The organism is Ornithinibacillus liuyingii, from assembly GCF_055550225.1.
The window spans coordinates 1-230,686 of record NZ_JBPWOS010000005.1; the positions used below are offsets into that span (position 1 = coordinate 1).

223 protein-coding genes, 2 tRNA genes, 1 rRNA gene, 1 other RNA gene, 1 pseudogene and 6 other annotated features (1 of these 234 cut by a window edge) are annotated in these 230,686 nt (G+C 36.8%); of the genes and pseudogenes, 186 read left to right on the forward strand and 42 right to left on the reverse strand.

What is annotated here, in order from left to right; all coding sequences use genetic code 11:
- Positions 1-163 precede the first annotated feature (163 nt).
- A 5S ribosomal RNA gene (gene rrf, locus ACSKT4_RS07695) occupies positions 164-279 on the forward strand.
- A 254-nt stretch (positions 280-533) separates the two neighbouring features.
- Here the strand turns inward: rrf and ACSKT4_RS07700 are convergent.
- Positions 534-722: a hypothetical protein gene (locus ACSKT4_RS07700; protein ID WP_186871300.1), complete on the reverse strand. Its 189-nt coding sequence runs from the start codon at positions 720-722 to the stop codon at positions 534-536.
- Positions 723-805: 83 nt separating this feature from the next.
- Entirely contained in the window at positions 806-2,074 is a 1,269-nt protein-coding gene (locus ACSKT4_RS07705; protein WP_186871301.1) for a BaiN/RdsA family NAD(P)/FAD-dependent oxidoreductase, read from the reverse strand.
- A gap of 268 nt (positions 2,075-2,342) precedes the next feature.
- Between ACSKT4_RS07705 and ACSKT4_RS07710 the strand changes: the two genes are divergently transcribed.
- The 6 genes and pseudogenes from ACSKT4_RS07710 to ACSKT4_RS07735 all read left to right on the forward strand — a co-directional run bounded on the left by ACSKT4_RS07710 (position 2,343) and on the right by ACSKT4_RS07735 (position 7,493).
- A complete protein-coding gene (locus ACSKT4_RS07710) occupies positions 2,343-3,965 on the forward strand; it encodes a putative polysaccharide biosynthesis protein (RefSeq protein ID WP_465823136.1) in 1,623 nt (540 codons plus the stop codon).
- Positions 3,966-3,980: 15 nt separating this feature from the next.
- Positions 3,981-4,694, forward strand: a complete 714-nt coding sequence (locus ACSKT4_RS07715; RefSeq protein ID WP_186871303.1) for a pseudouridine synthase — start codon at positions 3,981-3,983, stop codon at positions 4,692-4,694.
- 9 nt (positions 4,695-4,703) lie between these two features.
- A complete protein-coding gene (thpR, locus tag ACSKT4_RS07720) occupies positions 4,704-5,267 on the forward strand; it encodes an RNA 2',3'-cyclic phosphodiesterase (protein ID WP_186871304.1) in 564 nt (187 codons plus the stop codon).
- Positions 5,268-5,271: 4 nt separating this feature from the next.
- Positions 5,272-6,195 (forward strand): NERD domain-containing protein, encoded by a 924-nt coding sequence (locus ACSKT4_RS07725; RefSeq protein ID WP_186871305.1) that lies wholly within the window; start codon positions 5,272-5,274, stop codon positions 6,193-6,195.
- 112 nt (positions 6,196-6,307) lie between these two features.
- Positions 6,308-6,445, forward strand: a pseudogene (locus ACSKT4_RS07730) (diacylglycerol/lipid kinase family protein); the annotation flags it as partial.
- 241 nt (positions 6,446-6,686) lie between these two features.
- Positions 6,687-7,493 carry a phosphotransferase family protein gene (locus ACSKT4_RS07735; protein ID WP_186871306.1) on the forward strand — a complete coding sequence of 269 codons (807 nt, stop codon included), beginning with the start codon at positions 6,687-6,689 and terminating at the stop codon, positions 7,491-7,493.
- On the opposite strand, the gene ACSKT4_RS07740 is transcribed toward ACSKT4_RS07735, so the two are convergent.
- Positions 7,485-7,772: a YtzH-like family protein gene (locus ACSKT4_RS07740; protein ID WP_186871307.1), complete on the reverse strand. Its 288-nt coding sequence runs from the start codon at positions 7,770-7,772 to the stop codon at positions 7,485-7,487. The two genes, ACSKT4_RS07735 and ACSKT4_RS07740, sit on opposite strands and share 9 nt — an antisense overlap.
- Before the next feature lie 75 nt (positions 7,773-7,847).
- On the opposite strand from ACSKT4_RS07740, the gene trmB reads away from it, so the two are divergent.
- Together trmB and ACSKT4_RS07750 are read left to right on the forward strand one after the other, a co-directional pair.
- A complete protein-coding gene (trmB, locus tag ACSKT4_RS07745; RefSeq protein ID WP_186871308.1) occupies positions 7,848-8,492 on the forward strand; it encodes a tRNA (guanosine(46)-N7)-methyltransferase TrmB in 645 nt (214 codons plus the stop codon).
- A 177-nt stretch (positions 8,493-8,669) separates the two neighbouring features.
- Complete coding sequence (locus tag ACSKT4_RS07750) at positions 8,670-9,521, forward strand: YtnP family quorum-quenching lactonase (RefSeq protein WP_186871309.1); 852 nt, start codon at positions 8,670-8,672, stop codon at positions 9,519-9,521.
- A gap of 80 nt (positions 9,522-9,601) precedes the next feature.
- On the opposite strand, the gene ACSKT4_RS07755 is transcribed toward ACSKT4_RS07750, so the two are convergent.
- Positions 9,602-9,916 carry a PepSY domain-containing protein gene (locus ACSKT4_RS07755; RefSeq protein ID WP_186871310.1) on the reverse strand — a complete coding sequence of 105 codons (315 nt, stop codon included), beginning with the start codon at positions 9,914-9,916 and terminating at the stop codon, positions 9,602-9,604.
- A 155-nt stretch (positions 9,917-10,071) separates the two neighbouring features.
- On the opposite strand from ACSKT4_RS07755, the gene ACSKT4_RS07760 reads away from it, so the two are divergent.
- From ACSKT4_RS07760 to ACSKT4_RS07780, 5 genes are all read left to right on the forward strand, one after another.
- Positions 10,072-11,136, forward strand: coding sequence for a M42 family metallopeptidase (locus ACSKT4_RS07760; protein ID WP_186871311.1), 1,065 nt, complete (start codon positions 10,072-10,074; stop codon positions 11,134-11,136).
- Between the two features lie 306 nt (positions 11,137-11,442).
- Positions 11,443-13,353: a PTS mannitol transporter subunit IICBA gene (locus tag ACSKT4_RS07765; protein WP_186871312.1), complete on the forward strand. Its 1,911-nt coding sequence runs from the start codon at positions 11,443-11,445 to the stop codon at positions 13,351-13,353.
- A gap of 94 nt (positions 13,354-13,447) precedes the next feature.
- On the forward strand, positions 13,448-15,529 hold the full coding sequence (locus ACSKT4_RS07770; protein WP_186871313.1) for a BglG family transcription antiterminator: 2,082 nt from the start codon (positions 13,448-13,450) through the stop codon (positions 15,527-15,529).
- A 5-nt stretch (positions 15,530-15,534) separates the two neighbouring features.
- Positions 15,535-16,674, forward strand: coding sequence for a mannitol-1-phosphate 5-dehydrogenase (locus ACSKT4_RS07775; protein WP_186871353.1), 1,140 nt, complete (start codon positions 15,535-15,537; stop codon positions 16,672-16,674).
- 452 nt (positions 16,675-17,126) lie between these two features.
- A complete protein-coding gene (locus ACSKT4_RS07780) occupies positions 17,127-17,633 on the forward strand; it encodes a DUF84 family protein (RefSeq protein WP_186871314.1) in 507 nt (168 codons plus the stop codon).
- A gap of 14 nt (positions 17,634-17,647) precedes the next feature.
- Here ACSKT4_RS07780 and ACSKT4_RS07785 read toward each other — a convergent pair whose 3' ends face one another.
- Complete coding sequence (locus ACSKT4_RS07785) at positions 17,648-18,088, reverse strand: YtoQ family protein (protein ID WP_186871315.1); 441 nt, start codon at positions 18,086-18,088, stop codon at positions 17,648-17,650.
- 158 nt (positions 18,089-18,246) lie between these two features.
- Here ACSKT4_RS07785 and ACSKT4_RS07790 point away from each other — a divergent pair, with 158 nt between their 5' ends.
- From ACSKT4_RS07790 to ACSKT4_RS07825, 8 genes are all read left to right on the forward strand, one after another.
- Positions 18,247-18,759, forward strand: a complete 513-nt coding sequence (locus tag ACSKT4_RS07790; RefSeq protein WP_186871316.1) for a hypothetical protein — start codon at positions 18,247-18,249, stop codon at positions 18,757-18,759.
- A gap of 254 nt (positions 18,760-19,013) precedes the next feature.
- A complete protein-coding gene (locus tag ACSKT4_RS07795; RefSeq protein ID WP_186871317.1) occupies positions 19,014-19,817 on the forward strand; it encodes a DUF1444 domain-containing protein in 804 nt (267 codons plus the stop codon).
- A gap of 21 nt (positions 19,818-19,838) precedes the next feature.
- Positions 19,839-20,444: a YtpR family tRNA-binding protein gene (gene ytpR, locus ACSKT4_RS07800; RefSeq protein ID WP_186871318.1), complete on the forward strand. Its 606-nt coding sequence runs from the start codon at positions 19,839-19,841 to the stop codon at positions 20,442-20,444.
- Between the two features lie 665 nt (positions 20,445-21,109).
- Positions 21,110-22,825 (forward strand): DNA translocase FtsK, encoded by a 1,716-nt coding sequence (locus ACSKT4_RS07805; RefSeq protein WP_465823208.1) that lies wholly within the window; start codon positions 21,110-21,112, stop codon positions 22,823-22,825.
- 81 nt (positions 22,826-22,906) lie between these two features.
- Complete coding sequence (locus ACSKT4_RS07810) at positions 22,907-24,016, forward strand: nicotinate phosphoribosyltransferase (RefSeq protein WP_186871320.1); 1,110 nt, start codon at positions 22,907-22,909, stop codon at positions 24,014-24,016.
- Between the two features lie 173 nt (positions 24,017-24,189).
- The gene (gene murC / locus ACSKT4_RS07815; RefSeq protein ID WP_465823137.1) at positions 24,190-25,491 is read left to right on the forward strand and encodes a UDP-N-acetylmuramate--L-alanine ligase; all 1,302 of its coding nucleotides are present in this window, start codon (positions 24,190-24,192) and stop codon (positions 25,489-25,491) included.
- A 298-nt stretch (positions 25,492-25,789) separates the two neighbouring features.
- On the forward strand, positions 25,790-26,191 hold the full coding sequence (locus tag ACSKT4_RS07820) for a DUF948 domain-containing protein (protein WP_186871322.1): 402 nt from the start codon (positions 25,790-25,792) through the stop codon (positions 26,189-26,191).
- Between the two features lie 16 nt (positions 26,192-26,207).
- Entirely contained in the window at positions 26,208-26,585 is a 378-nt protein-coding gene (locus tag ACSKT4_RS07825; protein ID WP_465823138.1) for a YtxH domain-containing protein, read from the forward strand.
- A 243-nt stretch (positions 26,586-26,828) separates the two neighbouring features.
- Here ACSKT4_RS07825 and ACSKT4_RS07830 read toward each other — a convergent pair whose 3' ends face one another.
- The gene (locus ACSKT4_RS07830; protein ID WP_465823139.1) at positions 26,829-28,961 is read right to left on the reverse strand and encodes a cell division protein FtsA; all 2,133 of its coding nucleotides are present in this window, start codon (positions 28,959-28,961) and stop codon (positions 26,829-26,831) included.
- Between the two features lie 170 nt (positions 28,962-29,131).
- On the opposite strand from ACSKT4_RS07830, the gene ACSKT4_RS07835 reads away from it, so the two are divergent.
- The 4 genes from ACSKT4_RS07835 (at position 29,132) to motS (ending at position 33,165) form a co-directional block, all read left to right on the forward strand.
- On the forward strand, positions 29,132-30,208 hold the full coding sequence (locus tag ACSKT4_RS07835) for a bifunctional 3-deoxy-7-phosphoheptulonate synthase/chorismate mutase (RefSeq protein WP_186871325.1): 1,077 nt from the start codon (positions 29,132-29,134) through the stop codon (positions 30,206-30,208).
- Between the two features lie 308 nt (positions 30,209-30,516).
- On the forward strand, positions 30,517-31,512 hold the full coding sequence (gene ccpA / locus ACSKT4_RS07840) for a catabolite control protein A (RefSeq protein WP_186871326.1): 996 nt from the start codon (positions 30,517-30,519) through the stop codon (positions 31,510-31,512).
- Positions 31,513-31,571: 59 nt separating this feature from the next.
- Complete coding sequence (motP, locus tag ACSKT4_RS07845; RefSeq protein ID WP_186871327.1) at positions 31,572-32,396, forward strand: flagellar motor protein MotP; 825 nt, start codon at positions 31,572-31,574, stop codon at positions 32,394-32,396.
- Complete coding sequence (gene motS, locus ACSKT4_RS07850) at positions 32,386-33,165, forward strand: flagellar motor protein MotS (protein WP_186871328.1); 780 nt, start codon at positions 32,386-32,388, stop codon at positions 33,163-33,165. Before motP ends, motS begins: the two co-directional genes overlap by 11 nt.
- A gap of 228 nt (positions 33,166-33,393) precedes the next feature.
- On the opposite strand, the gene ACSKT4_RS07855 is transcribed toward motS, so the two are convergent.
- The 4 genes from ACSKT4_RS07855 to ACSKT4_RS07870 all read right to left on the reverse strand — a co-directional run bounded on the left by ACSKT4_RS07855 (position 33,394) and on the right by ACSKT4_RS07870 (position 39,100).
- Positions 33,394-34,548: an acetoin utilization protein AcuC gene (locus ACSKT4_RS07855; RefSeq protein ID WP_186871329.1), complete on the reverse strand. Its 1,155-nt coding sequence runs from the start codon at positions 34,546-34,548 to the stop codon at positions 33,394-33,396.
- Positions 34,545-35,198: an acetoin utilization AcuB family protein gene (locus tag ACSKT4_RS07860; protein WP_186871330.1), complete on the reverse strand. Its 654-nt coding sequence runs from the start codon at positions 35,196-35,198 to the stop codon at positions 34,545-34,547. The genes ACSKT4_RS07855 and ACSKT4_RS07860 overlap by 4 nt, the downstream gene beginning before the upstream one ends.
- On the reverse strand, positions 35,198-35,851 hold the full coding sequence (locus ACSKT4_RS07865) for a GNAT family N-acetyltransferase (protein WP_186871331.1): 654 nt from the start codon (positions 35,849-35,851) through the stop codon (positions 35,198-35,200). Before ACSKT4_RS07865 ends, ACSKT4_RS07860 begins: the two co-directional genes overlap by 1 nt.
- Before the next feature lie 246 nt (positions 35,852-36,097).
- Positions 36,098-39,100 (reverse strand): transglycosylase domain-containing protein, encoded by a 3,003-nt coding sequence (locus tag ACSKT4_RS07870; RefSeq protein ID WP_465823140.1) that lies wholly within the window; start codon positions 39,098-39,100, stop codon positions 36,098-36,100.
- 120 nt (positions 39,101-39,220) lie between these two features.
- Positions 39,221-39,437: a binding site (T-box leader), on the forward strand.
- Between the two features lie 58 nt (positions 39,438-39,495).
- Here ACSKT4_RS07870 and tyrS point away from each other — a divergent pair.
- On the forward strand, positions 39,496-40,770 hold the full coding sequence (gene tyrS / locus ACSKT4_RS07875) for a tyrosine--tRNA ligase (RefSeq protein ID WP_465823142.1): 1,275 nt from the start codon (positions 39,496-39,498) through the stop codon (positions 40,768-40,770).
- 150 nt (positions 40,771-40,920) lie between these two features.
- On the opposite strand, the gene ACSKT4_RS07880 is transcribed toward tyrS, so the two are convergent.
- Both ACSKT4_RS07880 and rpsD read right to left on the reverse strand, forming a co-directional pair.
- Complete coding sequence (locus ACSKT4_RS07880; RefSeq protein ID WP_465823144.1) at positions 40,921-41,481, reverse strand: DUF6241 domain-containing protein; 561 nt, start codon at positions 41,479-41,481, stop codon at positions 40,921-40,923.
- 182 nt (positions 41,482-41,663) lie between these two features.
- Positions 41,664-42,266: a 30S ribosomal protein S4 gene (gene rpsD / locus ACSKT4_RS07885; protein WP_186871335.1), complete on the reverse strand. Its 603-nt coding sequence runs from the start codon at positions 42,264-42,266 to the stop codon at positions 41,664-41,666.
- A gap of 331 nt (positions 42,267-42,597) precedes the next feature.
- Between rpsD and ACSKT4_RS07890 the strand changes: the two genes are divergently transcribed.
- Positions 42,598-44,505 (forward strand): sensor domain-containing diguanylate cyclase, encoded by a 1,908-nt coding sequence (locus ACSKT4_RS07890; RefSeq protein WP_186871336.1) that lies wholly within the window; start codon positions 42,598-42,600, stop codon positions 44,503-44,505.
- 512 nt (positions 44,506-45,017) lie between these two features.
- On the opposite strand, the gene ACSKT4_RS07895 is transcribed toward ACSKT4_RS07890, so the two are convergent.
- A complete protein-coding gene (locus tag ACSKT4_RS07895; protein ID WP_186871337.1) occupies positions 45,018-45,497 on the reverse strand; it encodes a GAF domain-containing protein in 480 nt (159 codons plus the stop codon).
- A 122-nt stretch (positions 45,498-45,619) separates the two neighbouring features.
- Here ACSKT4_RS07895 and refZ point away from each other — a divergent pair, with 122 nt between their 5' ends.
- The 10 genes from refZ (at position 45,620) to ACSKT4_RS07945 (ending at position 55,600) form a co-directional block, all read left to right on the forward strand.
- Complete coding sequence (gene refZ / locus ACSKT4_RS07900; protein WP_186871338.1) at positions 45,620-46,228, forward strand: forespore capture DNA-binding protein RefZ; 609 nt, start codon at positions 45,620-45,622, stop codon at positions 46,226-46,228.
- 556 nt (positions 46,229-46,784) lie between these two features.
- Positions 46,785-48,470 carry a septation ring formation regulator EzrA gene (gene ezrA, locus ACSKT4_RS07905; RefSeq protein ID WP_186871339.1) on the forward strand — a complete coding sequence of 562 codons (1,686 nt, stop codon included), beginning with the start codon at positions 46,785-46,787 and terminating at the stop codon, positions 48,468-48,470.
- Between the two features lie 210 nt (positions 48,471-48,680).
- Entirely contained in the window at positions 48,681-49,820 is a 1,140-nt protein-coding gene (locus ACSKT4_RS07910; protein WP_186871340.1) for a cysteine desulfurase family protein, read from the forward strand.
- A gap of 6 nt (positions 49,821-49,826) precedes the next feature.
- Positions 49,827-51,029 (forward strand): tRNA uracil 4-sulfurtransferase ThiI, encoded by a 1,203-nt coding sequence (gene thiI / locus ACSKT4_RS07915; protein ID WP_465823145.1) that lies wholly within the window; start codon positions 49,827-49,829, stop codon positions 51,027-51,029.
- A 93-nt stretch (positions 51,030-51,122) separates the two neighbouring features.
- Positions 51,123-51,332 (forward strand): alpha/beta-type small acid-soluble spore protein, encoded by a 210-nt coding sequence (locus ACSKT4_RS07920; RefSeq protein ID WP_211742594.1) that lies wholly within the window; start codon positions 51,123-51,125, stop codon positions 51,330-51,332.
- Between the two features lie 128 nt (positions 51,333-51,460).
- Positions 51,461-52,063 carry a DUF2953 domain-containing protein gene (locus ACSKT4_RS07925; RefSeq protein ID WP_211742595.1) on the forward strand — a complete coding sequence of 201 codons (603 nt, stop codon included), beginning with the start codon at positions 51,461-51,463 and terminating at the stop codon, positions 52,061-52,063.
- Positions 52,064-52,091: 28 nt separating this feature from the next.
- A complete protein-coding gene (ytfJ, locus tag ACSKT4_RS07930) occupies positions 52,092-52,649 on the forward strand; it encodes a GerW family sporulation protein (protein WP_211742596.1) in 558 nt (185 codons plus the stop codon).
- Between the two features lie 80 nt (positions 52,650-52,729).
- Positions 52,730-53,230, forward strand: coding sequence for a thiol peroxidase (gene tpx, locus ACSKT4_RS07935; RefSeq protein WP_186871345.1), 501 nt, complete (start codon positions 52,730-52,732; stop codon positions 53,228-53,230).
- Positions 53,231-53,420: 190 nt separating this feature from the next.
- Complete coding sequence (locus ACSKT4_RS07940) at positions 53,421-54,419, forward strand: class I SAM-dependent methyltransferase (RefSeq protein WP_186871346.1); 999 nt, start codon at positions 53,421-53,423, stop codon at positions 54,417-54,419.
- Positions 54,416-55,600, forward strand: coding sequence for an acetate kinase (locus tag ACSKT4_RS07945; protein WP_186871347.1), 1,185 nt, complete (start codon positions 54,416-54,418; stop codon positions 55,598-55,600). Before ACSKT4_RS07940 ends, ACSKT4_RS07945 begins: the two co-directional genes overlap by 4 nt.
- A 132-nt stretch (positions 55,601-55,732) precedes the next feature.
- Here ACSKT4_RS07945 and ACSKT4_RS07950 read toward each other — a convergent pair whose 3' ends face one another.
- A complete protein-coding gene (locus ACSKT4_RS07950; protein WP_186871348.1) occupies positions 55,733-56,167 on the reverse strand; it encodes a universal stress protein in 435 nt (144 codons plus the stop codon).
- A gap of 115 nt (positions 56,168-56,282) precedes the next feature.
- Here ACSKT4_RS07950 and ACSKT4_RS07955 point away from each other — a divergent pair, with 115 nt between their 5' ends.
- Both ACSKT4_RS07955 and ald read left to right on the forward strand, forming a co-directional pair.
- Positions 56,283-56,444: a hypothetical protein gene (locus ACSKT4_RS07955; RefSeq protein WP_186871349.1), complete on the forward strand. Its 162-nt coding sequence runs from the start codon at positions 56,283-56,285 to the stop codon at positions 56,442-56,444.
- 136 nt (positions 56,445-56,580) lie between these two features.
- Positions 56,581-57,696 carry an alanine dehydrogenase gene (gene ald, locus ACSKT4_RS07960; protein ID WP_186871350.1) on the forward strand — a complete coding sequence of 372 codons (1,116 nt, stop codon included), beginning with the start codon at positions 56,581-56,583 and terminating at the stop codon, positions 57,694-57,696.
- 255 nt (positions 57,697-57,951) lie between these two features.
- On the opposite strand, the gene ACSKT4_RS07965 is transcribed toward ald, so the two are convergent.
- Positions 57,952-59,049 (reverse strand): M24 family metallopeptidase, encoded by a 1,098-nt coding sequence (locus ACSKT4_RS07965; RefSeq protein WP_465823148.1) that lies wholly within the window; start codon positions 59,047-59,049, stop codon positions 57,952-57,954.
- 133 nt (positions 59,050-59,182) lie between these two features.
- Between ACSKT4_RS07965 and ACSKT4_RS07970 the strand changes: the two genes are divergently transcribed.
- The 16 genes from ACSKT4_RS07970 to ACSKT4_RS08045 all read left to right on the forward strand — a co-directional run bounded on the left by ACSKT4_RS07970 (position 59,183) and on the right by ACSKT4_RS08045 (position 74,946).
- A complete protein-coding gene (locus tag ACSKT4_RS07970; RefSeq protein ID WP_186871352.1) occupies positions 59,183-59,848 on the forward strand; it encodes a PspA/IM30 family protein in 666 nt (221 codons plus the stop codon).
- 165 nt (positions 59,849-60,013) lie between these two features.
- Entirely contained in the window at positions 60,014-60,694 is a 681-nt protein-coding gene (locus ACSKT4_RS07975; protein WP_186870166.1) for a metal-dependent hydrolase, read from the forward strand.
- A gap of 399 nt (positions 60,695-61,093) precedes the next feature.
- Positions 61,094-61,846: a prepilin peptidase gene (locus tag ACSKT4_RS07980; protein WP_465823149.1), complete on the forward strand. Its 753-nt coding sequence runs from the start codon at positions 61,094-61,096 to the stop codon at positions 61,844-61,846.
- Positions 61,847-62,161: 315 nt separating this feature from the next.
- Positions 62,162-63,667 carry a G5 domain-containing protein gene (locus ACSKT4_RS07985; RefSeq protein WP_465823150.1) on the forward strand — a complete coding sequence of 502 codons (1,506 nt, stop codon included), beginning with the start codon at positions 62,162-62,164 and terminating at the stop codon, positions 63,665-63,667.
- Between the two features lie 22 nt (positions 63,668-63,689).
- Positions 63,690-65,345, forward strand: a complete 1,656-nt coding sequence (locus tag ACSKT4_RS07990; protein ID WP_222619046.1) for a GspE/PulE family protein — start codon at positions 63,690-63,692, stop codon at positions 65,343-65,345.
- 11 nt (positions 65,346-65,356) lie between these two features.
- A complete protein-coding gene (locus tag ACSKT4_RS07995; RefSeq protein ID WP_465823152.1) occupies positions 65,357-66,397 on the forward strand; it encodes a type IV pilus twitching motility protein PilT in 1,041 nt (346 codons plus the stop codon).
- The gene (locus tag ACSKT4_RS08000) at positions 66,397-67,608 is read left to right on the forward strand and encodes a type II secretion system F family protein (protein WP_211742605.1); all 1,212 of its coding nucleotides are present in this window, start codon (positions 66,397-66,399) and stop codon (positions 67,606-67,608) included. Before ACSKT4_RS07995 ends, ACSKT4_RS08000 begins: the two co-directional genes overlap by 1 nt.
- Before the next feature lie 97 nt (positions 67,609-67,705).
- Positions 67,706-68,146, forward strand: a complete 441-nt coding sequence (locus ACSKT4_RS08005) for a type II secretion system protein (RefSeq protein WP_186870171.1) — start codon at positions 67,706-67,708, stop codon at positions 68,144-68,146.
- Positions 68,147-68,482: 336 nt separating this feature from the next.
- Positions 68,483-69,481: a type IV pilus biogenesis protein PilM gene (pilM, locus tag ACSKT4_RS08010; protein ID WP_465823153.1), complete on the forward strand. Its 999-nt coding sequence runs from the start codon at positions 68,483-68,485 to the stop codon at positions 69,479-69,481.
- Positions 69,482-70,072, forward strand: coding sequence for a PilN domain-containing protein (locus tag ACSKT4_RS08015; RefSeq protein ID WP_465823154.1), 591 nt, complete (start codon positions 69,482-69,484; stop codon positions 70,070-70,072).
- A complete protein-coding gene (locus tag ACSKT4_RS08020) occupies positions 70,065-70,742 on the forward strand; it encodes a hypothetical protein (RefSeq protein ID WP_465823155.1) in 678 nt (225 codons plus the stop codon). The genes ACSKT4_RS08015 and ACSKT4_RS08020 overlap by 8 nt, the downstream gene beginning before the upstream one ends.
- Before the next feature lie 53 nt (positions 70,743-70,795).
- Complete coding sequence (locus tag ACSKT4_RS08025) at positions 70,796-71,257, forward strand: type IV pilus modification PilV family protein (RefSeq protein WP_186870175.1); 462 nt, start codon at positions 70,796-70,798, stop codon at positions 71,255-71,257.
- The gene (locus ACSKT4_RS08030; RefSeq protein ID WP_465823157.1) at positions 71,247-71,690 is read left to right on the forward strand and encodes a PilW family protein; all 444 of its coding nucleotides are present in this window, start codon (positions 71,247-71,249) and stop codon (positions 71,688-71,690) included. Before ACSKT4_RS08025 ends, ACSKT4_RS08030 begins: the two co-directional genes overlap by 11 nt.
- The gene (locus ACSKT4_RS08035; protein ID WP_465823159.1) at positions 71,683-73,134 is read left to right on the forward strand and encodes a DUF7305 domain-containing protein; all 1,452 of its coding nucleotides are present in this window, start codon (positions 71,683-71,685) and stop codon (positions 73,132-73,134) included. Before ACSKT4_RS08030 ends, ACSKT4_RS08035 begins: the two co-directional genes overlap by 8 nt.
- A gap of 201 nt (positions 73,135-73,335) precedes the next feature.
- On the forward strand, positions 73,336-73,560 hold the full coding sequence (locus ACSKT4_RS08040; protein ID WP_186870178.1) for a hypothetical protein: 225 nt from the start codon (positions 73,336-73,338) through the stop codon (positions 73,558-73,560).
- A 78-nt stretch (positions 73,561-73,638) separates the two neighbouring features.
- Positions 73,639-74,946 (forward strand): DRTGG domain-containing protein, encoded by a 1,308-nt coding sequence (locus ACSKT4_RS08045; RefSeq protein WP_186870179.1) that lies wholly within the window; start codon positions 73,639-73,641, stop codon positions 74,944-74,946.
- A gap of 22 nt (positions 74,947-74,968) precedes the next feature.
- On the opposite strand, the gene ACSKT4_RS08050 is transcribed toward ACSKT4_RS08045, so the two are convergent.
- Positions 74,969-75,268 (reverse strand): YtpI family protein, encoded by a 300-nt coding sequence (locus tag ACSKT4_RS08050; protein WP_465823160.1) that lies wholly within the window; start codon positions 75,266-75,268, stop codon positions 74,969-74,971.
- Between the two features lie 113 nt (positions 75,269-75,381).
- Here ACSKT4_RS08050 and ACSKT4_RS08055 point away from each other — a divergent pair, with 113 nt between their 5' ends.
- Positions 75,382-76,323: a DHH family phosphoesterase gene (locus ACSKT4_RS08055; RefSeq protein WP_465823162.1), complete on the forward strand. Its 942-nt coding sequence runs from the start codon at positions 75,382-75,384 to the stop codon at positions 76,321-76,323.
- 60 nt (positions 76,324-76,383) lie between these two features.
- Here ACSKT4_RS08055 and ACSKT4_RS08060 read toward each other — a convergent pair whose 3' ends face one another.
- From ACSKT4_RS08060 to ytrH, 3 genes are all read right to left on the reverse strand, one after another.
- Positions 76,384-76,572 (reverse strand): hypothetical protein, encoded by a 189-nt coding sequence (locus ACSKT4_RS08060; protein WP_465823163.1) that lies wholly within the window; start codon positions 76,570-76,572, stop codon positions 76,384-76,386.
- A 192-nt stretch (positions 76,573-76,764) separates the two neighbouring features.
- Positions 76,765-77,268 carry a sporulation membrane protein YtrI gene (gene ytrI, locus ACSKT4_RS08065; RefSeq protein ID WP_339214335.1) on the reverse strand — a complete coding sequence of 168 codons (504 nt, stop codon included), beginning with the start codon at positions 77,266-77,268 and terminating at the stop codon, positions 76,765-76,767.
- On the reverse strand, positions 77,268-77,600 hold the full coding sequence (ytrH, locus tag ACSKT4_RS08070; RefSeq protein ID WP_339214337.1) for a sporulation membrane protein YtrH: 333 nt from the start codon (positions 77,598-77,600) through the stop codon (positions 77,268-77,270). Before ytrH ends, ytrI begins: the two co-directional genes overlap by 1 nt.
- Before the next feature lie 131 nt (positions 77,601-77,731).
- On the opposite strand from ytrH, the gene dnaE reads away from it, so the two are divergent.
- From dnaE to ACSKT4_RS08110, 8 genes are all read left to right on the forward strand, one after another.
- Entirely contained in the window at positions 77,732-81,085 is a 3,354-nt protein-coding gene (dnaE, locus tag ACSKT4_RS08075) for a DNA polymerase III subunit alpha (protein WP_465823164.1), read from the forward strand.
- A gap of 90 nt (positions 81,086-81,175) precedes the next feature.
- A complete protein-coding gene (gene ystJ, locus ACSKT4_RS08080; protein ID WP_465823209.1) occupies positions 81,176-82,405 on the forward strand; it encodes an NADP-dependent malic enzyme in 1,230 nt (409 codons plus the stop codon).
- Between the two features lie 49 nt (positions 82,406-82,454).
- Entirely contained in the window at positions 82,455-83,069 is a 615-nt protein-coding gene (locus ACSKT4_RS08085) for a FadR/GntR family transcriptional regulator (protein ID WP_465823211.1), read from the forward strand.
- A 147-nt stretch (positions 83,070-83,216) separates the two neighbouring features.
- Entirely contained in the window at positions 83,217-84,077 is an 861-nt protein-coding gene (accD, locus tag ACSKT4_RS08090; protein WP_465823166.1) for an acetyl-CoA carboxylase, carboxyltransferase subunit beta, read from the forward strand.
- Positions 84,074-85,030, forward strand: a complete 957-nt coding sequence (gene accA, locus ACSKT4_RS08095; protein WP_186870189.1) for an acetyl-CoA carboxylase carboxyl transferase subunit alpha — start codon at positions 84,074-84,076, stop codon at positions 85,028-85,030. Before accD ends, accA begins: the two co-directional genes overlap by 4 nt.
- Positions 85,031-85,331: 301 nt before the next feature.
- Positions 85,332-86,291, forward strand: coding sequence for a 6-phosphofructokinase (gene pfkA / locus ACSKT4_RS08100; protein ID WP_339214344.1), 960 nt, complete (start codon positions 85,332-85,334; stop codon positions 86,289-86,291).
- 20 nt (positions 86,292-86,311) lie between these two features.
- A complete protein-coding gene (gene pyk / locus ACSKT4_RS08105; protein ID WP_465823167.1) occupies positions 86,312-88,072 on the forward strand; it encodes a pyruvate kinase in 1,761 nt (586 codons plus the stop codon).
- A 69-nt stretch (positions 88,073-88,141) separates the two neighbouring features.
- Positions 88,142-88,531 (forward strand): FxsA family protein, encoded by a 390-nt coding sequence (locus ACSKT4_RS08110; protein WP_186870192.1) that lies wholly within the window; start codon positions 88,142-88,144, stop codon positions 88,529-88,531.
- 3 nt (positions 88,532-88,534) lie between these two features.
- On the opposite strand, the gene ytvI is transcribed toward ACSKT4_RS08110, so the two are convergent.
- Positions 88,535-89,641 carry a sporulation integral membrane protein YtvI gene (ytvI, locus tag ACSKT4_RS08115; protein ID WP_465823168.1) on the reverse strand — a complete coding sequence of 369 codons (1,107 nt, stop codon included), beginning with the start codon at positions 89,639-89,641 and terminating at the stop codon, positions 88,535-88,537.
- Positions 89,642-89,956: 315 nt separating this feature from the next.
- Here ytvI and citZ point away from each other — a divergent pair, with 315 nt between their 5' ends.
- The 21 genes from citZ (at position 89,957) to ACSKT4_RS08220 (ending at position 111,460) form a co-directional block, all read left to right on the forward strand.
- Positions 89,957-91,072 carry a citrate synthase gene (gene citZ, locus ACSKT4_RS08120; protein WP_186870194.1) on the forward strand — a complete coding sequence of 372 codons (1,116 nt, stop codon included), beginning with the start codon at positions 89,957-89,959 and terminating at the stop codon, positions 91,070-91,072.
- Between the two features lie 89 nt (positions 91,073-91,161).
- A complete protein-coding gene (gene icd, locus ACSKT4_RS08125) occupies positions 91,162-92,433 on the forward strand; it encodes an NADP-dependent isocitrate dehydrogenase (RefSeq protein WP_186870195.1) in 1,272 nt (423 codons plus the stop codon).
- Positions 92,434-92,456: 23 nt separating this feature from the next.
- Complete coding sequence (gene mdh / locus ACSKT4_RS08130) at positions 92,457-93,395, forward strand: malate dehydrogenase (RefSeq protein ID WP_186870196.1); 939 nt, start codon at positions 92,457-92,459, stop codon at positions 93,393-93,395.
- Between the two features lie 143 nt (positions 93,396-93,538).
- Positions 93,539-93,745, forward strand: coding sequence for a P-loop NTPase family protein (locus ACSKT4_RS08135; protein WP_186870197.1), 207 nt, complete (start codon positions 93,539-93,541; stop codon positions 93,743-93,745).
- 181 nt (positions 93,746-93,926) lie between these two features.
- Positions 93,927-94,619: a response regulator transcription factor gene (locus tag ACSKT4_RS08140; protein WP_186870198.1), complete on the forward strand. Its 693-nt coding sequence runs from the start codon at positions 93,927-93,929 to the stop codon at positions 94,617-94,619.
- The gene (pnpS, locus tag ACSKT4_RS08145; protein WP_186870199.1) at positions 94,616-95,986 is read left to right on the forward strand and encodes a two-component system histidine kinase PnpS; all 1,371 of its coding nucleotides are present in this window, start codon (positions 94,616-94,618) and stop codon (positions 95,984-95,986) included. The genes ACSKT4_RS08140 and pnpS overlap by 4 nt, the downstream gene beginning before the upstream one ends.
- 357 nt (positions 95,987-96,343) lie before the next feature.
- Positions 96,344-98,980, forward strand: coding sequence for a DNA polymerase I (gene polA, locus ACSKT4_RS08150; protein ID WP_186870200.1), 2,637 nt, complete (start codon positions 96,344-96,346; stop codon positions 98,978-98,980).
- Between the two features lie 12 nt (positions 98,981-98,992).
- Positions 98,993-99,820, forward strand: a complete 828-nt coding sequence (gene mutM, locus ACSKT4_RS08155) for a DNA-formamidopyrimidine glycosylase (RefSeq protein ID WP_186870201.1) — start codon at positions 98,993-98,995, stop codon at positions 99,818-99,820.
- A gap of 13 nt (positions 99,821-99,833) precedes the next feature.
- Positions 99,834-100,436, forward strand: a complete 603-nt coding sequence (gene coaE, locus ACSKT4_RS08160; RefSeq protein WP_186870202.1) for a dephospho-CoA kinase — start codon at positions 99,834-99,836, stop codon at positions 100,434-100,436.
- Positions 100,437-100,562: 126 nt separating this feature from the next.
- On the forward strand, positions 100,563-101,594 hold the full coding sequence (locus ACSKT4_RS08165) for a glyceraldehyde-3-phosphate dehydrogenase (protein ID WP_186870203.1): 1,032 nt from the start codon (positions 100,563-100,565) through the stop codon (positions 101,592-101,594).
- 211 nt (positions 101,595-101,805) lie between these two features.
- A complete protein-coding gene (locus tag ACSKT4_RS08170; protein ID WP_186870204.1) occupies positions 101,806-102,192 on the forward strand; it encodes a cytosolic protein in 387 nt (128 codons plus the stop codon).
- 31 nt (positions 102,193-102,223) lie between these two features.
- A complete protein-coding gene (nrdR, locus tag ACSKT4_RS08175; RefSeq protein WP_186870205.1) occupies positions 102,224-102,691 on the forward strand; it encodes a transcriptional regulator NrdR in 468 nt (155 codons plus the stop codon).
- 33 nt (positions 102,692-102,724) lie between these two features.
- Positions 102,725-104,083: a replication initiation and membrane attachment family protein gene (locus ACSKT4_RS08180; RefSeq protein WP_186870206.1), complete on the forward strand. Its 1,359-nt coding sequence runs from the start codon at positions 102,725-102,727 to the stop codon at positions 104,081-104,083.
- Between the two features lie 23 nt (positions 104,084-104,106).
- A complete protein-coding gene (gene dnaI, locus ACSKT4_RS08185; protein ID WP_186870207.1) occupies positions 104,107-105,039 on the forward strand; it encodes a primosomal protein DnaI in 933 nt (310 codons plus the stop codon).
- Positions 105,040-105,305: 266 nt separating this feature from the next.
- A complete protein-coding gene (gene ytxC, locus ACSKT4_RS08190) occupies positions 105,306-106,157 on the forward strand; it encodes a putative sporulation protein YtxC (protein ID WP_186870208.1) in 852 nt (283 codons plus the stop codon).
- A gap of 55 nt (positions 106,158-106,212) precedes the next feature.
- Positions 106,213-106,444: a binding site (T-box leader), on the forward strand.
- A gap of 436 nt (positions 106,445-106,880) precedes the next feature.
- Positions 106,881-108,830, forward strand: coding sequence for a threonine--tRNA ligase (thrS, locus tag ACSKT4_RS08195; protein WP_186870209.1), 1,950 nt, complete (start codon positions 106,881-106,883; stop codon positions 108,828-108,830).
- Between the two features lie 235 nt (positions 108,831-109,065).
- Positions 109,066-109,188, forward strand: a sequence feature (ribosomal protein L20 leader region).
- A 65-nt stretch (positions 109,189-109,253) separates the two neighbouring features.
- Positions 109,254-109,757 (forward strand): translation initiation factor IF-3, encoded by a 504-nt coding sequence (gene infC / locus ACSKT4_RS08200; protein WP_186870210.1) that lies wholly within the window; start codon positions 109,254-109,256, stop codon positions 109,755-109,757.
- A gap of 32 nt (positions 109,758-109,789) precedes the next feature.
- A complete protein-coding gene (gene rpmI / locus ACSKT4_RS08205; RefSeq protein WP_186870211.1) occupies positions 109,790-109,984 on the forward strand; it encodes a 50S ribosomal protein L35 in 195 nt (64 codons plus the stop codon).
- 79 nt (positions 109,985-110,063) lie between these two features.
- A complete protein-coding gene (rplT, locus tag ACSKT4_RS08210; RefSeq protein WP_186870212.1) occupies positions 110,064-110,423 on the forward strand; it encodes a 50S ribosomal protein L20 in 360 nt (119 codons plus the stop codon).
- A gap of 118 nt (positions 110,424-110,541) precedes the next feature.
- Positions 110,542-110,802: a DUF1294 domain-containing protein gene (locus tag ACSKT4_RS08215; protein WP_186870213.1), complete on the forward strand. Its 261-nt coding sequence runs from the start codon at positions 110,542-110,544 to the stop codon at positions 110,800-110,802.
- A 79-nt stretch (positions 110,803-110,881) separates the two neighbouring features.
- Positions 110,882-111,460 (forward strand): TVP38/TMEM64 family protein, encoded by a 579-nt coding sequence (locus ACSKT4_RS08220; protein ID WP_186870214.1) that lies wholly within the window; start codon positions 110,882-110,884, stop codon positions 111,458-111,460.
- Between the two features lie 111 nt (positions 111,461-111,571).
- Here ACSKT4_RS08220 and ACSKT4_RS08225 read toward each other — a convergent pair whose 3' ends face one another.
- Positions 111,572-111,958, reverse strand: a complete 387-nt coding sequence (locus ACSKT4_RS08225) for a sigma-w pathway protein ysdB (protein WP_186870215.1) — start codon at positions 111,956-111,958, stop codon at positions 111,572-111,574.
- A 109-nt stretch (positions 111,959-112,067) separates the two neighbouring features.
- Here ACSKT4_RS08225 and ACSKT4_RS08230 point away from each other — a divergent pair, with 109 nt between their 5' ends.
- The 8 genes from ACSKT4_RS08230 to ACSKT4_RS08265 all read left to right on the forward strand — a co-directional run bounded on the left by ACSKT4_RS08230 (position 112,068) and on the right by ACSKT4_RS08265 (position 117,593).
- A complete protein-coding gene (locus ACSKT4_RS08230; RefSeq protein ID WP_186870216.1) occupies positions 112,068-112,553 on the forward strand; it encodes a dUTP diphosphatase in 486 nt (161 codons plus the stop codon).
- Between the two features lie 58 nt (positions 112,554-112,611).
- Positions 112,612-113,697, forward strand: a complete 1,086-nt coding sequence (locus ACSKT4_RS08235) for a M42 family metallopeptidase (protein WP_186870217.1) — start codon at positions 112,612-112,614, stop codon at positions 113,695-113,697.
- Positions 113,698-113,826: 129 nt separating this feature from the next.
- Positions 113,827-114,150 carry a TIGR04104 family putative zinc finger protein gene (locus ACSKT4_RS08240; RefSeq protein ID WP_186870218.1) on the forward strand — a complete coding sequence of 108 codons (324 nt, stop codon included), beginning with the start codon at positions 113,827-113,829 and terminating at the stop codon, positions 114,148-114,150.
- Between the two features lie 27 nt (positions 114,151-114,177).
- Positions 114,178-114,393: a DUF6366 family protein gene (locus tag ACSKT4_RS08245; RefSeq protein ID WP_186870219.1), complete on the forward strand. Its 216-nt coding sequence runs from the start codon at positions 114,178-114,180 to the stop codon at positions 114,391-114,393.
- 268 nt (positions 114,394-114,661) lie between these two features.
- On the forward strand, positions 114,662-115,426 hold the full coding sequence (locus tag ACSKT4_RS08250; protein ID WP_186870337.1) for a DUF817 domain-containing protein: 765 nt from the start codon (positions 114,662-114,664) through the stop codon (positions 115,424-115,426).
- Positions 115,427-116,187: 761 nt separating this feature from the next.
- Positions 116,188-116,493, forward strand: coding sequence for an RNHCP domain-containing protein (locus ACSKT4_RS08255; RefSeq protein WP_186870220.1), 306 nt, complete (start codon positions 116,188-116,190; stop codon positions 116,491-116,493).
- A gap of 72 nt (positions 116,494-116,565) precedes the next feature.
- The gene (locus ACSKT4_RS08260) at positions 116,566-117,087 is read left to right on the forward strand and encodes a DUF1572 family protein (RefSeq protein ID WP_186870221.1); all 522 of its coding nucleotides are present in this window, start codon (positions 116,566-116,568) and stop codon (positions 117,085-117,087) included.
- Entirely contained in the window at positions 117,084-117,593 is a 510-nt protein-coding gene (locus ACSKT4_RS08265; RefSeq protein ID WP_186870222.1) for a GNAT family N-acetyltransferase, read from the forward strand. The genes ACSKT4_RS08260 and ACSKT4_RS08265 overlap by 4 nt, the downstream gene beginning before the upstream one ends.
- A 560-nt stretch (positions 117,594-118,153) precedes the next feature.
- On the opposite strand, the gene ACSKT4_RS08270 is transcribed toward ACSKT4_RS08265, so the two are convergent.
- The 6 genes from ACSKT4_RS08270 to sspI form a co-directional block, all read right to left on the reverse strand.
- On the reverse strand, positions 118,154-118,765 hold the full coding sequence (locus ACSKT4_RS08270; protein WP_186870223.1) for a lytic transglycosylase domain-containing protein: 612 nt from the start codon (positions 118,763-118,765) through the stop codon (positions 118,154-118,156).
- Positions 118,766-118,818: 53 nt separating this feature from the next.
- Complete coding sequence (locus ACSKT4_RS08275; protein WP_186870224.1) at positions 118,819-119,490, reverse strand: ABC transporter ATP-binding protein; 672 nt, start codon at positions 119,488-119,490, stop codon at positions 118,819-118,821.
- Entirely contained in the window at positions 119,483-120,616 is a 1,134-nt protein-coding gene (locus ACSKT4_RS08280; RefSeq protein WP_465823176.1) for an ABC transporter permease, read from the reverse strand. The genes ACSKT4_RS08275 and ACSKT4_RS08280 overlap by 8 nt, the downstream gene beginning before the upstream one ends.
- Entirely contained in the window at positions 120,613-121,836 is a 1,224-nt protein-coding gene (locus ACSKT4_RS08285) for an ABC transporter permease (protein WP_366481146.1), read from the reverse strand. The genes ACSKT4_RS08280 and ACSKT4_RS08285 overlap by 4 nt, the downstream gene beginning before the upstream one ends.
- A gap of 71 nt (positions 121,837-121,907) precedes the next feature.
- Positions 121,908-123,494, reverse strand: coding sequence for a hypothetical protein (locus ACSKT4_RS08290; RefSeq protein ID WP_465823177.1), 1,587 nt, complete (start codon positions 123,492-123,494; stop codon positions 121,908-121,910).
- Positions 123,495-123,796: 302 nt separating this feature from the next.
- Positions 123,797-124,021, reverse strand: a complete 225-nt coding sequence (sspI, locus tag ACSKT4_RS08295) for a small acid-soluble spore protein SspI (RefSeq protein WP_186870228.1) — start codon at positions 124,019-124,021, stop codon at positions 123,797-123,799.
- A gap of 96 nt (positions 124,022-124,117) precedes the next feature.
- Between sspI and ACSKT4_RS08300 the strand changes: the two genes are divergently transcribed.
- From ACSKT4_RS08300 to ACSKT4_RS08325, 6 genes are all read left to right on the forward strand, one after another.
- A complete protein-coding gene (locus ACSKT4_RS08300; RefSeq protein WP_186870229.1) occupies positions 124,118-124,855 on the forward strand; it encodes a TrmH family RNA methyltransferase in 738 nt (245 codons plus the stop codon).
- A 397-nt stretch (positions 124,856-125,252) separates the two neighbouring features.
- A complete protein-coding gene (gene pheS / locus ACSKT4_RS08305; RefSeq protein ID WP_339214402.1) occupies positions 125,253-126,287 on the forward strand; it encodes a phenylalanine--tRNA ligase subunit alpha in 1,035 nt (344 codons plus the stop codon).
- 12 nt (positions 126,288-126,299) lie between these two features.
- Positions 126,300-128,726 carry a phenylalanine--tRNA ligase subunit beta gene (pheT, locus tag ACSKT4_RS08310; protein ID WP_186870231.1) on the forward strand — a complete coding sequence of 809 codons (2,427 nt, stop codon included), beginning with the start codon at positions 126,300-126,302 and terminating at the stop codon, positions 128,724-128,726.
- A 309-nt stretch (positions 128,727-129,035) separates the two neighbouring features.
- On the forward strand, positions 129,036-129,485 hold the full coding sequence (locus tag ACSKT4_RS08315; RefSeq protein WP_186870232.1) for an NUDIX hydrolase: 450 nt from the start codon (positions 129,036-129,038) through the stop codon (positions 129,483-129,485).
- Positions 129,486-129,533: 48 nt separating this feature from the next.
- Positions 129,534-130,382, forward strand: a complete 849-nt coding sequence (locus ACSKT4_RS08320; protein WP_366481150.1) for a GNAT family N-acetyltransferase — start codon at positions 129,534-129,536, stop codon at positions 130,380-130,382.
- Entirely contained in the window at positions 130,379-131,272 is an 894-nt protein-coding gene (locus ACSKT4_RS08325) for a GNAT family N-acetyltransferase (RefSeq protein ID WP_255488123.1), read from the forward strand. Before ACSKT4_RS08320 ends, ACSKT4_RS08325 begins: the two co-directional genes overlap by 4 nt.
- A gap of 347 nt (positions 131,273-131,619) precedes the next feature.
- Here ACSKT4_RS08325 and rnhC read toward each other — a convergent pair whose 3' ends face one another.
- Complete coding sequence (gene rnhC / locus ACSKT4_RS08330; RefSeq protein ID WP_186870233.1) at positions 131,620-132,561, reverse strand: ribonuclease HIII; 942 nt, start codon at positions 132,559-132,561, stop codon at positions 131,620-131,622.
- Positions 132,562-132,720: 159 nt separating this feature from the next.
- Here rnhC and zapA point away from each other — a divergent pair, with 159 nt between their 5' ends.
- From zapA to uvrC, 12 genes are all read left to right on the forward strand, one after another.
- The gene (zapA, locus tag ACSKT4_RS08335) at positions 132,721-132,984 is read left to right on the forward strand and encodes a cell division protein ZapA (protein ID WP_186870234.1); all 264 of its coding nucleotides are present in this window, start codon (positions 132,721-132,723) and stop codon (positions 132,982-132,984) included.
- 7 nt (positions 132,985-132,991) lie between these two features.
- A complete protein-coding gene (locus tag ACSKT4_RS08340; RefSeq protein ID WP_186870235.1) occupies positions 132,992-133,543 on the forward strand; it encodes a CvpA family protein in 552 nt (183 codons plus the stop codon).
- A 160-nt stretch (positions 133,544-133,703) separates the two neighbouring features.
- Positions 133,704-135,422 carry a DNA polymerase/3'-5' exonuclease PolX gene (polX, locus tag ACSKT4_RS08345; RefSeq protein ID WP_465823179.1) on the forward strand — a complete coding sequence of 573 codons (1,719 nt, stop codon included), beginning with the start codon at positions 133,704-133,706 and terminating at the stop codon, positions 135,420-135,422.
- 35 nt (positions 135,423-135,457) lie between these two features.
- A complete protein-coding gene (locus tag ACSKT4_RS08350; RefSeq protein ID WP_186870237.1) occupies positions 135,458-137,800 on the forward strand; it encodes an endonuclease MutS2 in 2,343 nt (780 codons plus the stop codon).
- Between the two features lie 21 nt (positions 137,801-137,821).
- Positions 137,822-138,235, forward strand: coding sequence for a DUF350 domain-containing protein (locus ACSKT4_RS08355; RefSeq protein ID WP_186870238.1), 414 nt, complete (start codon positions 137,822-137,824; stop codon positions 138,233-138,235).
- Between the two features lie 222 nt (positions 138,236-138,457).
- A complete protein-coding gene (locus ACSKT4_RS08360) occupies positions 138,458-140,155 on the forward strand; it encodes a long-chain-fatty-acid--CoA ligase (protein ID WP_465823181.1) in 1,698 nt (565 codons plus the stop codon).
- 133 nt (positions 140,156-140,288) lie between these two features.
- The gene (locus ACSKT4_RS08365) at positions 140,289-140,873 is read left to right on the forward strand and encodes a TetR/AcrR family transcriptional regulator (protein WP_186870240.1); all 585 of its coding nucleotides are present in this window, start codon (positions 140,289-140,291) and stop codon (positions 140,871-140,873) included.
- Between the two features lie 144 nt (positions 140,874-141,017).
- Positions 141,018-141,791 carry an enoyl-CoA hydratase gene (locus tag ACSKT4_RS08370; protein ID WP_186870241.1) on the forward strand — a complete coding sequence of 258 codons (774 nt, stop codon included), beginning with the start codon at positions 141,018-141,020 and terminating at the stop codon, positions 141,789-141,791.
- 21 nt (positions 141,792-141,812) lie between these two features.
- Positions 141,813-142,586, forward strand: a complete 774-nt coding sequence (locus ACSKT4_RS08375) for an electron transfer flavoprotein subunit beta/FixA family protein (protein WP_186870242.1) — start codon at positions 141,813-141,815, stop codon at positions 142,584-142,586.
- Positions 142,587-142,607: 21 nt separating this feature from the next.
- On the forward strand, positions 142,608-143,582 hold the full coding sequence (locus ACSKT4_RS08380) for an electron transfer flavoprotein subunit alpha/FixB family protein (protein ID WP_186870243.1): 975 nt from the start codon (positions 142,608-142,610) through the stop codon (positions 143,580-143,582).
- Between the two features lie 337 nt (positions 143,583-143,919).
- Entirely contained in the window at positions 143,920-144,234 is a 315-nt protein-coding gene (gene trxA / locus ACSKT4_RS08385) for a thioredoxin (protein ID WP_186870244.1), read from the forward strand.
- Between the two features lie 96 nt (positions 144,235-144,330).
- Positions 144,331-146,136 carry an excinuclease ABC subunit UvrC gene (uvrC, locus tag ACSKT4_RS08390; protein WP_186870340.1) on the forward strand — a complete coding sequence of 602 codons (1,806 nt, stop codon included), beginning with the start codon at positions 144,331-144,333 and terminating at the stop codon, positions 146,134-146,136.
- A 79-nt stretch (positions 146,137-146,215) separates the two neighbouring features.
- Here the strand turns inward: uvrC and ACSKT4_RS08395 are convergent, their stop codons facing one another.
- Positions 146,216-146,653 carry a YslB family protein gene (locus tag ACSKT4_RS08395; RefSeq protein ID WP_186870245.1) on the reverse strand — a complete coding sequence of 146 codons (438 nt, stop codon included), beginning with the start codon at positions 146,651-146,653 and terminating at the stop codon, positions 146,216-146,218.
- Between the two features lie 280 nt (positions 146,654-146,933).
- Here ACSKT4_RS08395 and ACSKT4_RS08400 point away from each other — a divergent pair, with 280 nt between their 5' ends.
- The 4 genes from ACSKT4_RS08400 to ACSKT4_RS08415 all read left to right on the forward strand — a co-directional run bounded on the left by ACSKT4_RS08400 (position 146,934) and on the right by ACSKT4_RS08415 (position 150,676).
- Positions 146,934-147,551: a succinate dehydrogenase cytochrome b558 subunit gene (locus ACSKT4_RS08400; RefSeq protein ID WP_186870246.1), complete on the forward strand. Its 618-nt coding sequence runs from the start codon at positions 146,934-146,936 to the stop codon at positions 147,549-147,551.
- A 28-nt stretch (positions 147,552-147,579) separates the two neighbouring features.
- The gene (gene sdhA, locus ACSKT4_RS08405) at positions 147,580-149,331 is read left to right on the forward strand and encodes a succinate dehydrogenase flavoprotein subunit (RefSeq protein ID WP_186870247.1); all 1,752 of its coding nucleotides are present in this window, start codon (positions 147,580-147,582) and stop codon (positions 149,329-149,331) included.
- A 36-nt stretch (positions 149,332-149,367) separates the two neighbouring features.
- Positions 149,368-150,132: a succinate dehydrogenase iron-sulfur subunit gene (sdhB, locus tag ACSKT4_RS08410; protein ID WP_186870248.1), complete on the forward strand. Its 765-nt coding sequence runs from the start codon at positions 149,368-149,370 to the stop codon at positions 150,130-150,132.
- A gap of 73 nt (positions 150,133-150,205) precedes the next feature.
- Positions 150,206-150,676, forward strand: coding sequence for an acyl-CoA thioesterase (locus ACSKT4_RS08415; protein WP_186870249.1), 471 nt, complete (start codon positions 150,206-150,208; stop codon positions 150,674-150,676).
- 19 nt (positions 150,677-150,695) lie between these two features.
- Here the strand turns inward: ACSKT4_RS08415 and ACSKT4_RS08420 are convergent, their stop codons facing one another.
- The gene (locus ACSKT4_RS08420) at positions 150,696-150,920 is read right to left on the reverse strand and encodes a helix-turn-helix domain-containing protein (protein ID WP_010099041.1); all 225 of its coding nucleotides are present in this window, start codon (positions 150,918-150,920) and stop codon (positions 150,696-150,698) included.
- A gap of 233 nt (positions 150,921-151,153) precedes the next feature.
- Between ACSKT4_RS08420 and ACSKT4_RS08425 the strand changes: the two genes are divergently transcribed.
- The 8 genes from ACSKT4_RS08425 (at position 151,154) to ACSKT4_RS08460 (ending at position 156,685) form a co-directional block, all read left to right on the forward strand.
- Positions 151,154-151,606: a MarR family winged helix-turn-helix transcriptional regulator gene (locus tag ACSKT4_RS08425; RefSeq protein WP_246521321.1), complete on the forward strand. Its 453-nt coding sequence runs from the start codon at positions 151,154-151,156 to the stop codon at positions 151,604-151,606.
- A 32-nt stretch (positions 151,607-151,638) separates the two neighbouring features.
- The gene (gene racE / locus ACSKT4_RS08430; RefSeq protein ID WP_186870251.1) at positions 151,639-152,451 is read left to right on the forward strand and encodes a glutamate racemase; all 813 of its coding nucleotides are present in this window, start codon (positions 151,639-151,641) and stop codon (positions 152,449-152,451) included.
- Positions 152,452-152,918: 467 nt separating this feature from the next.
- A complete protein-coding gene (locus ACSKT4_RS08435; protein WP_186870252.1) occupies positions 152,919-153,986 on the forward strand; it encodes a GerMN domain-containing protein in 1,068 nt (355 codons plus the stop codon).
- A gap of 211 nt (positions 153,987-154,197) precedes the next feature.
- Entirely contained in the window at positions 154,198-154,947 is a 750-nt protein-coding gene (gene rph / locus ACSKT4_RS08440; protein WP_186870253.1) for a ribonuclease PH, read from the forward strand.
- An 11-nt stretch (positions 154,948-154,958) separates the two neighbouring features.
- On the forward strand, positions 154,959-155,555 hold the full coding sequence (locus ACSKT4_RS08445) for an XTP/dITP diphosphatase (protein WP_186870254.1): 597 nt from the start codon (positions 154,959-154,961) through the stop codon (positions 155,553-155,555).
- A 13-nt stretch (positions 155,556-155,568) separates the two neighbouring features.
- A complete protein-coding gene (locus tag ACSKT4_RS08450) occupies positions 155,569-156,081 on the forward strand; it encodes a metallophosphoesterase (protein ID WP_186870255.1) in 513 nt (170 codons plus the stop codon).
- A 446-nt stretch (positions 156,082-156,527) separates the two neighbouring features.
- Positions 156,528-156,601, forward strand: a tRNA-Gly gene (locus ACSKT4_RS08455).
- A 7-nt stretch (positions 156,602-156,608) separates the two neighbouring features.
- Positions 156,609-156,685: transfer RNA gene (locus tag ACSKT4_RS08460), tRNA-Arg, on the forward strand.
- Between the two features lie 208 nt (positions 156,686-156,893).
- On the opposite strand, the gene ACSKT4_RS08465 is transcribed toward ACSKT4_RS08460, so the two are convergent.
- A complete protein-coding gene (locus ACSKT4_RS08465) occupies positions 156,894-157,898 on the reverse strand; it encodes an LLM class flavin-dependent oxidoreductase (RefSeq protein WP_186870256.1) in 1,005 nt (334 codons plus the stop codon).
- A 179-nt stretch (positions 157,899-158,077) separates the two neighbouring features.
- Between ACSKT4_RS08465 and ACSKT4_RS08470 the strand changes: the two genes are divergently transcribed.
- A complete protein-coding gene (locus ACSKT4_RS08470) occupies positions 158,078-158,587 on the forward strand; it encodes a type 1 glutamine amidotransferase domain-containing protein (RefSeq protein WP_222619048.1) in 510 nt (169 codons plus the stop codon).
- A 148-nt stretch (positions 158,588-158,735) separates the two neighbouring features.
- Here the strand turns inward: ACSKT4_RS08470 and ACSKT4_RS08475 are convergent, their stop codons facing one another.
- On the reverse strand, positions 158,736-159,218 hold the full coding sequence (locus ACSKT4_RS08475) for a CBO0543 family protein (RefSeq protein WP_186870257.1): 483 nt from the start codon (positions 159,216-159,218) through the stop codon (positions 158,736-158,738).
- 126 nt (positions 159,219-159,344) lie between these two features.
- A complete protein-coding gene (locus ACSKT4_RS08480) occupies positions 159,345-159,944 on the reverse strand; it encodes a TetR/AcrR family transcriptional regulator (RefSeq protein ID WP_186870258.1) in 600 nt (199 codons plus the stop codon).
- Positions 159,945-160,056: 112 nt separating this feature from the next.
- On the opposite strand from ACSKT4_RS08480, the gene ACSKT4_RS08485 reads away from it, so the two are divergent.
- From ACSKT4_RS08485 to ACSKT4_RS08545, 13 genes are all read left to right on the forward strand, one after another.
- On the forward strand, positions 160,057-160,902 hold the full coding sequence (locus ACSKT4_RS08485) for a Rossmann-like and DUF2520 domain-containing protein (RefSeq protein ID WP_186870259.1): 846 nt from the start codon (positions 160,057-160,059) through the stop codon (positions 160,900-160,902).
- Positions 160,899-161,759 (forward strand): 3-methyl-2-oxobutanoate hydroxymethyltransferase, encoded by an 861-nt coding sequence (gene panB, locus ACSKT4_RS08490; protein WP_186870260.1) that lies wholly within the window; start codon positions 160,899-160,901, stop codon positions 161,757-161,759. Before ACSKT4_RS08485 ends, panB begins: the two co-directional genes overlap by 4 nt.
- Entirely contained in the window at positions 161,746-162,594 is an 849-nt protein-coding gene (gene panC, locus ACSKT4_RS08495) for a pantoate--beta-alanine ligase (protein WP_186870261.1), read from the forward strand. Before panB ends, panC begins: the two co-directional genes overlap by 14 nt.
- A gap of 3 nt (positions 162,595-162,597) precedes the next feature.
- Positions 162,598-162,987, forward strand: coding sequence for an aspartate 1-decarboxylase (panD, locus tag ACSKT4_RS08500; protein ID WP_186870262.1), 390 nt, complete (start codon positions 162,598-162,600; stop codon positions 162,985-162,987).
- A gap of 345 nt (positions 162,988-163,332) precedes the next feature.
- Positions 163,333-163,755, forward strand: a complete 423-nt coding sequence (locus ACSKT4_RS08505; RefSeq protein WP_186870263.1) for a hypothetical protein — start codon at positions 163,333-163,335, stop codon at positions 163,753-163,755.
- Positions 163,756-164,001: 246 nt separating this feature from the next.
- Positions 164,002-164,985, forward strand: a complete 984-nt coding sequence (locus ACSKT4_RS08510; RefSeq protein ID WP_465823185.1) for a tetratricopeptide repeat protein — start codon at positions 164,002-164,004, stop codon at positions 164,983-164,985.
- Positions 164,986-165,140: 155 nt separating this feature from the next.
- Positions 165,141-166,430, forward strand: coding sequence for a trigger factor (tig, locus tag ACSKT4_RS08515; protein WP_186870265.1), 1,290 nt, complete (start codon positions 165,141-165,143; stop codon positions 166,428-166,430).
- Between the two features lie 460 nt (positions 166,431-166,890).
- Positions 166,891-168,168, forward strand: coding sequence for an ATP-dependent protease ATP-binding subunit ClpX (gene clpX, locus ACSKT4_RS08520; RefSeq protein WP_186870266.1), 1,278 nt, complete (start codon positions 166,891-166,893; stop codon positions 168,166-168,168).
- A gap of 251 nt (positions 168,169-168,419) precedes the next feature.
- Entirely contained in the window at positions 168,420-170,756 is a 2,337-nt protein-coding gene (gene lon / locus ACSKT4_RS08525; RefSeq protein ID WP_186870267.1) for an endopeptidase La, read from the forward strand.
- Complete coding sequence (gene yihA, locus ACSKT4_RS08530; protein ID WP_186870268.1) at positions 170,737-171,318, forward strand: ribosome biogenesis GTP-binding protein YihA/YsxC; 582 nt, start codon at positions 170,737-170,739, stop codon at positions 171,316-171,318. Before lon ends, yihA begins: the two co-directional genes overlap by 20 nt.
- A gap of 413 nt (positions 171,319-171,731) precedes the next feature.
- Positions 171,732-172,559: a transporter substrate-binding domain-containing protein gene (locus ACSKT4_RS08535; RefSeq protein WP_211741236.1), complete on the forward strand. Its 828-nt coding sequence runs from the start codon at positions 171,732-171,734 to the stop codon at positions 172,557-172,559.
- 26 nt (positions 172,560-172,585) lie between these two features.
- A complete protein-coding gene (locus ACSKT4_RS08540; protein WP_186870270.1) occupies positions 172,586-173,248 on the forward strand; it encodes an amino acid ABC transporter permease in 663 nt (220 codons plus the stop codon).
- A gap of 29 nt (positions 173,249-173,277) precedes the next feature.
- Positions 173,278-174,000 (forward strand): amino acid ABC transporter ATP-binding protein, encoded by a 723-nt coding sequence (locus tag ACSKT4_RS08545; RefSeq protein WP_465823212.1) that lies wholly within the window; start codon positions 173,278-173,280, stop codon positions 173,998-174,000.
- A 42-nt stretch (positions 174,001-174,042) separates the two neighbouring features.
- On the opposite strand, the gene ACSKT4_RS08550 is transcribed toward ACSKT4_RS08545, so the two are convergent.
- On the reverse strand, positions 174,043-174,522 hold the full coding sequence (locus ACSKT4_RS08550) for a LiaI-LiaF-like domain-containing protein (protein WP_186870271.1): 480 nt from the start codon (positions 174,520-174,522) through the stop codon (positions 174,043-174,045).
- Between the two features lie 228 nt (positions 174,523-174,750).
- On the opposite strand from ACSKT4_RS08550, the gene hemA reads away from it, so the two are divergent.
- The 8 genes from hemA to ACSKT4_RS08590 all read left to right on the forward strand — a co-directional run bounded on the left by hemA (position 174,751) and on the right by ACSKT4_RS08590 (position 183,302).
- Positions 174,751-176,121: a glutamyl-tRNA reductase gene (gene hemA, locus ACSKT4_RS08555; protein WP_186870272.1), complete on the forward strand. Its 1,371-nt coding sequence runs from the start codon at positions 174,751-174,753 to the stop codon at positions 176,119-176,121.
- A gap of 12 nt (positions 176,122-176,133) precedes the next feature.
- A complete protein-coding gene (locus ACSKT4_RS08560) occupies positions 176,134-176,952 on the forward strand; it encodes a cytochrome C assembly family protein (RefSeq protein ID WP_211741237.1) in 819 nt (272 codons plus the stop codon).
- 14 nt (positions 176,953-176,966) lie between these two features.
- A complete protein-coding gene (hemC, locus tag ACSKT4_RS08565) occupies positions 176,967-177,896 on the forward strand; it encodes a hydroxymethylbilane synthase (protein ID WP_186870274.1) in 930 nt (309 codons plus the stop codon).
- A complete protein-coding gene (locus ACSKT4_RS08570) occupies positions 177,896-178,639 on the forward strand; it encodes a uroporphyrinogen-III synthase (protein ID WP_186870275.1) in 744 nt (247 codons plus the stop codon). Before hemC ends, ACSKT4_RS08570 begins: the two co-directional genes overlap by 1 nt.
- An 18-nt stretch (positions 178,640-178,657) precedes the next feature.
- Positions 178,658-179,644 (forward strand): porphobilinogen synthase, encoded by a 987-nt coding sequence (hemB, locus tag ACSKT4_RS08575; protein WP_186870276.1) that lies wholly within the window; start codon positions 178,658-178,660, stop codon positions 179,642-179,644.
- Positions 179,645-179,658: 14 nt separating this feature from the next.
- Positions 179,659-180,945, forward strand: a complete 1,287-nt coding sequence (gene hemL / locus ACSKT4_RS08580; protein WP_186870277.1) for a glutamate-1-semialdehyde 2,1-aminomutase — start codon at positions 179,659-179,661, stop codon at positions 180,943-180,945.
- Positions 180,946-181,191: 246 nt separating this feature from the next.
- Positions 181,192-182,214 carry a stage VI sporulation protein D gene (spoVID, locus tag ACSKT4_RS08585; RefSeq protein ID WP_186870278.1) on the forward strand — a complete coding sequence of 341 codons (1,023 nt, stop codon included), beginning with the start codon at positions 181,192-181,194 and terminating at the stop codon, positions 182,212-182,214.
- Positions 182,215-182,282: 68 nt separating this feature from the next.
- Entirely contained in the window at positions 182,283-183,302 is a 1,020-nt protein-coding gene (locus ACSKT4_RS08590; protein ID WP_186870279.1) for a phosphotransferase, read from the forward strand.
- Here the strand turns inward: ACSKT4_RS08590 and ACSKT4_RS08595 are convergent.
- Complete coding sequence (locus ACSKT4_RS08595) at positions 183,299-183,487, reverse strand: hypothetical protein (protein ID WP_186870280.1); 189 nt, start codon at positions 183,485-183,487, stop codon at positions 183,299-183,301. The two genes, ACSKT4_RS08590 and ACSKT4_RS08595, sit on opposite strands and share 4 nt — an antisense overlap.
- A gap of 139 nt (positions 183,488-183,626) precedes the next feature.
- Positions 183,627-183,855 (forward strand) — a binding site (T-box leader).
- A gap of 130 nt (positions 183,856-183,985) precedes the next feature.
- Between ACSKT4_RS08595 and ACSKT4_RS08600 the strand changes: the two genes are divergently transcribed.
- Positions 183,986-186,628: a valine--tRNA ligase gene (locus ACSKT4_RS08600; protein WP_186870281.1), complete on the forward strand. Its 2,643-nt coding sequence runs from the start codon at positions 183,986-183,988 to the stop codon at positions 186,626-186,628.
- Between the two features lie 29 nt (positions 186,629-186,657).
- Here the strand turns inward: ACSKT4_RS08600 and ACSKT4_RS08605 are convergent, their stop codons facing one another.
- Both ACSKT4_RS08605 and ACSKT4_RS08610 read right to left on the reverse strand, forming a co-directional pair.
- The gene (locus ACSKT4_RS08605) at positions 186,658-187,521 is read right to left on the reverse strand and encodes an ATP-grasp domain-containing protein (protein ID WP_465823187.1); all 864 of its coding nucleotides are present in this window, start codon (positions 187,519-187,521) and stop codon (positions 186,658-186,660) included.
- Positions 187,514-188,413, reverse strand: a complete 900-nt coding sequence (locus ACSKT4_RS08610; protein ID WP_465823189.1) for an ATP-grasp domain-containing protein — start codon at positions 188,411-188,413, stop codon at positions 187,514-187,516. The genes ACSKT4_RS08605 and ACSKT4_RS08610 overlap by 8 nt, the downstream gene beginning before the upstream one ends.
- Positions 188,414-188,475: 62 nt before the next feature.
- On the opposite strand from ACSKT4_RS08610, the gene ACSKT4_RS08615 reads away from it, so the two are divergent.
- The 24 genes from ACSKT4_RS08615 to yajC all read left to right on the forward strand — a co-directional run bounded on the left by ACSKT4_RS08615 (position 188,476) and on the right by yajC (position 208,509).
- The gene (locus tag ACSKT4_RS08615; RefSeq protein ID WP_186870284.1) at positions 188,476-189,753 is read left to right on the forward strand and encodes a bifunctional folylpolyglutamate synthase/dihydrofolate synthase; all 1,278 of its coding nucleotides are present in this window, start codon (positions 188,476-188,478) and stop codon (positions 189,751-189,753) included.
- Positions 189,754-189,870: 117 nt separating this feature from the next.
- On the forward strand, positions 189,871-190,779 hold the full coding sequence (locus ACSKT4_RS08620; RefSeq protein WP_465823191.1) for a hypothetical protein: 909 nt from the start codon (positions 189,871-189,873) through the stop codon (positions 190,777-190,779).
- Positions 190,780-190,974: 195 nt separating this feature from the next.
- Complete coding sequence (gene radC, locus ACSKT4_RS08625; protein WP_186870343.1) at positions 190,975-191,646, forward strand: RadC family protein; 672 nt, start codon at positions 190,975-190,977, stop codon at positions 191,644-191,646.
- Between the two features lie 236 nt (positions 191,647-191,882).
- Positions 191,883-192,926, forward strand: a complete 1,044-nt coding sequence (locus tag ACSKT4_RS08630) for a rod shape-determining protein (protein ID WP_281413761.1) — start codon at positions 191,883-191,885, stop codon at positions 192,924-192,926.
- Positions 192,927-192,938: 12 nt separating this feature from the next.
- On the forward strand, positions 192,939-193,817 hold the full coding sequence (mreC, locus tag ACSKT4_RS08635) for a rod shape-determining protein MreC (RefSeq protein ID WP_186870287.1): 879 nt from the start codon (positions 192,939-192,941) through the stop codon (positions 193,815-193,817).
- A complete protein-coding gene (gene mreD, locus ACSKT4_RS08640) occupies positions 193,814-194,335 on the forward strand; it encodes a rod shape-determining protein MreD (RefSeq protein WP_186870288.1) in 522 nt (173 codons plus the stop codon). The genes mreC and mreD overlap by 4 nt, the downstream gene beginning before the upstream one ends.
- Before the next feature lie 69 nt (positions 194,336-194,404).
- Positions 194,405-195,097 (forward strand): septum site-determining protein MinC, encoded by a 693-nt coding sequence (gene minC / locus ACSKT4_RS08645; protein WP_425516472.1) that lies wholly within the window; start codon positions 194,405-194,407, stop codon positions 195,095-195,097.
- A complete protein-coding gene (gene minD, locus ACSKT4_RS08650) occupies positions 195,090-195,890 on the forward strand; it encodes a septum site-determining protein MinD (protein ID WP_186870289.1) in 801 nt (266 codons plus the stop codon). Before minC ends, minD begins: the two co-directional genes overlap by 8 nt.
- 389 nt (positions 195,891-196,279) lie before the next feature.
- A complete protein-coding gene (locus ACSKT4_RS08655) occupies positions 196,280-197,050 on the forward strand; it encodes a peptidoglycan DD-metalloendopeptidase family protein (protein ID WP_465823195.1) in 771 nt (256 codons plus the stop codon).
- Positions 197,037-197,903 (forward strand): M50 family metallopeptidase, encoded by an 867-nt coding sequence (locus ACSKT4_RS08660; RefSeq protein WP_186870291.1) that lies wholly within the window; start codon positions 197,037-197,039, stop codon positions 197,901-197,903. Before ACSKT4_RS08655 ends, ACSKT4_RS08660 begins: the two co-directional genes overlap by 14 nt.
- Positions 197,904-197,963: 60 nt before the next feature.
- Positions 197,964-198,039, forward strand: a sequence feature (ribosomal protein L21 leader region).
- Between the two features lie 13 nt (positions 198,040-198,052).
- Positions 198,053-198,361 (forward strand): 50S ribosomal protein L21, encoded by a 309-nt coding sequence (gene rplU / locus ACSKT4_RS08665; protein ID WP_186870292.1) that lies wholly within the window; start codon positions 198,053-198,055, stop codon positions 198,359-198,361.
- A gap of 10 nt (positions 198,362-198,371) precedes the next feature.
- Positions 198,372-198,701 carry a ribosomal-processing cysteine protease Prp gene (locus ACSKT4_RS08670; protein ID WP_186870293.1) on the forward strand — a complete coding sequence of 110 codons (330 nt, stop codon included), beginning with the start codon at positions 198,372-198,374 and terminating at the stop codon, positions 198,699-198,701.
- An 11-nt stretch (positions 198,702-198,712) separates the two neighbouring features.
- Complete coding sequence (gene rpmA, locus ACSKT4_RS08675) at positions 198,713-199,003, forward strand: 50S ribosomal protein L27 (RefSeq protein WP_010098994.1); 291 nt, start codon at positions 198,713-198,715, stop codon at positions 199,001-199,003.
- A gap of 140 nt (positions 199,004-199,143) precedes the next feature.
- A complete protein-coding gene (locus tag ACSKT4_RS08680) occupies positions 199,144-199,671 on the forward strand; it encodes a Spo0B domain-containing protein (protein WP_186870294.1) in 528 nt (175 codons plus the stop codon).
- A gap of 14 nt (positions 199,672-199,685) precedes the next feature.
- Positions 199,686-200,966 carry a GTPase ObgE gene (obgE, locus tag ACSKT4_RS08685; protein ID WP_186870295.1) on the forward strand — a complete coding sequence of 427 codons (1,281 nt, stop codon included), beginning with the start codon at positions 199,686-199,688 and terminating at the stop codon, positions 200,964-200,966.
- A gap of 228 nt (positions 200,967-201,194) precedes the next feature.
- Positions 201,195-202,346, forward strand: a complete 1,152-nt coding sequence (gene safA, locus ACSKT4_RS08690) for a SafA/ExsA family spore coat assembly protein (RefSeq protein ID WP_465823197.1) — start codon at positions 201,195-201,197, stop codon at positions 202,344-202,346.
- On the forward strand, positions 202,343-203,299 hold the full coding sequence (locus ACSKT4_RS08695; protein WP_186870297.1) for a phosphotransferase: 957 nt from the start codon (positions 202,343-202,345) through the stop codon (positions 203,297-203,299). Before safA ends, ACSKT4_RS08695 begins: the two co-directional genes overlap by 4 nt.
- 119 nt (positions 203,300-203,418) lie before the next feature.
- Positions 203,419-203,976 (forward strand): YhcN/YlaJ family sporulation lipoprotein, encoded by a 558-nt coding sequence (locus ACSKT4_RS08700; RefSeq protein ID WP_186870298.1) that lies wholly within the window; start codon positions 203,419-203,421, stop codon positions 203,974-203,976.
- 176 nt (positions 203,977-204,152) lie between these two features.
- Positions 204,153-204,767 carry a Holliday junction branch migration protein RuvA gene (ruvA, locus tag ACSKT4_RS08705; protein WP_186870299.1) on the forward strand — a complete coding sequence of 205 codons (615 nt, stop codon included), beginning with the start codon at positions 204,153-204,155 and terminating at the stop codon, positions 204,765-204,767.
- A 15-nt stretch (positions 204,768-204,782) separates the two neighbouring features.
- The gene (gene ruvB / locus ACSKT4_RS08710) at positions 204,783-205,787 is read left to right on the forward strand and encodes a Holliday junction branch migration DNA helicase RuvB (protein ID WP_186870300.1); all 1,005 of its coding nucleotides are present in this window, start codon (positions 204,783-204,785) and stop codon (positions 205,785-205,787) included.
- 11 nt (positions 205,788-205,798) lie between these two features.
- Entirely contained in the window at positions 205,799-205,981 is a 183-nt protein-coding gene (locus ACSKT4_RS08715; RefSeq protein WP_186870301.1) for a DUF2905 domain-containing protein, read from the forward strand.
- Between the two features lie 21 nt (positions 205,982-206,002).
- The gene (queA, locus tag ACSKT4_RS08720) at positions 206,003-207,031 is read left to right on the forward strand and encodes a tRNA preQ1(34) S-adenosylmethionine ribosyltransferase-isomerase QueA (protein ID WP_465823198.1); all 1,029 of its coding nucleotides are present in this window, start codon (positions 206,003-206,005) and stop codon (positions 207,029-207,031) included.
- 15 nt (positions 207,032-207,046) lie between these two features.
- The gene (gene tgt / locus ACSKT4_RS08725) at positions 207,047-208,189 is read left to right on the forward strand and encodes a tRNA guanosine(34) transglycosylase Tgt (RefSeq protein ID WP_186870303.1); all 1,143 of its coding nucleotides are present in this window, start codon (positions 207,047-207,049) and stop codon (positions 208,187-208,189) included.
- A 59-nt stretch (positions 208,190-208,248) separates the two neighbouring features.
- Positions 208,249-208,509 (forward strand): preprotein translocase subunit YajC, encoded by a 261-nt coding sequence (gene yajC, locus ACSKT4_RS08730; RefSeq protein ID WP_186870304.1) that lies wholly within the window; start codon positions 208,249-208,251, stop codon positions 208,507-208,509.
- A gap of 82 nt (positions 208,510-208,591) precedes the next feature.
- Here the strand turns inward: yajC and ACSKT4_RS08735 are convergent, their stop codons facing one another.
- Together ACSKT4_RS08735 and spoVB are read right to left on the reverse strand one after the other, a co-directional pair.
- The gene (locus ACSKT4_RS08735) at positions 208,592-208,969 is read right to left on the reverse strand and encodes a TIGR04086 family membrane protein (RefSeq protein ID WP_186870305.1); all 378 of its coding nucleotides are present in this window, start codon (positions 208,967-208,969) and stop codon (positions 208,592-208,594) included.
- 122 nt (positions 208,970-209,091) lie between these two features.
- Complete coding sequence (spoVB, locus tag ACSKT4_RS08740; protein ID WP_186870306.1) at positions 209,092-210,648, reverse strand: stage V sporulation protein B; 1,557 nt, start codon at positions 210,646-210,648, stop codon at positions 209,092-209,094.
- Positions 210,649-210,768: 120 nt separating this feature from the next.
- On the opposite strand from spoVB, the gene ACSKT4_RS08745 reads away from it, so the two are divergent.
- The 7 genes from ACSKT4_RS08745 to dtd all read left to right on the forward strand — a co-directional run bounded on the left by ACSKT4_RS08745 (position 210,769) and on the right by dtd (position 219,790).
- On the forward strand, positions 210,769-211,056 hold the full coding sequence (locus tag ACSKT4_RS08745; RefSeq protein WP_186870307.1) for a post-transcriptional regulator: 288 nt from the start codon (positions 210,769-210,771) through the stop codon (positions 211,054-211,056).
- Between the two features lie 53 nt (positions 211,057-211,109).
- A complete protein-coding gene (gene secDF, locus ACSKT4_RS08750; RefSeq protein ID WP_186870308.1) occupies positions 211,110-213,368 on the forward strand; it encodes a protein translocase subunit SecDF in 2,259 nt (752 codons plus the stop codon).
- A gap of 90 nt (positions 213,369-213,458) precedes the next feature.
- On the forward strand, positions 213,459-213,788 hold the full coding sequence (locus tag ACSKT4_RS08755; RefSeq protein WP_186870309.1) for a lipopolysaccharide assembly protein LapA domain-containing protein: 330 nt from the start codon (positions 213,459-213,461) through the stop codon (positions 213,786-213,788).
- 65 nt (positions 213,789-213,853) lie between these two features.
- Positions 213,854-216,190, forward strand: coding sequence for a single-stranded-DNA-specific exonuclease RecJ (gene recJ / locus ACSKT4_RS08760; protein ID WP_186870310.1), 2,337 nt, complete (start codon positions 213,854-213,856; stop codon positions 216,188-216,190).
- The gene (locus tag ACSKT4_RS08765) at positions 216,180-216,692 is read left to right on the forward strand and encodes an adenine phosphoribosyltransferase (RefSeq protein ID WP_186870311.1); all 513 of its coding nucleotides are present in this window, start codon (positions 216,180-216,182) and stop codon (positions 216,690-216,692) included. The genes recJ and ACSKT4_RS08765 overlap by 11 nt, the downstream gene beginning before the upstream one ends.
- A gap of 234 nt (positions 216,693-216,926) precedes the next feature.
- The gene (locus ACSKT4_RS08770; RefSeq protein WP_186870312.1) at positions 216,927-219,125 is read left to right on the forward strand and encodes a RelA/SpoT family protein; all 2,199 of its coding nucleotides are present in this window, start codon (positions 216,927-216,929) and stop codon (positions 219,123-219,125) included.
- A gap of 218 nt (positions 219,126-219,343) precedes the next feature.
- A complete protein-coding gene (gene dtd / locus ACSKT4_RS08775; RefSeq protein ID WP_186870313.1) occupies positions 219,344-219,790 on the forward strand; it encodes a D-aminoacyl-tRNA deacylase in 447 nt (148 codons plus the stop codon).
- A gap of 291 nt (positions 219,791-220,081) precedes the next feature.
- On the opposite strand, the gene ACSKT4_RS08780 is transcribed toward dtd, so the two are convergent.
- Positions 220,082-221,143, reverse strand: coding sequence for an N-acetylmuramoyl-L-alanine amidase (locus tag ACSKT4_RS08780; protein WP_186870314.1), 1,062 nt, complete (start codon positions 221,141-221,143; stop codon positions 220,082-220,084).
- Positions 221,144-221,250: 107 nt separating this feature from the next.
- Here ACSKT4_RS08780 and ACSKT4_RS08785 point away from each other — a divergent pair, with 107 nt between their 5' ends.
- The 6 genes from ACSKT4_RS08785 to ACSKT4_RS08810 all read left to right on the forward strand — a co-directional run bounded on the left by ACSKT4_RS08785 (position 221,251) and on the right by ACSKT4_RS08810 (position 226,709).
- Positions 221,251-221,424: a hypothetical protein gene (locus ACSKT4_RS08785; protein ID WP_186870315.1), complete on the forward strand. Its 174-nt coding sequence runs from the start codon at positions 221,251-221,253 to the stop codon at positions 221,422-221,424.
- Positions 221,425-221,480: 56 nt separating this feature from the next.
- Positions 221,481-221,705, forward strand: a binding site (T-box leader).
- Positions 221,706-221,845: 140 nt separating this feature from the next.
- Positions 221,846-223,126, forward strand: coding sequence for a histidine--tRNA ligase (gene hisS, locus ACSKT4_RS08790; RefSeq protein ID WP_186870316.1), 1,281 nt, complete (start codon positions 221,846-221,848; stop codon positions 223,124-223,126).
- A gap of 1 nt (position 223,127) precedes the next feature.
- Positions 223,128-224,891: an aspartate--tRNA ligase gene (gene aspS, locus ACSKT4_RS08795; protein ID WP_186870317.1), complete on the forward strand. Its 1,764-nt coding sequence runs from the start codon at positions 223,128-223,130 to the stop codon at positions 224,889-224,891.
- Between the two features lie 125 nt (positions 224,892-225,016).
- A non-coding RNA gene (ssrS, locus tag ACSKT4_RS08800) (6S RNA) lies at positions 225,017-225,206 on the forward strand.
- Between the two features lie 232 nt (positions 225,207-225,438).
- The gene (locus ACSKT4_RS08805) at positions 225,439-225,879 is read left to right on the forward strand and encodes an HIT family protein (protein WP_186870318.1); all 441 of its coding nucleotides are present in this window, start codon (positions 225,439-225,441) and stop codon (positions 225,877-225,879) included.
- Entirely contained in the window at positions 225,846-226,709 is an 864-nt protein-coding gene (locus tag ACSKT4_RS08810) for a PP2C family serine/threonine-protein phosphatase (protein WP_366481175.1), read from the forward strand. The genes ACSKT4_RS08805 and ACSKT4_RS08810 overlap by 34 nt, the downstream gene beginning before the upstream one ends.
- A gap of 132 nt (positions 226,710-226,841) precedes the next feature.
- Here the strand turns inward: ACSKT4_RS08810 and ACSKT4_RS08815 are convergent, their stop codons facing one another.
- Positions 226,842-227,507, reverse strand: coding sequence for an RsfA family transcriptional regulator (locus tag ACSKT4_RS08815; protein WP_186870319.1), 666 nt, complete (start codon positions 227,505-227,507; stop codon positions 226,842-226,844).
- Between the two features lie 256 nt (positions 227,508-227,763).
- Entirely contained in the window at positions 227,764-229,047 is a 1,284-nt protein-coding gene (locus ACSKT4_RS08820) for a replication-associated recombination protein A (protein ID WP_186870320.1), read from the reverse strand.
- 181 nt (positions 229,048-229,228) lie between these two features.
- Between ACSKT4_RS08820 and cymR the strand changes: the two genes are divergently transcribed.
- Positions 229,229-229,648, forward strand: coding sequence for a cysteine metabolism transcriptional regulator CymR (cymR, locus tag ACSKT4_RS08825; RefSeq protein WP_186870321.1), 420 nt, complete (start codon positions 229,229-229,231; stop codon positions 229,646-229,648).
- A 26-nt stretch (positions 229,649-229,674) separates the two neighbouring features.
- Positions 229,675-230,686, forward strand: partial view of a cysteine desulfurase family protein gene (locus ACSKT4_RS08830; protein ID WP_186870322.1) — the 5' portion only. 131 nt of this gene lie beyond the right edge of the window; 1,012 of the gene's 1,143 nt are visible here — the first part of the coding sequence; it begins with the start codon at positions 229,675-229,677; its stop codon lies off the right edge, out of view.

A 230,686-nucleotide genomic window follows, 5' to 3' on the forward strand; every position in this document is an offset into this window, starting at 1 on the left:
TGACACGTGGAGCTGACGGATACTAATAGATCGAGGACTTAACTAACTTATTTGATATCGTTTGTTTACTCTTATTTAGTTTTCAGGGTATAATTTACAAAAAAACCTTGCATTTCTTTTAAGAAATGAATATAATAAAACCTGTCTTGATTTTAAGATATTGTCTGGTAATGATGGCGAGAAGGTCACACCTGTTTCCATACCGAACACAGAAGTTAAGCTTCTCAGCGCCGATGGTAATTGGGGCATTGCCCTTGTGAGAGTAGGACGTTGCCAGGCAAGATAAGTAAAGAAAGGTATTACACCTCGAAAGTTAGATTTTACTCTATCTTTCGAGGTGTTTTAGTATAACCAAATATAGTGGAGATAGAATGTAAGTTGAATAATCCATCTCTTTTTGCGAACTGGAACAGAACTTTTTCTTGAAGAATCAACAGAACCGCTTAAAGCAGTGCTGGAGGAGTATTCAATTTAAGCCCTCAAAGTATATGTAAAAAGCACGCCCATCTTGAAGGCGTGCTTACTAAAATTGGTTATGCCATGCCGAAAGGTCCAAGCTTCTGAGTGTTTCCTCCACCATTTCCACTCATGCCTGCCACGAATGGCAGCATTTTTGAAATGGCTTGGCCGAAATTTTGGTTGTTTTTAGTCATCGTATAATACGTTGCTGCTCCAACTCCAACGGAAGCGAGTATTGGTAACCATTTTCCTTTTGTTTGCACTCGGAACCAACCCTTTCTGTGCTAAAGTTTTTGTCCCCAATACATGATTAGAATCCCCCAATTGAGTAAAAAAATAAGAGGAATCAACTACCAGGTGTAGATGTTTCGAATGCAGCATTCATTCCAGCAAGCCTACCGGTGACTAAAGCAGATGTAATATTATATCCACCAGTGTAACCATGAATATCTAAAATCTCACCACAGAAATATAATCGGTCCATCATTTTCGATTGCATTGTGTTAGGGACGATTTCCTTAATCGAAACACCTCCACCTGTCACGAATGCTTTTTCAAGTGGTAGAGACCCGTTTACTGTATAGGTGAAATGTTTAAAACCTTGTACAATGGAACGAAGTGTTTCCTTTCCAATATTTGCTGCCTTCTGATCCTCTTTAACGTTATTCTTTTCGAGGATAAAGTTTAGAAATCTTTCTGGAACGATTCCCTTTAATATATTTTTTATTGCTTTTTTAGGATTTTCAGCAATTGTTACAAGAAGTTCCTGGTACAGTTCTTCCTCATGCTTGTCTGGTAATACATCTAAATGCATGGTTACTAATTTCTTCCCTTTCATAAGCTCTTTGACAACAAATTGAGAGCATCGTAAAACTGCTGGTCCCGATACACCGAAATGAGTAAAAATCATATCCATTCTATGTGTGATGATCGGTTTATTTTTATCGTTTAAAACAGAAAGGGTAATACTTCTTAGAGAAAGGCCTTGTAATTTCTTTTGTTTAATAAATTCTTCACTAGAAGTTAAGGCGACTTCTGTTGGATATAATTCTGTTATCGTATGACCTGCCTTTTTTGCCCATGCATAACCGTCTCCTGTTGACCCTGTATGAGGAACGGCTTTTCCACCAGCTGCAATGACTATCGCACCTGTTTCGATTTTATCGCCATTTTCAAGAATGACGGTATGTGCACTTTCTCCATAGTGTATAGCATTCACAGGTGTATTTAATTTTACTTCTACACCAAGCTGTTCCATTTTGTTTATTAATGCTTGGACGACATCTTTTGCAGAGTTAGATACCGGGAACATACGTCCATGATCTTCTTCCTTTAATGCAACACCAAGTCCTTCGAAGAAGTCGATAATGTCGTAATTATTAAAGACTGAAAAGGCACTATATAAAAACCGACCATTTCCCGGGATATGCTTAATAACTTCGTCTTGAGGAAGTCGGTTAGTAACATTACATCGACCACCACCAGATATAGCGAGTTTTTTTCCTAATTTATTACCTTTTTCAATTAGCATGGTTCTAGCACCGTGTTCAGCTGCAGCGATAGAAGCCATTAATCCTGATGGGCCACCACCAATTACTATTACGTCATAATTCAAGCGTACTCATTCCTTTCAAGTGTTAATTTTAACATTTTACACTTGATGTACTCAATTTTTAGGTGAAATAAAGTCATGTTTTGCAGCTTTGTTATCGTTAAAACCGATTTTTTTCTTATGGAGCAAGGTTTAAGTGCTTTTCTACCTATATTAATAATATAATGGTTAACGAAATGTATATAATTGTAAGTTAAGGTTATCTATCGGAACGGTAGTATGTTAAAATAGGCTTATTGTGATATTTTAAATTGTAGATGCAGGTGAAAAAATGTCAAAATCAACAATCGTAAGGGGTGCTTTCCTGTTAACGGGGGCGTCTTTTTTATCGAAGTTTTTAGGAATGATATATGTAATACCCTTTAATGCAATGGTAGGGCCAGAAGGTGTGGCTCTTTATTCATATGCTTACCTCCCGTATAGTATTTTAATCACTATAGCTACGGTCGGTATTCCGTTAGCAGTTTCGAAGTTCATATCGAAATATAACTCCTTAGGGGATTATTATACTGGAATGCGAATGTTTAAAACCGGTATGTCGCTAATGGCAATTACAGGTATTATTACATTTCTGGGTCTCTTCTTTAGTGCGGAGTTAATTGCAAATCTAATCATTTCAGACGATGAATTACATAATACTGTAGAAGATGTTACGATGGTCATTCGTATGGTTAGCTTTGCTTTAATTATTACTCCTTCTATGAGTATTATGCGGGGCTTTTTTCAAGGAAATCAATCGATGGGACCAACAGCTGTTTCCCAAGTTATAGAGCAAATTGCAAGAATCGTGTTTTTATTGGTAGCAGCATTTCTTATTATCTATATATTTAACGGAACGACTACCACCGCAGTAGGCTATGCAACATTTGCTGCATTCATAGGTGCCATTTTCTCTTATGGCGTCTTGTTAATCTATTGGAAAAAACGTAAACCTTTTATCGATAAGAAACTCGCGGAACAAAAATCGGTACATGATATACCAAAAAAAGAGTTAATGCGAGAATTATTACGTTATGCAGGACCTTTTGTTATTGTTTCTCTAGCTATTCCACTGTTTCAAATAGTTGATACGGTTACGTTTAACCGAACAATGGTAGCAATCGGACAGGGTGAAATTTCTGAGGCGTTATTTGGGTCGATTTATTCGTTAAGTCATAAGCTAGTCATTATACCAGTTACGATAGCAACAGGATTATCTTTAGCTGTTATGCCAGTTGTCACATCCTCCTTCACCCAAGGAGAAAAGCCTCTATTAAATAATCAAATTAACCAGGCACTTCAAATTATACTGGTATTGGTTATTCCTGCATCATTTGGATTAACCATGCTCTCATCAGAAGCGTATGGTACCTTATTTGGTGGATTGGAAACGTTAAGCTTAACTGGACCATTACTCGGTTGGTATGCGCCTGTTGGCATCTTATTTGCTTTATTGACTGTAACAGCGTCAATTTTACAAGGGATTAATCAGCAAAATCATGCTGTCTTTAATTTATGTGCCGGATTTTTATTTAAAGTGCTTTTTAATATACAGTTCATTCATATGTTTGGTGCAAAAGGATCTATTTTTGCTACTGCGATTGGGTTAACTATTGCAGTAGTGTTGAATCTCATCCGTATTAGAAGTACAGTAGGATTCCAATTTAAACCAATCTTTAAACGCACCATTCTTACGGGGATTTTTGTTGTCATCATGTGGATTGTGATTTTATTGGTTAAATTAATTATGGGAGCAATATTCCCATATGAAGAAACGAGACTGGGATTAATGCTTATGCTTTTCCTTGGCGTTTCAATTGGTGGCTATGTATACCTATGGTTTGCATACAAGTCTACATTATTAGAGCGGGTATTTGGAGAGAGAGTACGTATTTTAAGTAAGATTTTCAGGTAGTTTTGAGGTGCTGATATGAGAATAGATAAATTACTTGCCAATATGGGTTACGGTTCCCGTAAAGATGTGAAAGCATTAGTGAAGAAGAAACGGGTTACGTTAAATGAACTAGTTGTCAAGGATAGTGGTCTAAAGGTTGATACGGAGAAAGACATAGTCAAAGTGGATGATCAGGTTGTCATCTATAAACCATTTGTTTATCTTATGATGAATAAGCCTCCTGGGGTGGTCTCAGCGACAGAGGATCATCGTGATAAGACAGTAGTTGATATACTAACACCAGAGTTACAACATTTTAACCCCTTTCCTGTTGGTCGATTAGATAAAGATACAGAAGGGTTATTATTACTAACCAATGATGGCCAATTAGCTCATCAATTACTTTCACCAAAAAAAGATGTGGGAAAAACATATTATGCTAAAATATCGGGGATGGTAACCGATAAAGAGGTTGAGCTGTTTTCAAATGGAGTTACATTAGATGATGGCTATAAGACAAAACCAGCAAAGTTAACCATCATTGCTTCTGGTGATATTTCAGAAATTGAAATAGTCATTACGGAGGGGAAGTTTCATCAGGTGAAGCGGATGTTCGAAGCTGTCGGAAAAAAAGTTGTCTATTTGAAGCGACTAAGTATGGGGGAGCTAAAGCTGGATTCTTCTTTAAGATTAGGGGAATATCGTGAGTTGACTGAAGAAGAACTTTCTTATTGTCAATTTATTAAGTGAGGGATATAAATGGGACAAATTCCACATTATTTTATCGCTATACCGGTTTCAACTGAATTAAAAGAGAAATTCTTCACTTGGCAAGAATCGTTGAAACAAAATATATCGTATAAAGTATGGCCACATCAAGAAGACTTACACATTACATTGAAGTTTCTAGGTGCTGTTGAGGAGCAGCAGCTAAAACAGTTGCGAAATAATTTAGCGACTATTATTCATACTGCATTTACATTAACTGTAGGTGGGATTGGAACCTTTGGAAAGCATGACAACCCGCGTGTAGTTTGGGCTGGTGTAAAAAAAAATACAAATCTTGAAGGGTTATTTTTAAAAATTGAATCAGTTGTAACAGAAATTGGATTTCCAAGCGAAAATAGACCTTACAGACCGCATATCACACTTGCGAAGAAATGGTTAGAATCATATCATGCAAGAGCTTTAGATGAGGCGAAGGAACAATTTGCAGCTGATTACTTCCAAATGAATGTAGATGAGTTTGTTTTGTATCAAATTTATCCTTCTAAATCACCAAAATATCAGATTGTGGAACGTTATCGGTTAAAGAGGGGGTAATCGATTGGCTCAGTTAATTAAATTACAAAATTACATTACACGATATGAATGGGATATATATCGTTATCCGAGTCAATTTATTCGATATAAGCAAGATAATTGGAAGAAGCTTCTAAATTTATGGAACAATCCCGAGCTCTTGTCGACTTTGTCTGACATAGAAGAAGAGCAAAAAAAACCATCGAAATGGAATTTGTTCCAAAGAAAAAAAGTACAAGATGAAGTAGTGGAAGATACAAAGCATGACGTTATTCTTCCAAATACGGAAGAAGAGCTAAAACATTATTTCTTGAATCAACTTATTCCATTTCAGTTTAAATGGGCTACATCAACTATATCAAACGTTTCTTTTGTTGCACCAAAATATTATAAAGACGAATTACTTCACTACTTTTTAAAACGGTTTCCTGATACCTATTTAGTAATGTATTATCCTGTTTTCGAGATACGGAAGGCGCCAGTTGAAGGGGAGATTATACTTATCAGTCCATTAGGTATTGAAATTATTTATGTATTGGAACCAAATCAGAATACAATGATTACCGCATCGGATGATAGAAGCTGGGTCTTGGAGAATGGTGTTAAAAGTATGAAGCAGTTAAGTCCGATCTTTGCACTAAAGCGGACGGAGAAGATTGTAAAAGGGATATTAGATAAATATGATATTTCATTTCCTATACATAAGGTCGTCCTCTCTCGGACAAATATCATCAATTTTTTAAAAGAACCATATCATACTAGAATTATAGGAAAACATGAATATGATCAATGGTTTCAGGAAAAAAGATCACTCAACTCGCCATTAAAAAGTGTTCAATTAAAGGCAGCAGAGGCTTTGTTAAAACATTGCCAATCATCTTATGTAAAGCGTCCAGAATGGGTGGACGAAGAAGAATTTGACGGCGGAATGATGGAAGAAGAGGGTTAATATATGTATATCTTCATGGAAGCATGCTCCCGAATGGGAATTAGATGGGAAGAGAGAAATAATCGAGGATTGTTGGATGGTGACGGTTGCTAATCATTAGTATTATGGTGGAGGGATGAAAATCATCCCTAATGCAAAAATTCAACCGAATGTCCTGCCGGTGTTAGTTATTCATGGTATTTCTAAATGGAAAGTGTTAGGATTGTTTTTAACTGTTTTTATTGGGAAGCATATTCGTTTAAAGAAGTAGATTTATATCATGTGAGTTAATTCTTAATAAAAACGCAAAAGGCAATTTGTTTTCAAGTTGATGGGCAAACAGAAGTATATAGTTCGTGTAAAATTGTTAAAGATAAACAAGCTATCCAAATAATGGGGACTAATTTTTCCTAATAAATTGGATAGACAACTTGAAAATAATGATAGAATTCGATAATCTATTAACATGTCTGTAATTTTTGTTGATTATTTTTTGATATGGGGAATGTATGATGGAATGGTTTAAGAAGGTTTTTGGTGAAGAATGGGAAATTACGCCTGCTGGTGGACTAACTGGGGAGGCTTATTTTGCCAAAAAAGATTCGAAGCAACTTTTTCTTAAACGAAATTCATCCCCATTTTTAGCAGTATTATCAGCTGAAGGGATTGTTCCTAAGCTAGTATGGACAAAACGATTAAACAATGGTGATGTGGTAACTGCTCAAAAATGGTTAGAGGGAAGGGAACTTAGACCAGCCGAAATGCAATATCAACGAGTAGCTGATCTACTTCATAAAATTCACCATTCCACTGAATTATTGCATATGTTGCTACGCCTAGGAAAAAAGCCTATTACAGCCGATGATTATATACAATCAATTGAAAAACGTTTAAATGCTAATCGAATCGAGAACGCCACAGTAGAAATTAAAGATGGTTTAGCCTATTTAAATAACTATTTACCTATTGCTAGACAACATAATCAAACGGTTTGTCATGGAGATATGAACCATCATAATATACTGTTAACGGATGACGGTCAGTTATATTTAATAGACTGGGATAATGCAATGATTGCCGATCCGATTTTAGATTATGGAAAGGTTCTGAATTCCTATATTCCAAAAGAGAACTGGAGAGAATGGCTCCAGCAGTATGGAATGGAATTAGATAAGCCGTTTTTAATTAGAATGTATTGGTACTTAATTGTTGACGCGCTCTCTTTCTTAGCCTTTCATTATGAGCGAAATGAAATGGATAAGTATGAAGAGCGTCTGATAGAGTTAAAAGAACTTAATTTACAAATGAGATTATTGTAAATTATTTTGTTCAATGGCGGAAATCCAATTAGTAATATTATCCTTATTGCTCATAATATGCTCCTCTTGATTTTGAACACTTTCTCCTTGTCTACCGTAATTGTAGATTTCCGGTAAAAGCTGTAAGAGTTGTTCGTTAGATATGGAATTATTTGCCATCATGGATTTTACTAACCTTTTTATTTGTTGATATTCAGATACTTGAGCACAACATTCAGTTTGTTGCTCGTCTAAAATGTCTAATAATAATTCTAGTTGATGATTTACTGTCAATGACATGTGACTTCACCTCATGGAATAGTATTCGATAATTTATTAAAAATATGTAAAAGTAGTAGAAAGAGGTGTCCTATATTGCGTCAGCGTAATAAACCTTGGGCCGATGATTTTTTGCGTGAAAATACCCATTTAGTAATCCCAAATCCAAGTGAATATAAAAATAAATGGAAGGAACTTTTTGGAAATGACAATCCAATTCACGTCGAAGTTGGTACAGGAAAAGGCCAATTTATTGTAGGGATGGCCAAACAATACCCTAATATTAACTTTATCGGTATAGAGCTTTCCAAAAGTGTTATCGTAACTGCTGCAGAGAAGGTTCAAGAATCAGGGCAATCCAATATCCTGTTAATTCAAGAAAATGCAGAGAATCTTACCGACATTTTTATGGAAAATGAAGTTTCAACCATATACTTGAATTTCTCCGACCCATGGCCGAAAAATCGTCATGCCAAGAGAAGGCTCACTTTCCATACATTTCTAAAGCGATATGAAGCAACATTGGCTTATAATGGAGAATTAATCTTTAAAACAGATAACCGTGGTCTCTTCGAATATTCGTTAGTTAGCTTCTCCGAATATGGTATGCTATTAAAGGAGATCAGTCTTGATTTGCATAAGGATCATGATCCAGAAAATGTCATGACGGAGTATGAAGAAAAATTTTCTGCAAAAGGACAGCCAATTTACCGGTGTAAGGCAGTTTTTCAAGAGGAGTAGCAACTCCTCTTTTTTTTATTTGTTGGACGATAGATAAATTAGGGAAATGGTACAGAATGAAAGAAAAGCTATTGGAAGAGTCTAGAAGAAACAGTAATTAAGTCTCGTTTGATAGCGTTTGCAAGATTATGCACCTTCCTATACACTATTATTAGGAAGGATGAAGGGGGAGATTGGATGGAGAAATTGCAAGTAGGCCGTGCCACCTTAACTTGGTTAAGTGGAGGAGTGAATCACTTAGATGGTGGTGCAATGTTTGGTGTTGTACCAAAGGCCTTATGGTCCAGAAAGTATCCAGTGAATGATAAAAATCAGATAGAACTAAGAACCGATCCGATTTTACTGCAAATTGATGGTCAGAATATGTTAATTGATACAGGTATGGGGATTGATAAATTAACAGAAAAACAAAAGCGAAACTTCGGTGTGCTTGAGGAGTCGATGCTTGAGAAATCGTTAGCTAAACTTAATTTAACCACTAGTGATATTGATAAAGTATTGATGACGCATTTACATTTTGATCATGCTTGTGGATTAACAAAAAAAGTAGATGAAACATATGAATCTGTATTCCGAAATGCAAAGATTTTTACTTCACAAGTGGAATGGGATGAGATGAGAAACCCTAATATTCGCTCCGTGAATACATATTGGGAAATGAACTGGGAGTCCATTGTCGATCAGGTAGAGCCTTTTCAAGAAAAAATTGAAATTGTCCCTGGCTTAAAAATGATTCATACGGGTGGTCATAGTGATGGTCATTCCATTATCGTATTCGAAGATAAAGAGGAAACGTTTATTCATATGGCAGATTTAATGGCAACGAATGCGCATCAGAACAAGCTGTGGGCGATGGCCTATGATGATTATCCAGTAACTTCCGTCCATCAAAAAGAAAAATGGATGGAATATGGTTATCAAAAGCAGGCATGGTTTACGTTTTATCACGATGCATTTTACCGCGCTATTAAATTTAACCTACAAGGTGAACAAACAGATGTCGTGGAAAGAGAGCGATACGAGTATTAACTAAAATCAAGAAATCCCTCGATCTATTAGGTATTAAAAAAGTAGCCTAACAAAGCTGTAAGGCTACTTTTTAATGTACATTAAACCGATTCTACGACGTCAATGACGGCACCAGTGTCTGCATCTGCATAAAATTCGTATTGTTTATTCTGTCCATCAATACTACGTGTAACACCACCACGATATGCATTGTACTGTAGGCCATTTTTTTCAATAGGCTCAGGTTTCATATAAATCCAAGAACCACTAATGGGTCCTTGCTTTTTGAATGTTTCTTTGGCGTATTTCAATGCCTTTTCAGGTGTTATCTTTTGATATTGATCGATTTGCTGCTTTGCTAAGTATCCAGCAGCAAAGGCTACACCAGCTGCTACTACAGTTTTTTTCCAACTCATTATCTCACCTCATGCTTTAAACTTTTTTCACATGTCAGTCTAGTTTTTAGTATACCGTAATTAGAACAAAATAGAAAATATTATTGAATTGTGGAAACAATTTAGTCCTTTCGGTATACTTAAGAAGTAGTGATAAGGAATGGAGGGTTACATAGATGAATCAAGAAACGTTACAATTATTTAAAACTTTAACAGAATTACAAGGTGCACCTGGTAACGAACATCCAGTTCGTGCCTTCATGAAAAGTGAGCTTGAAAAATATGCAGATGAAGTAATTCAAGATAACCTCGGTGGTGTATTTGGAGTTAAAAAAGGAAGCGGCCCTCGTGTAATGGTTGCAGGACATATGGACGAAGTTGGCTTTATGGTAACACAAATTACGAAAGCTGGACTTATTCGCTTCCAAACTTTAGGTGGCTGGTGGAGTCAAGTATTACTTGCTCAGCGTGTACAAATTATGACAGAGAATGGGCCAATAATAGGTGTTATTAGTTCAATCCCTCCACATAATTTAACACCAGAACAACGTAATAAACCTATGGATATTAAAAATATGTTAATAGACATAGGTGCTGATGATAAAGAGGACGCAGAAAAAATCGGAATTAAACCAGGACAAACCATCGTGCCAATTTGCCCATTTACACCGATGGCGAATGAAAAGAAGATTTTAGCTAAAGCATGGGATAATCGTTATGGTTGTGGACTTTCTATTGAACTATTAAAAGAATTACAAGGTGAAACGCTCCCTAACGAATTGTACTCTGGAGCAACCGTACAAGAAGAAGTAGGATTAAGAGGCGCGAAAGTTGCAGCAAATATGATTAATCCCGACATCTTCTACGCACTGGATGCATCGCCTGCCAATGATATGACAGGAAGTGAAAGTGAATTTGGTAAATTAGGTAAAGGGGCTTTATTACGTATCTTTGATCGTTCGATGATTACGCATCGGGGAATGCGGGAATTCATTTTAGATACGGCTGAATCTAATAATATTCCATATCAATATTTCATCTCCCAAGGTGGAACTGATGCAGGGAGTGTACATCTTTCAGGTAATGGCGTACCATCTGCAGTTGTCGGTATTTGCTCACGCTATATCCATACAGCAGCATCTATTATTCATGTGGATGATTACGCTGCTGCAAAAGAACTGTTAGTGAAACTGGTAAAATCTACAGATCAAAATACGGTCGATACTATTCGTAAACAATAATGAAATAGCAAACCAGCTACTCGTCCTAATGAGTAGCTGGTTTTTTTATGATTAAAAAGGATATTACATGTTTATATTTACATATTTAATAGTATTGTAGCTTATATAAAGCCATGAATAAATGCATTTCTTCTTGATAAAGCTAGGCGCATAAGTACGCATATCTATGCCATCATTCGAGAAAAAACAGCCATGTCATCCATACCGCGACAAAGTTAGTTTTCAAGTATCTTGAAGTGAAGATAATTGTAGCATATGATTTTAAGTAGAAGTTAGACACATATAATAATGAAAGGGAGAGATATAATGGCAAAGTCAACCATTAAAGTAAAGGTTCAACAATTCGGTAACTTCCTAAGCTCTATGGTATTGCCAAACATAGGTGCATTTATTGCATGGGGACTAATTACTGCATTATTTATAGCAGATGGCTTCTTTCCAAATGAAAGCCTTGCCAAACTAGTCGATCCAATGGTCTTTTACTTACTACCATTATTAATTGGTTATACAGGTGGTAAATTGATTCATGATCAACGAGGTGGTGTCGTAGGTGCAATTGCAACAATGGGAGTTATTGTGGGGGCACCAGATACACCGATGTTTTTAGGAGCTATGATTATGGGACCACTTGGTGGTTTCGTAATTAAAAAGTTTGACCAGGCAATCGAAGGCAAAATCAAATCAGGATTTGAAATGCTAATCAATAACTTTTCAGCTGGAATTCTTGGTGGATTACTTGCAATTCTTTCATTTTTAGGTATCGGTCCAGCTGTAAACGGATTCACACAATTACTTGTTGGGGGAGTAGATTGGTTAATAGGTGTAGGTCTGTTACCATTAACTAGTATCTTCATCGAACCTGCAAAGATTCTATTCTTGAATAATGCAATCAATCATGGAATCCTTTCTCCAATTGGTTTAGAACAAGCGAGATCTGTAGGACAATCCATTCTTTTCCTATTAGAAGCAAACCCAGGACCAGGTCTTGGTGTGTTATTAGCCTTTATGCTGTTTGGGAAAGGTACTGCAAAGCAATCAGCATCAGGGGCTGGAATCATTCATTTCTTTGGGGGTATTCATGAAATATACTTCCCATATGTATTGATGAAACCTATGCTGTTAATTTCCGTTATTCTAGGTGGTATGAGCGGTATTTTTACACTAGTAATATTAGGCGGAGGTCTAGCTGCTCCTGCTTCTCCAGGTAGTATCTTTGCTATAGCAGCTGTTACACCAGGGAATGCAAGTGTTTATTTTGCCAACTTTGCAGCAGTATTCGTAGCAACAGCCGTTTCGTTTATTATTTCTTCATTTGTGTTAAAATCAAGTAAACAAGATGAGGATAATATTGAAGAGGCAACGAATAAAATGCAAGAAATGAAAGGGAAGAAAAGCTCTGTTGCAGGAGCATTGCAATCTAATTCAGGAACTCTTCCTGAAAAGGTAACTAAAATTGTTTTCGCTTGTGATGCTGGTATGGGATCAAGTGCAATGGGGGCTTCCTTGCTACGTAAAAAAGTAAAAGAAGCAAATCTAGATGTTACAGTTACCAATTCAGCTATTAGTAATTTAACCAATGACGCACAAATCGTTATTACACAAAATGAGTTAACACCACGAGCTAAAAGTAAACTGCCAGAAGCCTATCATATTTCGGTAGATAACTTCTTATCAAGTCCAGAATATGATAAGTTGATTGACCAATTACAAAATGGTGTCACAAAAGAGCAAACAGAATTAGTCGAAGAAACCGTAGCAGAGGTAACAGATGTAGATCATAATCAAGATAATGATGATTTATTACGAGAGGAAAATATTTTCCTAAATCAAGAATTTGCTACGAAGGAAGAGGCAATTCGTTTCGCCGGTGAAGTACTAGTGAAAGCTGGTTACGTTGAAGAAAGCTATGTGGATGCGATGATTGATCGTGAAAAGCTAACGTCAACGTATATGGGAAATAATGTTGCCATTCCACATGGTACTGAAGAGGCGAAAAAAGCTGTATTGCGTTCAGGATTTACCGTGCTTCAAGTTCCAAATGGGGTTGACTTTGATGGTCAAAAAGCAAAGCTAATCTTTGGAATAGCTGGTAAGGATGGTACACATTTAGATATTCTTTCTGGTATTGCTATTGTTTGCTCCGATGAGAAAAATGTTGAACAAATGGTACAAGCCAAAACAGCCAAAGAATTGTTAACAATTATTAATAGTAAATAAAGTAGAAAATGAGTAGAAAGATGGTGAATAACTGTCTTTCTATTCGTTATTTTCGTTCAGATACATCTCAATTAATTAGAAACGAGTGGGTAGAATGTTTATTACGTCAAGAGAAAAATCGATCATTGATTTAGTAATGAAGACGTCAGGTAAGCACACACCACAATCACTTGCTAGCTATCTCCATGTAAGTGTAAGAACGATACAGCGCGATTTAAAGGCTGTAGAAAACATCTTGAAATCTTTTGAATTACTATTAAAGCGGACAACCAATGATGGATTAATGATAGAAGGAAAGAACGAACATATTTTTAAATTAATGCAGCAGCTTTATTATGTACATCCAACAGATGAAACACCTGAGGAAAAAAAGCTGCAGCTGTTAATTATTTTATTACATGAAGGATCGTTTTTTAAAATTAAGGTGTTAGCACATCAGCTAGGGGTGAGTGTGACAACTCTTGCATCCTACCTAGACGATTTAACCAACTGGCTAGATAAATTTACGATAGACTTGTCGAGAAAAAGAGGCGTTGGCGTTAGTATTACAGGAAATGAAGCAAATAAACGGCGTGCTTTAGCAACCTATCTATTGTTTCATTTTCATGAAGAATTATTAGAAAGCTTATATATTCTGATGAAGGATATGGAATTAGAAGATTCTGTTCTTGGTTATTTTCCTCCTGACTATTTGATGATTATTGATGAGCTAGTGAATCGTATGTTTGAGAAAGGTAAGATGCGGTTAGCTGATAATGATTATTTAGGGCTTGTCGTTCACATTGCGATTACCCTTAAGCGAGTAGAGAGTAATTTTTTACTAGATGAACCAATAGGAGAAATAGAGGAAGAAGAAACAACAAATGCTTTTCAACTCATGGATCAGCTATGTGATGAGCTAAAATCTAAATTATCCATCCCATTAACCAAGAGAGATGTACAATATCTAGCAGTGATACTGAAAGGTTCTAAGCTGCAAGATTCAGATACAATTGCTTATGACCGCATTATGCTCGGACAAATTATTAAAAATATCATACAAGATGTATCTAGCCAATTACATGTGGATTTAACACGGGATTTTTCATTGTTTCAGGGGTTATTTGCCCACATGGAACCTTCCATATTTCGCTTAAAACATCAAACAGGCTTGTTCAATCCGTTAACAGCCCAAATAAAGAAGAAATATCCTGTATTGTTTATGGCAGTTCGAAACAGTCTGGAGAAGGAAATTCCGGATATTAGCTTTCCCGATGATGAAGTTGCTTTTATCGTTCTTCACTTCGGTTCTGCCTTATTGATGAATGAAGAGAAGCCTACTATACATGGTGTGGTTGTCTGTCCTACAGGGATTGGTACATCTAAAATGTTGGCTAGTCGTATTAAGAAGGAATTCCAGGAGATTAATACCATTGAAGTTAAAACAATTAAAGAAATGCAACAATCAAATGTAGACGAATTTGACATTATTATTTCCACTGTTCGGTTACCATTTGATGAGGTTCATTATATCCTTGTCTCCCCATTATTAAGTGATGAAGACATACAAATGATTCGCAGCTATTTACAGAGTAATCTTCAACAACTAACAGGAAAAAAAGAGTATGTGAAAATTAGGGATAAAGAGATGAGACAGGAATCATCAAGCCTATTAGATGTTTTACAGGAAATGAAAGACGTTCAAACTGGTATAGAAGCAATTCTTAACAATTTGCGTATATATCGAAAGAGTATTCCAGACTATACATGCGTACTGAAAGAAATGGTAATAGAGTTGGAACAAGAATCCTTAATTACAGATGCTGATGTCGTGTTTCAGAAGCTTTTAGACAGAGAAAAAATGGGAGGTCTTGGAATTCCGCATACGAATATGGGGCTATTCCATTGTCGGGATGACAGTATACAAGAGCTTATCTTTCAAATATGTCATTTAGACTCTCCTTGTGTAATTAAGGGGATGGATGGAAAAGAAGTTACTTTGAAGCACTTATTGTTAATGCTATCTCCTGACAAACTTAGCTTAAAAGAACAAGAAATACTAAGTCTAATCAGCACAAGTTTAATTGAAACGGATACAGCTTTGATGATCTATTCTTCCTCTAATGAAGAAATGATAAGAGGTAAATTAGAGGATTTATTTTCAACCTACCTACAAAATAAATGGATAAAGGAATGATAGAAATGAAACAAGCAGTTCATTTTGGTGCAGGTAATATTGGTAGAGGATTTATTGGAGCCTTATTTTCCAATTCGGGATATCATGTAACCTTCGTAGATATTGCAGATCAAATTATTAATCAATTAAATGAACAAAAGAGCTATCAAGTAATTCTTGCAACAGATCAACAAGAAACAACTACAATAAACCATGTCTCAGGACTGAACAATATGACACAGGAGCAAGAAGTCATCGAAGTTATCACGAATGCGACCTATTTAACGACTGCAATCGGTCCAAATATCTTACCGAGAATTGCACCGTTAATTGCACGTGGAATCTTGGAAAGAGTATACCAAACAGATGAGCCACTATATGTCATTGCATGTGAGAATCAAATTGGTGCTACAAATATTTTGAAAGAACATATCTTTGATAATCTTGATGAAGATACGAAAGAAAGGTTAGCTGGTAAAGTATTTTTCTTTAATTCTGCTGTTGACCGTATTGTTCCAATTCAAAAGAATAATACGTCACTTGATGTACTAGTGGAGCCATATTATGAGTGGGTTGTAGAAACAGAAGCTGTTATTCCACACGTAGAAGGCATGACGACGGTTAAAGAGCTAGCTCCATTTATTGAAAGGAAACTATTTACGGTTAATACAGGACATGCTGTGATAGCTTATCTCGGTTACTTAAATGGAAAATCAACGATTGATAAAACATTAGCCGATGAAGCAATCGTTAATCAAGTAGAAGCAACCTTAAAAGAGACCGGTGATTACTTAGTTAAACAGTATGGTTTAGACAAAGAGGAACACGGTAAGTATATCCAAAAGATTATCGATCGATTTAAGAACTCGCATTTAAATGATGGTGTGACTAGAGTAGGACGTGCCCCTATTCGTAAGTTAGGGCCGGAAGATCGCCTAGTTCGTCCAGCAACAGAAGCACAAAAGGCCGGATTACCGTATACAAATTTAGCTAAAGCAATCGCTGCTGCGCTATTATTTGATTATCAAGAGGACGAAGAAGCAGTCAAACTTCAAACGATGATTAAAGAAAGTGGAATTGCTAAAGTGTTATCAGAAGTTAGTAACTTACCAGAGGAAAGTGAAATTACCCAAGAAATTATGAAACAATATGATGCACTAAAATAATACTATACTCGGAATAATAGTAAGATAGGGTAGAGGCTGGGACATAACGAATAGAATTAAATGTAAAACCGAATGATACACGATACTAGCTCCGGAAATATACGTAGACTCCTGCGGGAGGAAAGGGCAAGGTTGAGACCCCTAAAGAAGTAGCACGAGGAGGCTCACCAGCCGCCCGGCGGTAAAGAAGACACTGTGAGGTTCTTTCGAGCAGATGTCGCACTTATACTGTGATAAAGTGTAAAGAAGACACTGTGAGGTTCTTTCGAGCAGATGTCGCCCCTGTACTGGAAGCAACCGCAAGTATATTTCCGGAGCGAGGTCGGTTGCTCATCATTCGGTTTTTCATTAATGATTATTTTTTTGTCCCAGGCTCTTTTTATATAAATGGTTACATGGTATGGTAAAATATTATTTTAGGAAAAGGAAGGATAGTAAAAGGAGATTTTGACATGAAATTTATTGTCGGTTCGAAAAATCCAACAAAAGTAAATGCTGTATCAAGTATATTTCCAGACAATGAAGTAATTGGTATAGAGGTTCCTTCTCAAGTATCTAGTCAACCATTTTCCGATGAGGAAACACTAGAAGGCGCGGTCAACCGTGCAAAACAGTGTGCAAAAGTAGAAAATAACAGTGCTGGCATTGGATTAGAAGGTGGCGTAATGTATGTCGGTGACCGGCTTTATCTATGTAATTGGGGTGCGCTAGTTACGCCAACAGGGACTATATATACAGCTAGTGGTGCAAGGGTCCTATTACCAAAAGAAATGGAAAAACCGCTAAAGCAAGGGATAGAGCTTGGGGTAATTATGGATCAATATGCAAATAAAACTGGAGTATCTAAAAAAGAAGGTGCTATTGGTATATTTACTAATAATCAATTAACCCGCCAGGAAATGTTTGCCCAAGTCGTTACCTTACTTAAAGGTCAGTGGGAGTATTGGCAGAATAAATAGGGGACTGCCCCTATTTATTCATAGATATATGCTAGAACTTCTATAGCTTGTTCTATCGTTTCTACGGTTACATTGGCTTTGTTGGAAAGCTCTTTTAACGGATGAATTAGAACTTCTGGGCGAATAATAATAGTAGGCTTATTCATTGTAATTGCCGCACTTACGTCCATTGCCGTATTCCATTGTTTATATTTTTCTCCAAATAAGGCAATAACGATATCTGCTTTTTGCAGTAAGACTTGCGTTCTAAAATTATTAATACTGGAGGCGGCATCATCTCTATACAGGTTGTTAGGCTGTTTTCCTAAAATATCCTCTCCAATATCATCCGAACGATCATGGTTTGTTTGTGGACCTACAAACTTTAAAGGTAGTTTCACTTCTCTCGCTTTGCTGACAATCTCTTCTCGCCAATTATCATGAATTTGCCCTGCTAAATATACGATAAGTTCCATCTTTTTACCTCCATAATTTATTTATGTTAAGTTAATACTATCGGATTATAACTAGAAATAAAAGTGATACGACTAACGCTTCTACTTGAAATATCTTGAATTAATAGTAAGATAAGGGGTAGAGTGTTAGCAGGTCTATAGTAGGAGGAAACGGAAACATGCCGAAGATGACATATATCGTATGTATTATATTATCCGTATTCGTCATTGCCATAACTGTATTTAGTTTTCAATCAGAAGAGTCAATTATTGCACAAGCCGGAGAAAAAGCAGAAGAAGTTTTCTACAGTGAAGATATTCCCGAGGATAATTATGAAGGAGAATATTTCTCTTTCTACTTACCAGCTAATATGAATGTAGAAGAAGTAGATATGTTTAATGCTATCGTACATGATGGGGACCAACCATTACTCGTCTTTTATAATACATTAGAAGATAACAAAAGCCAGCTGAATTATGAAGCTGCAAAAATAGAAGATGTAGCATTATTAGAATCCTTTTCAGGGAACGATAAATTCGGCTATATTCGCCTTCTTCCTGAAGATGAAAATATGGGATATGAATTACAGATAGGTGTTGGAGGAGTAAAATTAACAACATTTACAAGTAAAAATAAAGCAATCACGGATTCGGAAAACCTTATGAAAATAGCGCTATCTATTGTTGAATAGATAAAAGGCTGAGATATACTAGATGTTAAACTAAAAAATCCATACGATTAATTAACATTAGCTTCAGGCTTGTGTTCTAAAGCCTATCGTTACAAACTATAATCGATTGGATTTTATGCGTTTCAATTATCTACTATGTTTCAGTTTTTTTGTTCTTTAGGTGAAATAGTTGAACAGAAACCCAAACATAGCTATCATAAGAAAGTAAAGGCAAAAGTAAGCCATTATGCCGATAAGTTATAGGAGGCTTTTTTATGAAAATGACCAGTCTTAAAATGAAAAAAATTCTAGAGGAAAGGCTGTCAGATTCTAATTTTAGTATAAAATACAATAGAGAACAGGATACTTTACGTGTTGAGTGGAAGAGTTCCAATCAAGGTGTAACGATTAAACTCCCCAATATAATTGGTAAGTATAATGAGCGTGGTGAACAAGCAATAGATGAGCTTGTCGAACATATATCAGAATCCTTGAAGATAATGAATCAGTCTTATACCCTTAATGGGATGGAAAAACAAATTTTTCCTGTTGTTCGCTCCACTTCATTTCCAACTAGTTCTAAGTCGGGTAGTGAACTTTTATATAAAGATCATACAGCGGAAACAAGAATCTTTTATGCGATTGATTTAGGGAAGTCCTATCGATTAGTTGACCAAGCCATGCTAGAACAGGATGGCTGGACAGAAAAGCGAATTGATGAGATTGCTACTTTTAATTTAAGGTCGTTAGATACTACGTATAAAGTAGATACGGTAGCAGGGAACGATTTTTATTTCTTTGCACAGCAAGATGGATATGATGCTAGTAGAATTCTAAATGAATCGTTATTAGAAGAGATGAAGAGAAAAAGTAAAGGGGAATTAGCTGTTGCGGTACCACACCAAGATGTTTTGATTATAGCTGACATTCAAAACAAGACTGGGTATGATATACTTGCACAGATGACGATGAAATTTTTTACAGAAGGTAGAATTCCCATTACCTCCTTACCATTTATTTACGAGGATAAGAAGTTAACACCGATATTTATTTTAGCTAAAAATAGACCAGAAAAATAAATAGTAGAAAGAGTGAGTTTGATGGACGTATTTTATAATCCTAATGGAATTGGTGATGTATTAATCATTCCATTTAAAGAAACTGATGACCGTTACAGTATAAGTTATGAAACAATTGGTCCAGTAACAAGAATTGTAGACAGCAATCAAGAAGTATTAGGCTATAATATTGCCTATGCTTCGAAGTATTTTGAACTAAAAGAAACAGGTAACATTCCATTAACTAATGAACTATTAGATAAAGTGAAGCAAGTATTTGCGGATAATAATATCGATGATGCACTAGACTTAGACCTTAGTCCGAAGTTTGTTGTAGGTTATGTAGTAGAGAAAACACAACATGAGAATGCTGATAAATTGAGTGTATGTCAAGTAGATGTAGGGAATGAATTACTACAAATCGTATGTGGCGCACCAAATGTGGATAAAGGACAAAAAGTAGTTGTTGCCAAAATTGGAGCTACCATGCCTAGTGGTTTAAGAATTAAACCAACTGAACTTCGAGGAGTACCTTCTAATGGAATGATTTGCTCGCAAAAAGAGCTAGGAATTCCCAATGCTCCAAAGGAAAAAGGAATTTATATCCTAGATGATTCTTATTCAGTTGGTCAAGCTTTTACTGTATAATAGAAAGCAACCTATGTTTGACAGCTTAGGTTGCTTTTTCATTTTAAGATGAGAAAATTATCAATTTTTAATGAATAAGAAAAGTTTTTCCAGTGAAACGAGATTATATTAGAAATTCTATAAAGGAACAAGAGAAAAGAGTGAATGCAATGTGGGATAGATGGAAGAAAAGAATCGAAACATTTATTTGGAAGGAAGTAGAAGTAGAAGAAGAAATTGACTATCAAGATGATGAATATACACCAATACAAGATTCTAAACCTGACATTAAAACGAGGATGGTTTATCAATATCCATACAATAATTCTTACCATATTCCACAAATCTCTAATCCTAATAAAGAGATTAGAAGATCATTAGGAGACATTGAAACACCAGCATACATACGGAAAGGTAATAGACCTAACAATGCTAAGCAACCTATGCCACAACAAGCTGATGTTGCAAAAACAACAAAAGAAAAAAAGCCCTTTGAAAGGACAGATGTCCCTTCGCCGATATATGGCTTTAGAGAACGAACAAATAAAGAAGTTAACTCGATTCCAGCATATGTACGAAAAAAGAGACCAACAGAAGTTACTACTTCTGACTCACACCATAATGATGAGATAAATGCTAACTTGAATTCCTCTGAATCTAGTAATCTAGAAGTCAATCATTTACCAATGCAAGAAGCATATGAGGAAATAAGTAATCCACGACCAGATCTTGAGGAGACAGCTAACCTACAAGAAGATAAGGTTGAATATAAGGATATACAAGAACCCGAGAAAGTTACGCAAATTGCTGATGCGAATCATAATAATCAGGAATCGTCATCAATTCCAACATCAGAAGGGGAGAAACAACGAAGTGTTCCATACAATGTTATAATGACACCTTCAGATAAAAGGAAAATATTACATAAGAAGGTAGAGTATAAACAACAGCCAAAGGTTGAAGTGGAACATGATTCTGATAACAGTTCTAATCATACAACGGTACCTTTACATTTATTAAATGACCCAGTTGAGAAGAGTAATCTAAATGATCAATGGATACAGGAGCAACAGCAATTACTCGAACAGACACTTAAGTATTTCCATGTTCGTGCTAAAGTTGTAAATGCAACACAAGGACCTGCCGTTACTAGATTTGAAGTGCAACCAGAATTAGGGGTGAAAGTTAGCAAGGTAAAAAACTTAAGTGATGATCTGAAGTTGAATATGTCTGCGAAGGATATTCGGATAGAAGCTCCTATCCCAGGCAAGAACACGATTGGAATAGAAGTTCCTAATCCGACCTCGCAAATGGTTGGACTTTCTGAAATAATTGGTTCTAATTCGTTTAAAGATAGTTCCTCACCATTAAGCATCGCTTTAGGGCTAAATATTGAGGGAGCTCCTATCGTGACGAACATTCAAAAAATGCCACATGGCTTAATTGCTGGTGCTACTGGATCTGGTAAGAGTGTATGTATTAATACAATATTGTTAAGCTTAATTTATAAGGCACATCATGACGATGTCAAATTTATACTAATAGATCCGAAGATGGTGGAGCTTGCACCATATAACGGCATACCACATCTTGTATCTCCGGTTATTACGGATGTTAAAGCAGCAACAGCTGCATTAAAATGGGCAGTAAATGAAATGGAAGAACGTTATGAGAAGTTTGTCCAAGAAGGTGTCCGGGATATTGAGCGCTATAATCAAAAAGTATTAAAGCAAGGTCGAGGACATGAAAAAATGCCGTTTATTGTCATTGTAATAGATGAATTAGCGGATCTGATGATGGTATCACCTCAGGATGTAGAGGATGCGATTAGTAGAATTGCGCAAAAGGCTAGGGCATGTGGTATACATTTATTATTAGCAACTCAACGCCCTTCTGTCGATGTATTAACAGGACTAATCAAAGCGAATATTCCTACTAGAATTGCATTTAGTGTGTCCTCGCAAGTTGATTCTAGGACAATTATTGATACTGGTGGTGCAGAAAAGCTGTTAGGTAAAGGTGATATGCTCTTTGTTGAAAATGGAGCTGGTAAAAGTGTCCGTCTACAAGGGCCATTTGTTTCTGATGAGGAAATCGAACGAGTTACTAGCTATGTTAGCTCTTTAGCGGAGCCAAATTATTTATTCGAACAAGAATCATTGTTAAAGCAATTTGAAGCTGATGAGGAAGAGGATGAGCTCCTAACAGAAGCAATTCAATTTGTGTATAACCATGACAGTGCAAGTACCTCCTTATTACAACGACATTTTAAAATAGGGTATAATCGAGCAGCTAGGTTAATTGATGCACTTGAATATAAAGGAATTATTTCTGGTCAAAATGGTAGTAAGCCTAGGGATGTCCTAATTACCAAGGCAGAGCTAGAAGAACTATTATCTTAAACGGATACAAGTAGCGTTTACTTGTTAAAATAGGTTACTGGATATATGATATTATAGGGAATATGTTAGAAGGAGACTACTATGAAAGAGATAGAACAAAAGCTAAGCGGTCAAATAGACCGTTTAACAAATAAAACGTTTAAATTTGATAAACGAATTAAAGAAGGCTGGTTTTCAGCAGTTTATTTTTTAAAGACGAAAGAAATAGTTGAGAAAAAGGTGCCGAATAATCATGTAACAATGCAATTCTTCCAAAAGAAGGATGCTGTACTTTGTGGAACAGACGAAGCAATTGCACTCGTTCATACCTTTGCAGATCATCCAGAAAAGCTAGAAATACATTCCTTAAAAGATGGGGATAAAATTAGCCCATTTGAAACGGTACTTACTATCTCAGGCCCTTACCAGGAGTTTGGTTACTTAGAAGGGATTATTGATGGGATTTTGGCTAGAAGAACATCTATTGCTACAAATGTATATAATGTTGTAAAAGCGGCAAGATCGTCTGGTAAGCAGAAGCCAGTTATTTTCATGGGGGACCGTGATGACCATTATACAACGCAAGCCGGGGATGGTTATGCGGCATTTATAGGTGGTTCTACTGCTCAAGCAACACACGCCATGAATGAGTGGTGGGGCAAAGAAGGTATGGGTACGATGCCACATGCACTGATTCAAATGTTTAAAGGTGATGTTGTTGCAGCGATGGAGGCATACCATGAAGTATACCCTAATGATGATTTAGTAGCACTCGTCGATTATAATAATGATGTTATTACCGATTCATTAAAAGTTGCACGTGCATTCGGTGAAAAGCTTAAAGGTGTTCGTCTGGATACTTCCAATACATTAGTGGATAAATATTTTCTCCGAAATCATCATGTTATGGGGGCGTTTGATCCAAGAGGAGTAAATCCTGAACTTGTATTTGCCCTAAGAAAGGCGCTTGACGACAACGGATTTCAACATGTTGAAATCGTTGCGACAGGTGGGTTCACTGAAGAGAAAATCCGATATTTTGAATCGTTAGGTGTTCCGGTTAATACCTATGGTGTAGGTAGAAGTTTACTGCAGCAAGATATTGGCTTTACTGGTGATAATGTATTATTAAATGGGTCTCCAGAAGCAAAAAATGGCCGACGTTATCGTCCTAATCCACGACTAGAAAAAGTGGAATATCATAAGGCTTAAATACGTTCTAGTGGTTATGATACATCGAAATAACTATTTTATAACTACATTATATTTGGTATAATTATTTAATGTTATTACAATTTATTTAGTAGTAAACGACTAGGTGCTATTGTTCGGAAAGTATGCACATCCCGTGTTGTTCTTACACATATAGTTGGAGGTTCTTTTTTATGACAACTTACCATTTTATTGGTATAAAGGGTACTGGAATGAGTGCTTTAGCACAAATTCTTCATGATTCTGGAGAAAAAGTGCAAGGCTCAGATGTGGAAAAGCAATTTTTCACCCAGGAAGCTCTTGAATCAAAAAACATACCGATTTATCCTTTTTCGAAGGAGAATATTACTGATGGTTTAACGATTATTGCAGGTAATGCGTTTTCAGATGAACATGTTGAAATCCAAGAGGCAAAACGTAAAGGGTTAGTTTTCTACCGTTATCATGAATTCCTAGGAGAATGGTTGAAGCAATATACGAGTATTGCCGTAACGGGAGCTCATGGTAAAACCTCTACGACAGGATTATTAGCACATGTTCTAAATTCATCCTATCCAATTTCATATCTTATTGGTGACGGAACTGGAAATGGACATGTAGATAGCAATTACTTTGTATTTGAAGCATGTGAGTATCGTAGACATTTTCTTAGTTATGAACCAGATTATGCAATCATGACCAATATCGATTTTGATCACCCTGATTACTTTTCAAGTATCAATGATGTATTTGATGCATTTCAGTCTATGGCTGATAATGTTAAAAAGGGTATAATCGCTTGTGGAGATGATGAAAAACTACAGCAAATTCAAGCGAAGGTGCCAGTAGTTTATTACGGATTTTTACCAACAAATGATTTCCAAGCCCAAAATGTGAAGGAAACAGAAGAGGGTACAAAATTCGATGTATTTGTTCGGAATACGTATTATGATACATTTACCATTCCAATGTATGGGAATCATCATGTATTAAATGCACTAGCAGTTATAGCGATTTGCCATTATGAAGGTATGGATGCAGATGCGATGAAACATATTAGTACCTTTAAGGGTGTTAAACGTCGTTTTAGCGAAAAGAATATCAGCAACCAAATCATTATTGATGATTATGCACACCATCCTAGAGAAATTACGGCTACTATAGAATCTGCTAGGAAGAAATATCCTAATAAAGAGGTAGTTGCTATTTTCCAACCGCATACCTTTACAAGGACTAAGACTTTTTTACAAGAATTTGCAGACAGTCTAAATGAAGCGGATTCTATTTATTTATGTGAGATTTTTGCATCTGCTAGGGAAGATAGTGGACAATTAACGATTAACGATTTGCAAAAATTGATACCAAATAGTATCATTCTCGAACTCGAGAAAGTTAAAGAATTAATGAAGCATGAAGATAGTGTGCTAATCTTCATGGGTGCAGGTGATATTCAAAAATTCCAGCATGCCTATGAGGATGCATTATCTGCTAAATAAATGGATACAACTAAAAAAAGTCTGTTGCTATAGCAACAGACTTTTTTTAGAAAAAATCAAGGTAAAAGATGGTAATTGCCCCTGTTCCATTCGCTTTTTGATAGGAAAATAATACATCTATTAGAATTATCTGCTACAAATCAGTCGAATTTTATGATAGAAAAGCCTATAATGGAGATATACTAAGATAGAGCTAAAGATATAATGCCAATGTTTAAATGTCGAAAAATGAGGGAATCTCTTAATATGTACAAGCACATGCATATTGGCAATTATACATGGAAGGGATGGTTATCAGATGGAAGTATTATTATATATTGCTGCTCTTATTGCTGCAGTTGCTTTTGCAGTGCTAGTAGTATATTTGGCAATGACACTAAAGGCTTCAACGCGCACACTAAATAATGTTGCGAATACGCTTGAAGGTCTTGAGAAGCAAATGCAAGGTATTACAACCGAGACAACGGAATTATTACACAAAACAAATGCACTTGCAGAGGATGTCAATCAAAAAACGGCTAAACTAGATGGTTTGTTCGATGGAGTAAAGGGAATTGGAGAAACCGTGCAAGATTTTAATCAAACTTTAAAACAATTTTCATCAAGTATTTCTAGATCGATGGCAGAGAATCAAGATAAGGCATCACAAGCCGTAACATGGGGTGCCGCACTATTTGATTTCATAAAAAAGAGAAAATAAAGGGAGGAAGATTTAGATGGCAGATAATAATGGTAGAGATTTTGTAGTTGGTGCAGTAATTGGTGCAGCAGTAGGAGCCGGTCTAGCTTTATTATTCGCTCCAAAGTCTGGAAAAGAATTACGTGGGGATATAAATGAAGGGGCTCAACAAGTACGTGAGCGCGCTACCGAATGGAAAGATGTTGCACAAGCTAAAGGCTTGGAATGGAAAGATATAGCACAAGCTAAAGGCCAAGAATGGAAAGAAATTGCGACTGAAAAGGGCTCTGAATTAAAACAAAAAACACAAGAAATTACCTCCAATGTTCAAAACAAAATACAGGATCTACGTAAAACAGAGAAGAGCGCGGCAGAGGATACTTCTAAAGGCGATGCTGTAGAGCAAAATCAATAAATAGAAGTGGGTCCACAACAAAGGGTAATGATTAACCCTACTCGATTAAATTATTTAAAGAAATAAACATGAAGAAGATCTCATAATGGAACAGCATTACCTTTGAAGTACAGTACTAATTAGTTAAGTTCAGAGGTATATAGACGCCCAACAAATTTCTTCAGAATGAAAAGGCCGAACTAATTCCCATTTGATTAAAGAATGGAATTAGTTCGGCCTTTCTTGATTTAATTGGCGATTGATTTATCCCCAAACAATAGCCAATCTATCACCGGCTATAATTTGTTCATAAAAAGTAGTAGGCTGATCATTTTTCGTTAATACGAAATTTCCATTTGCGTTAGACAAATCAATATCTACAAAGCGAAAAACATCTTGGAATATAAACGGTTCAATGTTCTTTTCTTCAATGAAAATCTGATCATTTGGATATAGTTCATCATCTAAATCTAATCGTTGCTTACCACGTTTTATTATAAGTTGTGGCTGAGTAAGGGTAACAGTTTGCTGATTAAACAAAACCGTTATTTCAAAGTAATATTCCTTTTTAATAGCTTGAAGCAATGTGTTAACGGTAGGAATCGTTTTTGGTAAAACTGTTAAATGATCATTCTCTTTTAGCTTATTGTGAAGTGTAGCGGGTTTCTCATTAATTAAGATTTGATTTTCCGCGACACCTAAATTAATTCTTTGCTTGTTTACATACAAAATAAATTCTTTTTCTTCAGGGAGTTTTTCGGTACTAACCATAGTGAAAAAGTCTTTAATCGTTCTCGGTGTACGTATTTCAATAATATCACGGTCTTGAATAATGTAATCCTTAGTTTGAAGTGAGTTATTGACATAGTAGGTAGATTTTAATTCAAAAGTCGTTTCATTATATTTAATTTTGACTGGTGGTAAATCACCAACAAGCTCCTGTAATTTGACAATCGGCTGGTTGCCATCTGCTCCTTTCGTGATGTCAATTGTATCACCATTCTGTACGAAGCTATCTACAGTTGCTAGTTCATTATTTAACAGGATAGTCGGTGCCCCTCCAAATTCTCCTGGTAATGTAATTTGTTTGCCATTTAGTGAAATAATCGATGCCATTCCTGGTTTACCGTATAGTTTATTGATTTCTATTCCGGCTTGGACTAAACAGTCTCCAATAGTTAATTGCTTCAATTCAAACATTCTAATGGTTTGTTCGTTCACCTTCAGTGAAATATAATGAATCGGATTTTGTTTGGCTGCTATAGCAATTCCAATTGGTGTAACAAAATCGGGTCCTTTTGGAAGATTATCCGTTTTATTTAAAACTTGGATTGCATCAATATCTCGAATAGCTACTCGATTTGCTGGTAACTGAAGTTTATTTGCCAGCCGGGTAGTGAGATCTGGGGTTTGACTACCGCCTCCTACTAACATAACAGCTTTAGGCTGTGCCCCATTTAATTGCAATATTTCCTTGGCAATGGCAGAAGCTAATCGATCAATGCTATTGTCAATATCAGCTACCAAATTCTCATAAGTTATCGTAGTTTCAAATCCTAATATATCTGCTACAGTAGCACTACCCTCCGTTACTATTTGTCGTTTCGTTACTTCAGCTAATGGGAAATCTAATAAATATGTATCACTTACCGCTTCTGTAATCTCATCCCCAGCAATAGGTACCATGCCATAGGCAACGACCGTACCGGTGTTGGTGATGGCGATATCACTAGTACCTGCACCAATATCTACTAACGCGACATTTAAACGTCTCATGGATTCAGGTATTAACACTTGAATTGCGGCAATAGGTTCTAGTGTTAAAGCATCCATTTCCAAATTCACGCGGTTCAGTGCTGAAAGTAAAGATTCGACCACTACTCTAGGTAAAAATGTCGCAATAATTTCTACTGATGCATGGTTACCAATTTGATCTATTAGGGAACCAATTCGCTCCTCATCAATTTTGTAATGGAGCACGGAATAACCTACACAATAATAGTTAGAAAAATCATGACCAGTTTCATCAGAAGAGATCTTTTGTTGTGCAGCATGTACTGCACTTAACTCTAAGTGCTTGATTGTCTCATGCTCAGTAATTGGTTGTTGATTTAGTTCCAGTATAGCAGAGGATGTGATCGTTTTAAGTGATCTACCAGCTGCAGCTACACAAACTTTACGTAATGGTCCATGGGAAGCCTCTAACATTACCTTCACTTCATTGATGACGTTAGCTACTTCTTCCACATGATGGATTTGCCCATCCAACATCGATCGAACCTTATGCTCTTTCATACAATAATCAATTAGTGTATACGTAGAGTCATTTTTTTCTAAAATTACTCCCGTAACGGAACGGGTACCTATATCTAAAGCAAATATGTAATCTTCTTTCATTATGTAAATCCCCCTAAATTGATAGCTATTGATATACCATCGTCATTCTAACTAAATCTACTATTATTATAAACTTTAAGATGACAAAGAGAAAATTATTAGCTATAATTGGGTCACATTAAGTAGAAGAATCTATTCTAATTGTAGTTTTCCTTTCAGGAGGCATATACATGAATCACAATGAACTAGACCAATTAAGGCATCGACTTGATGATGTTAACTTACAAATACTTGAACTTGTGAATTTACGAGCAGCTATTGTAAAGCAAATTGGTCATATCAAAAATAACCAAGGGATGAAGCGTTTTGATCCTGTAAGAGAAAGAGAAATGTTAGATCATTTAATTCAACATAATAATGGTCCATTTGATAATTCAACCATTGAACATATTTTTAAAGAAATATTTAAGGCTGGATTAGAGTTAATTGAGGATGATCATCGTAAAGAATTGTTAGTTTCTCGGAAGCGTAAGCCTGAGAATACCGTCATCGACATTAAAGGGGAAAAAGTTGGCGATGGAGCGACTCATTACGTTATGGGTCCTTGTGCAGTAGAAAGCTATGATCAAGTGAGAGAAGTCGCAAAGGCTGTTAAAGCGAATGGCATAAAACTGTTTCGGGGTGGAGCATTTAAACCAAGAACTTCCCCATATGATTTTCAAGGGTTAGGGCTCGAGGGGCTGAAAATTCTTAGACAGGTGGCAGATGAATTTGATCTAGCAGTAGTTAGTGAAATCGTCAATCCCGCTCATATTGAAACTGCTCTTAATTATGTTGATGTAATTCAAATTGGGGCAAGAAACATGCAAAATTTTGAATTACTGAAGGCGGCAGGAGAGGTTGATAAGCCAGTCTTATTAAAGCGAGGATTGTCCGCAACAATTTCAGAATTTATCAATGCAGCAGAGTATATAATTTCTCGAGGAAATGGAAATATTATTCTATGTGAACGAGGAATACGCACGTATGAAACAGCGACTAGAAATACATTAGATATATCTGCAGTACCGATATTGAAGCAAGAGACACATTTACCTGTAATGGTTGACGTGACACACTCAACAGGTAGAAGAGATTTATTAATACCAACTGCAAAGGCAGCTTTAGCGATTGGAGCGGACGGTATTATGGCAGAGGTTCACCCCGACCCTGCAGTTGCACTATCTGATTCTAGACAGCAAATGGATATTGAGATGTTTGAAAACTTCTTACAAGAGTTATCTAAATACACTTCATCTATTGGCTAGAAGAGTTTGATTCAATTGGGGTCAAGCTCTCTTTCTTGTTGCATAAGTACCAGCATGTATTATAGCTCATTCACTTTTAATATAGTCAATATCGACTAAGAAGGAGAGGAGTTGACATGCAACACCAGCAACTTATGTCGACATACCTCAATAAAGGGGATATGTCTCCATTTCTTATAGCTTAGCCAGTCTCTATGCTACGCGGCTGGTTATGCTGCTGTTAAATTTTTTGTGTTTTTTATCGCGGTAGAGTATGATTGTTAATAGAATATTTCATGTCGAATGGAACGGAATTAGGAGGTTATAAAATGACAGTTACAATATATGATGTAGCAAGAGAGGCAAATGTTTCCATGGCAACCGTTTCCCGTGTTGTAAATGGTAACCCGAATGTAAAACCAACAACTAGAAAGAAGGTATTGGCAACGATAGAGCGATTGGGCTATCGTCCAAATGCAGTCGCACGTGGGCTAGCTAGTAAAAAGACTACAACTGTAGGCGCGATTATTCCAGATATTTCTAGTATATTTTTTGCAGAATTAGCGCGAGGAATTGAAGATATAGCGACAATGTATAAATACAATATTATCTTGAGTAATTCTGATCAAAATAAGGATAAAGAGCTTCAATTAATTAATACGATGCTTGAAAAACAAGTAGATGGAATTATCTTTATGGGTGGAAATATAACACAAGAGCATATCCACCAATTTTCAACTGCTTCCGTTCCAGTAGTATTAGCTGCTACCTATGATGGTACAGAAGCTACTCCTTCAGTCAATATTGATTATGAAGTTGCTGCATATGAAGCAGCAAAAAATTTAATTGATAAAGGAAATAAACGTTTGGCGTTTATTAATGGTAATGAAGAAGAAACCATTAATCAGTTAAAATATCAAGGCTATTTACGTGCTTTAAAAGAAGCATCGATTGAGCCTGTTGCAGATTATGTTGTAAATGGTGATTACACGTACGAATCTGGAATCAAAGCAGTTGAGCAATTTATGAGCTTATCACAAAAGCCTACTGCAGTATTTGCAGCTTCAGATGCTATTGCCCTTGGTGCAATCCATGGTGCACAAGATTTAGGATATCGTGTTCCAGAGGACTTAGAAGTCTTTGGATTTGATAATACAAAATTAGCTAATATGGTTCGCCCTACCTTATCTACTGTTGTGCAGCCAATGTATGATATTGGTGCTGTAGCGATGCGTCTATTGACTAAATATATGAACAAAGAAGAAGTAGAAGAGAAAAAGGTAGTATTGCCACATCGTCTTGTCGAAAGAAACTCAACAAAGTAATATAAATGTCGATATATAAGATATAGCGTTTATGAAGCAGAAGTTTGGGGAGAGGGAATATGAGAAAAAGAGATCTATTAACTCCAATCGGCATTACCATAGGCTTTATTATGATTATGGCGGCGATACTATCAAATGCAGGTGCAGAAGGGTTTGTATCGTTCCTCGATATTTCTTCCATTCTAATAGTATTAGGTGGAGTAGTAGGTTCATTATTAATTAACTTTAAAATGGACCAAATTAAATTAACGGGAAGAGTAGTGAAAGAATCCTTTCATCAAAATGAACAAAAGCTTCCTGAATTAATTAATCTATTTATTCGACTTTCTGAACGCGCAAGACGCGAGGGAATATTAGCTTTAGAAAATGAATTAGAAGACGTGGATGATCCATTTATCAAAAAGGGTATTCTCTTAGCCGTTGACGGTATTGAACCAGAAGTAATTCACGATATTATGAATGCTGAGATTACGGCAATGGAGGAACGTCATTATCGTGGAAGAATGATTATTGAAAAATGCGGGGAATATGCACCAGCATGGGGAATGATTGGAACATTAATTGGTTTAGTGCTGATGTTAAATAATTTGACAGATCCCGCTACACTCGGTCCTAGTATGGCAGTTGCTCTTTTAACTACCTTATATGGAACGGTGCTTGCTAACCTTGTATTTATACCGATGGCAAGTAAGCTAGAGAGTAAAACAGAGGAAGAGGTTTTTATCAAGCAAATTATCATTGAAGGTGTTATTGGTGTTCAATCAGGTCAGAATCCTCGAATACTCGAAGAGAAGCTAGGAGCCTTTTTATCAGTTGATACGAAGGATAAGGATGCAGTCGAAGAAGCGTCTTCGTATGTGGGGGATGGCCTAAATGAAGCGTAGAGAAGGAAGAAAAAACGTAAAAAAGGGTGCACCGAAATGGATGGTAACGTACTCCGATATGGTCACTTTAATATTAGTTTTTTTCATCTTACTATTCTCTATGTCTCAGATTGACTCTGCTAAATTTGAAGCGATTTCTGAATCGTTTAAGAATCGGATGATTTTTGATTTCTTCCCATCTCCTGTCCCGATGGATAATCCTACGGAAAACACAAGCACGGAAGAAAAGGGTCAGACTACAAATGAGTTTGATATGCCTGTTAATGATGATAAAAAGTCCAAACCAGACTCCGATACAGCTGAGGATTCTTTAAGTAATTTGATGGACGAAGTAGAAGCATACTTGGACGAGCATAGTCTAAACCATGTAATATCCGCTAATCGTTCTGAACGTGGAGTAGAATTAGTGTTACAGGATAGTATTTTATTTGATTCCGGAGAGGCTGATATTCTCCCATCAGCACACCCCTTCCTAACAAAGGTAGGGAATTTACTATCACAAATCAATAATGATATTAAAGTAGAAGGACATACGGATGATGTACCAATGTCTAGTTACCGATACCCATCGAACTGGGAGCTATCTGGAGCACGTGCAAGTAGTGTAGTTAGGCTATTAGTAGATGAGAACAAATTGGATGAAGACAGGTTCTCCATTGCCGGTTATAGTGACACAAAACCTCTTGTCCCGAATGATAGTGCTAGTAATCGAAGCAAAAATAGAAGAGTTGAAATAGTTATTTTGGAAGAATCCTATACAGAGAGTTAAAGAGGATAAGACAGTAAGAAGTAATGGTATGGTTGAAATAAGAAACGATTAATAGAGTTGTGCGTTGAGTACATATGTAGACTCCACGAGTAGAGCCCCCAGGATGAGAATGCTGGTATCTAAGGCGTAATTTTCTTGGGTAATGGCTCGATGTGGAATTATTCCTTAAAAAGGTAGATGTATTAATCTCTTATCGTTTCCTTTACCTATTCCTATTCTTTTAATGTCTTATCCTCTTTTTACTTTTGTATACTTTAATAAGTAGTCTAGGTTAGATTTATTTTTCTCTTCAATTTCTTTTTTACGAGGAATCGTCGGGATCTCTTCCGTTTTATCGTGCCATGTTGTAGGTAAAGTTACTGGCGATTCTGTTTGCCACTCCTGGATCCATGAAGGGGGGAGAAGCCCTTGAAGCGGCTTTTCATCCTTCATAACATTCCAGATTTGTGCCCATGCTCTTGGGACTACTCGCCATATATCATAACCCCCTCCGCCTAATGCAATCCACCTTCCATTACAATACGTATTACTGATTTGTAATGCAACTTCGGGAATTTTTTCAAAGGTAGTCATAGAACCGCATAAATGTGTTAATGGATCATAGAAATGGGAATCTGCACCGTTTTGAGTAATGATAATATCTGGTTTAAAGAATTCGGCTATTTCCCAAATAGCGGTCTCATAACTCTCGATATAAGATTTATCTTGGGTGAAGGCATCTATTGGTAAATTGAAGCTGTATCCATGTCCTTCTTTAATTCCTCGTTCTGTAACCTTTCCAGTGCCAGGGAAAAGATACCTTCCTGTTTCATGGATAGAAAAGGTACAAACGTTAGGGTCATCATAAAACGCCTCTTGTACGCCATCACCATGATGGGCATCGGTATCGATATATAATACCTTTAAATGAAAGTGTTGTCGGATGTATTGAATAGCAATTGCTGCATCATTGTAAATACAAAATCCTGATGCTCTCCGTTTAAAACCATGATGCAGTCCACCTGCAAAATTCACTGCTCTAGTAGCGCCATCCTTTAATACGGCATCCACTGCAGTGAGTGTTGCTCCTACTATTTGAGTAGCTGCTTTATGCATGTTTGGGAAGACGGGAGTATCCTCTGTACCTAGTCCAAACCGATTTAAATCATCTTTAGATAAAGTCATAGCTGATTTTACTGCCCGAATATATGCTGGTTCATGAAGTAACAGAATTTCATCGTCTTCTGCTTCGCGGGGTTTGATGATATGAATGTCAGATAGTTGGCCAGATTTTTCTAGTAAATCTTTTGTAAGTACTACTCGTTTCTGGTTGAAAGGGTGTTCATCGTGGAAGTGATAGTTTAAAAGTGAATAATCAAAAACAAATTTTATGTTTGGATTCATAGTCTAGGCTCCGGAATGTTATTTGGCCACATCAACTCATACCCTGCATCACGTAAATCTCTGATAATAGGTAATGGATTCATTGTTTGAACGCGAAAGACTAATATTTTATAATCAGGATCATTTCTAAATGGATAAACTAATACAGAAGAAATGTTAACACTTCGTTTTCCAAAAATAGATGCAACTTCAGGTAATATACCTGGTTTATGTGGAACTTTCACTTCTATATGAGAACTTTGAACATGGGTTCCGGTTAGCTGAATTAACGTATAAAGCAAATCCTTCTCCGTGATCACACCTACAAGTTTGTCATGATGAACAACAGGTAGACATGCAATTTCTCGGTCATAAAAAATTCTAGCTACCTCTTCAACAAAATCTAATGGATGTGCGGTTAAGACAGGGCTTGACATAATCGAAGAGATTTCTTTCTCTAAGATATTACTATTGGAATCAGCAGATGAAAAGATAGATGGGCTTGCGTCTCGCACATCTCGATCTGATACTATTCCAACAACCAAATTATCTTTGTCCACAATTGGTATATGTCTAATTTTGTATTCCACTAATAATTCGTGTGCTTTAGCAATGGAATCGGTTGGGTTTAAAGTCACAACATTACGGTTCATTATTTCTTCAACATGCATTACAGACCCTCCCTAAAACTTCGTAATTGGTATCGTTTTAGAAATCTAAGCTTTTCAAATTGGTTGATAGATGCTTCATCGACCTTCGAACCAATCCGTACCATTAAACAATTCGCTGGGTGTGAAATAATTTCAGGGTCATCCGTTGGAGCAGGTAGTAGTCCACCAGAAGCCATCATTTTTTCCATTACTTTGCGATATTCCCAAATACTTAAATTGGTTCCTTTTAAATCCCAGTGCCAATAATATTCCGTAGAAATAATAATATAATGTTCCATAAAAGGATCCATCATGGAAACATGGAGGAGATTAGAAGCCACTTTTCCCCCTCGATAGTCTGGAATTACTTCAATAGCCCCTAGTTCAATCAAATTAGTCATTTGGAAGGTTGACCATCTTTCTAAGGGGTCGGGGTAAAGGTAGGTTACATAACCAATAATAGTGTTCTGTTCTCTAGCAATGATAATTCGGCCATCAGGTAAATCAGCAATACCCATCAGTGCTTGAAATTGGTTAGGTGCAGGGCGAAAGGAATTTAAATCTGGATGAAATTCGTACCTAGCTAACTCTAAAGAGGAGATAGGTCCTTCAATAATGAGTAACTTATCTTTTACTTGATGTTCCATTTTGTTATACGTTTTGATATGTTCCATGTTTTCACCACCGAATTATCTTGTTACATTATATTATACAGGATTATCGTTGTAATTTTTAGTCTTTTTTAGAACAAAGAAGAAGAAGGGCAGGTTTTCTTTTAGTAGGGATTCTATCTGAACATCCGTATTATACTTTACCTGGAAAGGGACTATATTTGTAGTTTATCTTACCTGATTATTCTACATGAAAAAAAGCTTGTAGAGAAAATTTACGTACTCTCTCTACAAGCTTAAAATGAAGGGTTAACCTTCGTCCTCACCATCACCTGGAGGTTCTTGCTCCCCGGGATCTTGAGGGTTATTTGGATTAGGTTCAGTATTATCTCCGCCACCATCTACAGGTTCTTCCTCATCACCAGTATTCGGTTTTTCAGGGTCTTTAGGTGTATTTGGTTTTGGATTTTTTGGCTTATCTTTATCCTTATTATCTTTGTTATCTGGTTTGTCTGGTTTATCAGGTTCTTCCGATTCCGCGAAATCACCTATTACTATTTCTTCAGAAGCTTTGGACTCCAATCCAAAGTAATCTACTGCTTTAACGTGATAGACACCTGTACCACTGGGCAGGGTGAATTTTGTTTCAATCGAGCTACCGATTAGCTTGAATGATTCACCAGGTTCATTAGCGCGAAAGATGCGGTAACCAACTACATCTTTACTAGAAGAAGCATTCCATGTTAAGCTCATTCCGCTGTTTTTCAGTGAACTTGGTGCTTTTGGAGCAACACCATCATCATTTATCATAGAGTTAAACCCTTTGGTATTTGGTATAGTTATTTTCTCCCATGCTTCTCTCCTAATGGAAGGGAATAACTGAGTAATATCTCTCAACTTATCGTATTGATTTCGAATTAGCCATTCAGGATTAAATGATAGCCCGTCATCTTGAATGAATTCTTTCGGTGTATTCGGCCCTGCCAGTACGGCTTTCCCATCCACCAAGACATAAGATCCTCGTCTCAAACTATCATCTACTTGTGTTGGAACAAATTTAGCATTAAATATATCACTTGAAACAAGTCCAGCCTCATTACATAGATCAGATGGAAGCATTCCAGATGTTGCACAGTAGCTACGAGAAACGATTCCATCTGGCCGTTGAAACTTCTCTGAAGGTGCTATTAAATCAGGATTTATATCAGAAGCTACATTGATCAGTTCTGCCCATAATTTTAAATTACGATTTGTATGGTGCAACTCGCAGCTATCACATACTAGAGACTGGCCAATTCTGTATCCTAACCATGCACCCATTGTAACATTTGGATTTGATCCAACGAAATGGACATCATGTGTATATTGTGATGTACCAGTTTTACCTGCCCAATCGACATTTTTATACTTTAACTGACCTGGAAGATAGGATGCTGATCCTTGCTTAACAACATCTCTCATCATATCAAGTGTTAAATAACTCGTCTGAGGAGTAAACACTTCGACAGGTTCACTCTTATGTTCGTAAACAACCTCTCCATCTTGAGTAGTAATTTTCTCAATCATATAAGCATCGACAAAGTTACCACCATTTGCAAATGTAACATATGCATTTGTGTTTTCTTCAATCGTTATACCAGTTGATGTCCCCCCAATAGCAAGGGCTTGATGTGCATATTCATCGTCCCCGATAGAGGTAATTCCCATTTTGCGAAGGTATTGTTCAACTGGATTGTCATTCATTATTTGCGTATAGACTTTTATAGCTGGAACATTATAGGAATTCATTAAATGATTCCGAACAGGTAAAATACCATGATAGCTATTGTCGAAGTTTTGTGGAGTCCAACTACCCCATGACGTTTCAACGTCTGCAATTGGTGTACCTGGCTGAACGACTCCTTTTTCCATAGCTGGAGCAAACACTAATAATGGTTTCATTGTACTTCCGTTCGATCTCTTTGCCCTTGTAGCATAATTTAACTGATTATCATAGCTAAATCCTCGTCCGCCAAGAAAACTAATGATTCTACCAGTGGAATTTTCGATTAATTCCGCAGCGGCCTCTACTCGTTGGCGTTCAATTACTTCACCTGTACTAGGATCGACAACTTGCTTTGTTGAATCTGGTCCATAATGTTTAAAGTTCTTGGCAACTTCTTGCCAAGCATCATAGATATCCTTATCAATCGTCGAATGGATATTATAGCCATTTCTACGTAAGTCTCGATTGGCTAATATGGCATATTCTTCTTTGAGCTCATGATTGTCATCTAAATCTTCCTTCGTGTAGCCATTCTTTTCAGCTAACACATAAGTCAAGATTTCACTAGCTCTTTCTTCTAATTCAATAGTCAAATGTGGATATTTATCAAGTGTTGATTCTGATTCTGTTACAAAATCTTTTGTAATATCATACTTTAATGCTTCTTGATATTCCTTTTCTGTTATTTTCCCTGATTCATACATACGACTAAGCACGACTTTCATACGATTAACACCAGGAGCTAGCCCTTCTTCATCCTTTAAACCGCCACCACTTTTATATGGCGTATAATAAGAAGGACCTTGTGGTAGGCCGGCAAGAAATGCAGCTTGTGGTAAGTTTACCTCGTTTGCATCGACACCAAAGAGTTCCTGTGCGGCAGTTTGAACACCTGCGATAATCCTACCATTAGCACTACGCCCATAAGGGATAATATTTAAATAAGCCTCTAATATTTCATCTTTACTAAAGAACTGTTCTAACCGCATAGCTAGTAATATTTCTTTTGCTTTTCTATCAAACGATACTTCATTTGTCAAAATCTGGTTTTTAATTAATTGTTGTGTTAACGTACTACCACCAGATTTCATGTCAGAGTTCGTAAACTCTTGGACTAAGGCCCGAATGATGGCCTTTGGTACAACTCCATTATGCTCGTAGAAGAATTCATCTTCTGTAGCCAAGACAGCCTCTATTAAAGTAGGGGATATGTTTTCTAGTTTGGTCTCTTCACGGTGAAGATCAGATTGAATATCACCGATATAAATATCTCCTGCAAAATACAGTTTGGAAGTCTCTTCATAGTTATAGATATCTTTTTCCATACTTTCGTATGACCTAATCGGTTCATCTTTTACAAGAGAAGCAAAATATCCAAACCCGATTCCTGCACCTAAAAACATTCCAATGGTCCCTAATATGATAAAAAATAAGATAACATTCCAGATGACATCATATGTAATTCGGGAAACACGTTGGATTTTTCCAGTGTTCCAAACCGTTTTTACCTTGGTTCCAACATTTTGAAAAAAGTGTTTAAAATCCACGATAAAACCTCCTATTATTCCAAGCATTATTATAGCATAGTAGAAAAAGAGTAGGTACTGTAATTTAAAAAAACGTTGCATTTTTGAAATATATTTTATATGATATGTGTAATACTATATTTGAAAGCAATGAAGGAAACAGTAGTATTGCAAATCCCTTTCCAAGAGAACTGGTGGTTGGTGGGAACCAGTAAATATTTGCGTACGAATTACAATTCTGGAGCAATCTTAATGAGCCTATTAGGTGAAATTAAGACGGTGAAAGTCATCGTTAACAACCCCAAAGTGGCAGAATTCTGCAACAAGGGTGGTACCGCGTGTTTAACTCGTCCCTTATTTACATAAGGAATGGGTTTTTTTGTTTTTTAAAAGAAAAAGTTGGAGTGTGAGTAAAGATGCATATTTTAGAAGAATTAGAAACAAGAGGGTTAATTAATCAGGTTACCGATAGAGAAGGATTAGAAAAGCATTTAGCTGAAAATGAAGTAACATTATATTGTGGTTTTGATCCAACTGCGGATAGCTTACACATAGGACATCTTGTACCATTAGTGATGTTAAAACGATTCCAAAAGGTAGGACATAGACCGATTGCTTTAGTTGGTGGCGGTACAGGAATGATTGGTGACCCTAGTGGTCGTTCAACAGAGCGCTCTTTAAATACGGAAGAAGTAGTAAAAGGGTATAGTGAAAGCATAAAACAACAAATATCTAAAATACTTGAAGTAGATCAGAATGAGAATGAAGTAGTAGTAAGAAATAACCATGAATGGTTGGGAAGCATGACAGTTATTGATTTCTTGCGTGATGCGGGTAAACATTTTGGTGTCAATTACATGCTTGCTAAAGAATCTGTTTCTGCTCGTATTGAACAAGGGATTTCCTTTACAGAATTTAGTTATATGATTTTACAATCCTTAGATTTTCAACAATTATATACACGAGAAAATTGTACATTGCAAATTGGTGGAAGCGACCAATGGGGTAACATTACAGCTGGTATGGAATTAATCCGTCGAGCAAGAGAAAATGAGGAAGATGAAGTAAAAGTATTTGGTCTTACAGTGCCACTGATTACAAAGGCAGATGGAACTAAATTTGGAAAAACTGCAGGTGGTGCGATTTGGTTAGACCCAGAAAAGACGAGTCCATATGAGTTCTATCAATTCTGGATAAATACGGATGACCGCGATGTAATGAAGTTCTTACGCTACTTTACATTCCTGAATGAAGATGAACTACATGAGTTAGAACAAGAAGTGGAAAATCATCCAGAAAACCGAATGGCTCAAAAGCGATTAGCTGAAGAAATGACTAGAATGGTTCATAGTCAAGAAGCAGTTGAACAAGCACAGAAAATTACAGCTTCATTGTTTAGTGGAGATTTAAAATCACTATCTGCAAGTGATATTGAACAAGGATTTAAAGATGTTCCTTCAATCCATGCAAATAAGGAAGATATAGGCATTGTGGATTTATTGGTGAATGCCAAAATTTCATCATCTAAACGACAAGCTAGAGAAGATGTTACCAATGGTGCTATCTATATTAATGGAGAACGAAAACAAGATCTTCAATATGTTGTTTCTGAAGCAGATCGAATTGAAGGGAAATTTACGATTATTAGAAGAGGGAAGAAGAAGTATTTCTTGATTCAATATAACAACTAAGTAAAAGTTATGAAAAAGCTCGGGTAGTGAATGTAACCAGTTTGATTACATGATGCCTTTAATAAGTTAGCAAAAACCAAACTAATATCAAATTCATGGATTTGATATTAGTTTGGTTTTTTCATTTATGTAAGTTAATAGAATAATACATTATCGCTGGGTGCGGATATAGGCTTCTTCCTCTTCTGGAGTTAGGACTCCTGTTGCCCTTCCGATATTTCCACCTTGTATTTCCCAAATTGTATTATGGTCAACGTCTGCTGTTGTGAAATCTCCTTTTGCCCATTTTTCTAAAATAGTTCGATAAATTTCCTCATGTTTAAGTGATGTGGCATCAAGACCTTCAAGTAACCAATGTATTCTCTCGGGTGTTATTTGATAAAAGCCCCATTTTTGCTCAGCCTTTACTTTTTGGTGACTCATTCCATGGATATATTCTTGATAGTCTGCGTCGGTCAATTGATCTGCTGTTTTACTTTGTCCAAATGGATTTAATCCTTGTTCTTTATAGGACGCTGCTTGTTCTTCTGTAATGGTACCACCTATCGATTCTCGAATGTCTTCTATGGATTTAGATACATTTGTTTCATTTGTTTCATTTGTTTCATTTTTGTCATTTCTTGCTTCTTTCACATCAGAAAGAATTAAAAATCCAAAGTATCCAAGAATGGAAATAGCAATAATGCATAAAAAGACTATCAATTTATTCATACCAATAATAACCTCCCACTACCTAGTTTATTATAGGAGCGTTCAAAAATAAATATTCAATTTTCTAAAAAGGCAATCTACTGAAGCGGGGGAGGACTTGCATAAGGGGAGATTATAGAGATAAAAGAAAAAAACCCTGAAATTCAGTTAAGATACTAAATCCCAGAGTTTTTAAGGTTTTATTAACGAGAATAGAATTCTACGATTAATTGTTCGCTAATTTCAGATGGTAATTCAGAGCGTTCTGGTAAACGATTGAATGTACCTTCTAATTTGTCAGCGTCAAATGTTAAATATTCTGGTACGAAGTTTGTTACTTCGATTGCTTCTTTCACGATGTCAAGATTTCTTGATTTTTCGCGAAGACCAATTGTTTGACCAGGTTTTACTAGGTAAGATGGAATATCAACACGAGATCCATCAACTGTCACGTGACCGTGGTTTACAAGCTGACGAGCTTGTCTACGAGTACGTGCAAGACCTAAACGATAAACAAGGTTATCAAGGCGAGATTCAAGAAGTACCATGAAGTTTTCACCATGAACACCTTTCATTTTACCAGCTTTATCGAATAGAGTGCGGAATTGACGTTCGTTCAATCCATACATAAAGCGTAGTTTTTGTTTTTCTTGTAATTGAAGACCATACTCAGAAAGCTTTCTGCGTTGGTTAGCTCCGTGTTGCCCAGGAGCATAAGGGCGTTTATCTAGCTCTTTGCCAGTTCCAGTTAATGAAATGCCAAGACGACGTGATTTTTTCCATACAGGACCAGTATATCGTGCCATAGGACATTTCCTCCTTTTTATTTTATTTGCATAAAATAAAATTCCAACCGTGATCGCGCCAAACACCATTATGTTTTCATGTACCATCGCTCCAGCAGCTGAGAGTTACGCGATACACCTCGTTTTGAGGAACAAAATGGACAGTTTGGTGATTCACTTAGGCTGCCTTATTATTTTACACAAAGAATAGTATATAATTTTTTTGGAACTAAGTCAATGATTCATTTTATAAAAAGGTTGAATAACGTGCTATTTCTTATGATAAAATGGTAAATTTAAATCAATATATTATATAATAGCAATAAATAAAATCCTTTGATAGGTGATTATGATGAATATTAGCTCTATACAAGAAAAAATCAAATTAATTAACTATAATTCACTTACTACTGTATCACCTACTGGTAAGGACAATTTCTATCAAAATCTATCCACTAGTTTATATAATTTACTGGATTTAGATTTTATTTGTATATACACCTATGATCAGAGTCACAAACAGCTTCTATTAGTTGCACAAACCAATGATTCATTTGAAGCATTTTCAAATAAGATTGCAGATCCTCATAATAAGTATTGGAATGCCATTATAGATAATCAGCCCTTCATGAAAATTGTAGAGGAGGATAATGTATTTTCTTCTGCTAACACGAAAGAGACTACAATAGCTGTTCCTATACAGCCGTCATGTGGTCCGGCTGGAATAATTGTACTAGGTATAGATTCCAAACAAGGGTTAGCGGAGGAGCTTTTAATCACAATCAAAGTGGAGCTAGAAAGGTCATTTACTGTTGTTAATGAAGTCATCCAATCAAAACAAAATGAAGAAAAATACCAAACATTATATGATATTACGTCTACATTTTTAGTTTTAAATAATAAAACGGAAATATATACAGAAATTATCTCTAGCATCCGTCGTATTTATCCTGACTATACATTTTACTTATTATTAGCACAGGATCATGATGAGACATTAGGTTTACCCATAAGGGCAATTGAATTCAGTGACGATTCAACGAAACTAGCTAGCTCACAGGCCTTTTTAAAGGCGGAAATTCAAATAGAAAACCGAATTCAGAAGAAAAACACGTGTATATATGCGCCTTTGAAGGGACACCAAGGGGTATATGGCGTACTACAAATTATTATCCCCATGATAATAGACTTTCCAGAAGAAGAGATTGCGTTTATCAGAAAGTTTGCTAATACAGCCGGAAAAGCTATTGAAAGTACTATTTTATACCAAAATTCGAAGCACCTTGTATCCGATTTGCAATTGATTAATGACCTAACTCATCAATTAAATTCAAACTTAGATTTAACGGAAATAACAAGGCTTGTAAGAGATCAGATAATAAAAATCTGTAAACCTTCAGAAATAGGATTCATCTATAAAAAGCAGGAGATGGCACATCATTTTGAGGCAATTGGTGGTAGTACGGCATTTTTTGAAACATTGGAAGGCCGTATGGTAATGCGTACTTTCGTATCCGATATACTAAAACGTAAAGAAGCCATTTTTTCAGGAGAATTTACATCTAAGGATGCTTATTTTCCTTATCACTCTGTAATGGCTTTACCGATGATTAATGCGGGAGAGGTAAATGGTGTTGTCATCGTACTTCATCAAGATTCGTATGCTTTTTCATTTGACGAGTTTAAATTATTACAATCAATCATTCGTCACTCTACGTTAGCTTTTGTTAATACAATTCTAAAAGAACAATTACAAAAGGCAGCCTCGACAGATTATTTAACCCAGTTAAATTCACGAAATTACTTGGATGAAAAAATAATACAGCATATGAAAAGTGGGGAAATGGGGACATTAATTTTATTTGATATTGATAATTTTAAACTAGTTAATGATACATATGGTCACTATATTGGGGATGAAGTAATTAAGCAAGTAGCAACCATTATGAAGTCCAATATTGAGAGCAGGGATGTTGCAGCTAGATGGGGTGGAGAAGAACTTGCTATTTATCTACCTAATACGGAAATAAATGAGGGAGTTCAACTAGCTAGAAAAATAAATACCCAAGTAGAAAGTTTTACAGAACCTAGGGTGACGTTATCGGCAGGTGTTTCTTCTTGGACAAAAGCATCTGATGACTCGGCTAAGAACTTCTTTGTTCGAACAGATAAAGCCCTCTATGACGCCAAAAACTATGGAAAAAACTGTGTCGTGAAATATAGCATAGAAGAACAGGAAGAAGACAATCTACACGCTTAGTTATGTAAGGATTTGGGATTATTAGAATTAAGTATCGCATTGAGAAATCAATTAGCTGACTTCTAATTTAAGAAAAATAGGTTAGCACGGTATGCCTTTATACAAATCGAAGTTAAATATCGTTCTCTTACGTGTATTAGTTAAAACAAAAAGAGAGGCTGGGACTTAACAAATAGAATTAATTGTAAAACCGAATGACATAAAACGCTAGCTCCGGAAATATACGTAGACTTCTGCGGGAGGATAGGCATAGGTGAGACCCCGCAAGTGCATAGCATGAGGAGGCTCACCAGCCGCCCGGGGGCAAGGTAGACACTGCGATGGTCTTTTCGAGCAGATGTCGCCCCTGTGCTGGAAGTAACCGTAAGTATATTTTCGGAGCGTGGTCCTTGCTCATCATTCGATTTTTCCTATAAGATAAATTCTATTGTCCCAGCCTCTTCTTTGTATTGCTTTTGTTACGCGGGGCGTCTCTCGAAACGGGTATGGACGAATAAATTATTGTATGAAACCTAAAGATATTTCGTTAATTCGGTAACAAATTTCTCCAAGTATACTTGATCCGTTTCATCAAAGCGATCTAATATCGGGCTATCAATATCTAGCACACCGAATATTTCACCATCTTTTATAATTGGAACAACAATTTCTGATTTACTTGCACTGTCACACGCAATATGCCCAGGGAATTGATTAACATCTTCAATTCGCTGTGTTTTACGTTCTTTAACAGCAGTACCACATACACCTTTTCCATAACCAATGCGAATGCAAGCTGGTAATCCTTGGAATGGTCCTAAAACAAGTTCGTCATCTTTCCATAAATAGAACCCCACCCAATTGGTTTCATCAAGAAATTGATTTAATAAGGCAGAAGCATTGGATAAATTAGCAATAACATCTGTTTCACCATCTACTAATGCTAATAACTGTTTAATTAATAGTTGATAATCTTTTACTCTATCACCAGAATATAAACTCGATTGAAACATAGATAAACATCCTCCCTAAAAATAGTTATAATTAATCCTGATGAATGAAGCAGGATAATTTATTTTTCTGTCGTATTAATAATATATATGAAACTAAATGATTACGAAAGGAGTTGGATTCAATGAAAGATTCCCCTACTAAACGAAAAGTAGTTGAGGCTGCTTCCTCCCTTTTTTATCAAAAAGGATTCCATGGTACTTCTGTTCGTGACATCGCAGAAAAAGCCTCTGTTAATGTTTCCTCTATAAGCTACTACTTTAAAGGAAAGCAGGGACTATTAGAGTATGCTGTCTCACGTTATTACGAAGAATATTTAGCAATCATTGAAGCAACTCTAGAAGAATCAGGTGATGATACCCCTAATGAAAAATTGAAAAAATTAATACATAAGATTATACAATATAAACATAGTAACCTACAATTATCCTGCTTTATACATCGTGAATTATCCATGGATTCTGTGTTTGTTCGTGAAATGGTTGTTACCTACTTAGCGAAAGAAAATTTCATTATTGGAAATGCATTCTCCGCTGTAGTTAAAGGAAGTAACGCAGATAAACAAAAATTAGATCGGCAATTTTTACTGATGCAATTAAAAGGTATGCTTGTAACACCTTATGTTTTACATAATGAATGGCGGAGTCAGGTCGTAGGGGATTATTCGCATTCATTATTTGTTACCAAATATGTTCAGACCATTCATCAATGGATTGATTATATAACCCGATAAGAAAGGAAAAGAGGCTGGGACAAAAGTAAAACAAAGGTAGTAAAAAAAGAACAATCACCACATTAGCCCAGGAAATATACGGAGACTCCTGTGGGAGGAAAGGCATCGGTGAGACCCCAGGAGAGCGTTAGCTCTGAGGAGGCTCACCAGCCACCCGACGGTAAAGAAGACACTGCGAGGTCTCTTCGAGCAGTTGTCGCACTTATACTGTGATAAAGTGTAAAGAAGACACAGCGAGGCCTTTTCGAGCAGCTGTCGCCCCTGTTCTGGAAGCCACCGCAGGTATATTTCCAGGGCGGGTTTGATGCGTTCGGTTTATCCTATGTTAGAAATAGTTTTGTCCCAGCCTTTTTTCATTCTAGTGTAGCTAAAAATTTGAAGGAATTATATAACTACTCACATAATCTGACAAAAAATCACTTTTTTAATTGATTTTTTTAGCCAAAAATCGCGGATACATGGTATTATAATGATTATAGAAAAATAGCTTTACATGATAAGAGAATCATTTTTATATAAAGGAATTTCTTCTTGGGATTTTTTAGGGGGCTTTACTATGGAATATATTATTGGAATTGTACTTGTCATAATCGCACTAATTATTATAAGCCTTATTATGAGAAAGAGAATTTATGATTTAGTTGACCGTCTAGAGGGCTGGAAGCTCGATGTCATGAACAGAAATGTATCTGCGCAGTTAACAAGAATTAAAGCGTTAAATCTATCTGGTGAGACGCAAGACCGATTCGAATCTTGGAAGGAACGATGGGATTATATTCTTTCAAAATCGCTTCCAGATATTGAAGAATATTTATTCGATGCTGAAGAGGCCGCGGACCGATTCCGTTTCTCGAACGCAAAGAAGATTCTGCGAAAAACGGAGCAGAGCTTACAAACAATTGAAAAAGATATTGATAAAATTCTTATTGAATTAGATGCATTAGTTGAATCAGAAGAAACAAGTCGTAAAGAAGTGGAAAATATTCAACCCGCAATTAAGCAGTTACGTAAGAAAATTGCACAGAATAGATTCCAATATGGAAAAGCGGAGTTGCGTTTTGAAGTAGAGATTGACGAACTAGCAGAGATGCTAAATCAATACCACGAACTAGTGGATTTAGGGAATTATACTGAGGCGAAAGAATTGGTAGACTCCCTAAAAGAACGTCTAGATTTACTTACAGTCGAAATGGAAGAATTTCCAGAAATATATCGAGCATGTAAACAGGACATTCCTGCCCAAATAGATGATTTATATGCTGGAATTAAAGAGATGAAAGAAGAAGGATTCCGCATTGATCATCTAGGGTTTGAAAATGAATTACAAGGGTACCAACAGCGACTTTTAGATTGTGTTATCGCACTAGAAAAGGGAACATCAACAGAAGCGAGAACCTTAATGAAAGAGGTTGAAGATCGTATTCAGGAAATGTATCAATTGTTGGAGAAAGAAGCAATTGCCAAGAATTATATGGAGACCCAAGTTCCAAGCTACCAAAAGTCAGTAGAAGAAATTGCGGCATCTTTTGAAGAAACGAAATCAGAGGTTGACTTATTGAAGCAAACGTATTATTTTGATGATCAAGATATGGAAAAATATCTATCATTGGAAAAGAGTATTGGACAGCTGCAAAAAATATTCGATGAAGTTGTAGAAGGTCTAGAAGAGGATGATATGCCTCATTCAGAGCTTCGAACACAGCTGGAAACTGGATTTAATCAGTTAGAAGAGCTTTTTGAAAAGCATCATGATTTTAAAGCAAGTATTTATAACATGAGGAAAGACGAGATAGAAGCGAAAGAAAAATTAGCTGATATCCGTGAACAAATTAATGAGACGAACCGCAAGATTAAAAAGAGTAATATTCCTGGAGTACCAAATTTTATTTGGAATTCAATGGACGAAGCTTTAGAGAAAAGTAATCATGTATTAAAAACATTGGAGAAAAGTCCTTTAGATATTGCTGAAGTACAGCGCTCATTAACAGCAGCTAAAGCAGCAGTGGATTTATTGGTAGAGCAAACGGAAGTCATGGTAGATCAAGCTCGTTTAACTGAACAAGTTATACAGTATGCTAACCGTTACAGAAGTAAATACCCATTGCTTGCTGCGAAGCTATTAGAAGCAGAAAATTTATTTAGAAGTTATGAATATGAAGTAGCATTGGAACAGGCTGCTAAAGCACTTGAAGAAGTGGAGCCTGGTGCGTTAAAGCGAATTGAAGAACATCAATTAATATAAAAAATAAGAATGGTCAGTGAGGCTGCTTTATGGAAAGAGATTTCCTAAAGACAGCCTTCCGTTTTGTGTTTGGTATGGAGTTAAGATAAGATTAAAATCTTTCACGTTATTGGAAGTTTTTCTATAATGATATTTTGGGATTAAATACGATATGAGTTGTTATAAGCAGCTCTCATGTTGCAATAAAAAGTGATAAAAGGAGGATTTTTCATGATATATCTAGATAATAGTGCAACCACGAAACCACATCCAGAAGTATTACAAAGTTTTCAACAGGTATCAACCAGTTTCTTTGCAAATCCTTCTTCTATCCATATCCTTGGTGGAGAGACGGAGAAACTTCTACTAAAATCGAAGGAACAAGCTGCGAATCTTCTGAACGTATATGAGGATGAAATTATCTTCACATCAGGTGGTACAGAAGGGAATAATATTGCCATTAAGGGAATAGCATTACAGCATCAAGGGCGAGGTAAGCATATCATTACCTCTGAAATTGAACATCCTTCTGTCTATGAGGCATGTAAAAGTTTAGAAGCGCTAGGGTTTCAAATAACCTATTTACCTGTAAATGAAACTGGTGTTGTGTCTGTTGAAGATGTAAAACGTGCGATTCAACCGGATACAATTTTAATTAGTATTATGCATGTTAATAACGAAATTGGTTCCATTCAACCCATAAAAGAAATTGGTGAAATTGCTAAAAACCATCCAAAGCTCTTCTTCCATGTGGATCATGTTCAGGGCTTAGGGAAGGTACCGATTACCCTTTCTAATAGTGGAATTGACTTGTGTACGATGTCAGGACATAAAATCCATGGACTCAAAGGTACTGGTATCCTGTATAAGCGTAGAGGTGTAAAGCTATTTCCTTTATTCCACGGTGGAGACCAAGAGCTAAAAATCCGCTCTGGGACAGAAAATCTAGCTGGTGCGGTGGCGTTTGTAAAAGCACTACGTCTGATTAAAGAAAGACAAGTGAGGGATTCGGAGAAATTATTCCAATTAAACCTTTATTTACGTCAGGAATTAGGAGAAATAGAGGAGGTCGTTATTAATTCTTCTGAGCAGGCTGCACCACATATCCTGAACTTTTCAATTCCTGGATTAAAACCTGAGGTAATGATTCATACTTTAGGAAAGCAAGGGATATTTATTTCAACAAAATCCGCATGTTCGTCTAAAGATTTAGATGAAAGTAGAATTGTAAAGGCATGTGGATTCTCGCAAGATAGGGCGAAATCGGCATTACGTGTTAGTCTTACCTATGACAATACAATGGACGAAATAAAAACGTTTATTCATAAACTGAAAGAAGCAATAAACCAACTAAAAGAAGTAATGGAGTAGATAATAATGGAATTTGATCATATATTAATTCGCTACGGAGAACTAGCGTTAAAAGGTAAGAATCGTAAACTATTTGTAGAAAAGTTACAACAAAACATTCGTCATAAATTAATGGATTATCCAGAAGTAAAAGTGAAAAGAACCCAAGGGAGAATGTTTATCCTATTAAATGGAGAAGATCCACAACCTATTATGGAGAAGGTTAAGCATATCTTCGGAATTCATAGCCTAAGTTTAGCGATAAAAGTGGAAAATGAATTGGAAAGCATTAAAGAAGCTGCTTTATATGCGTTGACAAATGCAGAAGAAGTGAAAAAATTTAAAGTTACTGTAAAACGTATTAATAAAGGATTTCCAGTACGATCTCAAGAATTGAATCAAATCTTAGGCGGACATCTCTTAAGCCATACCGATTCATATACGGTAGATGTACACAACCCAGATTTAGAAGTAAAAGTAGAAATACGCCAAGAAGCTACTTACATTACTTCAAGTGTTGTACGAGGTGCAGGGGGACTTCCAGTAGGAACCTCTGGTAAGACGCTATTACTGTTATCCGGAGGAATAGACAGTCCAGTTGCAGGCTATCTTGCGATGAAGCGTGGTGTTGAGATTGAAGCAATTCATTTCCATTCGCCACCATTTACAAGTGAACGAGCAAAGCAAAAGGTGTTGGATTTAACAGAAAAATTAGCAAGCTTTGGTCCAAGTATTAAAATCCATATCGTTCCGTTTACGAAGCTTCAACAAAAAATATTCCAAGAAACACCTGATGGATACGGCATGACGGTAATGAGAAGGATGATGTTACGCATTAGTGAAAGAGTGTCTCAAAAGGAAGGTATCCTTTCCATGACAACGGGTGAAAATTTAGGTCAAGTAGCAAGTCAAACAATGACTAGTATGAATACGATTAATGAGGTTACAAATTATCCGATTATAAGACCGTTAATAACAATGGATAAAGATGAAATCATAGAGATTTCAAAAAACATTGATACCTTTGATATTTCAATAAGACCTTACGAAGATTGCTGTACTATCTTTGTACCAAAAGCACCGAAAACAAAACCTAAACGAGATCGCGTGAACTATTTTGAATCTAAGTTTGATTATGAGGATTTAATTCAAGAAGCAATCGATGGTATAGAAGTCGTAAGAATTACCGATAAGAAGAAAGCAGAGGATGCTTTTGAAGGTTTATTTTAACCAGTAGTATATTTAGCAACACTTACCAATTAATAATATGAATGTTTCACCTCTAATACGCACATTATAAGTGTACCAAGGAGGTGAAATACCATGGCAAACAACAATAGCAACAATTCTAACCAATTACTTGTACCTGGTGCTGAACAAGCGCTAGAACAAATGAAGTATGAGATTGCTCAAGAATTTGGTGTTCAACTTGGTGCTGATACAACTTCTCGTGCTAACGGTTCCGTTGGTGGAGAAATCACAAAACGTCTTGTTCAAATGGCTGAACAACAGTTTGGTGGATTTAACGGTTAATACTAATTAAATAGTTTAAATGGCTGAGGACCATTCTCTACCCGAGGATGGTCCTCTTTATATTTGTTTATGCATAAAAAATGGAAACTTGTGGCAAACTATCGTTATTAAATCGTGGAGATGGAAGCATGGCTTGGATAATTACTGCGCTTGTAATATGTATCATCGTAATACTACTTCTTATCCTAAATGTGAAGGTACGAGTTTATTATCGATATCAAACAACGAATCATTTTATGACAGTGGATATATATTATATCCGACTACGAATCATCCATCGGAAACTGGTTTTAAATGACCAGCCTCAAAAAGAAAAAACGTCTATCCTAGACATACTCGAAGAAATGGATTTGGAAGATTACAAAGACATGAAGCAAGTCGTACAAACCGTAATCCCTTCGTTCAAAGAAATGAAGAAGATAATCAAAATGATGATGAAAAGTATTGTCATCCATCAATTATCATGGAGAACGGATTTTGGTACTGGTGATGCCGCTTCAACTGGCATTATGTCTGGGGGGGTCTGGATGATGAAAGGAACAGTTGTTAGCTTTTTTCATGAATTATCTAACCTAAGCTGCCAACCGAAACTATCGGTCACACCCCATTTTCAACAAAGAGGACTATATTCTGAAATAGATTGCATTGTATCTATCCGATTAGGAAAAGCTATTCACACCGGGTTACGTTTATTACGAAATAGTAATTTTAACAAGGAAATATATACTTAGACAAGCAAATTTATAAAGGAGGATAACAATGGAGGAACATCCGATTCAAGGTCTTATGACGACAGCTATGGAAAGTTTAAAGGATATGGTAGAGGTCAATACAATAATTGGTGATCCTATTGAATCTCCAGATGGAAGTGTCATTATTCCAGTGTCAAAAGTAGGGTTTGGATTCGCTGCAGGTGGAAGTGAATTTGTACCAAGTGATTCTGGCTCCGGATCTGGGGGAGATAGCGATAGTACTAGTAGTGAAGCGGTATTCCCATTTGGCGGTGGTAGTGGTGGTGGTGTATCGATTACACCGGTAGCCTTCCTAATTGTAAATCATAAAGGAATTAAAATGGTACACCTCGATCAGAACACCCATATCTATGAAAAGCTAATAGACTTTGCTCCAAAAGCTGTTGAAAAAATTCAGCAGCTACTAAAAGAGAGTAGCCAAAATAAAGGGCAAGGATCCAAAGAGAAACAAAAGAGTAATGTAACGAAAGATAGTGGAGAGAAGAATGATAAAGACGTGGATGAAAACAAGCAATCTGGGGATAAAAAGAAAGAATCTGATGAAGCATCAATCTACGATATTTAAGACAATGGCGATTCTTTTCTTGGAAATCGCCATTTTATTCTACTATAATAGAAATAAGTCTATGGAATAGGAGGAAGAAAATGGTTAATGTTACGTTTAAACAAGAGCCAGTTACATTAGTAGGAAACGAATTAAAGGTCGGGGATCAAGCTCCAGATTTTAAGGTCCTTACGAATGACTTAGAAGAAAAATCACTAGCAGATTACAAAGGGAAGATTAAATTAATAAGTGTCGTCCCATCGGTTGATACGGGTGTTTGCTCAATACAAACAAATCGTTTTAATGCAGAGGCGCAAAAGCTAGAAAATGTACATGTTCTAACGGTGAGTATGGATTTACCTTTCGCTCAAAAGCGCTGGCGTGAAGTGAATAATGTAGAAAGTCTTGAATTACTTTCTGATCATCGTGATGCAGATTTTGGTGAAAAATATGGCGTTTTAATAAAAGAACTTCGTCTTCTTGCTCGTTCTATATTTGTAGTAGATTCCAGTGATAAGGTTACATATGTTGAATATGTTCCTGAAGTGTCAGACCATCCTGACTACGATAAAGCACTAGAAGCGGCTAAACAGGCAGAATAAAGTATGAAAAAGTCTCCCGCTATAGGTATTGATTCCCAAAGATTCTTACATTGGGGTTATACCTTATAAGGGGACTTTTTTTCATTAATCTTAAGTGAAATAAAAATCTTCTGTCTAAATCATTATCTTGTACAGGGTGTGCTGCATCTGATACAATATAACGGGTCTCAATGGAACGGAGGATTATAATATGGAAAAAACAAAGGTTGAAAACTTGTTTGAATGGATGGATGAGACTACCCAAGTCATTGAACAACATTTAAATGAGCCCTATCTGGATAGTTTAGTTCTGGCATTAGAAACACTCTATTATCAGAGTCCGGAAGAATCGATGGATGATATCCTCACACATAAACTGAATACAGCATTAGAACGCATTCAGTTGAACGACTATCATTCTGATGATATACGCAAAGCTATTCAGTTTGCCGTGTTAAAAGGAATGAAGGATACGACACAACAGCAGCATCTGATTACCCCAGAAGCTGTCTCGTTACTTGTAGGTTATCTCGTTCAAAAATTAGTCAAAAGTGAAACGTTACGTATATTTGATCCAGCTTCAGGCACTGGTAATATGCTAACAACCGTTATATCACAATTAGATACATCAGTTGAGGCTTACGCTAGTGAAGTGGATCCAACTTTAATACAATTAGCATTAATTAGTGCTAATTTACAAAAAACACCTATTGAATTTTTCCATCAGGATAGCCTAAGACCCTTCTTATTAGATCCAGTAGATTTAATTGTCTCGGACTTGCCTGTAGGGTATTATCCAGACGACATTCGTGCAGCAAGCTATGAATTGAAAGCAAAAGAAGGCCATTCTTTCAGTCACCATTTGTTTATCGAGCAAAGTTTAAATTATACAAAACATGGTGGCCATTTAGTATTGATGGTACCGAACTTCATTTTTGAGAGTGAAGGAAAGGACGAGCTACATGCTTTCATTCAAAAACATGCCCATATCGTTGGGGTAGTTCAGCTACCGGAAAGTGCTTTTAAATCTAAGAAAAATGCTAAATTCATATTAATCTTGCAGAAGAAGGGGAAAAATACAGAGGGACCGAAGCAACCATTATTAGTACAACTTCCTTCGTTGAAAAACACTAGTGCGATGGAGGATGTCTTAAGTAAAATGAATAATTGGTTTAAAGATTACCATAACAACAGGAGTGAACAAAATTGACAAACGTATTAGCTATTAATGCTGGAAGTTCATCGTTAAAATTCCAGCTCATTCAAATGCCAGAAGAGATTGTAAAAGCTAAAGGGCTTGTAGAAAGAATTGGCTTACCTGAGGCGGTATTTACATTTGAAGTAGACCAAAAAGATAAACAAATTACCGATATACCGAACCATGAGGTGGCAGTAAAATTATTATTAGACAAGCTTACATCATCCGGAGTAATTCAATCATTAGATGAAATTAATGCTGTTGGACATCGTATTGTTCATGGTGGTGAAAAGTTTAATGACTCTGTTTTGATAACGGAACAAGTTATTAAAGATATAGAAGAAGTTTCTGAACTTGCACCATTACATAATCCAGCAAACTTAACAGGGGTTCATGCTTTTAAGGAAGTTTTACCAAATGTACCAATGGTAGCAGTCTTTGATACAGCTTTCCATCAAACAATGGAACCTAAGTCATATTTATATAGCTTACCATATGAGTTTTATGAAGAATATGGTATCCGTAAATATGGCTTCCACGGGACATCCCATAAATATGTTTCACAACGTGCGGCGGAAATAATGGGTAAACCGATTGAAGATTTACGTTTGATTTCCTGTCATTTAGGAAATGGAGCAAGTATAGCAGCTATTAAAGGTGGTAAATCTATTGATACTTCTATGGGATTCACTCCTTTAGCTGGTGTAACAATGGGGACACGCTCTGGTAACATTGACCCAGCGTTAATTCCATATATTATGGATAAGACAGGGAAAACAGCAGAAGAAGTTATCAATGTACTGAATAAAGAAAGCGGAATGCTTGCGTTATCTGGATTTTCAAGTGATTTGCGCGATATTGAAGGTCAAGCAGATACAAATAAACGTGCTGAACTAGCACTTGATGTGTTTGCAAGTAGAATTCATAAGTATATTGGATCTTATGGTGCAATTATGTCAGGAATTGATGCAGTTATTTTCACAGCTGGTGTTGGTGAGAATAGTGACACGATTCGCGCTAAAGTTTTAAACGGATTAGAATTTATGGGTATTTATTGGGATCCAACATTAAATCATGCAGCAAGAGGCAAAGAACAAATGATTAGTTACCCACATTCACCTGTGAAAGTTATCGTTATTCCTACCAATGAGGAAGTAATGATTGCCCGTGATACTATCCGTCTAGCACAATAACCTAAATATACTAAAGATTAGTGGGTAAAGTCATCGATGGATGGGTTTACCCACTATTTTCTTTTAGAGTTATAGTGAGAAGGGAATGAAAGCATTATCAGGCACAACAATTTTGAATTTGAACAAAAATTGTTATCGTACTACAAGCACATCACAGGATGCATGTCTCGTGATACTTTCCGATACACTACCAATTAAAAATCTTTCCACTGCATTCATCCCAGTAGCTCCGCAAATAATTAAATCTGCTTTGACATTGTCCGCTATATCTTTTGCAATCTTTACTTTAGGGGAACCGTATTCTATACAATAGGAGATATTGTTAATACTAGCTTTTTTGGCATATTCCGTATAATTTTGAATTAGCTCTTTGCCATATTCTTCAGCTTTACTTGATAATGTCCCATCATAAGACTCTGCATAAGCAAAAGAACGATAGTCCACTACATGCGCAATAATTAAATGAGCATTATTGCGCTTCACAATATCAAGTGCTTTGTTAAAAGCTATTTCAGAGGCAGGAGAACCATCAATTGCAACTACTATATTTTTATACTCATATCTCATCATTATCTCCCCTTTCTTATCTACCATTATTATACAATAAAAACGCTTTCATTTGGTAAAAGTAAACAGGCCTTTCTTGACGAAAAACGCACAAACTAACAATGGGGGTGAGTTGATGGCAAGGAATAAGAATAAAAATAAACACAAATTATTCGAAGATCCAAGTGGCGTTTCCGCGGTAAAGAACCAGCTTTTTGAGAGTTATCAAAGTGGTGTAGTAGAGGACCAGTTACACAATAACAAAGGGATATGGACATTTAACAATAGAAAGGCATAATGTTCATGTAAACAATCTACTCGAATTTTGGGTAGATTGTTTTGTAGTTATTCGGTATTCTAATAATAATAGTAGTATTTTTTACAAAATTTGATACAATGGAAGTGCTTACAATATTACAGGGAAGGTGTTCCAAATGAAAATTGGGGTTCCAAGAGAAATAAAAAACAATGAGAACAGAGTCGCGATAACACCGGCTGGAGTCATGACCTTAAAAAATGCTGGTCACGATGTATTTATTGAAACGAATGCAGGCATTGGTTCTGGATTTAACGATGACCAATATATACAAGCGGGTGCAGTAATAGTGGATACTGCAAAAGAGGTATGGGAACAGGAAATGGTGATGAAAGTAAAAGAGCCATTACCCGAAGAATATGACTATTTCTATGAAGGATTAATATTGTTTACATATCTTCATTTGGCAGCAGAACCAGAGCTCACACGTGCTTTACTTGAGAAAAAAGTAATTGGACTGGCTTATGAAACAGTTCAACTAGGTAACGGTTCTTTACCATTATTAACACCGATGAGTGAAGTTGCAGGTCGTATGGCTGCCCAAATCGGAGCTCAATTTTTAGAAAAACCAAAAGGTGGAAAAGGGATATTACTTGCGGGAATCCCTGGGGTTAAAAGAGCTAATGTAACGATTATTGGTGGTGGTGTGGTTGGTACAAATGCAGCGAAGATTGCAGTTGGATTAGGGGCAAATGTAACGATCCTGGATCTAAATCCGGAAAGGCTACGCTATTTAGATGATATTTTTGGTTCTTCGATTAATACGATGATTTCTAATCCACTGAACATTGCTGAATGTGTTCGTGAATCAGATTTAGTAATTGGTGCAGTGCTTATTCCAGGAGCAAAAGCACCAAGGCTAGTGACAGAGGAAATGGTAAAAGCGATGTCAGAGGGCTCTGTCATTGTAGATGTTGCCATTGACCAAGGTGGAATATTTGAAACGAGTGATCGAATTACTACCCATGATAATCCGACGTATACGAAGCATGGTGTGCTTCATTATTCTGTTGCAAATATGCCAGGAGGAGTACCTAGAACATCTACGATTGGTTTAACAAATGTTACAGTGCCATATGCGTTACAAATAGCTAATAAAGGATACCGCGATGCATGCCTAGGAAATACGGCATTATTAAAGGGATTAAATACGCTAGATGGCTACGTAACCTATGAAGCAGTCGCAGTTGCACATGGTTTGGAGTATAGAAGTGTAGAAAACTTATTAGGTTAAAAAATATAGAGGTTGGGACAAAACTTAAACAAAGGTAATAAAAAACGAACCATCACCACATTAGCCCCGAAAATATACGGAGACTCCTGTGGGAGGAAAGGGCACGGTTGAGACCCCAGGGGAGCGTTAGCTCTGGGGAGGCTCACCAGCCGCCCACGTAAAGCGTAGTATATTTCCGGGGCGGGTTTAATGCGCTAACTTTAATGTTCGGTATATCTTATGTTAGAAATAGTTTTGTCCCAGCCTCTTTACGTATTAATCGATGATTTGGAGTTCTTTAGGGAATATTGTTAGTATTTCTGGACCATTTTCGTTCATGAAAATCATATCTTCAATACGGACACCAGCTGTTTTTGGCACATAAATCCCTGGTTCGATTGTATAACACATTCCTTTTTGTAACCGTAATGTATTATTACCGTGTAAAGATGGATATTCATGTGTTTCTAACCCTAAGCCATGTCCGATTCGATGGTTAAAATATTTTCCATATCCACTTGCTTCAATATACTCACGTGCAGCTTTATCAATATTTCCGACTGCAGTGCCTAATGTTGAAGCCTTAATTGCTTTTAATTGTCCATTTAAAACTGTGTTATATATTTTTTCTTGTTCCGGAGTTATAGACTGAAAAGCAACAGTCCGCGTTATATCAGAGCAATACCCTTCATAAACTACACCAAGGTCAAATAATACCATATCACCTTTTTTAAGTTTAGCTGTTCCTGGTGTACCATGTGGAGAAGCAGTTTTGTCACCAAATAAGGTCATGGTAGAGAATGACATTGCCTGAACACCTTGTTTTTTAAGTTCATATTCAATAGTGGCTATGACCTCAAGCTCACTTATACCTTCTTTTAAAGCATTTATACCGGTTTGAACACCGAAGTCAGCTAGTTCAGCAGCTCGTTTCAGTAATGCGTATTCTTCTTCCGTTTTGATGACACGTAGCGTTGAAAGTAGCTCTTGTGCATTTTTAATGGTAGAATTAGGTAGAATACTTTTAATATTATGGTATCGGCTTAATGTAAGGTTATCTTCCTCTACACCAATTGTTCCAGGTAGGTTTCCTGATTCTTTTAAGAACGATTTGAACAATTCCCATGGATTTTCATGGTCATGATAGTCAATCATAGCATACTTCCAACCAGCGTTTTTTGCATCTTCTGCTTCCATCGCTGGTAGAATGAGTACAGGATCTTGAGTAGTACTTACATACACAGCAACAATTCTTTCATGTGGATCAGTTAAATAGTTACTTAAATAATATACATTTGCTGGTGTTGTTACTAGCATACTGTCTAGTTGATTTTTTTGTAATTCACTTAGTAAAGATTGAATTCTATTAGACATTTATTTCACCTCGTTTATTCTAATTATAAACGTTAAAAAAAATGAATTACAACTAAGAAAATTGAAACCTTTCCTTTTTTCTTTCGTACTATAGGTAAGACATTCAATAAATTTAAATTAATGGAGGTTGCTTATGTTTAAATTTTTTAAGAGAGTAAAGACAGTTGTAAGTTCAGAATTAAATGCAATGCTTGATAAAGCGGAAGATCCAGTAAAAATGCTAGATCAATTCCTTCGTGACATGGGAGCAGATATTCAAGAAGCAGAAGCTGCTGTAGCGAAGCAAATAGCAAACGAAAAAATATTAAAACGTAAAGCAGAAGATGCGCAAGCAATGGTTGAGAAAAGACAGGCACAAGCTGAAAAAGCCGTACTTGCTGGCGAAGATGAGTTGGCTAAAAGAGCATTGCAAGAGAAGAAAGAATATGAAAACCAAGCTACATTGCTTCAGCAATCCTATGAGCAAGCTAAAAATGACTCGCAAGTACTTAAAACAAAGCTAGATGAAATGAAGAAAGAATACCAAGAAATGAACCTGAAAAAAGATTCATTAAAAGCGCGTGCAGAAGCTGCTAAAACACGTACGAAAATAAATCGTAGCATGTCATCTATCGGTGGTGATGAGTCAAGACGTGGCTTTGAACGCATGGAGGAAAAAGTACTTCAATTTGAAGCAGAAGCAGAAACGACAGAAGATCTATCAACGCAAGCTCGTACATTAGATGATGAATTTAGAAAACTTGATTCTAATGTAGATGATGATTTAGAAGCATTAAAGAGAGCAATGGGGAAAGAGTAATCAAAAAAGCCCGGGAAGCGAAGTCTATATGATTCCCAATCCTTCGTATGGTAAAACAAAGACAGCATGTCATTTATAATGCTGTCTTTTCTTGTATATTAAAAGGATTTTAGCTATAAATGTAGAATGTATATCGTAAAACACAAATAGGAGGATGATTCGTTAATGAAAGTATCATATCATGGACATTCTGTTGTTAAAGTAGAAACTGGAGATAAGACGATTTTAATTGACCCGTTTATAACCGGAAATGGATTATGTGATTTGAAAGCAGCTGAGGTGAAGGCTGATTACATCTTACTAACACACGGACATAATGATCATGTTGGGGATACAGTTGAGATTGCCAAAAGAAATAATGCACTAGTGATTGCTCCTAATGAATTAGCTGATTATTTAAGTACTAAAGGTGTTAAGGTACATAATATGCATATTGGCGGATCACGTGAATTCGACTTTGGAAAGGTTAAGTTTACCCAAGCTTTCCACGGATCAGCGTTTACAGAAGAGGATGGAACGATGATTTATACAGGTATGCCATCAGGAATTCTGTTAACCGTCGAAGGGAAGACGATATATCATCTAGGAGATACTGCGTTATTCTCTGATTTAAAAATGTATGGCGACATGTATACAATTGATTTAGCGTTTATTCCAATTGGGGATAACTTTACAATGGGACCAGAGGATGCACTCATTGCAGCAGATTGGATTCGTGCTAAGACCGTTGTCCCAATTCATTATAATACGTTTCCAGTAATTGAACAGAATCCAGAGGATTTTGTTAAAGGGCTGAAGACTGGTAAGGGTAAGGTAATGGAAGCGGGTAGTGTGTTAGAACTGTGATACAGCATATGAGAGAATATTGGAGGAGTGTACGGATGGATTTAGCTAACTTGGAATGATTTTCAATAACTGGGCTGTGATAGTAGCTGTCTGCTTGGCTAGAAACGAAGGAGAATAAACCGCTTGTTGTGTACTCAATTGCTATCGTGACCGTGTTTATGGACGTAACGTTATGAACAGTGTTTGGGTATTAGTAGAAAACATTAGCGAACATTGTTAAATATCAGAGGCCTGAGTAGCTATGTAATTTAATTACTCAGGCCTTTACCTATGATTGGTCCTCCACTTTATACCCTCTTTTTATCTTCTTATAGCTAATTCATCTAACTTTTTTAAATCATCTTTTTTTTCTAATTTAATGGTATAATCGTTACAGTTTAAAGGGATGGAGGTAATGTAATGGAGTTATTTGCTATTATATCGTTTTTTCTCTTGGGCTTGGTTTTAGGCTCGTTTTATAATGTTGTCGGCATACGATTGCCTCAAAAAGTATCGTTCACAAATGACCGTTCAAGATGTCCAAGTTGTCATCATACATTGTCTTGGTATGATTTAATACCGGTTGTATCGTTTTTGATCCAACGAGGGAAATGTCGATATTGTGGTGAACGTATTTCCATTTTATATCTCGTTATAGAATTACTAACGGGGATATTATTTGCATTCAGTTATATGATGATTGGCTTTGAGCTGGAGTTAATTAAAGTGCTTTTATTAGTTTCCTTATCGATGATTGTATTAGTAACAGATTTAAAGTATATGCTCATTCCAAATAAACTACTGCTTTTCTTCTTGCCGTTCTTTATCATTCTATTAATTATTGACCCTATTCAACCTTGGTGGTCGCCTATCGTAGGAGCAATAATTGGAATTAGTTTGATTGCTCTAATTATTATCGTTAGTAGAGGTGGAATGGGAGCGGGAGATATGAAGTTGTTTGGTTTGTTAGGATTAGTACTGGGATCAGAAAAGGTTCTTATGACTTTTTTCTTATCTTGCTTGCTTGGTGCTTTCATTGGCGTTATTTTGATGTTATTCGGAATCATTAAGAAGAAGCAACCAGTTCCTTTTGGACCTTATATTGTATTTGCTGCTATTATTTCCTATTTCTTTACAGATAGAATTTTGTCCTTTTATGTTCAATTTTTATAAATTGTGAATAGATAATGTTATAAATGTATATTCTTTGTCAAATATACCTAGAAATTATTGACATTTCTCTAAATTCATTGATACGATTAGGATGATACTAAAGTACTACTTTTAGAAATAAATATAATTTTCAGTATCAATCCCGAGAATCATAGCATAATGGCTTAACACTAACGGATCTTCGTTAGTGATATATTACTATGTAAATGATATAGGGATTGAGTACTAGTTATTAATAACTATGAACAAGCCCTCCTATGTGATGAATTGTTCTTTTGCGTTCAACGTAATATGTCGAAAAGGTGGATTTTATCCATGAATATAGCAAAAAAAGCTATCATTTATTTCAGTATTTTGATTGTCATTAGCATCTTGGTAATCGCTAGCTTCATGTTCTTAGGAGCTTTTTCATTTCCTAAGGGTTCACAAGTGGCAGGTATTGATGTTGAGGGATTAACTGTTGATGAAGCGAAAGAAGTCTTGCAAAAAGAAATAAATGATTGGCAGAAGCAGCCTTCGATGGTGGCTGTCAGTGAACATGAAGAATTAGAAATTCCACGAGCAATGTTTCAATTTGATATTGAAAAGTCGTTAAAGAATCTGAAGGAAAAAGTACAAGAAAATTGGTTGCCGTTTATCAAACGGAAGAACATACATATTCCATTAGAGTTAACTCTAGCTCCTGATGATAGGTTTAAGGATTGGCCAACCTATATAGATGTGCCAACAACTATGAAGAAAGCTACAACATTAGCGGAGAATTTACAAGAAGTACCGATTGCAATCGTTTATCATGATGAACGAGAGCCATATTTACATACAGTTGTAGATACTTCTGTTGAATTACCAAATGGACTGTCATCTAAAAAAGTAGAGATGATTGTCGAATCGATCAATGGTCAAACAATAAAACCAAAGGAATCCTTTTCTATACTTGGAACATTGCCAAAGCTATCGAGTGATAGTCAACAAGAGGTGAATTTTGTTGCGTCAAACCTTTATGCTTTAGTGTTACAAACGAATCTAACTGTATTGGAGCGTCATTCACAAGAAGTTATCCCTGCTTACTTAGAGCCGGGGATGGGCGTGAATATTAATACGAGAACGGGAAAAGACTTAGTGCTCTACAATCCGAATGATAACACATACACACTTACATTAAGTCAAAATGGCGACCACCTTAAATTATCCATTAATGCCTTAACCGCTGAGTCTACATTAGGCTATCGAGTGGCCAGGATAAAACAAGTGGAGCCTAGAACGATCTATCGTTATAGTAAAGACCTTGGATTTGGTGAAAGCACGATTATTCAAGAAGGAGAAGCGGGGTTAGAAGTAGCGGTATACCGTAATGATGCTAGGGAGGAAGAGCTTATTAGTAGAGATTTCTATCCTCCAGTTCCTAAAATTGTCGTCGTACCATTTGAAGATGAAATCTCAGAAATGAATCGAGCGGCAGACGAAATGCTATTAAATAATACTGTTCGAGAAGAAGATATTTCATCAGGTGATGAGCAACAAGACAGGAATCACAACGATGGCTCTGTTAGGGAAAGGTTAACACAATGGGATAATCCTAAAGCCATGGAGGGCTTTATTCAGTTTGTCATTCTATTCTGTGATCTGCCCATTACAGATATTGATTTAGCAGAAGAGGATATCGAGGAAGCGATTATCGAATGTATCGAGAAAATGGATGCTGATGAGCTACATCTATTAAGCTTCTTATGGAATGTATGGAATCTAGCAGGTCCATTCGAATTCCAATTGGAGCAATCCGAAGAAATGGAAGCAGATAACCAACCGAATAATGTGAAATAGACAGAAGCTGGGGGTGTTAATTTTGGTGAGAAAGCGATTAGGAGATTTACTTGTAGGTGCAGAATTAATCACGGAAGAACAATTAGCTGCCACATTAGCAGATAAATCACCAGATGAAAAACTCGGTGATGCTCTATTACGTGAAGGCTATATTACAGAACAGCAATTACTAGATGTTTTAAAATACCAGCTTAATATTCCACAAGTAGATCTTTATCAATATTCAATTGATAAGGATGTGGTTCAGCTAGTACCAAAGGAGCTAGCTAAGCGACATAATCTGATGCCTATTCGTGTGGAGGGGAATAGACTCTTCGTAGCGATGGCAGATCCTATGGACTATTTTGCTATTGAGGAGCTTCGCATTGCAACTGGCCTGCAAATTAATCCAGGTATTGCAACGAAAGATTCTATCTTTCGAACAATTTCGAAGTACTATGACCTTCAAGAATCGATAGAAGAAGTGATGGGGGATTATGCTCCGGAAGAATCAATTGATGAGACGGGAATAACGGATGAGGATTCTCCAATTGTACGATTAGTAAATCAGGTGATAGCTAATGCGGTAGCACAAAAGGCAAGTGATATCCACTTTGACCCACAAGAGAGAGAGTTAAGGGTTCGCTATCGTGTGGATGGTGTTTTACGTACTGAACGGTCCTTGCCAAAATATATGCAAGGTATGCTAATCGCACGTATTAAAATCATTAGTAATTTGAATATTACAGAAAACCGTGTCCCACAAGATGGGCGTGTGAAAATAACCATTCAGGACCGATCAGTAGATATTCGTGTTTCGACACTACCGTCTATTTATGGGGAAAAAGTGGTTATGCGTATTTTAGATTTAGGTGCAAACTTAAATGATGTGGACAAGCTAGGATTTACAGAACATAATCTTGTAACATTTAAAAGCATGATTGAGAAGCCGAATGGAATTGTTCTCATAACGGGTCCTACAGGTTCAGGTAAATCCTCTACACTATATGCGGCATTGAACCGGTTGAATCGAGAAGAAGTAAACATTACTACGATTGAAGACCCAGTGGAATATCAATTAGAAGGTATTAATCAAGTGCAGGTGAGGGAAGAAATCGGGATGACCTTTGCAAGTGGATTACGGTCTATTCTCCGCCAAGATCCTGATATCGTCATGATCGGGGAGATACGTGATGTTGAAACAGCACAAATAGCTGTACGTGCATCCTTAACAGGACATCTAGTGTTGAGTACGCTTCACACGAATAGCGCAGTAGATGCTTTAAGCCGATTAATGGATATGGGGGTAGAACCATTTCTATTATCCTCTTCATTAAATGGAGTAGTTGCTCAACGTTTAGTAAGAAAAATATGTCCTGATTGCAGTCAAAAGGTTGGCCCAACAGAACGAGAGCTAATAATGTTTTCAAATGCCAATTTAGTAGTATCTGAGGTTACTAGAGGTAAGGGGTGCTCTAGCTGTGGAATGACCGGATACCGTGGTAGGGTTGCGATTCATGAGGTACTACCAATCGATGAAATGATTCGTAATCTCATCGTAAATACAGGAACAAGAAGAGAAATCCTTTCGTATGTCAGGAAGAAAGAAATGAAGTTTCTATTGGATGATGGTCTTCTAAAAGTGTCACAAGGATTGACGACTACGGAAGAGGTATTACGGGTAGTGTCATCAGATTAGGAGGAAGATTAATGTACATGATTGAAGAAATGCTTAAACTAGCGCATACCCAACAAGCCTCTGACTTACACATAACGGCAAATTCTCCTCCTGTTTATAGAGTGCATGGAAAGCTTATCCGACATGGTGAAAAAGCCCTATCGAATACTGACACAGAAAGTTTAGCAAGGCAGCTTTTATCTGAAGCAGAATGGAAACGATTGATGGAAGTCGGGGAAATGGATAGTTCTTTTAGCTTGGAGAATGTATCTAGATTTCGGATCAATGTATATCATCAGCTTGGAAACATAAGCATCGTGGCGAGGGTAATCCCAAAGGATATCCCGTCCATTGAAAAACTACAAATGCCAGTAGTATTACAGCAATTAGCTTCAAAGCCGCATGGGCTAATACTAGTGACCGGTCCAACCGGTTCTGGTAAGTCCACAACATTAGCAGCAATGATTAATTACATAAACGAATCGAAGGCAAAGCATATTATTACGCTAGAAGACCCTATTGAGTTTGTACACGAACATAAGAAATCGATTATAAACCAACGTGAGGTTGGTAAGGATACGGAAAGCTTTGCTAATGGGTTACGAGCAGCATTAAGACAGGACCCGGATATTATTTTAGTTGGGGAAATGCGTGATCATACAACAATCTCAACAGCGCTAACAGCTGCAGAAACAGGGCATTTAGTATTAGCGACCCTTCATACCAATAGTGCTGCACAGACAATTAATAGAATCATAGATGTATTCCCGCCACACCAACAAGCACAAATTAGAATTCAGTTGGCATCCGTTTTAGCGGGGGTTATTTCCCAGCGATTACTAGCAAAACCAGACGGCTTAGGAAGGGTAGCTGCAACAGAGATTCTAGTAAATTTACCTTCTGTAGCTAATTTGATTCGAAATGAGAAGGTCGATCAAATAACCAATGTGTTACAAACCAATCGTTCAGTTGGAATGCACACGTTAGAAATGTCTATCAAAGACTTGTTACATAAAGGGTTAGTAAAATTGGATGATGTTAGTGATTTTCTTTCAGATGTAGGTGATTACTAATGCCAATGTATAAATATGTCGGCAGAACGCCTAATGGATTATTAAAGAAGGGTACGATAGAAAGTGCATCCAAATCGCAGGCTATTATTGCGATAAAAGAAAAAGGGATTAGTCCTCGTGAGATTACTGAAACGAAAGCAACCTTACTAAATAGGGATATATCCTTTGGTAGTAATTCCGTTAAAACTCAGGATTTTGTCATTTATTGTAGACAATTTGCTACATTAATCCGTGCAGGAGTTTCAATTGTAGAGGCAACTAATATTTTAGCGCTTCAAACAGACAGTAAAGGTTTAAAAAAGGCTCTATTCCATGTAGAAGCAGACCTTAAGGAAGGAAAGGCTTTCTCGGATGCTGCAGAGAAACAATCCAAATTCTTTCCACCTTTATTCGTCAATATGATACGAGCTGGAGAGGCGACTGGTAATATTGATGAAACATTAGATCGTCTTGCCGTTTACTATGAGAAGCAAAATAATCTCAAAAAAAAGGTTCAATCTACATTAGCTTATCCTGCTGTATTATTAGTGGTTATAATTGCTGTGGTCATTTTCTTAATGGTATCGATTGTACCTACACTAACCGCAACATTTGCCAGTTTCGGTGGAGAGTTACCAGCCATAACCAAATTAGTTGTTACAATGAGTGAATTTATTCAAAGCTCATGGTGGCTTGGGCTGTTAATCCTTGCTCTTATTATCGGGGTATTCGTATTCCTATATAGAAGTAATCAACGGTTTCAATACGCTACACATGTTGTATTGTTTAGACTACCTATATTTGGCAAGTTATTACAAAAGGCAGTAATTGCACGAATGACAAGAACCTTATCCTCCTTAGTGTCTAGTTCTGTTCCTATTTTACAGGCGTTGACAATAGTGGAGAGGGTAGTCGGAAATCCAGTAATTGGTCAGGTGATACTTGCTTCCCGTGACAGTTTAGAACAAGGGCGAGCATTATCTGAACCACTGAAGAGGAGCTGGGTATTTCCACCACTTGTAACCCAAATGATTGCCATTGGAGAACGAACCGGTCAGCTTGACTTCATGCTTGCAAAAGTTGCTGATTTCTATGAGGAAGATGTTGACCGAACCGTTGATACGTTGAAGTCTCTCATTGAACCTATAATGATCGTAATCCTAGCCTTTGTTGTAGGATTTATTGTCATTGCCATTATGGTTCCAATGTTCTCAATATATACCGAGATGTAAGAGCCATATTCTAAATGGGAGGTGGTTCAATCGATTATTTGCAGTGGAATATTATGCTTAAAATTATAAACAATACGATTTTGGAGGGGAAAGAAATATGAAAAAGTTTTTAAAACGATTAAAGAAAGACGAAAGAGGTTTAACATTAGTTGAGTTATTAGCTGTTATTGTTATTTTAGGAATCGTTGGTGTGATTGCATTTGTGGCGATTGGTAATGTTATCGAGAATTCTAAGAAAGATGCACATATCGCAAACGCACAACAAGTCATCTCAGCAGTAGAATTGCTAGAAGCTAGTGGTGATACTTTAAACGGATCTGAAGATGCTAGTGAAATTGATTCTGTTGGCAAGTTAACAGATCCTTGGGATACTAATAATAATGGTTATGATTTCACTGTTGAGAGAAGTGATTCAAGAAATGCGATTGTAATTTCATCTGTCCATAGTGAATGTTCATTCACTAATGCAACAAAAAGCAATTTAATAAAAGATGGTAGAGATGCTTGTGGGAAAACTTATACAGCTAGTGATGATTAAGTAATAATATAGAGACTGGAATACAAAGGTTTATGTTATAAGTAAAACCAAATATATAATAACAAATCTCCAGCTCCGGAAATATTACATAGCACTACAGTAGACTCAAGCTCATCCTGGGGAATCTAGAAGAATTCATTGTTCGGCAGTAGTCTATGCATATTTTCGGAGCAAGAATCATTTATTATTATTCAGTTAACAATCTAGTTCAATGTTTTGTGTTCCAGCCTTTAATGATCACCTAGTTCTTTTTACAATTTTACAACCCCAACGTTGTGAAATTATAAAAGGAACTAGTAGTAGAACTTAATTTTCCTATTTAGGATGGTGAGCAGGATGTTCGGTAAACCAAATAAAATAATTAACATCGTTATAGAAGACTATGTCATTCGTTTAGTTGAAACCAATAACTCCAATATTTCTTCTATTAAAGTAATACATGAAAAGCCGATTCCTAGTGGCTTGATTGAGAATGGGAAAATTATGGATGAAATTGGATTTTTTGAGTTTATGAAAAATCTGGTGAAAGAACTTGGAATAAAGAATCGTCATGTGCGATTTTTTGTGCCTAATCCCCTTGTGATTATGCGACAAGTTGAAATTCCAGTTGATTTAAGGGATAAGGACATCACGGAATATTTTCGAGTTGAAATTGGGAAATCGATTCATCTACCATTTAAAGATCCTGTATTTGATATTCATTATCTACCTTTTCAGGATTACTTTGATACAAATAAAGAGGAAGTGTTGACAGGGACCTTCTTTGCTGCTCCTCGGGATGAGATGATGAAGTACACAGAAATTTTTGATGATGCATCCTTAAAGCCGATTAATGCTGATGTAGAAGCACTTGGAGTATATCGTTACTTTCATCATGTCAATCGTATAGACCGTGATAAGGTGTATTTATTTATTAAATTAGATGTCACATCATTTAATATTAGCATTTTTAAAAGACATCAATTGGAGTTTCTACGCTATCAGAACCTAGATCTGCATTTGAATCATGCAAGCATAGAAGAGGAAAGCACTCGAATGAAATGGGAATACCAAGAAAGTGATGAGCAGGTAGAGGATATGATAGAGAATCAAGTGATTGAATTAGAGCGCATTATGAACTTCTACCAATTTTCTATGAAAAAAGGGGAAGAGAAGATAGATGAATTGATTATTATAGGGGATAATCGATATTTACCAGTATTCTATCAAAAAGTGAATGATCGCTTCGAAATACCGACGAATAGGTTAAAAGGGGTCGTATCTCAGAAGTCAGATAAGGAAATTGAACCGCAATTTATTCCCGCACTTGGTTTAGCACTTAAAGGAGGGGCATAGATGCTTCCCGAAGTAGATTTATTACCTAAAATAGAAAGGCAGAATTCTGCAGTATACATATTATTTGTTAGTGGATTATTATTATTTTTACTATTGCTTCTCGTTTTTATCTATTCGTTTTTTACTACGAAACATGCGTTAGGAGAGGTCGAGCAGAATTTAGCAGAAGTAAACGAGGAAAAAACGGTGCTACTAGAGCGAATTACGAGTTTAAAGGAAAGTAATGATAAGGATACATATGGACAGGTGATGGCGTATGCGGAGCACCAGATTATACCAACTTCTCGGTTTATTGATGAAATAATAGCTTTACTTCCTGAAAGCGGCTATTTAAGTAGCTATACTTATAACTATCAATCCGTGACAATTGAAACGCAACTGGAGACAATGAGTGATGTGGCTGCATATTTTTCAGAGCTAAATGCCTCGCCATTTATTACAGATGTGAAAGTCAATCAAATGAATACCTTTGACATAAACTCTAATCAAGATAGAACAGATATGTATGAGGTAATCCCACGGTACACAGTAAATTATACGATTGATGTTGACCAACGATATATGAAAGAGGAGGTAGAAGGAAATGAATAGCTTATTTCATGAAAATAAACAATCATTCCTTCTACTATTAGCGTTATTATTTATCTTATTGACTGTAGTCTATTTCTTTTTCTATTTACCTATGAATCAGGAATTGAAATCAAAAGAGAATAATATGGAACTTGTAGAAAAGGATGTTTCTACTCTACAATCAGAAGTGATGAAGCTAGAAGAAGGAAATCAAGCTGGGGTAGAGCCCTATATGCAAGCGGAAAAATTACCACAAGATCCCGAATTGGAAAAGCTTATTCTTACTCTACAGGAGATTGAATTTATTAGTGATAGTAGAATAGATAATATTAACTTTACTTATGGTGGAAGTAAACCGCTGCGAACAGATGTGGAGGATGAAGTTGAAGTTGAAGCTGAACCTGAAAATCAAGATGAGGAACTAGAGGAGGTGGAGCAAGTAGAAAGCGTTATTGACTTAGTAAACAAGCCAGATAATTTAGAAGTCATATCTGTCAGTATGGCTGTAAATTCACCTGACTATGAGCACTTCCAACTATTTCTAAACCAGATTGAAAAACAAGAACGGTTTATGACAGTAAGCTCGCTTCATTTTCAAAAACCAGCAGAAAGAGAATTACTTTTAGAGGGAGATTCCTTTCAAACGATCACAGCAAATGTAACGATTACGACATTTTACTATCAGGACTAATCATTTGGTAGTGTGTTTATTAAACTAATCATTGGTAGTAGGGGTTGAATGGAATGAAATGCTTGAACGATTGGTATCGTAATGAATCTGGTTTGACACTTGTGGAATTATTAGTGTCGTTTGTGTTAATTACCTTAATTTTAACAACCTTTATCACGTTTTTCGTTCAATCCGCTACTATGACTACTACATCTGAAACGATTATAGATGCCACCTATATAGCACAAGCTGAAATGGAAAACCTTTATTCGGGGAGTTCAAGTACGAAATTTAGCCAAAGAGAAAATGCGATAACCGATCTAGGTTATGTATGGTTGAAGGAATCGGAAGAATGGACGGTCTTTACGAAGGAATTGGATGGTTCTAACTATTTCATACATATAAGACTGCATCGTGATGAAGTCGAAGCAAATATGACTCGAGTAATAGTGGAAGTGTTTGAAGAAGATGAAGACAACCTTCAAGCTAAAATGGAAAGTGTAGTGGTATGGGGAGAAGAAGACCATGAAGAATAATCTTGTTAATGACAAGGGAATGACTTTGGCTGAGTTGCTAGTAGTGTTAGCAATTAGTAGTTTCATCATGATTATTCTTACTAGTATCCTCCTAACAGTCCAGAATCAGTATACAGATCAATCCAGTGAAGCGGGTAATTTATTTTCGATGACGTACGCATCTAAAGTAATCACGAAAGAAGTAAGGATGGCAAAGAATATAGAGGTTTCCCCTGATCATACATCATTTATAATAAATGATGACACAGCATATGTATTTCATCGAGAGGACGGATTACTAGTTAAAAATGACGTATCATTTGTATCTAATATTCGCGATTTTTATGTAGATGTCATCAAAGATGAATTTGAAAATGAAAAATTTATACTGAGAATTAATACTGAATCTGGTAGGGGTGTTGATACGGAAATAATAGTAAGGGGAAGTGACTAGATTGAAGAAGCTACCAAGTAAGTTTCCACAGAAAAATGGATTCACATTAATTGGTGTTTTACTAGTTATCATATTAATTTCTATCCTAAGTGTATCCATTATCGGGATAACGACTACTTTACTACATACTTCTCAGACGGAGAGACAAGATCAATCGGCTTATTATATAGCGGAAGCAGGATTACATGTCGAGCTAGCAAAAACGGAGGCTGCCATACGGGAAATTTACCAAAATACAGATGAAGAAAATACCTTTTTCACCACATTACATACTAGAATAGTTGGTGATCAGCCAGCCTATACCGATTTTGAGCCGGTTTTTGGTGAAATACCGAAGGCTGAAATAAAGATAGAACAATTGAATGAAACTAACCCAAGAGAATTTCGTATGACATCAACAGGCTATATTGGCGATAAAAAGCGGGTATTACAGCAAGGCTTTTCAATTGAATGGGTACCAAAAAGCTCAGGTAAAAGTATAATCCCTAATTGGGCGTTATTAGTAAGTGAGACGATCGATATACCGAATGGGCGTATTGAAGGAGATATAGGAACACTTAGAACAGGTGCTCATAGTGTAACTGCCTCAGGTGGCGGGAGTATAGATGGTAAAATTTATGTTCCTTATGGAAGTGAGCATCATGCTGTCTATAAACCGGATTGGATGACTTCTTTCCCAGGTGCAACCGGAGCGGACTTAGATGCTACCTTGCCTAGCTTACCTCGATTTCCAGATATCCCTCACTATCCAAATAGTCCGGGACGTTCGATAATTGTACAGGAATGGTATCAGGATGGGACGTATGATTTAACGACTTCTGAAACATTTGATGAAATTAGACTTGGCAATAACAGGGCACTTACTATCAATGTTGGAAATACGGATAAGGAAATAGTAGTGGATAATTTAAATGTAATCAATGGGCATATTCAACTAATAGGAACTGGAAAACTGACTATTTATACGAATCATATTGTATTGGGAAGTGGAAGTACGATTAATAATCATGGCGATGTTAATCAAGTAAACATATTTTTAACTGGATCGGACAATCCATCCAACCCTAAGCAGTTTACGTTAGGGGGAGCCCAAAAAATATATGGCTCGTTATATGCCGAGGATGCCAATATAGACCTTGGAAGTGGAGGCGGAATAAAAGGAAACATATTTACTGGTGGGACAAGCTTTAAAGTTAGTGGGGGAAGTTGGGCGACGTCTCCATTAATATTAGCTCCTAATGCAGTGTTTGAACATACCAATGGAACCATAAATGGGACGGTTCTATGTAAGGTATACAACATGAGTGGAGGAGCTAAATTGAGCTATGGGGAAATGCAATTCGTCGAGGGACCTATCTCGGTGGAAGGTATTGAAAAGGAATATGGGAATTCCACTCCTGCTGGACAACCAATCATCATGAAGAGCTCATTGAGTGAACAATAGCGATATGTTCTATAAACACATATTGTGCGAGAAAAAAGTCTTTTACTATTCGAATGATATTTCGGTGGTAAAGGATTTTTATTGTATTCCGCTTTTTTATATAACCGCAAATTCGATATAAAAGAATGTATTTTGAAAGGTTGGCATGGTTCTGTTGACCAAGTCCTTTTCATAGACTGAGTATAGAAAGGGGGAACTCGTATGAGACATTATGCGTTTTTACGATTACTTCTGGCGGCATTTTTCTTATACTTTGCCTGGCCATTAATTCCACAGTCCTCATCACAGCTTGAAATGCTATTCTGGGGTTGTTGGCTTGTGTTTTTTGTGCTCGTATTTGGAGCTAACCTAGCTACATTATTCAAGATGTCCGAACCACCTGTAATGGAACAGGAATATGACAAATTTAGACAGACAGATGGTTAAACATTGAGCATGGCGCTATTCATCTGTATAATAAAGTTACAAAATGTGACTAGTACAGTTGAAAGTCGGTGAACCAAAGTGGCCACTAAACATGAGCAAATTATTCAACATATTATTTCGCTACCTGTCGGAAATAAAATTTCCGTAAGACAAATTGCGAAACACTTGAATGTAAGTGAAGGAACAGCCTACCGGGCGATAAAAGAAGCTGAAAATATCGGGTTAGTTAGTACGATTGAGCGTGTTGGTACGATACGTATTGAGCGTAAGAAAAAAGAGAACTTTGAAAAGTTAACATTCGCTGAAGTAATCAATATAGTGGATGGACAAGTACTTGGTGGTCGAGAAGGACTCCATAAGACACTCAATAAGTTTGTTATTGGGGCTATGCAATTAGATGCGATGATGCGGTATACAGAGGCAGGTTCATTACTCATTGTCGGAAACCGGGTAAAAGCACATGAGCTAGCTCTGAATGAGGGTGCTGCCGTACTAATAACGGGAGGATTTGATACAGAGGATTACATAAAACGGCTAGCAGATGAAAAGAATTTGCCGATTATTTCTACAAGTTATGATACCTTTACCGTAGCAGCAATGATTAACCGGGCCATTTATGACCAGTTAATTAAGAAAGAAATTGTCCTAGTTGGTGATATTTGTACACCAGTAGAACATGCCCACTACTTAATGACAACGGATACCGTAAAGGCGTGGTATGAGCTGAATGAGCAATCAACCCATTCTAGGTTCCCTGTACTAGATGGAAAGAATCGAGTAGTTGGTATGGTAACGTCTAAGGATATTATTGGGAAGGAACGCGATTTTCCAATCGATAGAGTGATGACGAGAAACCCAATCGTTGTACAAGCGAAAACCTCATTAGCATCTGTTGCGCACATGATGGTATGGGAGGGGATAGAGGTTGTGCCTGTTGCGGATGAGTCCTCTACGTTGAAGGGAATCGTCTCCAGACAAGATGTCCTAAAAGCTCTACAGCAAATTCAACGTCAACCTCAAATAGGGGAAACAATTGATGATATTATAAAAAACAACATATCGTCTGATGAAGGGGATAAGACAACTTTCGAGGCTAAAGTAATTCCTCAAATGACCAATCAATTAGGAACATTATCACCAGGCGTATTTACCTCGCTTGTAACAGAAGCCAGTAGTAGGCTACTTCTTCAGCTAAAAAAAGGGGATTTAGTTGTGGAAAACATTACGGTGTATTTCATGAAGCCAGTTCCAATTGATTCCCAGCTCGTTATTAAACCAACAATTATTGAGGCAGGAAGAATTTATGCTAAGATAGATGTAGAAGTATTTAATGAGAAGAAGTTAGTCGGAAAAGCGTTATTAATGGCACAAATAATGGATCGATAACAAAAAAGCTGGCTAGTTAGAACTAGTCAGCTGGGTTTAATCGTTTCCATTCATTACGATAATGCTTTGTTTCCTTTATTCCTCTAATTAATTGCATTACACCAAGTATAATAAATAGAATGCCAATAAAAAGTGATATTTTAGTTTGATAAAATATATATTGATTAATTCCAAATGTAAAAATGAATAACCCAAGACAAATTCTGGATTTCGCATTAAAGTACCGTTGTGTTAATCCGTCCTTGGTTTTCAGTATAGCTACTTTATAATAGATGTACATAACAGCGGATAGGACAATAACGATTGGAAAAATAATTAACATATAATCTACTCCTAATAAACTAGCTTAAATTCATACATGACATATTGTAGCACTATATGAGGACGAAAGGCTAGTTATTATGTGATAATATTTTGAACAGTAAGGAGAATATGATGTCAATACAAGCGATTCAACAAGCCATTGAAGAATTTAATACGATTATTATTCATCGCCATGTTCGGCCGGATCCAGATGCATTAGGTTCTCAAGCAGGACTACGTGAACTTATTAAAGCATCCTATCCAGAAAAGAATGTGTATGTAGTGGGGGAGGATGATCCTTCCTTAACGTTCATGGTTGAGATGGAACAGATTGATGATCAAGTATATGAGGATGCATTAGTTATTATTTGTGATACTGCAAATACGGGGAGAATTGATGATTCTAGGTATCGTCTAGGTAAGAAAGTAATTAAAATTGATCATCATCCTAATGTCGATCCTTATGGTGATCTTAGTTGGGTGGACACAACGGCTAGTTCAACGAGTGAGATGATCTATGAATTCTACCTTCATGCGAAAGGTCTAACCTTAACCACTGCAGCAGCAAGATTGCTTTATGGAGGTATTGTCGGAGATACAGGACGATTTTTGTATCCAAGTACAACGAAGAAAACATTACAATATGCAGCAGACTTAGTCACATATGATTTTGATCGAACGAAGCTATACGATGGGATTTACAATGTTAAGGACCATATTGCTAGAATGCGAGGATATATTCTGCAAAACTTTACATTAGATAAAGATGGTCTTAGTGTTGTGAAATTGACAAAAGATGTCTTAGACAAATTCCATGTCAGTCCACTAGAGACAGGGCAGTTAGTTGGAACGTTAGGGGAAATCGAAGGAATCGTTACATGGGTATTTTTCATCGAAGAAGAGGAACAAATTCGAGTGCGCCTCCGTTCAAAAGGGCCGGTAATTAATGAAGTAGCAGCGAAATACAACGGGGGCGGGCACCCATTAGCATCTGGAGCTTCCGTTTATTCGTGGGATGAAGCGGAGAATGTGGTAAAGGATTTACAAGAAGTAATAAAGCAATTTAATCAATAAGGTTAGAGCTGTTCGTTGTTCTACAAAAAAGTGCTGATTTCTTAATTGAAATCAGCACGATTAACTACTTTTACTCTTTGTTACTGGAATAAACCAGCATCCAGAAGGTGTTTCATCATAGTAGACATCTAGTCCATATTTCTCTATATCTCTTTTAATTAGGCGAATAACTTCTTTTGATTCTGCATATGCGGTACGCCCATTACGAAGCTGATTAATTTTTCGGTCACGAATTCGTCTTTCATTCATAATCAACATGAGAATTCCTCCCCTTTCTCAAATTTATGAATGGATATTCATCTTTATTCTTATTTTACTCGAAAAGTGTTGAAATTCCTACTACTATGCCTCCCTTTTCATGAAATGTTCACATAGTTCACCAAAAAACCTTACCCTTTAACCATATGAAATAGATGTGGGTAAGGTGTTTGTATCCATGTGTTAATTTGAGATTTTAGCATTGGCCATTATTCGAACGGTAGGTGCAATGATTAATCGTTTAATCTCGAGGTTATAGGTGAAATCATCCACTTTAAAGGTTTTATTCTCAATCGAAGAAAATAATAAGGAGTCACTATCGGCAATGGTTAATAAATCCTTTCCGATAATACCTTTAATTTCCTCCTTTACGAGACTTTCCAATTGATTTTGAAGCAATCTATCAATTTTTAGTTCTTCGGCATTTAGTATTTCCAGGTTGATTTCTTCTATCGTAATTTTTTGTTTGGATTTTTCATTTAACTCCTTTTTATCATTTTCTAATACTTCTATTCTATTTTCTGCATCTTGTAGTTGCTCCTTAAGATTACTGTTTTCTATAATTAATTTCTCATACATGGTTCCATACATGAAGATTACCATCCAATAAGAAATAAGACCTCCTAAAAACATCCCAACTAAGAAACGCTGCCAAGTTGGCTTTTTATGGTATCTAGGAATATGCATTACGTAATATCCTCCTGGATGAGCCACTCTATAATAATCATAGCAGTTTTTGCTCCTCCCATTGCCGATAAGATTAGCAGACCTTGTTTTAATACTTCAATAAAAGGACCTTCTAAAAATCCCTTTTGTAAGTTCTCAATAGCGTCAAATGTTCCACCAATTGCAGCAACGATAGCCCAAATTCCAAGCTTACGAGCAATCCGAGCCATTCCTGTAAATGGTGCTTCTCCAGTAGCGAATGCACCAATGCCACCAATAAGTGTTCCGCCAATTAGGACACCGAAAGCGATGAAGAAACATTGAATAAATTGTTCGAAAAAACGTTCTTCCATTTTGGTTACCCCTTAAGTTAAAAGTTACGTTCTATATATTCTATGAGAGATAAGGACGAGTTATGTTTGTTGATATACGAACAGATTGAAATTGGCTATAATAGATTTAGAGAAAGTTGAGGCGGGTTAGTATGTCATTTACACATTTACAAATTAAAACTGGATATAGTTTTTTTAATAGCACAATTACGGTAGATAGACTGATCAGAAAAGCGCTACAGTTGGATTTGAAAGCTTTAGCACTAACAGATGAGAATGTCTTACATGGGGTTATTCCGTTTTATAAGCAATGTGTAAAACATGGGATCAAACCTATTATCGGAATGACCGTGACTGTAGCAGAAGATGATACTCCAATGGACATCCTATTATTAGCAAAAAATAATACAGGCTATCGAAATTTAACGAGATTAAGTACTTTCATTCAACGAGATGAGCAAAATCCAATTAATCAAACAATGCTTGTTGAATATTTAGAGGAATTAATTGTCATTGTACCGGTCCATTCCAGTAAGGTAGAGCAATTAATTCGAAATGGTTCCTATGATCAAGTAGAGCAGTATGTTACATTTTGGAAGTCGAATGTTGGAGCGGAAGACTTCTACTTAGGTGTGGGAGACTATGGCTCCGAACTTGATAAGCAGTTGAATATGTCAGTTCGCGCCTACACTGAGCGATTCAATACGAAAGTAGTAGCAATTAATGATGTTCGGTATTTACAAGAAAAAGATGCCTATGCCTTTGATTGTTTACAGGCAATGAAACAAGGGAAAAACTGGTCTGTACAGGAAGCGGCTGTATCGATGCGAAACCATCATTTGCGATCTATAGATGAAATGAAGCAATTATTTGCTGAGTGGCCAGAGGTCTTGGAGGAAACGAAACGAATTGAAGATCGATGTCATGTTACATTTAATTTTGAGGCAAGGATGATTCCAGCCTATCCGGTACCAGAGGGAACTACTTCACAAGAATACTTAGAACAGGTTTGTTGGGCTAATCTTCCAAATCGCTATTCCAATGTGACAGAGCAAATAAAAGCAAGGTTAAAACATGAACTATCGATTATTAAGAAGATGGAGTTCAGTGATTATTTCCTAATCGTTTGGGATTTTATTCAATACGCGAAGGAACAGCATATTATGGTTGGACCAGGTCGTGGTTCGTCAGCTGGTTCCTTAGTTGCTTATTCTTTAGGTATCACAGATGTTGATCCAATCCAATATAATTTGCTCTTTGAACGTTTCTTAAACCCGGAGCGAATTACCATGCCAGATATAGATATTGATTTCTCTGATTTACGACGTGATGAGGTAATTGCCTATGTTCGGGAGAAATATGGAGCAGAACATGTGGCTCAGATTATAACGTTTGGAACTTTTGCAGCACGTTCTTTAATTCGTGAGCTTGGAAAGACAATGGCAATTAATCAACAAGATATTTCTTTTGTTTTAAAACAAATCCCTAGTCAGGCTTCTGGTTCATTAGTACATATGATTAAGAATTCAAAGGAATTAACGAATTATGTACAGCAATCCGATAGTCTAAAGGAATTATTTAGAATTGCGACTGTTTTAGAAGGGCTCCCAAGACATACCTCTACCCATGCGGCAGGGGTGGTTATTAGTGACCAACCACTTGTGGAGCATGTACCATTAACAGTAGGTACAACAAATACGGCGCTCACGCAATATCCAATGGGAGATTTAGAGTCATTAGGACTGCTTAAGATGGACTTTTTAGGATTGAGGAATTTAACCTTGATTGAACGAATCGTCAAATCTATTCAGTATAAAGAGGATAAGAACTTCCGTCTAGATACCATACCAGAACATGATGCTCAAACCTTCCAGCTGTTAAAGCGTGGAAAGACGAATGGTATTTTCCAATTAGAATCAGACGGAATGAAGCAGGTTCTAGAGCAGTTAAAACCAAGTACATTTGATGATATTGTAGCGGTTAATGCGTTGTACCGTCCAGGACCGATGGATTTTATCCCAACCTATATAGAACGGAAGCACGGACGTAAAAAAACAACCTATCCACATCCAGATTTAGAGCCTATATTGAAGAGTACGTACGGTGTTTTAATTTATCAAGAGCAAATCATGCAAATTGCCCATCGGATTGCAGGCTTTTCATTAGGTGAAGCGGATGTACTAAGGCGTGCTGTTAGTAAAAAGAAACAGGATATAATGGATGAACAAGAAGTAGCATTTATTCGTGGATGTATAAAGAATGGGTATAGTAAGCAGATTGGTGAGGAAATCTTTAAATGGATTGTAAAGTTTTCAAATTATGGATTTCCGAAAAGCCACGCTGTTGCATACAGTAAAATATCGTATCAATTAGCCTATTTAAAAGCCCATTATCCGAAGCATTTTTATGCGGAACTATTGACATCTATTGGTAATCAGCATGATAAAATTCATATTTATATGAAAGAGATGAAAGAGCTAGGGATAACCATAGGTGTACCATCGATTAATCAGAGCTTTGGGCGGTTCACAGTAGAAAAAGATGGTGTAAGAATGGGGCTGCAATCTATCAAGGGTGTTGGAATCCAGGCGGTACAAGAAATAATTCAAGCAAGGAAGCAAGCTGGTGCCTTTAAGAACTTATTTGATTTTTGTTTACGGATTACCCCTAAAGTTGTTAATCGTGCAACATTGGAATCGTTAATATTAGCAGGTGCCTTTGATGAAGTGTATCCGAATCGAGCAAGTCTATTAGCAACGATTGACCAAGCAATTGAGTCTGCCGAGTTGTTCCGAGAATTCACCGATCAGCCAAGCTTGTTCCAGGAACAATTAGACCTGGAACCTAATTATGTCGAAATTGAAGACTTTAGCCAAATTAAGAAGCTGTCAGATGAGAAGGAGCTACTGGGAATCTATATTTCCAGTCACCCATTAATCCAGTACCGTGAAATGTTACGGGGGAATGGATATGTCACACTGCAACATTCCCAAGAGCTTGAAGGCAATAAACAAGTAAAAAGTGCGGTCATTATTCAAGCGATTAAAACAATCCGTACAAAACGTGGAGAGCCAATGGCTTTCATTACAATAAGTGATGAGACAGATGATATGGATGCGGTTGTCTTTCCGGAATTATATCGGATGAGTGGCCGATTTATAGAAGAAGAAGCGTTAGTATATATTTCTGGTAAGGTGGAAACCCGAAATGGAAAAAAACAATGGCTCCTTTCCACTATTGAACCATTTGCAGAAGGAAAATTATCCCAACCATTAAAATCAAGACTGTTTATTAAAACAACAGAGCAAACTAATAAGGATGCACTAGACGTTATTGAACAAATTGCAAAAATATACCCTGGATCAACACCGATTATTGTTTACCATGAAGAACAAAAGAAAACCTATCAATTAGCCAAAGACTACTTCTTAGATGTAAATAAGAATACGTTACGAGCGCTGAACGAATTCTTTGGGGAAGCAAATGTTGTATACAACAAGCAGTAAAAAATTCGAAACTTTACAGTGTATAAGATTTTGTTATAATGTAATAGTTGAGTGGTCAGACCACTTGAAGCGGTATAAAGGAGCGAAATAATTGTGAACTTAAGAGATGAGGCACTGCAATTACACAAAGAGAACAAAGGTAAGCTAGAGACAGTTTCTAAAATACCTGTAACGAATGCAACAGAACTAAGTCTAGCTTATTCACCAGGAGTTGCTGAGCCGTGTAAGGAAATTCATGATCGAAAAGAAACAGTTTATGACTATACAATGAAAGGGAATATGGTTGCGGTTGTAAGCGATGGTTCTGCCGTATTAGGATTAGGTAATATTGGTCCTGAAGCAGCACTACCAGTTATGGAAGGTAAAGCCGTGTTATTTAAAAGCTTTGCTGGAGTAGACTCATTCCCAATTTGCTTAGATACACACGATGTAGATGATATAGTCAAAACTGTAAAATTAATGGAGCCAACCTTTGGTGGGGTTAATTTAGAGGATATTGCAGCACCGAACTGCTTTATTATTGAAGATAGACTAAGAAAAGAAACCAATATCCCCATCTTTCATGATGACCAACATGGTACCGCAATCGTAACTGTTGCAGGGCTTATTAATGCATTAAAACTAGTTGGGAAGAACTTTTCAGAAATCAAAGTAGTAGCAAATGGCGCAGGTGCTGCAGGTATTGCGATAGTGAAATTGTTATACCACTTTGGTGTTAGAGATATGATTATGTGTGACTCACGTGGTGCGATTTTTGAAGGGCGTTCTTACGGAATGAACGACGTGAAAGATGCGGTTGCGAAAATAACCAACGCGGATAAAAAAGAAGGTTCTTTAGAAGAAATGGTTGAAGGTGCGGATGTCTTTATCGGTGTTTCCGTAGGTGGTGCATTGACACAAGATATGGTTCGTAAGATGAATACTGATCCTATTATCTTTGCAATGGCAAATCCAGATCCGGAGATATTACCGGAGGCTGCGAAGGAAGCTGGAGCAAAAGTAATTGGAACAGGAAGATCTGACTTTCCTAACCAAGTAAATAATGTTCTTGCCTTTCCAGGGATATTCCGTGGTGCACTAGATGTACGAGCTACTAGAATTAATGAAAAAATGAAAATTGCAGCAGCAGAGGCAATAGCTTCCTTAATTTCTAACGAAGAATTAAATGAGGATTATGTTATTCCTGCTCCTTTTGATGCAAGAGTAGCACCATTAGTTGCCAAAGAGGTAGCAAAAGCGGCAATGGATTCTGGCGTTGCGCGTATACAAGTTGACCCGGAAGAGATTGCGGAGAAGACGAGACGATTAGCCAAAATATAAGCTGTAGTTTCCATAAGTTTATCAAAAAAGGGGTGAAACATGGGTGTCCATGTTACCAAATCGAAAGGTATACCACGGTGTTTTAGATGAGATTCAAAATTTCATTGTTGAGAACGATTTAAAGCCTGGTGATAAGCTACCTTCTGAAAGAGAATTATCGGAAAAACTACAAGCTGGTCGGTCTTCTATCCGTGAAGCCTTACGCGCTATGGAATTAATCGGTGTAATAGAAACAAGGCGTGGTGAAGGTACTTTTTTGAGCAAATATAGACCTTATCAAACCGTTGAATTATTATCATCATTTATTTTGAAGCAAACGACCAAAGAAGAACTTTTACTTGTAAAAATGCTATTGGAAAAGGAAGCGGCTAAGCTTGCTTATTTGCATATGGACGAGGAGAAAATAAATACTTTAAGCGTAATAATCGATAATCCCTCTTTGGATTCTAAGAAAAAACACTTTGCCTTTTTCTGTTACTTGATGGAGTTAACGAATAATCAATTGTTGGTGCGTATATGGGGATTAATTGATGAATATTCGAAGAGTTTTACAGGGAATTATTCAAAGGATCTTTATTGTAATTTGATTAATGCTTATAAAACGAAAAACTATTCAGCTATAGAAAGTCTATTTAAAGAAGTGAAGGAATACGATTTTATGTAATCATCTATTTTTTTATTTATGTACGACAATTAATGACACCTTTTTAGGGTAGACTTGCTGTATAGTATGATAATATGTAGTTCTATTCATTTGAATAATATTACCTGTTTAAGGTTTGGAAGGTTTAATGATAAAGGGGGACTTACTTTGCTCAAAGATCTTTTTAATAAAAAGAAGAAATATGCTTCTATTCCAAGTGAGCAATCAAAAGTAGATATTCCTGAGGGACTTATGAAAAAATGTGATAATTGTTATAAAATTTTCTATCGTAAAGAGTTATATAACAATTTAAATGTATGTCCTAATTGTGGACACCATCATCAATTGAATGCCTGGGAACGTATTGATAGTTTATTTGATGCAGACTCATTTGTAGAATGGGATCAAGGAATGATTACGGCCAATCCATTAGATTTTCCAGATTATGAGAAAAAAATGGAAAGTGACCGGTCTAAAACAGGATTGAATGAAGCAGTTGTGACTGGTAAAGGAACCATTGACGGACAAGCTACTGCATTTGCTGTAATGGATGCTAGATTCAGAATGGGTAGCATGGGCTCTGTAGTAGGTGAAAAGATTGCTAGAGCTATTGAAAATGCGAAGAATGAATCACTACCGTTTATCATATTTACAGCTTCTGGTGGTGCAAGAATGCAGGAGGGTGTTTTAAGCTTAATGCAAATGACCAAAACTTCTGTAGCCATCAGTCGTTTTTCAAAATCAGGTGGCTTAATGATTTCTGTCATGACTCATCCAACAACAGGAGGGGTTTCTGCTAGCTTTGCATCGTTAGGAGACTATAATTTTGCTGAGCCAGGTGCTTTAATAGGCTTTGCTGGTCGTCGTATTATTGAGCAGACGATTCGTGAAAAATTACCAGATGATTTTCAGACAGCAGAATTTCAACTTAAACATGGTCAGTTAGATCAAGTTATCCATCGTCAGGACATGAAATATGTATTAGGAACACTTCTAAAGATGCATCAGAAGGGTGGGACTCCTAAATGAAGCAAATACTAGATTTTGAAAAACCAATTGTGAATTTAAAGGAAAAGATTGCAGAGCTTAAGAAATTTACAAGTGAGAGCGATATCGATTTAACCGAGGAGATTTCCACGCTAGAGAAACGATTAGCCGATTTAGAAAATGACATTTACGGTAATTTAAAGCCTTGGCAACGCGTTCAAATGGCTAGACATCAAGAGCGACCTACAACTCTTGATTATATTGCCGAATTGTTTACGGACTTTCTAGAGTTTCATGGGGATCGTACTTACGGGGATGATGAGGCAATTGTATCTGGAATTGCTTATTACAAAGACACTCCTATTACAGTAATAGGTCATCAGCGCGGGAAGGATACGAAAGAGAATATTCGTAGAAACTTCGGGATGCCGCATCCAGAGGGCTATCGAAAAGCACTACGCCATATGAAGCAAGCTGAGAAATTTAATCGTCCTATTATCTGCTTTATTGATACAAAGGGAGCCTATCCAGGAAAGGCAGCAGAAGAACGTGGTCAAAGTGAAGCCATTGCACGTAACTTAATGGAAATGGCCGGCATTACCGTTCCAATTATTTGTATTGTCATTGGTGAAGGTGGTAGTGGTGGTGCGTTAGCGCTTGGAGTAGGTGATAGAATTCATATGCTGGAGAACTCTACATACTCCGTTATTTCTCCTGAAGGTGCTGCTGCATTACTTTGGAAAGATGCAGGACTCGCACAAAAGGCTGCTGAGTCGATGAGAATTACCGCGCCTGATTTGTATGAGCTAGGTATTATTGATGAAATTATAGTGGAACCAAAAGGTGGCGCACACCGTGATATAAAACAGCAAGCTCGCAATATGGATGCTGTGATAGAAAAATCCCTTCAAGAACTTAAAGATTTATCAAAGGATGAATTATTAGAAAAACGATGGGAAAAATATAAACAAATTGGCGAATTTATGGAACAGTAAAATAAAGGCTGTCTCGATTTGTGGGTGACCCATTAAATCGGAGACATCCTTTTTTATTGTTGGTGATTAGTATAACGTATTTGTAATGTGTTTTACTTATTGAAGCGTATGGAAACATTAAGTAAAGCATATTTAAAATAACTTGTAAATTTCGGTGTTTTTAATTGATATTTTAGGATTTTAGCCGTATCTTTTAAATGAGGCAAGCAGATCAGCTGGATCTTTTCACTCTAATCTAACCGTACTAATTCGAGTTTTCAAGCGCATACTAAAAGTGACAATATAAGTAGAGGTGGAAAATATGAAAAGACTTGGAGTATTAACTAGTGGGGGAGATGCACCTGGTATGAATGCAGCCATCCGTGCTGTTGTACGTAAATGTATTTACCATGGTGTTGAGATATATGGAATTAAGAATGGCTATCAAGGGTTAATCGAAGGTAACATTGAAAAGATGGATGTTGGATCGGTTGGTGATATTATTCAACGTGGTGGTACAACACTCTATACAGCAAGAAGCCTTGAGTTTAAAACCGAAGAAGGCCAAAGGAAAGGTATTGAGCAACTTAAAAAGTTTGGTATTGAAGGCTTAATTGTGATCGGTGGAGACGGAAGTTTTCGTGGGGCGCAAAAGTTAACGGAAAAAGGTTATCCGTGTATCGGTGTTCCAGGTACGATTGATAATGATATTCCAGGAACTGATTTTACGATTGGCTTCGACACAGCACTTAATACTATTATTGAAGCAATTGATAAAATTCGTGATACTGCTACTTCTCATGAACGTACATATGTTGTTGAGGTAATGGGAAGAGATGCTGGTGATTTAGCTCTATGGGCTGGTCTAGCAGATGGAGCAGAAAGTATCTTAATCCCAGAGAAAAAAGATGACCTAAAGGAAGTTATTTCCCGTTTGAAACGCGGTGTAGAACGCGGTAAGAGACATAGTATTATAATTGTAGCTGAAGGTGTAGGTAGTGCGTTTGATTACAGTGAGCAGATTAAAAAGGAAACTAACCTAGAAACGAGAGTAACGGTTCTTGGTCATATTCAACGTGGTGGTTCCCCAACAGCGAATGACCGAGTACTAGCAAGTCGGTTAGGTGCTAAAGCAGTAGAATTATTGCTAGACGGTAAAGCAGGTAGAATGGTTGGTATTCAAAATAACAAACTAGTCGATCATGATATTACCGAAATCTTAAAAGAGACACACTCCATTGACGAAGAAATGTATCAATTATCGAAGGAATTATCGATATAATTTAGTAGGAGGATTTTAAAATGAGAAGAACAAAAATAGTATGTACAATCGGACCAGCTTCCGAATCTGTTGAAACATTAGTAGAATTAATTAATGCTGGGATGAATGTTGCTCGTCTGAACTTTTCCCACGGAGATTATGAAGAACATGGTGCACGTATAAAGAATATTAGAGAAGCTGCCAAACAAACTGGTAAAACGGTTGCTATTCTATTAGATACGAAAGGACCTGAAATAAGAACAGGTACATTTAAAGATGGCCAAGCAGAATTAGTTCAAGGAAATACAGTGTATATTTCGATGAACGAGGTAGAAGGAACAGCGGAGCGCTTTTCTATTACGTACCCAGGTTTAATTGATGATGTTCAGGTTGGATCCAAAATTTTATTAGATGATGGTCTTATTGAATTACAAGTAGAGGAAATCGACCGCCAAAATAAAGAATTAAAAACTGTAGCACTTAACTCTGGATTAATTAAAAATAAAAAAGGTGTAAACGTACCAAATGTAGCGGTTAACCTACCAGGTATTACAGAGAAAGATGCGAACGATATCAAATTTGGTATTGAACAAGATGTAGATTTCATTGCAGCATCTTTTGTTCGCAGACCTTCTGACATTCTTGAGATTAAAGAATTATTGGAAAAACACAATGCAGCTCATATCCAAATCATTCCTAAAATCGAAAACCAAGAGGGTGTAGATAATATTGATAGCATCCTTGAAGTTAGTGATGGGCTAATGGTAGCGCGTGGGGATTTAGGTGTGGAAATTCCAGCTGAAGATGTACCTCTAGTACAGAAAAAATTAATTAGAAAATGTAATACTGCAGGAAAGCCTGTTATTACAGCTACACAAATGCTTGATTCCATGCAACGTAATCCACGTCCTACAAGAGCAGAAGCATCAGACGTAGCAAACGCAATCTTTGATGGTACGGATGCCATTATGCTTTCTGGCGAAACAGCGGCAGGTAATTACCCAGTCGAATCCGTTCAAACTATGAATAACATTGCTGAGAAAACAGAAACAGCATTAGATCATCAATCAATTCTAAAAAATCGTAGTGAATCTGTTGATATGACGATAACAGATGCGATTAGTCAGTCCGTTACGCATACTGCGATGAATCTATCTGTAAGTGCAATTATTACTCCTACAGAAAGTGGACATACAGCACGTATGATTGCTAAATACCGACCAAAAGCACCGATTATTGCCGTAACGTATAGTGACCGTGTTAATCGTCAACTTTCATTAGTATGGGGAGTTCTTCCAATTACAGGTGAAAAAGCCGGCTCAACAGATGAAATGCTTGATGTTGCAATTGATCTTGGCCTACAAGCTAACCTATTAAAACGTGGTGATCGTGTTGTGATTACGGCTGGTGTTCCGGTTGGAGAGACTGGCACAACAAACATCATGAAAGTCCATATTATTGGCGATGTTGTAGCAAAAGGACAAGGTATCGGAAAGAAGAGTGCATATGGAAAAGCGGTAATTGTTAAAAATACCGAAGAAGCACTTCAAAAAGTACATGAAGGTGATATCATCGTTACCTATGGAACAGATCGTGAAATGATGCCTGCCATTGAGAAAGCTGCTGGTATTATAACATTAGAAGGTGGACTTACTTCCCACGCTGCTGTTGTAGGATTAAGCTTAGGTATACCGGTTATCGTAGGAGTGGATAATGCATTCGATCTACTTAAAGATGGTGAAGATATCACCATCGATAGTACGAAGGGTGACATTTATCGAGGTCATGCCGGCGTTTTATAGGACAAATTAAAAGAAGGGATACAAGCTCCCTTCTTTTTTCCTATCCTAATATACGAAAGGAAGATATGGATGAGATGGTTATTACTAGCATTTTTGATTATTTCTGCTGCTGAAATAGGTGTTCTAGTATGGGCTGGAAGCTTAATTGGCCCATGGTGGGTAGTGGTAATTATTCTATTAACAGGATTTATTGGTGTCTCTTTAGCAAAAAGAGAAGGTCTGGAAACCTGGAAACGTGCACAATATTCCATGCAATATGGTCAAGTGCCGGCTAAAGAACTATTAGATGGTATATGTATATTAATTGGTGGAGTATTTTTATTTTCCCCAGGTTTTATAACAGATATTGCAGGATTTATTTTAGTGTTACCGCAAACGAGAAGGTACTTTAAATTAATGCTCGGTAGATTGATAAAAAAACTAATTGATAGCAAGACAATCATTATTAATCGAAGATAGTAGCTATCCTTTTATAAATTGAATCATTTTCGTAAAAATTCCAGATTGGTAGAGCACATATATCGTAATCAAAATGATAGGTGCAAATAATACACCACCGAAGCCCCATATTTGTATCGTGACAAACAAGATCATTAGGCTAACCAATGGATTAATTCCAATACTGGCAGATAGAATTTTAGGTTCTATAAATTGCCTTGTAATAATAACGGTCATGTAAAGAATACTAAGCGGTATAGTATTTGAATAATCCCCGGTTAAAAATGAGTATATAATCCATGGAACAAAAATAACACCAGTTCCAATAACAGGAAGTAAGTCAACAAGTGCGGCAATGGCGGCAATTGTTAAAGCATGTTCGCTTCCGATAATGAGTAATCCAATATAAATAATCAAAGCAGATATGAATATTAGAATAAATTGTGCGCGTAGATACCCTGTAAAAGCCTTTTTGAATCCTTTCTGTAAATCATAGATAAAGGAAAGAATATTCGTTGGAAGCAGTTTAGTTAATAGATTCGTTATATTATGCCAATCGTTTACAATCATGAATGTTGCAAGTACAATAAAAATAAAAATAGTCAAGGAACCTGGAAATTTACTGACTAATTCTGGTATTTGAATAAGAATAGATTGAAGAAATATCGTTCCACCATTAGCTAAGTTCTCAAGAAAATTTACTAAATTTTCTTGAATCGCTGTTTGGTGTGATTCATCCAATGATTCAAAATAGGAAGCAATAGTTTGATAGAGTGGTAAAATATGGTCATTAATCATATTTTCCATTAAATCAATAAATGACTGGAAGTAAATCGGCAGTTTTTCCATTAAATAAATGGTACCTTGTATAACCTCGTTCACAATCACAACAACAATCCCAATAAAAAATAGAAATATCGTGATGATAACGGTTAAAGTTGCTATGGTTCTAGGTAGTTTCCATTTGGTTTCAATGAAAGATACCAATGGGCTAAGAAACACTGCGATAATAAATGCAATTATAAAAGGATAAATATAACCAATAGTCATTTTTATAGCAAAGAATATGATGAATAGAAGTGCTAAAAGAAAGACTCCTCTGAGAATTGGATCCAATAATTGCTTGTACAATTCTAACGACCCCATTTATATAAATATATCTATCTAACTATATGTTCGAAAAGACAAGAATATTAATAGTTATCGAAGGAACAGAGTAGTTTGCTGTAAGCTTTACAATAATCGTCGTTATTAGGTAAACAATATTCTTATAATAATTATTTGCAGAAAATTAAACGGTTTCATTTCACATTGCTTTCAAAATACTTTATAATTGGTTTTGGGGATGACAATATCCGATTATTTTACTAGGAAATTGTCTAAATAATTTAACATTATCTTTCGCTTAATGTTAGAACAATATAGAAAAAGGAGAGGGTTTTATCTATGACAGCAACGAAAGGTCTTGAAGGGGTTGTAGCAACACAATCATCAATTAGTTCTATCATTGATGACCAACTAACTTATGTAGGTTACAAGATTGATGATTTAGCAGAGAATTCAAGCTTTGAAGAAGTAGTTTATTTATTATGGAATTTGAAATTACCGACAATCGCTGAATTAGAAGCCTTTAAAAAAGAACTTGCCGACAATATGGAAGTTCCAGAAGCGGTATTAGATCATTTACGCTCTTATGATTTGTCTAAAGTACACCCTATGGCAGCATTAAGAACATCTATTTCTCTACTAGGTTTATACGATGAAGAAGCAGATGTAATGGAAGAGGAAGCTAATCGACGTAAGGCAGTTCGTATACAAGCAAAGATTGCAACAATCGTGGCGGCATTTTCTCGAATAAGACAAGGTAAAGACCCTGTTAAACCATTAAAAGATGTAAGCTATGCAGAAAACTTTTTATATATGTTAAATGGCGAAAAACCAAATGAAATAGAAATCGAAGCAATTAATAAAGCGTTAGTATTACATGCTGATCACGAACTCAATGCATCTACATTCACTGCTAGAGTTTGTGTTGCAACATTATCAGATATGTATTCTGGTATTACTGCTGCAATTGGTGCATTAAAAGGTCCATTGCATGGTGGGGCAAATGAGCGTGTGATGAAAATGCTAACGGAAATCGGTACAGAAGATAATGCTATCCCGTATATTAAAGAAAAATTAGAAAACAAAGAAAAAATCATGGGTATGGGACACCGCGTTTATCGTAATGGTGATCCTAGAGCTAAGCATCTACAAAAGATGTCTAAAGAATTGACAGCCCTTACTGGTCAAGAAAAATGGTATAATATGTCTGTAGCAATCGAGGACTATATTAAACAAGAAAAAGGTCTACCAGCAAATGTAGATTTCTATTCTGCTTCGATGTATCATAGTTTAGGGATTGATCATGATCTATTTACACCAATTTTCGCTATGAGTCGTGTGTCTGGTTGGGTTGCACATATATTAGAACAATATTCGAATAATCGTTTAATCCGTCCACGTGCAGAATATGTAGGACCGAATACCCAACAATATATCCCACTTGAAAATCGTTAAGCAATATACTATGAATCTCGTTAGTAATAATAGCCGGTACCTCCGGCTATTATTCCGATAAGCTACTAGAAAACTAGGAGGAATTATTTATGACACAAGGAGAAAAAATTGTAGTAGAGAATGGTAAATTAAATGTACCAAACCAACCTGTCATTCCATTTATCGAAGGGGACGGTACTGGTCCTGATATTTGGGCAGCAGCTAGTCGTGTATTAGAAGCAGCAGTTGAAAAAGCTTATAATGGTACAAAGAAAATTGAATGGTTAGAAGTTTATGCTGGTGAAAAAGCATTCAATAAAACTGGTGAATGGTTACCACAAGAAACTCTAGATAAAATTGATGAGTACAAAATTGCTATCAAAGGTCCACTTACTACACCAATAGGTGGAGGAATTCGTTCTTTAAACGTAGCACTACGTCAAGAGCTAGATCTATTCACTTGCCTACGTCCAGTACGTTATTTCGAAGGAGTTCCATCTCCAGTTAAACGTCCTGAAGATGTAGATATGGTAATCTTCCGTGAAAACACTGAAGATATTTATGCTGGTATTGAATGGCAAAAGGGCTCTGACGAAGTGAAGAAAGTAATTGACTTCCTAAAAAATGAAATGGGAGTACATAAAATTCGCTTCCCTGAAACATCTGGTATTGGTATTAAACCAGTTTCAGAGGAAGGTACAAAACGTCTTGTACGTGCAGCTATCGAGTATGCATTAAATGAAGGACGTAAAAGTGTCACATTAGTTCACAAAGGTAATATCATGAAGTTTACAGAAGGTGCTTTTAAAGGTTGGGGATATGAAGTTGCTGAAGAAGAGTTCGGTGATAAAGTATTCACATGGGCACAATATGATCGTATTGTGGAAGAACAAGGTAAAGATGCTGCAAATAAAGCACAAGATCAAGCAGTTGCTGCAGGTAAGATTATTGTTAAAGATGCCATTGCGGATATCTTCTTACAACAAGTTCTTACTCGTCCAACAGAATTTGATGTAGTGGCAACGATGAACCTTAATGGAGATTACATCTCTGATGCGCTTGCTGCACAAGTTGGTGGTATAGGGATTGCACCTGGAGCAAACATTAACTATAATACAGGTCATGCTATTTTCGAGGCAACACATGGTACTGCACCTAAATATGCTGGCTTAGATAAAGTGAATCCTTCTTCTGTTATCCTCTCTGGTGTATTAATGCTTGAACATCTTGGATGGAGAGAAGCAGCGGATTTAATTACGAAGGCAATGGACCAAACAATTGCTTCTAAAGTTGTAACCTATGACTTTGCTCGTCTAATGGAAGGCGCTACAGAAGTAAAATGTTCTGAGTTTGCCAATGAATTAATTAAGAACATGGACTAGTTAACATCAAGGAGGCCTAACAAATGGGAAACAAGCGCAAAAAAATATCAGTAATAGGATCAGGATTTACCGGTACGACAACCGCGTTGATGCTCGCTCAAAAAGAGCTTGGGGATATTGTTCTAGTAGACATACCTAACATGGAGAATCCAACAAAGGGTAAAGCGCTTGACATGCTAGAAGCAAGCCCAGTACAAGGTTTTGATGCGAATATTATCGGGACGTCTAATTATGAGGATACGAGGGATTCAGATTTAGTAATTATCACGGCTGGTATTGCTAGAAAGCCTGGCATGAGTAGGGATGACTTAGTGAATACTAACGCTAAAATTATGAAATCTGTCACGCAAGAGATTGTGAAGTATTCGAAAGATACGATAATCATCGTGCTAACCAATCCTGTTGATGCGATGACCTATACGGTATTTAATGAGTCTGGCTTCCCGAAAGAACGAGTTATCGGTCAATCAGGAGTATTAGACACAGCTCGTTTCCGTACATTTGTTGCTAAGGAGTTAAATTTATCAGTTAAAGATATTACCGGTTTTGTTTTAGGCGGCCATGGTGATGATATGGTACCATTAATTCGTTACTCCTATGCAGGTGGAATTCCACTAGAAAAGTTAATACCTAAGGATCGATTAGATGAAATTGTACAACGCACTCGTACTGGTGGTGGTGAAATCGTCAACCTTTTAGGTAATGGTAGTGCCTATTATGCACCTGCAGCATCTTTAACAGTTATGGCAGAGGCCATCCTAAAAGACCAACGCCGCGTACTACCATCCATCGCTTACTTAGAGGGTGAATATGGATATAACGATATTTACTTAGGTGTGCCTACCATTCTAGGTGGAAATGGAATTGAACAGATTATCGAATTAGATTTAACGGAAGATGAAAAAGCGGCTTTAGATAAATCTGCTAATTCCGTTAAACACGTTTTAGAGGTATTACAATAAATGAGAAGGAGAGCTTCATTCTACGCGAATGGAGCTCTTTTATGTTTTAGTAAAGCGAGGAATAATTAAGTGAGGTTAAATGTTACCGGTTGAGTTTATTTGAGAGGAAGGTAGTTACTTTAAGATGTCTACAGCTCTGTTACGTGTTCCTAGGCACATATAATATTTTGCTATTAGATGAGCAATCTAACTTTTTAGATATTCACACTCTGGAAGTTTTAGAACATTTTATGCTCGCTTATAAAGGAACCATCATCTTTGTTACCCATGATCAAACCTTTATGGAACGTATCGTAGAGATGAAATTTGATATTGACCCAGTAAAAAGAATAATAAAACAAGATATGTAATATGTTTTTATGGTAATGTATTAGTAGGGTGTTTTAATCCATATAAATGATTAGAGGATCCTACAACAGCATTGTGTAAAGATTTATTTACAATAGCTATCCATTATTTAATTTATACTGATTTCATTGTAATATGAAGATAAGGTAAATGGTAGCATAGAAGAAATGGGGAATTGATATCATGAATGAACATGTTCTTATTGTAGATGATGAAATGTCTATCGTAACATTACTAAAATTCAATCTCGAGAAAGCTGGATTTACAACAGATGTTGCCTATGACGGACTGGAAGCAATTCGGAAAGCGGATAAGAATACATATGATTTTATTATTCTAGATTTAATGCTTCCAGAAATGGATGGAATTGAAGTCTGTAAGCATTTAAGAAGAAATCATATTGATACACCCGTTTTAATGTTAACTGCTAGAGATGAAGAGTTTGATAAAGTACTAGGGTTAGAAATAGGTGCGGATGATTATTTAACCAAGCCATTTAGTCCAAAGGAAGTAATTGCGAGAATTAAAGCAATCTTAAGACGGACCAATGTAACTGTAACGAGTAATGTGAAAAATATAAAAGTAGGAGAATTAACGATTTTCCCTGAGCGGTATGAAGCAGAGAAGAATAATCAGGTGCTTAGTTTTACACGAAAAGAATTTGAGCTATTACTTTATTTAGCAACACACAAGGATAAAGTGTTATCAAGAGATCAATTATTATCTGCTGTTTGGGATTATGATTTTGTTGGAGATACTCGTATTGTCGATGTTCATGTTAGTCATCTAAGAGAAAAAATTGAACCCAATACGAAAAAGCCGATTTACATTAAAACAATTCGTGGATTGGGTTATAAGATGGAGGATCCAACGTGAGGTTTTTGTCTTTAAAACCAGTATTACGTTACGCGTTAATTATTTTATTCATTGTGGTCTCAACAGGTATTGTATTTAGCTTTTTTATGAGCAATTATATTGTATTATTGTTGGTACTTCTAACAGAATTTATCGTTCTCATGATGATGTTGCATTATGTATTCGATAAATATGTTAAACCAATTCAAAAGGCCACTAATACGTTAGATGAATTAGTAAAAGGTAATTTTCGTGCCAGAATGCATCACCCAGTTTCTGGTAGTATGGCTTCCTTATTGATGCAAATTAATAAACTTGCCAGAAGTCTAAGTGAACTGTCCATCAATGAGAAGATGCAAGCTGAACAATTAACGACTGTAATAGAAAATATTCAAAGTGGATTAATCCTAATTGATGAAAAAGGGTACATTCATTTAGTCAATAGAAATTTCCTAGGTCTATTTGGAAACAAGAAGGAAAGAGATTATATTGGATATTTGTATTATGATGTATTAGATCATGAGAAAATCCATAAAACGATACAACAGACCTTTTTGTATGAAGAAAAGGTGAAGGATTCCCTCATTATAGAAAATGGTCATAAGCAATATTTTGAAATTATTGGTGCACCTATCTTTGATGAGAAGAACATGTTAAAGGGTGCAGTTATTGTATTATATGATATTACCGAATTGAAAAAACTAGAAGCAATGCGTAAAGATTTTGTTGCAAATGTATCACATGAGTTAAAAACACCAATTACTTCTATAAGAGGCTTTGCGGAGACATTACTGGATGATAATAATTTACATGATGTGGATACAGCAAAACAATTTTTAAGTATTATTAATGAAGAAAGTAAACGACTACAGATGTTAATTCAAGACCTATTATCTTTATCGAAGCTAGAAAAGGATGATTCCAAAATAGAATTAGCTACGGTGCACTTCACTGAATTAGTTGATGAAGTAATGCCGGTTATAAATCAACAAGCTGAAAATAATGGCATAACACTTCATGTTGAAAGTGGAGAAAATATTGAATTTAAAGCGGAACATTCTGGTGTGAAGCAGGTTATGATTAACCTCTTAGTAAATGCAATTAGTTACACGCCGAAGGGTGGAGGTGTAACATTATTAGCAGAGGAACTAGAGGAATATATTCATTTGCAGGTAAGCGATACTGGTATTGGAATACCTAAAGAATCACTGCCAAGAATATTTGAACGCTTCTATCGTGTCGATAAAGCTAGAAGTAGAAATACTGGCGGAACTGGACTTGGGTTAGCAATAGTCAAACATATTGTAGAGCTCCATCAAGGAAAAATAGAAGTAGAAAGTGAAGTAAATGTAGGAACGACTTTCCATGTGTACTTTCCGAAGCGATAATGCATATACCCCACATAAATAGATTTGGTCTATTTATGTGGGGTATTTTGTTACGAGGGGAGAATATTGTTTATTCCTACAGAATTGATAAGAATGGCAATGGAAATTATTCGAATGATACCTGATTAAGGTTAATTTCTATATAGAAGTTCGCTTCATCTTCCCATCCTTAGTCGATCTTTCCTCTCTTTAACCAAAACAGACGATTATAATGATAGGATAAAGAAAGCTTGAAGCACTCGTTTTTCATCTCACTTCTGCTCTAATAAAACTCTAATATTTATTCAAATTTTTTACGTGTCCTAGCTTAAATGGTAAAATAGATTAAAAGTGTGATACGGACAAGGAGGAATACCAATGACAAAGAAATTGGTTTTAATAGATGGAAATAGTATTATTTACCGTGCTTTTTTTGCATTACCACTGTTGAATAATGATAAAGGTGTATACACCAATGCAGTATATGGATTTACAACAATGTTACTTCGTATCTTAGAGGAAAAGAAACCAACCCATATGCTTGTTGCGTTTGATGCTGGTAAAACGACCTTTAGACATAGCACGTATAAGGAATATAAGGGGGGGCGTCAGAAGACACCACCAGAGCTTTCTGAACAATTTCCACTAGTGAAGGAATTACTTAATGCATTTCAGATTCGTCATTATGAGCTAAATCAATATGAAGCAGACGATATTATTGGAACAATGGCTAAGCAAGCAAAAGAACAGAACTTTGATGTAGAAGTTATTTCAGGTGACAAGGATATGCTTCAGTTAGTATCCGATAAGGTTACGGTTAATGTTACGAAAAAAGGAATATCTGATGTAGAAGCGTATACACCGCAATATCTATTCGAGAAAATGGAGATAACACCAGAGCAAATTATTGAATTAAAATCACTAATGGGTGATAACTCCGATAATATTCCAGGAGTTCCTGGTGTAGGGGAAAAAACAGCAACCAAACTATTAAAGCAATATAAAACACTGGATAATTTATATGAGCATCTAGATGAGGTTAGTGGGAAGAAATTGAAGGAGAACCTAACAAACCATAAAGAGGATGCTTTCATGAGTAGAGAGCTCGCTACCATTAATTGTGATTCACCAATAGAAGTATCGATTAATGATTTGTCCTACGAAGGTTATCCGAATCAAGAGGTGGCTAATTTATTCAAGGATTTAGGATTCCAGTCCCTATTAAATCGAGTTGGTTCAGAAGATATAGTAGAAGAAACGGAAGAAGAACTGGAAGAACTAAGCTATACGATTGTAAAAGAGATTACTTCGGACATGTTTACCGGTGAAGAGGCGTTAGTAATTGAAATGCTTAGCGATAGTTACCATACAGCACCAATAGAAGGAATTGGCATAATCAATCAGGAAAAGGCTTATTTTATACCAACTAATGTAGCAATAGAGTCAGAGGAATTTAAAAAATGGGCAGAAAATCCAGCTAATCAGAAAGTTGTATTTGATGCCAAACAATCTGTAGTTTCTTTATTAAAGAATGGGATTCATCTAAAGGGAGTTAGATTTGATGTACTGCTTGCATCCTATCTTCTAAATCCTGCTGAAAATAATCATGATATTCCGGCTATTGCGCATAGATGGGGATTCAAGTCTGTTCGATTTGATGAAGAGGTATATGGTAAAGGTGCAAAGATGAAGATTCCAGAGCAAGAGGCGCTCGCAGAACATATTGCACGTAAAACCAATGTGCTAATAAAGCTTGAGGAAAAGATGGAAGAAGAACTACGTGAACATGAGCTTTATTCCTTACTCAAAGAATTGGAGATGCCATTAGCATTAATTTTAGCGGAAATGGAGCATACCGGAGTACTGGTTGATGTTGCAAGATTAGAGGAAATGGGGACAGAATTGAAGCAACGATTAGCGGAGGTAGAACAGGAGATATACGAATTAGCTGGAGAGAAATTCAACATTAATTCTCCAAAACAGCTCGGACCAATCCTCTTCGAAAAACTTGGATTACCTGTTATTAAAAAAACGAAAACCGGCTACTCTACTGCAGCAGACGTGTTAGAGCAGTTAGAGCCTCAACACGAAATTGTTTCAAAAATACTGCTTTATCGCCAATTAGGTAAGCTTCAATCTACGTATATTGAAGGGTTACTAAAGGTAGTCGATAAGAAAACGAGTAAAATCCATACCCGTTATAATCAAGCATTAACACAAACTGGGCGTCTAAGCTCCATTGATCCCAATCTACAAAATATCCCAATCCGTATTGAAGAGGGACGCAAAATTAGACAAGCATTTGTTCCTTCTAAAAGGGATTGGATTATGTTTGCGGCGGATTACTCACAAATTGAATTACGTGTACTAGCCCATATTGCGAAGGATGAAAAATTGATTGCTGCATTTAAAAATGGTGAAGATATTCATACACAGACAGCGATGGAAGTATTCCATGTGGAAAGAGATGACGTAACTTCTAATATGCGCAGACAGGCCAAGGCCGTTAATTTCGGAATTGTCTATGGTATTAGTGATTTCGGGCTTTCTCAGAGTCTAGGAATAACTCGTAAAGAAGCGAAGCAATTCATCGAACGTTATTTGGAAAGCTATCCAGGAGTCAAAGCCTATATGGATGACATTGTACAGGATGCAAAGCATAAAGGCTATGTGACAACATTGATGAATCGTAGAAGATATTTACCTGAGATTACGAGTAGAAACTTTAATTTAAGGAGTTTTGCAGAAAGGACGGCTATGAATACGCCGATCCAAGGTACTGCAGCCGATATTATTAAAAAAGCAATGATTGATTTGCGTGAAAAACTACAAGAAGAAAAGATGCAAGCACGCATGCTACTTCAAGTTCACGATGAATTAATTTTAGAAGCACCAAGAGAAGAACTTGAGAAACTGAAAGAAATTGTTCCAGCTATGATGGAGAATACGGTCGAGTTAAAAGTTCCTTTAAAGGCAGACTATTCTTATGGTGATAGTTGGTATGATGCAAAATAAGGAGAAATTGGAATGCCAGAGTTACCAGAAGTAGAGACAATACGTAACACATTAAAACGATTTGTATTAAATCGTACGATAGAGGATGTAAAGGTTTATTGGGGAAAGATTATCAAGAAACCAGATGATGTGGAACATTTTAAACAGCTTTTAATTGGACAAACCATTCATGACATAAAACGGAAAGGTAAGTTTCTGTTATTTGAATTAGGTGATTATACACTAATTTCCCATTTGAGAATGGAAGGGAAATATAGTGTACACTACAAGGATGAACCCTTGAAAAAGCATACCCATGTCATCTTTTCATTCACTACTGAGGAAGAACTAAGGTATAATGATGTTCGTAAATTTGGAACGATGCATATTGTAAAAAAAGGGGAAGAGTTACTGCAGAAGCCTTTGATTCAGCTCGGTCCTGACCCGTTTGAAAAAGCATTTTCAGCGGAGTATTTTTATAAAAAGCTAAAGGCAACGAACCGTTCTATTAAGTCTGTATTATTGGATCAGACGATTGTAGCAGGGTTAGGTAATATTTATGTGGATGAGACATTATTTAAAGCGAGAATTCATCCGTTAAAAAAAGCAAATAAATTAACAAAAAAAGAAGTACAAGAAATTCGCAAACAAGCCATAAGTACTTTAGAAGAAGCGGTAGCACAAGGTGGGACAACCATTCGTTCCTATGTAAATAGTCAGGGAGAAATGGGGATGTTCCAACAGGAATTATCTGTTTATGGTCAAGAAAATAAGGCATGTCCGACTTGTGATAAACCAATTACCAAAATGAAGGTTGGCGGTCGTGGGACACATGTTTGCTTGAATTGTCAAAAGCTCTAAAGGAGAATTTACTATGTCTATTGTTATTGGATTAACAGGAAGTATCGCTAGTGGAAAGAGTGCGGTTGCTGCTATGTTTAAGGAACTACTAATTCCAGTAATTGATGCAGACCAAATTGCAAGGGATGTAGTAGAACCGGGGGAATCTGCTTTACAAGCTATCGTAAATGAATTTGGTCATGACATCCTACTACCAGATGGTACCCTTGATCGAAAGAAATTAGGAGCCATTATCTTTTCCGATACGGATAAACGTGCTAAATTAAACGCTATTGTACATCCAGCTGTCAGGAAACGAATGCTAGAACAGAAGGAGCATCTTTTGGAGAACGGTGCAAAATGTGTTGTCATGGACATTCCATTATTATTTGAAAGTAAATTAACCCATATGGTGGATAAAACACTAGTTGTCTATGTAGATGAGGATGTTCAACTACAAAGACTTGTGAAACGAGATAATTCCCAGAAAGAAGAGGCATTACAGCGGATTCAGTCACAAATTCCATTAAAGGAAAAGGTAAAGCTGGCTGATGCAGTCATTGATAACAATGGGACGTTAGAACATACATTGGAACAGCTGCAAGATGTTCTGAATCAATGGGGAATACCATTCTAATAAAAACTCAAAGGAGATAAAAATCCTTTGAGTTTTTTTATGTATATGCTTCCATTTTTAATCAAATGTGTTATACTATATTTGGATTTTGAAGTATATAGTATATCATAATCAGGAGGACTAATAATGGGTAAAACTCGAATTGCTATTAGTGGATTAGGAAGAATTGGGAGAATGGTATTTAGGCAAGCCATTACTGATCCAAATTTAGAGGTTGTAGCGGTTAATGCTAGCTATCCTCCAGAAACATTAGCACATTTAATTAAGTATGATAGTGTCCATGGACCGTTTAATGAAGATGTAAAAGCAGTTCAAGATGGACTTGAAGTATACGGAAAACGAATTGAACTGGTTAATTTCAGAGAACCGGATAAATTACCTTGGGCTAAATTAGAGATTGACGTTGTTATTGATGCGACTGGGAAATTCAAGACAAAAAAAGATGCAGGCTTACATTTAGATGCTGGAGCTAAAAAAGTTGTCATTACAGCACCAGGTAAACAGGTAGATAAAACCATTGTAATGGGGGTAAACCATCATGATTATGATGAATATCATGATGATGTGATCTCGAATGCATCATGTACAACAAACTGTTTGGCCCCTGTGGTGAAAGTGTTAGACGAAAACTTTAAGATTAAGAATGGATTAATGACGACCGTTCATGCCTTTACGAATGACCAAAAAAACCTAGATAATCCACATAAGGATCTTCGTCGTGCACGAGGATGTACACAATCCATAATCCCAACTTCAACAGGTGCTGCTAAAGCATTAGGTGAAGTATTACCACATCTTAAAGGGAAATTACATGGTATGGCACTGCGAGTTCCTACTCCGAATGTGTCGTTAGTCGATTTAGTAGTGGATGTAGAAGAACCTGTTACAACCGAAATCGTAAATCAAGTATTCCGCAATGCTGCTACGAATGAATTAGCAGGAATAATTCAATATAGTGATCAACCATTAGTATCGATTGACTATACGACTTCTGATTATTCAGCAATCATTGATGGGTTATCCACCATGGTAATGGAGGATAATAAAATAAAAGTATTAGCATGGTATGACAATGAATGGGGTTATTCCGCACGAGTCATTGACCTTGTTAACTATGTTGGAAGCTTTATAAAAGCGAAAAATGTATCCGTTTCCTAAATCAATATATTTATGATTAGGAGCTAGGCCATGGCCTAGCTCTATTTGTATGATGACATTATCTTCCGCTTTCAAAGAGGACGAGAATAATAGCCGAGTAATGAGTATGTAGAGGGTGTTCTAATATATTTTTACTAGGGTTAATCTATAAAACATGTTAAAATAAATAGAGTTATAGTATATGGAAACAGAAAAACTAGGAGTGAAAAGCATGTCTTTTGGTAAGAAATTATCACGTTTTTTTTATAATCGAGCTGAAACATCAGATAAACATTGGGATAAGGAATTACAAACCCATTATTATAAAACAACTAAAGACAAAGGGCTTGCTGCATTACAAGATTTAGTTAAACGTTCGAATAAATTCGAGATTAATTCTGTTTCTACTGAGCATGGTGAAATTAGCTTTCATATCGCAAAAGGCAAAAAAGCGTTTATTATTGCAACGGTTATTATGGTACGTCCATATCAAACTGCTATTGATTTTACAGTTTCAACGGAGTCAGCATTACCATTTGACTTCGGCTATAGCTCAAAAGTAATCAAGCAATTATATGAGAATTTAAATAAAGAATTACCATTAATAGATAAAAATTAGATTTTACTGTTAGATGAATGGGGTTTATTAAATGAGATGTTCAAATTGCCAGAATAAGAATACAAAAGTACTGGATTCGCGGCCAATTGAGGAAGGACGTTCTATTCGTAGAAGACGTGAATGTGAGAAATGTGGTTATCGTTTTACAACCTTTGAGCGAATTGAGGAAGTGCCACTTATTGTCGTGAAAAAGGATGGTAATAGACAAGAATTTAGTCGTGAAAAACTAGTTCGTGGGTTAATCAGAGCGTGTGAAAAGAGACCCGTTTCCATTGAACAAATAGAATCGATTGCTTTTGATGTGGAAAAAGCATTAAGGAATACTGGTGCATCTGAAATCGATAGTGAAGAAGTAGGCGAAATGGTAATGGAACGACTATCAACTGTTGATGATGTCGCTTATGTACGATTTGCATCGGTATATCGACAATTTAAAGATATAAATGTTTTCCTTGATGAATTAAAAGATTTAATTCAATCGGATAAAAAGAATTCATAAATGATAGTCAAAACTGTAGAAAGAAGGGTTAAGATGAACATAGGAAAAATATTGCCTGTAGATGGTTATACGGTTGATTTACAAGGTAATTTACCTGTCGATTACACGAAGTCATTAACCCATCTTTATCAACCATTATTAGGTATGAAGGCAGTAATGTTATATCAAACACTTTTACATGAGATAGATTTTCAGGAAGAAGTACCGATTCAAACACACCACACCTTAATGAATTATCTAAATATATCACTTGTTGAGATGTATGAGGAACGACTTAAATTAGAAGGTATAGGTTTGTTAAGAACGTTTGAAGAAGTGACAACGGAGCAGACTGTATTTCACTATATACTTCAAAATCCATTCTCACCTTCTGATTTTTTCCGTGATGCTATGCTTTCTCAGCTTTTATATCATCATGTTGGGAAAGATAAATATACACTTTTAAAATCTCGTTTTATTGGAAAGCAAGATCAACCAAGTGGGAGAAATATAACCGCTTCATTCGGTGATGTCTTTGAAACCATCCATTCTGAACTTACCGTCATGCAAAATGTCAATCGAATCCCTGAAAATACAGGACCACAACTTGATTCGGTTGATTTTTCATGGGTGGAACAAATACTGAAATCAAGAATGATCCCTTATAAACGAGTATTAACTACAGAAAATAAGCGCATTATCAACCAAATGATGCATTTATATGGACTAGCAGAATATGAAGTGGAAAAATGTATTTTATGGGCATTAACAGATGAAAATAGATTAGATATTGAGGAATTTAAAGAAGCTTGCCATGATATTTTCAAAACATCTCGCAGGGAAGCGGCTGTTCAATTAGCTGCAAAAGTTCCGGAACAACCACAAGTAGAATCCACTACTCCAAAGCAGCCAATGTCTAAGGAAGAACAACTCATTCAACAATTAGAGACAATATCACCAAAGCAATTACTAGAAGATTTATCAAGTGGTAATTATGCATCAGAGCAGGATCTAAAAGTAATTCGTGAGATTATGACAACTCAGGGATTACCATCTCCGGTAATGAATGTATTAATTCACTATGTTTTGCTCCAAACTAACATGAAGCTCTCGAAAGCATATTTAGAAAAGATCGCAAGCCACTGGTCACGAGCAAATTTGAAAACCGCTAGAGAAGCTATGATGTTTGCGAAAAAAGAAAAAGAACGTTATCGTATGTCCATAGAGAAAAAGCAACAAAACTATACCAATTATAAGAAGCAAGGATCTAAGACTGAGGTCGTACCAGATTGGTTTAAAGAACGGAAGAAAAAAACGACAGAATCAAATACAGAGACAACCGTTGATTTAGAACGGGAACGGGAGGAAATAGCCTCCTTACTACAACAATACTCGAACAGTTCGAAAAAATAATCAGTACCAAGGATGATTGACACATGAAACCAGTACAATCAACATTAAAAAAATGGATGGATAGAAATGATAACTTCCAGGAGAATTATAATAGGATAAAAAATGAAGTATTAAGTGATCCGGAAATAAAGGATTTTCTATCGTTATACCCAGAATTACCACAACGTGACATAGAGAAGAATCTTATCAAGTTATATGAATATAAATCACAATCTAAACAATGTGAACATTGTGCTTCTCTAGGCGGTTGTAAAAATATGATCAAAGGCTATTCACCTATTCTTCGAGTAGAGGATAATGAAATACATTTATCCTATGAGAAGTGTCATAGCCGTATTGTCTATGAAAAAGAACAAGAGCAAAAGAATTTGATTCAGAGCTTATACATGCCAAAGGAAATTTTAGAGGCAACGATTGATGGTATTGATGATGATCCACATCGCAGTAAAGCGATTCGTGAAATTATCACATTTATCGGCCAAGTGAAAAACGGACTACCCCAAAAAGGCTTATACCTTTACGGGCCTTTTGGTGTAGGAAAAACGTATTTCCTAGGAGCTATCGCTAATGAATTGAAGAAATATAATATTTCTTCCATGCTCATTTATATGCCAGAATTTGTCCGAGAGATTAAATCTTCTATTAAAGATGATTCCATCAATGAAAAAATAGACTACTTTAAAAAAGCAGATGTGCTAATGCTAGATGATATTGGAGCAGAGACTCAATCCGCATGGTTCCGAGATGAAGTACTAGGTACCATTTTGCAATATCGAATGATGGAAAGATTACCAGTCTTTTTTACCTCTAATTATAGTATGGATCAACTAGAGGAGCATCTAGCCAAAACAAACCGTGGCGATATAGAAGCTGTAAAAGCAGGCAGAATTATGGAAAGGATTAAACAAGTAAGTAAAGAGGTACCGATCTTTGCAAGTAATAGAAGGGAACAATAGAGAAACTCGGAAATAAAAGAACTGTAAAACCGAATGATACATGATACTAGCTCAGGAGCCGGTATATGTTATTCATTCGGTTTTTTACTTATATTCGTACTGAATGATAGTGGAAAAGAAGACATAAAAGCCTGATCACCCAATTTAAAACATATTGTAACCTATGCATTTACTAAATTTTACTAGTTTTGATGGATTTATCATTTTTTAAAAAGTATGTCCATATAATGTAACAGTTTGGTTTTGGATGAGGGTGATGAGGTTATATGGACGTTTATTTTTCTTCGACTAAAGAAGTAATCAGTTTTTGTGAGCAATTATTTCATTATAACAAGAAAATTGAATTACATTGGAAAACACATGAGGATTGGGGGAATCATTTAAAAATTGACTATCAGCTTACAGAAAATGAACTAGTTGATTCCATTGCTAAATCAATGGTAGATGTGTTAGTTGATCATCGATTATCGAATATGATTCGGGAAATCATCGAGGAATACTATTATTATACAAGTGATGATGAAATTGAGAAAATTATGGACTTAGCACATTGGTTATTTTCGGGTGAAGATGATGAAAGTGTACAAGTACGGAAACAAAAGGATGATCCACTACAACTTCTCTATTCTTTAATTGTAGCGGATGTAAAAAGCTCAACAACCGTACATTTTGATTCCGTTGTGAAGTTTAGATTAAAAGTGTTTAAGGACCATATGGTTCATCTTGTCGGACTTGCGATTGACGAATACAAGCGAGAGGAAGATCACCAGGAATTTGTCAATATGCTTAGAGAATATATTGCCAAAAAGGAACCAATTTATAATGTAGTGCATATCGTACAAGGGAATACTTTTTCCTTCTTTAAGTCAGATGGCAAAAGATTTTCTAGAATGGAGTTAAAAATGCTAATGCAGAGGGAGCCACTCTATATCGTAGGCTTAGATGAGGAAGAATTGAATCTAGCCCCGTTAGTTGCCATGGCTCCGAAGAAAATAAAAATCTATGGTGACCATCCGTCTGAGCCAAAGACATTGACGGTAATCAATGTCTTTGAGGAGAGAGTAGATTTTGAACCATATCATAAATTTCCTTTTCATTTTTATTTAAAAAATCAATAACAGGACTTGATTATCCTATTAACTAGCGCTATAATGTGGATTATATTTAATATATTCATCTGTAAGGATAAGGACATGGTCATTTGATCCTGTTATGTGTAGAGAGGGAAGCCTTGTGGTGAAAGCTTCCTCATACAGCCAAATGATTACCACCTTTGAACTCTATTATCGAACCATTACGTAGTAGATAGTAGCGTATATCTGCGTTAAAGATTGAAGCCGTATTCGTTATATTTTAACTATACGGGAATTAGGGTGGAACCACGTGACCAACGCTCGTCCCTTTGCAATGTATGCAGAGGGGTGGGCGTTTTTTATATGCAACTTACATTTTCTATTTAGTTGAGATCACCGCCAGAATACCCGTTACATTTTATAGAGGTTGGGACAAAAACTATAACAAAGGTAATAAAAAGCGAACAATCAACACATTAGCCCCGGAAATATACGGAGACTCCTGTGGGAGGAAAGGGCACGGTTGAGACCCCCGGGGAGCGTTAGCTCTGAGGAGGCTCACCAGCCGCCCACGAGCCGCAAGTATATTTCCGGGGCGGGGTCCTTGCTCATCATTCGGTTTTTGCTTTAAGGTAATTTTTTGTCCCAGCCACTCCTCTAGGATTTCAACTTAATTGTAGTGGTTGTGTTTTGGCTATGTAGAGCATGCACATGGTAATATTTGCTTCGCTCTAGTTACAAGTTTAAAAAAGATAAGGAGTGTTATTCATGTCAGAAATTACTATCGTTTTCCCTGATGGAGCAGAAAAAGCGTTCCCTCAAGGAACTACTGGGGAAGATATTGCAGCATCTATTTCACCTGGATTAAGAAAGCAAGCATTGGCCATCAAATTGGATGGAAAGCTTTATGACTTAAAGCGTGAATTGAATGAAGGTGGAGCTATCGAAATTATTACGTATAAAAATCAAGAGGGAGTTGAAATTGCTCGTCATTCAACTGCTCATTTAATGGCTCAAGCAATTAAACGTCTATATAAAGATGTGAAGTTTGGCGTTGGTCCAGTCATTGAAGAAGGTTTTTATTACGACTTCGATATGGAAGAAAAGATAACTCCGGAAGATCTTGTAAAGATTGAAAAAGAAATGAAGCGTATTGTCGATGAAAATCTTCCAATTGAACGTGTAGAAGTTTCACGTGAAGAAGCGAAGAGAATGTTTGAAGATATTGGGGATGATCTAAAGCTAGAATTAATTGATGCTATTCCTGCTGATGAGCAAGTAACAATCTATAAGCAAGGTGAATTTTTCGACCTATGCCGTGGTATTCACGTACCATCCACTAGCAAGCTAAAAGCATTTAAGCTACTTAGCATTTCCGGTGCATACTGGAGAGGGGATAGTAATAATAAACAGCTTCAACGTATATATGGAACAGCATTTGAAAAGCCTGCTCAAGTAGAAGAATACCTACAAATTCTAGAAGAACGTAAAGAACGTGACCATCGTAAACTAGGTAAAGAGCTAGGGATCTTTACAGTTAATCAAAAAATCGGTCAAGGGCTACCACTTTGGTTACCAAAGGGTGCAACTATCCGTCGACAAATTGAGCGATATATCGTCGATTTAGAGGAACGTTTAGGGTACAATCACGTGTATACACCAGTACTGGCTAATGTAGACTTGTATAAAACAAGTGGACACTGGGATCATTACCAGGAAGACATGTTCCCTGTTATGCAAATGGATAATGAAGAATTAGTGCTTCGTCCGATGAACTGCCCACACCATATGATGATTTTCAAAAATCAACTATGGAGCTATCGTAACCTTCCAGTTCGTATTGCAGAACTTGGAACCATGCACCGCTATGAAATGTCTGGTGCTTTAGCAGGATTGCAGCGGGTACGTGCTATGACATTAAATGATGCTCATATTTTTGCACGTCCTGATCAATTGAAGGAAGAATTCATCCGAGTGGTTGAATTAATTCAACATGTGTATAAAGACTTTGGAATTGAAGATTATTACTTCCGTCTTTCTTATCGTGATCCAGAAGATAAAGAAAAATATATTGATAATGATGAGATGTGGGAAAGAACACAAAGCACGCTAAAAGAAACAATGGAAGATATGAAGCTTGATTATGTGGAAGCTGAAGGTGAAGCAGCATTTTATGGTCCAAAGCTAGACGTACAAGTAAAAACAGCACTTGGTAAGGATGAGACATTATCCACAGTACAAATTGATGTATTATTACCGGAGCGCTTTGAGCTTTCTTATATTGGAGAAGATGGTAAGGAACATCGTCCAGTGGTTATTCACCGTGGTGTAGTATCCACTATGGAACGCTTTGTTGCATTCCTATTAGAAGAATATAAAGGAGCTTTCCCAACCTGGTTAGCACCTGTTCAAGTAAAAGTAATTCCAGTATCTCCACAAGTACATCTTGACTATGCGAAGAAAGTTGCAGAGAAATTACAATATCAAGGTGTACGTGTAGAAGTGGATGAACGTGACGAGAAGATTGGCTACAAGATTCGTGAAGCCCAAACAGAGAAGATTCCATTTGCACTTGTTGTTGGGGATAAAGAAGTGGAAGAAGATGCAGTTAATGTTAGAAGATATGGAGAGCAACAATCAGAAACCATTTCATATGATAATTTTGAACAACTAATCAAAGAGGAAATTGAAAAGAAAGTGCTACGTAAGAAGAAATAACAGGAGAATTGTCTCAAATGAATTAAAATATTTTCATATATGAAGTCAGGTGAATCGTGCAGTAGATTGGGTATTGCATGATTCACCTGACGTATTCTCACGATTATTCGATAACTTGTAGGTACGAGACTTCCATTTTTCGGATAAGTAGTGTATACTAGATTATGAAATAAGGGTTGACATTTTATTCAGTTACGTGTTAATCTTTAAAAGTTGAATAAAATTAAATGATCTTGATGACAAGTAGAAGCACCCGCTTCTCACCTGCTCGACGCGTAAGTAGTTGACTGGTTTACATCTTTTATGAACGATTAAAAGACATGTGGGTGCATTCGTGTGCCCACATTTTTGTTTGATTAGAGCTTGTCAGGTAATGGATCAGACCCGATTATAATTTGGAGGTGGCTGGCTATTAGCAAAGATATGAACGTTAATGAAAAAATTCGTGCGAAAGAAGTACGATTAATTGATTCAAACGGTGATCAACTTGGAGTGAAATCACGTCAAGAAGCATTGGAACTTGCCCAAAAAGCTAATTTAGATTTAGTTTTAGTGGCACCTAATGCAAAACCACCCGTTGCAAGAATCATGAACTATGGGAAATTCCGTTATGAGCAACAAAAGAAAGAAAAAGAGGCTCGTAAAAATCAAAAAATTATTAACGTTAAAGAGGTACGCTTTACACCGGGAATCGGCGAACATGATTTTAATACGAAATTAAAAAATGCTCGTAAATTCTTAGAAAAAGGTGATAAAGTAAAAGCTGCTGTTCGTTTCCGCGGACGCGCAATTACTCACAAGGAGCTAGGTCAAGAGGTATTAGATCGCTTTGCAGAAGCGGTGAAGGATATCGCAACAGTGGAATCTAAGCCTAAAATGGAAGGCCGTAATATGTTCATGATGCTTGCTCCAAACAATGAAAAATAATAAGCATTTAAGCATTCGAGGAGGAAATCAACATGCCAAAAATGAAAACCCACAAAGGGTCTGCTAAACGTTTCAAAAAAACTGGTTCTGGAAAAGTTAAAAGATCACATGCATACACAAGCCATATGTTTGCACACAAATCTCAAAAACAAAAACGTAAGTTACGTAAAGGTGCACTAGTTTCTTCTGGTGACTTCAAGCGTATCAAAGCAATGCTTCCTAAATAAGGAGTATTTATACAGTATCAAGCAATCATTAAACTAAACTAAATGGACATACAATGTATCGTATTAGGAGGGAATTACTATGCCACGTGTTAAAGGTGGAACAGTTACGCGCGCACGTCGTAAACGCGTACTTAAATTAGCTAAAGGTTACTACGGTTCTAAGAGAACTCTATTTAAAACTGCAAAACAACAAGTAATGAAATCAGGTCAATATGCTTACCGTGACCGTAAAAATAAAAAGCGTGAATTCCGTAAGCTTTGGATCGCACGTATCAATGCAGCAGCACGTATGAATGATCTTTCTTATAACAAATTAATGCATGGTTTAAAACTAGCAGGTATTGAAATCAACCGTAAAATGTTGTCTGAACTTGCTATCAATGATGAGCAAGCATTCGCTCAACTAGCTGAAAAAGCTAAAACTGCATTAAACAACTAAGATGAGGTGATGAGGGGGATTCCCCCTCTTACCTCATTTTTTTATGGGTATATAATGGGATGTTATGTGCAGTATTTTGGATAAAAGAATTCTCACCTTATGAAAGGAGAATGACTGAATGGAAATAGTATTTTACATAGGGTTTGCTAATCTTCTTGGCTTTGCATTAATGGGAATGGATAAGAAAAAGGCAAGAAACCGTGAATATCGAATTCCTGAACGAACCCTTTGGGGAGTAGCAATTTTAGGTGGAGCAATAGGAGCTTATATTGGAATGAATACTTTCCGTCACAAAACCAAGCATAATTCCTTTCGTATCGGGATGCCTTTATTAATTTTAGTTCATGTTGGACTAATTAGTTATTTTTTCATGTCATAATAGCTCGTCTCTTGTCATATACATGTACCATTAGTGAGGTAAGGATGTCTTTCTGATCTCTTATAGAAGGAGGCTGCTTATGGAATTATTTGGACAATATATGATGGCTATTGTACAAACAGGTGGATTATTTGCTCCATTTTTATTTATTATCGTGCATTTAATCCGTCCTATGTTTTTTCTACCGGTAGTGTTTATTTGTGTCTCAGGTGGAATACTGTTTGGCGTCTTTGCTGGTACGATATATTCGATTATCGGTATTACCTTATCTAGTATGCTATTCTATATTCTTATTCAATGGATGCCCAAAATGTCGGAGCGACTACTGCGAATGAAGAAAAGGCTAATCGGTAAGCACACGGAATTAACCGTTTCACAAATTTCCTTATTACGTCTTATTCCATTTATTCACTTTCATTTATTGTCGTTATGCTTGCTTGAAATAACATCTGGTTTTAAAGATTATATGAAAGCTTCTATGATTACGAACATACCACTTGCATTAGTATATACTTCCATCGGTGGTTGGTTATCTAATTTATCCCCTTTGCATATCCTCCTATCCTTAGCGGCATTGCTCCTCTTGATTTATGCACTAAGAAGAAAAGAAATCGTCATAAAATGGGAAGATTTCTTTCAAACGAGTACACAACATTAAAAGGCTAAAGGGGAGTCACCAATCCCCTTTAGCCTTTTTAAAATTAAAAAATATAAAATCAAATCGGTCAAGCTCCGTTCGCTGTCTTTCCAATATCTCTTATGACTATTTTTATTTTGAAACTAACAACTTATTAATCGGATGCTTCCAGCTAATTTTTGCATGTGGGTAGCGGATTAGTAATTCTTTTTCAAGGAAATAAATATCATCCCGTGATAAGCCCTGTAATTCAAGTGGGTTGGTTACGGTTACATGAATATCTACAATCTCAAAGGATTCTTCCGTTGCACCTACATACTTTTCCCCCTCAAATTGACAGCCCTTATACACAAACCGAATATTCTTCTTACTATTGTGCTGCTCATCTAAGAAATAAAATCCTTTTGTTTCTTTTGCATTCTTTAATAGCCTATCTGGATTGCGAAAGTATTGTATAATGGAGTAGATAAGCAATATGACAGCCGCTATAATAAGAATGCGAAACAGATATACAATCATGACCATCGTCTCCTCGGGTTTGGTTATTATATTGCTATACGTAATGGAAGTAAACAAGGTTTCAATATTTATGTGAAAAAGATGTTACAAAATACAAAGGAGAATGAAAATGAACTGGGATATACTATTTAATATGCAAAAACAATTGGATTCGTATATTGAAGAAAATCATAATTTACAGGATAGAGACTTATTTCAAGACAAGTATCTTGCTTTATTAGTGGAATTAGGCGAACTTGCTAATGAAACGAGATGCTTTAAATTTTGGAGTAATAAATCACGAAGCTCTCTTGATGTAATTCTTGAGGAATATGTAGATGGAATCCATTTTATATTATCATTAGGTATTGTTAAGGGTCACACGTTTACATTAGTTAACTTGGGAAGCACGGAACTTACGGAAACGGAATTGTTTAATAAAGTATTTGAACATTGTGTTGTGTTTAAAAATAATCCTAATCAGGAAAACTATACTCGTTTGTTTGAAAGTTATTTAGTTTTAGGACGAAAACTCGGATTTAAAGAAGAAGATGTTTATCAAGCTTATATAAAGAAAAATGAAGTGAATTATCAACGTCAAAATAGTGGCTATTAATATCCAAATTTTACATTTCACGTTATACTAAAAAGTAAATAATATTGGAGGTATACATATGGCTAATTTAGATGAAACATTATCTATGCTAAAAGATTTAACAGAAGCTAAAGGGATCTCTGGTAATGAAAAAGAAGCAAGGGATGTTATGGAAAAATACATTACCCCTTATGCAGATGAGGTTTTCACCGATAATATTGGTAGCTTAATTGCCAAAAAGATCGGAGATGAAAAAGGGCCAAAGATTATGGTTGCTGGTCACTTAGATGAAATTGGCTTTATGGTCACTAGAATCGATGATAAAGGATTTGTATATTTTCAAACAATTGGCGGTTGGTGGAGTCAGGTTATGTTGTCTCAACGTGTTACGATTGTAACCTCAAAAGGCGATGTGACCGGTGTAATTGGTTCCAAACCTCCACATATCCTCTCTGCAGCAGAGCGGAAGAAGCCTGTTGAAATTAAAGATATGTTCATTGATATTGGTGCAACTAGTAAGGCAGAGGCAGCAGAGTTTGGCGTGAAACCTGGTGATTCAGTAGTTCCTTATTTTGAATTCACACCAATGAAAAATGAAAAGCTATTATTAGCAAAAGCGTGGGATAACCGAATTGGTTGTGCGATTGCTATTGAAGTATTAAAGCAATTACAAGATGAAGACCATCCTAATGTTGTTTATGGAGTAGGTACTGTACAAGAAGAGGTTGGTTTACGTGGTGCGAAAACGGCTGCACATGCTATTCAACCAGACATTGGTTTCGGTGTTGATGTTGGCATAGCGGGGGATACTCCTGGTATTAAAGAACAGGATGCAGATAGTAAAATCGGAGATGGACCACAGCTTGTACTGTATGATGCATCCATGATTTCTCATAAAGGTGTTCGGGACTTAGTTGTACAGACTGCGGAAGAGAATAATATACCGTTCCAGTATGCTTCTATTGCTGGTGGTGGAACGGATTCTGGTTCAATTCACTTAACGGCTAATGGTGTACCATCCTTGTCCATCACAATCGCAACTCGTTACATTCATTCTCATGCAGCTATTCTACACCGTGATGATTTTGAGAATGCGGTTAAGCTAATAGTTGCGGTAATTAAAAAACTTGATCGTGAAACAGTTAAGGAAATTTTCCTAGCTTAACTAAGTAGTCGCATAGTAGAAACTGTTCTACTATGCGATTATTTGTATTACCTATTTCCGAGTTGAATTAGTAATGATGTATAATAGAGGTAGACGATAAGAAAGTTGAGTTAGAGGGAGAAATGTATTTTGCAATCATGTGAGAAATGCCATACGAGATTTAAATGGAGTGAAATCTACAACTCTAATTGGATGTTAGGGGATAAAAATGGAACCATCACTTGTAGGGAATGTGGAACAAAACATCATATAAAAGAAAATTCCAAGCTACTAAGGATGTTAATTATTATTCCGTTAGTTATGATTTGTTATAAATTTACGGAACAATTAACGGATAAATCCTTTCTTTTTTATGCATTATTTATTTTTATTACTATCTGCATGTATATGATAGTAGCTACTGTTTTTCCACTTTTCTTGAAATTCCAACCCGAGAAAACGATACGAAAATAACAAGGTAGCTTGCTATGGAGGGGTTCTATGATTCAAGGCAAAGAAACACTTGAAGAAAGAAATGAGCGAATCAGACAAGAGGAAATGAAGACAAGCTCTACTGCTAATCTAAATGACTCCTTAACTAGAGGTTCAAATGGAAATCTTGTTGATCTAATAAGTGGCCTTGGCTGGAAAGGTATTGGTATTCTATTACTAGTCTTGTGTATAGGATTTATAATCTATACGGTGATTTTTCGTTAAGCTGTAAAAGTAGCAATTCGGTAATGAAGCATTTTCCATTAAGGAGAATGCTTTTTTTGTGCTAAAGCCATAAAAAAGGATTAGTGATAAACAATATATTTTTATTGTAATACGATAAATATTATTCTAATATGAACATAAGGAGAGGTTTGATATCGGGAAAAGATTCATAAAAACCTAAGTTTCAAACCTAGACCCTATTCAAGAATGGAGGAGAGGTTTTAATTTGAGTATATCGATTGAGCTGAAGAAAATGATAAATGGAAGAATGGTTAGAGCAACCAAACAACTCGTTCATTTTGGCTGGGCGCAAGCTTTATCTTGTTTATTTCCAGTGGTAATATTTGCTTCGTTAGCAATTACACAAATGATTGATCTACCATTAATGGCAAGGTATGACTGGCTATTCATAATTTGTCTTCTCATGCAAGGCTTGATGATATGGTTTGGTCTTGAAACAAAAGATGAACTGAAAGTAATCACGTTATTCCACTTGATTGGACTTATTCTGGAGATTTTCAAGGTTCAAATGGGTTCTTGGTCTTATCCGGAGGAAGGGTTATTTAAACTATTTGGCGTTCCTTTATTTAGCGGATTTATGTATGCAAGCGTAGCGAGTTATCTTTGTCAGGCGTGGCGCAGATTAAAGATAGTACTTGTTCAGTGGCCCCCATTTATAGCTGTTGTTCCACTTGCAGTCGGAATCTATTTGAATTTCTTTACTCATCATTTTTGGATGGATGTACGCTGGATCATATCCGTTCTTGTAATAGTAGTATTTTGGCGGTCTTGGGTTACATACGAAGTGAATGGAACACAATATCGAATGCCGATTGCCTTATCATTTGTACTAATTGGATTTTTCATTTGGGTCGCAGAAAATATTGCTACATTTTTTGGTGCTTGGGAATATCCAAACCAGGTGGATGCGTGGAGTCTCGTTCATCTTGGAAAGGTGAGTTCATGGTTATTGTTAGTGATTGTAAGTTTTCTTATAGTAGCAACATTAAAGTTAGTAAAGGGAAAGCATTAGTATACTAGGAGTCTCCATAAAATAAAACGAATATAATTATAACTTTAATGATAATAGTAGATGGTAAATAAAATATAGAGATCAATTTAAACCAGGTGCTTATCAAGAAGTAATGGTATACGATATTCTTAAACAAAACTGCTATAACATAATACCTAGAATTACTATGTATAAAGACCAATTCTTTTGTGGACATGGGGAAAGAATGAATTTATTGAATGTTAATCATGACTCTAAACTGGCATATATGGGCTAAGTGAGATACGTATAATTTCATTACTTACTATCAACTTTAAGCTTCATTTTGCCATGCAAGTATGGAAAGAATCATTTAACTTATCTAAATAAAATACAATTTTTCCATGTTCTAAGAATATAACATGATACACTATATATGGGTAACAAATAAATACAACGTGATAATTCGAAGGAGATGGTTAACGTAGTAACTTTAACCGTCAAATTACTCAGGGACTAGGGGACGAATGCCAACGTCAGTGATATTAATCATACACCTACTGGTGGAAGGTGGAGTAACATCTGTCTTACAGTGACTGGTACAAAGGAAACTAAAGCCAGTTATGGTTCGGATATACAGATGAAATAGGCTGTATGGAAGCTGGAATCAGAAGTAATCGCTATCTCTAAAGGAAGGCGGTGAATGGGTCACTAGTTTAATAAAGCCTGAGACTTATGAATGTAAGGAAAGGAAACGGAACCCTGCCTCCATAGATTTGATTAAAATCTAGGAGGTAAAGTTCTTGAGTAAAAAGAGTGAAAATACAGGATTCCAATGTGAACGTTGTGGTGCGTCGGTACTACCACTTACAAATGGTAGTTTCCGAAATCACTGTCCATATTGCTTATATTCCAAACATCTTGATGAAAATCCTGGTGATAGAAGTAGTTTATGCCATGGTTTAATGGAACCAATTGAATTAACTTATCATACTAAAAAAGGTTATCAAATTGTTCATCGATGTTGTTCTTGTTATAAAGTGCAAAAAAATGTTGTTGCCACAAATACCGTGCAAGAAGATAATTTTTTTCTATTATTAACGAAGTAAACTAAATAAAACACGGCATGTATTTATTTGTTACCCCAAGCTACCTAAAGTAGTGTTATTAGGAGGACTTGCATGAGTCAGTTTAAAGCAGATTATCTTAACGTTATCCTAGCGCAATTTCAGCATTTTAAAGAACGAGCAGAAATGGGATTTCAGCAATTATCGGAGGATGATTTCCATTGGAAACCAAATGGTCAATCTAACAGTATTGCGATAATAATCAAGCATTTAAGTGGGAATATGCATTCCAGATGGGTTGATTTTCTGACGACAGATGGAGAAAAAGAGTATCGAGATAGAGACTCGGAATTTATTGATACATATGTATCTAAAGCACATCTCATGAAAATATGGGAGGATGGCTGGAAGTTACTATTTCATACAATTGAAAATTTAACAGAAGAAGATTTAGATAAAACAGTCACCTTAAGAGAGAAGCCACTAAGTGTATTACAGGCCATTCAAACTGAAATAGCCCATATTAGTTATCATGTAGGACAGATTCTATATATTGGGAAGCAAATCAAAGATAAAGATTGGACTATTTTAAGTATACCTACAAAAGATTCCAATCAAGGAGGGGGACTGAAATGATTGTTATTGAAACCGAGAGACTATATTTAAGGGAATTAGTGAACGATGATCTTGAATCGCTAGAATTGGTGCTTTCTGACCCAGAATCCATGCAATATTATCCTGAGCCATTTAATCGAAAACAGGTTGAAGGCTGGATCCAATGGAATATTGAAAATTATAAGAAGTATAGTCATGGTTTATGGGCAGTGGTGTTAAAAGAAGGAAATCAATTTATTGGGGATTGTGGTATTACCATGCAAAATATTGATGAAGAACGATTACCTGAAATTGGTTTCCATATTATTAAGGACTTTTGGAATAAAGGGTATGCAACAGAAGCAGCACGAGCGTGTATGCAGTATGCCTTTACCACATTAAATTTTCCTGCTATATACTCCTATACTACCATTGAAAATATTCCATCTCAGAAAGTAGCGGAGAAGATTGGAATGAAGAAATATAAAGAATTTGATAAGAATGGGGTAAAACAATTGGCACAAGTAGCATATAACCCTAGTATTTGATTCTATTTAACAGGCAGCACCATCTGTTCTATTGGGACATACCTCTTTGTTCAAGGCATATAGTATGGTAAGACCATATTATAAATGAGGGGATCCAATTGAATGGATGGTTAAAAGTGTTCATTAGATTCATAGAATGTGTGATAATTCTTGCTATAGGGTTATGGGTGACGAACTCTATTTTAAAACCTATGTATGAGCAATATGGTATCATGCTTCTTGGTAATGTTTGGGTAAATTGGTTTGGTGTATCTTATCTATTATTGTTTGGTATTCTTTACTATTAGGTCTATCCCTTGTGAAGGAAAATAACTTTTATAAACAACGGATTAACTCTGGCATTTTCTGGGTTCTATGTATTGGAACTATTTATGTGGTATTTGTCCCTTTTGTAAAGGGGGAGAATCCGTTTTGAGGTACGAGAGTTTCTTGAAAAATCGGGAACCCTACTTAACTCTTATCTCATAGAACACAGGTAATATTATAGGTAGAAATGAAGACATATCATATGAAGAAAAAGAAAGAGGATCTAGGCTATCACACCTAAGATCCTCTGTGATTTATGCTAAATATTGGTTCATTACCTTTCTTACATAATTCTGTGTTTCTTCAAATGGAGGGATTCCCTGATATTTATCGACGTTTCCAGGACCAGCATTATATGCTGCTAAAGCTAGCTCCACATTTCCGTTATAGCGATTTAACATCTCGCGTAAATACTTCGTTCCACCCTCAATATTCTGTTTTGCATCATATGGATTGACCACACCGAGACCTCTTGCTGTGGAAGGCATTAACTGCATTAATCCTTGCGCGCCCGCACTACTCTTAGCAAATTGATTATAGTTAGATTCAGTCTTAATGACAGCATGAATTAAACGCTCATCAATCCCATACTTATTGGAAGCTTCAGCGACCAAGGCGCTATAACCATTAGGAATTGGTTGTCCTTCACTAGCATCTACGGCATTCGTATTATATAGGAATGGAGACATTGTTAGTGGTAAGCTAGTTTGCTTATCAAGTATAGTGGATTCTTCTAATTTATCATCTAGTATTTGTTTAAATGCCACATCTACTACTGGTGAAAAGCTTGATAGACTATTCGTATTAGAACTTAAGATTGACATTGCCTGATATTGCATAATCAGCTGTAGTTGTCTTATATCCATTTTATCGCACCTCTATTTCACCTACTATTTTACTATAAATGTTCCATAAAATACTAGAATGAAATTACTTCTTTACCAGAATTTTTGAGAATTTCCTTATAGAATAAATCATTTCCTATACAAATTACCCGATCACAAAGATGTTTTATTTCATCCATATCATGTGAAGTATAAAGGATGATTCGATTATGTTCTTTTGCTTGTTTAAGCAAATAGGAGCCAATTTCTATTTTAGACTTTAAATCAATGCCAACAGTTGGTTCATCTAATAGTAAAATAGTTGGATCATGGATTAAGCTGATAGCAATGTTCAGCTTTCGTTTCATCCCACCAGATAGTGTTTTAACCGGTACATCCCACTTATCCAAATTCATTTCCAAGCATAACTGTCTTAATTGTTCACTTGTTTTATTTGTATAAGCGAGCTTTTCGAAAAATAACATGTTTTCTTTAACGGTAAGCTCATCCCAAATAGCTATATCCTGTGGAACATAGCCAATCTGCTTACGTATTTCTTTACGATGCTTTTTATAAGAGTAATCAAAAAGGGTAATACTCCCCTTATTTGGCTTATCGATTGTAGCTAACAACCGTAATAAAGTCGATTTACCAGCTCCATTTTCCCCGACAAGTCCGATAACTTCACCGGGCAATACGGAGAAGGAAAGGTTGTTAAGTATTTGTTTCCTGTTATAGCGTTTTGTTAAGGATTGTATATTAAGCATTGCTAACATCCTTTCGAAAAAGAGATATGAAAACTAGTATTAAACTAAAACTACTCCACAGAATGGTTGGATTGCCACTAATGAAAGCGTGGAGTGGATTAAGAACAGCAGCGAAAGGTAATTCCGGAATAAATTGATGAACCGGAATGATTGCGCCTGTTAAAATAGCTAGAACGATAACCATCAGGAGTGATATACCGTAATATCTTGCAGTCTTCCTGAAGAAGCTTGCTATACTAAAGGAAAGCATACATAGCATAAATCTAAAGCTGATCAGTACGAATATAAAATGAAGGGAAATCGCTTCATCTAATAATACTGTAAACACAGCTAAGGCCATGAAATCAAATAACAAAAATATAAGGAAATATAAGATTATCAGCTTGAAGTAGTAGCTCCATTTTGACAGGTGAATAAATGTATAGCGAGCTGAAACAGCTAATGACTTTTCTTTAATTACCCAGTCAAATAGGAATAATGAACTTAATAAACTAAAGATTGCCCAAATAGTCCATGTGTTCCATGAGATTAATGTAGGTTCAACATTGCTATTTGTTGTTCCGTAATAGGTAAACGCTGTATTCAGTAGATTTTCATCCATTTGTACTTGTATAGTCTTTTGCTGAATTTCCTCTAAAGTCCAAGGTTCTGTCACGTTATACTGTTCATTCATCTCGAGGATAAAATTCGCTGCCTTAGCACGACCTGTCTGCTCTTGTACGAGTGAAACGATTATTTCTTTAATAGGGGAGTATGCAATAGATAATTCTGTTCGATAGCTCGAGAGAATCTTATTTCGCATACCACTGTTAACAGCCTGCTCAAATCCTTCATGGATAATAAAAACACTATCAAGCTCATGTTTTTCCAATTGGTATAATGCTTCCTTTTTCGTCGTTTCATGTACTTGAACAAGCTCGGATTCTGTTATGGATTCTAGTAAGTGATGCCCTAAATCGGAATCATCCTCCATGACAATTCCAATTGGAACATTGGAATCCTCTTGAATGGTATTTGCAATCGAGATGAAAAGATAGGTTCCAAGTATTGGTAGTAGAAACCAGAAGAGCATACTGATTACTTTCTTTTTCCATAATAGAAGTCTCGTAAACAAAATATCCTTCATGACTTAACCCGCTCCTTCAGTAAAGCTAACCCGATTGTCAAAAATGCTGAAATTCCAGCTGTGAGGAGAAGCGGTATGTAATCCGCATAAACTCGCCTGTTCAAGATAATTTCCTCTAACCAGTGAAATGCCTGGTAGGAAAACAGATAAGGAATATATTCCTGCATATAAAGCGGTAAATAAATAGCTGGAATGATAGAACCACTTGCAAGTAATAAGATTCCAGTAACAATAATTTGTACAAGCAGCTGGAGCTTTTTAGAATGGACTGTCGTTTCTATCAATGCTAGCACAAATAGAAAGTTAATCGTATGTAAGCCCAGTAGAGCTATCAATCTAGCATAATTATCATGGTGAATAGATAAATCTAGTACATGTATAAATCCAAAAAATAATAACGTACCTAATATAATGCTGATCAGACATGTTATCAAGATTCTAGCGATAATTTGCTGAAGCTCCGTAACCCCATAAAGCATCATTCTCGTTTGAATTTCCTTGGACTGTTCTCTATACAGTAGCTGATAAATAGTGAAAATCCATATAGTGAAAACAAAGAACCCCGCAGCCAGGCCGAAATATTCCTGTGGAGTCGAGGTGGCATTATTGGACACGATTTGTTGGTCTAAGACATTATCCTTACTAATGGCATATAGTAAAAATTCGTTAAATTGTTCGAGTACTATCATGTTTCTTGTTTCCGTATCGATGTCTAATTGCTTGGCAAAATAATTGATAGTTAGAATATTCGCTTGGGAGGAGCTAATATGCCTAGCTGCACTATCAACTAATTCTTTTATAAGATAGCTTTCCATTTCTCTATTTGGGTTACCAACAACCGTTACAATGATGGACTCTCCACTATATAACTTATTGGTAAATTCTTCTGGAAATAGGATATAGGCTACTAATTCGTCTAGTTCTATTTTCTCTTTCGCCTCTTGCTCAGAAAACCGTTTCATATGTAAATAATCCCCTAATTGGGAGGACTCCTCTAACAATCTAATGACCATGGCGGTCTCAGTAGATTGGTCAAGATCAACTAAACCAATTTGTATTGGTTCTTCCTGTACATTCGTTATATAAGCAACCAAAATAAATGCAACTAATCCAATTAGAAAGATTGGAAAAAGCAAAAGAAGAGGAAGTGATCGCCACTTCCTCCTAAGTTGCATTAGATTATTTTTGGTGAATAACGATACAAGCTTAAGGAATTGCATTATGTTCACCTACTTCTAATACTTGTCGCCCAATGGTTCTTTCTATTCCATGGTCGTTGCTTCATTTCTACTTAAAACCCAAATCCAATAACGCTCATTAACCATTCTTCAAATTGTGGTGTGACCTCTGTTTCAAAGTATGTCATTAGCTCTTCTAGAGATAAGCTGCCGATATCTTTTACCTCTTCTTCAGTAGGTAGTGAGACATTATCTGTTACTTTAGATTCTTTATTGACCGTTAATACGATTGCGTTTGATGGTATTCCATCACCAGCAACGGTGAATTCATGATTGGATTTCATTTGATCTCCATCATATTCTGCATCACCAGACCAAATTAGATCCATTGCATAACCAGTATCATCTGATAGTGTAAATGTTCGGTTAAAATCTTTTTTACTCTTATCTACTGTTTCTTTAGATTCATAGATTATTTTTAGTGTATCGCTAGTTAATGTTAAGCTATCGTTGATTTCGCCCTTTTTATTTGACAATTCACCATCTAAGTTAATCTTATAATCAATTCCTAGCTCATCTACAAAACCTAACTCATATGCTAATGATACATCTGTATCGTTTTGGTTCAGTGTGCCATTTAGATAAAACGTAACTAGTTCCTCTTCTGTTGGACCTAATTCAATAGAAAAGTCACGTTTTACGATAATATCCTTATTAACCCAAATCGTGGAGGTGAAACCATCTGGAATCATAAAGCTATCCAGACCAGTAATAGCTTCTTGCAAAATATTTTCGTATTCTTCATCAAAGTTTGGAATTAATACATCCATACTTTCACCAAGTCTAATTGGACTGGTTCCTTGGGCTAGAATATATTCCTGTATGATTTCTTTCATGCGATCATCATCAGCCATTTTGGTAAACGTATCTTTTAAAATGTCCTTTACCTGTTTTTCAGATAGCTGGAAGGTGATTTTTTCCGTATCAACGTTATCATCACCTATTTTTACCTTTTCATTATTGGATGTAAATGCTTCATCCGGGAGCGCTTCATAAAGTCCATTAATATAATTGTCTTCTATATATTTCATGTCTTCTTCATCCAGAACGTTTTGATTAAAGAACATATCAAAATCAATTGATTCTTCTCCAGTGAATGTCATAGGGTCTGCTTGATTGAGGAGCTTACCAAAATCATCGCCTTTTAATTGCAGTATCTCATTCATAAATGGAAGCCCTAGCATCACTTTTTCAGATGTTATAAAGAAGTTAATGTCTTCAATAGAGAAATTACCAAAGCTTCCCTTTAATGAAGCCTTGCCAATCTTTTCTTTACGATCTAATTGATTTGTTATAGTAATAGTTGTGTTATTTAGTATTTGTTCAGGTGTTATATATCCTGGACTATCTGATAATTGCATATTAAGTTGTGCGGAAACCTCATAAATATCTTCAATAGGATTTTCTAATCCTTTTTCAGACCACTCCAGTTCTGATCCATATCTGTCCTCTACCTGTTTTCCCAGAAAATCTACAGTTTTCTTTTCATACAGAAAATAATTGGCTTTTGGTGATTTATCAATTAAAACAAATGCAGCTACACTTCCTCCAATTAATAATACTGCAGCTGCAATAATAATTGATAATAATTTGTTAAAGCCCTTTTTATTCTGTTTTCCATCTTGATAGTTTTCTACCATCCATATTCCCCTTTCAAAATCAAACCTAAAAAGTAAATAAAATACAACACATACATTGTATAACATCGAGAATCAAAAGAGTCAATTTATTTTCAAAACCGTATTTATTATAAAAAATGAATCGAATTACCTATAAATCAAATTGTTGTTTTAGACGTTAATAGGTCCTTTGTATTACAAATGCTAAAACTTTCCATTTCGAATTTAATGTTACTTCATCTATATGAGACAAGTATAGGTATAATGACTTAATTTAGAAAAAAATAAAAGAAGGCATCGTAGTGATACCTTCTTATGCTTTATTAACTACCTGCTGTAGCGCTTTTGACACCTTGTTCTAATGCTTCAATCATTTCTTGCTTTTCCTGTTCATTGGATTGCTGCCAAATAAGCTCAAACAGAACACCTAGCCCAGGTAGCATTTTTTCTTCTCCAGATTGAATAGCATCGACAATAGTTGCTTCTAACTGACTTTGATCATTGTCAGAGATATTGGACAGTATTGCATGACGCAGATTTAAATCCAAAAAATCACCCCTTATTTGTATTAAACTATGGATAGTTTGACCAGTTTAGGATTAAATATGTATGATAGTAAAAAGAATATGATTAGGAGAATGAATTTGTTAACATCTGTTAAAAACGATAAAGTAAAGGCTTTAAAAAAATTACATACGAAAAAAGAACGGGAGAGAACGGGAACATTCTTCATCGAAGGGTTCCATTTAATAGAAGAGGCGGTTCATAGTAATTGGAATATAAAGGAGATCATTCTACAAGACGGAGTGGAATTACCGAGTTGGGCTAATGACTATCCGATTTTAGCTGTTTCTGAAAATGTGTTTCAGCATCTTACCCAAACGAAAACACCGCAAGGAATTGCGGCAGTTGTTCAAATGAATAATGATACAGCGGTAGCAGGGGATTATGTTTTATTACTCGACCGTATTCAAGACCCAGGGAATTTAGGCACGATTATTCGTACAGCAGACGCTGCAGGATTTAGTGCCGTTATATTAGGAGAAGGGACGGTGGATATGTACAATGATAAAGTAATCCGTTCGACTCAAGGTTCTATTTTTCATATACCAGTTTTTCAAGACAATCTGACCTCTCGGATCCATGATTTGAAAACATCAGGCTTTAAAATCTGGGCAAGTGCACTCACTAATTCCAAAGATTTTCATACAGTAAAGACTACTCAAAAGGTTGCATTAATAGTAGGAAATGAAGGTTCAGGTATTCATCAGAACGTACTTGATCTAGCGGATGAAGTAGTGAAAATTCCTATTTATGGTAAAGCAGAATCACTGAATGTTAGTATTGCAGCAGGAATTCTCATGTATCATATTAAAGGATAATTCTTGCAAATAGTACGTATTATGACTATAATTTTATCTAAATATAAATAGTTAAAAGCTAAGAAAGAGCGGTTAACAGTTATACCATAGTTTTCAGGGAAGAAACGTCTTGACTGTGAACGTTTCTACTATGAACTCGTTAATCTTTCACTCTGGAGCTGACACTTGGACCTAATGATATTAGTAAAGGTGTTCCGGAATAAAATCCGTTATGATTCATCGAGTTGGGCACAGAAATTGTGTCAACAAGGGTGGTACCGCGAATTCAAGCCTCGTCCCTTCTTATAGGGATAGAAGGCTTTTTTTTATTAGCTATAGTTTTTAACTCAAAGAAAGAAAAAGAATGTTATGGACAGCGGATACGGCAGATAAACCTAAATTTAGGAGGGTAAAAACCATGCAAGAGGAATTAAAAGCCATACAAGAAGAAGCATTGGCAAAAGTAGAAGAAGCATCTGACTTAAAGGAACTTCAAGCAATCAAAGTATCATTCTTAGGAAAAAAAGGCTCGTTAACACAAGTACTCCGAGGAATGGGTAAGCTTTCACCAGAAGAGAGACCAGTAGTAGGAGAAATTGCCAACCAAGTACGGGAAGCAATCACGAATGCAATCGAAACAAAGAATACGGTTCTTGAAAATGCTGCATTAGAAGAAAAACTTCAATCAGAATCAATTGATGTTACATTACCAGGTCGTCCAGTTAAGGTTGGTGGACCACATTTATTAACAAAAGTCATTGAAGAAATAGAAGACCTATTTATTGGTATGGGTTATGAAGTACGTGAAGGCCCTGAGGTGGAAACAGATTACTTTAACTTTGAAGCGCTAAACCTACCAAAGGATCATCCGGCTAGAGATATGCAGGATTCCTTCTATATTACAAATGAATTGTTATTAAGAACCCATACGTCACCAGTTCAAGCTCGTACGATGCAGGAGTATAAGGGTGAAAAAGGATTTAAAATGATTTGTCCAGGTAGAGTATACCGTCGTGATACAGATGACGCGACACACTCGCATCAATTTACACAAATTGAAGGATTATATGTTGATAAAGATGTTAAAATGAGTGATTTAAAAGGGGTTCTCAATGTGTTTGCGAAGAAGATGTTTGGGGAAGATCGTAACATTCGCTTACGCCCGAGCTTCTTCCCATTCACAGAGCCTTCTGTAGAAATGGATATTTCATGTAAAGTATGTGATGGAAAAGGTTGTTCCGTATGTAAAGGGACAGGCTGGATTGAGATTTTAGGTGCTGGGATGGTACATCCGAATGTCTTAGAAATGGCTGGATACGATCCAAACGTATATTCAGGATTTGCGTTTGGAATGGGACCAGAACGAATTGCCATGCTGAAATATGGTGTTAATGATATTCGTCAGTTTTATTTAAATGATAGCCGATTCCTAAAACAATTCCACCAGGCTTAAGGAGGGTAAACGATGTTAGTTTCATTAAATTGGTTAAAAAATTATGTAGATATGGATGGTATTAGCCCAGAAGAGCTTGCTGAAAAAGTAACAAAATCTGGGATTGAGGTAGATCATATAGAGTATATAGCAGAAAAAAGTAATCATGTCGTAGTTGGACATGTAACAAGTTGTGAAAAACATCCAAATGCAGACAAATTAAATTTATGTCAGGTCGATGTAGGGGACGAAATATTACAAATAATTTGTGGTGCCCCAAATGTACGTCAAGGACAAAAGGTAGCTGTTGCGAAACCCGGCGCAGTATTACCTGGCAATTTCAAAATAAAAAAGGCTAAACTACGCGGTATAGAGTCCAATGGTATGATTTGCTCCCTGCAAGAGTTAGGCTTGGACGAAAAACACATACCTAAGGAATTTGCAGATGGTATTTTTGTCTTCCCAGAAGATACCCCTATTGGTGAACGTGTTGATTCATTATTGAATTTAGACGATGCGATATTAGAATTTGATTTAACACCTAATCGTGCAGACTGTTTAAGTATGCTAGGGGTTGCATATGAAGTGGGTGCTTTACTTGATAAATCAGTCAACCTTCCCCAAGATGGTGTGACTATGTCTAGTGAAAAAGCTGCTGATTCTATTTCTGTAAAAGTTGAAGATGAGGGATTAAATCCATACTACGGTGCCCTCGTTATTAAGGATGTGGAAATTAAATCCTCTCCACTTTGGATGCAAAATTACTTGTTAGCGGCAGGTATACGACCAATTAATAATGTTGTGGACATTACCAACTATGTATTGTTAGAGTATGGTCAACCATTACATGCGTTTGATTATGATCGACTCGGATCCAAGGAAATCGTTGTTCGTACTGCAATAGATGGTGAGAAAATTGTAACCCTTGATGATGTAGAACGCACGTTAACAACAGAGGACTTAGTAATCACCAATGGTAACGAACCTGTAGCGTTAGCTGGTGTTATGGGAGGAGCTAATTCAGAAGTAACAAGTGAGACAACGAACATTCTTCTAGAAGCAGCGTATTTTGATTCTGTTTCCATTCGTAAGACAGTAAAAACTACTGGACTTCGTAGTGAAGCTAGTACTCGTTATGAAAAAGGTATTGATCCAAACAGAGTAAAACAAGCTGGATTACGTGCTGCTCATTTATTAGAGCTTTATGCTGGTGGCAAAGTGCTTGATGGGGTTGTGGAATTCGATAAGCTTGATCGCTCAGAGAAAACGGTTCAGGTTCACACGGAAATGATTAACAGTCGCTTAGGTACTGAAATTTCTTCTGATGATATTGCTAAGATTCTAGAGCGATTACAATTTAACTATGAGCGTCAAGGGGATGAATTTAGCGTATTTGTACCAACACGTCGTGGTGATATTACCATCTTTGAAGATATGCTTGAGGAAGTGGCAAGAATTTACGGGTATGATAATTTACCATATACGTTGCCAACCGGAGCAGCGACAGCAGGTGGACTATCGAAGCGACAACAGCTTAGACGCGCCGTTAAACATTATTTAGAAGGTGTAGGGTTAATGGAAACTAGAACCTACTCCTTAACAAGTGAGAACTTTATTCAAAAGCTAGTTAGTCCTGAAGTGAAGGCTTTAAATCCAGAACCAATCAGCTTAGCAATGCCAATGAGTGAAGAGCATAAGTACCTACGACTTAGCCTATTACCGGAGCTTTTAAAGACAATTAGCTATAACCTAGCTAGAAATCAATCCAATCTTGCTTACTATGAAATTGGTTCCATTTTCCTTACGAATGAAAAAGAACTAACTAAGCAACCAGAAGAGCCATTACGTCTGTCCGGAGTATTGACTGGGAAATGGTTAGAACATCTATGGCAGCAAGAAAGTAAGCAGGTTGACTTCTATGTGGTTAAAGGAATCGTAGAGGGATTATTTGAACATCTAGAATTATCGTTAACTGTAGCACAAGCACAACTTGAGGATATGCATCCAGGGCGTACGGCAGTTATCTTATTAGATGGGAAAGAAATAGGATTCATGGGTCAATTACACCCAGCGCTTGAAAAAGAGCTTGATTTAAAAGAAACCTATGTATTTGATATTAATTTGGAAGCAGTACTTGATGCTCACCACCATGTCCCAAGCTATACACAAATTCCAAGATATCCATCTGTAACACGTGATATTGCATTTATCTTGGATGATGCAGTGAATGCTGGTGATGTAAAAACGACCATCGAGCAAGTAGGAGCGCCGCTTGTGAAACAAGTCCAAGTATTTGACTTATATAAAGGGGAAAACCTACCAGATGGTAAGAAATCAGTAGCATATAGCCTATTATATCTTGATCCGGAGAAAACACTAGTCGATGAAGATGTAGAAAAATCCTACCAGGCTATTATAGAAGCGGTAAATGAGAAACATCATGCATATGTAAGGTCTTAAGCGAATTTGTAAAAATAGAATATCTGTAATTTATCAAGAGGCTATAGACAAAACTAAAACAAAGGTAATAAAAACCGAACAATCAACCCATTAGCTGGTGCGGGTTTGATGCACTAATTTTCATGTTTGGTTTATCCTATGTTAGAAGTAGTTTTGTTTAAAGCCTCTTCTTTAATTCCTCCAATATGGAAAATAGTTGCTAATTCATCTGAAAATTGTGGTAGAATGAAAAATATCTAAAATTTGAAATATACTGGTGTTTGTGTGTAGGATAAGTCACAGAGAATATCGAGTGTAGGAGGATGAGCAATGGGGTATATTGAAGAACTTAGGGCGCTTGTTAGCCATCAACCATTAATTTTAGTAGGTACAGCTGTAGGGGTGCTGAATCATAATGGGGAAATATTACTTCAGAAAAGGCATGATGGTCGCTGGGGAGTTCCAGGTGGATTCTTAGAATTAGGGGAGTCTACAGAAGAAGCTGGTAGAAGAGAGGTATTAGAGGAGACTGGAATCCAATTAGGTAAACTAGAATTAGTGAATGTTATCTCTGGAAAAGAACATTTTGTCAAGCTTCCAAATGGAGATGAGTTTTATCCTGTAACCGTGGTATATATTTGCAAGGATATAACGGGTGGAGAATTAAAGGTAGACGGAGTAGAAACAGTTGATGCTAAATTCTTTAAGCTTAACGAATTACCTGATAGTTTAAATCCACTCGTCAAAAAGCTTATTTATTCATATCTGCCTAAGCAGTGATGTACATGAACCAATAATGACTTTTAAGGGAGGGGGTGCCCCGTGTTAGTGGAGAAGAAAGTTTACCTCTCAAGTAGACTGAAGCGAATATTGGAACAGGCTGAAGAAGAAGCTATGCTTTCTAAGGATAGAATTGTAAAGCCTATACATATATTTGTATCTTGCATGCAGGAAAAAGGTGGCGCATTAGGAGAGTTATGGATAAAACTAAATCTCGATTTTAAGGAATGTAGCGTGAAAGAAGAAGAAACCGAAATAAAACCGATAAAAAATGATTTTTTTAATGCGCTAATTAGTCAGGATACGGCCAATGTTTTACAGAGAGCGATAGATTATATGAAGGGCTATAATCAGATTTTCTTAAATGAAGGTCATGTGCTTAGAGCATTGATTGTAACGAAGGCATTAGATGATGTCCTCAATGAAGAAAGTAAACAGATTATCATGACACATGGCACAACTTCACGAGATATGGCTACTAATCTTGAATATTATACATTCCCATCATTGGACTCGCTAGGAATCAAAAAGGCAATTCCTGCTGATGAAAAACAGCTTGTGTCATTTGTAGAGCAGCATTTTTCCAAGGAATTGGCAGAAACAATAGGGGATGCATTTGATCATAATGAGTCTAACGTATATATTGCTGTTGATGATAGCAAAGCAATTATCGGGTTTGCTGCTTTTGATGTTTATAAACGTAAAAAGGGATATTTTGGTCCAATGGGAGTTATCCACTCCAATCGCGCAAAGGGGATAGGATATCGATTGCTCCATCATTGTTTACGAGACATGAAGGAATTAGGCTATGCCTATGCAATTATTGGTGGGGCTGGCCCAATTGAATTCTATGAAAAAGCATGTCAGGCAGTCGTCATTCCCACAGCAAGTAAATGAACAAAACAGAGGAGAACATTATGGTGAAAACAGCCTTTATAGAACAGGAAGATGTAGAAAAAGTAGCAAGGTTTATTGCTGAGCTAAATAGGTTAGAATCTTCCCACATAGGATTTTGTGGTAAAGATAGCATAGAAATTGCGGAATATATGAAGGAGGAAATCCCTTATCCTAAAAGCTTTGTTGCAGCGCAATATGAAGGTGATTTACTTGGGGTTGTAGGTATTGATCCAGATTTTGATAGTGGTGTAGGCGAGGTTTGGGGACCTTTCGTGATAGAGGAACAAAAGGGTATAGTAGATCAGATGTGGGTGAAGTTACTTGAAAACAAGCTAGCTGGCATCAATACGTTCCTGTTGTTTCCTAATAAAGAAAATAAACTGGTTCATGAGTTTGCTATCCGAAATGGTTTTTCAAAGGGAAGTGAACAGGCGATATTGATTTTTGATCGTAACGATGTTCATAGATTACAAGATTCTAATTTAATGGAATTAACCGCTGAATACCATGATGAAATGGTAGCCTTACATGATCAACTTTTCCCAGGTACATATTATAGTGGTCAACAAATTATCGATAGACTTGATGAGCGTAATAAAGTATTTATCCTAGTAGAGGATGAGGAATTATGTGGTTATGTATATGTTGAAGCAGAACCAGAATTTAGTGATGGAAGTATTGAATTTGTTGGTGTTCATCAGTCGAAAAGGAGTAAAGGGATTGGTAGTCAGTTGATAGCTGGTAGTTTGAAGTGGTTATTCACATTTGAAACAATTCCATCTATTCGACTAACTGTAAGTGCAGAAAATAAAACGGCTGTAAACTTATATCAAAAGGCCGGTTTCAGACTACAACATAGTCTTAATACGTTTAAGAAGGACAGGAAATAGGGCAGGCTAATTCCGTTTTAATATCGTAACCGGATAGACAATGAAAGGATAGGATGAAAATTCTATCCTTTTTTGTCACAAAAGTAAAGGTTTCCATGTGAAATTTAGGAATAAAGGGGTCTATCAATCGCAAGAAGGGTTATTAAAAGAAGTCTAATTGTTACTTAGGGCAGGGAATGAAAGTAACCCAATGGTGATGTTACGTTTACAAGTTTGGACAGAAGTTTAGAAGAAAGGGCTGAGACAAAAAAATATATCCTAGTAAAAACCGAATAATGGCGAGTATCGTGTATATTTGGTTTTACAGGTAATTCCTTTCGTTATGTCCCAGCCTCAAAGGATATTTCTTATGACAAATACTGCCTTGCCTTTTGCGTGTTAGCAAAATGCACCTTCGCGCATGTTTGTAGCACATCTTCTCCTTGCTCACGTATTATCCGAGCGATGGTCTGGTCAACTAGTTTTGATGCACCTTTTCTTAGTTCAATACCAACTTGCTCAGAAAGCTTGTCCATTTCCTTTACAAAGCTTGCCCTAGCAATGATGGATGCAGTAGCAACAGCTATGGAATGGCTTTCAGCTTTGGTCATGAAATAGGTCTTGTTAGGTAGCTGCCCTTTTTCTGAAGCGATATGCTTTTTATATACATTCGGTTCGCAAAATTGGTCAATCAGGATACCTTCATAGGGTGTACTTTCAATTTTGGTTAATAGTTTACGAATGGCATGATGATGAAGCATGGCTTTCATCTTACCTTGCGACCATCCCTTTTTTTGGAGGCTGTTATACTTTGGATTATGTAGGATTAGTAACGAATAAGGAATTCGCATTTGTGCGATTTCCTTTGCTAACTGGATTATTTTCTCATCGGTTAGATTTTTTGAATCTTTTACCCCAATCTCTTTTAGTAAAGAAATCTGAGAAGAGCTAATAAAAGCACTAGCAACTGTAATCGGTCCAAAGTAATCCCCTGTCCCTGCTTCATCAGATCCAATATGGGATGCGGTAAATAGTGTATCAGGTGGTGTATATAGTGTGTTGGAAGAGGACTTGTACTGTTTTGGATTCTTACTTTCTACGACATTCGATTGATCTGACCATTTATCCATTTCTTCATTTGCATGTTTCCCTTGAAAAAGTACCTTTCCAGATTTATATGCTGTAATCACCACATTGGAAGTTTTTGCACGAAAAACAGCCCCTTGTGGAGTAGTGGTTAATGATTTATGATAATATTGCTTCATCTTTTCCATTACTTCATTTGCAAGTAGTAAAACATTTTGTGACATGAAAGTTCATCCTTTCTTTTCATAATGACTATAACAAAGATTTTACGAGAAAGAAATCCATAAAATTCATGTAGGAACAGTTTCCTAATTGTCTGTCTTCATGTTAAGATAAAATATAGAAATTGCTAGAATCGTTAAATAAGGTAGGAGGGTAACCTAGTGACCCAAAAACAAGATAAAACACGTGTAACCGTTGAAATAAGAAATAGATCATATACAATTGTTGGTGATGAAGATGCTAGTCATGTTCGATTAGTGGCTAGTTTAGTGGATCAAAAAATGAGAGAAATTCATGAAATGAACCCACAGCTCGATACTGCTAGTCTTGCTGTGTTGACAGCTATAAATTCTATGAATGATTACCTAGCATTAAAAGAAGACTATGCATCATTACTAGGTTCAATTAAAAAAGAAAGAGGATAAATTACATATGATAGATTTAGTACTTATAGTGTTATTACTTTTCGGTTTCCTTGTAGGTTTGAAAAGGGGACTGATACTTCAGGCGGTGCATTTGCTAGGTTTTATAGTTGCCTTTATTGTAGCTGCCTCTTTTTATGACGACCTGTCTAAGCATTTAGAACAATTTATTCCATACCCTACGCTTACGGATGATAGTTTATGGGCTGATTTCTTAGCTGCGCTACCAATCGAAAATGCGTTTTATAATGCAATTTCCTTTGCGGTTATTTTCTTTGCAGCTAAAATTGGGTTGCAAATTTTGGCATCGATGATTGATGTGATTGCTTCATTACCAATATTGAATTCCATTAACAAAATATTTGGAGCAATTCTTGGATTTTTAGAAGTATATTTAATTCTATTTGTAATCTTATATATCATTGTACTGACTCCAGTTGGAACTATACAAGAATACGTAAATAATTCAAATGTAGCATTATTTATAGTTGAACATACACCATACTTCTCGGAAAAGATTAAAGATTTATGGTTTAACCATATTGTTGCGATGATTAATTGATAAAGAAAAGGCTAATTCATAATACTAGGATTATCATTGTATGCTAGGTACAATATAGATGATTCGTTATGAATTAGCCATGTTTTTTTAATCGGCTTTTTTTACGAATTGAACGAAAAATGTATCGAACTTGAAACAAATTTTTAAATAGGTGATAAAGATGGCTATAAATAAAAAAGACGTAATAAAATTATTAGAAACAATTGCTATATATTTAGAATTAAAAGGGGAGAATCCTTTTAAAATCTCCGCTTTTAGAAAAGCGGCACAGGCATTAGAAAGAGATGATCGCTCTTTAGCAGATATTAAGGATTTCACAGAAATAAAAGGAATTGGGAAGGGGACAAGTACGGTAATCGCTGAATACCTTGAACAAGGTAGGTCAGAGACGTTAGAAGAGCTTAAAAGAGAAGTACCTGAGGGCCTAATTCCGCTTTTAAATGTACCTGGTCTAGGTGGTAAGAAGCTTGCTAAACTCTATCAAGAGCTCGATGTTGTGGATGCGGAAACATTGAAGGCAGCTATTGAGTCTGGAAAGGTAGAAGGATTAGCTGGTTTTGGGAAAAAATCGGCTGAGAAAATACTTGCTGCATTAAATGAGATTGGCAAGAGACCTGAACGCCTACCTATTGCATATATGCTTCCTATTGCAGAACGAATTGAAGAATATTTACAATTAATTCCAGCGATACAACAATTTTCAAGAGCCGGTTCGTTAAGAAGAATGAAAGAAACGATTAAGGATTTAGATTTTATTATCGCTACCGACGATATCGAGCAGGTGCGTGAAGCGTTACTTCAAATACCAGATTTAAAAGAAGTGATTGCTAAAGGGGATACAAAGATTTCGGTAACATTAGATGATGTCTATGATGTAAATGTGGATTTTCGTTTAGTAGCGGATAACGAGTTTGCAACGACACTTCATCATTTCACCGGTTCCAAGGATCATAATGTGGCCATGCGACAGCTGGCAAAATCAAGAGGCGAGAAAATAAATGAATATGGTATCGAAGTGGAGGAGACGAATGAAATTTTAACCTTTTCTACAGAACAGGAGTTTTTCCAACACTTTGGCCTACACTTTATCCCACCTGAGATAAGGGAAGATACAGGTGAAGTGGCTGCATTTCAAGAGCCGATTGATTTAGTAGAATTACACGATATTCGCGGGGATCTTCACATGCATACAACATGGAGTGATGGTGCTCAAACGCTTGAAGAAATGGTAAATCAAGCTAGAAGTTATGGCTACGATTATATTGCGATAACCGATCATTCCAAAAATTTGCGGGTTGCCAATGGATTAAACGAAGAGCGTCTTAGAAGCCAACGTGAAGAAATTGCTAAGCTTAATGAAAAATATACAGACATCCATATCTTTGCAGGGGTAGAAATGGACATTTTAACAGATGGCTCCCTTGATTTTTCTAATGATTTTCTAAAAGAGATGGATTACGTGATTGCTGCTATTCATTCTAGTTTTAGCCAATCGGAAGAGCTTATTATGAAGAGATTGTTTACGGCTTTAGAGAACCCTTATGTATCGTTAATTGCTCATCCTACTGGTAGGTTAATCGGAAGAAGAGATGGATATAAGGTTAAATTGGATAAGTTAATAGAACGAGCAAAAGAAACGAATACAGCACTAGAAATAAATGCAAATCCGAATCGATTGGATATTTCGGCGGAATGGGCTCGGGCGGCACAGGACGCTGGTGTGAAAATTGCTATTAATACAGATGCCCATAATTATACAATGCTAGAACATATGAAATATGGTGTCGGTGTTGCAAGAAAGGGCTGGTTAAAGAAGGATACCGTGTTAAATTCTTGGTCAAAAGAGAAACTAATGGCGTACTTTAACCGTAATAAATAAAAGCCTAAACGACATCTCGGTAAAGGAGCAAGTAAATGAACGAACGTATTTTACGAGTATTAGATTTTCAAAAAGTCATTGATCGCTTAGTCCAACAAGCCCAAACTAGTTTGGGAAAGGATTTGGCAGCTAGACTTAAGCCATCAACTGATTTGGAACAAGTTAATTCATTACAGGAAGAAACAGATGAAGCTAGTCAGGTCATCCGATTAAATGTGCCTGTACCCCTTGGCGGAATTTTTGATATACGTCCTAGTCTTAAACGTAGTGTAATAGGTGGGGTATTAAGTACTTCTGAATGTTTAGATGTTGCAAATACAATATATGGTGGACGGCAGGTAAAGGATTTTATTATAGGATTAGATGAAGATTTACCTATTTTAAAAGAATTAGTGGAAGGTATATCACCATTAAGAAATCTCGAGCTAGAGATTAAGCGATGTATCGATGATCATGGACAAGTGATGGATAGTGCTACAGAGAAGTTAAGGGGGATCCGTTCTTCTATTCGTACACATGAAAGCAGAGTTCGGGAAAAATTAGAAAGCTATACGAGAACGAAAAGTAATATGCTATCGGATGCCATTATCACGATTCGAAATGAGCGATATGTATTACCAGTTAAACATGAATATCGCGGAGCAGTTGGTGGAATCGTTCATGATCAATCAGCTTCTGGTCAGACACTGTTCATGGAACCAAAAGCAGTTGTTGATTTAAATAACCAATTACAAGAGCTGCGCGCTAATGAAAAACAGGAAATTGATCGTATTTTACGTGAATTGAGTCAACATATTGCAGAGGAAGAAGTATCCTTATCGGAAAATGTACGGATACTTGCTCAAGTGGATTATATGTTTGCTCGAGCTAATCTGGCACGAGAAATGAAAGCCTCTAGACCAACAATGAATAATCAAGGATATATTAAGATGCAGCAAGCTCGTCATCCGCTAATTGCGCCAGATGAAGTGGTTGCCAATGATATAGAAATAGGAAAAGAGTATACATCCATTGTTATAACGGGTCCGAATACGGGTGGTAAGACGGTTACCTTGAAAATGGTAGGCTTATGCACCTTAATGGCTCAATCTGGGTTGCAAGTACCAGCTTTAGATGGTTGTGAAATGGCTGTATTTGAACATGTTTTTGCAGACATTGGTGATGAACAATCCATTGAACAGAACTTAAGTACATTCTCATCCCATATGACGAACATTGTGGATATATTAAACCATGTTGATAATCGTACACTCGTCTTATTTGATGAATTAGGAGCTGGGACAGATCCCCAAGAAGGTGCTGCACTAGCTATGTCTATATTAGATGAAGTTGTATCAAGAAATGCAAGGGTAATTGCGACTACACACTACCCTGAGCTGAAAGCATATGGTTACAATCGTGAACAAGTAATTAACGCTTCCATGGAATTTGATGTACAAACCTTGCAGCCTACATATCGTTTATTAATAGGCGTACCAGGTCGCAGTAATGCATTTGAAATTTCTAAAAGACTTGGGTTAGCTCCAACTATTATTGATCGTGCTAAAAGTCATATCGGTGTAGATTCTAAAAACGTAGAGAATATGATAGCATCGCTAGAAAAATCGAAAATTCAAGCAGAAAAGGAATATGAGGAAGCACATGAAATTTTGCTTGAAAGTGAACGTCTAAGAAAGCAAATGGAAGCGGAATGGAATCAATTCGAAACAAAACGTGAGGCCTTATATAAAAAGGCAGAGGAGAAAGCGGAAAAGGCAATTCGTAAAGCTCGTGAAGAAGCAGAAATTATTGTGAGTGAAATCCGCAAGATGAAAACAGATGCTAAGTTGAAGGAACATGAGTGGATTGAAGCAAGAAAGATGCTAGAAGAAGCACAGCCCAAATTATCTTCTAAACAAGATGGTAAAAAGGAATCAAAAGCTTCCAATGAAGTGTTGAGTCCCGGGGATGAAATTAAGCTTTTAACCTTAAATCAAAACGGTTCAGTTCTCGAAAAAATAAGTGATTCTGAATACCTTGTTCAAGTTGGTATTATGAAAGTAAAAGTAAAACGAAGTGATTTGCAATTAATTGGTAAACCAAAACAAACAACGTATCAAAAACCGTTAGCAACTGTAAAAGGATCGAATTACCATGTGCCATTAGAATTAGACTTACGTGGAGAACGATTTGAGGATGCCTTGTTGAAATTAGAGAAGTATATAGACGATGCCACCCTAGCAGGTTATCCAAAGGTGTCTATTATCCATGGTAAAGGAACAGGAGCCCTTCGAAAAGGTGTACAGGATTTTGTGAAAAATCATCCAAGTATTGCATCTACAAGACCTGGTGCAGCTGGTGAAGGTGGAAGCGGTGTAACCGTAATCGAATTTCGATAAGATAGTGAGGGGGATGTTGACATGAGTAGCTTTTGGGAGAATGTATTAGTAGATACAGCAGCTAGTTTTAGTGTGGTCATTCTTTGTACAGTAGTTTTTTTAGCGGTGTTTGAACTTGTTACGAAATATAAGAACTGGGAAGAAATTCGCAAAGGAAATATTGCTGTAGCTATGGCTACTGGTGGGAAAATTTTTGGTATTACAAATATCTTCCGGTACTCGATTGAGCATAATGATACATTATTGACTAGTATTGCCTGGGGTTCGGCGGGCTTCTTTTTACTGCTAATAGCTTACTTTATTTTTGAATTCCTTACACCAACGATTAGTATTGATGAAGAAATTGGAAAAGGAAATAAAGCAGTAGGACTTATATCAATGATTATATCCATCGGGCTATCGTATGTGATTGGTGCAAGTATTATTATTATCTAAACATTTGTAGAGGGAGAACATTATGGAGACATTGGCAAAAGTATGTATCGGAGTGGCAGCCGTCTTTGTTATCGTTGGAGTTTTATACCTTGTATTTGATTTTAATTTTAGTATTTTTTAATGTAGAAAGAAAAAATTATCAAAAAAGTAAAAATAAAATTTCAAAAAATATAAATTAGTCGGTATAATAGAACTAACTAAATGTAAAAGGAGGTTAGTTTTATGGGGGAAGAAAAGAGATGGCATGATCTCTACCCTAACGAAATACCGACTTCTCTTTCTTATGATGAGAGGCCTTTACAGGATTTTTTAAAGGATACGGCTTCTCAATACGGAGAAAAGAAAGCGCTTTATTTTATGGGGAAGGAACTAACGTTTGCGGAATTGTATGAGCAGGCTAGTAAGTTTGCTAACTACCTACAAGGTTTGGGCGTTGAAAAGGGAGCTCGTATCGCTATCATGTTACCTAACTCACCACAATCTGTTATCGCCTATTATGGCTCATTAATGGCTGGTGCGATTGTAGTGCAAACCAATCCGCTGTATACGGAGAGGGAACTGGAATACCAGTTAACTGATTCTGGATCGAAGATAATTGTTTGCCTTGATATCTTAGTTCCAAGAGTAACTAATGTGAAGAAGGCTACCCAACTGGAGCATATGATCGTCACGGGGATAAAGGACTATTTACCATTTCCTAAAAACCTAATCTATCCATTTATTCAAAAGAGGCAATATAATATGGTGGTAAAAGTAGAAGAATCTGCGGATACACATGTGTGGACTGAAATAATGGATAAGGCGCAGGTGGAATACGAGGAAGTATTCGTAGATCCGGTTGAGGATGTAGCCATACTCCAATACACTGGTGGGACTACTGGATATCCAAAAGGTGTGATGCTGTCACATCGAAATCTTGTGGCAAACGCTAAAATGTGTGAAGCTTGGATTTATGAGATGAAAAAAGGAGAAGATATTATTCTCGGAGTTCTTCCTTTCTTCCATGTTTACGGGATGACAGCGGTAATGAATATATCCATATTCACTGCTTCGAAAATGATCTTATTACCGAAGTTTGACGCGGGGGATGTATTAAAGACTATTCATAAGCAAAAACCAACTGTTTTTCCAGGAGCACCTACAATTTATATTGGTTTATTAAACCATCCTGACTTAAATAAATATGATCTGTCATCGGTAAATGCCTGTATTAGTGGTTCTGCTCCATTACCAGTTGAGGTGCAGGAGAAGTTTGAGAAGGTAACTGGTGGGAAATTGGTGGAAGGCTATGGTTTAACGGAATCATCTCCAGTTACACACGCCAATTTCATTTATGAAAAAAGAGTCAGTGGCAGTATTGGTGTGCCATGGCCGGATACAGATGCTAAAATCCTAAATATGGAAACGTATGAAGAGGTTGAGGCTGGCGAGATTGGGGAGCTTGCAGTCAAAGGTCCACAAATCATGATGGGATATTGGAATAGGCCAGATGATACAGAGAATACCTTAAAGGATGGTTGGCTATTAACAGGTGATCTTGGCTATATGGATGAGAACGGATACTTTTTTATTGTGGATCGGAAGAAGGACATGATCATTGCTGGGGGTTATAATATCTATCCTAGAGAGGTAGAAGAAGTGCTTTATGAGCATGAAGCAATTCAAGAGGTAGTAGTAGCTGGTGTACCAGATCCATACCGCGGGGAAACAGTAAAAGCGTATGTGGTTTTAAAAGAAGGGTTTCATGTGACAGAAGAGGAGCTTAATACATTCTGTAGGGAAAGATTAGCAGCATATAAAGTTCCTAGAATCTATGATTTTCGTGATGAATTACCTAAAACAGCGGTTGGAAAAATCCTGAGAAGACAATTAGTAGATGAAGAGAAAAGTAAGGCAGAGCAAGAAGTTAGTACTACTTGAGCACTTGCTCAAGTATTTCGGAAAAGTGTACAAGCATATATTGACAGAATAAGATTCTCCCTTTAGAATAAAATATGAATGATGATTCATTCATATTTTATTCATTTTGTTTTATGTTTGAAGGAGAAAAGTCATGAAAAACAATAAACCGAAGTATAAGTTAATAATTGATGCAGCTGTCGATGTAATCGCAGAAAACGGCTACCACGCTTCACAAGTTTCTAAAATTGCTAAAAAAGCAGGAGTAGCTGACGGAACTATTTACTTATATTTCAAGAACAAAGAGGATATTTTAGTCTCTGTTTTTGAAGAAAAAATGGGACAATTTATCGAACAGATAGTTACAGCGACAAACGAAAGAGAAAATGCTAGTGAAAAGTTGTTAACGTTAATAGAAATGCATTTTAGTCAACTTGCAGCCAATCACCATCTCGCTATCGTAACCCAGTTAGAACTTAGACAGTCCAATTTATCTTTACGTCAGCAAATTAACCGGATATTAAAGCCATATCTCGTAGTGATTGATGAAATCGTAAAAGAAGGCGTAGAGGAGAAGCTATTCCGTAGCGATATCAAAATACCGTTAATTAGACAGATGATCTTTGGGACTTTAGATGAAACGGTTACAAACTGGGTAATGAACGAGGAAAAATATGATTTAATAGGGCTAGCGCCATATGTTCATGAATTAATTACAAAAGGGGTTTCCGTGAAATAAGTACATAGGCTTGATATTTTAAACTATCTTATTATCTTAAGATGAGAGATACTATTTATAAGAGCTATAAGCGGTCTGAATATTCACTGTAAGAGATTCGGGCCGCGTCGTAAGTGTAAATAACATGAAAAAAGGGGTGCTATTATGGGAACTATTCATTACGAATTGCATGGGCATGTTGCGACATTAACCATTCAAAGTCCACCTGCTAATGCATTATCTAGCAAACTTTTGAATGCGCTTTCTGAGAAGTTGGATGTAATTGAGTCAGATGAGAAAGTGAAGGCTATTCTTTTGAAAGGTGAAGGCCGATTCTTTTCAGCAGGGGCTGATATTAAAGAGTTTACTTCTTTACAGGAAGCCTCAGACTATCAATCGCTTTCTGAATTCGGTCAACAACTATTTGACCGAATAGAGAACTTTTCAGTCCCTGTAATTGCAGTAATTCATGGTGCGGCTTTAGGTGGCGGGATGGAACTTGCGATGGCATGCCATATCAGAATTGCTACGAACAATGCAAAGTTAGGCCTGCCAGAGTTGTCCCTAGGAATAATACCTGGTTTTGCTGGAACACAACGCCTTCCACAATATGTTGGGACAGCAAAAGCATATGAAATGATTTTAACTGGTGAACCAATCACGGCTCACGAGGCTTATCAATTTGGATTAGTTAATCGTGTTGTCGATGAAGAACAATTATTAGATGCTGCAACAGAACTAGCAGAAAAAATCGCTTCAAAGAGCAAGCCAACGATTACTAGAATAATGCAGTTAATTCCATATGCAAAGACAGAGCGATTTGCAAATGGTGTCAAAGCGGAAGCAGAAGCATTTGGCAAGATATTTGGATCAGAAGATGCAAAAGAAGGGGTTCAAGCTTTCATTGAAAAACGAAAGCCTAACTTTATAGATAAATAGTAAACAAGAGGAGGAACTCAGATGAATATTTATGTGTTAGTAAAAAAGACCTTTGACACAGAAGAAAAAATCGTCGTGACAAATGGTCAAATCGAGGATGATGGTGCAGAATTTATCATTAACCCATATGATGAATATGCAGTAGAAGAAGCAATCAAACAACGTGATGAGCATGGTGGGGAAGTCACAGTTGTGACAATAGGTGATGAAGATTCAGAAAAACAACTACGTACTGCTCTAGCTATGGGAGCTGATAAGGCAGTACTAATTAATACAGAAGATGACTTAGAAGATGGAGATCAATTTACCACTACAAAGATATTGGAAGCGTTCTTTGAAGATAAAGAAGTTGATTTAATATTAGCTGGTAATGTTGCAATTGATGAGGCAAGTGGGCAAGTAGGTCCTAGACTAGCTGAGCGTTTAGGCATTAACTATGTAACGACCATTACTAGCCTTACTATTGATGGGAACACAGTGAGCATCGATAAAGATGTGGAGGGAGATGTTGAGAAAATCGAAACATCTTTACCATTATTAGTTACATGTCAACAAGGCTTAAATGAACCAAGATATCCTTCTTTACCAGGTATTATGAAAGCGAAGAAGAAGCCGTTAGAAGAATTAGAAATCGACGATTTAGATTTAGATGAGGATGAACTAGAGCCTAAAACAAAGACGATAGATATATTCTTACCACCAGAAAAAGAGGCTGGAAGAGTATTAGAAGGCGAGTTAGAGGAGCAAGTAAAGGAGCTTGTTTCGCTGCTAAGAAACGAAGCGAAAGTACTTTAATGACGGAAAGGAGCAATTAGGATGAGTGAAAAATTACTAGTTATAGGTGAATCGAGAGATGGCGTGCTACGTAATGTTACTTTCGAAGCAATCGCTGCAGCGAAAAAAATAAATAACGATGCAGAAATCGTTGGTGTACTCTGTGGAAGTGATGAATTAGAATCGCTTGCACAAGAAATGATATATTATGGGGCGGATAGAGTAGTAACCGTTAAAGATGAAAAGCTAGCCTCCTATACTTCTGATGGCTATGGTCAGGCGGTATTATCAATCATTAAGGATGAAGAACCATACGGTATTGTAATGGGACATACTGCTATTGGAAAAGATTTAACTCCTAAAATTGCAAGTAAATTGGAATCGGGGTTAGTATCAGATGCTGTTGATATAACCCATGATGGTGATGAGGTTGTTTTCACTAGACCGATTTACTCTGGTAAAGCTTTTGAGAAAAAAGTTGTTACTGAGGGTATTGTATTTGTTACTATCAGACCGAACAATATTCAAGCTTTAGAACGAGATGAATCACGAACTGGTGAAGTGCAAGATAAAGCCGTTGATATTACGGACTTACGTACTGTAATTAAAGAAGTATTACGAAAAGCTACAGATGGTGTTGATTTGTCTGAAGCGAAGGTTGTTGTTGCTGGTGGACGTGGTGTGAAAAGTGCTGATGGTTTTAAACCATTATATGAGCTTGCTGAAGTATTAGGTGGTGCAGTAGGTGCATCCCGTGGAGCTTGTGATGCAGACTACTGTGATTATTCGTTACAAATTGGTCAAACGGGTAAAGTAGTAACCCCAGACCTATACATTGCGGTAGGTATCTCTGGAGCGATCCAACATCTAGCTGGAATGTCCAACTCGAAAGTAATCGTTGCCATCAACAAAGACCCAGAAGCAAACATCTTTAATGTAGCTGACTATGGAATTGTGGGAGACTTATTCGAAATCGTACCACTGCTTACAGAAGAAATTAAAAAGTTAAAAGCTTAACTAATTAATTGTTAAACTGTACCAGTCTCTAAGTCATTATACGATCGAATTTTAGCTGTATTAGACAGCCCGGAGTACAAGCTGATTTCTGGTAGAGGGTAATCGAGACCTACAGAGCATCTTTAAGGTGCTTCCCTAACCCTACTTGCAGAATAGCGTGTATTCGGGGCTGTGTGCTTGTTTAAATAACTAAATCAAATAGAATTATTGGTTACATCATCTCGAATGATATTGTATTTTTATTAGGATAAGAAACCTAAGATTAAGCAAACTGTTAGTAAGGTTTGTAAATTTAATGGTATACTTTTGTTGAATTGAAGTAAAAGGAGGAATTAGAGTGGCTATTAAAAATGTATCTGATCAAAACTTTGCAGATGAAACCTCTAAAGGTTTAGTATTAGCTGATTTCTGGGCACCATGGTGTGGTCCTTGTAAAATGATAGCTCCAGTTCTAGAAGAAATAGATGGAGAAATGTCAGAAAAAGTGCAAATCGTTAAACTTGATGTAGACGAAAACCAAGAAACAGCAAGTAAATTTGGTGTTATGAGTATTCCAACATTATTATTATTCAAAGATGGTAATGTAGTTGACCAAGTAATTGGATTCCAACCTAAAGAAGCTTTAGTGGAATTAATCAATAAACACGCTTAAGTCTATACTGATTATGAAAGATAAACAATCCCTTGTTGCAGCATGTGACAGGGGATTGTTTTCTACCGCCATTATAACCTTTAAGGAATGACGATAATGAACCAGAATATCCAAGAAAAACTAGCAGTATTACCAGCAAAGCCCGGTTGCTATTTAATGAAGGATAGACATAATACAGTAATCTATGTAGGTAAGTCCAAACTACTGAAAAGCCGTGTCCGTTCTTATTTCACTGGTGCACATGACCAAAAGACACAGCGGTTAGTACAGGAAATTGAGGATTTTGAATATATCATCACGTCTTCAGAAATAGAAGCCCTTATTTTAGAAATGAATTTAATAAAGAAATATGATCCGAAATATAATGTTATGCTGAAGGATGATAAGTCTTATCCCTATTTAAAAATAACCGCAGAGAGACATCCTAGGTTAGTCATAACACGTAAAGTTAAAAAAGATAAAGGAAAGTATTTTGGCCCTTATCCGAACGTAATTGCTGCTAGAGAAACGAAAAAACTATTAGATCGATTGTATCCATTGCGAAAATGTAATAATCCTCCGGGAAAACCTTGCTTGTATTACCATATGGATCAGTGTCTTGCGTGTGGTAATGAACCACCTAATGAGAGCTTTTATAAAGATATTGTACAAGAGATTCAATCATTTCTCCAAGGTGGATTCAAGCATATAAAACAAACACTTACACAAAAAATGCAAGCTGCTAGTGAACAATTAAACTTTGAACGGGCAAAGGAACTACGTGATCAAATCCAGCATATTGAAGTTGTTATGGAACAGCAGAAGATGACATTAAATGATAGAGTAGACCGGGATGTATTTGGTTATAGCTATGACAAAGGATGGATGTGTATCCAAGTGTTCTTTATCCGTCAAGGAAAGTTAATAGAACGAGATGTTTCCGTTTTTCCTTTCTTTGATGAGGCAGAGGATACGTTTCTTAGTTTCATTGGTAGATTCTATCTCCATGAAAATCATCCGAAACCAAAGCAGATTTTCGTTCCTATTGGTACAGATACCAAGGTTTTAGAAGAACTTTTAGAGATAGATGTACACACGCCATATCGAGGTAGAAAAAAAGAGTTAGTCGAATTGGCGATGGAAAATGCTAAGGCTTCTTTATCAGAGAAATTCACTATTATTGAACGAGATGAAGAAAGAACTATTTTAGCAGTAGAGAAGCTTGGACAAGCATTGAATATTGAAATTCCACATCGTATAGAAGCGTTTGATAATTCCAATATTCAAGGTACAGATCCGGTTTCGGCAATGGTTGTGTTTGTGGATGGAAAGCCGAGCAGGAAGGATTATCGAAAATATAAGATTAAAGATGTGCAAGGCCCAGATGACTATGAAACGATGCGCGAAGTGATTAGACGAAGGTATACACGCGTTTTAAAAGAGTCACTACCATTGCCGGATTTAGTGATCGTAGATGGTGGTAAAGGGCAAATGAGTGCAGCATTAGATGTGTTAGAAAATGAATTAGGATTAGATATCCCATTATGTGGGCTTGCTAAAGACGATAAACATAGAACTAGTGAATTGCTGTACGGGTTTCCGCCTGCTGTAGTCCCGTTATCTAGACAATCTCAAGAGTTCTATTTGATTCAACGCATTCAAGATGAGGTTCACCGTTTTGCCATTACGTTCCATAGGCAATTAAGAGGAAAGAATCTTTTCCAATCCGAATTAGATAAGATTCCAGGCGTTGGAGAAAAAAGAAGAAAGCTATTATTATCCCATTTTAAATCGGTAAAAGAAATACGCAATGCAAAGGTAGAAGAGATTACGAAGCTAGGAATACCACACAACATTGCAGAGATTGTTTTAACGCATTTAAATGAGGAGAAAAAAGAAGAGGATGCAAAAGACGAATCCTAAAGCAAAATGGATAAGTCTATGCGTCCTCTTCTTTTCGTACCAAATAGAGCTGACTTCACTCAGGCGTCATAGACATCGTTTAATCGACAAATAGAACGGTAAATTCAACTTGATGAATTTTTGCTCTTACTTCTTCAACACATTCACACTCAACATTTTTTAGTATAGAAATTGCCTCTGCTAGAAATCCAGCTTCTAATCGAAATTCTGTATTTATTGGCATTTTCAAACGCTGAACAACGGAATCGGCTAGGAGATGAAATTCTAATTTGTTATTTTTCTCCTTAAATAACTCAAGCCGCCCCCAACCCATTTTCTCGAAGAAATAGATGACATCCCCCATGGATTGGAAATTAAATTTTCTTGCTAGGCCTTTCCCCATAAAATAAAGTAGGGCATCTGCCTCGGATCCAAATACTTCTGGTAAGCCTATGTATCGTACGACGTCATATCCAGCACCAGTCGATTGAATCTTATCCAATATTTCTACTGGAAGTTTCTCTTGTTTTTTCTGCATAGCTAGATTCCTTCCTGTATGTAAAAAGTCACATATTACATTATAAGTATACTCTTATTATCTATGCATTTTCATTATTTCGCAAGACTTACTATTAAGATGTAAGCGATTTAAATTTACCGAAAAATTGGGTTACCTTTTCTTGACGCTAATTGGAGATAGTCGTACAATAAACATGTTGCAAATTCTACATTTTAGTGAAAATAGTTTTATTCTATTTTATCTAAAATGTCAGACTATTAACTAAATCAAACAACAGAAGAACTAAGGGGGGTATTACATGGCGGAACATAGGGAGTATTTCTACAGAAGGTTACACTCATTATTAGGTGTAGTTCCTATCGGGTTATTTTTGATTAACCACTTAGTAGTTAATCACTTTGCTGTATATGGGGAAGAAAGCTTTAATAAAGCTGCAAGCTTTATGCACAATCTTCCATTTGTACTAGCATTAGAAATCTTTGTTATTTACTTACCAATCTTATTCCATGCAATTTTAGGGGTTTATATTGTTTTTGTTGCAAAGAACAATGTCAGACGTTATGGCTTTTTCCGTAACTGGCTATTCTACTTGCAACGTGTAACAGGTATTATTACGTTAGTATTTATTGCATGGCATGTATTTGAAACTCGTGTGCAAGTGGCTCTAGGTGCTGATTTAGATTACAGCTTAATGGAAGGGATTTTAACTAATCCAGTTATGTTCTGGTTTTATGTTATTGGTGTTCTTTCTGCTGTATTCCATTTCTCTAATGGATTATGGGGCTTCTTTGTTTCTTGGGGAATTGCACAATCACCAAGATCACAAAAAATTGTTACATATGCTACTCTAATTGTCTTTTTAGTAGTAAGTTATATTGGTATCAGAACACTAATTACTTTTGCTTATGGAGTGTAAGAAAAGAGAGAGGGAGTGAGGTTTCATAATGAGTAACCGTAAAATCGCTGTAGTTGGCGGAGGCTTAGCTGGCCTTATGGCAACAATTAAAGCTGCTGAAGCTGGTGTAAGCGTTGACTTATTTTCCATTGTACCAGTAAAACGTTCTCACTCTGTTTGTGCCCAAGGTGGTATTAATGGTGCAGTAAACACAAAAGGGGAAGGAGACTCTCCATTAATACACTTTGATGATACGGTTTATGGAGGAGACTTCTTGGCCAATCAACCACCAGTAAAAGCAATGTGTGAAGCGGCACCCGGAATTATCAATATGCTTGACCGTATGGGTGTAATGTTTAACCGTACTCCTGAGGGTCTTCTTGATTTCCGTCGTTTTGGAGGTACACAACATCACCGTACTGCTTTTGCTGGGGCAACAACAGGTCAGCAATTATTATATGCATTAGATGAACAAGTTCGTCGTTATGAAGTAGAGGGACTAGTAACGAAGTATGAAGGTTGGGAATTCCTTGGTGCTGTACTGGATGATGAAGGTGTTGGACGTGGTATTGTAGCGCAAAACATGAAGACGCATGAAATCAAATCGTTCCCATCTGATGCGACCATTATGGCTACTGGGGGACCAGGAATCATCTTTGGTAAATCTACTAATTCTATGATTAACACTGGATCTGCTGCTAGTATCTTGTACCAGCAAGGTGCAAAATATGCCAACGGTGAATTCATTCAGATCCACCCTACTGCAATTCCAGGAGATGATAAGCTTCGTTTAATGAGTGAATCAGCTCGTGGTGAAGGTGGACGTGTATGGACATACAAAGATGGTGAGCCTTGGTACTTCCTAGAGGAGAAATATCCTGCTTATGGAAACCTAGTTCCACGTGACATCGCGACACGTGAAATCTTTGATGTATGTGTGAATCAGAAACTTGGAATCAATGGCGAGAACATGGTTTATCTTGACTTGTCACATAAAGATCCGAAAGAACTAGACGTTAAACTTGGTGGTATTATTGAAATTTACGAGAAATTCGTAGGTGAAGATCCACGTAAAGTTCCGATGAAAATTTTCCCGGCGGTTCACTATTCTATGGGTGGACTATGGGTGGACTATAATCAAATGACTAGTATTCCAGGTATCTTCGCTGCTGGAGAATGTGATTATTCACAGCACGGTGCAAACCGCTTAGGTGCAAACTCCTTGTTATCCGCTATCTATGGCGGTATGGTAGCTGGACCAAAAGCTATTGAATATATAGATGGTCTTTCTAAACATGTAGAAGATCTGGACACGAGTCTATTTGAAAATCGTGTTAAAGAGGAAGAAGAAAAATTTGAAGCTCTCATGAACATGAGTGGCGAAGAAAATGCATACCAAATTCACCAAGAACTAGGTGAATGGATGACAGATAATGTTACGGTTGTACGAGAAAATGCGAAACTACTTAAAACCGATGAAAAGATTCAAGAACTACTAGAGCGTTGGGATAATATTAATATCAACGATACCTCTCGTTGGAATAACCAAGGTGTAATGTTTACTCGCCAGCTTAAAAATATGCTTCACTTAGCACGTGTTATTACAATTGGTGCTTATAATCGTAATGAAAGTCGTGGTGCACATTATAAACCGGAATTCCCAGAACGTAATGATGAGGAATGGTTAAAGACAACAATTGCAGAATTTGATGCAAAAGAAAATGCACCAGTATTCTCATATGAAGATGTCGATGTATCGTTGATTCCACCACGTAAACGTGATTATACGAAAAAGCACTAAGACGGAATACAAAATAGTGAAGGGAGTAAACTGAAAATGGCTGAACAAAAGACTGTTACATTTATTATTACGCGTCAAGATAGCCCAGATTCTGCTCCATATAATGAAACATTTAATGTGCCATATCGTAAAAATATGAACATTATCTCTGGGTTAATGGAAATTCGTAAAAATCCTGTAAATGCTAATGGGGAAAAAACAACACCAGTAGCATGGGATATGAACTGTTTAGAAGAGGTTTGTGGTGCATGTTCCATGGTAATAAATGGTGTGCCAAGACAATCATGTGCAGCTTTAGTGGATGAACTAGAGCAGCCTATTCGTCTTGAGCCGATGTCTACATTCCCAGTAGTTCGTGATCTAGTTATTGACCGTGAGCGTATGTTTGATGCATTAAAACAGGTTAAAGCTTGGATCCCAATTGATGGTACGTACGATTTAGGTCCTGGACCTCGTATGCCAGAGAAAAAACGTCAATGGGCTTATGAACTATCAAAATGTATGACTTGTGGTGTCTGCTTAGAAGCTTGTCCAAATGTTAATGACAAATCTAACTTTATCGGACCAGCAGCAATCTCTCAAGCTCGTTTATTTAACTCACATCCAACAGGTGAGATGAATGCAAGTGAAAGATTAGAAGGATTAATGGAAGAGGGAGGACTAGTTGGTTGTGGTAATGCACAAAACTGTGTCCAAGTTTGTCCGAAAGGTATTCCATTGACCACTTCTATTGCAGCGATGAACCGTGCAGCTACTGTCCAATCGTTCAAGAACTTCTTTGGCAGTGACAACGCACATTAATATGCTTTTACAACAAGACCCTTACCGAATAACATGGTAGGGGTCTTTTTTATCAATGGAGGGGAAGTTAGCTATGGGGAAAATTTCATATATTGAGGATTTTGAAGCTTGGAAAGCAGAATTCCTTTTTTCTATTCCGATTCGTATTCGTTTTTCAGAAACAGATATGTTCGGGCATGTGAATAATGTTAGCCCATTTATATATTTTGAAGAGGCGCGTATCGAGTATTTAAAATCTGTTGGATTGTTTGATAATGCGTCTAGCACAGAGGGGATTCCAATTGTGGCTGATTTGCAGTGTGATTATCATAAGCAATTGTATTTTCAGGATAGTCTTAGAATCTATGTAAAAGCAGCACACGTCGGTACTACCTCTTTTGATATCCATTACATGGGTGTAAATCAAAAGGAAGAGGTATGTTTAACTGGAAGAGGGAGAATAGTCTATATTAATCCGGAAAGTGGCAGACCGATTAAGCTTGGAGAAGAAATAAAAGATAAATTAATGATGGTAACCAATGAACATATAAAACCGACTTCCTAAAAAGGAAAGTCGGTTTCTTTTAGAGCTTTAATTCGCCCATACGGATAAGCTCTACAACTGCCTGTGAACGCCCCTTGACTCCTAATTTTTGCATAGCATTTGAAATATGGTTACGGACAGTTTTTTCAGATATAAACAATTCCTGGGCAATTTCTTTAGTTGTTTTGTCCTGAACTAAGAGTTCGAATACTTCTTTTTCTCGTTTAGTTAATAACTGCTTCGGTTTGTACTCGTTGTCCTTCAAATGTTAACCCCTCCTTGCTGTCATAGAGCTGCATGACGAAGGGAAATTATTTAGTCACTAATAGCTTATGTGATGAACCATAAACGGTGCGCACATTTCTCGCTTGGGAAAAATATATTAATATACACCTTTTTTTCTTTAGAAGTATAGTTTTTGAAAATAATTTATTAGTTTTTCGAGCTTTTATGATAAAATATGACTATATATTGAATGGAAGTTCAGGAGGTAAAGTCTTGAAAAACAATAGTACACCGGAACAGATAGCGAAATTAGAGAAAAAACTCCGACATATTTCGGGTGCAATAAAACAAAACGGGCGTAAAATACTTAATAACTATCCAATAACAAATCCTCAATTTATCGCGCTTCAATGGTTGAAGGAAGAAGGCGACATGACCATTGGAGAATTATCAGCGAAAAATGGCTTGGCTTTTAGTACAACTACTGATTTAGTTGATCGAATGGAAAAAAATGAATTAGTAGAACGAGTACGAGATATGAATGATCGTCGAGTAGTACGGATACATGTATTAGAAAAGGGACATCGCATTATTGAAGAGGTTATTTTAAAGCGTCAGGAATATTTAAATAATGTCTTAGAGAACTTTACCGAGGAACAAACAACGACACTGATAGAACTTCTCAATCTGTTACATGCTCAGATGAAAAGTATTAATGAAAAATAAAACGAAATTACATCTAGAAGAGGCGGATATAATTGGATAAACCGATTGGTGTCATCGACTCAGGAGTCGGTGGTTTAACAGTAGTACATGAATTAATGAGGCAATTGCCGAGGGAAAAACTAATTTATCTAGGCGATACGTTGCGATGTCCATATGGTCCAAGGACTCCAGAAGAAATTAGAGGTTTCACCTGGGAAATGGTTGAATTCTTATTAACGAAAGATATCAAAATGTTAGTAATCGCATGTAATACCGCTACAGCATACACACTGTCAGAATTACAAGAACAGCTCACTATCCCTGTAGTCGGCGTTATTCAGCCTGGAGCGCGTGCTGCGATTAAGTCTACTATTAACAATCATGTAGGCATTATTGGTACAGAGGGTACGGTTCGTAGTAAAGCATATAGTATAGCACTTAATATGATAAAACCTAATCTCAATATTTCAGCGCTTGCATGCCCGGCTTTTGTTCCACTAGTTGAACAGGGAATGCTTTCTGGTAATGTTGCGATGAAAACAGTGGAGGAATCGTTATTTGCTTTAAGAGACTTTAAAGCCATGGATACACTTATATTAGGTTGTACGCATTATCCATTATTGAAAGATGTGATCCAGGAAGTGGTTGGGCCTCAGGTTACGTTGATTTCGTCTAGTGAAGAGACGGCAAGAGAAACCAGTACAATATTGGAAGTGAATCAGTTGTTAAATGAGGGGCTAGCTCCTTGCTACCATCAATTTTACACCACTGGGGATGTGGATATGTTTACCACATTAACGAAGCGAATTTTTAATAGTTCTATTGATAATCTAAGGTCTGTTTCAATTGAGAAAGCTGTTATCTAGTTAGCGTTGTTCTTTTGTAGGTAGCGTTTTTAAGAAAATTAGGTATCGTCATGAATAGCCGGTAAATGGAGACAGGCAAGAGCCTGGGACAAAACGAAAAGAATTAAATGCAAAACCGAATGATACACGATACTAGCTCCGGAAATATACGTAGACTCCAGCGGGAGGAAAGGCATAGGTGAGACCTCTAAAGAAGTAGCACGAGGAGGCTCACCAGCCGCCCGGCGGCAAGGTAGACACTGCGATGGTTTTATCGAGCAGATGTCGCCCCTGTGCTGAAAGTGAAAGCGAAGTATATTTCCGGAGCGAGGTCGGTTGCTCATCATTCGGTTTTTTAATGATCATCTTTTTGTACCAGGCTTTTTTATATGTTTTTTACTCATCATCTACAAATTTCATTCATCAGGTCTAAAATGAATGAAGGGCTCGTATATATAGTAGTACAAACTATCGTAGGAGGGAATGACATGAGAAAGCGATTTATGCTAATGTTAATCACTACTTTTTGTACACTATTACTATTAACTGGATGTTTCCAAGGCGAACAATCATTACAAGATATGGATCCACCACCAAATGCGGAAGAAGTTGATGGTAAAGAGGATCCAGCCACAGACAAGGAAGAAAGTGCTAATGGGGAAAGTGATAGTACAGCTCAAACAGTGGAACGTCAACTATTTTTACTAGATTCGAATGGATTGGTAGCACCTCAATCACTTGAACTACCAGTACCAGAATCCAAGGAAGTGGCAGCTCAAGTATTAGAATACTTGGTTAAGGATGGACCTGTAACAGCGCTATTACCAAATGGATTCCAAGCAGTACTTCCAGCTGGTACAGAAATTCTAGGTGTTGATATTTCTGAAGGTACGATAACAGTAGATTTATCAGAGGATTTTACAGAATATGCTGCTTCAGAGGAAAAACAAATCTTAGAAGCAATGACATTTACGCTAACTCAGTTTGATAATGTGGAACGTGTGAAACTTCGTGTAGGTGGTCAAGACTTAAAGGCTATGCCAGTAAGTGGTACACCAGTTGCTAATGGCTATACTCGAGCAAACGGAATTAATATTGTGGAATCCGATACCGTAGACTTAATTAATAGTAAGGCTTTAACGATGTACTTCCCAACGGAACATGAAAATAATCAATATTTCGTACCAGTAACCCAATATGTGGAAGTAAAGGATGGTAATCTACATCAAGCAATTGTCCAGGCTTTAATTGATGGACCAGCTTATGAGACGAATTTGATGCATGTATTCAATGACGAAACCATATTAATCGATGATCCTAAATTAAATAGTGGTGTACTGGATCTAGTATTTAGCCAAGATGTGTTGAAGGATATGGAAAATGGTGTCATTGCAGATACTGTGATGGAAACGTTGGTTCGTACATTAACAGAGCAAGAATCAATTGAGGCAGTAAACATAAAAGTAGAAAACGTCGAGCAAATTGCAAATGAAAGTGGCGAAGTGTATACAGAGCCAGTTACAAGGGAATCAATCATCCCATCAGAAAAATTATAGAATTGTTTAGGAGGAGAACGGATTTATATCTGTCTCCTTTTTTTGTAGGTGATATGGATCATAGTTGTCATGCTATGATTTTTTACTTTTTGTCGATTAGCATTTAGAGGGGAAGGAGTAAAGGATTACAAGTATCTTCTAAAACAATTGTATAAGGTGAATCTTTCCAGTAAAATATGATAAGCTAAGGTTTGTTAAGGAGGAAAATAATATGAGAACAGATCAAAGAAATGTTAATAGCTTACGACCAATTATGATTACAACAGATTTTATTAAGCATCCAGAAGGCTCTGTATTTATTCAAGTAGGCGATACAAAAGTTATTTGTAATGCTACGATTGAAGACAGGGTTCCTCCTTTCATGCGTGGTCAAGGAAAAGGGTGGATTACGGCAGAATATGCGATGCTACCACGTGCTACCCAAGATAGAAATATTCGTGAATCTTCTAAAGGAAAGGTTTCAGGAAGAACGATGGAGATTCAGAGGCTAATTGGGCGTGCACTTCGCTCAGTAGTTGATTTGGATCAAATTGGTGAAAGAACGGTTTGGATTGATTGTGATGTCATTCAAGCAGATGGTGGTACAAGAACAGCCTCTATAACAGGAGCTTTTGTTGCAATGGTTCTTGCTTTTGGGAAGCTTTTACAAACGAATACATTAAAGAAAATGCCTGTAACAGACTTTCTTGCTGCTACATCGGTTGGTGTATTACCAGATGGAACGGAAATATTAGATTTGAACTATGAAGAAGATTCTATGGCTAATGTGGATATGAATATCGTTATGACTGGCTCTGGTGAGTTTGTAGAAATTCAGGGAACTGGTGAAGAGGCTACTTTTTCAATGGCGCAATTACAAACCTTGTTAGCATTAGCAAATGAGGGATTAAGTGAAATTTTTGCCGTACAGAAGAATGCAATTGGAGCATTATCAGAACGCATCGGTGAAACAGTAAAGTGAGGTGGTATGGAATGAAGGAGATCATTATTGCAACTAAAAATGAAGGTAAGGCGAAAGAATTTAAAGTTCTATTTGAACGGTATGGAATAAAAGCGACTTCATTATTGGATTTAGAACAAGAACTTCCAGATATTGAAGAAACGGGTTCTACCTTTGAAGAAAATAGTGCACTGAAGTCTGAAGGTATTGCGAATATCCTACAAATACCGGTTATGGCTGATGATTCTGGATTAGTAATTGATGCACTTGACGGTGAACCAGGAATTTTTTCTGCTCGGTATGCTGGTGAGCCTAAGGATGATAAGAAAAATATCGTGAAGGTATTAGAAAATTTAAAAGACGTTCCTACAGAGGAGCGTACTGCACGTTTCGTATGTGTGCTATCCGTTTCAATACCTGGTGAGACTACTATTTTTAAAAAAGGATATTGTGAAGGTACTATTGCTTTTGAAGAAAAAGGAAGTCATGGTTTTGGGTATGATCCAATCTTTATACCAGACGGATATAATCAGACTATGGCAGAGCTTGGTCCTGGAGAGAAGAACAAGATTAGTCACCGAAGAAATGCGATGGTTCAATTAGAAGATTGGATACAAAATCTACGTTAGTGGAGAGGATATCATGCCAAAAGTTGTTATTATGAGTGATAGCCACGGGTTAACGAAGGAAATAGCAATGATTAGAGAAAGAGAGAATGCTCCATATATTTTTCATTGTGGAGATTCTGAGTTAAATGAGCGGGCGAAAGAATTGGAAGGTGTATTTACCGTATCAGGAAACTGCGATTTATACGGTGAATTTCCGAATGAAATCATTAAAGAGATTAATGGACTAACATTCTTAGTTGTTCATGGGCATTTACATAATGTTAAAATGAATTTATTAAACTTATCCTACCGCGCAGACGAGGTCAATGCAGATATTATATGTTTTGGTCATTCTCATATCGCTGGTTTGGAGAAAGTTAGCGGTAAGCTATTTCTAAATCCAGGTAGTATACGACTACCAAGAATGCGAACCGAGAAGACGTATTGTGTGCTAGAATGGGAAGAAAGAGATAGAATTGCTGTAATGTATCGAACGGTTGAAGGGAAAATTGTAGAAGAATTATCTTACACAACTGCTTTAGATTAGAAATGGGAAGGGGGTGTATTCCAAGCACCCTTCCTGTTGAATATTTTGTAAATTGATAAAATGGATTTAAGTATTGACTTTTAGGTTGAAACTCCATATAATAATTTTTGTGACCCAAAAGGAAACATATATTGATATGCGGGTGTAGTTTAATGGTAAAACTCTAGCCACGAGCGAAACATCTAACGAATAAACTACGAGTTGCCTCGAGGAATATACTTCCTTGAAAAACTAGCAGACGCAGGGGCATGACTTGCGTGAGTAATAATAAAGTAAATATATACACATAATTGCGGGTGTAGTTTAATGGTAAAACTCTAGCCACGAGCGAAACATCTAACGAATAAACTACGAGTTGCCCCGAGGAATATACTTCCTTGAAAAACTAGCAGACGCAGGGGCATGACTTGCGTGAGTAATAATAAAGTAAATATATACACATAAATGCGGGTGTAGTTTAATGGTAAAACTCTAGCCTTCCAAGCTAATGTCGTGGGTTCGATTCCCATCACCCGCTCCATAAATATGTCCCAGTAGCTCAGCAGGATAGAGCAACAGCCTTCTAAGCTGTGGGTCGGGAGTTCGAATCTCTCCTGGGACGCCATTACATAACAGTTTAACCCTTGATATGACAAGGGTTTTAATAGTTAAGGGATGCTAACACAGATTTGAATACTGTGGCAGCATCTCTTTTTTTATCTCGAGAATAACGCTGCAAATTTCTATAGCCTCCTAGTTTATTTTACTGGAGGATGATACTGTTGAAGCGATCTATGCTGAACCCCCGGTGGTCTACCGTATGTTAGTTTTTCCTACTCTAAAAGGTCGAACGCCTTCGCCAACAATTCGATTCCCTTCATTCGATTCGCTGCACCAGGGAAATTCGGAATAATGGTTACTTCTTCTACTTGATAGTACGCTTTTAATTTAATCAGTTCCTCTTTCACATATTGGGCATCGCCGATGATTGCCTTTTTTCTTGTACGTTCAATCTTTTTCTTCTCAAATGAGCTGTATTCTTGTTTTTTTGCTGTTTCCACAGATGGAAAATATAGTGGGTTTTTAGCAGTTTCAAGTGATACCATCCAATCATCAAAAGCAAGGGCTAACTCTTCCGCCTCTTCTTTCGTTTCGGCAATAATGGTGAAAACGGCAATAGCAGAATTTGGTTTCTTCTGAAATACAGAAGGTCGGAAATGCTTCTTGTAGTCGGCAATCACGTCTATCCCGTTATCTAATGGCTTAACAAAATGAGCATAGGTTAAGGATAATCCATGTTCGGCGGCTATTTTGGTACTTTGACCACCTGCACCTAGCATCCAAATTTCTGGTTTTGTCGGTGTAACAGGTGTAGCGATTAGGTTTTGAAAACGATGCTCGCTAGAAGTATCATCTGTTAAATACTTCAAGACATCTTTTACAAGCTGTTCATAAGATAATCTTTCTTCTTTTTCTTCATTTAAAACCTGATTAACGAGTCTACCACCAGGGGAATTGCCAATGCCTAAATCAATGCGATTAGGATGGATTGCTTCCAGCATACGAAAATTCTCTGCTACTTTATATGGACTATAGTGGGGGAGCATTACCCCGCCAGAACCAATACGGATACGTTTGGTACGGCTTGCGAGATACATCATGAGCATTTCTGGAGTACTACTGGCAATCGAGAAGGCATGATGTTGTTCAGGTACCCAATATCGGTTATATCCCAATTGATCCGCAAGTTTTGCTAATTCTACTGTTTGAAGCAGTGCGTCTCGTGCGTTATTACCTTCATCAATTAGTGAATAATCTAGTATATTTAATGGAATCATGATGTAACTCCTTTGTATTTAAGTTTATATGTCATTTTCGTATATTTTGGTGCGAAAGGCAAATGAATGAACTATAAATTGCATAGGAGATCGGTACTTTATGAAGCACATCTTTTGCTTCTCTCTATGGTATTCCCATACAATATAGATGACCATAACTTTATACGGGAGGAATTATTATGGCAAAAGTAGCTTTTCTTCTAGCAAATGGATTTGAAGACTCAGAAATGAAAAATCCATATGAGGCAGTAAAAGAATCTGGACATGAGGTAGTGATTGTTGGGTTAGAAAAAGGTGCGGAATGTAAAGGCAAGAAAGGCACCGTTTCATACACAGCAGATCTTGGCGCATCTGAAGTAAAGGCTGCAGATTTTGATGCGGTTGTGATCCCGGGTGGAGGAGCACCAGAAGCATTACGTGTTAATGATGATGTGGTTCGTTTTGTAAAAGAAGTTAACGAAGCAGGTAAGTTAATTGCTGGGATTTGTCATGGTCCACAAGTTATGATTAGTGCGGATATCCTAAAAGGAAAAGAAGTAACAAGCTACATCGGAATTCGCGATGATGTGAAGTTAGCAGGCGCTAATTATCACGATAAAGAAGTAGTAGTAAGTGAAAACCTAGTAACATCACGTACACCTGCAGATGAACCTGCATTTATTCGTGAGATATTAGCAAGATTAGCTTAATAAAGTTATAAATATAGGGACGGGCAACTTAGTTCAACAAGTGTCCGTCCCTGATTGTTTAGGCTAGGAATCGAGTCAAACCTCTTAGAGTAAGGGGAGTGGCTCTTTTGTTATTTTTCATTGAGTATTATTCGTACCAGTATCAGCCTTATTCACTTTCTTTATTACGATAAAACCATTTATGATAAAGGTGTGATAAATAGTACGTTAACCAGACGGTTATAAAACTCCAGTACCACGTCCACTTCTTGTACTTAATTAGATTCGTATACTTAACAGCAAATAATTCAAAACCTGCTATGACAGAGGTGTGGAAGAAATAATAAAGCATCTTAATAAAAGCAGGGCGTTTTTCTGGATAATACAAATTAAATAAAGTGCATAGGGCAGGGTAGACAAAGTATTCAAATGTAAAGCTAGATTTAATGGACTTCGAAAAAAATAGACGCTTAGGATATATGATGAGCTTTTTCTCTACAACTAGTAAACCGAAAAGCCAAGTAATTAGATGCTTAAATAAGAATGCTATTTGTGCTTCACGGATTCTTTTTTTAGGAACAAAAATAAGTAGTAATATAGCAGTAATACCCCATGCGGATAATTCGATATTTCTATCCAGTTTATTTTTCATTAATAAAGTCACCTCTACTTTAGGGTGACTAGAAATTTTAGTTTTATGTACTTTTTAGTTAGAAAAAAGTAGTTGAGGTAGATTAATACTACCTAATTCTCTCTAAACTTTATCATTCATTAATCGTTAACGCCTTAGCGGGAGCATGGATTCTAAAAGTGAGAATTGTTTAGATATATGCTCCTCTGTTATGCCTCCGACAAGAGAAAGTATGCCTAATCCTTCAATAACAAACATGAAATTCTCAGCAAGCATATCAATTTTCTCATTTCGTAATACGCCTTGGCGAACACCCAATAAAAGTATCTCTAAAATGGTGGATTTAATGTGATGAAGTAAGGACTGTTGGAAATGCCGATTTTCTTCGTTTTTATGCGTAAATAAAAACTCATAGGTAGAACGTAGCATGCTATCTTCTAAATGAAGCAAACGTTGCTTTTGGACTATTAAATATGAATTCCAAAGCTCGAAGAAAGGGGTGTTTTCCGCTACTGCCCTTTTTACTGCCTCAAAGTTTCGATGATTTCTCCGTTTTACTACCTCCATATATATTTCGTCAACTGAGCTGAAGTAAAGATAGATGCCACCCCTGCTTATAGAGCACTCGTCAATAATGTCTTGCATGGTTACATTAATATACCCGTTACGACAGAAGACGTCTTTTGCATGCTTTAATATAGTAGCTTCTTTTTTTCTTCTTCTTTCTATGTTCGATGTTCTTACCATTGCATTACTCCTAACTAAATGATGGATGACGCTTTTGTTGTTATGTGATAAAATCTATTTCATAATATATGACACGTGTGTCATTAAGTCAATATGCTAAAGAGGTGAGGAAATGCAATTGCCACAAATAGGTTTTATCGGAGCTGGCAAGGTAGGCATTACACTCGGTAAATATTTTTCTGAATATAATATTCCCATCTTCGGTTATTACAGTAAAACAAAAGCAAGTTCTAATCACGCGGCATTAATAACAAGATCTAGAAGTGTAACGCTACAAGAAGTTGTTCAAAATAGTGATTTGCTTTTTCTAACGGTTCCAGATTCTGCCTTGCCGGGAGTGTGGGAGCAGATACGGCAATTTCCCCTTGAAGGAAAGGAAGTATGCCATTGTAGTGGAACATTAAGTTCTTCTGTATTTCAAGATATTGAAAAATGGAGGGCATTGGGATTTTCTCTACATCCTCTTTGTGCCATTCATGATATCAATACCTCCTATTTAAGCATGCAGGGGGTTCATTTCACCTTAGAGGGGGCAAAGGGTGGAAATCATATACATAAATTACTGTCTAAATTAGCAAACCCCATTGAACATATTGCTCCTGAGAATAAAATTCTCTATCATGCGGCAGCAGTGTTCTGTAGTAACTTGGTCATTGGTTTGACAAAAATGGGTACAGACTTATTTCTGGCTAGTGGATTGAGCGAGAGTTTTGCTCAAAAAGCATGGCGGACGCTTTTTGAGCAAAACGCACAAAATGTTGTACAAATGGGATTACTTGCTTCGTTAACAGGTCCTATTGAAAGAGGTGATGAGACTACCGTGAAATCACATTTACATACCCTTCAGGGGCCTCATCGGCAAATATATGAAGTACTTTCCAAGGAATTGCTTGAGTTAGCCAAACAAAAGCATCCTGAAAGAGACTATTCAAAGTTAGAGGAGGAAATGCTGATATGAAGAATACGGTATTAACATTACAACAGCAAAAACGTAATGGAGATAAAATTACAATGCTTACGGCTTATGATTACACTACTGCGAAGCTCATGGATAAGGCAGGAATAAACTGTCTGTTGGTAGGTGATTCCCTTGGGATGGTAATGCTTGGATATGATAGTACGCTTCCTGTCACAATGGAAGATATGATACACCATACAAAGGCTGTAGCTAGAGGTGCAGAAAACGCTTTTGTCGTGGCGGATCTTCCATTTATGGCCTATCAAGTATCTGTAGAAGAAGCGGTCAGAAATGCTGGTAGATTAGTTAAAGAAGCGGGTGCACAAGCTGTCAAGTTAGAAGGCGGTAAGGAAGTGTGTGCCCAGATAGAGGCAATTAATCAAGCATCTATTCCAGTAATAGGGCATCTTGGATTGACACCGCAATCGGTAAATGTTCTTGGAGGGTATAAGGTACAAGGACGTGAACACGATGCAGCAGTTAAGCTATTGGAGGATGCATTAGCAGTAGAAAAAGCTGGTGCTGTAGCACTCGTGCTAGAGTGTGTACCGGCAACATTTGCTGAATGGATATCGAGCATACTAACTATACCAACAATTGGGATTGGTGCTGGAGCTGGTTGTGATGGCCAAGTCTTGGTGTACCAGGATATGCTTGCGATGTTTAGTGACTTATCTCCGAAGTTCGTGAAGAAGTATGGTGCTGTAGGTAACTTAATGAAAGAAAGCTTTGAACGCTATGCTCAAGAAGTGAAGGACGGTATCTTCCCAGGAGAGGAGCACATATATAATATGGATGAGGAAGTGTTAAATGAACTAAAAAAACAGTTCGAGGAGGAACAAAATGAATATCGCTAAGACCATTAAAGAGACAAGGCAGATTGTACAACAATGGAAAAATGAAAATCTTACGATTGGCTTTGTACCTACTATGGGATATTTACATGAGGGGCATGCGAGTTTGATAAGGCGTGCAGCTGAGGAGAATGATCGAGTTGTTGTTAGCGTCTTTGTTAATCCAATACAGTTTGGTCCATCTGAGGATTTGGATAAGTATCCTAGAGATATTGAAATGGACAAAAGGATATGTGAAGCAAATGGTGCTCACCTTATATTTGTCCCTGGGGTAGATGAATTATATCCTTTTGGTTTTAGCACATATGTTGATGTGGAAGGTCCATCAAAGGGACTTTGTGGGGGGAGTAGGCCCGGGCACTTTCGTGGAGTTTGCACGGTTGTTGCAAAGTTGTTTCATATTGTCCAACCAGACAGCGCATTCTTTGGTATGAAAGATGCGCAGCAACTTGCTGTTATCCGTAGAATGACCGAAGATCTATGTTTTCCGGTTCGGATTGTTGGTTGTCCCATTGTTAGGGAGTCGGATGGTTTAGCGCTTAGTTCTAGAAATAATTACCTAAATGATGTGGAGAGAAAAGCTGCATTATGTTTGTCTCAAGGTCTTGATGAGGGATTAAGATTGATCGAGAATGGTGAAAGAAATACACATGTAATAAAATCTGCTGTACGTAAAAAAATTGAACAAGAACCGCTTGCACGGGTAGATTATGTTGAAGCTGTTGATCCGAACACTATCCAGGGTATAGATTATATAAAAGAATCCATTCTATGTGCAGTAGCTGTTTTTATTGGTAATACAAGATTGATTGATAATTTTATTTGGGAAGAGGCATAACAAATGAATGTAACCATGTTAAAAGGAAAACTACATAGAGCTAAGGTAACTGAGGCGAATCTTAATTATGTTGGTAGTATTACAATCGATGAGCATTTAATGGAAGCTGCAGGGATATTAGAGTATGAACTAGTCCAAGTGGTCGATATAAATAATGGAAGTAGATTTGAAACGTATGTTATTAAGGGAGAACGGGGCTCGGGAATGGTTTGTTTAAATGGAGCAGCTGCCCGGTTGGTCCAAGTTGGAGATAACGTAATTATAATGAGCTATGCTCAGTTATCACTTGAAGAAACAGCTAATCATAAACCAAAAGTGGTATTGTTAAGTGAAGATAATCAAATTATGGAATTGACTGATAGTATTACACACGGAGGGCAAGCAAGAAGTTAATCTGTACTATATAGCCATCTCAATCTAACCTGGAAATATTTGTAATTAACGGTCTAATGGGCCTTAGCTCGAATTTTTAAGGTGATTGCCATCCACTCTGCTACAGAGGTTCATTACGTATAAACGGATCGTTTAGAAGTAAAAAGTAGCTATTTTCTATTTGTAGGTGAATTTTAGTATAATGGACAAGTAGGTTGAAAATGCTTTTCCCTTTGTTTCTCTTTACTTTAAGCTAGGAAATGAATTCGGCTATGTGTCTATAACGTGGTAAAAAGTAGTCATAAATCGGATACGCTAGCATCAAATTAGAATATGCATGTATGATAAGGTAAGGGAGGCTAGGGGATGCTAAAGTTTTTGAAGTACTTGTTTATTACCGTGTTGGTCCTTATCGGTATAGGATATGGTGTCTATTATGTTGGCATAAATCTAGCATCAGATAAATTGATGGAAGCTTTAACTGCACAATTAGAGAATAGCGGTGAATTGGAAAAGATAAAAAGAGCAATAGAAGGTGATCCGGAATTACGAGCTTTTCTACAGGATGCTCAATCTGTCGATGAAAGTACATTGCCATTTACAACGAAGGAGGAAGCTGCCAGACTTTTAGTGCAAAAAGTGGGTATATCGGGACTACAAGATATTCAAACGAAGGCAGAACAAGGTCGCATTACGAAGGATGAACTTATCCACGAAATGGAACAGAAATTAACAGATAAAGAGATAAAGGCATTAAAAGTAATAGCATATAAGGAACTATATAAATAGGTTTTGGTATTGAAGGAAGTTATGAAACGTATAAAATTCTCCCTTTCGATAAATTGCTTTTCCTTTAGGATTATGCAATTATATAACATGATATATTTCAAAAAATTTACTGGAGACCTTAGAAGGTTTCTTTTTTTACATGTATTAGGTAAAGAGAAAGAAGTGTAAGCACACCATGTTTACTGCTACGTATTCTTCTTATCAGATTGGTTTAAAATAGCGTAATAGTATTAAGGGAGGAAGGCTATGAATCATGATGACGAAAATATCATTATCTTTCCGAAATACGGAATGACCTTAAAGGAAGAGGGATTCCAAGCATTACAAGAGAAACGGTATAATGATGCATTATCGAAATTGAATGAGTTGTTACAATATAATATACATGATCATGAAGTGATTATTGGCAAATTAATGTGCTTAATGGAGTTGGGTCACTATCAAGAGGCTGAAGAATTGTGCGAAAGTATGATTGAGAATAAACAAGATGAACACTATTTCCACTATATACATATTTATTTAACGATAGTGTTCCAAACGAATAAATATGATGTATTAATGGATTTGATCGAAGTGGAGTTAGCTTCGGAAAATCTACCTACAATGTTACGAGAGCAATTTACCGAGCTATATAATATGAGTGAAAAAATGGAGTCAGATATAGTAGAAAAGCAGTCAACTATATTTATTGAAGAGCTACTGGAAGCTGTTTCCCTTTCGAACCATGAAAAGCAGTGGCAAACAATAACAAGGCTACGTTCTATGGAAGCTGAGCTAGATAATCGGGTAATCCAATTATTAGGACAAAATGAGGTACATCCAGTGGTGAAAACTGCTATCTTCTGTTGGCTACAAGAACAACATGTTACAAAGCAAGTTGATGTAGAAAAACAGGGCGTGAAAATTAATGTAAAACCTCATGATGTTCCAGAGATAGCAATGCACCCTACCTTTAAAGGGACATTAGCCCACCTACATGAAGTGGAGCAGGAGAACCCAACCTTATATCACTTTTTAAATCAGTTGCTCTATCGTTATTTTTATGTTCAATACCCGATTCTACCACCCGAATCCGACGCAGAACTACTGGCGGAGAGCTTGAAGATGATAGGCTATCAAATAATGAATCAACAAGGACTACCATCTATGCAAGATAAGGGGAAGGTAGTGGTGTATCGAGATGATATCTTAACCAGTGAGCAGTTATATTTATCTATCATTGAGGAATAAATCAAAACTTTAGCTTATGTCTTGAAAGGCTTAGTAATTATGTTATAATAAGATGGTTGCAATTTTAGAAAAGTGTTTATAAAAATACTTAAATGAATCTAATTAATGAAATTAAGTAGTTAATGGAAATAATAGATTTTTGGAGGGAAAAATATATGTCAGTAAAATGGGAAAAAAAAGAAGGAAATGAAGGAGTTTTAACTTTTGAAGTTTCTGCAGAAGAGTTTGAAACTGCTTTAGATAAAGCCTTCAAGAAAGTAGTAAAAACAGTTCAAGTTCCTGGGTTTCGTAAAGGTAAAATGCCTCGCCCAATTTTTGAAAAGCGCTTTGGTGTAGAAGCATTATACCAAGATGCAGTGGATATCGTATTACCTGAAGCATATACGAAAGCTGTTGAAGAATCTGGTATCGAGCCAATTGATCAACCTAGCATTGATATTGAACAAATCGAAAGAGGTCAAACATTAGTATTTACTGCTGATGTAACAGTTAAGCCTGAAGTTAAGCTTGGCGAGTATAAAGGTCTTGAAGTAGAAGAATTAGATTCTACTATTACAGATGAAGATGTAGATAACGAATTACAACAACTTAGAGAGCGTCATGCTGAACTAGTGGTAAAAGAAGAAGGTACTGTTGAAGAAGGCGACACGGTTGTAATGGATTTTGAAGGTTTCTTAGATGGTGAAGCTTTCGATGGCGGAAAAGGTGAAAACCATTCTCTTGAAATTGGTTCAGGTCAATTTATACCTGGATTTGAAGAACAACTAGTTGGTAAAGAGGCTGGCGTGGAAACTGAAATCCAAGTAACATTCCCAGAGGATTACCATGCGGAAGATTTAGCTGGTAAAGAAGCTACTTTCAAAGTAACAATTCATGAAATTAAATCAAAAGAACTTCCAGAGCTAGATGACGAGTTCGCTAAAGATGTCGATGATGAAGTGGAAACTCTAGAAGAGCTTAAAGCGAAAAAACGTGAAGAGCTTGAAACTGAGAAGAAGCAATCTGCTGAAAATGCAAAACGTGAAGAATTAATTAACAAAGCTTCTGAAAATGCAGAAGTAGAAGTTCCAGAAGTAATGGTTGAAACAGAACTTGATCGTATGATGCGTGAATTTGAACAACGCCTACAAATGCAAGGGATGACATTAGACCTTTACTACCAATTCTCTGGTCAAGATGAGAATGCTTTAAAAGAGCAAATGCGTGAAGATGCTGGTAAACGTGTCAAAACTAATCTAACTCTTGAAGCTATTGTGAAAGCTGAAAACCTTGATGTTACAGATGAAGATATAAAAGCTGAGTTAGAAAACATGGCTTCTATGTATGGCGTAGACACAGAGCAACTAACACAAATGCTTGGTGGTAACACAGAACCAATTAAAGAAGATCTATTATTCCGTAAAGCAATTGATTTCTTAGTGGATAATAGTAAAACAGTTGCATAATATAATAATGGACTGGTAATATACAACAAAAAACAAGGTGCGAAAATTCGTACCTTGTTTTTTTAAACAGAAAAGGATGTATATTCAAAGGATCCTAGCTTCGTAAGCAAGCAACAAGTAAGACTTACCACATCTATAGACTTCGATAAATGGAGTACCTTGTACTTTTCTTGCTTTCGAGAATGGTTTTCTTTAGTAATTTTATGTGTAATTTAGTATGATAAGAAACAAAGCAGTGTAAGAATCAGTATCAATTTTATTAGGTATCGTGTCATATACTAAATAAATCACACGAAAATAGGTTATCTGTAACATCGTAAAGAGAAAATAAATGGTATATACTACTTAGAGAACAGAGCAAAGTGTATATTATTTTGTTTTCAAAACGCCATCTGATATGATATCTATTATAACTGAACGTTTTGTGTTATTGACCAGAAATTTTAGGGGTGAAAAATTAATGTTCAAATTTAATGAAGAAAAGGGACAGCTAAAATGTTCATTTTGTGGTAAGAGTCAAGAACAAGTACGAAAGTTAGTTGCTGGTCCTGGTGTTTATATATGTGATGAATGTATTGAACTATGTACTGAAATTGTAGAAGAAGAATTAGGTACCGAAGAGGAAATGGAATTCAAAGAGGTTCCGAAGCCTAAAGAGATTTGTGAAATCTTAGATGATTACGTAATCGGACAAAAACAGGCGAAGAAGAACCTATCTGTAGCAGTATATAACCACTACAAACGTATCAATTCACCAAAGTCTACCGATGATGTTGAATTATCAAAAAGTAATATTGCAATGATCGGTCCTACTGGTAGTGGTAAAACACTACTTGCTCAAACTTTAGCTCGTATTCTCAATGTTCCATTTGCAATGGCGGACGCGACCTCTCTTACAGAAGCAGGATATGTTGGGGAAGATGTTGAGAACATTCTTCTAAAGCTAATCCAAGCTGCGGATTATGATATAGAAAAGGCCGAAAAAGGTATCATATACATTGATGAGATAGACAAGGTTGCTCGTAAATCAGAAAATCCTTCTATTACAAGAGATGTTTCTGGGGAAGGTGTACAGCAAGCACTTCTAAAAATACTAGAAGGAACCGTTGCTAGTGTGCCTCCTCAAGGAGGTCGTAAGCATCCGCATCAAGAGTTTATCCAGATTGACACAACGAATATCTTATTTATTTGTGGTGGAGCATTTGATGGAATTGAACAAGTGATTAAGAGAAGACTTGGTAAGAAAGTTATTGGTTTCGGCGCTAATGAAAAACAAGAAGAATTAGATAAAGGCCAACTCCTTTCTAAAGTGTTACCGGAGGATTTACATCGTTATGGTCTAATTCCTGAATTCATTGGAAGACTTCCAGTGATCGGTAGCCTTGAACCATTGGATGAGGAAGCATTAATTGAAATTTTAACAAAGCCTAAGAACGCACTTGTTAAGCAATACGAAAAACTATTCCAAATAGATAATGTTGAACTTGAATTTGAAGAAGATGCTCTAGTTGAAATTGCTAAGAAGGCAATCGAACGCAACACAGGTGCTCGTGGATTACGTTCTATTCTAGAAACCATCATGCTAGATGTGATGTTTGAACTTCCATCAAGAGAAGATATTACGAAGTGCGTAATTACGAAAGATACAGTAATCAATGAGAATGGTAGTCCAAGACTATATTTCACGGATGGTACTGTAGCTGAAGGAATTACGAAGCTTCCAAAAGAAAGTGCGTAAGTTTTACATTCAGGTAAGAAGAGGCTGACTAGGATTCTTGTCCCAACCAGATGAACCATCTGAAGCGGAATGAAAGTCCCTAGTTAGTCTTTTTTATTTTCATGACAAGGAAAAGAATTACCGAGACACTCTGAGGGTAAGCTAAATAATGTCACAGTCGTGCTCTTTTGTTTTACAAAGTTAATACACTTCTATAAACTTTAATATACATAAAATTTAATTCAATTTATTATTTGGAGGTACATACTAAGATGAATAATGATACAAAACAGGTTCCCCTCCTCCCGTTACGTGGTTTATTAGTATTTCCAACGATGGTGTTACATCTTGATGTAGGTAGAGATAAGTCTGTTGCTGCAATAGAGAAAGCTATGGTGGATGACCAGATTATCTTCTTAGCTGCTCAAAAGAAAGTAAGTATCGATGAACCTAAGCCTGATGAAATATATCGTATTGGAACACTGGCGAAGATTAAGCAAATGTTAAAGCTTCCTAATGGAACATTTCGTGTGCTGGTTGAAGGCTTAAATAGAGGAGAAATAATTCGATTCATAGATGAGGATAATGAGTTTACAGTTGAAGTTCAGGAATTAGAAGAGGTTTCTGGTGATTGGTTAGAGGAAGAAGCTCTCATGCGAAATATTCGGAAGCAATTTGAGCAATATGTAAAAGTTTCTAGAAAAATTACGAAAGAAACTCTGGCTACAGTTAGTGATATAGAAGAGCCAGGAAGATTAGCAGATATTATTACCTCACACTTATCATTGAAATTAAAAGATAAACAAGAGCTATTAGAGATGGTTAACACGAAAGAACGATTACAGCATCTGATCAATTTAATTTCTAACGAAAAGAAAGTTTTAGATTTGGAGAAAAAAATTGGGCAGCGTGTAAAATCCTCCATGGAGAAAACACAAAAGGAATACTATCTTCGTGAACAACTAAAGGCAATTCAACAAGAACTCGGTGATAAGGATGGTAAATCTGGTGAGGTAAGTGATTTACGGGAAAAGATTGAGAAATCCAATATGCCTGAACGAATCATGGAGGTCGCTTTAAAAGAATTAGGACGTTATGAAAAGGTTCCACAGTCATCTGCAGAGAGCTCTGTGATTCGAAACTATTTAGATTGGCTGTTAGCATTGCCATGGACGGAAAAGTCTCAAGATACAATTGAGATTCCACGTGCACAAGAAATATTGGATAAAGATCATTATGGTCTTAATAAAGTTAAAGAACGGATATTAGAATACTTGGCAGTTCAAAAGTTAACTAATTCTATAAAAGGGCCTATTCTTTGTCTTGTTGGGCCACCGGGTGTTGGTAAAACATCTTTAGCAAAATCCATCGCTAAATCGGTAAATCGCAACTTTGTGCGAATCTCTCTAGGTGGAGTTCGAGATGAAGCGGAAATCAGAGGACATAGAAGAACATACATTGGTGCTATGCCAGGGCGAATCATCCAAGGAATGCGCAAAGCAAAGACCATTAATCCAGTATTTTTATTAGATGAGATTGATAAAATGTCTAATGACTTCAGAGGAGATCCTTCCTCTGCCATGCTCGAAGTATTAGATCCAGAGCAGAACAATAGCTTTAGTGACCATTTTATTGAAGAGACATACGATTTATCGAATGTTTTATTTATTGCTACAGCTAACTATGTTAATAACATTCCTGGACCATTATTAGACCGTATGGAGCTCATATCACTTTCCGGTTATACAGAGATGGAGAAGCTTTATATTGCCAAAGAGCATCTTTTCCCTAAACAACTGAAAGAGAATGGCTTGAAAAAAAGCAATCTCCAAGTTAGAGATGAAGCATTGCTCAAATTAATTCGTCTATATACAAGAGAAGCTGGTGTACGTACACTAGAGCGGCAGATTGCTAAGGTATGCCGTAAAGCAGCAAAACTTATTGTATCGAACGAGAAAAAACGAGTGGTTGTAACAGAAAAGAGTTTAGAGGAGTTGCTCGGTAAACCGATTTTCCGATATGGTCAAATGGAAAAAGAAAACCAAATTGGAGCAGCAACCGGACTTGCGTATACTACGGTTGGTGGTGATACATTATCTATCGAAGTATCACATTATCCTGGAAAAGGTAAATTAACGCTGACAGGTAAGCTTGGTGATGTTATGCGTGAATCTGCTCAAGCTGCATTTAGCTATATTCGCTCTAGAGCAGAGGAGCTTGGCATCCAACAAGATTTTCATGAAAAGTATGATATTCACATTCATGTTCCTGAAGGTGCCACACCTAAGGACGGTCCTTCTGCAGGAATAACAATGGCAACGGCGCTAGTGTCTGCCCTATCGAACCGTGCCGTAAAAAAAGAAGTAGCCATGACAGGGGAAATTACATTAAGAGGACGTGTGCTTCCGATTGGTGGACTAAAAGAGAAGACCTTGAGTGCACATCGTGCGGGTATCACGACAATTATCTTCCCAGAAGATAATAAAAAGGATCTAGATGATATTCCAGAAAGTGTAAGAAATGAATTAACCTTTATCCCAGTAAATCATCTGGACCAAGTATTAAAGCATGCCCTAGTGGAGGAGAAAAATGAAAGTAACAAACGCTGAAATTGTAATTAGTGCCGTTAGTAAGAAACAATATCCAAACGATCAACTACCTGAAATTGCTCTAGCAGGCCGATCCAATGTTGGGAAATCATCGTTTATTAATAAGTTAATCAACCGCAAGAACCTAGCGCGAACATCATCAAAACCAGGTAAAACACAAACATTGAACTTCTATCGAATCAATGACGCCTTTTATTTTGTCGATGTTCCTGGATATGGATATGCGAAGGTTTCCAAAACCGAACGTGAAAAATGGGGAGTCATGATGGAAGAATATTTTCAGACTCGTGAGACATTAAAGGCTGTATTACTTATAACCGATATTCGCCATGAGCCAACTCGTGACGATATCCAAATGTATGAATTCTTAAAGCATTTTGATCTTCCTGTAGTGGTTGTTGCAACGAAATTAGATAAAATTCCAAAAGGGAAACGAGCACAACATATTAAACGAACCATTAATACGCTACAAGTGGACAAAGGTGATCTCGTGTTGCCTTTCTCAGCGGAAACTGGTGAAGGTAAAGATGAAGCTTGGGGAATTTTGAAGAAGTATTTATAGTGTAAACGTAATAATAAGAAAATAGATGGAAAACCGAATGATACACGAGCAGAGTCATTGCTCATCATTCGGTTTTTTTTGGAGAGAATTAATTTTGTGCCCAGCTCTTTTTAAGATGCAAGGGGCAACCGTGTGAAGTTTACCAACCGCAAAATATAATTACATCCATCTTTTTCCGTCACAGCAGCCTGCAAAATATTGGACATTTTGATGAATTCCTACTGCAAGACAGTATTATGAAGCAATTGTAAGAGATGAGTACTTATATGCCTATAATAAAGTTAGTGCATCTTATATCAATATTAATCTGATTATTTCCAATTCGATGTTCAATTTATATCTTGTTATACTTTTGAAGTGGGAAATGAGTGAATCATTTCAAAATAACAAGAGAGGGAGAAATTTGTTATACTATGAGAAAACTGAAAATTACACTATTTTTCGCGTTTTTATTAGTTGTACTAGCTGCATGTGGGTCAGAGGAGAGCCCCGATGATACATCAGATAATCAAGCACATAATGAAGATCAAAACCGAAGTTCAGAATATGCATTGTTAGAGGAAGGTAAGCTAATTTTTGCTGCTTCAGGTGAGTTCAAGCCGTTTAGTTATATGGAAGGTGCTGAAATGGTTGGTTATGATATTGCGGTAGCAGAAGCAATTGCTGAAAAACTTGGTCTAGAACCAGTAGTCCAAAAGGCTAAGTTTTCCGGAATTGTTACAGGAGTGAATGAAGGACGTTACGATATTGCGGTTGCGAGTCATACCATAACAGATGAACGACTAGAAAAAGTTAACTTCTCCATACCGTATTATTATTCAGGTCCAGTTATTTATACAAGACCAGATAGTGACATACAATCAGCTGCAGACCTAAACGGGAAGGAAATATCTGTTTCGAGAGGCTCAACCTATGTAGAAATAGCACAAGAGTATACAGATAATATTCCACAAGTAGATAGTGATGTAGTGGCATTGCAATCATTAGCATCCGGGCATCACGATGCTGTCATAACGGATGAAATCACGGGACAATCGGCAATTCAGAATGGTTTAGAGATTGAAAATCGTGGGCAATTAGGTGTCAGTGAGCAAGCTGTCGCTGTAAACAAAGAGAATGATGCTTTGTTAGAAGCTATTAATGGTGCACTTCAAGAATTAAAGGATAGTGGAGAGCTAGCTAAATTAGCTGAAGAATGGGTCGGTGTTGACATTACGCAAGAACCAGAAGAATTAGAGTAATTTCCATCGAGTAAAATGATAAGGAGTTGGAACACTTGTCTCATTTTCTACAAGTATTTATAAATAGCTATCCTTTATTTCTTCAAGGTCTGAAGATAACCATCTATTTATCCATCGCATCGCTAGTAATTGCTTTTGTAATCGGTTTATTCTTTGCCATTCTTAAAATCTCCAACATTAGACCACTTCAATGGATTGCAGATGCGTATATTTGGGTGATAAGAGGTACGCCATTAATAGTTCAGATTTTTGTTCTGTATTATGGCATTACAGAACTCATCTTGATTAATGCATTTTGGGCTGGTGCTATAGGGCTAGCCATCCATAGTGGTGCATATATTGCTGAGATTATTCGCGGAACTATTCAGTCGATTGATAAAGGTCAAATGGAAGCAGGGCGTTCCTTAGGGATGACCAAGCCGCAAACAATGAGAAGAATCATTCTCCCACAAGCATTTCGTCGAGCGATTCCTTCCCTTGGTAATCAATTTATCATTGGAATTAAAGATTCGTCATTAGTTTCCTTTATTGGAGCACAGGAGCTATTTGGAGTTTCAAGTTCCTTAGGATCAAACTCTTTTGATTTCCTAACATTCTATTCCATTGCTGCCGTCTATTATTTATTTATTGTGTTTATCCTAACGGCTGTAGTAAATAGGGTAGAAAAGAAATTAGCAAAAAGTGATTAAGGGAGGTAAACGAAATGGCTAGGAGAAAAATGGTTCGGGTGGAACAATTAAATAAATCATTCGGTGATTTACATGTATTGAAAGATATTGATCTTACGGTAGAAGAAAGTGATGTTGTCGTATTAATTGGTGCAAGTGGCTCCGGTAAAAGTACGTTGTTACGTTGCATCAATTTTCTTGAGTTAAAGGATGACGGTAAGATATTCCTGGAAGAGGTTCAGATTGAAAAAGATTCACATGACTTAAATCATATTCGTCAACGGGTAGGGATGGTTTTTCAGCATTTTAATCTCTTTCCACATAAAACGGTATTAGAAAACATCATCGAGGCCCCAGTATTAGTTAAAAAACTTCCTAAGAAAACAGCAATAGAAGAGGCAAAAGTATTGCTTGATAAAGTAGGACTTGGTGACAAGTATGATGTCTATCCTTCAACATTATCAGGTGGACAGAAACAGCGTGTGGCAATCGCTCGATCCCTTGCAATGAAACCAGATGTGATGTTATTTGATGAACCAACCTCTGCATTAGACCCTGAATTAGTGGGTGAAGTTCTGACAACTATGAAGGAGCTAGCTGATGAAGGAATGACCATGGTAGTTGTCACACATGAAATGGGGTTTGCTAGAGAAGTGGCGGACTGGGTTGTGTATATGCATGACGGAAAAATTGTAGAATACGGAAAACCGGATGGAATTTTTGAACAACCAAAGGAAGATCGAACGAGAGCTTTCTTAAGTTCAATTTTATAACAATAAAGGGTTCTCTTAGGAAACGACCTAAGAAAACCCTTTTTATTTTTTCTTTAATAAGTATATCCCGATTACAACTAGCACGATTGGCCAATAAACTTGTGCGAAATTCACTACATCATGTATCCAATCAAACCATGGTGGAATATTAACCGAAAAGATGAAAACACCAGATAGTAAAGTAAGAATAAGCCCCGGTAGTAAGCCCTTTTTTGTTTTGATATAACGAATCAAAAAGGCGATACCTATAATGAGAGGGTACATGGCCCAATGGTCAATCCAGAAGCTATAATGTCTAATTCCATGGAAATGTATTCCGAATCCTAATAAGAGCGTTCCGCTAAATAGTAAATTATAATCCTTTACCTTAAAGCTATAGATTAGCATCGCAAGGCCAATAATAATTAATATGGTAGGCCAAGAATAAAAGTCAGTAAAGATAGGCAACTTTAATTGTCTAAATAAAAAATATAAACCAATGCCAATTAGCAAGTAGGCTGTAAGGGTATTTTTATTTTTCATTTCCTCACCTTTCGCGTGTTCATATACTGTATGTTGATTTCTTGATTCTTATAGTATGGTGTGTTAGAGTACATCTGAGTTTATCTTTATGATAGCATATATTTTTAAAACATACTTTCATAATCTGTTCACAAAACCAAAAAACGAAACGTTTGTACTGTGATATACTAGTTACAGTATGAAATCTAGGTTGAATTTGAACCGCTATATTTTCGGAGGAGAGATACGGTGCATATTTTAAAAGTTGGTTTAAATTACAAAACAGCCCCTGTCGAAATTAGAGAAAAACTAACTTTCTCAGAAAACTCTCTTCAGGATGCTATGCAAGAATTAAAAACAAGAAAAAGTATATTAGAAAATGTCATCTTATCAACCTGTAATCGTACAGAGATCTATGCTGTAGTAGATCAACTACATACAGGGCGTTATTATATAAAGCAGTTTCTAGCTGATTGGTTTCATGTTGATAAAGAAGAGCTTGCCTCTTTTTTAAGAATAACAGAGGATGATGGGGCTTTTGAGCATTTATTTAGAGTTTCATCAGGACTTGATTCTATGGTGCTTGGGGAAACGCAAATACTTGGACAAGTTAAACAGGCTTTCCTATCTTCACAAGAAGTAAAAGCTACTGGAACCATTTTTAACGAGTTATTTAAGCAAGCCATTACCTTTGCTAAACGAGCTCAAAAAGAAACTGCCATCGGTGAAAATGCCGTCTCGGTTAGCTATGCTGCTGTCGAATTAGCCAAGAAAATCTTTGGAACGTTGCAAGATAAACATGTCGTAATTGTTGGTGCTGGAGAGATGGGCGAACTTGCTGCTAAAAACTTACAAGGATCTGGAGCTACGAAAATAACGGTAGTAAACCGAACTTTGGAAAAGGCAAATATGCTAGCAGAACAGTTTCATGCACAAGCAGAACAGCTGGATAACTTAAGTGCAGTCTTAGAAAATACCGATATATTAATCAGTTCTACTGGATCAGATTCGTTTGTCATGACACATGACATGCTAGAACCAATTCAAAAGAAACGTAAAGGACGACCTTTATTTTTAGTAGATATTGCTGTTCCTAGAGATTTGGATCCTGAATTAGGGAAATTAGATAATGTATTTTTATATGATATTGATGATTTACAACATATCGTGGATGAGAATCTAGAAACGCGTAAGAAAGCTGCAGAGCAAATTGAATTACAACTAGAGAAAGAAATCATTACCTTTAAAGAATGGATGAAAACATTAGGTGTTGTTCCAGTAATATCTGCATTAAGGAAAAAAGCACTTTGCATTCAAGCTGAAACAATGAAAAGTATTGAGCGAAAGATGCCTGACTTAACTGACCGAGAGAAGAAGGTATTAAGTAAGCACACGAAAAGTATTATTAATCAATTACTTAAGGATCCGATTACACAAGCAAAAGAACTAGCAGGCACAGATAATGCAAGTGAGGCGTTACAGCTATTTGTTGATATCTTTGGTATTGAAGAAGAAGTGAAAGAAGAGTTCGCTAAACAAGCAGTTAAAAATGATGAATTACTTCAATCATTAAAGAAAGAGATTCCATTAGCGAGTAAATTTGCGGAAGTAACGCAGTAAAGGGTTTGTCGTATGGTAGAGGTACGTTGGATCTATGAAGGAATACTATGTGTTTATGCATTAAGTCTGATATGTTATTTTATTGATTTTGTACAGCAAAACCGGAAGGCAAATGTATCTGCCTTCTGGTTACTTTGTATGGTTTGGCTCTTTCAAACCGTTTTTTTATTATCTACTGTTATAACAGAGAATCGATTTCCTATTGCAACGTTAACCGATAGCTTATATTTTTACGCATGGGTATTAGTGACCTTTTCTGTACTAATGAATCGCTTATTTAAAACGTATTTCATGGTGTTTTTTATTAATTTGTTTGGATTTTTTGTCTTACTGATGCATATATCGCTTGTCGCGAAAAACCAGGTGACAGAGAGTGGGATACAGCTTGTTGATGAAATATTAATTGCACATATTTCCTTGGCAATTCTCTCATACGGTTTCTTTACCATTTCGTTTATATTTTCTCTTATGTATATTGTGCAATATCATTTCTTAAAAGAAAAGAAAGCGATAAAATGGGTATGGAAATTAGGGGACTTAAACCGACTAGAGCGTTATACGTTTCGTACGATCACCATTGGTGTCCCATTATTATTAATTGGTATCATTTTAGGATTTGCGTGGGCATATACCGAGGATGTTGAATTTTATTGGTTTGATTTAAAAACAATAGGGTCGATACTAGTTTTGGGTATCTATATCACGTATTTACTACTACGAGTTGTACGGCGAATGGCTGGAAAATCTCTTGCTACCTACAATGCTTTTGCATTTTTTATATTGATTATTAACTTCTTTTTATTTACTAGGCTCTCAAATTTTCACATTTAACTAGGAGGATTACTATGCGTAAAATTATCGTTGGATCTAGACAGAGCAACCTTGCCCTAACTCAGACGAATTGGGTGATTAACGAGCTGAAAAAGGCAGGAGTGGAAAACGAGTTTGAGGTTAAAAAGATTGTAACCAAAGGAGATAAAATCCTGGACGTCACACTGTCTAAAGTTGGTGGTAAAGGATTATTCGTCAAGGAAATAGAAAAAGCTCTCTATGATAAGGAGATTGATTTTGCAGTTCACAGTATGAAAGATATGCCTGCTGCATTACCAGAAGGCTTAATTATCTCAGCTATTCCAGTTAGGGAAGATCACCGGGATGCCCTTATATCGAAAAATCAAGTTCCATTAAGAGAGTTACCAGAAGGAGCAGTAGTTGGTACGAGTAGTCTTCGCCGTGCTGCGCAAATCCTTGCTGAAAGACCGGATCTTGAAATTAAATGGATTCGTGGAAATATAGAAACGAGAATTCGTAAATTACAAGAAGAAGATTACGATGCCATTATCTTAGCAGTCTCTGGATTAAAGCGTGTCGGCTTAAATGAGGATCTGATTACAGAGTACTTAGAACCAGACGTTTGTGTGCCTGCGGTAGGTCAAGGGGCACTTGCTATTGAAAGCCGTGAAGATGACCAAGAATTAAATGATATACTAGCAAAAATAAATGATGCTTATACCGTTAAAACCGTGACTGCTGAAAGGACTTATTTGAATTTATTAGAAGGTGGCTGCCAAATTCCCATCGGCGGATTCGCTCATTTAGAAAATGAAGATGTCGTCCTAAACGCCCTTGTTGGTACACCAGATGGTAAAACCATTCTTAAAGAAGTCGTACGAGGTACAGACCCGGTACAGGTTGGAAAAGAAGCGGCGGAGAAGTTGTTACGACTAGGTGCAAAAGATATTATTGAACGCGTAAAAGAGGAGTTAGATCAGTAATGCTTCCATTAGCAGGGAAGAATGTATTGGTTACCAGGGAAGCGAGTTTGGCAAAAAAATTTACCAATCAACTCCTTGATAATGGGGCTAATGTATATGAGGTACCTTTATTAAAGATTACCAGTAGAAGCGCAGTAGATATCGTACAAAGATTACAGAATATGGATACGTTAGAATGGATTTTTTTCACGAGTGTAAATGGTGTGGATTGTTTTTTTTCTATCCTAGAGGAAGAGGACGTAACACTGGATAATGTGAAAATTGCTGTTGTAGGAAAAAAAACTGCAACAGTTCTAGCTAACTATGGATATAAGCCCGATTTTGTCCCGTCTATTTACGATGGTGAAAATCTAGTAATAGAGTTTCTAGAAAAATATCAGGAAATAAAACAGGTCTTATTAGTTCAAGGTAATAGATCTAGAGATGTTGTTGCGAAGGGTTTATCTAAGGCTGGTGTTCAACACCAATCCTTGGTCGTCTATGATACAAATTATAATTTTGATGTTGAAACTAAATTAAGACAGGTGCTAGAGAAAGTATCATTTGATTTTATTACATTTACAAGTCCATCTACGGTCGAAGCTTTTACAACGTTTTCTACTAGGACATTACCAGAGTATACGAAAATTGTTTGTATTGGAAGGACAACAGAAGCAAGGGCGAGACAGCTTGGCCTTAAGAATATAATTACTCCAGAAACCTATACGATTGAGTCTATGATTGAAGTAATGTGTAATGAATAAAAGAGAGGATTGAGATACATGAATAATAATACTGAATTTAAACGTCATCGCCGTTTACGGTCATCTAATTCGATGAGAGCAATGGTTAGAGAAACCCATCTCCATGTAGAAGATTTTATTTATCCAATGTTTGTTGTAGAAGGTAGTAATGTAAAAAATGAAGTACCTTCTATGCCAGGAGTCTATCAAGTATCCATGGATCTTCTATTAGATGAAGTGAAAGAGGTTGTCGAGCTTGGTATTAAATCCATCATTCTATTTGGTGTTCCAAATGAGAAGGATGAAGTTGGTACAGGTGCTTTTATTGAAACTGGAATTGTCCAAGAGGCAACAAGATTAATAAAGCGCGCATATCCAGAAATTCTTATCGTTGCTGATACCTGTCTATGTGAATACACATCTCATGGTCATTGTGGAGTGATTCATGACCATGATGTAGATAATGATGAATCCTTACAATTACTTGCCCGAACTGCGGTATCGCAAGCGGAAGCTGGTGCTGACATTATTGCCCCATCTAATATGATGGATGGATTTGTCAAAGTAATTAGACAAGCCTTAGATGAAGCAGGATTTACCAATATACCTATTATGTCCTATGCAGTGAAGTACGCTTCTGCCTTTTATGGTCCTTTCCGTGATGCAGCAGATAGTACACCACAATTTGGTGACCGCAAAACCTATCAAATGGATCCTGCCAACCGCCTAGAGGCATTAAGAGAAGCGGAATCGGATGTGGTAGAGGGTGCAGACTTCTTAATTGTAAAACCAGCACTATCCTACTTAGATATTGTTCGTGATGTCCGCAATCATTTTAACTTGCCAGTTGTTGCTTATAATGTAAGTGGCGAATATTCCATGGTAAAAGCAGCAGCTTTAAATGGTTGGATTGATGAAAAGAGTTTAGTAATGGAAAAATTAACGTCGATGAAACGTGCAGGTGCAGACTTAATTATTACCTATTTTGCTAAAGATGTGGCGAAGTGGTTGAAGGAAGAAAATTAAACGGGGTGGTTATGATGAAACAATTCAATCAATCAATTGATGCGTATCAAGAAGCGGTTAATTTGATGCCTGGTGGTGTTAACTCACCGGTTAGAGCATTTAAATCGGTAGGGATGGACCCAATTTTTATGGAAAGTGGAAAAGGGTCTAAAATCAAAGATATTGATGGCAATGAGTATATTGATTACGTGTTGAGTTGGGGACCGCTTATCTTAGGGCATGCAGACGAACGAGTTGTTAGTAAGCTACATGAAGTTATTGAAAATGGAACAAGCTTTGGTGCCCCTACGGTACTGGAGAATAAACTAGCAAAGTTAGTAATTGAACGAGTTCCTTCCATAGAAGTAGTTCGTATGGTAAACTCCGGGACAGAGGCGACGATGAGCGCATTACGACTAGCTCGTGGATTTACTGGTAGAGATCTTATCTTAAAATTTGAGGGTAGCTACCATGGCCATGGTGACTCATTATTAATTAAAGCTGGGTCTGGTGTTGCTACTTTAGGTCTTCCAGACAGCCCAGGTGTACCGAAAACAATTGCCCAAAATACAATTACCGTTGCTTATAATGATCAAGAGGGTGTTCGTACTGCTTTTGAGAAATACGGTCATAACATTGCAGCAGTTGTTGCAGAACCAGTATGTGGTAATATGGGTGTGGTTCCTCCTACTAATGAATTTTTACAATTCCTCAGAAAGATAACAGAAGATCATGGATCACTGTTAATTTTTGATGAGGTTATGACAGGCTTCCGTGTAGGTTACCATTGTGCACAGGGACATTTTGACGTGACGCCTGATTTGACATGCCTAGGTAAAGTAATTGGTGGAGGCTTACCAGTTGGAGCCTATGGTGGTAAGCGCGAAATTATGCAACAAGTAGCACCTGCAGGGCCGATATATCAAGCAGGAACATTATCTGGGAACCCATTAGCAATGACTGCAGGATATGAAACGCTAAGTGCTTTAACGAAAGAATCTTATGAAGAAATGAATAAAAAAGTAGATTTATTAGTAGAAGGCTATCAGCAAGCTGCGAATGATTATCATATTCCATTACAGATAAATCGAGCAGGATCGATGGTTGGCGTTTTCTTTGCAGAAGAACCAGTGACTAGCTTTGCTACTGCATCCAAATCGAATCTAGATCATTTTAATCAGTATTATCGAATTATGATAGAAGAAGGTGTCTTCTTACCACCATCACAATTCGAAGGTTTATTCTTATCTACAGCACATACTGAAGAAGATATCCAAAGAACAATTCAAGCAGCTAGAAAAGCATTTTCACAGCTTGCATAACCAATCTAAAAAACGAACTAATGCATTCTGATAACAAGAATGGCAGATTAGTTCGTTTTTTATTGTATCTCTAGCCTTTCCCGATAGCCCACCTAGTTAATCTATAACCCACTCCATATTCACAAATCAAAAATACGTTTTTCCACTAAGAGATTTCCTCTACTTAGCATATCCTAAGGTCTTGACTCATATAGATAATTAAGAGATAAGGCATATGGAATGTATGTTTTGAAGGGAGGAAACCACTTGGTAAACGAACAGAATTTATTTCGTTTTGACTTGAATGAGTCATTGTACTTTGAAAAGGGTCAGGAAGTTGCTGAAATTATGGGGATTTCCTTGGAACCGGAAATTTCTATACAAGAATTTGCTGATTTTATTTCCATTAGAGGTGTAATTGAATTACAAGGTTCTTATCAGAAAGCTCAAACCATAGGTGAGAGCACGGAGTCGTACCTAGACGGGTATGATTCAAAGCGTTATATGGAAAGGGTTACTGACGCAGAGTATGGTGTTGCTGAATTTAGGCATCGTTTTCCTGTTGAAATCACTGTCCCATCCTATCGAGTGGAAAATTTAGATGATGTAACTGTTTTCATCTCGGAGTTTGATTATGAATTACCAGAATCAGATCACTTGTATTTGCGTTCCACTATTGAAATTCATGGTATACGTAATCAAGTAGAAGAGGAGGAGGCAGAAGCAGCAGTAGAAGTAGAAGCAGACGAAGAGCCTACTACAGAAGCACTTCTAGAAGAAGAACCTGCTCTAGCAAGAAATGAGGAAGAGGTTTTTGAATTTGATGTAAAACATGAAGACGAATCTTCCACCTACATAGAAGATTCGCCAGAGCCACTTCCAACCTTGTCGCAAGAAGAAATAAATGATTCTATTGAAGATGATAGATGGAAGTTCATGCAAAAAACACAAACCTTTGACGAATTCTTTAATAAAAACCAAGAGCCAGAAATAGAGGTGGAAGAGGAATTGCATGAACCATCATCCTCGGAGGAAGAGACTTATAGTCTGGATGATTCTGATGAAAGTAGGACTGAAAAAGCAGATTTGACCTATCTAGCCGATATGTTCCGAGGTGGGGAAGAACAATACGCAAAAGTAAGGCTGTGCATTGTTCAGGAAAAAGATACATTAGAATCCCTGGCTGAACGATATGAAACAACAACGCTTCATATCCGTAACCAAAATCGATTAGAGGATGATGATATTACAGAAGGTCAATTACTTTATATTCCTGTGAAAAATAAATGAACAACGTATACCCCTTGGTCAAAAATCAAGGGGTATATTAATGGGATACTTTATAGGTGGTGAAGCTCTTGGAGAATGTTCGGCGAATTCTAGAATCGTATCATGTCTTTCCTGTTGATATAGAAAAAGTAACCGAACGTCTATATCATATTCAAGGTAATAAACAGAAATATGCATTAAAGAGAAGTAATCTACAAGAAGAAAGAGTTCCATTATGGTTAGACATCTACCATATGGCACATGCCCAGAATATACAACATATCGTACCAGTATATGTAAACCAAAAAGGAGAACTATTTACGAAGGATGGAGAGGATATCTATTATTTAACCCCCTGGATCGAAACAAGTAATCGACATCCTTCTATTGGAAAAGTATATCAACATCTTGGATATATTCATGCAAAAACGAGGAAAACACTGCAGTTAAACGAGAAAGAATTGGAAAATGCACGGGAAAATTTTCTCGTCTATAAAAAACAAATAATGGAGCTAAGAAAGAAGCTACTAGTTCATGTAGAAAATTTTGAATCGAAACATTTTATGTCACCGGTCGAACTATTAGTTTGTACACAGTACCGTGACCTTGTGCAAGTCTTTTTTATCGTAGAGAAGCGACTGAATCAATACTTAGAATCTCTTGAAGAATTAGCAGAGTGGCAAGTATGTCTCTGTCATGGAAATGTGAAAGATTCCCATGTTCTTCATGGGAATCAGATTTATTTCATTAACTGGGAGAAGGCAACTTATAACCACCCCATTATAGATTTGACTTTATTATGGAAGCATAAAACCTTTTACCATGATACAGAGGTAGGGCCTTTGTTGGAACAATTTAAGCTATATACAGATGAAAACCAGTTGGAAAATCGCGAACTAACACTATTAGCGCTTTATTTACTTGATCCTTCAGAATATATAAGCGCCATCGATACGTATGTGGAAGATAAATCTTCTAACAGCACGATGGAATTAGTAGTAAAGCTACAGCGATATCATCGTCAATTAATGTTTGGGATACGTTTTTCTTTATTTGTGGAGGAGGAATTTGAAATGGTACCACTGGATGAAAGTAGCAGTGAGGATTAAATCCACTTCAAATAAAAAGCAATATAAATTCCTGCTAACAATAAAGTTAGTAAGACATCAAAAGTTGTTGGGAGAAAAATAGTTCGGATTAATTGGAAAATAAGTATCGGTAGTGTAATCTGTTCTGCAATAATTAAGCACTTTCTAGCCCATGGTGGTAATCGGTAACGATAATATCTTGCCATATGTCATCACCTCCATAAAGAATGCACCAAATACTTCTTTTTTTAATACTATATGTATAAACCAAGCTACTTCGTGCCATTATCTAAATAATAGTTGATTTTAGGATTAAAATTGGCTAAAATAAGAAAATAATCATATACGAAAGCATATGAGAGGGAAGAGTACAGAATAGTTACCTCAAAGAGAGGAAAACAGTGGTGAGAGTTTTCTAGGTAAACGTTTTGGAAGGTCGCCCTTGATGCAGCAACTCTGAATTAGTAGTAGGAGCTTGCCGGTTCATAACCGATATCAAACAATGAGTGTACAGGGATACATTACCTGTAAACAAAGGTGGTACCACGGAAATTCAACCCTTTTCGTCCTTTATTTAGGATGAAAGGGGTTTTTTTATTTCGGGTAAATCTTTGATTTCATTTTGATAAAGGCCTAATCATTATTGTTTTTTTAAGTGGCTAAGGAAATCACATTACCCTTAACTTTAAAGGAGGCTGATATTAATGCAAGAAAACAACACAACTCTACCACCGAAATACGACCCACAAGCAGTAGAGCAAGACCGCTATAAGTTCTGGCTAGATGGGAAATACTTTGAAGCAACCGGAGATCCAGAAAAAGAACCATTTTCTATCGTAATTCCACCGCCTAACGTAACGGGTCGCCTACACCTTGGTCATGCATGGGATACAACAATGCAAGATACCATTTCCCGTATGAAACGGATGCAAGGCTATGATGTACTATGGTTACCAGGTATGGACCATGCAGGGATTGCGACACAGGCGAAAGTAGAAGCACGACTGAAAGAAGAAGGCACAAACCGTTATGAACTTGGTCGAGAAAAATTCCTACAAAAAGCTTGGGATTGGAAGGAAGAATACGCGTCCTTTATAAGATCTCAGTGGGAAAAATTAGGTCTAGGGTTAGATTATTCAAGAGAACGCTTTACACTCGATGAAGGCTTATCAGAAGCTGTTAAGGAAGTGTTTGTAAAGCTATATGAAAAAGGACTAATTTATCGTGGTAAATACATCATTAACTGGGATCCAGTAACGAAAACGGCTCTATCAGACATTGAAGTTATTTATAAAGAAGTAAACGGCAATTTCTATCATATGAAATATCCAATTAAAGATAGTGATGAAACAATTGAAATTGCGACGACAAGACCAGAAACGATGCTTGGTGATACTGCGGTTGCCGTAAACCCGAAGGATGAACGCTATCAACACCTAATTGGTAAAACAGTTGTTCTTCCGATTGTTGGACGTGAAATCCAGATTATTGCTGATGAATATGTTGATATGGAATTTGGGTCTGGTGCAGTTAAAATTACTCCAGCTCATGATCCTAATGATTTTGAAATAGGAAATCGTCATAATCTTGAGCGTGTACTCGTAATGAATGAAGATGGCACCATGAATGAAAACGCAGGCAAATATGAAGGCATGGACCGTTTTGAATGCCGTAAGCAAATTGTAAAAGACCTACAGGATATGAGCGTCCTTTTCAAAATTGAAGAACATGTTCATCAAGTCGGACATTCAGAACGTAGTGGGGCAGTTGTTGAACCGTATTTATCTACACAATGGTTTGTAAAAATGCAGCCACTTGCTGATTCTGTATTAGAAATGCAAAATACCGAGGAACGAATTAACTTTGTTCCAGAACGCTTTGAACGAACATATTTAAACTGGATGGAAAATATTCGTGACTGGTGTATTAGTCGTCAATTATGGTGGGGACATCGTATTCCAGCATGGTATCATAAAGAAACAGGGGAATTATACGTTGGAAAAGAAGCGCCTAGTGATATAGAGAACTGGGAGCAAGATGAGGATGTATTAGACACATGGTTCTCCAGCGCATTATGGCCGTTCTCTACAATGGGTTGGCCAAATGAAGAGGCTGAGGATTTTAAACGTTATTTCCCTACAGATGTTTTAATTACTGGTTATGATATTATCTTTTTCTGGGTAGCTCGTATGGCATTTCAATCGAAAGAGTTCACTGGAAAACGACCATTTAAAGATGTATTACTCCATGGATTAATCCGTGATTCAGAAGGTAGAAAGTTCAGTAAGTCACTTGGGAATGGTGTAGATCCAATGGATGTCATCGAGAAATATGGTGCAGATTCACTACGTTATTTCTTATTAACAGGGACTTCACCAGGCCAGGATATGCGTTTCTATTGGGAAAAAGTAGAATCAACCTGGAATTTTGCCAATAAAATCTGGAATGCATCACGTTTCTCTCTAATGAATTTAGAAGGTTTTACGTATGAAGATATTGATTTAACTGGTGAGCTATCTTTAGCAGATAAATGGATTCTAACAAGATTAAATGAAACCATCGAACAAGTAACACGTAACACTGATAAGTATGAGTTTGGTGAAGCAGGAAGACATCTTCATAACTTTATTTGGGATGAATTGTGTGATTGGTATATTGAGATGGCTAAGCTTCCATTATATGGGGAAGATGACCAGGCGAAGAAGACGACACAGTCTGTATTAGCCTATGTGCTAGATCAGACTATGCGTCTACTACACCCATTCATGCCATTCATTACCGAAGAAATATGGCAGAAGCTACCACATCAAGGGGAATCAATTACGATTGCTGAATGGCCTAAGGTTCAGGAAGACTTCCATGATGAAAAGGCATCGGAAGAAATGAAGCGTCTTGTGTCGATTATTAAGGCTGTACGTAATATCCGTGCCGAAGTCGATACACCAATGTCGAAGCAAATTAGCCTGTTAATTCAAGCGAAGGATGAGGCAATCGTCAAAGAACTTGAACATAATCGTGGCTATCTAGAACGATTCTGTAACCCTAGCGAGCTTGTTATTGCATCTAAAGTCGATGCTCCTGAAAAAGCAATGACAGCAGTTATTACTGGCGCTGAAATCTTCTTACCATTAGAAGGGCTAATTGATTTCGATAAAGAGATTGCCCGATTAGAGAAAGAACTAGAAAAGTGGAATAAAGAAGTGGAACGAGTTCAGAAGAAGCTTTCCAATCAAGGCTTTGTCGCTAAGGCACCAGCTGCGGTAGTGGAAGAAGAGAAGAAAAAGGAACAGGATTATTTAGAGAAACAAGCAGCAGTACAAGCACGATTAGCTGAACTAAAATCATAATAAACATCAAGCAGGGTTCTTAGAAAAATCTAAGAACCCTGTTTTAATTGTTGTTTTATATAAATAATATATTTTTCTAGTATATTCATGTTACTAACCGTACTAAGGGTCCTTGAGCCGACAACATCTTCTATTTCATTAAATAGTAGCTCTCCACTCCGACCTATTAAGAAATCAATTCCGACCATACCGAAATCAAAATGATCGATAATTTTCATGATAAGCGCTTTTTCTACTTCGTTTAATTGGTATAAGCTTGCCGAACCACCTAATGTAAAGTTAGCTCGAAAATCTGTATTGCTTTCCCTTAAAACAGCCCCTACAATTTCCTTATCGACAACAAAGACTCTTAGATCCTTTCCAAGTTGTACATCAGTTGATTGGATCACGTAATCGATAGGTTTACACATGGTTAAAAATACGTCCCACTCTTCTTTTTCTTGGATAAAATACACTTGTCTGCCACCTCTACCAGCCGCCTCTTTTATCACAAATGGCAGAGGGAAAGGGATTTCATTAGTAACATTTTTACCATTTAGAAAGACTGTATCTACCATCGGGATATCAAGACGGGAAACTTCTAAATAGGTTTTTGCTTTATGATTACTGATTTCCGAAACGTAGGAGGAGTTAAATACGTGTACATTTAACTGTTCTAACTGCTTATTAAGCAGCGGTTCAACGGTTCGAACCACTGCGAATTCAGGAATTTCAGTTTTACGGCCATCTAATAAAAGGCCATACTCATTTTGCAATATTCCTATTTGGAGTTTTTCCCTTAAGATTAATCGTAATGTCAATCCTTGCTTATCTGCTTCATCGATAAACCATTCGATGTACGCTTTGTTCGCTACAGCATCTTCTTCACTATATAGTAACCAGCCATTAGCCACGTGAATCCCTCAACTTCTTTAGTATATGCTCTACTATTTCGTTTGCCGCATTAATCCCTGTACAATCATAGAGGTTCCGAATGTGTGCGTTAGAATTTATTTCACAAATGATATAATCATCATTCTCCCCAAATAATAAATCAACACCACTAAAGTCTGCTCCAATTGCTTTTGATGCGGAGATGGCAATTTCCTTGGCCTTTTCGGATGGTTCATAAGCTTCCATGATGCCACCACTAGTAATGTTGGCTCGAAAATCTTCGGCAGAAAATCGCTTCATCGCAGCAACTACTCTATCTCCAACCACTTGTAGTCTTAGGTCCCTACCTTTACTAGACTGTATAAACTCTTGAAACATAAAGGCTTTTCCATAAAGTTCTTTCACCTTTTCTTCCAGCTCGTCCTTTGTATGGATAAGATAAACCTGTTCACCAAATGAGCCAAAAGCTTCCTTCACAATCATAGGTAGACCTAATTGATTGATAACATGGTCTAGGTTCGGAAGGTATTTTTCCTCGCGATTTGTATAAACTTTCGGTGCAATGATGGTCCTTGGTATTGGCAGGTTATGATTAGCTAATACTTGGTAAGTGGCGATCTTATCATCACTTGTTTCAATTACCTCTGAGCGATTAAACACAGGTATACCAATTAATTCTAGTTGCCTTGCTAAATAGATATCCTTATCCGTAAAAATAACAAAATCGGGTACTTCATATTCTGTTAGAAGCTCCAGTCTATTAGTACTTAATGATGATAATAAATTATTATTTTGCATGATATATGTTTTCGTGTTTTGCTCCTTAGCTGCTTCGTGTAGCATCTGGGCAAAGTCTAAAAATTTATTTCCAGGTAAATTACCATTATAAATAATCCAACCAATTTTATTCAATGTTCGATTTCCTTTCTTCCTATGCTATACTTATTTCTAATTGATAGATAAGTGGTGATTGTATGTTTCATAGTATTGACCAAATAGAAGTATTTTTTGCTGAACGTAGAACCCTAGGTATAAAACCGGGTCTTGATCGAATGATGGCGTTATTAGAATCCCAACATAATCCCCAGCAAAAAATAAAAGCTATCCATATTGCTGGTACAAATGGGAAAGGTTCAACTTTAACCTATTTAAAAGCAGCATTAATAGAAAATAATTATCGTGTCGGAATTTTTACTTCACCTAGCTTGACAGGGCTAACAGGTCATATATTCATTAATGATCTACCCATCCCGGATGACCGGTTTATAACGCTGTTTAACCAGTTACTGCCATCCATAGAAGAATTAGATTTAGTAGAAATGCACGCCACGGAATTTGAGATTATCACTACTATTGCCTATATGTACTTTAGTGAAACGGTTGATATTGCAATTATCGAGGCTGGTATGGGGGGAAGGGAAGATTCCACCAATTGTATCCAACCTATGCTGTCTATTATAACAAATATTGCGATGGACCATGCTACCTTTTTAGGAGATACTCTGGAGGAAATTGCCTTTCATAAAGCAGGCATTATAAAAGGTCATACACCTGTCGTTATAGGGGCGATAGAGGAGAGTTGTATGCCGATATTTGAAAAAGAAGCAAGAAAGAAATATGCCAATATGTATAAATTAAATCGAGACTTCTTTTACAAAAGGACATTTATAGACGAAAATCGGCAGTTTTTTGAATGGTGTTATCAAGGAACAAAGCTAGAAATGGAAATACAAATGAAAGGGAAACACCAAATTATAAATGCGGCAACAGCTCTCATGGCATTAGTTATTATTGAAAAATGTGGAGTAGACTTAAATTGGGACAACGTATATCAAGGCATCAAAACAGCCCATTTACCAGGTCGGTTCGAAAAAATACTCGATAATCCTATTGTGATTCTAGATGGGGCACATAATCCAAAGGGTATGGAGGCATTTCTTCATACAGTGAATGATCTATACCGAACGAAGCGGAAGAAACTTATATTTGCTGGATTTAAAGATAAGGAATTAAAGAAAATGCTTCATCTGGCTTTGCCGCATTTTGATACCATTATGGTAACTTCCTTTGACCATCCTCGTGCGGAACCTGCTGATAATCTATGGGAGATGGTACCAGTAGAAAAAGTACGCCAAATAAAATGGCAAGAAGAATGGAAAGAGATAGAAGAACGTGATGAGATGTATTTCTTTGCGGGTTCCTTACATTTCATTGGACTGGTAAGAGCCTATGTGAAAAAGCAAACCTTGTAAAGTTATTCCGGTTTATGTTGAAATAAACTGTTCCTTGTGTGACAAGATTCTCCTTACTTTTTAGTTTGCATATGCTAGAGTTGAAACAACGAATCTAGCAAAGTGGGGGAGCAGCAAATGTCAGCTAAAAAACAAGTAGTAGTAAGATTAGATGGTAAGGGGAAAAGGGAAAATACTAATAAGTCAGGACATATCCATGTCAATAAGAAAAACGTAAGTGAAGAGATAGCTGCTACTGAAGAATCTAGTCATAATCAAATTCATACCTTTGCTAGGAACTATGATACATCAACCATATCCAGTTCTACGGCGAAGAAACAAACGACTTTTCATATGTTTAAGCCAATTATTATCGCAATTATTTCTGCCTTAACAATAGGTTCTATTATGGGCTTTGTTTTGTTAAAGATTATCGTTAATTTTGATAATAATTTGAATGGTACTCCTGCTGTTGCTATGCCTATAGAAGGAGAAGAGAAAGGTAAGGATGATAATCAAGGTAATGCTTCTAAGGTTGACACGTCACATTATATGTTAGATTCCATGTCTGCCTTCGTTTTACAAGGTGGTGTTTTTTCATCTATTGCGAATGCGGAAGCAGAATCTGGGAAGTTTGTAGAGCAAGGATATGCCCCTGTCATTTGGGAAAAGGACAATCAATTTTATCTTCTGGTAACGATGAGACGCTCGAAAGAAGATTTACAAAGTGATATTAATTCCTTAAAAGAAAAAGGAATAGAAGTATATGCAAAGGATTGGCAGACTAGTGAAAAAGAGGTAGCCTTAACGAAAGAAGAATATGACTGGGTCGTCTCTTTCCAGGAACAATGGAATCTTTCCTTGGAGAGTGGTAGCTTGGACGAGGAGACATGGAATGCATTAAGCGAACAGGCCCCAAAAGGATCTACTGAACTAAATAACTTTGTTACACAAATGGAGGAACTGTTAACCTCAAAAGAAAATACGGAAATAGTTCTACTGAACCTCTGGAATTCTTTAGATAGTGTAGTATCAACGGGGCAATAGTAGAAGGATAAAAATGCTAAAATAAGCTGATGACAAACGAAGCAGGGTGGAAAATGTTTTTTCCGCTCTGCTTTTTATTATTTTATGGATTAACATAAGTGAAAAATTTCTCTCTTGTCTATTTGTAAGAGGTAGAATCTTAAGCTATTCTATTGCTAGACGAAAGGAGGAAATAGTTTGAAAGCTTCATCAATCATGATAAAGGATGTTCCTAAAGGGGATCGACCAAGGGAAAGACTATTAGCATTAGGAGCAAGTCACCTCTCCAATCAAGAATTAATAGCCATTTTATTAGGAAGCGGGACTAAAGAAGAGTCTGTTATGACCCTTGCTAATCGGTTACTCATGCATTTTGAAGGATTAAAGCTATTAAAAGATGCTACTATCGAGGAATTAACAGCAATTAAGGGGATTGGTAGTGCGAAAGGTGTTTTAATTTTATCCGCACTGGAGCTAGGTAAGCGACTAAGTCAATATAAACCAAATGAACGTTATGTCATACGTTCTCCAGAGGATGGTGCCGATTACATTATGGAAGAGATGCGACACCTTAATCAAGAGCATTTTGTTACCATCTTCTTGGATACAAAAAATCAAATTATTCATCGTCAGACCATCTTCATCGGGTCCTTAAATGCCTCTATAGTTCATCCTCGTGAGGTGTTTCGCGAGGCTGTGAAACGGTCTGCAGCTTCGATTATTGTAGCCCATAATCACCCCTCTGGAGATCCAACTCCATCACAAGAAGATATCCATGTAACGAAACGATTAGTAGAATCAGGAAAAATGATTGGGATTGAATTACTAGACCATTTAATTATAGGTGATCATAAATTTGTCTCGTTAAAGGAAAAAGGATACGTATAAGTACTATCAATTTTTATAGTTTTTTCGTATAATTAAATAGATAAAGTATGAGCGCCATTTTCATATTTAGTTGAAAGTGGCGCTTCTTGAGATTGGAAAGAGTTGGACGCAGTTACATATTTCCATACTATCATTATGGCATATTTGATTATATTATACGGTCCACCACATAAAATATAAGAGAACTGTCAGGCATAGAAAGAAAAACTTACATGATACTGGAGAGGAAGATTTTATTGGGTATCTTTGGATTTTCTCAAGATTTAGGGATTGATTTAGGTACTGCAAATACATTGGTATTTGTTAAAGGAAAAGGTGTAATCTTACGAGAACCATCTGTGGTTGCTAAGAATGTGGATACAGGTGAAATAGAGGCAGTAGGTAATGCTGCTAAGAATATGTTAGGCAGAAATCCTGGTAGTATTTCCGTTATTAGACCAATGAAGGATGGAGTTATAGCAGATTATGATACTACCGCTGCTATGATGCAATACTATATAAAACGAGCAATGAGAAGTCGTTCTTCATTCGCTAAGAAGCCAAATGTAATGATCTGTGTACCTTCTGGTATTACAATGGTGGAAGAGCGAGCAGTTATTGACGCTACGAAACAGGCTGGTGCCAAAGAAGCCTTTCCGATTGCAGAGCCGTTTGCAGCTGCAATTGGCGCAGGACTACCTGTATGGGAGCCAACAGGTAGCATGATAGTTGATATAGGCGGTGGCACAACGGAGGTTGCTGTGATATCACTTGGAGGGATTGTATCCTCGGAATCTATTCGCAATGCTGGTGACAATATGGATACCTCTATTGTGAATCATATTCGGAAGACGTATAGTTTAATGATTGGTGAAAGAACAGCAGAGCAAATCAAGCTAGACCTTGGTTCAGCAAATGATGAAACGATAGCGGATGAGGAAATGGATATCCGTGGTAGAGATTTACTTACTGGGTTACCGAAAACGATAACTATTACTGGTAGTGAAGTCTCGGAGGCCCTTCAGGATACAGTAGATGCTATTGTTGATGCAGTGAAAATCACGTTGGAAAAAACGCCTCCTGAACTAGCAGCCGATATTATGGATCGTGGAATCGTGTTATCTGGTGGAGGAGCATTATTGCGTAACCTTGATAAAAAAATTAGTGATGAGACTAAGATGCCAGTGTTTGTCGCTGATAACCCTTTGGATAGTGTTGTTATCGGCACTGGAAAATCGTTGGAATATATTCAGCATTTTAAAGGACAACCAAATGTATCTTCTCGTCCTACAGTAGAATAAGTAGGTGTTTTCATGTCATTTTTTCGTAAAAAAAGATTATTTATTATTCTTATTGGGATCATTGTCCTAGTTGCCTTAGTTGGGTTCTCAATAAGGGATAGGGTAAATTTAACTACAGCAGAACAATTTGTAAGTGATGTTATTGGTGTTGCTCAGAATGTCATATCAACACCTGTAAAATACGTAGCAGGTATCTTTGAAAATATAGATGATATTCGAAATACGTATGAGGAGAATCAAATCTTAAGAGAAAGATTAGCACAATACAAAGGGCTAATCTATGAAGTACAAGAGATTAAAGATGAAAATGAAGAACTGAGAGCGTTGCTCGATAAAGAAGATTCCATACGTTCCTATAACCCTATTCATGCAACAGTAACAGCGAGGTCCCCTGAAAGATGGATTGAGCAGCTAACGATCAATAAAGGGAAATCAGATGGTGTAAAAGTGAATATGGCTGTTATTACTGCAGAGGGCATGATTGGAAAGGTACAAAGTGTTGCACCAGCAACTTCAACGGTCCAATTGCTAACCGGTTTTGATGAATTTAACCGAATATCTGCAACGGTATCAAGAGAAGGTGGAAAGGGTATTTTTGGTCTAATTGAGTCCTATGATAAGGAAACAAATTCACTGTTATTTAAAATCATTGAGGATTCTGACCAGGACATTGAAGAAGGCGAATTAGTTGTATCTTCTGGTATGGGTGGCGTATTCCCTGCTGGACTACCAATCGGCACCGTGAAAGAGGTTGTTCCAGATCAATATGGGTTAACGCGAACTGCATTAGTAGAGCCTGCAGCGAATATGTATGAAATTAATCATGTGGTAGTAGTGGAACGGTTATTAGGTCAAGATGATGAGGATGAAGCAGAGGGGGAGGAGGAATGAGACGTATATTCCTACCCCTTATTCTACTGTTAATCCTCGTCTTAGAAGGTGTGGCATTAGATATTTTGCCGAGTAGTCTCCTTGACGGTGACATCATGATTACACCACATTGGATTTTAATGTTCTTAGTGTTAATTGCCACCTTTTATGACCGCGGGGATTCTTACTATTCTATTATGTATGCTTTAATTTTTGGGCTTTTATTTGATATTGCCTATACTGGCATATTGGGTGTATATATGTTCACCTATGGTGTTACTATGTACATCATTCTTGAACTACGAAATATGTTGCATAGTAATATTTATTCAACGTTATTGTTTGGTATAATAAGTATAACAATTGCAGAGTTGATGATAAATCTTATCTATTATGTTATCGGAATCATGAGTGCAGAATGGTTGGATTACATCATGTTACGATTATTACCATCTATTTTGGCGAATTCTATTTTCCTACTCATTATTTATCCATTATTTGCAAAACGACTTGTAAAATGGAAAACGGATAAAACATGATAGATTAGATAGTTGTTATTCCATTATACCTACACGTAAAGATTTGAAAGCACTAATGAGGTGAAAGCGTTGCAAGACATGAAACCAAAACAGTATGTTACGATAAAAGGCACGAGAGACGGGCTTACACTATTTATTGATGATCGTTGTTCATTTGAAGAAGCGTGTAGGGAATTACAAGAAAAATTATCTGTTAATCATTCCAAAAAGGATGAACAGGTTGTACCCGTAACAATTAACCTTGGAAATCGTTACTTATATGATGATCAAAGGGAACAACTAGAAAACATTATTACCGAAAAGAAACAATTTACTGTTCAAACCATAGAATCGAATGTCATTCTTAGGGATGAAGCACTTGCCATGCTCGAGGATACAGAAATTAAGGTTTACAATCGAATTGTTCGGTCTGGACAAGTTCTCGAAGTAAGCGGTGATGTACTATTAATAGGGGATGTAAATCCTGGTGGGAAAGTTGTTTCTACAGGAAATATATATATTATGGGTAGTCTGCATGGGATTGCTCATGCAGGTGTAAATGGTGACCATAATGCCATTATAACTGCTTCTTATATGAATCCAAGTCAACTCCGTATAGCTGATTACATAAGTCGTGCACCAGATTACCAATCAGACGGTGTATATATGGAATGTGGTCTCATCGATACAGAAAAAGACAAAATAATCATTGATAGATTGCAAGTTTTAACACATAAACGCAAACGTTTAAGTGGATTCGAAAGGAGAATAATCAATGGGTGAGGCAATTGTTATAACATCTGGTAAAGGTGGGGTTGGGAAAACGACTACTACCGCAAATTTAGGTACTGCACTAGCATTAATGGATAAAAAGGTTTGCTTAATTGATACCGATATCGGACTGCGAAATCTAGATGTGGTAATGGGACTTGAAAATCGCATTGTATATGACATAGTAGATGTTATTCAAGGCCGTTGCAAATTAAAACAAGCATTGATTAAGGACAAGCGTTTTGATTATTTATCACTACTTCCTGCTGCACAAACTAGTGATAAGACAGCTGTTACGCCAGAAGGCATGCGTGAAATTGTGAAGGAATTAAAAACAGAATATGATTATATCATTATTGATTGCCCTGCTGGTATTGAGCAAGGATATCAAAATGCTGTAGCAGGGGCAGATAAAGCTATTGTGGTGACAACGCCTGAGAAATCTAGTGTTCGTGATGCCGATAGAATCATCGGTCTACTAGAAAAAGAGGATATGGACCCACCTTCCTTAATCATTAACAGAATACGTAAGCATATGATGAAGAATGGCGATATGCTTGAAATCGATGAAATCGTACAAATTTTATCGATTGATCTAATTGGAATTGTTTTAGATGACGATGAAGTTATTAAAGCATCCAATCACGGAGAACCAGTTGCATTCCAACCAAACACAAAAGCTTCTATAGCATACCGAAATATTGCAAGAAGAATTCTAGGAGAATCTGTACCATTACAATCACTAGAAGACGAAACAGGTATGTTCAAGAAAGTTAAAAAGTTCTTTGGCATTAGGAGCTTGTAGTAAGAAGATGAAAGAGGATGGAACAAAACTATTTTTAACATAGGATAAACCGAACATGAAAGTTACCGCATCAAACCTGCCGCGGAAATATACTCCGCTTTCCGTGGGCGGCTGGTGAGCCTCCTCAGAGCTAAAGCTCCCCTGGGGTCTCACCGATGCCTTTCCTCCTACAGAAGTCTCCGTATATTTCCGGGGCTAATGTGGTGATTGTTCGCTTTTTATTACCCTTTGTTTTCGTTTTGTTCCATCCTCTTTTTTGATTGAGCAGTAAATCCAAGTATTCGTGTAAAGCTTGTTTCTCTCATCAGACTAAATTAAGTTCGGACAATCATATCTTGTCCTAGCCCTTCATACAATTGTATAAACGATGAATGAAGGAATGAGGACGAATGAAGAAAGAAATAAAAGATGTTAGAAAATCAATCAATGAACGGAAAAAATCACGAGGAATCCCAACCAAATCAAATCCTAATAAAATGAGTACCATCATACCTTCTTTACCACAGGATGAAGAAAGACATGGGTTTTATCCAAACTTTATTGATCCTTCATCCTCTAATCAGACAAGAAGTAATGCTATCACAGGTATTATGTTAAAAGGTATTTTTTCTGTCATGTTGTTTTTCTCTATCGCCATTATATGGCAAAATGATGCGGAATTTTTTGATAAACCACGAGAATGGACGAGCAATGTGCTGACTGAGGATTTTCCTTTTGCTAGTGTTTATAAATGGTATAAAGATTCTTTTGGTACTCCTCTTGCTTTCTCGCCTAGCGATAAAGAGGAAGTGGAAGAAGCAGCACTCGTATTACCAGTCTCTGGAAATGTGATGGAGACTTTTCAATCTAATGGTAAAGGAATTATGATTGCGCCTCAAGAAACTACATCTGTCGCTGCATTAAGTGAAGGTGTTGTTATATTTGCGGGGAAAAAACAAGATACCGATAAAACAGTAATTATTCAGCATGCCGATGGATCCACTTCAACATATGGTTTCTTAAGTTCCATTGATGTTCATCTGTATCAAGTTGTAAATAGCCAGCAAAGGCTTGGGGAGTTTACACCTACAGCGGATAATGAAATGGTATATTTTGCGATCGAAAAAGACAATGAATATGTTGATCCTGTTCAGGTGATAGAAGTTGATGACAATCCGTAAACTGATACCGCCTATACACATTCATCCATTATTATTAGTTTTTATGATTATTTCCTTTTTAACTGGTACATTTGTAGAAATGTTTATCATTTTAATGATTGTTTTATTACATGAATTAGGTCATTATATGGCAGCTTCCTACTTTAATTGGCGAATTAAGCAAGTCATGTTATGGGTTTTTGGGGGTGTAATGGATACGGATGAACAAGGCAGTAGACCTGTAAAAGAAGAATTTCTTGTGACGATAGCAGGTCCCATTCAACATTTGGTTATTTATGTTCTCATGTTTTTTTCATCCTTTTTTTCTTTGCTACCAAGTTCAATCATTGATACGATCATATTTTATAATACTACAATTCTAGTGTTTAATTTGCTACCGATATGGCCACTGGATGGAGGAAAGCTATTATTTTTTTTGCTATCCCAAAGGTACTCGTTTCAACGCGCGTATAATACGGCATTAGTTTCTTCTATTATAATCTGTTTGGTAATTATTGTAATTCAGTTATTATTTTTCCCATTTACACTCAGTGCCTTATTAATTATGGTATTTTTACTTTTAGAAAACAGAGCCGATTGGAAGAAGAGACATTTTGTTTTCATTCGTTTTCTCTTAAATCGGTATAAAGGGAACAACTGGATAAAATCAGTAAGCCCAATAACAGTGCCATTCCAGTATACGCTTATGGATGTGTTCTCGCAGTTTAAGCGAGATGTAAAGCACGCTATTTACATACAAATGCCTGATAATCAAAGACTAGCAATTGATGAAACGGAATGCTTAAAAAGCTATTTTTATGATCAAAACTACAATAAAACGGTCGGTGAAGTGGCGACATATACAACGATATAGAAAGTTTCTTGACAAAGATAAGCATACATGATAACATTTTTATGTTATTCATCGTAGCACCCGTTGCTACAACCGCACAGAACAGGTCATGGAAAAACTATAATAGTTTACCTGTATGGCGAGTCTGAGTTAATTAAGGAGGTGCAGTTATGTACGCTATTATCGAAACAGGTGGTAAGCAAGTTAAAGTTGAAGAAGGCCAAGTAATTTACGTTGAAAAAGTTACAGCAGACGTGGATGAAACTGTTACTTTTGACAAAGTTCTTTTCGTAGGTGGGGAAAACGTTCAAGTTGGTTCTCCTTATGTTGAAGGTGCTACTGTTACGGCTAAAGTTGAAAAACATGGTCGTCAAAAGAAAGTCACTGTATTCAAGTTCAAGCCTAAGAAAAACTATCATAAGAAGCAAGGTCATCGTCAGCCTTATACTAAATTAGTAATCGAAAAAATTAACCAATAAGGGTCTTGTTATGATAAAAATAACTGTATACCGAGATAATAATCAAATAAAAACCTTTGAATTATCTGGACATGCAGAGAGTGGACCCTACGGATATGATTTGGTTTGTGCTGGGGTATCTGCGGTTTCATTTGGAGCAGTAAATGCTGTTTTGGAATTAACAGATATCGATTTAGCAATTGAACAAGGTAGTGAAGGTGGTTATCTTCGCGTATCGATTCCAGATTCTGTTCCGTCAGAAATAATGGATAACGTACAACTTTTGTTCGAAGGTATGATTGTATCACTTCAAACGATTGAACGTGATTATAGTCAGTTTATAATGATACAAAGTAAATAGGAGGTGCTCTAATGCTACGTCTAGATTTACAGTTCTTCGCATCTAAAAAGGGTGTAGGTAGTACAAAGAACGGTCGTGACTCTGAGTCCAAACGTCTTGGTGCTAAACGTGCTGATGGTCAATTCGTAACTGGTGGATCTATTCTTTACCGTCAACGCGGTACAAAAATCTATCCAGGTGAAAACGTTGGCCGTGGTGGTGATGACACACTTTATGCTAAAATCGACGGTGTTGTAAAATTCGAACGCTATGGTCGTGACCGCAAAAAAGTTAGTGTATACCCAGTTGCTCAAGAAGCATAATATGACATACAAACTCCAATCATTTTAGATGGTTGGGGTTTTTTTATTAGATATAAATAAGCATCTTATCCATCTTGCTCTCCATTTAATGTACGAATGCCCATTTTCTGCTATAATTCTACATAATGGGGGAGGATAATGTGGACGCTAATGAAGTGATTCAATTATTACGATTACAAAGGCATGATTTAATGAATGATTTACAAATCGTGCATGGATACTTAAGTATGGGTAAGGTGGATAAAGTAAAAGTAAAGGTAGACGAGATAATTGAGGGGTTAAATCGTGAGCGATTATTGATGAATAATAGTTGCCCTAACTTTGCATTATGGTTAATACAGACGAATTTACAACATAATCATATCCAATTTACATATGAAATAGGTACAAGTAATAGAAATCTACAAGCCTATGATAAGGTGTTAACGGATATCGGAAATACAATAGTTGATTACATTTTAGCGGATAAATTAGAAATAATAAATGGTGTATTACAGCTTATTGAAGAGGATTCTTTCATTAAGTTGGTTGTGACACTCAGTGGTCCGCCAATTAACTCGGAAAGATGGCAAAATGGAATGGCTGAAAAGCTAAATAATGTGTGGATACAAGCAGAGGAACTGGAATCTAGTGTTAGGTTTAGTTTTTCGCTATCCTCGCTTGAATAGATGAGGTGAGTAATATGTTTGTCGATCAAGTCAGTGTCTACGTAAAGGCTGGAGATGGTGGTAATGGTCTTGTCGCTTATCGTAGAGAGAAATATGTACCGTTGGGTGGACCAGCGGGTGGAGATGGCGGGAATGGTGGTGACGTCATCTTTAAGGTAGATGAAGGATTAAATACATTAATGGATTTACGTTACAACCGTCATTTTAAAGCAAAACGTGGCGAAAATGGGATGAGCAAGAACCAACATGGTAAAAATGCAGCACCATTAATTGTGTCAGTACCACCAGGAACAACCATAATGGATGAGGATACCGATCAAGTCATTGCCGACTTAACCATTCATGGGCAAGAGGCTGTCATTGCCAAAGGTGGTAGAGGTGGTAGAGGGAATTCTCGTTTTGCAACGCCAAGAAATCCAGCTCCAGATTTTGCGGAAAATGGTGAGCCTGGTGAAGAGAAAAACATAAAAGTGGAATTAAAGCTTATTGCAGATGTGGGACTTGTTGGATTTCCAAGTGTTGGAAAATCTACATTCTTATCCGTTGTAAGTGCAGCTAAACCAAAAATCGCTGATTATCACTTTACTACATTAGCTCCTAATTTAGGAGTTGTTGATACTGGAGATCAAAGAAGCTTTGTCTTAGCAGATTTACCTGGATTAATTGAAGGAGCCCACCAAGGAATAGGATTAGGGCATCAATTTTTACGCCATGTGGAGCGAACAAGAGTAATTATCCATGTTATTGATATGGCAGGAACAGAAGGAAGAGATCCTTTTGAAGATTATGTAAAGATTAATACAGAACTGAAGGAATATGATGAAAAACTAATGACAAGACCACAGGTTATTGCGGCAAACAAAATGGATATGCCGGGTGCGGAGGAGAATTTAGAGAAATTTAAAGAACAGCTTGGTGAAGATGTTCCTGTATATCCAGTATCTGCTCTTACGAAGGATGGCTTAAGAGATATTTTATATGCCGTAGCAGACCTTCTAGAAACAATACCGAAGTATGCTCCACAACTGGAGGAAACGGAAGAAAAGGTTGTTTATCGTTATCAAAAAGAAGATAAAGGATTTACCATTACTCGAGAGGATGATGGTGCCTTTGTTGTTTCAGGTCCAAAAATTGAAAAATTATTTAAGATGACAGATTTCAATCGTGAAGAGGCAATTCGTCGTTTCGCACGTCAAATGCGTTCCATGGGAGTAGATGAAGAACTTCGTAAAAAAGGAGCAGAAGACGGCGACACAATACGTATATTACAATTCGAATTTGAATTTGTTGACTAGAGTCATTCTCCCTAGAGAATGGCTTTTTTTGCCTGATAGGTAAGTAAAAAAATCCTTGCCGTCAGGAGTAGATATGGAAATAATCGTTAAGGACTACGATCATAAACAATCAGAACTCAGATGATTTTCATTCTTTTCGAATAAAGTTCAACATTTCCATTTAAGTTGCATATCTTGATATAGAGTGATTAGCCCAGAATTCGAGAAGTGAAAGGAGTTCGTTGAACATTGAAAATTCATATTGTACAAAAGGGAGATACAATGTGGGAGCTGTCTAAAAAATATGGAGTTGATTTTGAAGCATTAAAAGCTGCAAATTCACATATTTCTAGTCCAGATATGATTATGCCTGGTATGAAAATACGTATTCCAACTAATGCTAAAACAGTAAAGAAAGAGGCACCCGTAAAAGAAGTGAAGGAAGTGAAAAAAGAGGTCAAGAAAGAAAAACAAGTAGAGACACCGTTTAAGGATATCAGTCCTAAACCACTTCCAGTTATTAAAGAAGATGATGAGAAACCTGAAATGGTCGTAAAACCCGAACTTCCAATGCCTCAGATGCCGCAAATTCCACAAATGACGATGCCACTAATGCAAGCTCCGAAAATCGAACAGGAAAAGCATACAACGTATAATATGACCTTTAATATTGATGAAAGCTCTGAGAGTAAAGAATCATCAGAGAAAGAAGTACATCATGCAAAACCGAAACAACAGCCGATAAGCTATCAACCGATTTCACAACCGATGCATCAACCGCTTCAGATGATTCCTTGTTATCCTATCAATCCTTGCTGGGGAATGCATCCGGTGGTTCCAATTCATCCAGTACCTTTACCAGCACACATGGTTTATCCACAACAAATGCCAATGGTGGAAGATGTAACGGGTGATTGTGGTTGCGGCGCTCCAAGTATCCCACCAATGGGTGATGTATCCCCATTTGATCCTGCTATGTACCAAGGTCAGCCGATGATGCCACAATTCGATCCGAATATGATGCAAGGCCAAGGTCAGCCGATGATGCCACAATTCGATCCAAATATGATGCAAGGCCAAGGTCAGCCGATGATGCCACAATTCGATCCAAATATGATGCAAGGCCAAGATCAGTCGATGATGCCGCAATTCGATTCAAATGTGATGCAGGGCCAAGGCCAACCGATGATGCCACAATTCGATCCAAATATGATGCAAGGCCAAGGTCAACCGATGATGCCACAATTTGACACAAGTATGTTCCAAGGGCAAGCTAATATGCCACAAATGGAACCGAATACGACGTATCCATTTATGTCGGGTTTTCCTGAAAATGGTTTTCCTACCCCTCCCGGATTCGGTGAATTAAGAGCGGATAATGAGGAAGAGTCAGCGGATTGAGTAAACAATCAAGTAGAGACGATCAACGAATCAATCGTCTCTCTTCTTTTTTATATTGGGAGGGGAGTATTGAAGCGAGAAAGATTCATCCAATTAAACGTAATATTTATTTAATCGAAACAAACTCAGGAGATAAATATGTCTTAAAAGGTCATTCCAATGTCATGAATCTAAAACAACAATGGGAATTTTTTGAACGTGTTCAATCTAAGGAAATTGTACCATTTTTACGCTATCCGAATGGAAAAAAGGAAATCTCAACGGGAACAAATTATTATTGGACGATTTCACCTTATGTTTCCGGTAGAAAATTAAATTATCAAGTAGAGAGTGATAGGCAAAAAGCAGTGAATACATTAAAACATTTTCATGCTGCAGCCAATCAAATCTATGTGAAAAATATGGTTAGAAAACAATTATTTGTAAAACGATGGCATGCAAGACTAATGAAATTTATAGAAACCAAGCAACTTTTTGAAAAATATCGGTATTTAAACTTATTTCAGGATATAACGGTATCGATGAAGCACTATTTAGAAAAGGTCTCCAATTATCCATGGTACAAAGAACAATTAATGGCAGAAAGAAACGGAACCTGGGTTCATGGGGATGTTGCATCACATAATTTTATTCATCATGACAATACATTTATCATTGATTTCGATTTATTACAATGTACATTTCAGGATTACGATTACATCCAACTAGCACAACGTTTTTTACCTGCTATTAATTGGGAAGTAGACACTTTATTATCTTATAATATGGTAAGAGAAGAAGCAGTGGAACGGTACTTAATGACAACTTTTATTCCAAGTGATATGTTACGGGAATGGTTACATTTTTTAACGAGAAAACGGCGGATTAGTGTGGAAATGTATTTACAATCCATGGAACAAGAATGGATAAATCGTAAAGAATTTCTAACGGAGTCGAAGCGGATTATTGGGTAGAGGGATATATGGTCTTGTTATCGGTATAAATCTATTTCCATAAATTATATAAAAAGGATAATATATCCGCTTCTAAATAACCTCTCTAGTAGCAAACTAGCTGTAAGGGAGGTTTTATTATGCGTAGGAAATTACTTCTTGCATTCGTGGGTTTAATACTAATGGCTGCTTGTGGTAATGAAACAGAAGAAGGAATGAATGATACGACCAATAATTCAATCCAACCAATTAATTATGAAACACCTAAGGAACAAAAAGAACGAATAAATAACCAGGAGAAAACAATTGGAGAATTAGGTGGCTATCCACAAAGTGAACAAGAATATGTTAACGAAGGTGATAAAAATTTAGCTGCTGAAAATGAGGATCGTTTCACGAGCGAAAGGACGTTACAGATTTCAGAATATTTATCAGAAAGAAAAGAAATTGTTCAAGCACAGGTGGCAGAGACGGATGATCGAATTATTGTTGCAATCATGACCGGAAATAAATATTACCCAAATTTAGCAGATAATATCGAGGAAGAAGTTAAGCAAATTGTCTCAGATAAAGAAATTGTTGTATACTCAGAGTCAACCTGGTGGGATCGTAGACGTAACCTAAATAGTAATCCTAACCCAACTCAACTTGAAGAAGAAGTGGAAAATAATATAAATGATTTTTATGGAAACGAATAAAAGTCAGGATAAGTAATTCTCGGCCTACAGAGAGAAATCTTTGTCAGGCTTTTTTATTTTCTTCTTTTGGTAATATTTCGGCAACTGTGACAGCTCTATTCATGGGCTCTTGTGTATGCTGGTTAGTAGAAATTGTGTTAGAATAGGAAAAGGATTTATAGTGGGGAGAAGATAGTATGATTTCGTACTTAAGAGGAAATTTAGTTTCCATACAAGATGAAGCAATTATAATTGATGTTAATGGAGTTGGCTATGAAGTGGTTTGTCCAAATCCATTTGCCTTTCAAGATTCTTTAAACAAGGAATTTCAAATACATACTTTTTTCCATGTTCGGGAAGATGCGCATATTTTATTTGGTTTTAAAAATGAGGACCAGAAATATTTATTCACTAGACTACTATCGGTTTCAGGAATCGGCCCTAAAGGTGCTTTAGCTATTCTTGCGGGGGTTAATATTCCTGATTTTGTTGCCGCAGTGGAACGTGAGGATGATAAATTCCTAACTAGTTTCCCTGGTGTTGGTAAAAAAACAGCCAGACAAATTATTTTAGATCTAAAAGGTAAACTAACTGCGAACTTCACTATTTCTGATGTCGAGGTAGAAAATAAAACGACTTCTACTAGCCTTTCTTCTGATGAATTAAATGAGGCTATCGAGGCTCTAAAAGCATTGGGGTATATGGATAAAGAAATTAAATTAATCTTACCAGCATTGAAAAAATCTCTAACTGATATAACTAATACAGATGAAATTATTAGAAAAGCATTAAGCTTACTTATGAAAAAGTAGGAAGGGGGCAATGTAATGGATGAGAGAATGGTTACAGGTGAATTACATGAGGAAGAATCCTATGTTGAACTTAGTCTTCGCCCCACAACACTAAATCAGTACATCGGTCAGGACAAGGTAAAGGAAAACTTAACAATCTTTATCCAAGCGGCTAAGATGCGTAATGAGCCATTGGATCATGTGTTGTTATATGGACCACCAGGGCTCGGTAAAACGACATTAGCTGCTATTATTGCCAATGAGATGGGTGTTAACTTTCGTTCAACATCAGGACCTGCAATTGATCGTGCAGGCGACCTGGCAGCAATTCTCACTTCCTTAGAGGTTGGTGATGTCTTATTTATTGATGAGGTTCATCGATTGCCACGAGCAGTGGAAGAAGTATTATATTCCGCTATGGAAGATTTCTTTATTGATATTGTTATCGGGACAGGACCAAGTGCCCGGTCGGTAAGAATTGATTTACCACCTTTCACACTAGTTGGTGCAACTACGAGGGCAGGTTTACTTTCGGCCCCTTTACGTGATCGTTTTGGCGTTCTTTCAAGGCTGGAATACTATGAAACAAAGGATTTACGAGCGATTGTAGAACGGACAGCAGAAATCTTTGATACGAAGATAGTAAAAGAGGCTGCGATAGAAATTGCCCGACGTTCCAGAGGGACACCTCGTATTGCCAATCGACTTTTACGTAGGATTCGGGATATATCCCAAGTAAAAGGTGAAGCGGAAATAAGTGTAGAAACAACTGATGTAGCCCTCGGAATGCTACAAGTGGATGATCAAGGATTAGACCATATTGATCATAAACTTTTAAAAGGCATTATCGAAGGGTTTCAAGGAGGGCCAGTTGGGTTAGACACGATTGCAGCAACCATTGGTGAAGAGTCACAAACCATTGAGGATGTGTATGAACCCTATTTATTACAGATTGGTTTTATTCAGCGAACTCCGAGAGGGAGAGTTGTCACACCAAAGGCATATCAACATTTTGGTATGAAAGTGAATGATGAAACGTGAATATCGGTAAGATGTTTATTATAATTGGAATTATATTGGTTGTTATAGGGCTAATATGGACATTTATTGGTAGGTTACCTGGTGATATTTCGTTTAAAAAAGGAAATGTTACCTTTTACTTTCCAATCATGACATCTATTATAGTAAGCATTATCTTATCATTACTATTTTTTATTTTAGGACGATTTCGTTAATCTGTTTAAAGGAGTAACACCATGAATATAGAAGATTTTGATTTTGATTTACCAGAAGAATTAATCGCACAGACACCATTGCGCGAGCGAAGTGCATCTAGATTAATGGTTTTAAATAAAGATACGAAGGAAATAGCACATAAACAGTTCTCAGATATTAAGCAATATTTAAAAGCAGGGGATTGCTTAGTATTAAATGATACGCGTGTCTTACCTGCAAGATTATATGGTGTAAAAGAGGATACGGGAGGAAAAGTAGAGATTCTGCTGCTCAAACAACTAGAAGGGGATTCTTGGGAAGTTCTAGCTAAGCCTGCTAAACGCATTAAAGAAGGTAGCGCCCTGACCTTTGGTGAGGGCAAGTTACGGGCAACATGTACAGGTACTTTAGAACATGGTGGCCGTATATTACAATTTGACTATGAGGGGATCTTTTATGAGGTGTTGGAGGAGCTAGGGGAAATGCCTTTACCACCGTATATAAAAGAGCAATTACCAGAAAAAGAACGTTACCAAACCGTATATGCTAAAGAAAAAGGGTCAGCAGCGGCTCCAACAGCAGGATTACATTTTACTACTGAATTACTAGAAGAGATAAAAGAAATGGGTGTCACGATTGCTTTTATTACACTTCATGTCGGACTTGGAACATTTAGACCCGTATCTGTAGATAATATTGATGAGCATAAAATGCATTCTGAGTTTTATGTGATGTCACGTGAGACTGCAGAAACACTGACTCGGGTACGAGAAAATGGTGGTAGAATCATTTCGGTTGGTACAACCTCAACAAGAACACTAGAGACCATTACACGTGATAATAATGGACAATTTGTTGAATCCAGTGGTTGGACGGATATATTTATATACCCGGGGTTTGAATTTAAGGCAATTGATGGATTAATAACAAATTTCCATCTGCCAAAATCAACGTTAATTATGTTAGTCAGCGCGTTTGCTGATCGAGATTTTATACTGAAAGCTTATCATGAGGCAGTTAAAGAAAAATATCGCTTCTTTAGTTTTGGCGATGCGATGTTAATTATGTAGAAGAGGAAAGATACGATGACAACACCGATACGTTATGAATTAATTAAAACAGATAAACAAACAGGAGCAAGACTTGGAGTCGTTCATACACCACATGGTTCGTTTGAAACGCCGACATTTATGCCGGTAGGAACTCTCGCGACTGTAAAAACAATGAGTCCTGAGGATTTAGAGTCGATGGGAGCGAATATTATTCTATCGAATACGTACCATTTGTGGTTGCGCCCGGGTGAAAATATCATCAAAGAAGCTGGTGGACTGCATAAGTTTATGAATTGGGATGGCGCAATCCTAACCGATTCAGGTGGTTTCCAGGTATTTAGTTTGAGTGATATGCGAAAAATTACGGAAGAGGGTGTACATTTCCGTAACCACCTAAATGGTGAAAAGCTATTCCTATCCCCAGAAAAAGCGATGCAAATTCAAAATGATTTAGGCTCTGATATTATGATGGCATTTGATGAATGTCCACCATACCCAGCAACACATGAATATATGAAGCAATCTGTGGAAAGAACTTCTAGATGGGCAGAGAGATGTTTAGCCGCTCATGCCAGACCAGATGTTCAAGGGTTATTCGGGATTATTCAAGGTGGAGAGTATGAAGATTTGCGTAAACAGAGTGCACAGGACTTAATTTCGCTTGATTTACCTGGCTATGCCGTTGGGGGACTTTCGGTTGGGGAACCGAAAGATGTTATGAATCGAGTATTAGAGTATACGACACCATTAATGCCTAGTAATAAACCACGATACCTAATGGGGGTTGGTTCACCAGATTCCTTGATAGACGGTGCAATACGTGGGATTGATATGTTTGATTGTGTATTGCCGACTCGAATTGCCCGTAATGGTACATGTATGACATCATCAGGAAGGTTAGTAGTGAGGAATGCCAAATATGCACGCGATTTTGGTCCAATTGATGAGAACTGTGACTGTCATGTTTGCCGAAATTATACTCGTGCCTACATCAGACATCTAATAAAATGTAATGAAACATTTGGTTTTAGACTTACTACTTATCATAACTTATATTTTCTGTTAAAATTAATGGAGCAAGTACGACAAGCTATACGCGAAGATCGACTTGGTGACTTTAAAGAAGAATTCTTCGAGCAATACGGATTAAATAAACCGGATGCCAAGAATTTTTAATGAGCGTTTAGAAAATCATGATTTTTTAAACGAATGTATTGGAAAGGAGGGACAAGTATATGGAGAGTTTAATTACGTTATTACCCTTAATAGCTATGTTTGTAATTTTCTATTTCTTGCTGATTCGTCCGCAACAAAAGCGTCAGAAACAAGTAAGGCTAATGCAGTCTGAACTTAAAAAAGGTGATTCTGTTGTGACGATAGGTGGTTTTCATGGCGTGATTCATGCTTTAGATGAAGACACGGTAGTATTACAAGCGGGAGACGGTTCTAAACTTACATATGATCGTTCTGCGATTCGTGAAGTTAAAACTGTATAATCAAAAAGTAAAAGAGACTGACCTGGGTTAGTCTCTTTTATTTTCGAATCTAGTAGCATGTGTTTAATTAAGCAATGGTCTTCTACTCCTGATTGGAAGTAATATTGACACCGACAGCCCCACCGAATAGCGCTGCTAAAATATAAAAGAAATGATGGATGGTTTGTTGTAAGTTGAAGCCAACTTGATATCCGAGGTATTGAACTAGGAAAGTGAACACCGTAAATCCTAATCCGGTAATCGCTCCGATTATCCACCCTTTCTGTTTTCCTTTCGCCCCGGCAACAGCCCCACCAATAAATAAGGAGATTAATCCGATAACAAGTGTTACCCAATCTGTTGCAGGTTCATTAAAAGTAGAGAATCTTAATAATAGAGCCAATGCCATACTAGAAACAAGAATTAATCCAAGTACAACAATCCATCCGTAAAGTAACGCTGTAAATTGTTGATTTCGCATGAGAATCCCCCTCACAAAAGTCCTTTTATAGTATTCATATTCTTGTCCGTTGAAAAGTAGACGAGTTTTTTATAGATTTATTTACTATCAACGAAATGCACTAGTGCACTCCCTTGTCAAAATTATGACTTAATCCATTTTTGTAAAAATGGAATTTGTTCTAGTTCTTCCTTCGTGATAAATCGCAAAATAAATAGTAAGATGACATAGATAGCTGATAAGGCAATCAATGATAGTCCAAATAGAAATAGGTTTGGATCGTAATTTATATAAAAGTCATAAATTAACTTACCAGTAAACCAAGTTGCGAGAATTAAGACAATCATTTTTGCGATGTCTTTGATTGGAATGTAGAAATTAATAGCCTGACGTAAGGAGGCTAAATGTAATAACGTTATGAGAATGACACCGACTGACATGGCGATTGCAACTCCCATGATGCCAAAGCTTTCATTTGAGGCTAGAATAAATAGAACAATGAATTTTACTACAGCACCTATTAAGCTATTCCACATTGCTGCCTTGGCTAAGTCTAATGCCTGAAGCGCAGCTTGTAATGGTGACTGGATATAAAGTAAAATATAGAATGGTGCCATAAATATAAGAATATTGCTTGCATTAGCTGTACCATACATAAAAGATAGGATTGGAACGGCAAAAATCGTTAATACGACCGTAGCAATTGCTCCCGAAGCAAATGATATCCGAATGGATTGATGGATGCGATAGTGTATAAGGCTAGTATTTTGCCTTGCATCTGCTTCTGAGATATTGGGAACGAGTGCTATAGATAATGACTGGGTAATAAAGGTTGGTAAAAACAGAAGCGGTAAAACAAACCCAGTTAATTCTCCGTACTGCTTTGTAGCTAATGCACCTGATATACCTGCGAGAGCTAGACTGTTCGTTACAATAATGGGTTCAAGAAAATAAGAGAATGAACTAATCATTTTGCTACCAGTACTCGGTAGAGCAATAGAGAATAACTCTTTCACGGTTTGCTTGCTTGCTTTTACATAGGCAAAAAAACGATGCCGTATACGAATTGTTTTTTTGCGTTTAAACTGATATATCATATAGAGTAGGGAAGCAAATTCGCCTAAAATAACACTAATCATGGCTCCTGCAGCGGCGTACTCTATTCCATAAGGCAGTAGTAAATGTACAAATAAGGCAACACAGCTAATACGTACGATTTGTTCAATAACCTGTGAATAGCTCTGTGGTTTCATGTTTTGTTTCCCTTGAAAATAACCGCGTAAAACGGATGAAACCGCCACAATAGGAATGATCGGGCTAACTGCGATTAACGGATAAAGTGTACGTTCATCTGTTAATAATGTAGTGGCGATAAAAGGTGCTGCAAAGATCATTACTGTTGTAAAGATAATACTAGAAATGGAGGTAATAATAATCGAAACTACTAATATTCGTTTTATTTTCGCATGATCTTGCTGTGCATCTGCTTCTGCTACACGTTTTGATATAGCAACAGGCAGTCCAAGTTGTGTAAGCGTCATGACTAAGAATAGAGTAGGAAGGGCCATCATATATAGCCCTACACCTTCTTCTCCCATAAGTCTGGCAACTACAAGACGATTAATAAAGCCTAGAAAACGAGTAATCATGCCTGCTGCTATTAAGATGAGTGTCCCTTGGAGAAAAGTTTGTTTAGACACATCGACGACCTGCCTTCTCAAATAATAAAATTTCATATACAATGATATATATGCGATTGGTGTAGCCAAGCATGACAACTTGTACAATCTTATTACAATCTTTCTAGGAAGGTGAAGGTCTTGGAGATAAGGAAGACTGTTGAAGCATGGAAGCAGGAGTTAAGACCAGCTTTGGAAAGTAAGACGCAAGAATTTCAAATGATGGGGTATTCTCGAGCAACAGAAGAAGATATTTGGAAATGCCTGATGAAGAAAGTGTGGAAAGGTAATCCAGAGAAAAGACTTTATGAAGTTGTCCAAGATATACTACACCTTAGCTCGAGTACATATATGAGCTATTTGACTATAGATGCGTACCAAGATGATGATTTGATGGTTTCGATCGCTGCCTTAACTGGCAATAGCTAAACCCCTAAGCGTTACATATGTGTTTGATACATAAAAGGGAGGAACTTTTTATTATGAAAAATAAAGGACGGATTGCATCCTTTTTCCTAATTGTTATTGCATTAGGACTTATTATTGGATTATTTACACCAAGTGTTACGAAAAGCATTAATCTTGGACTGGATTTGCAAGGGGGCTTTGAGGTCCTTTATACAGTAGAACCAATTGATGAAACCCAGGAAGTCGATCGGAGCTTATTGGAAGCTACAGTTCAATTATTAAATGATCGGGTAAATAAGTTAGGGATAAGTGAAGCGGTAATTGATATCGAAGGAGAAGACCGTATTCGCGTTCAATTAGCTGGTGTTGAAAATCAAACACAAGCCCGTGAAATGTTAGCAACCTCAGCTAGACTGACCTTTCGCGATGTCCATGATACGGTATTGCTAGATGGATCTGATGTGAAGGAGGGAAGTGCTAAGCAAGATTTCCACCCAGATACGAATCAGCCTATTGTTACCCTGCAAGTAAAGGATGCAAGTAAATTTGCCCAGGTAACGCGAGAGTTATCGCAAGAAAGCCCAGGTGAAAATTTACTAGTTATATGGATGGATTATGAAGAGGGGGATTCTTTTGAAGATGAAGCATTAAAAGAAGAACCAAAATTTGTCTCAGCACCATCCGTAAATGAACCAATTCCTGGCGGTAATGTTATGATCACCGGAAACTTTACTGTTGAAGAGGCACAATATTTGGCGAGCATTATTAATTCTGGTTCTCTGCCAGTTAATTTAGTGGAGATATTCTCTACTTCTGTAGGAGCACAGTTTGGTCAGCAAGCTTTAGATCAAACCATACTTGCTGCAATAGTTGGAATCAGTATTATAATTGTGTTTATGATAGCAGTATATCGCTTTCCAGGTTTTATTTCTGTTATATCATTAAGTGCTTATATATTCTTAGTACTTGCTATATTTGAAAGTCTACGAGGTGTACTAACATTACCTGGTATAGCAGCATTGATATTAGGGGTAGGTATGGCAGTAGATGCCAATGTTATTACCTTTGAACGTATTAAGGAAGAATTACGAGAAGGTAAATCGTTACAGGCAGCCTTCAAAAAAGGGACAAGTAACTCCTTACGGGCAATTCTAGATGCTAATATTACAACACTACTAGCGGCGGCAGTACTATTTATTTTTGGTACTAGTTCTGTAAAAGGGTTTGCGACGATGTTGATTATTAGTATCGTAGTAAGCTTTTTAACTGCAGTGTATGGAACTAAATTACTCCTCCAATTATGGATTAAAGTTAAATTCTTCAAAAATAACCCAGGTTGGTTTGGCGTAAAGAAATCAGATATAAAAGATATCCGTGATAATAGTGAAGTTCCAGCAACATTCTTAGGTAAAGAATGGAATGTAGTGGATAATCGTAAGAAGTTTTTTGTTATCACGTTTATATTAACGGTTATTGGTGTAATTGCTTTTGGTATATTTAGATTAACTCCTGGAATTGACTTTACAAGTGGTTCTAGAGTGCAGATTATGGCGGATGAACCGTTAAGTGAAACAGAAATTGAGTCAGATTTAGAAGCACTAGGATTAGAGGCAAGATCTATCATACTTTCTGGTGAAAATAATGAAATTGCAGTAATTCGCTACCAGGATGTGATACCAGAAGATAAAATTGGTGAACTGACCACTTATTTTCATGATAAATATAATGTAGAGCCCGGTGTTAGTGTTGTTTCGCCAATAGTTGGGCAAGAATTAGTGAAAAATGCCATTTATGCCCTTGCAATTGCTGCTGTAGGAATGATTATTTATGTTGCATTCCGCTTTGAGTTCTACTTTGCAGTTATGGCGATCCTAACATTACTCCATGATGTATTTATTATGTTAATGGTATTTAGTATTTTCAAGATTGAGTTTGATGTTACTATCGTTGCTGCAATCCTAACGATAGTCGGATATGCAATCAACTCCACCATTGTTACATTTGATCGAATTCGTGAAAATGCTGCACAATCAAATCGGGTGATAAAATCCTTTAAGGAGCTTTCCAGTATTGTTAATCGAAGTATTGTTCAAACGATGACTAGAACGATAAATACTAATATTACAACATTAATTGCTATAGTCGCATTTTTAATTTTAGGTGCAGAGCCGATTCGTGGGTTTGGTATTGCCTTACTCATTGGAATCATTGCAGGTACCTACTCATCTTTATTCCTAGCAACACAATTATGGTTAGTATGGCGAGGAAAGAATATCAAGGATAAGCCAGTCGACTTTAGAAAGAAAAAACGTGTGGAAGGACCACAGGTTTAACGAAACAATCCCTTTGCAAGTTGCAGAGGGATTGTTTTTTTCTACTTGTATAAAATAAAGGGTAGCGAAAACAGACAAGGAGGAATCATTGTGAGGGGACAAACGTATGTGATTGTAGCGATTATTTTTGTTATACTGGTTGCTATATTTGCTGTAATGAATGTTAGTCCTGTACAGGTTACCTATTTTTTTTGGCAAGTAGAATCACCATTAATTTTAGTAATACTTTTCTCTGTTTTAATGGGGGGAATTATTACGGCTGCTGTTGGTATGGTAAGAATGTTTAAGCTTCAAAAAGAGATAAAAGTAATAAGAAGGAAGAATGCAGCATTATCTCAACTAGTAGAAGACAAGAATGTAGCTGAAACGAATGGAGGCACACAAGCTTCTAAAGCAATTGATGTCAAACGAGAAGACTAAACGATAAATTCTCATTGCTACCCCTGACTCTATTTGTGTATAATAGATTAGTCAGGGGTGAATATATGCTACAAAGCAAGTCAAAATGGAAATTTGTGCGTACAGATGAATATCAAGACCAGTGGATGGATGACTCAATAGAATTATCCCCCGTGATAAAAGAGTTATTAGTACAGCGTGGTATTCAATCATATGAAGAAGCGCAAGAGTTCTTAATGCCATCTATTGATAACTTGATTAGTCCTATGAAGTTAGCTTCCATGAATATTGCTACAGAACGAGTCCATCAAGCCATTCGCGCCAATGAAAAAATTCTTGTATTTGGTGATTATGATGCGGATGGGGTTAGCTCGACAACGATACTTATTAAAGCATTAGAAGAACTAGGTGCTAATTGCAATTTCTATATACCGAATCGTTTTACAGAAGGATATGGTCCTAATGAAGCTGCCTTCAGAGAGGCTTGTGAAAATGGATATAAACTTATTATTACAGTCGATACCGGTATTGCCTCTGTTTATGAAGCAGAAGTAGCGAAGGAACTAGGTATCGATTTAATCATTACCGACCACCATGAACCACAAGAAGCATTACCGGATGCTTTTGCTATCATACATCCAAAATGTTCTCCACAATATTCCTTTAAGGAATTAGCTGGAGCAGGAGTAGCCTTTAAATTTGCACAAAGCTTACTAGGTTATTTCCCAGAGCATTTATTAGATTTAGTTGTCATTGGTACGGTTGCAGATTTAGTTCCTTTGGTTGGAGAAAATCGGATATTAACTTATTATGGGTTACGGAAGCTATCCGTTACAAAGCGGGAAGGTTTAATTGCCTTAAAGAAGCAATGTAAGATTGAAGGGAATACGACAGAAGAAGACATCGGATTCTTAATTGGACCAAGGCTAAATGCGGTAGGGCGATTACAAGATGCTGATTTAGCTGTTCAGCTACTTTTAACCGATATTCCGGAAGAAGCCGAGGAATTAGCAGAACAAGTAGGGCAACTAAATCAAGAGCGACAACAAATTGTTGCATCTATTGTAAAAGAAGTGGAGCAACTTGAAACAATTGACCCAGAAAAAGGGGTTATTGTCGTTGCAAAACAAGGCTGGAATGAAGGGGTTCTGGGTATTGTTGCATCTAGACTAGTAAGAAAGTATGACCGACCGGCAATTGTACTGTCAATCAACGAAGAAAATGGTACTGCTAAGGGTTCAGCAAGGAGCATCCCTGCCTTTGATTTATTTCAAAGCTGTATGAAATTTAAAGAAGTGTTCACTCACTTTGGTGGGCATGCACAAGCAGCTGGGATGACATTACCAATTGAAAATGTGAGAATACTAGAAAAAGAACTAGACCATTTGATTCAACAGGAATTAACGAGTGAAGACTTTAAGCAAGAGGTCCTCATTAGCAAAACGCTTACGTTATCGGATATTAGTGAAACATTAATTGATGAGATAGGTAAGCTAGCACCATTTGGAATGGCAAATCCAAAGCCTAAATTTCGGATTGAAGCAAAGCCTAATGAAGTCCGTCAATTAGGTAATATGAAAAAACATTTGAAACTGCTATTTAAGGAAAACGGAAGCTCTTTAGAAGGAATCGCGTTTGGAATGGGAGAATTATATCATTATATTTCGCCCAAAGCCACGCTATCCGTAGTCGGAGAACTAGGTATGAATGAATGGAATGGCATTCGTAAGCCACAACTCGTCGTGGAAGATATGCGAATTGATCATTGGCAATTATTTGATCACCGAGGAAAAAAACAAGTAGACATAACGAATTTCCTTAATCAGTTTGATAGACATATGCTATTGTATAATGAGGATTTTTCTAATAACCATGATTTTCCAGAAGGAATCATGCCGTTAACATATAAAGAAGCACTGACTTATCATGAGGAGATAGATGTACTTCATCTCTTTGATCTACCGGCAGATCTAGATGAATTGAGAAAAATCGTGAATAAAGTTAAGCCTTGCGTCATTCATGCGTGTTTTTATATAGAAAATAGTGTATACTTATCTAGTTTTCCCTCAAGAGAAGATTTTAAATGGTTATATTCGTTAATATGGAAGAGAAAAGAACTGAATATCCGTAAAGACTTACAAGCCATTATAAATGCTAAGGGCTGGACTAAGGATTCAATTATGTTTATGTTAAAGGTGTTTTCTGAGCTTGAATTTGTTAATATTAGTAATGGAATTATTGCATTAAATTCATCGCCACAAAAAAAGGATTTACAAGAAGCACACATCTATCAGGAACGTGTGAAGCAAACAGAAATTGAAAAAATGCTTTATTACGCAACGTATGAAGAATTAACAAGATGGTTTGAAGATTGTATGGGACTGATGGATAAACCTAAGGAGGAAATGACCCATGGATTATAAAAAATATATTAAAATTGTACACGATTGGCCAAAAGAAGGTATCGAATTTAAAGATATTACGCCATTAATGGATAATGGAAAAGCATTTAAATCTGCAGTAAATGAGATTGTAGAATTTGCTAGGGATAAACAAATTGATTTAGTGGTAGGACCTGAAGCTAGAGGTTTTATTGTTGGTTGTCCTGTTTCCTATGCACTTGAAGTTGGATTTGCACCGGTTAGAAAAGAAGGTAAGCTTCCACGTGAGGTTATTAAAGTAGACTATGGTTTAGAATATGGACAAAATGTCTTAACCATTCATAAGGATGCTATTAAACCAGGTCAACGTGTTCTAATTACCGATGATTTATTAGCAACAGGTGGTACTATTGAAGCAACAATTAAATTAGTGGAAGAATTAGGTGGAATTGTTGTTGGCTGTGCCTTCCTAATCGAATTATCGTATTTAAATGGTTTGGATAAACTTAAAGGATATGATGTCCTATCCTTAATGAAATATTAATTTTTGTAGGTCTGGTGGAGAAATCCTTCATCAGACCTCTTGTAATTCGGAACAGGATTAGCTCGTAACGACAGCTTGCTTAATACAAGTTCTAAAATGTTCTACTAATGATAAGTGATATTGAGAACTTGACTAGGTGAGTTACCAGAAAATGTAAAGGTATTTTTTCTTTACATTTTAATAAATTTTTTTGATACTAGAAAGAAAGTATCTTCTACAATTAAAGGTGATAATATGGCGAAAAATGACATTATAACAATTGAACAATTACAAGAAAAAGCTAGCACGTATTTATCGGAGGACGATGTTGCGTTTATTATGCGTGCTTATACGTACGCAGAAGAAGCACATAGGGACCAGTATCGTAAATCAGGAGAAGCGTATATCATACACCCTATTCAAGTTGCTGGCATATTAGTAGATTTAAAAATGGATCCAGTGACGGTTGCGGGTGGATTCTTGCATGATGTTGTAGAGGATACCGAAATAACATTAGAAGAAATAGAAGAACAATTTAATAAAGAAGTTGCCATGCTTGTTGATGGTGTTACAAAGCTAGGTAAAATCAAATACAAGTCAAAAGAAGCCCAACAAGCTGAAAATCACCGAAAAATGTTTGTCGCTATGGCGAAAGATATACGTGTTATATTAATTAAGCTAGCGGATAGATTGCATAATATGAGAACTTTAAAGTTCTTACCACCTGAAAAGCAACGTATCAAAGCGAATGAAACGATAGAAATCTTTGCTCCATTAGCACATCGTTTAGGAATTTCTGCGATTAAATGGGAGCTAGAGGATATCTCATTACGTTACTTAAATCCCCAACAATATTACCGAATTGTTCAGTTAATGAAGCAAAAGCGGGAACAACGTGAATCTTACATTGATGAAGTTATTCAAGAAGTAAATAAACAGTTAGAAGAAATAAATATAGAAGCAGAAATCTCAGGTAGACCGAAACATTTGTATAGTATTTATCAGAAGATGATAAAACAAAACAAACAGTTTAATGAGATCTATGATTTATTGGCAGTTCGTATTTTAGTCAACAGCATTAAAGATTGTTATGCGGTATTAGGAATTATTCATACGTGTTGGAAGCCAATGCCTGGTAGATTTAAAGATTATATTGCAATGCCAAAGCAAAACTTATACCAATCCTTGCATACAACGGTAATTGGTCCTAAAGGAGATCCTTTAGAAGTACAAATAAGAACGAAGGAAATGCATGAGATTGCCGAGTACGGGATTGCTGCTCACTGGGCGTATAAGGAAGGTAAGCAACTTAACCGAGATAAGAAATCATTCGAAGAGAAGTTAACGTGGTTCCGTGAAATTTTAGAATGGCAGAATGAGACGCATGATGCGGAGGAATTCGTTGAATCTCTGAAAGTGGATTTATTTTCCGATATGGTCTATGTCTTTACGCCTAAAGGAGATGTAATAGAACTCCCATCTGGTTCTGTTCCACTTGACTTTGCTTACCGAATTCATACGGAAATCGGTAATCAGACAATCGGGGCAAAAATTAACGGGAAAATGGAGCCATTAGACTACAAATTAAAAAATGGCGACATAATCGAAGTACTAACTTCGAAACATTCCTATGGACCTTCTCAAGATTGGTTAAAGATCACCCAAACATCACAGGCAAAGAATAAAATTAGACAATTTTTCAAGAAGCAACGCCGTGAAGAAAACGTAGCAAAGGGTAAGGACTTAGTCGAAAAAGAGATTCGGGCATTTGATATCGAGCCGAAAGAAGCATTGACAGAAGAGAATTTAAAACGCGTTTACGAACGATTTAACTTTGTTTCTGAGGAAGATTTATATGCCGCTGTAGGTTATCAGGGTATTACTGCAGCGCTTGTCGCAACAAGATTAACGGAAAAAATACGTCAATCTCGCCAAAAAGAAGAAGACCTTGCCAAAACATTAGAAGGGACAAAAACAGAGTATAAGGAATTTAAAAAACATAAGAAAGACTCTGGTGTGATTGTAGAAGGCATTGATAATCTACTTGTACGTCTATCCAAATGCTGTAATCCTGTCCCTGGTGATGAAATAATTGGGTATATTACAAAAGGTCGAGGCGTATCCGTCCATCGAACTGACTGTCCAAATGTACAAACAGAGGAAGCAAGAGAACGACATCTACATGTGGAATGGGAAGAAGATCAAACACAAAAGCAATATCATGTGGATCTAGAAATCTCAGGTTATGATCGTAGAGGCTTATTAAATGAAGTATTACAAGCAGTGAATGAGTCGAAAACAAATATTACCCATGTAAATGGCAGGTCTGATCGTAATAAAATGGCTGTTATTCAAATTACGATTTTGATTCATAATACGAATCATTTAAGAAAAATTGTGGAACGGATTAAGCAGATCAAAGATGTTTATGCAGTTACACGTACACTACAATGAAACTGGCACAAAACAAAAAGTTAGAGATGTAAACCCGAATAAGGCATCACACTAGCTCCGTAAAGATAGGTAGACGAAAGGCAAGGATCCAGACCTTGGATGAACCTCCAGTCTACTAACCATCCACGGAGCGGTGGCTTGCTAATTATTCGGTTTTTCCTTTATCATAAACATTTCTAACTCAACCTCTATAGTACTAGTAAAAGGAGATTTGAAACATGAGGGCTATTATTCAACGTGCTAGAGATGCACGTGTTACCGTAAAAGATGAGATAGTTGGCAAAATCGATAATGGTTTTGTCGTGTTAATTGGAGTTACCCATGAAGATACAGTGGAGGATGCACAATATCTAGCAAATAAAATGGTCAACCTACGTGTATTTGAAGATGAACAAGAAAAAATGAATTTATCAATAAAAGATGTAAATGGCGAAATTTTATCGATTTCCCAATTCACCCTTTATGGCGATACTAGAAAGGGCAGAAGACCAAACTTCATGCAAGCAGCGAAGCCACAGCAAGCAAATGAGCTTTACGAGAAGTTCAATGAAATGCTTCGTCAAGAGGGAATAAAGGTAGAGGTAGGTAGATTCGGAGCAATGATGAATGTTACACTTACCAATGTTGGTCCTGTAACTTTAATTTTAGATAGTAAAGATAGATAACGAGACAGGGGCGTAACAAAAAGAATTAAAGGTAACACCGAATGATATTCAATACTAGCTCCGGAAATATACGTAGACTCCTGCGGGAGGACAGGGCAAGCTTGAGACCCCTAAAGAAGTAGTACGAGGAGGCTCACCAGCCGCCCGGTGGCAAGGTAGACCACTGCGATGGCCTTTTCGAGCAGATGTCGCCCCTGTGCTGGAAGTAACCGCAAGTATATTTCCGGAGCAGGGTCCTTGCTCATCATTCGGTTTTGCTTTTAGGATAAATTCTGTTGTCCCAGCCTCTACTTAATTAGAAAAATAACGCTGTAATCCATTTACAATACCAGAAACGAGTTTTTTCTGATAGGCATTTGTCGTCATTAGAGTATCCATTTCAGGATTGGACATGAACCCTAGTTCAATAAGTACAGCAGGCATCAGATTTTGTCTAATTACTTGGAAATCACCAAATTCCGCACCACGATCTCTGTCACCTGATTCTTTAATAATCTCTTGCTGAATATAACGTGCTAATTCTGCATACTGCTCATGGGAATAATAGGTACTTATGCCGGTGACTGTAGGAAGATCGGGTACACTATTATAGTGTAAACTTATGAAAGCATCAGCATTAACCGTGTTAGAAAGAGTTGCACGACTTGCTAATGAGGCAAATGTATCCTCCTCTCTAGTAGTTATAACGATAGCACCTAACATCGTTAATTCCTGAGCTAGAATATCTGCTGTTTTATAGGCTAAGTCCTTTTCTTGTACATTTGTAGGACTAATAGCACCTGAATCAAATCCACCATGACCTGGATCTAGAACGATTGTTTTTCCTTTTAATCCTTCGCTCGTTTCCTTGATTTCATCTTTAACTAAGTCTGATAATACATACCCTTCTATCGTGTCATTTTCCACTTTTAACCAATTATCCGTTTTACCGGTTACAGAAAGAGTTTCCCCTTCTTCAGCAAAATAGACAATTTCATCATCAGCTGACGGACCATTTCTAATATGAGTTTTCTCAAATGGGATGGTAATGGAAGTCTGTTCAACAGAATGATCAAGCCCAACATCTTTCACTTCTTGTTCAGACGAATCTTCTTGAATGGTTACATAATCCGTCGAAATCCAAGCAGTATATCCATCAAGTTGAATCTCAACCCAATCCCCTTCTTGACCGACAATGGGGTATTGTTCATTTTGATGGACTTGTCCTAGTTTATCGTAATCCGTACCAGGACCACTTCGTAGATTTAAATAATTTTCGTTAACAATGACCTCTTTTGTACTAGCTGTTACTGGAAAGCACCATGTAATCAGTAGTAGGCAAAGTATAATTCCAATTGTTTTTTTATAGCCCAATAGATTTCCTCCTAATAATTCTTAAACCACATGACATTTCTTTTTCTATTTTAATAAATATTGTCGAATTAGGCAAAACTAGTCTTATGAAAAAGGAGGCGATCTAATTGCGAATGACTGAAAAGCATTGGAGTTCCCATAATAATCGAGATATTTTTGGTGTAAACTTGCATAAGTTTATCGAAATGGAACAGTCCTCTGGACATATGGAAATAGCACAGGAGTTAGGGATATCACTAGGAGAGGTAAAAGCATTAAAGAAAAAGATTAATCGCTCTTGACAATCAGGAAGCAAAACATTATGATAATATTCATTCAAGTATCTTGAACGAACAAGAAATATCCTATGAAGGAAAAAGTAACTAGTACTTGCGTGAGCAGAGACAAAATGCCTTTGGCTGGAAGCATTTTGCATGGCAACCTAGTGAAAGACAATCCTGAGGATCTATATTGAACGTTATGACTAGTAAATATAGACGTTTTGCAGGCGTTAACTGTGAAAAGAGGATGCAATGGAATTGCGTCAACTAGGGTGGCAACGCGGGTAACTCTCGTCCCTTTTTTATAGGGACGGGAGTTTTTTGTATACTTTTATAGCAACAAGGATCAAGTGAATCATACATACACCGTGGATATGAAATAAGAGAAAAGTTAACCATTACATGACTTTGGAATTCATAATCGTTTTAGGAGGTTAAAAGAATGAATATTAAAGCGCCTAGAGGTACGGTAGATGTTCTACCAAAGGATGCTAAAAAATGGCAGTTTGTTGAGAATAAAATAAAGGGGATCTGTGATAAATACCATTACGAAGAAATTCGTACACCGGTATTTGAACATACAGAAGTATTTTCACGTGGGGTAGGAGACTCAACTGATATTGTGCAAAAGGAGATGTATACCTTTGAAGACCGTGGCGGTAGAAGTCTTACACTTCGCCCAGAAGGTACAGCTGCTGTAACGAGAGCTTTTGTACAGAACAAGTTGTACGGGGAGGCTAATCAACCTGTAAAACTATACTACTTCATGCAAATGTTCCGTTATGAACGACCTCAGGCAGGCAGAATGCGTCAGTTGAATCAGTTTGGGGTAGAAGTATTAGGAAGTGCAGATCCAGCGGTTGATGCAGAAGTGATTGATTTAGCGATGACTGTATATCGGTCACTGGGATTAACATCTTTAAAACTAGTAATTAATTCGTTAGGTGATGTTGAGAGTAGAAAGAGGCATCGCGATGCACTAATTAAACACTTTACTCCATACAAGGAAGAACTGTGTGAAGATTGTCAGTCTCGATTAGAGCAAAATCCAATGAGAATTCTAGATTGTAAAGTCGACAGAGACCACCCATCCATGAAAACAGCACCTTCTATTCTAGATTATCTGAATGAAGATTCGGTTGAATACTTTGAAAAGGTTAAAAAATATCTTGAATTGATGGGAATTGAATATGAAGTTGATCCTAATCTTGTAAGAGGCTTGGATTACTATAATCACACGGCATTTGAAATTATGAGTGAGGCGGAAGGTTTCGGAGCCATTACAACACTTGCTGGTGGGGGTAGATACAATGGACTAGTAGAACAGCTAGGTGGTCCAGCTACACCAGGTATTGGGTTTGGAATGGGAATTGAAAGACTATTAATGGCATTAGAAGCCGAAAATGTTGAAATTCCGTTAGAAGAAGCGTTAGATTGCTTTATCGTATCGATGGGAGAAGAGCCAAAATCGGAAGTAGTTCGTATTACACATGAATTACGTCAATATGGTATCCAAGTCGATCAAGACTACCAAGGTAGAAAAATTAAAGCTCAATTTAAAGCGGCCGACCGATACAAGGCTAAATATGTGTTAGTTTTAGGTGAAGAGGAGCTTGAAAAGAATGTCATAAATGTAAAAGAAATGGCTACCGGTGAACAAGTAGAGATTCCTTTAGATCAATTAACTCTCACAATGAAGGAAAAGCTTTTAGGAGGAAAATAGGATGAGCGAAAGAATACTAGCAGGAACGATACAAGAAAAAGATGTTGAAAAGGTAATTCTACTAAAAGGATGGGTTCAAAAACGCCGTGATCTAGGTGGTCTGATATTTATTGATCTCCGTGATAAATCTGGCATTGTACAGGTAGTTTTTAATCCTGATTACGAAGATGCCTTAACAATTGCAGAATCCGTTCGTAGTGAATACGTTATTGAAGTAAAAGGGAAGGTGGTGCTTCGTGACGAGAGCACGATAAATCCCCATATGGAGACTGGTACTCTAGAGGTTATCGCTACAGAGGTTTCCATATTAAATAAGTCGAAAAACCCTCCTTTTCTCATACAAGATGATACAGATGTGTCAGAAGATTTACGTCTGAAGTATCGTTATATGGACCTACGTCGTGGAGCATTACAAGAGACCTTTAAAAAGCGCCATCAAATCACACAGGTTGTGCGTAACTTCTTAAACGATGATGGATTCCTAGAAATGGAAACACCGATTTTAACGAAGAGTACACCAGAAGGAGCCCGTGATTACTTAGTTCCTAGTCGTGTACATCCAGGCGAATTCTATGCATTACCACAGTCACCACAATTGTTTAAACAATTGATTATGATGAGTGGCTTTGAAAAATACTATCAAATTGCTCGTTGCTTCCGTGATGAAGATTTACGTGCTGACAGACAACCAGAATTTACTCAAATTGATATTGAGACCTCCTTTATGACAAGTGATGAAATCATGACAATGACAGAGAAAATGATGCAGAAGGTGATGAAAGAAGTCAATCAGGTTGATATTCCATTACCATTACCAAGAATGCCATACAAGGAAGCAATGGAGCGTTACGGTTCTGATAAACCAGATACACGCTTTGGCTTAGAACTTATTCATGTTTCGGATCTACTAGCCAATTCTAGCTTTAAAGTATTCCAAGGTGCAATCGAGCGGGGTGGAAAGGTTGCATTATTAAATGTCAAAGGAGAAGCTACTAATTTCTCCAGAAAGGATATTGATAAACTTACTGAGTTCGTCAATGTCTATGGAGCTAAGGGACTTGCTTGGCTCAAGGTAGAAGATGGGGAATTAAAAGGACCAATTGCTAAGTTTATTTCAGAGGAAGAAAAACAAGGCTTACTAGAGCTAGCAAATGCAGAAGATGGGGATTTACTATTATTCGTTGCGGATAAGACCTCTGTTGTATACGATAGCCTAGGAGCTTTACGCCTTAAGCTTGGTAAAGAGCTTGGTCTAATAGATGAAAGTAAGTATAACTTCCTATGGATTACCGATTGGCCATTATTAGAATATGATGAAGAACTTGGCCGTTACTTTGCAGCCCACCATCCATTCACGATGCCGTTTGAGGAAGATGTTGAAAAGCTGGCAACTGATCCAGCAAGTGTTCGTGCAAATGCTTATGATTTAGTTCTGAATGGATATGAATTGGGTGGAGGTTCTATTCGTATTTATAAACGTGAACAACAAAATGAAATGTTTAAGGTGCTAGGGTTTACAGAAGAAGAAGCACAAGAACAATTTGGTTTCTTACTGGAAGCCTTGGAATATGGTGCACCGCCACATGGGGGGATTGCGTTAGGGCTGGATCGTATTGTTATGCTTCTAACAGGTAGAAGTAACCTAAGAGATACGATACTATTCCCGAAAACTGCATCAGCATCAGACTTGCTAACAGAAGCTCCAAGTGAAGTGAGTAAAGCACAGTTAACTGAATTATCTATTCAGCTAAATGAAAATAAATAACTTTATTGTTGATAATGTTTAAATTTTGTAACAATTGTAATGAATACTTCATATAAAGGGATATTGAATACGTGGAATACGTATGTTAATATATTTTTACAAACGTAATGCATTACGAAAGTGAATCAATCCTGATATGTTTGCCTATATCATATGTTTTGACCGAACAGTTTTATATAGGGAGCTTAGCAGTTTTCGTGTGGCATACATGCCTCGTTTTCAACTAACGAGAGGACGTATAAAATACGAAACAAGGCACCCACCTGCTCGTAGCGGGGATCAAAACTTACTATAGGCGGCATTATTGGGATTGATGTATACATAAATAATAGGTAAGGCTAGCAGAGAAGCTAGTCTTATTTTTTTGCGGTTTGGAATAATCGTTATATCTGGATACTACAATCATGAACGTAATACTTTAACGAAGTGTTGACTTTTTAGATAATTTCATATAGTTTTTTCCAAACATTATTAATAAATAGAATTAATTTATGATCAACAGGTGAGCGAAGTTTAGGAAATGGTATTCATAATGGGGGGGATGGAAATGGAAGATTGTTTTATTTGTGCTAAACATACGGGGGAAATTTCTACTTCGGGCGTAACCATCTATGAGGATGATGTCGTGTATGTTGGACATATCGATCAAAATGGAAAACCGAATTATCTAGGTCATATTATGATTGATTTGAAGCGACATGCTCCAACCCTTGCTGATTTGACGATAGAGGAAGCAAAAGTATTTGGGGTTATGATGGCACGTGTCAGTAAAGCTTTAGTTCAAAGTGTTGGGGCAGAGCATGTTTACTCACTAGTTTCGGGAAATAGCGTTCCACACCTTCATATGCATCTAGTTGCACGTTATCCAAATACGCCTGAAAATTATTGGGGACCAATGGCGGTTTACGATTGGAAGGAAGCACCTTTTGGTGATAACGAAGAGGTGATTCAGCTGTGCAAAAAAATAAAAGCGTATCTGGAGAAGTAATGATGGAGGGTAGGATAAAGGAATACACCTGGATAGGAAGTCAAATAGATTATGTAGATCAGATTAATGTTCAGCAACTTAGTCATGTCGTAATAGGGAACTTCGGTGGAAATTCTTCTGCAGGTCAATATAAAAATGAGGATGGATGTCTCGTATGGACTGATCAAAATAAATGTTGGGAGTTTGCTGTTTTATTAGATGCCCATCATTCAGCGGAAAGTGCAGAATTAGTGATGAATCAAATAAATGCCAATAAAAGTCATATACAAGATCTATGCAATGACCCATCTATTAAAGGGATAAAGGATATAGAGCATACCATAGTTAATATGTTTATGGATGGGGCATTTCTCAGAGCATGTCGGAAAGTTAAAGGAGAGACGGCGTGTTTACTTGTATTAAGAAAAGAGAAGTATCTATGGTGGTTTTCTGTTGGGGATTGTCTTTGCTATGTATTTCATCCGGAGCTTGCCGAATTAGGTCAATATCAAGTTAACCAACGGCATTTTTATGAATGGATAGGGAAAGTTAATACATTTGAGCAATCTGTTCCCTGTTATAGTAGTGGTGTCAGAGAACTAAGAAAAGGGTTAGATCGAATTTTTTTAACGACTGATGGATTAATTGAGTGCCCTAATGATCCATTTGCATCTCCTGTAGATATCTATCGAATGATGAGTAAACATTCCAATCATAAAGGCATTCAAAAAATACTGCAAACAATACAACATCATAATGTTAGAGATAGCACCACGATTATTACTTGGGAGGTCACGGTCGATTCAGCTGTGACAAGACCTAGCGATGAAGTAGATGTGGAACAAAGCTAAGCCTAGCGCAAAAAGAAAAAACCGAACTAATTCAAATTCTTCTAATAGAATCGTGATAAGTAGTTCGGATTTTTCTATACCTACTATGCTTTTATTACAAACAAATCTTATATCGACTGGGTTATATGTTGCTTAGTTAGATCCCTGGGCAATTTGCTCAAGGTTACCATTCTTGTCCATACGGAAAGCAGGAGCTTTAAACGAGCCTTGGTCTTCTAATACCGTCATCTTTCTTGCTCGGTCCATGATTTGGACGAATACTTTATAATCTTCTTGAATAGTAGATAGCTCTTGTTTCGTCTCCGTGAGTTCCTTTTCAAGTTTATTAATCTGTTCTTTTAGTAAAGCATTCTCTTTCTGTGCTTGGTCAAGAGATACTTTTGATTGATTGGAAGCATAATAGTCTTTTTTGAGTTGGTTCAAAAATTGAATAACTGTTTCCAATGTAATAGCCGATGGTGTAGTATATTCTGGTTCTCTACTAGTATCTTCTGTTACAGGGGTTTCATAGTTTTGTTGAAAGGCAATAACTGGTGCTCTATTCGCCTTCTTCGCTTTCTCAATGGCTCGTTTTTTCTCTTTACGTTGCCTTTTAGCTAAATCAATCGCATTAATATATTTTTTTCGGATTTCAGCATTCCATCTAAAGCCACAAGCTGCTGATGTGCGATTAAGCTTGTCTCCGACTTCCTCAAAGGCATTTAATTGTGTGCTTCCTTCACGAATATGACGCAGTACAGTTTCTGCAAGTAGTAAGTCGTCCTCGTGTGACCATGCATCCTGTCTAACTTTTGTCATGTATGTTTCATCTCCTTTTTCCATAACTACCTAATCAAAACAATAGATTTTTTAACTAGTAAATTTTCTAAGTCAAAAAGTCAGTTCATTAGATAGACAGTTTTAGAATTGACTTTTAGGACATTATTTCCTTTTACATAGTCTAGACGGGAGATGATTTTTTTATACGTTAGGAGGATATAATTTTTAACGGATTGTTATATGGAGATGTATAAAAAAACTAGGCATCAATTAAGGATGCCTAGCTTATACCTCTTTAATTATGACTCTTTTTCTCTTTTAGTATCTTCTCATACACTTGTTTCATAGCTTGTTCAAATTTTCCGGTTTCCTTTGGCGTGTAGTATTGTTTGTTTTTTATTGTATCAGGTAAATATTGTTGATAAACCCAACCGCCAGGATAATCATGTGGGTATTTATAGTCTACACCTCTACCTAGACTGGACGCTCCTTGATAATGAGCATCTTTTAAATGCTTTGGAATATCACCGCTTTTACCACTGCGAATATCAGCAATTGCAGCATCGAGAGCCTGATATGCTGTATTTGATTTCGGCGATAAACATAGTTCAACAATTGCAACTGCAAGCGGAATTCTTGCTTCTGGGAAGCCTAATCTTTCTGCCGCCTCTACTGCCGCAACTGCACGAGGACCTGCTTGCGGATTGGCTAGTCCTATATCTTCGTAGGCAATAACGATCATTCTTCTAGCGATTGAATCTAAGTCACCAGCTTCAATTAATCTACCTAAGTAATGTAATGCCGCATCAACATCGCTACCACGAATCGACTTTTGGAAAGCTGATAATACATCATAATGAGCATCACCATCTTTATCGTGGGAAAAGCTCTTGCGTTGCATACATTCCTCTGCAATGTCGATGTTGATAACGATTTCACCATCTTGATTTGGTGGTGTTGATGCCACAGCTAACTCTAACCCATTTAAAGCAGATCGCATATCGCCACCAGAACTTTGTGAAAAGTGCTCTAGCGCTTCATCAGTAAGAATAACTTTCTCATTACCATATCCATTGTCTGAATCAGTTAGTGCTCTTTGGATAGCTTTTTTGACATCTAATGGTGTTAAGGCATGTAATTCAAATATGTGGCAACGACTTCTAATGGCAGGGTTAATTGCGTGGTAGGGATTACTTGTCGTACAGCCTATTAATGTTATTAAATTACTCTCCAAATGGGGGAGTAGGAAATCCTGCTTTCCCTTATCCAAACGATGTACCTCATCTAGGATTAAAACCATGGAACCGGACATTTTTGCTTCTTCTACAACTATTTCCATATCTTTCTTTTTATCAATGACTGCATTTAATTTTCTAACTTGAAGTTTAAGCGTCTTTGCTATCGCTGTTGCCATCGATGTTTTACCAGTACCCGGGGGCCCATAAAGAATCATCGATGCCAGCTTCTCCGCCTTTACCATTCGGTTTATGATTTTTCCTTCCCCAACTAAATGTTCTTGTCCAATGATTTCACTTATATGATTAGGTCTTAGTCGATAGGCTAGTGGTTGATGTTTCATCTTCATCGTCCTTTTATAAATTATAATAGTTTGGTAATCTTAGCCTAAGCTTGATTCGAAAAAAATGCAAGAAGACTAACTTCATGCTATAATACCATGTATTTTAAAGTTTAAGATGATAATGGTATAGTTAATATAGAAGTAATAGGAAAAACGGTAAGGATTAGAGGAGTTATAGTAAATGAAAATTTCAACTAAAGGACGTTATGGGCTGACGATTATGCTGGAGCTTGCACGTAATTATGGAGAAGGCCCAATTCCATTAAAAACAATTGCAAAAGAAAATAGTTTGTCAGAACATTACCTAGAGCAACTGGCTGCACCACTTAGAAATGCCGGACTCATTAAGAGTATTCGAGGAGCGTATGGCGGATATATCTTACCAAAGGATCCAAAAGAGATTAGTGCAGGGGATATCATTCGAGTACTAGAGGGACCGATTGTCTTAGTAGAGGGAATCGAGGATGAGGAACCAGCCAAGCAGGCATTATGGAAGCGTGTTACAGAGGCTGTTAAAGATGTTTTAGATAAGACGACATTGGAAGATTTGGTCAACCATGAGAAGGATGACCCATTAGAAGGATATATGTTTTACATTTGATTTAATGACTAGAAAGGACGAGCGTAATGGAACATATATATTTAGATCATGCTGCAACTACACCGATGGATAAAAGAGTAATTGATGCAATGGTACCAGTTTATGATGAGGTGTTTGGAAATCCTTCGAGTGTCCATTCGTTTGGCAGAAAAGCGAGGCAATTATTAGATGAAGGAAGGCGAGTTCTTGCTGGAAGTATCCATGCTAATGAAAAAGAAATTATTTTTACTAGTGGCGGAACCGAGGCAGATAATCTTGCCTTAATTGGAACAGCAAAAGCGAACCAGCATAAAGGAAAACACATCATTACGACGGCTATGGAGCATCATGCAACATTGCACACTGCTGAGTATTTAGAAAAAGAAGGCTTTGAGGTAACATATCTTCCTGTTAATGAGGAGGGGAAGATTTCCGTTAATGACCTTAAAAATGCTTTAAGAGATGACACGATTCTTGTTTCGATTATGTATGTGAATAATGAAACGGGAATCATCCAACCAATTAAGGAAGTCGGGGGATTGTTAAAGGATCATCCAGCATATTTCCATACCGACGCTGTCCAAGCCTATGGCACAATAGAGATAAACGTACAAGAGCTTGGTGTGGATTTATTATCTGTCTCCGCACATAAAATAAACGGTCCAAAAGGAATTGGCTTTTTATATGTCAGAGAAGGGATTAAATTGAATGCCTTGCAATTCGGTGGCGAGCAAGAGCGAAAACGCCGTCCAGGGACTGAGAATGTTGTTGGCGTTGTCGGTTTTCAGACTGCAGTAGAAGTAATGATTAGAGAAAGAGAAATTCGTAATACTAAGTATGCAGCATATAAGGAACAGTTTTTACAGGTATTGAAAGAACAAGGCATTAATTTTAGTGTGAATGGGGATATAAACAGCACCATTGCTTCGATTGTGAACGTAAGCTTTCCAGGTGGTAATGTAGAAAAGTTACTTGCTAATTTTGATTTAGCTGGAGTAGCAGCATCTAGCGGAAGTGCTTGTACAGCAGGTTCGGTGGAACCCTCACATGTATTAACAG

Coding starts and splice junctions, on each gene's coding strand:
- refZ (WP_186871338.1), top strand. CDS start 45,620: ATGAAAGATTCCCCTACTAAACGAAAAGTAGTTGAGGCTGCTTCCTCC.
- pilM (WP_465823153.1), top strand. CDS start 68,483: ATGTTCGGTAAACCAAATAAAATAATTAACATCGTTATAGAAGACTAT.
- ACSKT4_RS08365 (WP_186870240.1), top strand. CDS start 140,289: ATGAAAAACAATAAACCGAAGTATAAGTTAATAATTGATGCAGCTGTC.
- ACSKT4_RS08700 (WP_186870298.1), top strand. CDS start 203,419: ATGCGTAGGAAATTACTTCTTGCATTCGTGGGTTTAATACTAATGGCT.
- ACSKT4_RS08060 (WP_465823163.1), bottom strand. CDS start 76,572: ATGAATGAAAGACGAATTCGTGACCGAAAAATTAATCAGCTTCGTAAT.
- ruvB (WP_186870300.1), top strand. CDS start 204,783: ATGGATGAGAGAATGGTTACAGGTGAATTACATGAGGAAGAATCCTAT.
- secDF (WP_186870308.1), top strand. CDS start 211,110: ATGAAAAATAAAGGACGGATTGCATCCTTTTTCCTAATTGTTATTGCA.
- coaE (WP_186870202.1), top strand. CDS start 99,834: ATGTCTATTGTTATTGGATTAACAGGAAGTATCGCTAGTGGAAAGAGT.
- rpmA (WP_010098994.1), top strand. CDS start 198,713: ATGCTACGTCTAGATTTACAGTTCTTCGCATCTAAAAAGGGTGTAGGT.
- ACSKT4_RS08535 (WP_211741236.1), top strand. CDS start 171,732: ATGAGAAAACTGAAAATTACACTATTTTTCGCGTTTTTATTAGTTGTA.
- rplU (WP_186870292.1), top strand. CDS start 198,053: ATGTACGCTATTATCGAAACAGGTGGTAAGCAAGTTAAAGTTGAAGAA.
- ACSKT4_RS07965 (WP_465823148.1), bottom strand. CDS start 59,049: ATGTCTAATAGAATTCAATCTTTACTAAGTGAATTACAAAAAAATCAA.
- ACSKT4_RS08380 (WP_186870243.1), top strand. CDS start 142,608: ATGAGTGAAAAATTACTAGTTATAGGTGAATCGAGAGATGGCGTGCTA.
- thiI (WP_465823145.1), top strand. CDS start 49,827: ATGGAATTTGATCATATATTAATTCGCTACGGAGAACTAGCGTTAAAA.
- ACSKT4_RS08820 (WP_186870320.1), bottom strand. CDS start 229,047: ATGAAACATCAACCACTAGCCTATCGACTAAGACCTAATCATATAAGT.
- tyrS (WP_465823142.1), top strand. CDS start 39,496: ATGCATATTTTAGAAGAATTAGAAACAAGAGGGTTAATTAATCAGGTT.
- ACSKT4_RS07865 (WP_186871331.1), bottom strand. CDS start 35,851: ATGGAACATATCAAAACGTATAACAAAATGGAACATCAAGTAAAAGAT.
- ACSKT4_RS07820 (WP_186871322.1), top strand. CDS start 25,790: ATGGAAGTATTATTATATATTGCTGCTCTTATTGCTGCAGTTGCTTTT.
- ACSKT4_RS08005 (WP_186870171.1), top strand. CDS start 67,706: ATGAAAAAGTTTTTAAAACGATTAAAGAAAGACGAAAGAGGTTTAACA.
- ACSKT4_RS08265 (WP_186870222.1), top strand. CDS start 117,084: ATGATTGTTATTGAAACCGAGAGACTATATTTAAGGGAATTAGTGAAC.
- ACSKT4_RS07995 (WP_465823152.1), top strand. CDS start 65,357: ATGTACATGATTGAAGAAATGCTTAAACTAGCGCATACCCAACAAGCC.
- nrdR (WP_186870205.1), top strand. CDS start 102,224: ATGAGATGTTCAAATTGCCAGAATAAGAATACAAAAGTACTGGATTCG.
- ACSKT4_RS08375 (WP_186870242.1), top strand. CDS start 141,813: ATGAATATTTATGTGTTAGTAAAAAAGACCTTTGACACAGAAGAAAAA.
- ACSKT4_RS08170 (WP_186870204.1), top strand. CDS start 101,806: ATGTCTTTTGGTAAGAAATTATCACGTTTTTTTTATAATCGAGCTGAA.
- ACSKT4_RS08030 (WP_465823157.1), top strand. CDS start 71,247: ATGAAGAATAATCTTGTTAATGACAAGGGAATGACTTTGGCTGAGTTG.
- hisS (WP_186870316.1), top strand. CDS start 221,846: ATGAATATTAAAGCGCCTAGAGGTACGGTAGATGTTCTACCAAAGGAT.
- ACSKT4_RS07880 (WP_465823144.1), bottom strand. CDS start 41,481: ATGAATAAATTGATAGTCTTTTTATGCATTATTGCTATTTCCATTCTT.
- thpR (WP_186871304.1), top strand. CDS start 4,704: ATGGGACAAATTCCACATTATTTTATCGCTATACCGGTTTCAACTGAA.
- ald (WP_186871350.1), top strand. CDS start 56,581: ATGAAAATTGGGGTTCCAAGAGAAATAAAAAACAATGAGAACAGAGTC.
- ACSKT4_RS07940 (WP_186871346.1), top strand. CDS start 53,421: ATGGAAAAAACAAAGGTTGAAAACTTGTTTGAATGGATGGATGAGACT.
- ACSKT4_RS07890 (WP_186871336.1), top strand. CDS start 42,598: ATGAATATTAGCTCTATACAAGAAAAAATCAAATTAATTAACTATAAT.
- ACSKT4_RS08275 (WP_186870224.1), bottom strand. CDS start 119,490: ATGCTTAATATACAATCCTTAACAAAACGCTATAACAGGAAACAAATA.
- ACSKT4_RS07785 (WP_186871315.1), bottom strand. CDS start 18,088: ATGGAACTTATCGTATATTTAGCAGGGCAAATTCATGATAATTGGCGA.
- ACSKT4_RS07775 (WP_186871353.1), top strand. CDS start 15,535: ATGAAACAAGCAGTTCATTTTGGTGCAGGTAATATTGGTAGAGGATTT.
- ACSKT4_RS08670 (WP_186870293.1), top strand. CDS start 198,372: ATGATAAAAATAACTGTATACCGAGATAATAATCAAATAAAAACCTTT.
- ACSKT4_RS08715 (WP_186870301.1), top strand. CDS start 205,799: ATGTTTATTATAATTGGAATTATATTGGTTGTTATAGGGCTAATATGG.
- ytxC (WP_186870208.1), top strand. CDS start 105,306: ATGGACGTTTATTTTTCTTCGACTAAAGAAGTAATCAGTTTTTGTGAG.
- ACSKT4_RS08315 (WP_186870232.1), top strand. CDS start 129,036: ATGGGGTATATTGAAGAACTTAGGGCGCTTGTTAGCCATCAACCATTA.
- panB (WP_186870260.1), top strand. CDS start 160,899: ATGAAGAATACGGTATTAACATTACAACAGCAAAAACGTAATGGAGAT.
- ACSKT4_RS08050 (WP_465823160.1), bottom strand. CDS start 75,268: ATGTTAATTATTTTTCCAATCGTTATTGTCCTATCCGCTGTTATGTAC.
- ACSKT4_RS08450 (WP_186870255.1), top strand. CDS start 155,569: ATGCCAAAAGTTGTTATTATGAGTGATAGCCACGGGTTAACGAAGGAA.
- ACSKT4_RS08340 (WP_186870235.1), top strand. CDS start 132,992: ATGATAGATTTAGTACTTATAGTGTTATTACTTTTCGGTTTCCTTGTA.
- rplT (WP_186870212.1), top strand. CDS start 110,064: ATGCCACGTGTTAAAGGTGGAACAGTTACGCGCGCACGTCGTAAACGC.
- hemL (WP_186870277.1), top strand. CDS start 179,659: ATGAAACAATTCAATCAATCAATTGATGCGTATCAAGAAGCGGTTAAT.
- ACSKT4_RS08165 (WP_186870203.1), top strand. CDS start 100,563: ATGGGTAAAACTCGAATTGCTATTAGTGGATTAGGAAGAATTGGGAGA.
- polX (WP_465823179.1), top strand. CDS start 133,704: ATGGCTATAAATAAAAAAGACGTAATAAAATTATTAGAAACAATTGCT.
- dnaE (WP_465823164.1), top strand. CDS start 77,732: ATGTCATTTACACATTTACAAATTAAAACTGGATATAGTTTTTTTAAT.
- ACSKT4_RS07770 (WP_186871313.1), top strand. CDS start 13,448: ATGTTTATTACGTCAAGAGAAAAATCGATCATTGATTTAGTAATGAAG.
- ACSKT4_RS08505 (WP_186870263.1), top strand. CDS start 163,333: ATGCTAAAGTTTTTGAAGTACTTGTTTATTACCGTGTTGGTCCTTATC.
- ACSKT4_RS08465 (WP_186870256.1), bottom strand. CDS start 157,898: ATGATTCCATTAAATATACTAGATTATTCACTAATTGATGAAGGTAAT.
- ACSKT4_RS08400 (WP_186870246.1), top strand. CDS start 146,934: ATGGCGGAACATAGGGAGTATTTCTACAGAAGGTTACACTCATTATTA.
- ACSKT4_RS07735 (WP_186871306.1), top strand. CDS start 6,687: ATGGAATGGTTTAAGAAGGTTTTTGGTGAAGAATGGGAAATTACGCCT.
- recJ (WP_186870310.1), top strand. CDS start 213,854: ATGCTACAAAGCAAGTCAAAATGGAAATTTGTGCGTACAGATGAATAT.
- ACSKT4_RS07920 (WP_211742594.1), top strand. CDS start 51,123: ATGGCAAACAACAATAGCAACAATTCTAACCAATTACTTGTACCTGGT.
- ACSKT4_RS07805 (WP_465823208.1), top strand. CDS start 21,110: ATGCAAGAAGCATATGAGGAAATAAGTAATCCACGACCAGATCTTGAG.
- icd (WP_186870195.1), top strand. CDS start 91,162: ATGACACAAGGAGAAAAAATTGTAGTAGAGAATGGTAAATTAAATGTA.
- ACSKT4_RS07790 (WP_186871316.1), top strand. CDS start 18,247: ATGCCGAAGATGACATATATCGTATGTATTATATTATCCGTATTCGTC.
- ACSKT4_RS08415 (WP_186870249.1), top strand. CDS start 150,206: ATGGGGAAAATTTCATATATTGAGGATTTTGAAGCTTGGAAAGCAGAA.
- ACSKT4_RS08025 (WP_186870175.1), top strand. CDS start 70,796: ATGAAATGCTTGAACGATTGGTATCGTAATGAATCTGGTTTGACACTT.
- ACSKT4_RS08250 (WP_186870337.1), top strand. CDS start 114,662: ATGGTTAGAGCAACCAAACAACTCGTTCATTTTGGCTGGGCGCAAGCT.
- ACSKT4_RS08325 (WP_255488123.1), top strand. CDS start 130,379: ATGAACAAAACAGAGGAGAACATTATGGTGAAAACAGCCTTTATAGAA.
- pheS (WP_339214402.1), top strand. CDS start 125,253: ATGCAAGAGGAATTAAAAGCCATACAAGAAGAAGCATTGGCAAAAGTA.
- tgt (WP_186870303.1), top strand. CDS start 207,047: ATGACAACACCGATACGTTATGAATTAATTAAAACAGATAAACAAACA.
- ACSKT4_RS08545 (WP_465823212.1), top strand. CDS start 173,278: ATGGTTCGGGTGGAACAATTAAATAAATCATTCGGTGATTTACATGTA.
- aspS (WP_186870317.1), top strand. CDS start 223,128: ATGAGCGAAAGAATACTAGCAGGAACGATACAAGAAAAAGATGTTGAA.
- ACSKT4_RS08550 (WP_186870271.1), bottom strand. CDS start 174,522: ATGAAAAATAAAAATACCCTTACAGCCTACTTGCTAATTGGCATTGGT.
- ACSKT4_RS08600 (WP_186870281.1), top strand. CDS start 183,986: ATGCAAGAAAACAACACAACTCTACCACCGAAATACGACCCACAAGCA.
- ACSKT4_RS08815 (WP_186870319.1), bottom strand. CDS start 227,507: ATGACAAAAGTTAGACAGGATGCATGGTCACACGAGGACGACTTACTA.
- ACSKT4_RS07835 (WP_186871325.1), top strand. CDS start 29,132: ATGAATCACAATGAACTAGACCAATTAAGGCATCGACTTGATGATGTT.
- ytrI (WP_339214335.1), bottom strand. CDS start 77,268: ATGCATATTCCTAGATACCATAAAAAGCCAACTTGGCAGCGTTTCTTA.
- ACSKT4_RS07755 (WP_186871310.1), bottom strand. CDS start 9,916: ATGAGTTGGAAAAAAACTGTAGTAGCAGCTGGTGTAGCCTTTGCTGCT.
- ACSKT4_RS08735 (WP_186870305.1), bottom strand. CDS start 208,969: ATGCGAAATCAACAATTTACAGCGTTACTTTACGGATGGATTGTTGTA.
- ACSKT4_RS08475 (WP_186870257.1), bottom strand. CDS start 159,218: ATGAAAAATAAACTGGATAGAAATATCGAATTATCCGCATGGGGTATT.
- ACSKT4_RS08245 (WP_186870219.1), top strand. CDS start 114,178: ATGATTCAAGGCAAAGAAACACTTGAAGAAAGAAATGAGCGAATCAGA.
- panD (WP_186870262.1), top strand. CDS start 162,598: ATGAATGTAACCATGTTAAAAGGAAAACTACATAGAGCTAAGGTAACT.
- ACSKT4_RS07975 (WP_186870166.1), top strand. CDS start 60,014: ATGAAAGTATCATATCATGGACATTCTGTTGTTAAAGTAGAAACTGGA.
- ACSKT4_RS08350 (WP_186870237.1), top strand. CDS start 135,458: ATGAACGAACGTATTTTACGAGTATTAGATTTTCAAAAAGTCATTGAT.
- ACSKT4_RS08570 (WP_186870275.1), top strand. CDS start 177,896: ATGCTTCCATTAGCAGGGAAGAATGTATTGGTTACCAGGGAAGCGAGT.
- rph (WP_186870253.1), top strand. CDS start 154,198: ATGAGAACAGATCAAAGAAATGTTAATAGCTTACGACCAATTATGATT.
- ACSKT4_RS08395 (WP_186870245.1), bottom strand. CDS start 146,653: ATGCAGAAAAAACAAGAGAAACTTCCAGTAGAAATATTGGATAAGATT.
- ACSKT4_RS08485 (WP_186870259.1), top strand. CDS start 160,057: ATGCAATTGCCACAAATAGGTTTTATCGGAGCTGGCAAGGTAGGCATT.
- ACSKT4_RS08805 (WP_186870318.1), top strand. CDS start 225,439: ATGGAAGATTGTTTTATTTGTGCTAAACATACGGGGGAAATTTCTACT.
- yajC (WP_186870304.1), top strand. CDS start 208,249: ATGGAGAGTTTAATTACGTTATTACCCTTAATAGCTATGTTTGTAATT.
- hemB (WP_186870276.1), top strand. CDS start 178,658: ATGAATAATAATACTGAATTTAAACGTCATCGCCGTTTACGGTCATCT.
- ACSKT4_RS07765 (WP_186871312.1), top strand. CDS start 11,443: ATGGCAAAGTCAACCATTAAAGTAAAGGTTCAACAATTCGGTAACTTC.
- tpx (WP_186871345.1), top strand. CDS start 52,730: ATGGTTAATGTTACGTTTAAACAAGAGCCAGTTACATTAGTAGGAAAC.
- ACSKT4_RS07760 (WP_186871311.1), top strand. CDS start 10,072: ATGAATCAAGAAACGTTACAATTATTTAAAACTTTAACAGAATTACAA.
- mreD (WP_186870288.1), top strand. CDS start 193,814: ATGAGACGTATATTCCTACCCCTTATTCTACTGTTAATCCTCGTCTTA.
- ACSKT4_RS08370 (WP_186870241.1), top strand. CDS start 141,018: ATGGGAACTATTCATTACGAATTGCATGGGCATGTTGCGACATTAACC.
- ezrA (WP_186871339.1), top strand. CDS start 46,785: ATGGAATATATTATTGGAATTGTACTTGTCATAATCGCACTAATTATT.
- mreC (WP_186870287.1), top strand. CDS start 192,939: ATGTCATTTTTTCGTAAAAAAAGATTATTTATTATTCTTATTGGGATC.
- ACSKT4_RS08435 (WP_186870252.1), top strand. CDS start 152,919: ATGAGAAAGCGATTTATGCTAATGTTAATCACTACTTTTTGTACACTA.
- obgE (WP_186870295.1), top strand. CDS start 199,686: ATGTTTGTCGATCAAGTCAGTGTCTACGTAAAGGCTGGAGATGGTGGT.
- polA (WP_186870200.1), top strand. CDS start 96,344: ATGACAAAGAAATTGGTTTTAATAGATGGAAATAGTATTATTTACCGT.
- sdhB (WP_186870248.1), top strand. CDS start 149,368: ATGGCTGAACAAAAGACTGTTACATTTATTATTACGCGTCAAGATAGC.
- panC (WP_186870261.1), top strand. CDS start 161,746: ATGAATATCGCTAAGACCATTAAAGAGACAAGGCAGATTGTACAACAA.
- ACSKT4_RS08270 (WP_186870223.1), bottom strand. CDS start 118,765: ATGGATATAAGACAACTACAGCTGATTATGCAATATCAGGCAATGTCA.
- dtd (WP_186870313.1), top strand. CDS start 219,344: ATGAGGGCTATTATTCAACGTGCTAGAGATGCACGTGTTACCGTAAAA.
- ACSKT4_RS08055 (WP_465823162.1), top strand. CDS start 75,382: ATGTCAATACAAGCGATTCAACAAGCCATTGAAGAATTTAATACGATT.
- ACSKT4_RS08020 (WP_465823155.1), top strand. CDS start 70,065: ATGAATAGCTTATTTCATGAAAATAAACAATCATTCCTTCTACTATTA.
- ytpR (WP_186871318.1), top strand. CDS start 19,839: ATGGACGTATTTTATAATCCTAATGGAATTGGTGATGTATTAATCATT.
- ACSKT4_RS07970 (WP_186871352.1), top strand. CDS start 59,183: ATGTTTAAATTTTTTAAGAGAGTAAAGACAGTTGTAAGTTCAGAATTA.
- ACSKT4_RS08360 (WP_465823181.1), top strand. CDS start 138,458: ATGGGGGAAGAAAAGAGATGGCATGATCTCTACCCTAACGAAATACCG.
- ACSKT4_RS08140 (WP_186870198.1), top strand. CDS start 93,927: ATGAATGAACATGTTCTTATTGTAGATGATGAAATGTCTATCGTAACA.
- ACSKT4_RS07830 (WP_465823139.1), bottom strand. CDS start 28,961: ATGAAAGAAGATTACATATTTGCTTTAGATATAGGTACCCGTTCCGTT.
- ACSKT4_RS08085 (WP_465823211.1), top strand. CDS start 82,455: ATGTTACCAAATCGAAAGGTATACCACGGTGTTTTAGATGAGATTCAA.
- ACSKT4_RS08285 (WP_366481146.1), bottom strand. CDS start 121,836: ATGCAATTCCTTAAGCTTGTATCGTTATTCACCAAAAATAATCTAATG.
- pheT (WP_186870231.1), top strand. CDS start 126,300: ATGTTAGTTTCATTAAATTGGTTAAAAAATTATGTAGATATGGATGGT.
- sdhA (WP_186870247.1), top strand. CDS start 147,580: ATGAGTAACCGTAAAATCGCTGTAGTTGGCGGAGGCTTAGCTGGCCTT.
- minD (WP_186870289.1), top strand. CDS start 195,090: ATGGGTGAGGCAATTGTTATAACATCTGGTAAAGGTGGGGTTGGGAAA.
- pfkA (WP_339214344.1), top strand. CDS start 85,332: ATGAAAAGACTTGGAGTATTAACTAGTGGGGGAGATGCACCTGGTATG.
- ACSKT4_RS07750 (WP_186871309.1), top strand. CDS start 8,670: ATGGAGAAATTGCAAGTAGGCCGTGCCACCTTAACTTGGTTAAGTGGA.
- ACSKT4_RS07985 (WP_465823150.1), top strand. CDS start 62,162: ATGAATATAGCAAAAAAAGCTATCATTTATTTCAGTATTTTGATTGTC.
- ACSKT4_RS07955 (WP_186871349.1), top strand. CDS start 56,283: ATGGCAAGGAATAAGAATAAAAATAAACACAAATTATTCGAAGATCCA.
- ACSKT4_RS08445 (WP_186870254.1), top strand. CDS start 154,959: ATGAAGGAGATCATTATTGCAACTAAAAATGAAGGTAAGGCGAAAGAA.
- thrS (WP_186870209.1), top strand. CDS start 106,881: ATGTCAGAAATTACTATCGTTTTCCCTGATGGAGCAGAAAAAGCGTTC.
- ACSKT4_RS07860 (WP_186871330.1), bottom strand. CDS start 35,198: ATGCATGTTGAAGAAATAATGAACCGTAATGTTGTGACTTTAAACCCA.
- ACSKT4_RS08480 (WP_186870258.1), bottom strand. CDS start 159,944: ATGGTAAGAACATCGAACATAGAAAGAAGAAGAAAAAAAGAAGCTACT.
- ACSKT4_RS08225 (WP_186870215.1), bottom strand. CDS start 111,958: ATGATTGTATATCTGTTTCGCATTCTTATTATAGCGGCTGTCATATTG.
- motS (WP_186871328.1), top strand. CDS start 32,386: ATGAAGCGTAGAGAAGGAAGAAAAAACGTAAAAAAGGGTGCACCGAAA.
- hemC (WP_186870274.1), top strand. CDS start 176,967: ATGCGTAAAATTATCGTTGGATCTAGACAGAGCAACCTTGCCCTAACT.
- ACSKT4_RS07715 (WP_186871303.1), top strand. CDS start 3,981: ATGAGAATAGATAAATTACTTGCCAATATGGGTTACGGTTCCCGTAAA.
- ACSKT4_RS07810 (WP_186871320.1), top strand. CDS start 22,907: ATGAAAGAGATAGAACAAAAGCTAAGCGGTCAAATAGACCGTTTAACA.
- ACSKT4_RS08770 (WP_186870312.1), top strand. CDS start 216,927: ATGGCGAAAAATGACATTATAACAATTGAACAATTACAAGAAAAAGCT.
- ACSKT4_RS08660 (WP_186870291.1), top strand. CDS start 197,037: ATGACAATCCGTAAACTGATACCGCCTATACACATTCATCCATTATTA.
- ACSKT4_RS07740 (WP_186871307.1), bottom strand. CDS start 7,772: ATGTCATTGACAGTAAATCATCAACTAGAATTATTATTAGACATTTTA.
- rpmI (WP_186870211.1), top strand. CDS start 109,790: ATGCCAAAAATGAAAACCCACAAAGGGTCTGCTAAACGTTTCAAAAAA.
- infC (WP_186870210.1), top strand. CDS start 109,254: ATGAACGTTAATGAAAAAATTCGTGCGAAAGAAGTACGATTAATTGAT.
- motP (WP_186871327.1), top strand. CDS start 31,572: ATGAGAAAAAGAGATCTATTAACTCCAATCGGCATTACCATAGGCTTT.
- mdh (WP_186870196.1), top strand. CDS start 92,457: ATGGGAAACAAGCGCAAAAAAATATCAGTAATAGGATCAGGATTTACC.
- rpsD (WP_186871335.1), bottom strand. CDS start 42,266: ATGGCACGATATACTGGTCCTGTATGGAAAAAATCACGTCGTCTTGGC.
- ACSKT4_RS08595 (WP_186870280.1), bottom strand. CDS start 183,487: ATGGCAAGATATTATCGTTACCGATTACCACCATGGGCTAGAAAGTGC.
- ACSKT4_RS07910 (WP_186871340.1), top strand. CDS start 48,681: ATGATATATCTAGATAATAGTGCAACCACGAAACCACATCCAGAAGTA.
- ACSKT4_RS07855 (WP_186871329.1), bottom strand. CDS start 34,548: ATGAATCCAAACATAAAATTTGTTTTTGATTATTCACTTTTAAACTAT.
- yihA (WP_186870268.1), top strand. CDS start 170,737: ATGAAAGTAACAAACGCTGAAATTGTAATTAGTGCCGTTAGTAAGAAA.
- ACSKT4_RS08290 (WP_465823177.1), bottom strand. CDS start 123,494: ATGGTAGAAAACTATCAAGATGGAAAACAGAATAAAAAGGGCTTTAAC.
- ytfJ (WP_211742596.1), top strand. CDS start 52,092: ATGGAGGAACATCCGATTCAAGGTCTTATGACGACAGCTATGGAAAGT.
- ACSKT4_RS08615 (WP_186870284.1), top strand. CDS start 188,476: ATGTTTCATAGTATTGACCAAATAGAAGTATTTTTTGCTGAACGTAGA.
- ACSKT4_RS08560 (WP_211741237.1), top strand. CDS start 176,134: ATGGTAGAGGTACGTTGGATCTATGAAGGAATACTATGTGTTTATGCA.
- clpX (WP_186870266.1), top strand. CDS start 166,891: ATGTTCAAATTTAATGAAGAAAAGGGACAGCTAAAATGTTCATTTTGT.
- ACSKT4_RS07795 (WP_186871317.1), top strand. CDS start 19,014: ATGAAAATGACCAGTCTTAAAATGAAAAAAATTCTAGAGGAAAGGCTG.
- murC (WP_465823137.1), top strand. CDS start 24,190: ATGACAACTTACCATTTTATTGGTATAAAGGGTACTGGAATGAGTGCT.
- ACSKT4_RS08655 (WP_465823195.1), top strand. CDS start 196,280: ATGAAGAAAGAAATAAAAGATGTTAGAAAATCAATCAATGAACGGAAA.
- ACSKT4_RS08220 (WP_186870214.1), top strand. CDS start 110,882: ATGGAATTATTTGGACAATATATGATGGCTATTGTACAAACAGGTGGA.
- ACSKT4_RS07710 (WP_465823136.1), top strand. CDS start 2,343: ATGTCAAAATCAACAATCGTAAGGGGTGCTTTCCTGTTAACGGGGGCG.
- ACSKT4_RS07950 (WP_186871348.1), bottom strand. CDS start 56,167: ATGAGATATGAGTATAAAAATATAGTAGTTGCAATTGATGGTTCTCCT.
- ACSKT4_RS08510 (WP_465823185.1), top strand. CDS start 164,002: ATGAATCATGATGACGAAAATATCATTATCTTTCCGAAATACGGAATG.
- pyk (WP_465823167.1), top strand. CDS start 86,312: ATGAGAAGAACAAAAATAGTATGTACAATCGGACCAGCTTCCGAATCT.
- ACSKT4_RS08355 (WP_186870238.1), top strand. CDS start 137,822: ATGAGTAGCTTTTGGGAGAATGTATTAGTAGATACAGCAGCTAGTTTT.
- queA (WP_465823198.1), top strand. CDS start 206,003: ATGAATATAGAAGATTTTGATTTTGATTTACCAGAAGAATTAATCGCA.
- ACSKT4_RS08110 (WP_186870192.1), top strand. CDS start 88,142: ATGAGATGGTTATTACTAGCATTTTTGATTATTTCTGCTGCTGAAATA.
- ACSKT4_RS08215 (WP_186870213.1), top strand. CDS start 110,542: ATGGAAATAGTATTTTACATAGGGTTTGCTAATCTTCTTGGCTTTGCA.
- ACSKT4_RS07925 (WP_211742595.1), top strand. CDS start 51,461: ATGGCTTGGATAATTACTGCGCTTGTAATATGTATCATCGTAATACTA.
- dnaI (WP_186870207.1), top strand. CDS start 104,107: ATGAAACCAGTACAATCAACATTAAAAAAATGGATGGATAGAAATGAT.
- ACSKT4_RS08015 (WP_465823154.1), top strand. CDS start 69,482: ATGCTTCCCGAAGTAGATTTATTACCTAAAATAGAAAGGCAGAATTCT.
- ruvA (WP_186870299.1), top strand. CDS start 204,153: ATGATTTCGTACTTAAGAGGAAATTTAGTTTCCATACAAGATGAAGCA.
- ACSKT4_RS08260 (WP_186870221.1), top strand. CDS start 116,566: ATGAGTCAGTTTAAAGCAGATTATCTTAACGTTATCCTAGCGCAATTT.
- ACSKT4_RS08000 (WP_211742605.1), top strand. CDS start 66,397: ATGCCAATGTATAAATATGTCGGCAGAACGCCTAATGGATTATTAAAG.
- radC (WP_186870343.1), top strand. CDS start 190,975: ATGATAAAGGATGTTCCTAAAGGGGATCGACCAAGGGAAAGACTATTA.
- rnhC (WP_186870233.1), bottom strand. CDS start 132,561: ATGTCACAAAATGTTTTACTACTTGCAAATGAAGTAATGGAAAAGATG.
- tig (WP_186870265.1), top strand. CDS start 165,141: ATGTCAGTAAAATGGGAAAAAAAAGAAGGAAATGAAGGAGTTTTAACT.
- ACSKT4_RS08765 (WP_186870311.1), top strand. CDS start 216,180: ATGGATTATAAAAAATATATTAAAATTGTACACGATTGGCCAAAAGAA.
- cymR (WP_186870321.1), top strand. CDS start 229,229: ATGAAAATTTCAACTAAAGGACGTTATGGGCTGACGATTATGCTGGAG.
- ACSKT4_RS08180 (WP_186870206.1), top strand. CDS start 102,725: ATGAACATAGGAAAAATATTGCCTGTAGATGGTTATACGGTTGATTTA.
- ytrH (WP_339214337.1), bottom strand. CDS start 77,600: ATGGAAGAACGTTTTTTCGAACAATTTATTCAATGTTTCTTCATCGCT.
- ACSKT4_RS08230 (WP_186870216.1), top strand. CDS start 112,068: ATGAACTGGGATATACTATTTAATATGCAAAAACAATTGGATTCGTAT.
- mutM (WP_186870201.1), top strand. CDS start 98,993: ATGCCAGAGTTACCAGAAGTAGAGACAATACGTAACACATTAAAACGA.
- lon (WP_186870267.1), top strand. CDS start 168,420: ATGAATAATGATACAAAACAGGTTCCCCTCCTCCCGTTACGTGGTTTA.
- ACSKT4_RS07895 (WP_186871337.1), bottom strand. CDS start 45,497: ATGTTTCAATCGAGTTTATATTCTGGTGATAGAGTAAAAGATTATCAA.
- ACSKT4_RS07780 (WP_186871314.1), top strand. CDS start 17,127: ATGAAATTTATTGTCGGTTCGAAAAATCCAACAAAAGTAAATGCTGTA.
- ACSKT4_RS08470 (WP_222619048.1), top strand. CDS start 158,078: ATGGCAAAAGTAGCTTTTCTTCTAGCAAATGGATTTGAAGACTCAGAA.
- ACSKT4_RS08620 (WP_465823191.1), top strand. CDS start 189,871: ATGTCAGCTAAAAAACAAGTAGTAGTAAGATTAGATGGTAAGGGGAAA.
- accA (WP_186870189.1), top strand. CDS start 84,074: ATGAAGCAAATACTAGATTTTGAAAAACCAATTGTGAATTTAAAGGAA.
- ACSKT4_RS08280 (WP_465823176.1), bottom strand. CDS start 120,616: ATGAAGGATATTTTGTTTACGAGACTTCTATTATGGAAAAAGAAAGTA.
- ACSKT4_RS07825 (WP_465823138.1), top strand. CDS start 26,208: ATGGCAGATAATAATGGTAGAGATTTTGTAGTTGGTGCAGTAATTGGT.
- ccpA (WP_186871326.1), top strand. CDS start 30,517: ATGACAGTTACAATATATGATGTAGCAAGAGAGGCAAATGTTTCCATG.
- uvrC (WP_186870340.1), top strand. CDS start 144,331: ATGAACCAGAATATCCAAGAAAAACTAGCAGTATTACCAGCAAAGCCC.
- ACSKT4_RS08235 (WP_186870217.1), top strand. CDS start 112,612: ATGGCTAATTTAGATGAAACATTATCTATGCTAAAAGATTTAACAGAA.
- citZ (WP_186870194.1), top strand. CDS start 89,957: ATGACAGCAACGAAAGGTCTTGAAGGGGTTGTAGCAACACAATCATCA.
- ACSKT4_RS08040 (WP_186870178.1), top strand. CDS start 73,336: ATGAGACATTATGCGTTTTTACGATTACTTCTGGCGGCATTTTTCTTA.
- ACSKT4_RS07980 (WP_465823149.1), top strand. CDS start 61,094: ATGGAGTTATTTGCTATTATATCGTTTTTTCTCTTGGGCTTGGTTTTA.